The organism is Oribacterium parvum ACB1, from assembly GCF_000238055.2.
GTDB lineage: Bacteria > Bacillota > Clostridia > Lachnospirales > Lachnospiraceae > Oribacterium > Oribacterium parvum.
This window is the reverse complement of the sequence record NZ_KE148312.1, coordinates 552,215-782,900: the sequence shown is the minus strand read 5'-3', so window position 1 is coordinate 782,900 and position 230,686 is coordinate 552,215. Positions and strand designations below refer to the sequence as shown.

The following is a 230,686-nucleotide window of genomic DNA, read 5'->3' as shown; positions in this document are numbered from 1 at the left end:
TTGATGAATGCATTGCTGCGATGAAGTCGGTTGGAGACAGTATGTCGGTAAATTTAAAAGAAACTGCACAGGGCGGTTTGGCGGACACTCCAACAGCAAGAGCTTTAAGAAAGAAAGTCTTCGGTGAGTAATATAGGAGTACAGTTTCACTATTCTGACTACTCAAGAGAGTGAAGTCGATGTAAAATAGATGGACTACTTTTTTTGGAGGAGAAGATGAGAAAATTTAAAATCGTATTTACTGTGTTGCTGTTTATTCTCTTATTACCCACATACGTTTATGCCTTGGATCGTTTTGTGACGGGAACCTATGGTAATGGAATACCTCTTTCCGGAAAAACGCTTGAAGAAGCAAAAGCATATTTGGAGGGAGAATATAGCCGGGATTATATCCTTTATATAAAAGGAAAAGACAAGACAGAACAGATTAAGGGTTCAGATATTGGATATCATCTTCAGGCTCCGACTAATTTGGCGCAGATTTTGCAAGACGAGACCGCGAAGGCTGTAACGGGAAATCCTGATGCCCGCTATGAGTATTCCTTGGAGGGAAGTTCTGCAACTTATGATGAAGGAAAACTGAATGAGAAGCTTAGTCAGTTATCCTTCCTAAAGAACAGAAAGAAAACAAGCAATGCCTATATTAAGAAGGATGGAAGCTTCAGTATCGTTCCGGAGCAGGAGGGAAATTCTCTGGACGAAGCGAAGTTTTTTGCCAATGTTCGTTCCGCCTTACAGCGTGGAGAGAACACTATCGATTTAAGTCAAAGAGGAATCTATGAAGAGCTTACTGTTCGAAAAGGGGACTTGGAAGCAAAGCTTGATGCGTTAAATCGTCTTCATTCCGTGGAGATTGTGACAGATGTATTGGGAAACAAGGAAAAGTTATCCGGAGACAGTCTTTATGAAATGGTTACGGGGATGAATGCTTCCGGTGTACAGTTTGATGAAGAAAAGGTACTGGCCTATGCGAACTATCTGGAAGGCAAGTATGGCAATCCGGGAAATACCGTTTCTTTCACTTCTGCCAGCGGAAAAGAAATTGCGATGCTTACACCCTACGCTCTTCACATCAATGTTGTGGCAGAAAAAGAAGCCTTAAAGCAGGCGATTTCTTCTTTCCAAAGTATGGAAAGAGAGCCTGTTTATGCCTATAAGCCTGCACAGTATGCACAACCTCAATTTGGAAATACCTTTTTAGAGGTGGATTTAACTTTACAGCATGTTTATTACTATGAAAACGGAAGTTTGGTTTGGGAGAGTCCGACGGTTACCGGTATGGTGGAAGCCGGCAGAGAGACCCCTTCCGGAGTATTTTTCTTAAGAGGAAAGGAAACCAATCGTATCCTTCGGGGTAGGTTAATTAACGGGAAGCCGGAATACGAAGCGCATGTGGACTACTGGATGCCGTTTAATGGCGGAATCGGATTACATGATGCTTCTTGGCGTTCTAAGTTCGGAGGGGATATTTATGTTAGGGGCGGTTCTCATGGCTGCATCAATCTTCCGAAGAACAAGGCTGCAGAGTTATACAATCGGATTCAGAAGGGCTGCCCGGTTGTTGTGCATCCGTAAAAAGGAGAAGAGAGAGTAGAGGGGCATATGAAGGAAAAGAATATTTTGCTGAGAAGGTACGTCGGTATGATTCTCGGTGTGCTCATTATTTCTGTGGGAATTGCCTTATTTAAGGAATCTCATTTGGGAAATGATCCGATTTCCGCATTAAATATGCGACTTGCGGAAATTTTTGGGATTTCCTTGGGGCTACAGAATCTGTATGCAAATATTATTTTCCTCATTATTCAGATTTTTTTTGGAAGAAAATACATTGGTGCCGGAACCTTTGCGAATGGCATACTTGTAGGCTATGCAGTAAGTTTCATTTATGGAATTCTTGTGAAAAACTTTGGTTATGCAGAGCAATACGGCATTATTGTGCAGATAGCATGGGCTCTGATTGCCGTTGTTGTGACTTCTTTAGGTGTATCTCTTTATCAAACCGCAGATCTTGGAGTTGCGCCTTATGACTATTTATCTTTAGGCCTTCGAGATAAGACGAAAAAGCATTATTACGGTTGCAGGATGTTTACAGACGGTATTGCGGCCCTTGCCACCTACTTATTGGGCGGTCTGGTAGGACTGGGAACATTACTTTCCGCTCTTTGCTTAGGACCGGTTATTCATTTCTTTGATGTCCATATTTCGGAGAAAGTCATCGGATATACTCCGCAAAGTGAAAAAGAGGAAGAACAAAGAGATAGTTCAAAATAATTATATAAAATAGACTGAATGTCAGAAAATTGTAAAAAACATGGTATGAAATCGATAGAACTTGGCTTTCTTCGTAAGAATGTGTCAGTGAATCTTCATACTGTGTTTTTATTTTGGTCATATCTTCTCCCTAAGATTTAAACTCGTATCAGGTTATTCAGCTTTTCTTTTTTATAATTTGTAGAAGTATACGATATTTTGTTGCGACGGGGTGTTCGATTACTGCATTGGAAACAAGATGCAGTTTGGAGATAAGAAGTCAAAATTACAAAAGAAGAAAAGCACTCAAGACTGTTTAGTTATTTAAAAAAATAGACTCGAGGAAGCAAAAAGGAGATTTTATGCAAAAAGTAAATGCTAGTTTTCGAACAACAGGGGCAGACCCCAAAAAGCTTGGAGAAAAGAAGGGATTTACTTCCTTCATTCATAATACAAAAAAAGGAGTACTGACTTTGGGGATCAGTGTTTTTGCACTTTCGTCGATTCCCGCATTTTCTTCCGTTGCAGCACCGAATGCGGCTGAAGAGGATATATTGGTTTTCAGTGATGAAGGAGAAATTGTTTCGCAGAATGATCAGACTGTAGAATTATTTACTTCCGATGTTTTAAGCGGAGATACGCAAAGCAGAAGTCAGCAGGTTGTGGATTATGCTATGCAGTTTCTCGGACGTCCGTATAAATACGGCGGAGTAAGCTTACTGAACGGTTCCGATTGTTCCGGTTTCCTGATGGGGATTTTCGGACATTTCGGTGTCTCCCTTCCTCATTCTTCTGCAGAAATTCGCTCTGTGGGGGCAAATGTAGGTGGATTGGAAAATGCAATTCCGGGTGATGTTTTGGCCTATTCCGGTCATGTTGGAATTTATCTTGGGAATGGGTTGATGCTTTCAGCGTTGAATTCTCGATCCGGTGTAACCATTCAGTCTGCTACGTATAAGCCTATAAAATCCATTAGAAGGCTTGTATAAAAAACATTTTATTAAAATTTAATAGAAATAATCAATAAAGTAGGCTTTTTGCTCCGACATATGATATAAATAGAATGCAATTCCCTAGTAGTAGGAACTTGTGTGATAGAAGGAGTTACTGCAAGAGCAGAACTTAAAAAATGCGACAAAAAGCCCCGGGATCCTGATATATCAGAACTCCGGGGCTTTTTGTCTTTTGTAAAGTCCTTACTCTTTTCTGAATATCTCTTACAGTTCTCCCCTTACTCTTGCCATTTTTCCTTCCTCCCGCTACTCTAGGAGAGTAGAAAATTGGAGGTGAGGATGAGTTTGCCAGAAAGAAAAAACAGGTTAATTCCTGCGCTACAAAAAAAGAGTAAGAAGCTTTGCTTGCTTGCTATTTCAGCAGTGCTTTTTATGAACTTAAGTGTAAGACCGGCATTTGCGGTTGGCCCGGGAGATGCTCTTGGAAGTGCATCCAAGAGTACGGCAAATACAGGGAATATGGATTACTCCGGATGGTATGGCTATACAAATCAGGACGGATCGGATCTTCTTTACCTTGAAAAAGGAACGGAGGTTTCCAAATTCCAAAATGAAACAGGAGATATTGATTGGAATGCGGCAAAAAAAGATGGATTAGACTTCGTTATGGTGCGCCTTGCTTATGGAACAAAAGAAGATGCTTATTTTGATGTGAATGTAAAAGGTGCGCAAAAAGCAGGAATAAAGGTTGGTGTTTATCTTTGTTCCACGGCGAAAAATATGAACGATGCCATGGCGGAGGCGGAACTGACTTTAAAAAAGCTACAGCCCTACAAGCTGGAATATCCGGTGGCCTATGATCTTGAAGTAGCATCCATGCTTTCCGATGGGCTTAGTAGGGAAGACCTGACCGCTATGGTGAATGCCTACTGTAAGAAGGTGCAAAATGCAGGCTTTATTCCTATGGTTTATGCAAACCGTACTTGGCTGACCAAGTATATGAATCTGTCAAAGATTCCTTATGATATTTGGTTTGCGGCATACCCTGAAAATCAGATTTATGTTCCGGTAGAAGGCAGTAAGACTACAATCTGGCAGTCCAGCGAAAAGGGTGTAGTAAAGGGAATTAAGGGAAAGGTCACGACGGAATTTTCCTGGAAGGTATACGGCGGGGGTAATCCGTCCCAGAAGAATGCAGGAAAGCAGATTGGTGGAAATAATTCCGGCTTGAATGGAACTGCGAATTCTTCATCCTCTAATCCTGTATCCAATCCGTCTTCCGCGTCATCGAGTCCATCCGGAAATTCTGCAAATAGCACGGATGGAACCATTGTTTCCAGTGAGGGACCGGGAAGAACTGCAACTACGGTAGAAAACGGCTGGGTACAAGGAGTGCCCGGACAATGGAAATATATTGAGAACGGAAAAGCGAGCACAGGTTGGAAATTGGTGAACGGCGTTTGGTATTTTATGGATGAACAAGGCATCATGAAGACCGGTTGGCTCTTAAATAACAATGTCTGGTATTATCTTAAGGACTCCGGGGCTATGGCTACGAATTGGCAGTATATTAACGGAAAATGGTACTGGTTAAACCAAGACGGTGCGATGCGTACAGGATGGAAATACATCAACAATGTATGGTATTATATGGAGGACTCCGGTGCGATGCTGGAGAACACCGTGAGAAACATCGACGGGATAGATTATCGTTTTGATGTATCCGGTGCTTGGTTACCTTAATACGAATTAAAGTAAGAATTCTTTCTTCAATATAAGCTGTAATACCTGGTCTTTTGAACGAGAAAAAGCAGGATTTAACAGGCTTATAGAAAGAGAGGCGGGATACGAAATTCTATATTTTGATGGAAGTAGTCGAAATATATAGAAGAGAAACATACAATGCGGTGTCAAAAAGAACACCCTTTAAAATCAAAGGAGCGTTATGATGAAAAAGAGAATCCTATTTTTGACTGCAGTGCTATCCGGATTGTTAGCTTTCCCTGTTTTTGCAGAACAGATGGTAGGAAGGGTACAGATTGATATCAGTCCGAGTGAGGATGTAGAGCTCGCATCGGGAGAAACATATTTTAAGCCGGAAGCGGTTGCACTGGACAGTGGTTATGAAGTCAGCGGATTTTCTGTGGACGGAAAACAGAACAGTGTCAAAAAACCCTATACCTATACTATTTCTGTAAAGCCGGAAAGTGGACACAGCTTTGATTCTTCTACAGTTGTGGAAGTACGCGGTGCTTATGAGATGGCAGTTGTTGAGAAAAGTAAGAACAGCATCAAGATTAAGGCAAATGCCTATCCCTTCTATGTTTTGAAGGAGCCGGCTAATTTTAGTACCAATGAAACGACTTACAGTTGGGACAGGGTACAGTATGCAACAGGCTATGACATCTTGGTATACTACAACAATAAAAATGGAGATGAAAAGATTGCAAAGAAGCATAGTAATTCTCCAAAGATCAATATCAATTCTTTTAACCAGAGCGGAAAGGAATTCGATCATATTGCCGTTCGTGCCGTTTATGATAAGAATGACAATATGAAGCAATATTTTGCGAGCTCTTTGTATGTGGATTCCAGCGGAAGTCCCGAGAGTCCGGACGGAGAAGATGACGAATATATTTTTAACCTGATTACCCTGAAGGCAAGCGGAATCTCCAAGGGAAGCTTTAAGGAGTACAGTGCAAAGGGAAAGAAGAAAAATAAGAATCAGAAGCAAAATGACAATAAAAAGAGAGCATCCGATCTGCACAACGGAAATCAGGCGGATCCAAATGCAAAGGGTCCCGGAGAAGGTGTTGTTGGCTGGCGCCAAAATGGTGCGGACTGGTATTATGAGGTAAATGGAAGGCTCGCACAGGGCTGGCAGCAGGTGAACAATTCCTGGTTCTATTTTGATAATCAGGGAAAGATGCAGACCAACTGGATGAAGCTGGGAGATAGCTGGTACTTCCTAAACGGAGATGGTGTGATGCTGACCGGCTGGCAGGAAATTAACGGAAAATGGTACTACTTTGACACGGATGGAGAGGCTGCCGGAAAGATGGCAAGCTCTTGGAGGCTCTTAAATGAACAGTGGTATTATTTCGATCTCCAAAACGGAGAGATGAAAACCGGTTGGCAAAATATTGCGGACAAATGGTATTTCTTTAATCTCAATGACACGGGATTCCCGGTCGGTGCAATGGAAAAGAATACTGTGAAAGACGGATATAGCATTGATGCCAACGGAGTAATGCAGTAGTAAAAGAAAGTATATAAAAGTAATTGTTTATAATATAGAGAAAATGAATTATTGATAATCAGAAAATGAATTATTGGTAATAAAGTAAATGCATTATTGATAATCAAAAGGAATCTAGATAAGGAGTTTTAATGAAGAAAAGATTTGGTAGTATGGCGATTGCCATCGGGCTTTGCTTTGCTTTGGCAATTCCTGCGTTTGCAGATGAGAATAGTACAGGCACTTTATATGCAAATGCGAATACGGCGGCAAATGTAAGCCAAAATAAGAGTAGTAGCGGGAATGCACCGATTTATGTTCGAAACGGAGAGAGCACACCGACTTATACCGATTCTACGATTGGACTTGGCGGTGCGAAAATTATCATGTTTAAAGGAAATGAAAGTGGTCAGCAGATTAGTATTGTGATTGAAAGCAATGACGGTCAGTTGATTGTTGTGGACGGAGGTTTAAAGACCAATGCTCCCTATCTTTCCAAGTATATCAAGAGTAAGGGCGGAAAGGTTGCAGCATGGCTTCTCACACACCCGCATGAGGATCACGTCGGGGCACTTTCCGTTATTCTGGAGCAGCAGAAGGTGGCTGGACATCCGGATTTTTATGATATTGATCCGGGGCAGATTTACTTCAGTTTCGCACCCTATTCCTTCTATGAACAATATGAGCAAGGCTACAGACTGCCGATGATTAAGGAAGTTATGGAGGATCTTGCTGCGTATCCTGCAGAAAAGAAGCATGAGAATTCCGAAAGAGGAACAACATTTTCCTATGGAAATGTATCGGTGGAAATCTTAAACACAGCGTATTCCATTCCAATCGATACCGGAAATAACAGTTCTATATGCTATATGATTACAATAAACGGGAAGAAGCTTTTGATTACAGGAGACCTTCCCTATGAAGCGGCAGGAAAGCTCTTAGAGGAGCTTCCACCGGAGAAGCTGAAGGCGGATATTGTGCAAATGGCACATCACGGCCAGCATGGAGGCAGCTTCGCTTTCTACAGTACAGTTGCTCCCAAGTATGCGCTTTGGCCAAGCTCCAAGGAACTTTGGGACAAGCGGAAGGATGCTTTCACAGAGGATCAGGAGACCTATACTATCGCATTGACTAAGTTTTGGACCAATAAGCTTGGTGTAGAAAAGAATTTTGTTATGGCGGACGGAAACTGGATTTTGGAGTAAGTTCTATCGTGTTTTACGAGTCGGATTTTTCATTGCATTTTCAGGAAAAGACCGATATACTGATTTCGATATCTGCAGCTAAAAGGGCAGTGGAGAAGGCTTCACTCCGTTTTTATGAAAGGAAAAAGCTATGGATCAGTGGAATATAGAGAATTTAAAGGATAGGGCAAGAAGGCTTACAGAAGAAGCAAAAAGTATCAGCACCGACTTACAGTATGCTCTTAAGCTGAAGGATAAGCGGAAAGAAGATGATGTGACAAAAAAGATTTGTATCGCATGCGCCATCATTAGTGGAATTATTCTGTTTTGTGGATTGGCTTACTGCGTTTATCGTTTCTTGGCTCCGGATTATCTGGAAGATTATGATGACTATGAGGATGAAGAAGACGAAGACATTGCTGACGAGGACTGATTTTTTAAAAAGCGAATCCTTAGTCTGAAGTATAATGAAGAGCAGTATCGTTTTTAAGCTTTAAGAGTAGCAAAGGAGGCAGGCTTGCCTCCTTTTCTTAAGTAAAAGGAGGCAAGCCATGAACTGGTGTAGTAATCAAGAGCGTTGCGGGGGATGTTATTATCAGGAAATTCCCTACGAAGAAGAGCTAAAGATAAAAGAAGAAGAAATCCGTTCTCTCTTTGCGCCGCTTGTTATGGGAGATTTTCCCTTTGAGGGGATTATTTCTTCCCCTAAAAAAGAAGCTTACCGCAATAAAATGGAGTTTTCCTTCGGGGACCAGGAGAAAGACGGTCCTCTTTGCCTGGGGCTGCATCAGAAGCGGAGCTTTTTTAACATTTTAAATACGGAAGACTGTCGGCTTCCTCATCCGGATATGGGGAAAATACTACTTGCCACAAGAGAGTATTTTTTGGATAAGGGAGTAGGATATTTTCACAAGAAAAAACATGAGGGGTATCTAAGACATTTACTCATTCGAAGAGGAGAGAAAACCGGAGAGATTCTGGTTTCTTTGGTGCATAATTTATTTGCTGAAAAGTCATTTTCAGAGCAAGACATATTGCAAAGTTTAGCTGTAAAGAATGTAAGACAGGAGAGCGAGGAAAACTGTGTCATCGAGACAGGTGGGGAAGCAGAGAGTATACAGGATAAGAAGACTTTTATTTCTGAAGAAGCTCTTTTAAAAGGCTGGTGTGAAAGTCTTCTTTCTTTGGAAAAAGAAGGAAAACTGGAAGGGCATTTTGCGGGAATACTTCATACAAAAAACGAGAGTTTGGCGGATGCAGTAGTAAATCAAGGAACGGAGATTCTTTATGGGAAGGACTATTTTTATGAGGAGCTTCTAGGTTTGAATTTTAAAATCACTCCCTTTTCCTTTTTTCAGACCAATAGCCTTGGCGCGGAAAAGCTGTATGAGAAGATTCGAGAATATGCGGATTTATCGAATACAGCAGTTGAAAAACCGCTTATATTTGACCTCTATTCGGGCACTGGGACGATTACGCAGCTTATGAGCGAGGTTGCGAAAGAGGCCTACGGTGTGGAAATTATAGAGGAAGCAGTAGAGTCTGCCAAAGAGAATGCGAAGGAAAACGGAATTGAAAACTGTCGCTTTATTGCGGGAGATGTATTAAAGGTTTTAGAGCAAAATAAGGCCGCTATGAATCAGAGTGGGGATATAGCGGAGGGGAATAGCGCAGATAAAGAAGAAAACGGGAATATACTTCCCCGGCCGGATTTTATCGTTGTGGACCCGCCAAGAGACGGAATGCACAAGAAGGCTTTGGAATTGATTATTCGTTATGGAGTTAACAGACTTATTTACGTGGCTTGTAAGCCGAAGAGTTTAGCAAGAGATTTAGAGCCTTTGCAGGCTGCAGGATATAGGGTAAAAAGGCTTTGTGCAGTGGATATGTTCCCAAGAACCAATAATGTTGAGGCTGTATGCTTACTGGAAAAGCAACTGTGATTCTCAAATTGATTAAGTAAAGGAATATTATAAAGGATAGAGAGAGGAGTAAAATGGAAGAAATACATAATGAAGAGAGAGGCGAGAGAAGAAATTCGAATCGATCCTATAAAAGGAAGAAGCAAAGTATTGTTCATTATCTGATTCCTACTGTGCTATTTATTTCCATGCTTGTATTCGGCGGTCTGTTTCTGCGCGACTTCTTAGAGTATAAGGCTGCAAATGATGAGTATGCACAACTGGAAGAACATATCGTTGTGGAAGAAGAACCGAAAGAGGATAATAAGGGAGATGCAACGCAGGAGTCGGAAGCGGCAAAAGAGAAGATTGATTTTTCTCATCCGAAGTTTCAAATTGACTATGATGCTTTGACAAAGATTAACAGTGATTTTTCCGCCGTGATTTATATTCCTGCACTGGGCATTAATTATCCTGTAGTACGCAGTAAGGATAATGAGGATTATCTTCACAAAACTTTTGAAGGAAAGAGCAATTTTGCCGGTGCCATTTTCTTGGATTACAACGCTAACGGCAACTATGACCAGAGTAATACCTTCATCTTCGGTCACAATATGAAAAATGGATCGATGTTCGGTAAGCTGAAGTATTTCCTGAAGGAAGAAGGTTTGGTAAATACAAATCCCTATATCTTCTTGTGCAGACCGGACGGTATTTATCGTTATCGTATCTTCACTTACTATTTAACCACAACCTCGAGCGAAATTTACAATGACTTCGAGGGAGATGACGGCTATGACAGCTATATCCACTTGGTAACGAGACTCTCTTCTTATAAGGATTATCAAGAAGGAATTGTAGACTTCTCGACGCGTCCCAAGCTTTTGACACTTTCAACCTGCTCAGGACCGGCCGGTGGACAGCAGCGTTTTATAGTACAGGGTGCTTTGGAAGAAATTTACTAATTTTTGTATTGGTATAAATGAGAATATAAATATTACTCAATTTTAGTAGATTTCTTAAATCTTCTTATTTGCTTTATTTTCAGGGAAATGTACAAATAAAGAAAAGGTCCATTTTTAAAGAAGTGATTTTTAAAAGAATGTTTAAATTTATAGAAAGATAAGTGGGTATAGAATAAAACTATAACAAGGCATATAGAAAAGGAATTAGACAGGCTTCAAAAAGACAGTTATAATCCCCCAATATTCACAGTATTTCCGAGTGTACTAAGAGACTGTGAGTAGAGAGGGATTATTTTTTGGGGAGTGTTATGGTCTTTATAAGAGGAAGACGCTTTTAAAGGAAGATGAAAAAAGACCGGACAGGAAGACAGTATAGATAGAGCCGGAGGAAAAAATGGCCATTATTGAATTAAAAAATATAATAAAAATCTTTCCTTCGGAGAAAGTCGGGGAAGGCGTTCACGCAGTTAGGGATGTCAGTGTAAGCATTGAGGAAGGGGATATCTTCGGTATTATCGGATACTCCGGCGCGGGTAAATCCACCTTGGTTCGTTGCATCAATCTCTTGGAAAAACCGACAAGCGGAGAGGTTATCGTAGAAGGGAAAAACATTACCGGCTATTCGGAAGTAGAGCTCAGAGCTGTACGACGAAGAATGGGTATGATTTTCCAGCATTTCAACCTTTTGAATTCTGCGAATGTGTTTGAAAATGTAGCAGCACCGCTTAAAAATCAAAGAAGATTCAGTAAAGAAGAAATAGAGGAAAAGATAGCAGAACTGAAAAAAGATTCTTCTCTTTCTCAAAAAGAAATCAAAGAGAAGGAAAACACCCTACTTAAAAGCAATAAGAAACTTTCCGGAAAAGAAATAAAGGAAAGAGTGGAGGAAATGCTTCGACTGACAGGCTTGGAAGACAAGGAAAAGGCCTATCCCTCACAGCTATCCGGAGGACAAAAGCAAAGAGTGGCCATCGCAAGAGCCCTGGTGGGAAGACCTAAGATTCTTCTTTGCGATGAGGCAACTTCCGCATTGGATCCGAATACCACAACGCAGATTATCGAACTGCTCCGCTCCTTACAGGAAAAGCTGAAGCTTACGGTAGTGATGATTACGCACCAAATGGAAGTGGTGAAAAGCATTTGCAATAAAGTAGCCGTGATGGAGGAAGGAAAGATAGTAGAGGAAGGAAGCCTTGTTGAAGTATTTTCCGAACCGAAGTCCAGTATCACGAAGGAGTTTCGTGAGAAAACACTTTACCGAAAGGAAGCGATTGCCCTTGCGGAGAAGAACAAGAGAAATCTCTATGAACTTACCTTTATTGGAGAGAAGGCCAATGACCCGGCTATCATGGATCTGGTTCGAAACTACCCCGTGGAAGTATCCATCCTCTTCGGCAATATCGAAATTCTTTCGGGTGTCCCCTTTGGAACTCTTACAATCGATATGAAGGGAGAGGGAAAGGACATTTTGGACGCGGTAGCCTATCTAAAGAGCAGAGAAATCAAGGTAGAAGAGCTTGGCGGGCAAAAGCTTGCAGGGCAAAAGTTTGATGGAGAACACCCTTTACGAGGGGAGGAATCTGTTAGCAGACAGAGTCCGGATAACGCTCTAAAGCCGGAGGAGGAAGATAAGGAGAGAAAGGAGGACAGAATATGGAATGGCTAAACAGTATATTTCCGAATGTAGCAAAGCTTTGGCCCTATATTGTGAAATCCTTGAATGAGACGCTTATCATGGTCAGCATTTCCGGTGTCTTTGCGGCACTGCTCGGCGTTCCCTTGGGCATCGTCCTTGCGGTAACAAAGAAGGGAGAGCTTTTATCCTTTCCGCCGCTTTACTCCATTCTTTCCAAGATTGTGAATACGGTGCGTTCCATCCCGTTCGTCATCTTGATTGCATCCATACCTTGGCTTGTTCGTGCCATTGTAGGGACGACAATAGGAATGAAGGGAGCCATTGTTCCTCTGATTATTGCCTGTATCCCCTTTATGGCGAAGCAGACAGAGCTTGCGCTCCAAAGCATTGACAAGGGAGTGATTGAGGCATACCGCGCAATGGGATTTTCGGAAATCGCTATCATTTTCAAAGTCATGCTGAAGGAAGGATTTTCCGCCATCATTCAGGCGGTGACCATTATGCTGGTCGGTCTTATCAGTTATTCGGCGGTAGCCGGATCGGTAGGCGGCGGCGGACTCGGAGACTTTGCCATCCGTTACGGCTATGGGCAAAATAAAACCGATGTTATGTTTTTAACGATAGTCATCATGCTTGTCATGGTGTTCTTTGTACAATGGGTGGGGGACAGCTTAAGTAAGCTGGTAAGCCATCGATAACTAAGGTATCCGACATTTCGATAGGAGAAAATTTATTGACTGCAAGTTGTTTCTAAAATAGGGTAGATTTGCAGAGAAATAAAAGCTTATCGCGGATGAAGATATAGAATATAAGTTTAGAGGAGAGAGGATTATGAAAAAAAGATTTTTAGCATTAGGACTTACTGTAGCACTTGCTGCAGCATCTTTAGCGGCATGCGGCGGTGCAAGCACAAAGACTACAGAGAAGAAAGCGGAGGCAGGAACAGAGAAAAGCAGTGAGAAGGCAACAGAAGCTGCAAAGGAAGAAAAGGCGGATTCCGGGGAGCTTCGCACCTATAAGCTCGGTGTAAATGGCTCCGACCATGAGGAGTGGGAGAAGGCAAATGAGCTTCTTCAGAAAGACAATATTAAGCTCGAGATGGTAGAGTTCAGCGATTATGTTAAACCGAATGAAGCTTTGGAGGATGGCGAAATTGATTTAAATGCTTTCCAGACCGAGATTTATTTCAATAACTTTGTGAAGGAGAGAGGCTATACCGATTTGGGAATTCTTGCTTATACACAGGTTGCGCCGATGGGAATTTACTCTTCCAAGTATAAGAGCTTGGACGAGGCAACAGGTCACTTAATCATTGCTATTCCGAACGATGTAACTAATGGAGGAAGAGCACTGAAGTTCCTTGAGAAGAACGGTTTCCTGACCTTGAAGAAGGAAGCGGGACTGACTCCGACCGTAATGGATATCGAAAAGTACAACAAGGATGTGGAGATTGTGGAAATGGTAGCTACTCAGATTCCGGCTTCTCTTCCCGACTTATCCTTTGCCTGCATTAACAACGGTGTAGCGAAGGATGCAGGCTTAACTCTTAAGAACGATGCCATCGTTTATGAGGATTACAAAGAGCCGGATATGAAGAATTACTGGAACATCATTGCGGCTAAGAAGGATCGTATTGAGAGTGAAGACTTCCAGAAGATTAAGAAGGCTTACAACTCCGATGAAGTAAAGCAGGTTATCTTAGAGCACTATGACGGACAGTCTATCCCGGTTTGGGACTAAGAAGAAATTCTATGTTTAGAGTATTGAGGGTTCGATGAAACCTGAGGAGGAGCTTTGCTCCTCCTATTTTTAAAAGAAGAAACGGAGGGAAAAAATATGGGAAAGCAAGGAATAGAAGAAGCGCGGCTTTCGGATAGGGAAGAAAAAATTGCAAAAAAAGTAGAGAAAGAAGGGAAGCTCTTTCAGGACCTGGCACTGGCTATTCACAAAAAACCGGAGGTTAGTAACTATGAGTTTTTTGCGTCGGAAGAGTTGTCGAAGACGCTTTCCTCCTTCGGTTTTTCTGTGGAGATGCCTGCAGCAGGACACCGGACCGGATTCGCGGCAAGTTATAAGAGTAAGAAAAAGGGACCGGTTGTAGCGTTCCTTGCGGAATATGATGCCTTGGAGGGCCTGGGACACGGTTGTGGGCACAACCTTTTCGGAACGACTGCCTCTCTTTCCGCTGTTGCTCTTAAAGAAGTGATTGACGAAGTGGGCGGTGAAATCCGTGTTTACGGGACACCTGGAGAAGAAGGAGGCGAGGAAGGCTCTGCAAAAGGCTCTTTTGTGAGAGAGGGTTATTTTAAAGATGTGGATTTCGCTCTTTGCGCCCACCCGGCGGATGAGCACAAGAGGACCGGAAGAAACCTGGGCTGTGTTCCGGTGGACATCGAGTTTTGGGGAAAGTCCGCCCATGCGGCAGGAGAGCCGGAAGAGGGAATCAATGCCTTGGATGCACTCATTCAGACCTATAATTCCATCAATGCTTTAAGACAGCATTTGACCGATGATACCCGAATTCATGGCGTTATTCTTTCCGGCGGTACCGCTCCGAATGTCGTACCGGACTATGCCCATGCGAAATTTTATCTCCGCACCAGTGCAAAGCCGAGCCTTGAGGCCTTATATAAGAAGGTGGAAAATGTTGTGGCCGGCTCCGCCCTTTCTATGGGAGCGAAGGGAAGGATGAAGGCTTATCAGAATTGGGTGGAAAATATAGTGCCTACCCCTTCCTTTGATGACCTCTATGAGAAGCATTTGAACCGCTTTGGTGAGAAGTTTACTCCCTGTGATTGGAAGGCACTGCAAATGGGATCTTCCGATGTGGGAAATGTTTCGCAGGTGGTGCCTACCATCCAGCCGAGCATTTGCATCAGCAAAAAGAAAATTCCGGCACACAGCCCCGAATTTGTGAAGGCATCCTGCTCGAGCCTTGGTCTTGCATCTATTTTGCTCGGTGCCAAGGTCTTGGCCTTTACTGCTCTTGAGCTTCTGGAGCAGCCGGAGATCTTGAAGAAAATCAAGGCGGAACATAAGGAACAGGTAAAGAGACAGCTGGAGTTTTAGGAGGCTTAGGATATTTGTTATGCTATTTTTCTAAAAAGAGATGCTAAAGAGATACTACAAAGATATTAGAGACATACGATTCTTTTCTTAGAAAGAGAGTCTTTTACCTAAAAAACACTGTACAATCCCAATAAACAGGGAAGTACAGTGTTTTTTACGCGTAATCTGAGCGAAGCACATAACATCTTATTCTGTATGCGTAATGGGAATACTGCCTGTGATGTCTTATTTGCAACAGGTAAAATACGAAAAGATTATATTCTTTTTTCAACTTATTGTCTTCACTTAAATTAACTGAAACTCTTTCAAGAGAGATTTTCTATAGGATTTATCTTTGGAAGCTTTGGCGAGGTCATCGATACGTCCTTCTTCGACCAAGATTCCCATCAATTTAGCCATGGTGTCCTCACTTTTTTCAAGTCCTTCAGCTAGACCCTTAGCCATTCCTTCCTCTGTTCCTTCTTTTTTCCATTGTCTCTTTAAACGATCATAGTATGTAGTCATGACTTTTTCGTCTCCTTTCTCTAAGTTCTCTGCAATTTTTAGCTTTGAAACCCTCTTGGCAAGTATTTTTGAATGCATTTTTTTAGGATCCGCAGTATAAAAATCTTCTATCAACTTACCTAGCTCATTACTGCTACTTTTACTGGTATTCACATAGATAATATTTGTTTGGTCCGGAAAAACTGCTCCGGATTCTTTTATGATTCGGGAAATGTGATAGATTTGTTTATCCCCTTTCAAAATATCTCGACCACAAATAAATATAACATAGCTTTCCGGTAAATAATCAAAAGATTTTCCTTTTTTAGAAATATTCATATCAATAAGTCCGGAATGATAGCGTGCTCGTTTTGGGCTGGCACCTAGAGAGTCATTTTGGAGTTCGATATTGTAAATGGTTCCCTTTTTATCCGTACAAAGGCAATCAAGAACCAAAGAGCGTCCTTCCAAGTTCTTTAAATCGCTTTGAATACTTTGGCTTTTCACCCTTAGTTCCGGTTTTTCCAAAATGGTTTGGAGAATAAATTCCGTGCATTTTACATCCTTTAAAACAACTCGCATAAAAATATCGTCCATGAGAATAAGTTCGGCTAAGAACCTTCGCTTTAAATCCAGTTCTGTGGAGAATTTTAAATTGCTACTCTTTTTAGACATAGAACAGCTCCTTTCAAAAAGGATAGAATGAGAATGATAGTAGTGAAAATAGAATAGTATAGAGCTATAGAATTCTTGCTACCCATTATACCAAGGGTGTTAAAAATCTCCTATACTCTATATTCGGATATGGTTTTGAGCGAAGGGGTGGGGATTGACGGAAAAAACAATGAAGAGGCTCTTTACTTCTTCTTGTTTGAGTTGTAAAAAGTGCTATAATTATATCAAATAAAAACAAAATAATAATGAAAAATGCATAAAAAACAATGAGTATGCAACTAAATTAATAGGGTTGCTTATACTGAAACAGAGAACAGGAATTTGTAGAATTATGCGAAGCGGTTTAGAACTTTGGGCGAAAAAGAAAGAAAAGGATGGCATTTTTTACTGGCTGTCTTTAAAGCAACATCTGGAAGACACAAGGGAGATAATGGGACTTCTATGGGAACACTGGCTTTCAGAGGGACAAAGAATATATATTGCCAATTCCATGAAGATAGAAGAAGATGCCGCGAAATCTTTGACCATGTTAATTGGGGCAATACATGATATCGGAAAGGCTACCCCGGCCTTTCAGATTCAAAAAGGATTTCAAAATTCTGAGGATTTGGACCTGCTTTTGATGGAGAAACTGGAACGGGAAGGTTTTTCCGGAATCAAAGACTTGGAGCTAACAGATCGAGGGAAAACTCCCCATGCCTATGCAGGAGAAGTAATTTGCCGTTTAGCGGGTATCAACAGAGGAATTGCCTCTATCATAGGAGCCCATCATGGAGTTCCTATGAAGGAAAACTATAGTCTTATGTCCTTTGTTGAAGCTTATACTGCCAACTTTTATCAGGAAGAAAAAGAAGATTCTCCAATATGCAAAAAATGGAAAGCGACACAAGAGGAGCTACTTTCCTGGGCATTAGAGAGCTGCGGTTATAAAAATGTAGAGGATCTTCCTAGATGTCCCAAACCGACGCAACTCTTACTTTCCGGACTATTAATTATGGCGGATTGGATAGCCAGTAATGAGGAATATTTTCCTTTATTTTCTTTACAGAATGAAGTTGACCATGAGTTGGATGATGCTACAGTAAATCAAGAAGATAGGAAGAAAGAAGGAACACAAATAAGTGAGAGGGTGGAATCGGCCTGGCTAAAATGGACGCAGAATCAAACATGGGAAGCGACGCAGCTTTTTGATGCAAAACAGGCTTATCAGAATTCCTTTCACTTTATGCCTAGAGACTTTCAAGAAAAAGTTTTTACAGAGATTGCTGGGGCTGAGGACATCGGCTTAGTGATTCTTGAGGCGCCCATGGGCTGCGGAAAAACAGAGGCGGCTTTAATGACTGCGGAACAATTGGCGGGAAAGCAGCAATGTGCCGGAGTTTTCTTTGGATTGCCCACCCAAGCCAGTTCCAACGGCATTTTTCCGAGAGTGGAGTCTTGGGTAGATTCCCTTGGGCAAGAAAATCAAGAGAAATTATCTCTTCGCCTATCTCATGGAAAGGCAGCTTTAAATGAAGAGTTTCAAGCATTGTCCAGAAACTACTGCGATGGAATAGATTTGGACGGAGAAAAAACGCAGTATGTGTATGTGAATGAATGGTTTTCCGGGAGAAAGAAAGCCATGCTGGATGATTTTATAGTAGGAACTGTAGATCATTTACTCCTTATGGCTTTAAAACAAAAACATCTTATGCTTCGGCATTTGGGATTTAGTAAAAAGGTTGTCATCATTGATGAGGTGCACGCCTATGATGCCTATATGGGGCAGTACCTCTACATGGTTTTACAATGGCTTGGAGCCTATAAAGTGCCAACCATTATCTTATCCGCGACCTTACCTATAGAACGAAGAAAAGACCTGATGAAGTATTACTTGAAAGGTAGAGGAATCAAAGAGAAGGATATAGGAAATTTTGATTTCCTTAAGACAGAAAGCTATCCCTTACTTACCTTTAGCAAAGGAAGTGAGGTTGAATCTTTTTCAGACTTTCAAGAAGAGAAAGAAAAAAAGGTTACGCTTTATCAGCTGGACGAAGAGAATTTAGTAGATACCGTAAAGAGTCTTGGTAAGAATGGAGCGGTCATAGGCATTATTGTAAATACTGTTGGGAGGGCGCAGAGAATCACAAAAGATTTATTAGGAGCTTTTCCGGAAGAAGAAGTCCATCTTTTACATTCTCGATTTATCGACACGGATCGCATAAAAAAAGAAGAGGAATTACTCAAAAAAATCGGAAAAAATGCAGAGAGACCTAAGCGTTTTATCGTAGTGGGAACCCAGGTGATAGAGCAGTCCCTAGACATTGATTTTGATTTAATGATTAGTGATTTATGTCCTGTGGATTTGTTAATCCAGAGAATAGGTCGACTTCATAGGCATAAGATAGAAAGGCCTAAGGAACATAGTGAAGCGAGACTCTATCTTATGGGAATAAGTGGGAGCTTTGACTTTGAAAAAGGGTCAAGAAGGGTTTATGGAGATTATTTACTCATTAAAACCCAATGTGCTTTAGGGAAAAGCATTTCCATCCCAAGAGATATCTCACCTCTGGTGCAGGATGTGTATGGAGAATGGAATCCTTCTTTAGCACCTGACCTCCGGAAGAAATATGAGGAGAGTAAAGAGAAACAAGAAGCAGTCTTAAAGAAGCAAAAAATGAAAGCAAAAGGATTCCGATTAGATAAGCCTAAATTGGAGTGCTCAGATGAGATTAGTTTAAATGGATTATTGGATAATACGTATATTGATTCAGAAGAGCTATGTCAGGCAAAGGTTCGAGATATCGGTTCTTCCATAGAAGTGATAGCAGTAAAGAAAAATGGAGCGGGATATGGACTTTTTCAAGAGAAGAAGGACATTTCAGAAGAGCTTTCTAAAGCATCTATTGCAAGAAAGCTGGCTTGCCAAACTTTAAGGCTTGGAGAGAGTATTATTCATATGGAAAGGGAAAAAGAAGATGACAAAGAAGAAGGGCTCATCCGTTATTTAGAGGATTATAACAGGCGGGAACTTCCGGAGTGGCAGAATGAAGCGTGGTTAAAGGGAAGTTTAGGATTGATATTTGACGAGAATAATGACTTTCCCTTAAAAAATATCGTTTTACATTACGATGAAAAATTTGGCTTGCAGTGGCATAAGAAGGAGGTGTAAAGCTTGAGCCGATTTAATTTGTTAGAAGAAAACTGGATTCGAGTTTTGGAAGAAGGGGAAATGAAAGAAGTATCCCTCATTACCATTTTTGAAAATGCGGAGAAGTACCGGTGTTTGGCAGGGGAGATGGCGACGCAGGATTTTGCAATGCTGCGATTCCTATTAGCGGTATTGCATACCGTGTTCTCCCGGGTGAATGCGGATGGAGAAGCCTATGAGTTTTTAGAAATTGACGAGAAATTTCGACAAAAGGAGGCTGTTTCCGAGGATGACGAAGAGGAATATAATGATGCCCTCATGGAAACGTGGAAGACACTGTGGCAAAGAGGAAAATTCCCTTCAGTAGTTAGGAAATATTTGGAGACTTGGAAAGAGCATTTTTACCTGCTGGATGAGAAATATCCTTTTTATCAGGTGACAAAGGAAGAGATTTTGTCCAGATTGAAAGATGGAAAAAATCCCAGTTCTATTTCCGGTAAAAATTTAAACAGAAACATATCAGAAAGCGATAATAAGGTGGCTTTATTTTCTCCAACGACTATTGAATACAAGAGTAAAATGAAGGAAGGAGAGTTTGCACGATGGCTTATTATGCTGCAAGGCTATATTGGGCTTTCTGATAAGGCAATCGTTGGAGAGGAAAAGTATAAGGCCTCTAAAGGGTGGCTGTTCGATATTGGCGGTATTTTTCTAAATGGTGACACATTATTTGAAACTTTGATGCTGAATCTGAGAGTAGCAGTAAAAGCAGTTGGAGATATATTGCCAATACAAAGACCTTGCTGGGAGTATTCCGGAGCAGAAAATATAGATAGGAGCTTCCTAGGAATAGCAGATAATCTTGCAGAACTATATACCAATTGGAGTAGGGCATCTTTGCTTGATTCGGCAATAGATTTTTCGAAAGATATTAAACTTGACATTGTAAAGCTTCCGGAGCTGGATCATAGAATGACGGAAATAGAGCCGATGACTTTATGGAAATACAATGATTCAGGAGAAAATAAAAACTTCTATACACCGAGAAAATACCGACCCGGTCAGGCTTTATGGAGATCCTTTGGTTTAATTACCGTTCCTTCAGATTTGTCGGAAGATAGTAGGGAACCGGGAATTATTACTTGGTTATCTAAGATAGAAAAGTATATTCAAAAACCTCAAGTTAGAATTTCTGCGGTCGGAATGCAAGACGATGGAAATGCAACTTCTTGGGTACCGGTAAATGAAATGATTGACAATCTGGCTTTACATGAGATTGTGTTATTTGAGAAAGGAAAAGAAGGCTGGGTTATGCGTATCAAGGAACTTGTGGAAGATACCAAGGAAGTAGTTGGCTTTATCTACAAGGGTTTTTTAAAAGATATGTATGATATTAGAAATACAAAGAAATCCGTAGAGGAAGAATTAGAACAAGCCTATTTTGGTTTGGATAAAGCGTTTAGAGATTGGCTTAGTGGAATTGATGAGTCCAGTTCTAAAGAAGATAAGATTAAGGAGTGGAAAGAACTACTATTCTTTTCCATAAAAGAACGAGCCCTTGAAAAAGTAAATGAATGTAGACAGAGGGATATTAAAGGAATATATGAGGAAAATGCAAAAGGCGTTAAAAATATCTTTACTGCGTATGAATATTTTCTCATTAGACTAAAGAAAAAAATAAATCAAGAATAGGAGGAACTATGGATGAAGAAAGAAAATCAATAGATGCAGTGATGAGAAAGATCATTGCAGAAATTGAGCCTATCAAAAACCTTGGAAGTGGAAAAGCCTTACTGGCAGGAATTAGAGATTCAATAGGAAAAGAACTGGCTAATGCTCCGCAGGTCTGGCCCTTACTTTTTGCAAATCTCCCGGAGGAATATTTGGGGAATAAAGCGAGGGTAACAGCCGAGGAAAATGCAATTTATCTTAGTTTACAGATTTATGCTTTAATGCAGCAGGGATCCTCAAAGCTGGAAAGAGGAGAGGAAAAATCTACTCGAAATATCGGAGAAAGCTTGCGGGCTCTTCGTGGAGATGAAAGTAAGACAAAAGCTATGGATGAGCGCTTTAATACTATGGTTACAGCCGGAAGTTTTGAGGAGTTATCCCACTACCTTAGACAAATGATAAAAATTTTAAAGGCAAATGCAGCAAATCCATCCGTGAATTACCCTAAATTGGCAAATGATTTGTTCTGGATGCAAAAAGGAAAGCGGGACAATATCCTGATGGATTGGGCAAGAGCCTATTATCAATCATTTCAAAAAAGTACTGTAGAAAAGGAGAACACAAATGAGTAAAGAAAAGTTATTTTTAGACATCCATGTAATTCAAACCCTTCCACCCTCTAATATCAATAGAGATGATACAGGTAGTCCCAAGACGGCGGTTTATGGTGGAGTAAGAAGAGCAAGAGTTAGCTCCCAGTCATGGAAAAAAGCAATGCGAGATTACTTTAAGGAAAACGGAAATCTATCCAATGTGGGAGTGCGTAGCTTAGATGTAGTGAGTTTTCTTGCAGAAAAAATCAGAGAACTTAAACCGGAACTTTCCATGGAGGATGCAGTCAATAAATCTGTAAAGACCTTTAATGCAGCAGGAATTTCCACAACGAAAGATAACAGAGTAAAAGCTTTATTTTTCTTAGGGAAAGAACAGGCTGATAATTTGGCAAAAGAAGCAGTTAAGGATAATTTAGACAAGAAAGTACTTCAGGAGATATTAAACAGCAATATTGCAATCGATATTGCCCTGTTTGGTCGCATGGTGGCAGATGATGCAAGCTTAAATGAAGATGCTTCTGCTCAAATTGCCCATGCTATTTCTACCCATGGAGTACAATCTGAGTTTGATTTTTATACAGCCTTAGATGATTTGTCAAAAGAGGATCAGTCCGGGGCAGGAATGTTAGGTACTATAGAATACAATTCTTCAACTTTGTACCGATATGGAAATGTGGCATTGCATGAGTTTTATCACCAATTAAATGAAAATAAAAGTCAAACCATTGAAGCAACAAAGCTATTTGTGGAAGCCTTCTTAAATTCTCTTCCTACAGGAAAGATGAATAGCTTTGCAAACCAGACGGTGCCCTCTTCCGTTGTAATATCCTTAAGGAAAGATCGCCCCGTAAGTTTTGTTAGCGCTTTTGAGACAGCGATTAAAACAAAATTATCGCAGGAAGGTTATGTAAATGAGTCTATAGAAGCTATGTTTAAAGAGCATAAGAACGTGCAACGATTTGTAGAAAAACCAGAAATTTCTTTTTACCTCAACTTATCTGAGGGGCATTCCTTAGAGGGAGCGAAAGAGGAACTTAGCTTGTCTGATTTGTTACATGATTTAGGAGAAGAATTAGATAATCGTTTATAAGGAGAAGAGGATGAAGACTATTTTGCTGAAATTTGCAGGACCCCTTCAGTCCTACGGAACATCTTCTCATTTTGAGACTCGTTATACCGATTACTATCCATCTAAAAGTGCAGTGATAGGACTGTTGGCAGCTTGTTTAGGCTATAGACGAGATGAGGCAGAGAATTTAAGAGAGTTGTCCAAACTGAAATTTGCAGTACGGATAGATCAGGATGGGACTTTATTGAGAGATTACCATATTGCCAGATCCTATAAGGACACGGGAGCGGAGTTAAGAACGTATGTAACGAACCGTTATTATTTGGAGGATGCTCTTTTTGTTGTTGCTATTTCCGGTAAAGACGAATTGGTAGATACTCTTATAAAAGCCATAAAATCCCCTTATTTTCAGCCTTTTATGGGAAGGCGATCCTTGCCTGTTCCTGTGGATTTTTTCTTAGGAGAAAGTGCGGAAGATATTTTAAATAGCCTTAGAAATTTGCCTTGGCAGGCTGCTCCTTGGTATAAAAAAAAGAAGTGGAAACAAGGAGTTGGGGAGAAGATATCTCTGGAAGTCTATGCGGATGAGGAGATATTAGCGGAAGGAAAAATTATCAGATCGAAACTAAGAAGAGATGTTCCTGTTTCTTTTTCGCAGAAGGGAAGACAGTTTGCCTTTAGGCAGGAAGCTTGTATTTCTGTCGAAGTCTTAAGCGGGATAGAGAAAGACTCAGGAGTAGAAAATACAGAACATGATATTTTTTCAACATTGGAGGAGGCATAATGTATCTTTCAAGAGTGGAAATTGATAAAGAGAATAGGAGAAAAATCCGTGACTTGACCCATTTGGGGGCATATCATAGTTGGGTAGAAGATTCCTTTGTAGGACAAATTTCTATGTTGGAACGCTCAAGAAAACTATGGAGAATTGATAGCATTCAGGGAAATCAATATTTGCTTATATTAAGTGAAGAAAAGCCTTCTTTAAAGGCATTAGAAAAATACGGTGTGGATGGAAGTGGAGAAACAAAAGCTTACGATTCTTTTTTGGCGAGTATTCAAGAAGGGAAAAAGTATCGTTTCCGTACTACTTTAAACCCGGTTGTAGCGAAGTCTATCGAAGGAGAGAAACGCGGAAAGCCAGTCCCCCTCCTCACCATTGAAAACCAGAGTCGGTTTCTCTTAGATAGGGCGGAAAAAAATGGATTTTCTTTGAATTCAGATGACTTCGTGATTAAGGAAAGAAAGTTTGAAACGCTGAAAAAGAAAGGAATGAAGGATACGCCTATTTCTCAAGTAAGCTATGAAGGAATCCTGACCGTTATTGATGCTGAGCAATTCAGGAAGGCATTATGTGATGGTATTGGAAAGAAAAAGGCTTATGGTTGTGGTTTATTAACTGTGATACCGGTATAAAAATATGAATAAGAATCGTGATGTGTATGTAAAGAAAGTAGAGTTAAATGAACTTCCCAGAATTGGAGATCGTGTCAGTTTTATTTATGTAGAGCATGCTAAAATTCACCGTCAAGATTCTTCTATTACTGTTGCAGACCAGCATGGTATTGTTCGAGTACCGGTTTCTATGATCGGCATTTTTATGCTGGGACCGGGAACGGATATCTCTCATAGAGCAATGGAGCTTTTGGGAGATACCGGTACCAGCGTTCTATGGACAGGAGAAAGAGGAGTGAGACAGTATGCCCATGGGAGGGCTCTGTCTCATTCCTCTCGTTTCTTAGAAAAACAAGCCGGTTTGGTGAGTAATACACGAAGCCGATTAGAGATTGCCAGAAAAATGTATCAGATGCGCTTTGCAGGAGAAGATGTTTCGAAATTAACCATGCAGCAGTTACGTGGTAGAGAAGGTGCCAGAATCAGAACAGTTTATCGAAATATGTCCAAGGAATATCATGTGTCTTGGGATAAAAGGGATTATGATCCGGAGGATTTTTTTGATGCAACACCGATAAATCAAGCCTTATCAGTTGCTAATGTTGCATTATACGGATTGGCTTACAGTGTGATTGTTGCCTTGGGGCTTTCTCCGGGATTGGGCTTTGTGCATACAGGACATGACTTGTCCTTTGTGTATGATATTGCCGACCTGTATAAGGCTTGGACCTCGATACCGGCAGCCTTTCAGACAGTTTCAGAATGTGCGGAAGAAGAGGAGCTTCCACGAGAAGTTCGCAAAAAAATGAGAGATATTTTTACAGAGACTAAACTGTTGGAACGAATAGTTAAGGATATTCAAAATTTGCTGGAGGTAGAAGAAGATCAATTCTTTGAAGTTGACAGTATTAGTTTATGGGATGATAAGGAAAGGCTTGTTTCTTACGGGGTAAATTATAGTGAGGATTCATCATGCCGATGACAGTGATTACTTTATCCAAGGTCAGCAATTCTCTTAAGGGAGATTTATCTAAATGGATGCAAGAAATTGCTACCGGAGTTTATATTGGAAATTTTAATTCGAAAGTAAGAGATAAACTTTGGGAAAGAATTCAAGATGCTGTGGGAAATGGAGAAGCAACCATATCTTACCCTATGAGAAATGAAATTGGATATACTTTCAATACCTTAAATACTAGGAGAGAAATATATGATAGTGATGGAATACCATTGATTTGTTTTCCCTTGGAAACAGAACCGGAAGGAGATAATGAAGGAATAAAGGAAGGCTTTAGTAATGCCAGCAAATACTATAAAGCCAGAAAATTTGCGAATAACCATAGTGGCGAAAAGAAAGAGTGCTTTGCTTTTCTGGATTTGGAAACAGATGGTTTAAATGAACAGTGCAATAGTATTATTGAAATAGGGGCAGTAAAAGTAATGCAGGACTCCGGTATTTTAGAATACCATTCCTTGCTGGAATATGAGGGAGAGTTACCAAATGAAATTACAGGATTAACAGGTATTACTACAGACCTTTTAAAAAGGGAAGGCAGAAAAGTTGAGATTGTATTGAAAGAGATATTGGATTTTTTAGAAGGGGCAATTATTGTCGGATATAATATTGCCTTTGACCTTCGTTTCTTGAATGCTATTCTGCAAAGAAATGGTATGGGAATTTTACATATTCCTTCCGTGGATTTAATGAGGATAATAAAAAAAGAAAAGCCATTTCAGAAAAATTATAAGCTGGAAACTTCGCTAAAAAGCTATGGAATAAAAAAAGAGCAGTTGCATAGGGCCTTGGAAGATGCTAAATTGACTTATGAATTGGCAACAAAAGTGAATGGATTTTGTCAACATCTGCCGTAAGGCTCTTTATTTTAGGGGATCTTTAAGTATTTGTCCCGCGTATGCGGGGATGATCCCTGTCATTCGGGGCGTTAATCATGTCGAAACTAATTTGTCCCGCGTATGCGGGGATGATCCCTAAGGCAATGGATATTATTCTTAGTGATGATGATTTGTCCCGCGTATGCGGGGATGATCCTTGTTTCTCGTTCTCTGTTAACTTTATCTAAAAATTTGTCCCGCGTATGCGGGGATGATCCTAACTTTGTAAATATCTTGCATTTTCTAATAAAATTTGTCCCGCGTATGCGGGGATGATCCTGGACGTTGTAGATACTCCTACAATTGTTGACGATTTGTCCCGCGTATGCGGGGATGATCCCTCACCTACAAATTTATCTTTATAATCTTGTAATTTGTCCCGCGTATGCGGGGATGATCCCCAACGTTTAGAATTTTTTAAATTTATTTGTTTATTTGTCCCGCGTATGCGGGGATGATCCTGGAATTGTATAGGTAAAATTGTCAAAAAATACAATTTGTCCCGCGTATGCGGGGATGATCCTTCACCCCTTGTTTACTTGCGTAAAATATTATAATTTGTCCCGCGTATGCGGGGATGATCCTTGAAAGTCCCGATAAGACGCTGTCTAAAAAGCATTTGTCCCGCGTATGCGGGGATGATCCTTTAAGAGCATAACTTAAACAAGTCATTTTATCATTTGTCCCGCGTATGCGGGGATGATCCCGGCGGAACTTTTAAACAATATTGAATTTATGAATTTGTCCCGCGTATGCGGGGATGATCCCGGGGTGGATTATCCGGGTTTTTCTTTTAATTTATTTGTCCCGCGTATGCGGGGATGATCCTGGACGTATAACCCTTATACTTCTTATCCCCGTATTTGTCCCGCGTATGCGGGGATGATCCTGGTCGGGTGGATTGTCGTCTTTGGTTTTAAAAATTTGTCCCGCGTATGCGGGGATGATCCTCATTAAGCATGGATTTTATTAAAAACTTTTTAATTTGTCCCGCGTATGCGGGGATGATCCTCCACGCTCCCATTGTTGTGGCTGCCCATGCAAATTTGTCCCGCGTATGCGGGGATGATCCTGCTTTACGATATCGCTCCCACGGACTGTATTAATTTGTCCCGCGTATGCGGGGATGATCCCGGGAATAATGACAGTGAACCCTTCCACCAACAATTTGTCCCGCGTATGCGGGGATGATCCTAACAGAGCCATATCCGTCGCTTCCATTATCCCATTTGTCCCGCGTATGCGGGGATGATCCTTCGGGAGTTGACCTTGACAATTTAGATTTATGATTTGTCCCGCGTATGCGGGGATGATCCTGCCCTTTTTATGTACTTGCAAGGTAAATCAGAATTTGTCCCGCGTATGCGGGGATGATCCTCTTGTGCAATCTCATATAACGTTTGCATTTCGATTTGTCCCGCGTATGCGGGGATGATCCTGTGTTTGTGCAAGAAAAAGTACCCCTAAAAACATTTGTCCCGCGTATGCGGGGATGATCCTAGGGCGAGCCCTATCGCCATACTGAGAACGCTATTTGTCCCGCGTATGCGGGGATGATCCCTTGTCTATATTTTGCATATATAAAGAGTCTAAATTTGTCCCGCGTATGCGGGGATGATCCTACACAAGATAATTTTATTATTGACGGTATGGTATTTGTCCCGCGTATGCGGGGATGATCCTGGGTTTATGAAAACAGGGGACGTATTTACAAAATTTGTCCCGCGTATGCGGGGATGATCCTCGGAGTAGACTCTGCCAAAATATCCCACAGCAATTTGTCCCGCGTATGCGGGGATGATCCTATTCGGAAAGTATGAACGATTATAAAAAAGCTATTTGTCCCGCGTATGCGGGGATGATCCTGAGGTAAAAGCCATTTCATTTCTAAGTCTAAAATTTGTCCCGCGTATGCGGGGATGATCCCTTTGAAATTCCTATAAATCTTTCTCCGACACTATTTGTCCCGCGTATGCGGGGATGATCCCAGAAAAAGGTTTTCTAATTTCTTTCAAGTTTTATTTGTCCCGCGTATGCGGGGATGATCCTATAAAATTTACAGACCTGCAGAAGCTACTGATATTTGTCCCGCGTATGCGGGGATGATCCTAAAATTTTTTACTTTTCTTCTTTTGGCTCTATATTTGTCCCGCGTATGCGGGGATGATCCTATTTACTATCGGGGTTTCTATGTGTACTATGAATTTGTCCCGCGTATGCGGGGATGATTCCGCAGGCTATGGAGGATGAGATTAAAAGAAGGGATTTGTCCCGCGTATGCGGGGATAATCCTTGATAAAATTCCACTGCATATAAAAGAAAAAAATTTGTCCCGCGTATGCGGGGATGATCCTATGGTATAGAATGTTAAATATGTTCGAGTTCTTCGGACATACAATCAAGAATAGCGTAGTCGCTTTCTCCCCCTATCCCTCCTTCAATCTTGCCTCTATTATCAGCCTCAACTACAAAGCACTGTCTTTCCCCTTGTCGGGTTACATCAACAACCACTCCAGTAATATTCTTCTTCTTTACTCTAACCTTATCAAATAACTTAAACATTCCATTAACCTCCTATCCTATAAGCGGTTATAAATCTCGGCATAGCGCCACTCTTGTCTATTCTCCAAACAGTTCTAAACATCCTTTTTTTCTACCGACGCAAAGCATCATTGGGATTGTATACTGCTGTCCTCCTTCTGGCAAGACTTCCGTAGTTTCTATTTTGATTTGTCCCGCGTATGCGGGGGTGATCCTCACTTTTACGCTGGAGCATCCGGACAAGGGTTATTTGTCCCGTGTATGCGGGGGTGATCCCACTTTCTCCTTTCAATATCGGGACTATATGAGAAAGATACGAAACCGTCAGCTTGAACGTGCTGAAAAACTTGTGGAAAATCCTTCTTCTCTAAACAAAAAACTGCCGAACGATCCCAAGCGTTTTATCCGTCAAGACCACTGTACTTCTGACGGTGAGCTTGCAGACAAGATGATTCCTTTGATAGATGAAGATGTTGCCACAGAGGAGGAACGCTATGACGGTTTCCATGCCATATGTACAAACCTAGAAGATGATGTAGCAACGATTATAAGTATCAATCAAAAGCGATGGCAGATTGAAGAATGCTTTCGGATTATGAAGAGTGAATTCCAAGTCAGACCCGTATATCTTAGCAGAAAAGATCGAATCACAGTACATTCCATTACCTGCTTCACTGCGCTGATTCTTTATCGTATTCTGGAGAAGAAGTTAGGTGAGAGTTATACCACTGAAAGCATTATAAGAACACTGAAAGAAATGAACATGCTGATAGCTTCCGGGGAAGGATATATCCCGGAGTATACCCGAACCGACCTTACAGATAAACTCCACGACACATTTGGTTTCAGAACGGATTACAAGATTGTACCTCAAAGAGAAATAAAAAAATTTTGACCGTAACAAGAAAGTAGAAATATTGCTAGAATTCAGAAAGAAAATAAGAGTTCATAAATGGCGTTATTACGCCGTTTATGAGCCCTTGAATCTTGATAAACTGTCGAAATTAGAATTGTATCTCACCTAGTACCACTTTACAACATCAACTTACAAAAACCCATCTTTCTCGAATCAGTCTATTTTCGTTATAAACTCTGAATGCCATGGAGAAATTTGTTCGGAGTATGCTGGGTGATTTGCATTCTTATTCTTAACGAGTATCGCTCGTATAGCGTGTGGTATCTCGTTTGTGCAAAAGATAGATATTAGTAGCAGTATTATATCTGAGAAGTTTTGATGGTATACTGTACAGATAGTAGTAAAAAGTGCTATTCGAGTTGTTTATCAAGGAGGAGCATATGACGAAAATGGAAGTAAAACAGAAAGTGGAAAAGTTGCTTACGGCCAACAGTCTTTGTCCGGAAGGCAGAGAAGCGGTGCAAGCCTATCTGGAGGCCTATGGAACTGCGGACGAAAAGGGTAAAGTAGAAGCGCTTTTAAAGGAACTGGAAGAGGACATCACAAGCATTGATGATTTAATTGCTTTTGCGGGAAGCGAGCATGGAAGGCAGATTTTTGGTGAAGAGAAGGCCGCAGCCATTTTGAAGGCTGCCAAGGAAGCAAAGGAAAAGGGCGAGGAGACTTGCATTTGCGAGGCGTGTCAAATCGCTAAGCTAATTTTAGCTAATAAGACTGCATTGCTTTCCTAAAAAAGACGCTGCAACCCCGATGCCCATTGCAAAATGCGGTATCGGGATTTTTTATAAAAAATTGTAGTTTGTTTCTATATAAAAAGTCCTTGAGAAAAATGCAAATCCTTGCTATATTGTGTTGGTGCCAATTAACGGACACAAGATTTTGTATTTTTAGGGAATTACTTCCGTATTTAAAAAGAACCCTTTTACAGCCCTGTTTACTGCTTATAGCTGTATTTTTTTGCCATTATGCCCGACTTTTAGGAAATATTTTTTCAAAAAAACTGCTCGGTCTGTTGAAGCAGAATAAGTATTTTTAAAGTAATTGGGAGAGTGCGAAAAAATAAGGCAAGGAATACTGCCCAAACGCGCATCACCGGAAAATCGTAGGCAAGCGTAAAGAATGGATTACAAAATCGAGTGGACATCAGATAAAGAAAGCGGTTTAAATGAAAACAATCATTAAGAGGGGACTCGGAGAAGAGGATTACAGAGGAGAGAAGATCGAAAAAGCCATGGAGAAGGCCTTTCTCTCGGAGGGAATTGCAGTAGAGGCGGAGAAGCTCCACTTTCTTTTGGGAAAAGTGGAGGAAGCTCTGGAGGATAAGTTCCGTGTTTCCGTGGAGGAAATTCAAAATGCGGTAGAGGAATCCCTCATGCAAAACGGGGACTACCGTGTAGCAAGAGCCTATATCCTCTATAGAGAGAAGCGGACTCTGCTTCGCCATTTAAGGCAGAGAATCAAGGAAGAAATCGGAGAAGAAGGCATTGAGGAAGTTTTAAAGAAGATCCAGAAGGATTTTCCGGATTATGACCTCTCCCGTCTTTCCGCAAAGTATCTTTCCTTAAGTAAGGGAGAACAGGAAATTCCGAAGCGCCTCGCCCTTCTTACAAGAGCGGCGGCAGAGCTTACCACACAGGAAGAGCCGAACTGGGAGAAGATTGCGGGAAGACTGCTTTCCTATCATTTCCATAAGGAACTAAAGAGGACGGAAGAGAGCCGTGCCCTTCACGGCTTCTATGAGAAGCTTTGCTATTTGACCGAGCAGGGACTTTACGGAAGCTATATTTTGGAAGCTTATACGAAGGAAGAAGTGGAAGAGCTGGCAAAGGTGATTGACGAGGGAAGAAATGACCTTTTCACCTACTCCGGACTGGACTTACTTCTTTCCCGTTATGTCATTCGAGACAGACAGCATATCGCGCTCGAGTCTCCGCAGGAGATGTACCTCGGTATTGCCATGCACCTTGCAATGAAGGAGGAAAAGAACCGTGCCTTCTATGTCAAGGAATTTTACGACATTATGAGCCTGCATCAGGTAACCATGGCGACGCCGACGCAGTCCAATGCCAGAAAGCCTTACCATCAGCTTAGCTCCTGCTTTATTGATACGGTTGCGGACTCTTTGGACGGCATTTACCAGAGCATTTCCCGTTTTGCCGATGTATCCAAGTACGGTGGCGGTATGGGAATGTATTTCGGAAAGGTACGCTCCCGCGGCGGAAAGATTCGCGGTTTTGAGGGGGCAAGTGGCGGTGTGATTCGTTGGATTCGTGTTGTCAATGACACCGCGGTTGCGGTAGACCAGCTGGGAATGAGGCAGGGTGCCGTGGCAGTGTACTTGGACGCATGGCACAAGGATTTACCGGAATTTTTACAGCTTCGTACCAATAACGGCGATGACCGTATGAAAGCACATGATGTTTTCCCGGCAGTTTGCTACCCGGACCTTTTCTGGAAGAAGGTAAAGGAAGACTTAAATCAGGAATGGTATCTGATGGATCCGCACGACATTTTCCTGATTAAGGGCTACTGCCTAGAGGACTTCTACGGGGAAGAATGGGAAAGTCGCTACGAAGACTGTGTACGCGATAACCGAATCAGTAAGAGAGTTTATGTGTTAAAGGATATTGTGCGACTGATTTTAAAGTCCGCGGTAGAGACCGGCACACCGTTTGCCTTTTATAGAGACACGGTAAACCGCATGAATCCGAATAAGCATAAGGGGATTATTTACTGCTCCAACCTCTGCACGGAAATTGCGCAGAATATGAAGGAAGCAGAGATTTTGGAGCGGAAGGTCATTACGGAAGAGGGCGATGAGGTCATTGTCAGCACCGTAAAGCCCGGCGATTTTGTGGTTTGTAATTTGGCTTCTCTCTGCCTTGGAAATATTGATGTGGAAAATAAGGAAGAGCTGCAGAAAATCACGAAGACGGTTGTTCGCGCCTTGGACAATGTAATTGACCTAAACTTCTATCCGGTTAAGGAAGCGGAGCTGACCAATAAGAAGTATCGTGCCATCGGGCTCGGTGTTTCCGGCTATCACCACATGCTTGCGAAGCACCATATTGCGTGGGAGTCCGAGGAGCATTTGCGCTTTGTGGATACCGTATTTGAAAATATTAACTTTGCGGCAATTAAGGCGAGTGCAGAGCTTGCCAAGGAGCGCGGAAGCTATAGAGAATTTGCCGGCTCCGAGTGGGAAACGGGAGAGTATTTCCGTAGAAGAGACTATAGCTCCTCCGAATGGAAAGAGCTGGAAAAGGAAGTGCATGAAGGAATCCGAAATGCTTGGATTTTGGCAACGGCACCGACCAGTTCCACCTCTATTCTGATTGGAACAACAGCGGGGCTGGATCCGATTATGAACCGTTTCTTCTTAGAGGAGAAGAAGGGAGCAATCTTACCGAGAGTTGCTCCGGAGCTTTCCATGGAGAGCTATTGGTACTATAAGTCGGCGCACCAGATTGATCAGACCTGGTCGGTACGGGCTGCGGGACTTCGCCAGAGACATATTGATCAGGCGCAGAGCGTGAACCTCTGGATTACCAACGATTACAAGATGAGTGAGCTTTTGAATCTTTATACTTTGGCATGGGAGTCCGGTGTGAAGACGATTTACTATGTACGTTCTAAAGCATTGGATCCGGATGAATGTGAGTCTTGCTCCGCATAAGGGAGTAATCGATTCATATCAATTAAGATATCTGAAACCGGCGCATAGCCTCTCTTTAAAAGGCGCTCTCGCTCGACTCAGACGTAGCGGCACTAAGCATCAAACTTCGCTAAGGCTCGTTTTCTGCAAGTGCCGACGTCTTCATACGCTTTTTCAGCGAGCCTATATGCGCGGTTTCTATATATTCATAACGCGAATGTTAATGAAAGCCCCATATGTAGAGAGCTTTTCAAGGTATGTGTATTATAAAGCGTAATAACTTACTCCCTTATGCGAAGAGTGGTTCCGGGGAGCATTTAGCAGATAATTGTGATATAGTTTTTAGGGACTGAAAGAGAGAATCGACGGAGCTTCTGCGTTCAGCAGCAGGAAAGGAAAGTTACAATGGAAGAGATTAAGCGTAAGCCTTTATTTAACCCGGAAGGGGATATTGATGTTCGGAATCGTAGGATGATTAATTTTAACACGACAAACATCAATGATTTTAACAATATGAAGTACGAGTGGGTTTCAGACTGGTATCGTCAGGCAATGAACAATTTCTGGGTGCCGGAGGAAATCAACCTAAATCAGGATAAGAGTGATTATCCGAATCTCACTGCTCCGGAGCGGACGGCTTATGACAAGATTTTAAGCTTCCTCGTATATCTGGATTCCCTGCAGTCTGCAAATCTGCCGAATATTTCGCAGTATGTTACGGCAAATGAGGTCAACCTCTGCCTTTCTATCCAGACCTTCCAGGAATGCATTCACAGCCAGAGCTACAGTTATATGCTGGATACCATTTGCAATCCGACAGAGAGAAATGACATTCTTTACCAGTGGAAGACGGATGAGCACTTGCTTCGCAGAAATGAATTTATCGGAAACCTCTACAATGAGTTTGTAGAAACGCAAACGAAGGAGAGCTTCCTCCGCGTCTGCATTGCAAACTTCATCTTAGAGGGAATCTATTTCTACTCCGGGTTTATGTTCTTCTATAACCTTGGAAGAAACGGAAAGATGCCGGGCTCCGTGCAGGAAATCCGTTATATTAACCGTGATGAAAATACGCACCTTTGGCTATTCCGAAACATTCTGCTGGAGCTGAAAAAGGAAGAGCCGGAGCTCTTTGATGAAAAGCATATTGAAGAAATCACCGCCATGGTAAAAGAGGGTGTAGAGCAGGAAATTGCCTGGGGACAGTATGTTATCGGAGAAGCCATTCCGGGCTTAAACGGAAAAATGGTGGAGGATTATATCAAGTATCTGGGAAATCTACGCTATAGCTCCTTAGGCTTCGGAACCCTTTATCCGGGCTATGAGAAAGAGCCTGAATCCATGAAGTGGGTATCTCAGTACGCCGATGCCAATATGGTAAAAACGGACTTCTTCGAAGCACGCTCCACCGCTTACGCAAAGAGCACCGCAATAGAGGATGATTTGTAAAACAAGGATTAAGACAAAAAAAATCTGCTGCAAGCTAGCTTGTAAGCAGATTTTTTTTGTCTTAATCCGCAAACGCATGAGCAACGAGCGAAGCGAGTTGCGAATGTGTTTGTAGGACGGAGTCCATGTTTTACAAGGAGCAAATGCATGAAGAGCGAGCGAAGCGAGCTCTGAATGCAGTTTGCAGGACGCAGTCCATGTTTTACAAATTGGTAATCCCTTATACAAACCGGGAATTCAGACGATAAAAATTTAGCTACATTTTTATCGTGAGAAAGGATGGTTTTTATTGACTTCATTTTTGTAAAAAGGAAGAAAAAATGCAGGCAAGTTCAGGAAACAAAAGAGAAGAAAAGATATTTATCCATAAAGATAAAATCAAGGTAGGCATGCAACTTGGTCAAAGCATTAAAGACTCCATGGGAAGAGTAATGATTGAAAATGGAGTATTTTTGGATGATTATCAAATTCGTTATATCAAAGAAAAGATGTATCCGGGGATTTATACATACAGAGATATAGATAACAGTAGGATCCCCATTCCGGAAGCAACCAAAAAAATTATTCGAAAGAACAGGAAGCCGGATAGAGCAAAGATATGGCTTTCTACAGAGGTAAAGCGCCAACTGGAAACCAGAATGGAACATATCTTCGGCCATACGGAAGACGCAGACTTTACCTCGAGCTCTTTGGATATTTTTAAGGAGCTGGAAGCTGCTATTTTTAAAAATGATGCAGTGGCGATTGATGTGAATTTGATAAAAGTCAGTGATGAGTATACCTTTAAACATAGTGTGGATGTTGCGGCCATTGCCATGATGATTGGAAGAGAGTACGGATTATCCAGAGATGGAATCCATCAGCTGGGTATTGCGGGCTTACTTCATGATGTTGGAAAAGCCAAGATTCCGAATGAAATACTAAATAAGCCGGGAAAACTGACAGACGAAGAATTTGAGATTATTAAAAATCACAGTCTTTATGGCTTTGAAATACTAAAAGAAAAAAATTGCTTTTCTCCACTCATTTTGGACGGTGTTTTGCATCATCATGAAAAAATGAATGGAACCGGTTATCCGGATTGTTTGAAAGATGAACAGATTTCTCTTTTTTCAAAAATCCTTTCGGTTGCGGATATCTATGATGCCTTGGTAACAAAACGTCCTTACAAAGGACCAATCAGTGGAAGACAGGCTTTGGAAATGGTACTGGCTCTTGGAGAAGAGTTGGATAATAAGGTGATTCAAAGCTTTGTGGAAAGTGTCATTTTGTATCCTGTGGACTCCATCGTGGAACTATCCAACGGAGAGATGGCTAAAGTTGTGGAAAATAACAAGCGTTATCCGATGCGTCCGAAGGTTGTAGAGATTCAGACAGGAAAGATTTATGACCTTTGCAATGACCATCGTTATAACAACATTGTTGTTTTATAAAACCAAAAAAACAAGGAGAACAAAGAGTATGAAGAACAGAATTTTGACATTTGTGGGAGCTGTATGTATTTTAAGCACTCTCATGATCGGAACGGCATTTGCCGGCGGTTGGAGACTGGGAAGTAAGGGCTGGTGGTATGACCTTGATAACGGTCAGTATTATTCCAACGGCTGGCAATGGATAGATGGAAATGGAGACGGTCAGGCCGAGTGCTATTACTTTGATCAATCCGGCTGGATGTTATCCAATACGATTACTCCGGATAGCTTTACCGTAGATGTCAATGGGGCATGGACTGTAAGTGGAACTGTACAGATAAAGCAGGTACAGCTGACCAATGTGGGACAGCAGAATCAAACAAATGGGAACGGAGAATTCTTAAATCTGGAAGGAATTGATGATCCGACCGGTGCCTATGATGAAGATAATACCGCGGTTATCCGGACACGTAAGGGCGGTCTTTTTATTATGGTGCAAAAGGGGGATGGGGATGCCTACATTTATCCCAAAACCCGAATTGATAAAAATAAATACTACTCTATCTTCGATCCGAACACAATCGTGGAATTCAATGGAAAGAACTTAACGATGAGTTCCATTGATCCGCAAAATAGATGGAGCCATACCTGGACCTGGCAACGTCGTGATTTAAACGGCATTATTGATAGCAAGGAAATAGCCGATTATTGGGGTCTTGTTTTAGAAAATGGTCAGTATATCTATGTAGATTAAGCCTTTTGACAAGGAAGGATTACAGATGTATAGCAGGACAGTTACAGATTATTTAGACAGGAGCGTAGAACGGTTTCCGAACAAGATAGCTGTGCAGGACAGTAAACGCTCTTTGAGCTTTATGGAAGTACAAAAGGAAGCAATGCAGCTTGCGAGCTTCCTTTCCTCTAAGAAGCTCTTTAAAAAGCCGATAGCCATTTTTTTGGAGAAAAGCACAGAGTGCTTTTCTTCTATTTTTGGTGTAGCTTATAGTGGGAACTATTACACAATCATTGATGTGAAAATGCCGGCGGAACGGATTCAAAGAATTTTGAACATTCTGTCCCCCGAGATGATTATCACGGATGAGGCGCATAAAAAACTGCCGGATTCCTTTACGGGGAGTTTTAAGACTGTTACGATAGAAGAAATTCATGCTACGGAAGCGAAATTTGAAAAAATAAAGGAAATCGAAAAGCATATTATTGATACGGATATCCTGTATGTTCTTTTTACTTCCGGTTCCACAGGGGATCCCAAAGGAGTTATCATTTCTCATCGAAATGTCATTTGCTATATGGAATGGAGTAAGAAGGCCTTCCACTTTGACCAATATACGGTTTTTGGAAACCAAACACCATTTTATTTCAGTATGTCGGTTTTGGATATTTTTCAAACGGTTTGCGTCGGCGCCCGCTTGGTTTTAATACCGCCTCAGAAGTTTATTATGCCGGGAGAACTTTTAAATCTGATTGAAAAAGAACAGATTAATACTCTTTATTGGGTTCCTTCTGCCCTTTGTCTTCTGGCAAATCTCGGTGCCTTAGATAAGGATAAGCTGAAAAGTATAGAGAAGGTTCTTTTTGCGGGAGAAGTTATGCCGGCAAAACAGCTCAATATGTGGAGAAGGGCTCTCCCGAATGTGATGTATGCCAATCTTTACGGACCGACGGAAGCGACGGATATCTGTACTTATTATATTATTGATCGAGAGATAGAGGACGATGAAACAATCCCCATAGGAAGGTCTGCAGAAAATATGGATTCCTTCATTATTAAGGATAATGGAACTTTAGCAGAGGGAATGGAAGAAGGAGAACTTTTGGTTCGTGGCTCTTCTTTAGCCTACGGTTACTATAACAATCCAAAGAAAACGGAAGAAGCTTTTGTGCAGAATCCGCTCCAATCCGCTTACCGGGAAATCGTCTACCGTACCGGAGATTTGGTACACTATAATGAACGTGGGGAATTGATTTTTATTTCCAGAAAAGACTTCCAGATTAAATTCATGGGATATCGCATCGAGCTGGGAGAAATCGAAGCAGCAGCTTCCTCTCTGATACAAGTTGACAGAGTCTGCTGTGTGTATGATACGGAGAAGTCAGAAATTGTTCTTTTTTATACAGGAAAGATGGAAGGCAGTCAAGTAGAAGGGGCTTTACGGAATAAGCTTCCAAATTATATGTTGCCGAGACGTTATATTAAGCTGGTGAGTATGCCTCTGAATTTAAATGGGAAAATAGATCGTAAGCAACTAAAACAACAGATGTACATGCGTTCTTCCGGATAAAAGATTTCGTAGGAAAAATGATAAGAGTTTTTGTCTATTCCACACAGGATACTCATAAAGAAAAAGCACTCGGGCAAAATCGTTCCGAGTGCTTTTTTTGAATCTGTTCTTATTATTTTGCAAGATAAAGGTATTCTATTCCATCTACAACATTGTTAGTCGTAAAAATATTCAACTCGGAATTTCCGAGACTGTAGATATATACCCCCTTGTTCTCCTTACAATCTTTCCCGTATATCCTTAGCACATCCTCTTTACTGGATCCGATACTGATTCCCTCAGGAGTAGAGACAGTCTTGTCCAGAATATAGACGGAAGAAATAATATCTGTACCCTTATCCTGGATAGTGGAAACTTCAAAACCTTTATAACTATAGGTTTTCAACTTTCCCTGACAGGCACAGCTATTTACTTCCGATTCTTTTTCCGCCTTTCCAAGTGCAGTAAGAATATCTTTTGCGGCAGCACCCATATTTACAGCTGTATTTCCGCTTTTGAAGCTGTACTCTTTCGGTTTACTTTCTTCTTGAGCAAGTTTTTTTGCCTGCGGCTGTTGCTTCCCTGCGTAAGCCGCGATAGACATACTGAAGATACTGATACCCAGTACCAAAGCCATTGTTAGCATCCTGCTAATTTTTTTCATGAATAAAGCCTCCTTATGGTTCATCTGAAAATTGTTTGAGATATCCATATTCCGAAAATTCCCGTTCCTGCTCATCGCGAGCCTTTTCGTAATACTCTACTTTTTCTGCCCAGATTTTCTGTAACACTTCCTCTCCTCTGTGATCCGGAAGAGCATAATTTTTTATCAAATCCTTGCCCAGAAAATCGGATAACTTTTCTGCTCCATAAATATTCATATGGAGCCCTCCGTCGTAACTGTCATGCTGAAAATCGAGACCTATCTCCGGAATGCAATCAATGGCATTCAGATAATGGAGCCTATGCTTTAAGGCATAGTTTCGGATTTGTAAATCCCACTCCTCATACCAGCTCGGATAAAGGGAAGGCGCTTTCATCAGCATAAGGGAAATGCCTTTTTCTTCACACAGTTTTCGTATTTTATCCAAGTACTCCATGCAGACGGGGTCAAAGTTATAATCGATTATCCTCCGTTCTCTGGGAAACTCCATTAAAGGACGCACATCTGCACGAAGATAGTATCCGTTATGAGAAACTCTCTTTTTTTGAAAAAAATAACGAAAATCGTCCGCTTCCAGTTCCTTCCAACGGGAATGAAAACGGAACAAGGGAAAAAGGTAGTCGAGGAAATGTTCTCCTTCCATTGCACTTGCGCGGTAGGCCATTATTTTATCCATGCTCCATCGCATTCCGTCTAAAACCATTCGGTTATAGCTTTCATTTGTCTGCGCAGGGTATTGCATGGCTGCAATGCTTAAAATCACCAGCTTGGGAGTTTCCGTCTTTAAGCTGTCACGGAGAAGATAGTAGGACTGTGAAAGCAGTTGGGACGCATTTCCGCGAATGTAGCTTGTGATTCCGTAGTTTTTCCATAGCGTAATCGGGGAAATGTTTTCATAGGCTTCGCAGTCCCCAAGAATCAGTACATCATGAGGACTGATTTCCTGATAATATTCTTCCGTAAAATTTCCTTCTACAACCCTCCCCATATACTTCGGCACAAATAGCCTTTGCAAGAAGTAGAGAATCAAAAAAAATATCACAGGGTATATAAGATAGGAAATGTATTTTTTACGCTTTATCTTTTCTCCCCCCATGTTTTCCACACTCATGTTCTCCCCCTTTTTTTAAAATTGATTGTAAATAAAGCTGCCGGCATCATAGCCCTGTCCATATATTCCTAAAAGAAGTACGGAAAGGAAGAGTAAAAAATACAAAGTAAAACGAAGTGCTTCGGGCTTTTTGGAAAGCCTTTCCCTGACGCTTCCCTTTCTTTGCAAAAGACTGATATAGAGCATCAAGAGTACTCCAAGGAATACCACAATCCAATCGGATAGACTTAAGCCTAAAGTGCTAAAACGTTCATCATATAAGTCCTGTATATGAAAGTTTGTCAGCATATTGAAAGACATACGGAAAACATTTACAAAAGAGTAGTATTCAAACATTTCGATAAAAGAGAACAAAAGAAAGGTTCGAATCACTTGAAAAGCATCATAAACTCTTCCTCTGCACTTGGGAAAATGTTTGTGAAAGGCTCTATAGAGCGGTGTCATTTCCTGAGAAAGCAAAATGACAAAGCAGTTTACCAGCCCCCATGCAATGTATTTCCAAGACGCTCCATGCCATAAGCCGGTAATAAACCACACGGAAATGGAGGCGACATAAATTGGAAAGCGGGAAGCTAAAAAGGGCAGTTTTTTAGAGGAGAAAAAGTTCATTCCGGAAATACAGAAGCGACTTCCTGAAAGCGGGTAGAAAATATAATCTCTAAACCACTGCATAAGCGTCATATGCCATCTTCTCCAAAATTCTGCCAAAGACTTGGAGAAGAAAGGGCGATTAAAATTTTCCGGAAGACAGATTCCGAGAAGCTCTGCACTTCCCAGTACAATATCCATTCCTCCTGAAAAGTCGGCATACATCTGAAGTGTGAATCCAATCATCCCTACCAGAACGTAGATTCCGTTAAAGGTCTCCGGATCGGAAGTAATGAGTGAAATGGCAATCGACAGTCTATCGGCAATGACCAGTTTTTTGAAAAATCCCCAAAGTATGCGAGATGCTCCAAAACGAATATTTTTAAAGTCAAAAGAATGTCCCGTAAACAATTCTTGGTTGAGTTCGCTATACCGACTGATTGGTCCAAAAGAAAGTTGCGGAAAAAAACACAAAAAAAGAGCAAAACGGGGAAGACTTTTTTCTGCTGAACTTTTTCCTCTGTAGAGGTCTATCAGATATCCCATTGCCTGAAAGGTATAGTAGGAGATTCCCAAGGGGAAAATCCAGTTCATCATAGAAAATTGCTGCTCGCTTCCGTTTTGATAGAGAAGAGCATTTACGTTTTCGATCACAAAATTGGTATATTTTAGGATGGCTAAAATGCCAAAATTAAAGAAGAGTCCTATAAGGAGGATTCGACCTTGTTTTTTCTTTAATTCTTTTTTTAGACGTTTTTTTTCTTTGTTTTCCAAGACTTCTGTATGAAGCTTGTATTTTGTCTCTTCCGCCATGCAATCAATCCATTTTCCTAAGAAAAAAGTACTGAGTGTTGTCAGTAAAATAAAGACAATATAAAAGGAAGTTCCGCTAAACAGATAAAATACAAAACTTGCAAAAAGCAGAACTTTCCAGCGAGAAGCTTCCGCTGTGAAATAATACAGCGGAAGCAACAATGCCCAAAATATAAAATAATGCTGAGAAACAATAGACATATTATTCTTCGTCTTCCAGTTTTTGAATTAAACGATACATAGCTTTAGCAGAGTTGAAATTTTCCGGAACCATTTCCTCCGGCGGTATAGACAGGTCGAATTTTTGCATTATCTGCGTCATAATCATGACCATATCCATAGAATCGAGGGTGCCATTACCGATTAAATCCTCACAATGCTCAAAGTCCACATTGGGACGAACACTTTTTAAAATTTCTAAAAGCTCTTCCATCGCTCTCCTCCTTATGGTGTTCTGGGATAAAGAGACGCATCAAAATGGAAACAGCCCTTATGCCGGTTTGAAAATGCATTCATCTGTGCATCAGTCCAAAGGCAATAATATCCGCCTACAGAACGCGGAGTAGTATCAAAGTGATACCAGTTTCCGTCTACCCTAACCAGATTCCAATAATGATCTGCATCTGTACTGCGAATCACTTCTATACTGGGGATTCCCGCCCGAGAAAGAAGCGCATTGGCTGCGGAATAAAAAGAAAAGCAGTCTCCATGATGACTTCTTAGGCTTCTATAGGCTTCACTGGGCCAGTCACGGCTCGCGGAATGACCTGCGTAGCGGAAGTTTCCGCGTACCCATGCATAAATGGCTTCCGCCTTTTGTCTCTCCGACATGGCTGCGTTTGTAATTCTGGACAAAATGTCGTCAGCAATGGCATCTACCTGACGATGAATATCCGATTTTTCTTCTTCCGGAATTATGTTGTTGGGCTGCTTTACGCCCTCCGGTAAGTCAAAGACCTGTACTTCAGTCAGACACTGTCCGTCGTCGGAAAATTGGTAGTCTCTTCCTTCAATGGTAAGACTTGTATTTTTTACCATAGCACCGCTTTCGTTTAGATAGTAGCGGGCTCCATTATCGTTTATCCATCCGGTTTGCATATAGCCGCGGTCGTCGAAATGATACCATTCTCCTTCGACCTGCTTCCATTCGTTCTGCGCATATCCGCCATTAGGCTGTGGCATCCACCATCCGACTTCATCCTGCTTCCAGCGTTCAACTCCCGGACCGCTTGTAGCGTCAGAATTTTCTTCCCCGTAAGCGGTGAAGGGAAGAGAAAAAAAGAGCAATACTGCTATTGAAAAAATCCATCTGTTTTGTTTCAACTCCTTTGCCTCCTTGCACTTTTCCTGTTTCCTTATATAAACAGAGTAAAACTTCATCTTTTTGTTTATCGACTTGTAAGAATGAGAATATAACTTAAAAGGATAAAAATTCTTATTTTGAGTCATGAGAACGTAGAAAATAGAAGGAATACAAAAACCTTGGAATCCCTTCTGTGAGAATCCCTTTTCTCTTGTTATGCATCTCTATCTATTGTAAAATGTTGCAAGAGCAAATTGCGGATAGTTTATCCTGTCCGTGATGAGTGGCGTGTGTATATTCCGGGATATTTTTCATCATAGAGAGTAAGAGTATAGTGTAAATCAATGGGTTTAGAGAGCAGGAGTGTGCTTTGGAAAATATTGTTGTAAAAGATGTGTCTTATCAATACACGAGGCGAAATGAAAATGATGAGGTAATTGAAACCTTGTCTGCTCTTTCCGCACTCAATTTTTCGATAGAGGAAGGGAGTTTCGTCTGTATTCTGGGGCATAACGGATCCGGAAAATCGACTTTGGCGAAGCTTTTCAATGCCTTGCAGCTTCCGACGGAAGGTACGATTCTGGTTTCCGGAATGGACAGTCGGGAGGAGAAGAACATTTTCCCGATCAGAAGAGAAGTGGGGATGGTCTTTCAGAATCCGGATAATCAGATTATTGCATCCGTGGTGGAAGAGGATGTCGGATTCGGGCCGGAAAATATCGGGCTTCCCACTGATGAAATCTGGCAGAGGGTAAACAACGCCCTCTCCGCTGTGCATATGGAGGCCTACAGACTAAAGTCTCCGAACCACTTGTCCGGCGGACAGAAGCAGCGTGTAGCAATTGCAGGAACTCTTGCCATGGAGCCAAAGACTATTGTGCTCGATGAGCCGACCGCTATGCTCGATCCGAGCGGAAGAAAAGAGGTTTTGGAATCGGTATTAGAGCTGAAGCGGAAGAAGGGCATCAGCATTATTTTGATTACGCACTATATGGAGGAGGCGGTTGATGCGGACCGGATTCTCCTTATGGACAGCGGAAAGCTTGTTATGGACGGAAGTCCCCGTGAGGTTTTCCAAAATGTGGAGCGCTTAAAGGAATATCGCATGGATGTGCCGCTGATTACGGAGCTTGCGCACAAGTTGCAAAAAAAGGGCTTTCCGATAGAGAAGACCATTCTAAAAAAAGAGGAGCTGGAGGAAGAGCTCCTTAAGCTAAAGGAAGAAGGATTTTCTCTGCAAGAAAGCTTTACGGTGTCGGAGCTCCCGGGTTTGTCGGAACCTTCTTCCGAGAAGCAGCATTTGGATATGGCATCGGTTTTGCAGGGGATTTCCCGAAAAGAGCAAGAATCAAAGCCGGAAAAAGAAGCAGATATACAGGAAGAAGCAGACGTACAGAAAGATGCAGACATACAGAAAGATGCAGATATAAAAGGTGAGAAGCCTGAGGCAGGCGACTATATCGTGGAAGCGGAACACCTTTCCGCAATTTTCCAGGAGGGCACGGCTATGGAAAGCTTTGCCCTAAAGGATTTAAGCATGAAAATACGGCGGGGAAGTCTCACCGCGGTAATCGGGCACACCGGCTCGGGAAAGTCTACGCTGGTGCAGCATTTAAACGGGCTCATTAAGGCGAAGTCGGGAGAGATTTTCGTTTCCTTCCGGGAGAATCCGCCCCTCGTGAAGAGTGGGAAATCCTTCCTCTTTTTCAAGGGGAAGAAGACGGTCATAGAAAAAAAGGGAAGACTTTCTCTTTCGGAGGAAGGCTTTGATTATCGTGCGCTCCGCTTTAAGGTAGGGCTTGTTTTCCAGTACCCGGAGTATCAGCTTTTTGAGGAAACGGTCCTCGCGGATGTGATGTTCGGCCCCCTAAATCAGGGAAAGACGAGGGAAGATGCGGAAGCTCTTGCGAAAGATGCCTTGGCGAGTCTCGGAATCGGAGAAGAGCTCTATGCAAAATCTCCTTTTGAACTTTCCGGAGGGCAGAAGAGGAAGGTCGCCATTGCGGGCGTACTTGCTATGGGACCGGAGCTGCTCATTTTGGACGAGCCGACAGCCGGGCTTGATCCTGCAGGAAGAGACGAACTTTTTGAAGAAATTGCAGGGCTTCGGAAAAACTATGCGATGACCATTCTTCTCGTTTCCCACTCCATGGATGATGTGGCGCGTTATGCCGACGAGGTTTTGGTTTTGCATCAGGGAGAACTGAAGATGGAAGGCACGGTAGAGGAAGTATTTTCCAAGAAGGAAGAGCTGGAAGGCATGGGACTTGGACTTCCGCAGATTCGCGCGCTTCTTTTTGACTTGCAGAAAAATGGTTTAGATATACAACTTGGAAATACCGTGGAGGAGGCAGTCTCTGCCCTTTCCCACTATTTTATAGAAGAAAAGAGGAAGGGGGTAAGCCATGCTTAGAGAAATAACCTTAGGGCAGTATTATCCCGTAGACTCCTTTATTCATAGACTCGATCCGAGAGTAAAACTTGCCGGTACCTTCTTGTTTTTAATTGCACTTTTCATTGTGAATTCCTGGACGGCCTACGCAGTGCTTGCTCTTGTGCTTTTCGGCTTTATTCTTTTATCGAAGGTGCCCTTCTCCTTTATGGTGAGAGGCTTAAAGAGCGTGCTGTTCTTACTCTTGCTTTCCGTGAGCTTTAATCTTTTTCTCACACCGGGAGAAGAATTGTTCCGGATTTTTTTCTTGAAAATGACCAAGGAAGGCCTGCAAATTGCAAGCATGATGGCGATTCGTCTTGTGATGCTGGTACTTTCGAGTTCCATTTTGACTTTAACAACAACGCCGAATGCTCTTACAGACGGCATGGAAAAGGGACTGGGAATCTTCAAACTCTTCCATTTTCCGGTACATGAAATTGCGATGATGATGTCGATTGCTCTTCGTTTTATCCCGATTTTGGTGGAAGAGACGGATAAGATTATGAAAGCGCAGATGGCAAGAGGCGCAGACTTTGAAAGCGGCAGCATTTTCGATAGAGCAAAGGCTATGGTGCCTATCCTTGTACCCCTTTTTGTCTCCGCCTTCCGAAGAGCCTATGACCTTGCGATGGCTATGGAGGCGCGCTGCTATCAGGGAGGAGAGGGAAGGACCAAGATGAAGCCCCTTCGCTATACCGGGGCGGACTACCTATCTTATCTTGTATTGTTTTTAATTTTGGGGCTGGCTATCGGAAGTCGATTTATCAGTCTTCCCTAAGTGGGATGTGATGAGATAGAGTTATGATTGGAGTAAACGATCTGCTAGGGATAAGCATAATCAATAGATCATAAGAAAGAGGTGCGTCTTGCATCGTTTTGTATTGAAACTGGCCTATGAGGGCACAAATTATCATGGATTTCAGAGGCAAGAGGAGCTTCGGACGGTCTCGGGAGAGGTAGAGGAAGTGCTTTCACGTCTTTTCCCGGGGGAGTGCCAAAACTTTATCGGGGCGAGCCGGACAGACCAAGGAGTCCATGCTCTGGGAAATATTCTTTCCTTCGATACGGAAGCGGAGCGGAATCCCGAAAACTATGAGAGAGCATTAAACAGTTATCTTCCGGAAGATATTCGTGTTCTTTCCGCTTGGAAAAAGACGGAGGATTTTCACCCTCGTTTTACGGCACATACGAAGGAATATCGCTACAGTATAGATAGGGCGCGTGTGGAAAATCCGCTCTATCAAAGGCTGTACTACCATTACACTTTTCCTCTTGATTTAGCGATAATTCGAGAGGGAATCGAAATTTTAAAAGGAGAACACGACTTCACTTCCTTTGCGAACCCCAAGGCGCAGACCCTCTTACAGGGAGGCTCGGCGGTACGCTGTATCACGGATTTTCGCCTTGAAGAGGAGGGAGAGTATCTGCATTTTACGGTAAAGGGAAATGGTTTTCTCTATCACATGATTCGCATCCTTTGCGGAACACTCTTGGAAGTCGGAAGAGGAAGGATTTCACCTTCTGCTCTTTCCGAGATTCTTGCCGGAAAAGACAGACGCCTTGCCGGCCCGACAGCTCCTGCGAAAGGGCTTTGTCTTATCCATTTAGACTATGGCGATGCTTTGTAAGTGAAAAAGCTCAATATTATCATGGATATCTTCCTCATTTTAGATATCATTTTGATAAATATCCCTCCTATGCCCTATTCCCAATACTAAAACAATAACTTTCTCCTCCTGAATTTCTGCAATGATTCTATAATCCCCTACTCTATATCTCCATTGTCCGCTTCTATTGGCTGTTAATCCCTTTCCATGCTTTCTGGGATCTTCACAGCCTTCTAAGTTTTTTCTAAGCCAGGCAATGATAAGAGAAGCTGTGTACTTGTCCAGCTTTTTCATCTGCTTTAATGCTTTATCGGAAAATACAATTCTAAAACTCATTGTAAGCCCAGTTCTTTCTCTACCTCATCAAGAGTATAGGTAATAGGATTTTCCTTATATTCCGCTAAAGCTTCTTCATAGGCCTGCAAATCATATTCCTCTTCAATATGTTCAAGAACTGAGCGTCTAACCAATTCTGAAATACTAATTCCATTCATTTCCGCATATTTTTTGAAAAGCACAGAGTCTGTTTCACTTAATCTAAAAGAAATCGTCATCCTATCCCTCCTTTCATGTGCAATATATTGTATTACATATTGTATAATGCGTCAATTTCCTCTGCTATCCTAAATGAAGCCACAATAAAAAGTAGGCCCTTCTGTTCCAGTCTGAAGCTGTAGCAGTTTGTAATGATGTACCTTCTGAGAGAGGATTCCAGATTGCAAAGGATAGGCATGGCATTTCATTGCCTTTTCACCCGCTAAGGGATATACTGACAAGGATTTATTGTATATTTCTTTAGGAGAAAATTTTTGAATACTATAGTGATAAAAGATTGCACTTACAAATACATACGAAGGAATGAAATTGATGAGGTAGTGGAGAAACTTTCCGCTATTTCTCCTTTGGATTCCATGATGGAATAGGGAAGCTTTGTCTGTGTGCCTGGCCATAACGGTTCCGGAAAATCCGCTCGGACAAAGCTTTTTATTGCTTTATAGAGTAAGAGTAAAATAGGAAAAGATTAGGAGGAAGTAGTAGATGAAGAAAAGACTGGCGGACTACATTGCGGAAAAACTGGTGGAAGCGGGGATTTGCCGCTCCTTCTCCGTCGTAGGAGGAGGCGCAATGCACTTAAATGATGCGCTTGGACACAATAAGGGAATTCAAACCCTTTACCAGCATCATGAGCAGGCCTGTGCTATGGCGGCCGAAAGCTATGCCAGAATTCACAATGTTCCGGCCCTACTTTGTGTGACCTCCGGTCCCGGCGGAACGAATACCATTACCGGTGTTTTGGGAGCATACTTGGACTCCCTTCCCATGATTGTCCTCTCCGGACAGGTGCGGCATGACAATACTGCCCGCTGGTCCGGAAGAGCGCTTCGTGCCATGGGAGATCAGGAATTTGATATCCTGCAGTCCGTATCCTGCATGTGCAAATACAGCGAGATGCTGATTGACCCGTACCGCGTGCGCTATGCCATTGAAAAGGCGATTTACCTAAGCCAGACCGGTCGTCCCGGTCCCTGTTGGCTGGATATTCCTGTGGATGTACAAGGCTGCACCATTGAAACTGAGGATTTACTGGGCTTTGATGTTTCCGATTTTGAGAATGGAGGAGACGGCTGGGAAAAGAGAGCCGTGGAGAACAAGTATCCGGAGTTTGCAACTGCGTGCCGAAAGTATTTTTCGGATGAGGAAGAAAAGAAGGCCCTCCATGCACTGTATACGAAAAAAGAAAATCCGCATGTTTTAGCGGAGGATTTAGGAGGACAGGAGGACCATGGCTTCACCGAGTGGAAGGATTTCCTTCCCCTTGCCAAGCAGGTCTTAGAGAAAATTAGAGCAAGTAAGCGCCCCATTTTCTATACCGGAAACGGGGTTCGCATTGCCGGAGCGGAGACGATGTTCTTAGAGCTTTCCGAAAAGCTCGGCATCCCCGTAGTGCTCGGCTGGAATGCGCCGGACATTTTCCCGACAAAGCACCCCTTAAATGCGGGACGCCCCGGAGGACGAGGCGACAGACCCGGAAACCTTGCCGTACAAAATGCAGACTGCATCTTAAGTATCGGATCGAGACTGAATATCCGTCAGGTGGGCTATTCCTTCCGTGACTGGGCGCCCGAAGCCTATGTGATGCAGAACGATATTGATAAGGAAGAGATTGCAAAGCCCTCCGTGCACTGCGATTTACAGCTTCACGGCGACGCCAAGGCTTTGATTCGCGCACTGCTTGAGCTCTTAAAGGAAGAAAAGAGTCTTCCCCTCTTTAAGGGCGGAGAAGGAATAGTTCGTGAGGAAGCTCGGAAGTTCATTCGGGAAAAGGCGGCAGAGGCCGTGTTGGAAGAGGATAAGAGCGAGCGTCTCACTTGGCTTGATACCGTGCGCTTCTACCAAGCAAATTATCCCACGATTCTTCCCGAATACCGTTCGGAAGAGACTGCGGAGTGCAATGTCTATGCTTTAGTCGAGAAGCTTTCGGAAAGAGCGGAGGAAGACCAGATTACCGTTGTAGGAAACGGCTCTCCCTGCGTTGCCGGCGGACAGAGCTATATCATAAAAAAAGGAACCCGCTTCATCAGTCAGGACGGTGTAGCGTCCATGGGATACGGACTTCCTGCCGGAATCGGTGCCTACTATGCGGCAATTGATTTCACAAAGGCTGAGGAGGAAAAATTAAAGCAGGCTCCGTACTGGCAGGGGAAGGAAGAAAGCTACCCGCCTTATCGGGAAAAGGATATCATCGTTTTAACCGGAGACGGCTCTATTCAGATGAATCTGCAGGAGCTTCAGACGATTATTCACCACAAGATGCCGCTGAAGATTTTTGTGGTAAATAACGGCGGTTATCATTCCATTCGTCAGACCCAGAACAGCTTCTTCGGAAAGCCTCTGGTGGGAATCGGTGTAGACTCCGGTATGGAGGGAGAGGGAACGGACCTTTCTTTCCCAAGCTTAGAGAGGCTCGCGCATGCCTACGGCTACCCCTATGTTTCCATTCACAGCAATAAAGAACTTTCCGAGGGAATCGAGAAGACCTTGAAAGTGGAGGGACCGGTGCTTTGCGAAGTCTTTGTAAGCCTTACGCAGCAGTTCCTGCCGAAGTCCAGTGCAAAGCGGGATAAGGAAGGAAATCTTTTCAGCCCGCCCTTACAGGACATGGATCCCTTCCTTCCGGATGAGGAAATGGAAATGCTTATGCTCCTAAAGAAGAGGCAGTAAATGCGGATACTGATCAGCGGGATTACAAGCTTCCTCGGAATAAGTACAGGAAAAGCGCTTTTAAAAAAGGGACATGAAGTCTACGGGATTTTGCGTCCGGAGAGTCGGAATAAAGAAAGACTTAAGGGAGAGAAGGGAATGCAACTTCTCTCCCTTAACATGGAAAGCTTTCTTCTTTGGGAGAAAGAAAAGGGGAGAGAAGCGGAATATAACAACAGTACTACGGAAGCCGGCATCAATACAGAAAGATGCATCACTACGGAAAGAGGCATTACTACAGAAAATAATAGTACTACGGATAGTCATGCTATTTATAAAAGCATTAGTCTGCCTTCCTTGGCGAAGCTCCACTTTGACACGGTTCTGCATTTTGCCTGGGACGGTGTCGGCTCCTTGGGGCGTTCGGATCTTGTGACGCAGGAAAAAAATCTTGCCATGAGCAAGGCCTTTTTTTCCTGGGCTAAGGCACATGGTGTAAAACGCTTTTTCTTTGCGGGATCACAGGCGGAAATGGGGAGAGGAACAAGAGAAGAGCCTCTTCCGGCAAGTCCCTACGGAGAGAAGAAGCTCGCCTTTTCCGAATACGGACTGAAAAACCACGGGAAGATGGAATTTATCGACCTTCGAATTTATTCTATCTACGGAAAAGGAGATCATGAAAGAAGTCTTGTAAAGACGCTTGTGAGAAATACCTTAAGAGGCATGGAGACGGAGCTCGGAAGCGGAAATAAGATTTGGAATTTTATGGCAGAGGAAGACTTCGGGCGAGCAATGGCCTTTCTTACGGACTTGGACGTTCCGACGAGGAAGGGAGAAAGCAGAAGTCAGAGAAGTAGTAAATCGGAGGGCGAAAACCCGGAAAGAGAGAATGCAGATTTGGAAATCGAGTATAAGGAGAAGCTGCTTGAGTCAGGGTTGTTCGGACAGAATAAAGAATGCGGTAGCTTTACGATAGACATCTGTAGTAGAGAAAGCCGTCTCCTTTCCGACTATATCAAAGAAATCGAGCAAATCGGCTTCTCTTTCCTTAAGAAAAGGGGGATTAGGAAGAGCGGAGAAAGTCTCTTGCGCTTTGGCCTTCGTCCGCCCAATGTGGAGGGCGATTATGACTTTACGGCGCATACGAAAGAGCTTTCCGCGCTGGGATTTGAAGAGAGAGTCAGCTTTTCTTCCGGAATAGAAGAGTTATATGAATTTATTTATAAAGAGGAATTCCTGAAAGCGTAAAGCTACTGTTTCCGGAAAACAACAGGATAGATAGGCAAAGTAAACCTTAGGAAGAAGTTAAACTTTTTTAAAGAAATTAAGCTATATCAATCAAGCTATATCAAAATATTTAAAGAATAAGAAAGGGGAAATCGATGGCAAACTGTATCGTCTGCGGAGAGAAGCTTTCCGAGCTTGCCGTTTTTCATAATATGCCTGCCTCTGCGCAGGATTTTCCGAGAAAAGAGGATTTGGAGCGGGAAAAGCCGGTGGACTTACCGCTTTGCCAATGCCTGCACTGTGGTCTTGTGCAGTTTGATACCGAGCCGGTTCCCTATTATAAGGATGTGATTCGTGCAGGAGGCGGAACGACAACCATGCGCCGTCTTCGAGAGGAAGAATACAAAAAACTTCTTTCCTATTTGCAAAATAAGGGACAGAAGGAGCCCGTGATTTTGGAGCTGGGAAGCGGACAGGGAGAGTTCCTTAAGATGTGGGAAGGTGTGGAATGCGGAGCTTTGACCCCCTACATTTTCGGGATAGAGCATAAGAAGAGTCTTGTGGAAAAGGGGAGGGCGGCAGGTCTTCCTCTCTATGAGGGCTTCCCGGAAGAAGACTTTTCCTTAAAGGGGCTTATTGCTCTTTCTCCGGACGGAAAACAGGAAAAGGAAGTCGGAGAGGAAGTCGATGCTATGGTGCAGTTCAATTTCCTTGAGCACCAGAAGGACCCGAAGGGGATGCTGGACTACGCGTATACGCATCTTCGGGCGGGCGGCATTTTCCTCCTCACGGTACCGAGCTTTCATTATATTTTGGATAATAAGAGCTACTACGAGCTGCTCCGTGACCATATCAGTAATTTTACGGAAGAGAGCCTGCAATACCTCTCTCAGGAAGCCGGTTTTTCTCTTATTGAGAGTCGCGTAATCAATCGGGATACCATTGAGTTTGTTTTGCAAAAGGAAGCGAAGGAGAACTTAAGCATTTTCCGCTATAGCGGGCAGAAAATCGACATTTCTCCTCTTCTTGAAAATGAAAAGGAGATTCAAGAGGATGTAGAAGCTCATATTGCAAAGCTAAAGGAAGAGGGAGAAAAGATGGCTATATGGGGTGCGAGCCATCAGGGGCTTACGCTGCTTTCCACAACGGCACTAAAGGATGTAGTTTCCTATATCATTGACTCTGCACCCTTTAAGCAGGGGCTGTACAGTCCGGCTTCCCATGTATTGATTGTGCCGCCTGAGCATTTTCAGGAGGAGCCGGTGGAAGAAATTCTCATCGTGGCACCGGGCTATACGGACGAGATAGCCGGGATTATCAAACGGGACTTTCAGCCCTGTCCGCGGATTTTGGCACTTCGGGGCGAAAGGATAACGGAGCTTTAGGGGTGAAGGGAATCGCCTGTAGGAAAGCAATAATCTGGCAAAGTGCGAAGTTGTTTGCTACGAGGGTAGAATAGAGACTAAGACCTTTATAGAATGATAATCAATCATAATCCGGTGAGCTGCAAAGTATTTTACGAAAAAGGAAAGGGAGTCGCTGTGCGAGCATTTGTCTTAGAGGGAAGAGGAAAAGTGAAATGGATGGAGAAGGAGAAACCGCGCCTACTTTCGGAACACGGTGTGCTCATCATGCCCCTTCTTCTTGCGCCTTGCACAAGCGATGTGCATACAATCTGGCAGGGATCTCCGAAGAGAGAAAATCTCACTCTGGGGCATGAGTGCGTGGGGAAGATTATAGAGAAAGGCAGTGCGGTAAAGGATTTTTCCGTGGGAGAAATCGTGGCGATTTCCGCCATTACCCCGAACTGGGACAGTGAAGAAGTTACGGAAAATGAGTCTCATGCAGGCTATCCTTTTTCTGCCCATTCCCTTGGGAAGTCCATAGACGGGGCTTTTCAGGAATGCTTTTATTTACCTCATGCGGATAAAAACTGCGGAAAAATTCCGGAGGGACTTTCCTTGGAAGACGCACTTTTATGCACGGATGTTTTGCAAACCGGCTTTACTGCTGCAGAAGAAGGAAGAGTGGAGAGGGGAAATACGGTTTGTGTACTGGGAATCGGGGCTATCGGCCTTGCGGCAATCTTTGCGGCGCAGTACTTCGGAGCAAGTCGTATTTTTGCCGTGGGAAGTCGGGAAGAGAGTAAAAGACTGGCTCTTAGTATGGGAACAAAGGATTGTCCGGTGGAGGTTTTGGACTATAGAGAGCTTAGAACGCCCCTCCCTAAAGGAAAGCATCCTCTGGCAAATTCCACCAATTCTTCTATTGTGAACGAGATTTGGAACAGGACAGACGGCAAGGGCGTGGACCGGGTGCTTCTTTGCGGAGGAGACGAATATGCCCTTTGCGAAGCCTCCGATATGGTAAAATACGGCAGTGGCGTGGTCAGCAATGTGGCCTATTTCGGGGCGGATGAGGACATTGTTACGGAAGAGCTTTCCGGAAGACCGCTCCGCTATCTTATTGATGAAGAAGAGAGAGAAAAGAAGGCGGTAGACGCCCTTTATTTACCGAAGTTTTCCTTAGGAAAGGGTATGGCGGGAAAGAGCTTTGTCTTCTCCCTTTCCAAAGGCGGAAGAACGCATCTTGAGAAAATCATGAAGATAGTCAAGGAACGGAATTTTCATCCGAGTGCATTTTTTACGAAAAGCTACCGCGGTATGGAAAATATAGAAGCGGCACTGTATGATATGAAGAACAGAGAGGCTGTAAAAGTCTTGGTATATACGGATTTAGAAAGATAAAAACCGTCAAAGTTTTAATGTATACGGATTTAGAAAGATAAAAGCCGTCAAAGTTTTAATATATACCGATTTAGAAGGATAGAAAGGCCGTAAAAGTTTTCAATGTTTACCGATTTAAAAGGATAGAAAAGAGGTTGGAATTTGAAGAAAACCATCAGTATCGTTATCCCCTGTTATAACGAGGAGGAAAATGTTATTCCCCTTGCGAATGCACTTAGGACTTGTTTTCAGGAGAAGCTTAAGAATTATCATTATGAGCTTCTCTTTATTGACAACGACTCACAGGATAAGACGCGGGAGAACTTAAGAGCACTTTGCAAGGAAGATAAGGGGATTAAGGCGATTTTTAATGCTAAGAATTTCGGCCAATTTAATTCCCCCTACTATGCCATGCTGCAAAGTACGGGAGATGCCACCATTTTGATGGCGGCGGACTTCCAGGATCCGGTGGAAATGATTCCCCGCTTCGTTCATGCCTGGGAGGAGGGCTACCGCATTGTAATCGGGGTTAAGACAGAGAGTAACGAGTCGAAGCTTATGTACGCGCTTCGGGGCATTTACTATAAGCTTATCCGAAAAATGTCTTCCGTGGATCAAATCAGTCAGTTTACAGGCTTTGGCTTGTACGACAAAGGATTTATTTCGGTAATGCAATCTCTGGACGATCCCACCCCCTTCCTGCGCGGTATTGTGGCGGAGCTTGGTTACAGAAGAAAGGATATCCCCTATACGCAGCCGAAGCGCCGGGCGGGCGTGACACACAACAACTTCTATACCCTTTATGATGCGGCCATGCTGAGCTTTACCAGCTATACCAAGGTGGGACTTCGTTTGGCGGTATTTTTTGGCGGGATCTTTGCAGGAATCAGCATGCTGGTCGGGCTCATTTATCTCATGATGAAGCTGATCTGGTGGGACCGCTTTCCCGCAGGTATGGCTCCTATGCTGATTGGAATGCTTTTCCTCGGCTCTGTGCAAATCTTTTTTATCGGACTTTTGGGAGAATATATTTTATCCATTAACCAAAGAGTCATGAAGAGACCGCTCGTGGTGGAGGAAGAGAGACTGAATTTTTCGGAGCAGGCGAAGCAGGCTACCGGCGAAAGCAGTACTTCGAAACAGGCAATAAGCGAAGACAGTTCTTCAAAACAGCCGGGGCAGGATGCCTGTGAAAGCGGTTCTTTAGAACAGCCGGCGCAGAATGAAAGTTCTTCGGAAGAGGTGTAAGAGAAAATGAGAGCAAAGATTGATATCGCCCTAGTCAGGGAAGGGAAATTACATATACAAGGCTGGGCTTTTGGAAGAGATCCGGAGACTCCCGTAGAGATATCCGTTCAAGGAAAGGCAGGGGAAAAGAGAGAATTTTCCTATGAGGAAGTAGAGCGGGAAACCGTAAATGAAGCCTATTTTCCAAAGTACGAGGAGGAAAACGGGAAGAAAATCAAGAGGAAGTTGGGCTTTTCTTTGGACACCCCTTACGAACTGGGAAAGGGCGAAAGGGTGGAGCTTTTGCTGGAGGTGGATCAGCAGCTTCGTCGTTTTAGTTTTGATGATAAAAAAATCGAGTCCTTTAACTCTCATTCCCACAAGAAGATGGAGAAATTTCTGGCCCTCTTCCAATGGGAAACCGTGGAAGCGGTAAAGGACACCCTGAAAAAGGGCGGTCTTTCCGCTCTTTGGCATAAGAGTGTGCGAAAGCTAAAGAGTATTGAAGAGGACTACGACTATAACGAGTGGTACAAAAAAGAGAAGATCGGAGTGGAAGAGCTTTCTCGGCAAAGGGCGGAAGTTTGGGAGAATCCCCTGCTTTTTTCCATTGTGATTCCGGTGTACCGTCCCAAGGAGGCTTTTTTACGAAGACTCTTAGACAGCATTTTATCCCAGACCTACCCGCATTTTGAAATTTGCCTTGCGGATGCTTCCGAGCTTTCCGAGGATTCTTTGGAAAATGGAGAAAAGTCCCCCATTGCGGTCTTAAAGGAATATCAGGAGAAGGACAGCAGAGTGCGTTTTACCGCCCTTCCTAAGAACCTGGGGATTTCCGGAAATACCAATGCCGCCATTGCCATGGCCAAGGGAGATTTCATCATTTTCTCCGACCATGATGATGAGCTGACGGAAGATGCCTTATATACCATTGCGAAAACCATCAAGGAGCATCCCAAGGCGGAGCTTCTCTATAGTGATGAGGATAAGATTGACTTTGCTTCCGCCTATTACTTTGAGCCCCACTTTAAGCCGGATTACAGCCCGGAGCTTCTTCGTAGTGTAAATTATTTCTGCCATCTTCTGATTGCGAAGCGTTCTTTGCTGGAGGCGGTAGCGAAAGAGGGAGAAGAGGGAGAGAAGATTTACGAGCAGAAGGAATATGACGGTGCGCAGGACTATGACCTGATTTTGCGACTTTGTGAAGAGGCGGAAAGAAGGGAAAGGGTTGTAGGTTTCAGTGAGGAAGAACGAAAGGAACAGGAAGAGGCGCTCTTTACTTCTTCTACTATTGTTCATATCAGGAAGGTACTCTATCATTGGCGCTCTCATCAGCTCTCCACTGCCCAGAATCCGGAGGCAAAGCTCTATGCCTTTACTGCCGGAGAGCGGGCGGTTTTCGACCATGCAAAGCGCTTGGGACTTCCCATTGAAAAGGTGGAGAGAGGCATTACCTACGGCTATTATCATTGCCACTATGCCTTGGAGAAAAAGGATGGGGAGCTTCCTCTTATTTCCGTGATTATCCCGAGTAAAGACCATAGCGAGGATTTGGATCTGGCCATTCGCTCTCTCTTTGCCGGAAGCTATCCCTATCTGGAAGTGATTGTGGTGGAGAACAATTCCGTGGAGGAAAAGACATTTTCCTACTATGAAAAGATTCAGGAGGAATTCCCGGCAAGGTACGGAGAGTTTCATACCAAGGCGGTAAGGGTGGTGCGCTGGGAAAGAGAGTTCAACTACTCCGCGATCAACAACTTCGGAGTGGGATTTTCCCACGGAGAGTACCTGCTCTTTATGAACAATGACATTGAGTGCTTAAAGGCGGATTCCCTGGAGGAAATGCTTCAGTTTGTGCAGCAGGAGGAAATCGGAATCTGCGGTGCAAGGCTTCTCTATCCGGATAAGATGATTCAGCACGCAGGTGTGGTGATGGGCTTTGGCGGCATTGCAGGAGCCACCTTTATCGGTACCCACGAAACGGAAAACAGCTACATGCATAGGGCAGCCTGCATTCAAAACTATACTGCTGTCACTGCCGCCGTTTTAATGACCAAGAAATCCCTCTTTGATCAGGTGGGCGGTTTCCGAGAAGAGCTTGCCGTAGCTTTTAATGATGTGGATTTTTGCTTGAAGATTCGTGCCCTTGGGAAGCGGGTGGTTTACACTCCTTATGCCCTTTTCACCCATTACGAGTCCAAGTCCAGAGGGCTGGAGGACAATCCGGAGAAGGTAAAGCGTTTCAACGGAGAGATTGTCTGCCTCGCAAAGCATTGGCCGGAGATTTTGAGAAAGGGAGATCCCTACTATAACCCGGCACTGACCCTTAGGAAGTCAAACTTTACGCTAAGAGACCTTTCCGTAGAGAAGGTGGGAGAGCCGTTTCCGTTGGAGATTTTGAAGGATATCGTGTAGATGAGGATACGGTGCTTAGGCCATCCCCTCTTTCAAAAAGACGCTCTCGCTCGATTCCGACGTAGCGGATACTAAGCAGAAAACTTCGCTGTGCTTGTTTTCTGCAAGTACCGACGTCTCCATACGCTTTTCGTAAGAGGGGATGGCCTAAGCATCTGTATAATGGTATTTTTTGCGATTCCAAAGCATGAGCCAATCAAAAATATGTAGAAATGGTGCGGCAGATTGTAGAAAGTGAGGCGAAAAATGATGAAGACGCTGAATGATTATTTGGCAATGTCTTATCGTATGGAAATTGTAGAAGATAAGGATGAAGGTGGATTCGTTGTTTCTTTTCCGGATTTATCTGGTTGTATTAGCTGTGGTGAGACAGTAGAAAGTGCAGTAGCGAATGCGATGGATGCAAAAAAAGAATGGCTTGCAGCAGCTTTGGAAGAAGGTGTGAAGATTCATGAGCCGGATAGTCTGGAAGACTATTCCGGACAGTTTAAGTTGAGGATTCCCCGGAGCTTGCATCGATCCTTAGCGGTGCATTCAGAAAGGGAAGGAATTAGCATGAACCAGTATTGTGTATATCTGCTTTCTAAAAATGACGCCTAGTACAAAAGATGAGTGGATATAGAAGGAAAGGAAAATAAATCATGAAACTGAGCGAATTCCCTTATGAGAGGGTGGATTTTACAAAAATGGAAAAGGAGCTTTCGGATTTAACGAAGGCCTTGGACAAGGCAGAGTCCGTAGAGGAGGTCTTTTCCATTCATAAAAAGTATTACAAGATGCAGGACGATGTGATGACGGCGATGGTGCTTGCGAATTTTCGGAACAATATCGATATGACCGATGAGTTCTATGAAAAGGAGAAGGACTACTATGATGAAAAGATGCCGGGCTTTTGGAATGCGATGGTGGATTACCAGAAGAAGCTCTATCACTCTCCCTTCAAAAAAGAAATGGAAGAGAAAATCGGGCATGTTGCCTTTAAGAACATTGAACTTGCTATAAAGGGGATGGATGAGAAACTGATTCCCCTTATGCAAAAGGAAAATGAGCTCACTACCGCCTATGGAAAGCTTCTCGGTACGGCAACGATTGAATGGGAGGGAGAGGAATTAAACCTTTCTCTTATGCGCCCCTATATGACAAGCGTGGACCGTTCTGTCCGCGAAAGAGCCTGGGAGAAGTACAGTGCTTTTTTTGAGGAGCATAAGGAGGAACTGAATTCCCTCTATGATGAGTTGGTAAAGAATCGTACCGAACAGGGGCGTCTGCTCGGCTATCCCGACTTTACTGAACTCGGCTATGCCAGAATGAATCGTAACTGTTACGGCGAGAAGGAGATTGAAAGCTTCCGAAATCAGGTGAAGCGTGACCTTGTACCTTTTGTGGAAAAGCTGCATGAAAAGCGAAGAAAGAGACTGGGAATTGACCATCTCTATTATTATGATGAAGATGTTTTCTTCCCGGAGGGAAATCCTGCGCCAAAAGGAACTCCGGAAGAAATCATGGCAGCAGGAGAGAAGATGTACGATGAGCTTTCTCCTGAGACCTCTACTTTCATGCGGAAAATGAGGGAAATGGAGCTTTTTGATGTCCTTGGCAGGAAAAATAAGAGTACCGGCGGCTATATGGATATGCTTCCGAACTACAAGATGCCTCTTGTTTTTGCAAACTTTAACGGAACTGCAGGAGATATCGATGTGATTACCCATGAGTGTGGACATGCCTTTCAGGGCTATTTGACTGCGCATCTTCCTATTCGGGAGCATAATGACTTAACTTCCGAAACGGCGGAAACCCATTCGATGTCCATGGAATTTTTCACGGAGCCTTGGATGGAGCTGTTCTTTGGAGAAAGGGCGGAGGACTACAGGGAAATGCATTTTGAAGATACGCTGATGTTTATTCCCTACGGTACCATGGTCGATGAATTCCAAAATATTGTGTACAAGAATCCGGAAATGACTCCGGAAGAGCGAAATGAGCTTTGGAAGAAGCTTGAGAAGGAGTACAGACCGCATCTTGATTATAAGAACAATCCTTTCTTAAATGAGGGAAGACTTTGGCAGAAGCAGAGCCATATCTATGAAAACCCCTATTACTATATTGATTACTGTCTTGCTGCGGTAAATGCCCTGCAGTACAAGGCTTTCATGAAGCGGGATTTCAAAGAAGCGTGGAAGAGCTATATGGAGTTTTCTCATCTTTCCGCCTCCCTTTTCTTTACCGAACTCGAGAAGAAGGCAGGACTTATGAGTCCCTTTGAGGAAGGAAGCCTAAAGAAACTTGTGGAAGGGCTCAAGGACTAAATTCCATATCGCACGCTCTGCGAAATACTCGTTAAGAATAAAAGGGGCTGTAAAAAATCACTTTATTACTTGATTTTTCACAGCCCTTTTTTTATAGAAAAGCTTGAAGGCTTTTCGTCTATAAAAATGTATTCTCTATGAATGTTTACGTTCTTTTCTTTTTCTCCTGTAAAGCCCAAAAGGCCAGTCCGATGACGCTTATTCCGAAAAGAGTAAAGCTGAACGGATTACTCCGGTCTTCGGTTTTGACAAATCCTCTTCCTTTTCTTTCTACGCCGAGAACAGTGGGGGTCGGTCTCTCTTCCCCTAAAACTTCCCCGTTAGAAGAAACTGCTTCTCGACTTGCGGAAAGTACCGCAGGAGTTTGGCTTTCCTCGACAATCGGTGTACGAGAACCGCCACCGCTGTTTCCGCCCCCGTTTCCGTTACCATTTCCATTGCCGGGATTCACCGGATTAACAGGGGTCGTAGGATTCACCGGTTCTGTCGGATTTTCGGGAGTTTTCGGATCTTCCGGTCGTATAATTTCTCCGCCGCATATTCTGTCACTGTCTAATTTATAGAGAGGCTGCTCTCCGAAAGAAGGGAGGCTCTCCAATTTGCCTGTGAGATAAACCGGGAGTTCTTTACTGCTTCCGTCTTTAAAATGAAGCGTCGTCTTTACAAAATGCGAGCCGAAGGTAGTCTGGGAGACTTTGTCTGCATTAGGGAATTCTACAGAGGCCAGATCCTTACCTAATTCTGTGCGGAGGACTTTTTCGATATCTTTTTTATCTTCCTTGGTAATCAGAATCACGGGATAGCCGTCTTCCGTTTTATTCCCGTCATAACGCATGTTTTTGGCAAAAATATAGTTGTGATAAGCGTTTTCTTCCGACATGGCATCGTTCAGATTCAGCCTTAAGTTTCGCACAAACTCGCCGTCCTTGTAGACAGGATAAAGGATTTCCTTATTGTATTTTACAAGATATGCCCCAAGCGGTAAGGTCTTATTTTGTAATACGGGTGCACCGAGCTTTTCCCCTTCTTTTAAAGAACTTTTTAAGTAATCTTTCAGGGATTGTCCGGAGTTTCCTGTTCCGCGATTTTTATAAACGTAGTTTTTATCTTGAGAAAGCTCTAGGTTTTCCAAGTCTGCATTTTCCAGAGGAAAGACGGAGCTTACGTTTAATGCAGCGCTATAGGTGATGGGAAGAGTGACTTCCACATCTCCGCTTTTTTCCGTTTTTACAGTGAGCTGAATACCGTAATCGGGTGTCTCTCCATGAGTAAAATCAACCATGCGCACGTCCACATTTCGTGCAATTTCCGGATCTACCTCAACTGAAAGCACGCCGGTCAGGGCATTATTAATAATGCGGCTGAACTTCCCTTTAATCTCCTTTATTTCCGCCTCTGTAAGAGTATTCTTTTCAGCTAGTTCTTCTTCTGTAAAAGATGGATTATTTTCGAATCGCCCTTCATCAAAAGGAAACGAGAGATTCTTACTAAGGAAGTTTACCAATTCTTCGGGAATCTCTCCAAGACTTTGCAGACTCCCGACATTCACTCTTGCATGCTTAGTGTTTCCGCTTTCATCCGTATACTCTACGCTGTAGTAGTACTGCTTTTCCTTGCCTTCTCCTTCAGACCGAATATTTCTATCTGTAAAATGAATCTTCTTTATTTCCGGATAATTCTCTTTCAGGAAGCTGATGATTTCTCCCATGTTATGATCACAGATTTCCTTATTTTTCGGAAGATTAAATTGATTTACATTTCCGCTTACTATGAAGTTAAAGGTTTCCGAGTTGGTGCCCTTTAAGGGAATGAGATATTTTTTCGGCTTTCCGGTAACCTCGTCGAATCCTTGCCAAACCAGGTAGGCAAGCTTTTCTCCGCTTTCGAACTTTTTAAAGCGGATAGCAAAAGGACTTCCGCCAGCCATAACGCCGTCAGGGGGTAAAAGACCGCCTAAAGCCATATCGTCATCCAAAGAAGGAGAAGGATCAATCTTCTCCCGAATCGTCTTGGCAAGTTTTGCGAGAATCGGATTGCTGTTTGCATTGCCGGAGAGGTCCAAGTAATAAGCTTTTCCGTCTTTTTCTTCATAGTACTTATCTTTATCCAGATTTATGGAAACCGGGATAGGATCCAGTATATCGTCAAAATAGCGATAGAATGCCTCTTTTGTATTCCGCTGTTCAAAAGCGTAAGGGTCTTCAAATTCCTCTCCTCCCGGAAGATCGCTGTCGGATGCCCTCACCTCTAAAGGACTATAGTGTGTAAAATCCATATTGCTGCCACTTGTTACGGAAGATTCGGCTTCTTCTCCGTCCTCCCCGGTGAGGACGGAATTCCAGGATTCGTTCGCGGGTTCTCCCCAAGTCGGACCGAAGCTAAAGACAGAGCTGCTTAAAGAGAGCGCCAGAAGCAACGGGATAATTTTTTTCCTTTTCATAGATTTTCTCCTTTATTACTCTATTTTTTTGCATACAAAAATGCTTTCGAAGTGGAAAGCATTTTGTATGAAGAGTTCTATATTTAGTCACCCCCGAAGAATCCCATGATCACGATGCCGATTACCGCGAGTACAACGGCAAAGTACTGCTTTCTTGAGAGTCTTTCCTTTAAGAAGATGTGTGCCCAGAGAGCGGAGAAGATACAGTAACTGGAAATGAGGGGTGCGGAAGCTACGGCGTTTGCGGCAAGGGCTATGATGTACGCCGCCTGTCCTGCGGTCTCACTCATGGCACCGAGAAGCTTTGCTCCGTCATAACTCGGGAAAAACTTTGTCTTCTTCACGAAGATAAGATAGAGCAGTGTGATGATTCCGACTACGAGGAAGGTATATTCATAGGCCACATTTGCGGAATCTTCGGAAAGACGATGCACGAAGATAGAATCCATAAGGGTTCTTTCTGCAGGATTATCCGATATCGGAGACAAAACCACCGCATCCATAAAGGTTCCAAGACCGTCAATGATGCAGTAGGCGATAGAGAAGAAGATAGCCAGGAAGCTGTTCATATGCTTCATGCCGGGTTCTTCCCCGGATTCCTTCAGCTCCGCTTCTTCCTTCTGCTTTTGAAAATAAGAAAGAAGAACAATCGCAACAATGACCAGAACGGTGGCAATAAGTTGCGGAAAGCTGAGCGTTTGCTTTAAGAAAAGAAAAGACAAAAATGCCGCTACCGCTCCGGATGTATTACAAATCGGAGAGGTGATGGAAAGCTCTATATAGCGAAGTCCGATGTAGCCCAGGAGCATCGAGAAGATATAGAGGAAAGATACGGGAAGATAAACTAAAACCGTCTGGAGATTAAACGTTACTCCATTTACAAGAACTTGATATGTTGCATGAGAGCCCATCACGAGTCCTACAGCAACAATCATCTTTAGATGGCTGTTTTTATCTTTCTGCGGAGAACCGAGCTTAGAAAAAAAGTCGGAACCGGACCAGAAAAAGACAGCAACCAAGGAAAGAATAAACCACATAATAACCCTTTCTGATAATCATGAATAGAATTGCAACAAATTGATTCTCTATAGTGCACGATAAGATAAAGCATTCGGAATGTGAACTGTCTTGCAAAGTAAAAACAATTGTAAGACTTTCAAAAAAGACCGAAAAATTAATACAAAATTAAACGTTCCATAAAAAATCACGCATAATATAGCAAAATTATTTATATTTGACAAGCGAGATATTGGGGAAAGAAAATTAAGCCATAAAAATGCTCGGTCGTTTTAGGCCGAGCATTTGTTCTAAAGAGTATTTCCTGTTTTACTTTTTTTCTTGTCCTGTAAAGCCCAAAAGGCTAAAGCGATTGCGCTTAAAGCGGAGAAGTAGAGTGGGAATGCATGAGTCTCATCCATTGTCTTAACATGACCCCTTCCTTTTCTTTCGGCACCGAGAACTTCCAGAATCGGTTTTGTTTCTTCGGAGCGCATCTCTCTGGCCTCTCCTAAAACCTCCGGATTTACGGAAGATGGAGTGTTTTCCCTATTTTCAGAAAGAACGACAGGAGTTTTATCCTCTCCCGAAGCCGGTGTACGAGAGCCCCCGTTACTGCCTGAGCCGCCACTATTTCCTCTTCCCTGATTGCTGGGAGTAGCAGGATTTTCCGGCTGTGCAGGTTCTTCCGGATTTACGGGTTTTTCAGGTTCTGTCGGTTCGTCTGTTCCCTTACAACCGTTAAAGCAGGAATAATTATAGCTTAAGTTGTATACGGGCTCTTTATGTCCGGGTCTTGTGTCTTCGCAACCTGCGTTTCTTAAAATCTCGACATGTACTTCTTTTTGGGTACCGTCATGGAGATTCAGTGTAATAACAGCCCTGCCCCAAACAGTGGTATCAGCTATACTTTCAATAGACTGGAAAGCTTCCCCATAACGTTCTCGGAACAGCTTTTCTAACTCTTCTTTTGGTTCATCCATTAATTGATTGGATTGAATATCATGCCCCTTTAAGTAGAAGGGTTTCGCATAATCATCTCTTAATCCGAGGAATCCGTTATCCTTCAAGTTAATTTTTAGAGTACGGATAAGGCTTCCATCCTCAGCTAAAACCGGGTAGTGGATTTCTTTTTTGTAGTATACCTTATTCACGTCCACGATATCCGGATTCCCAAGCAGCTCTCCATCATTCAACTTACTTTTTAGATAGGATTCTAAAGTAATGGCATTCGAATCATTTTCACTTGGAATGTAAATGTATTCTTTGTCTTTAGAGAGTGCATACTTTCTCAAATCGTCCTTATCTACAGGAAATAAGGAGATAAGCTTTAATTCCCTGGAATAGTAAATAGGAAGAGTTATAGTATAAAATTTTGGAGCATCTTGAACTTTCGTATCTTCTGTTGTGACTTCGAGTTCTATTCCGTATTCTCTATCCAACTCTTCATCGGTATATAGGTCGGAATAGGGATATGGCACCTCGTAAGGAACCAATTCGGGATTCACCTTGACGGAGAGAACTCTGGTAAGGGCATTGTTCTTTATACGATCAAATTTCTTCTCCAACAGAGTAACTTCTTCATTCGTAAGACGTTGACTATCCTTAAAGCGTCCCTCCGGAAATTCTAACTTGAGGGCGGCTTCAATCATTGAACGGGTAGCATCGCTTCTACGGATAAAGTTCCTATGATCCCCTACGTAAACTTTATTCTGTTTTTTGTTGCCGTCCGTATCCGTATATTCTACGGGATAGTAATATTCTTTGACTCCATTTATTACATCGTATTGTATACGACGATTTGTAAAGCGAACATCTGCGATTCCGGGATAATTTTCCTTAATAAAGCGAATAATGGTTTGCATATTGCCTTTGCAAATTTCTTTATCTCTTGGCAGATTGAAACTATCCATATGGCCTATAACGGAAAAGTGAAAGTTGTCCAGTTCACGCCCTTTTACAGGAATCAAATAATAATCTGTAGAACCATCATCCTTATATTTAGGGAAAATGGAATAGGCAAATTTTTCACCGTCTTCAAACACGGTAAAGTAGATTGTTGGTTCCGACATCCCCATGCCAACATCAATTAAAGATCCTTGAATATAATTAATAAGATCAGCGGGATCATCCACGAGATCATTTGCGATGCCTGCGTCTTTAATGGCATTCGCGATTAACAGGATGCTGGGATTACCTTCGGGTAATCCCACTGCCGGATTAAACGGATTCTTATCAGAATAATACATGGTAAAATCAAGGTAATCCGGAACTTCAACCGTTTTTAAAACGCGTTTAAATTGCCGTAAAAATTGTGCTTTATTGGTAATGCTAAAGTCAGGGTATCCCGACGGTTCTTCCTCTATATTGCTGCTGCTTACAGGAATTGAAATAGAGTCGTCTTCAGCTCCTCTATCTTCCATAAGAAATAATCCTACGTTTTCTTCTTCCTCCTCAGTGGTAAGAATGTTTTCACCCACTCCGTCACCCTCTGTGGTTCTGAAGTTTTCGTTTTCGCCCTCATTCTCTATGGCAGAGAAGTCGCCACTTTCGGAAGAGCTAGCTTCCATGCCGCTCATCGGCTCTCCCCAGGTGGGAGCAGTATAAGCCCAGACAGAGCAAGTTAATGCGGCTGTCATAATAAGGGGAATCAAACGTTTCCTTTTCATAAATACTCTCCTTGTTTAAAAATATTAAATTATTTTTAAATTTAATAAAAATCTTGCATACTATAGCATGCAAGATTCTACATTGACAAGTATTTGGAAAAGAATCATATCGTTTCCCCTCAACTTAAAGCATAGTAATTATATAGCACAATACTATTCATATTGTACTACATCGTCAATATAGCGTAGGGGTTTTCTCCTTCAGGATTTTTTGCAACGAGGGGGAAAATGGAGCATCGGAAATAAGGCAAGATAGTTTCTCGAAATCCGAAGTCTTAAAGAATCCGACTGCATTTTCCTTTGTGGTATCACAGAGGAGTATGGTTTTATCTGCATTTTCCATCATTGACTTTTTGACAAGCCCCTGAGAATCGTCTCCTTCAAAGACACCATTTTCCCGAATTGCTTTACAGGAAAGAATGGCAAGTTCCGCATGAAAGTTTTTGATAAACTCGGAGGTGAATTCCCCGACGATAGAGAGGCTTTGGTGCTTTAATACTCCGGGACAAAGAAAACAAGTCAGGTTTTGGGCATGGGAAAGCTCGTTGGCGATATTGATGCCGTTCGTGATTATCGTGATATTATGCTTTGTCTTTAAAATGGGCGCCAGCTGGCAAACTGTGGATGAAGAATCCAGGAAGATGACCATACCGTCTTTGATCAGGGAATCCGTCTTTTTGGCAATACTTTGCTTTTTGTCCTGATTTTCGATTTGTCGCATGCCAATTGGACTTTCTTTCGCGGATTTTACAATGAGAGAAACATAGCCGTGAGATCTTTTGAGGATGCCGTCCTCCTCCAAGGAAAGTAAATCCCTTCTTATAGTAGAGCGGGAAGCATAGAGTCTTTTACATAGATAGTTCATGCTTGCGATACCGTTATGCTGATTCAGATGTTCTACAATTTCCCGTTTCCTCTCGTGAATATCCATCTTATCGCTCCTTTATTTTAAGAAGGTTATGCCATCCAAAATGCACGATTTGCAAAAACTGTACACTTTTCTCCCTTAATGCGTGTCCTATGTCAAGAACGCAATAGTTCGTTTTAGAGAGTTTCTTTAGAAAGGTACAGGTTGGCATTTTTGGACAAAAATGTTCAGACTTGAACAGTATAGCACAGAAAACGGAAATATTTTCAATAATATGTTCAAAGATATAATTACTTTGTTTAATATGCTATATTCTGCTTAGAAAAAAAGGTTGGAGATATGCATTATGAAGAAGGTTCTCGCTTTTGATATGGGTGCAACATCCATAAGAGGGATAGTTGGCTACGTGGAGAATGGGCAATTCTGCACAAAAGAAGTCATGAGGATGTCCCATAAAATTCAGAATAAAGAAGGAAGGCTGTATTGGGACTTTGACGCTATCGCAAAGAAGATTGAAGAAACAATTTTGGAAAATCCGGACGTTTCTGCCATAGGAATCGATACCTGGGGTGTGGATTTCGGTTTAATCGATAAAGAAGGAAATCTCCTTGAGGCACCTCATTCCTACAGGGATGAGAAGTTTGCTGAAGGAAGAGAAGAGGCAAGGGCTTTACTGGATGAGTTCGAGCTTTTTCAAAACAGCGGGAATCAGATTATGACCATTAACACGGTCTATCAGCTTCTTAGCTTAAAGAAATTCGATGGGGAAATTTACGATAAGGCAGATAAGATCTTGATGATGCCGGATCTTCTTTTTTACCTCTTAACCGGAGAAAAAATCGGAGAAGAGAGCATTTGGTCCACGACAGGGCTGTATGACTTATCGAAAAAGCAGGTCTCAGAGCAGCTTTTTGAGAAGCTCAAGCTAAAGAGAGAATTAGTTCCTGAAATTGTGCGGGCAGGAGAACGCAAGGGGAACACGAAGAATTCCAAGCTGGAGAGCTTGAGATCCTTATCTATCGACGTTATTCCGGTTTTAGGACATGATACGGCAAGCGCACTTTTGATGGTTGAGCAGGAAAAAGATTCTCTCTTCCTAAGCTGCGGTACTTGGTCTTTGATTGGTACCTCGGTAGAGGACGCGAAGGTGAGTAGAGAAGTCTATGAGAAGAACCTTACAAATGAACTGAGCTACAAGTCCGAGACGCTTTTCTTTAAAAACATCACCGGCCTCTACTTGTTAGAAAAGTACAAGGCAGAGCTGGAGGAGAGACTCGGGAGAAAGATTCCCTTTCAGGAAATCACTGACTTCGTAAAGAAAGAGGCAGAGTCTAAAGCACTCCTCGATATGGATGCGGAGGTTTTCGGAAGAGAAGGGATAGCGGTTAAAAAAGAAATCGATGCTTTTCTCCTTTCTCATGGTGGAACTGTTCCGAAGGAAGATTTTTCTTACTTTACTCTGATTTATGACAGTATGGTGGAAAAATACAGAGAGGTAAAAGAGGATATTGAACATATCCTCGGGAGAAACTTCACAAAGCTCCATATGATTGGCGGAGGCGCGAGGTCGGAAGTTCTTGCTAAAAAGATTGCGAAGAAGCTGAAGGTCAAGGTTAAGGCAGGACCCTATGAGAGCTCCGCATTCGGAAACATTCTCCTCTTGCTTCTTCAGGAAAAGGAAGTGGGGAGTATAGGAGAGGGAAGAAAGCTGATTTATGCAGCTTCGGAAGTAAAGGACTATTCCTGAAGACGGAAGTGTTCTATACAGGAAAATCTTCCATAATACATAGAGGGCTTTCCGGAAAGGAAAAGCTGTTTTACCTAACAATTTCCAAGCGCATTCGCTTGAAAATCAAAATAATATATTGGGGTTTATTCAGATAAAGGAGGAAGTATGAATCATCCAAGAATTGGTATCAGACCGACAATCGACGGAAGATGGGGAGGAGTAAGAGAGGCTTTAGAAGAGCAGACCATGAATATGGCGAAAAGCGCTGCAAAGCTCATTTCGGAGAATCTTCGTTATCCTGACGGAGAGCCTGTAGAGGTTGTGATTTCCCCGACTACCATCGGCGGCGGCGGAGAAGCGGCTATCTGCGAAGAATACTTTGCAAAGGAAAATGTAGTGGGAACACTGACCGTTACACCTTGCTGGTGCTACGGAACAGAGACCATGGACTTAAATCCGAACACCATTAAGGCGGTTTGGGGCTTTAACGGAACAGAAAGACCGGGTGCGGTATATCTTGCTGCAGTTATGGCGGCTTATGCACAGAGAGGTCTTCCGGCTTTCTCTATTTATGGAACAGAGGTACAGGATAAGGACAGCAGCGGAATTACCAAAGATGTGGAGAAGAAGATTTTAGACTTTGCAAGAGCTGCAGTCGGTGTGGGAATTATGAAGAATAAGTCCTATGTCAATATCGGTGCAGTTTCCATGGGGATTGCAGGCAGTGTGGTAAACGTGGATTTTCTCCAGAAGTACCTCGGTATGAGAACCGAATGGGTTGATATGACAGAAGTTCTTCGCAGAATCAATCTGGAAATCTACGATCCCGAAGAGTACAAGAAAGCTCTAGCTTGGGTTAAGGAGAATTGTAAGGAAGGTTACGATACCAATGCCGGAAAGAAATTCCCCGAGGTAATCACGAAGTCCAGATTCATTCCGGATGACAAGCAGTGGGAGTTCTGCGTAAAGCATGCTCTTATCGTTAGAGATATTCTTTATGGAAATCCGAAGTTGAACGATCTCGGCTGGCATGAAGAGGCACTTGGCAGAAATGCGATTGCCGGCGGTTTCCAGGGACAGAGAATGTGGACAGACTGGCTTCCGAATGCAGACTTTACCGAGGCAATCATGGCTTCCGGTTTTAACTGGAACGGAAAGAAGATGCCGACTCCTTTTGCAACGGAGAACGATACTTTAAACGGTGTAGCAATGATGTTCGGCTGGCTTTCCACAGGAAAGGCGCCTATCTTCTCCGATGTAAGAACCTACTGGTCTCCGGAGGCGGTGAAGAGAGTCAGCGGAAAAGAGCTAAGCGGCTACGCAAAGAACGGTATTATCCATCTCATCAATTCCGGCGCAAGCTGTCTGGATGCCAGTGCTGCGGCAAAGGATGAGAAGGGCAACGGCACTATGAAGGAGTGGTGGAATCTGACAGAGGCCGACATACAGGCTTGCTGTGAGGCTACCGATTGGTGCAGAGCGAACTATGAGTACTTCAGAGGCGGCGGATTCTCCTCTCATTTCAGAACAGCTGCGGAGATGCCCGTCACCATGATTCGTGTAAATATCGTTGAGGGTGTTGGTCCTACCTTACAGGTTATTGAAGGACATACCTGCGTGCTTGATGAAGCTGTGCATAAGACTTTAGATGAGAGAACAGACAGAACTTGGCCGACCACCTGGTTTGCTCCGAAGATTGGCGTAGGTGCTGCGGACTCCGTTTACAATGTTATGGCTAAGTGGGGGGCTAACCACGGCGCAACCGTAGAAGGTCACGTTGGAGACAGACTCCTTACCTTGGCTTCCATGCTGAGAATTCCGGTGGCGTTCCACAATGTGGAAGAGGAAAGAATCTTTAGACCGCACTCCTTTAACGGATTCGGTACAGCGGACTTAGAGGGACAGGACTACAGAGCTTGTGCGTACTACGGACCTTTATATAAGTAGACTTAAATGAGCCAAAGGCTCCCAAGTCGGAGACGAGGGAGCTAAGGCTTAAAAAGAAGCTAAAACTTATATATTGATAGAGAAAAATAAAGTGATATGTCTAAAGAGAGAAATGGATTTTTAGGGCTTTTAAAAGCTTTGTAAAGCAAGAAATCCTTCTCATTTATTTCAGTAGGAAAAGAGGAAGACTTATGTTAATGGAAAAGGAAAGACTGCTTCTTATCGAGTACGGAAAGAAACTGGTAACAGCAGGACTTACCAAGGGTACAGGAGGAAACTTAAGTATCTTTGACCGAGCACATGGCCATGTAGCCATTACTCCTTCCGGAATCGATTTTTTTGAAATTCAGCCGGAAGACATCGTAATTATTGATTTAGACGGAAATGTAGTAGAGGGAAAGAGAGTTCCTTCTTCCGAATGGGCAATGCATATCATGCCTTATAAGTACAGAGAGGATATTGATGCGGTTGTTCACGCGCACACCATGTATGCTACTGTTTTGTCCTGCTTAAGAGAGGATCTTCCCGCTACGCACTATATGATTGCGGTAGCAGGACCAACGGTAAGAGTGGCTAAGTATGCTACATACGGCAGTAAGGAACTTGCGGAAAATGCCTTTGAGGCTATGAAGGACAGGAAAGCAGTAATCTTAGCAAACCACGGCCTATTGGCAGGAGCGAAAGATATACTCAATGCTTACAATATAATTGAAGAAATAGAATATTGTTCTGAGGTTTACGCAAAGGCCAGAGCTATAGGCGAGCCTGTCATTCTTCCGAAAGAAGAAATGGAACTTATGGCGGAGAAATTCAAGACCTACGGGCAGAGAGTGAGCACGAAAAAAGACTAGGGGGAAGATTATGGAAGCTTTATTATCAATGAAAAATATAAAGAAATCTTTCTCCGGAGTAGCAGCACTGAAAAATGCCGAGTTGGACTTATATAAGGGAGAGGTAGTGGCTCTCATGGGAGAGAACGGTGCCGGAAAATCCACCCTTATGAAGATTCTGACAGGAATATATTCAAAGGATGAAGGAACGATTCACTTTGAAGGGAAAGAAGTAGAATACAAAAATGTTTCCGAGTCGGAAGCGGCAGGAATCGCCATTGTCCATCAGGAATTAAATATGATGAATGATTTGACGGTGGCACAGAATCTTTTTATCGGACAGGAACGCATGAACGGCTTCTTTATCGATGATAAGAAGATGGAAAAGGATGCGGAAGAGCTCTTTAAAAAGCTGAATGTAGATATTAAGCCCGGTGCAAAAATCGGGGAGCTTACCGTAGGAAAGCAGCAGATGGTCGAAATTGCGAAGGCTATTTCCACCAATGCGAAGGTGATTGTTTTTGACGAGCCGACCGCTGCCTTAAGTACTTCCGAGATCGAAGAATTATTCAAGGTTATCCGTGATTTACGGGAAAAGGGAGCAGGAATCATTTACATCTCACACAGGATGGATGAAATCAATGTCATTTCCGATAGAGTTACGGTCATGCGTGATGGAGAATATGTAGGAACCCTGATTACAAAGGATTGCACAAAGGACGATATTATTAAGCTCATGGTTGGAAGAACCGTATTCATGGAGCCAAAGACCCAGTCTGCGGTACCGGAGGGTGCAGAAGTGGTTCTGAAGTGTGAGCATTTAAGTCGAGGAAAAGCTGTTAAGGATGTTTCCTTTGAGCTTAAGAAAGGAGAGATTTTAGGCTTCTCGGGTCTCATGGGTGCAGGACGAACGGAGGTGGCAAGACTGCTCTTCGGTGCGGATAAGAGGGATTCCGGAAAGATTTACGTGCATGGAAAGGAAGTGGATATTCAATCCACGGAAGATGCGGTAAAGGCGGGAATCGGCTATCTCTCCGAGGATAGAAAGCGTTATGGACTTTTGGTTGATAAGTCCGTGGAGGAAAATACCTGTCTTGCTTCCCTCGAAAAATTGGATAAGGGACTTTTCATTGATGAAAAGAAGTGTAAGGAAATCAGTGAAAAGTATGTAGAAGAATTAAAGACCAAGACACCGGGCGTTTCCCAGATCATCAAGAAGCTCTCCGGCGGAAACCAGCAGAAGGTGGTTATTGCGAAGTGGCTCTTAAAGGATTCGGATATTTTGATTTTTGATGAACCGACAAGAGGAATCGACGTAGGAGCAAAGAGCGAAATCTATGAGCTTATGGAAAAACTGGTATCCGAAGGAAAATCCATCATCATGATTTCTTCGGAATTACCTGAAATTTTAAGAATGAGCGATCGTATCATCGTTATGTGTGAAGGAAGAGTGACCGGTTGCTTAGATATTGCAGAAGTCAATCAGGAGACCATTATGACTTGTGCGACAGATAGACAGGGGGACTAAAGGTGAAGATTAAGAAGATTTTTTCAAACCAGCAGGCAGTGGTTATCGCTGCACTCATTGTAATATGCGTGGTTTTCTCGCTACTGACAGACAAGTTTTTACAGGGCACCACCTTTACCAACATTTCCAAGTCTGCCTATTATGTAGCGTTTATGGCAATCGGTGTAACTTTCGTTATTTCTACCGGAGGCATTGATTTATCTATCGGTACTGTGGCAATCTGTTGCGCCTTGATTGGCGGAACACTTATGGAGGGTGGACTTCCTATGCCTTTAGTGCTCCTTGTAATTCTCTTATGCGGTTCTTTATTCGGTTTAATTAACGGAATTTTGGTATCCCGTTTGGAATTACCGGCATTTATCGCTACCCTCGGAACCATGATGGTATCCAGAGGACTCGGATCTATTGTCTCGAAGACAAAGACCATTTCCTTCCCGCAGGGAACTGCAGAAGGAGCTTGGTTTAGAGAGATTTTCATGGTGACAAAGGAAGGAGGACTCTTCCCGAAAAACTTCCCGACCGGCTTCCTGCTTTTAGCCCTCTGCGCAGCAGTGATGGCAGTGGTTTTAAATAAGACGAAGACAGGAAGATACATCTTATCCATCGGTTCCAATAAAGAAGCAACCAGACTTTCCGGAATCAATGTAAAGAAGTATGAAACTCTGGCTTATGTATTCTCCGGATTTTTTGCGGCACTTGCAGGTATCGCATATGTGGCAGTATTCTCCACGGCACAGCCCAATACCGGAAACGGCTTTGAGCTTGATGCCATTGCCGGCGTAGTAATCGGAGGAACATCTCTTTCCGGAGGTGTAGGCTCCATCTTGGGAACGATCATCGGTGTATTCATCATGACGGTACTAAAAATCGGTTTCCCTTACATCGGGGTACAGTCACACTACCAGCTCTTTATCACAGGAATCATCTTAGTATTCGCTGTGTATATGGATATCCTAAATAGGAAAAGAAAGGTTTAAAGGAGGAAAAAAGATGAAAAAAAGAATTATGGCAGTTGCACTGGCGGGCGTAATGGCTCTGTCTCTCGCAGCATGTGGAGGTTCCGCAGCTAAGACTGAGGGAACAACAGCGGCAGGAACAACCGCTGCAGCACAGGAAGAGCAGAAGACTGAGGCTGCAGAGAAAACGGTTGATGGCGAGGCAATGAAGATCAATGTTATCGCCAAGGGATTCCAGCACCAGTTCTGGAAGGCAGTTGAGAAGGGTGCAATGCAGGCAGGAAAGGATCTTAATGCAGAGGTTTCTTTCCAGGGACCGGATAACGAGTCCGCTATTGCACAGCAGGTTGAGTATCTGGATGCAGCGATTGCACAGAAGCCGACAGCAATCTGTCTTGCGGCTCTTGATACCAAAGCTTGCATCGGATCGATTCAGAATGCTATGGATAAAAATATTCCTATCATCGGATTTGACTCCGGTGTACCTGATGCTCCGGAAGGCGCTATCAAGGCAAACGCTTCCACCAACAACTATGAGGCTGGAAAGCTGGCTGCAAAAGAGACTTATGCTTTAATCAAGGATAAGATTGAAGGCGCAACAGACGTTGTAAGAATCGGTGTAGTAGCACAGGAGTCCAACTCTCAGTCTATCGTGGAGAGAACAAAGGGATTTGTTGAGTCTATGACAGAGCTCGTCGGTGCTGATAAGGTTTCCGTAGAGGGACACGACAGCTTAAAGAACGAAAAGTCCGGTGCGAAGGTGATCATCGATGTAGGTATCCCGGCAGAGGTTAAGGACGCTGACGCAGCAGCAGTTGCTTCCGCTATCTTAGAGAAGTCCGACCTCATCGCTATCTACGGTTCCAACGAGTTCGCTGCAAACGCTATTATTACAGCTAACGAAGGTCTGGACAAGATCGGCGAGGGCAAGGTTGTTGCCGTTGGTTTCGATGCAGGAAGCAAGCAGTTACAGGCTATCAGAGACGGTTTATTCGCAGGTTCCGTTACACAGGATCCCGTACAGATTGGCTACAAGGCAGTTGAGCTTGCAGTTAAGGCAGCAAAGGGTGAGTCCGTATCCGATGTAGATACAGGCGCTCTTTGGTACAATAAGGACAATATGGCAGACGAGAAGATTGCTCCATGTCTTTACGAGTAAACAAGCTGCCTCAGGCTTTGTCTGTGCTTCTTGTTAAGAACAAGATAACGTGCGTTTTACGAGTAATGCTCGTTATAAATGAAATATCGCGTACGTATCACACGATATTTGAATAAGAGTACTTTCCAAACGAGGTATTACATTTCCGTGATACCTCGTTTGTCAAAGGAAAAAAGGAGATTATAAAATGTTAAAAGGGATACCTGCTATTCTTTCTCCGGAATTGCTGAAGCGCTTATGTGAAATGGGGCATTCCGACAAGCTTCTCATTGCTGATGGGAACTTTCCGACGCATACAGTAGGTGCCGACTCCCACATAGTAAGAATGGACGGCCATGGTGTATGTGAAATTTTAGATGCTGTACTGCAGCTTTTCCCGCTGGATACTTACACAGAGCGTCCGGTGAGCATTATGAAGAAGGTACCGGGAGATACGGTGGCTACCCCCATTTGGGATGAGTTTAAAAATATTGTGGCAAAGTATGATTCCAGGGAAGACGCAATCGGTAGTATTGAACGCTTTGCTTTTTATGAAGAGGCAAAGAAGTCCTATCTGATTATTGCTACATCGGAAAAAGCACTTTATGGCAACATTATGTTGCAAAAGGGTGTTGTATAAGATTAAAAAAGGAAGATATATCGGCTCTCACCCGAGCAGATTGTGATGGACCGATTTAAAACAAAAGAACTTAAGGAAGTTTTTATTTACAATGACTGTCGTTGTCAAGCAAGCGACAGCCCTATACAAGGAGGTAAGTATGGCTAATAGAATCGTGTTGAATGAAGTATCTTATCATGGAAAAGGGGCAATCTTAAGTGTCACAGAGGAGGCAAAGGGTCGTGGTTTCCATAAGGCTTTTGTTTGTTCCGATCCGGATTTAATCAAGTTTAATGTAACGAAGAAAGTAACCGATTTACTGGATAAGGAAGGCCTTCCTTATGAGATTTACTCTGATATCAAGGCTAACCCGACTATTGAAAATGTGCAGAACGGTGTAGCGGCATTTAAGAAGTCAGGAGCGGATTATATTATCGCAATCGGCGGAGGATCCTCTATGGATACCTCCAAGGCTATCGGTATCATCATTACCAATCCGGAGTTTGAGGATGTAAGAAGCTTAGAGGGACTTTCTGCAACAAAGAAGCCATCTGTTCCAATCTTCGCTATTCCGACAACGGCAGGAACCGCTGCAGAGGTTACCATTAACTATGTTATTACTGACGTAGAGAAGAAGAGAAAGTTCGTTTGTGTGGATACTCACGATATTCCTGTAGTGGCTTTCGTAGATCCCGATATGATGTCCAGTATGCCTAAAGGCCTTACCGCATCTACCGGTATGGATGCGCTTACCCATGCTATCGAGGGATATACCACAAAGGGTGCAAATACCATCACCGATATGTTCAACTTAAAGGCGATTGAGCTGATTGCAAAGTCTCTTCGCGGTGCAGTAGAGAATACGGCTGAGGGAAGAGAAGGAATGGCACTTGGACAGTACCTTACCGGTATGGGCTTCTCCAACTGCGGTCTGGGTATTGTGCACTCCATGGCACACGGCTTAGGTGCTCTTTACGATACACCGCACGGTGTAGCTAACGCGATCATTCTTCCTACGGTTATGGAATACAATAAGGAAGCGGTAGGAGAGAAGTTAAGAGAAGTAGCCAAGGCTATGGGTGTTCCCGGTACAGAGAAAATGAGCAAGGAAGAGTATCAGAAGGCGGCAATCGATGCGGTTAAGAAGCTTGCTGAGGATGTAGGCATTCCCAAGGATTTAAAGAATATCGTAAAGCCGGAGGATGTAGATTTCTTGTCCCAGTCCGCTATGGATGATGCTTGCAGACCCGGAAACCCGAGAGATCCGAAGTTTGAGGAAATCAAGGAGCTCTTCTTAAGTTTACTGTAAATCGGAACAGGAGGAAGGCGTAAGAGCCGGAAAGTACAGCTTATTGACCTTGTTCTTTATAGCGAATGAGACAGGGAAGTTTGCGAAATTCACTTAGGAAAGATAGAAATGCAAAGAGAAGTCGTATGGTTTTCTATGGCTTCTCTTTTTGGATTTCACATATACAAAATTGAAAAAATTATGATAAACTAGATTGTAAATATTTACTGCATTGCATTGAAATAATGTGGAGGGCAAATGAAGAATTATGATGTAGCCATTGTCGGTGCGGGACCCGGAGGAATTTATGCGGCTTATGAGCTGATGAAGAAGGACCCCGCTCTTTCTGTTGTGGTTTTAGAGGCAGGACACAGTCTGGAAAAAAGGCATTGTCCGATTGATGGAAAGAAGATTAAGACCTGTATTTCCTGTAAGAGTTGCTCGATTATGAGCGGATTCGGCGGAGCAGGTGCATTTTCCGATGGAAAATACAATATAACAAACGACTTCGGCGGCACCTTATATGAATATATTGGAAAAGAGGAAGCTCTTGATCTGATGAAATACGTTGATGAAATCAATATGGAAAACGGAGGAGAAGGCACAAGGCTTTTCTCCACAGCGGGAACTAAGTTTAAGAAGCTATGTATGCAGAATCGTTTAAAGCTTCTGGATGCTTCCGTTCGACACCTGGGCACGGATATCAATTATGTGGTTTTGAAAAATCTCTATGCAAAACTGAAAGAGCAGGTAGAGTTCCATTTCGATACTCCGGTGGAGAAGATAGAAATTGTAGGAAGGCGAGAAGCATTCGAGGAAAAATCAGGGGAGGAAAAATCTGTTAAGACGGACTGTGACGGCTTTATTTTGCATACAAAACAGGAAGATTTTTCTGCAAAAAAATGTATCGTTTCCGTAGGACGCTCCGGCAGTAAATGGATGGAGTCGGTTTGTGATGAGCTGGGAATTCCCACCAAGTCAAATCGTGTGGATCTTGGTGTAAGAGTGGAGCTTCCGGCTGTGATTTTCTCTCATTTAACAGATGAGTTGTATGAGAGTAAGATTGTTTATAGAACAGCACTTTTTGAAGATAATGTACGTACTTTCTGTATGAACCCGAACGGGATTGTGGTAAATGAAAATACGAATGGGATTGTAACCGTAAACGGCCATAGCTACGAGGGAGAAGAGAAGCATACGGAAAATACCAACTTTGCGCTCCTTGTGGCAAAGCATTTTTCCGAGCCTTTCAAGGACAGTAACGGTTACGGAGAAAGCATTGCCCGCCTTTCCAATATGCTTGGCGGCGGTGTGATTGTGCAGCGATTCGGAGACCTCGTAAGAGGAAGAAGAAGTAATCATAAGCGTATCGAAGAAGGGATGGTACAGCCGACATTGCAGGCTACACCGGGAGACTTGAGCCTGGTGCTTCCGAAGAGAATTCTGGATGGCATTATGGAAATGATTTATGCCTTGGATAAAATTGCTCCGGGTACAGCCAATGAAGATACCTTGCTCTATGGAGTAGAAGTCAAGTTCTACAATATGGAAGTAGAACTGGATGAACATCTGGAGTCAGGATGTAAGGGACTTTATGTAATCGGAGACGGATCCGGTGTAACCCATTCTCTTTCCCATGCTTCGGCTTCCGGCATCTTTGTAGCAAGAGAGATTGCACATGGAGTAAAGTGATAACGAAGAGGGGAGTAAAAAATCAGAACCATCAAAGGAATAGAAACAGCAAAGGTATAGAAACAGCAAAGGCATAGAAACAGCAAAGGCACAGAATAGTAAAATAATAGAAGTGCAAATGGCAATGGAAACAATAGAAATAATAAAAACAACGGAAAGGAGGAGAGGGGATTGTGCGGATTTATATAGCCAGACATGGGGAAACGGACTGGAATGTGGAACGACGTATCCAGGGCAGTACGGATATTCCGCTAAATGAAAATGGAATCCGACAGGCGTATTCGTTAAGCAAATATTTGGAAAGGCAGCTCAGCCTTGAAGAGCGCTCCCTCTCCTCTATCTTTACCAGCCCGCTTAAAAGAGCAAAAGAGACGGCGGAGATAGTGGGAAAGCTGCTACATCTCCCTGTAAAAGAAATTTCCGGGTTGGAAGAAATGAGCTTCGGAGTTTGTGAAGGGAAAAGCTGGTTGGAGGCAAAAAAAGAATACTCGAGAGAGCTGGAGGAATGGGAAGAAAATAAACGATTCAGAAGAATTCCGGGAGGCGAATCCTATCAAGAGGTTTTAAACCGTTTTTTTTCTGCCTATTCTTTAATACAGAAGAAACTTGCGGAAGAAAAGCCGGATGTAAAGAAAGAGAAAGATATCCTGATTATTACACACGGTGCAGTCATCATGTTGCTTCTTTCTTTAAAGGAAGGACATTCATTTCAAGACAGCTTTGTTCGCGTAAGGGTGGAAAATGCCCGTGCCTATTTCTTTGAGGAGGATGAATTAGAAGCTATACGTGCGAAAGCCCTAGTCTGATTGGGAGTAGTCGGCAATATATTTGATACTGGATTTGCGAGTGGATGGAAGTGATGGGCTTGGATGAGAAACCCGAGATTGCAAAAAAAGCATTCTAAATTGAAAGAGACATGGAATAGAAAGAAAATTCGAAATTGACGGAGAAGCTCGAAATCGAAAGAGGAAAAGAAAATGAGTAAGAAAAAAATCATGGAAGAAATTTTGCAGGAAAATCGACAGGCGAACCGCAATTTGATTCATTTAGGAAATATGACCGGTCTTCTTCTGCTTATGGAAGGGATGAAAGAGGCAAAGAAAAAGAAAGACAAGGGTGCAATCTTCCTTGCCAAGTGCGGACTTCTTATTGTTGCAATCATAGAAATTTTTCTGACAGCAGTCAATATTTCCGAACTGCTGGAAAAAAGGAAAGAAGAAAAAGCGGAAAGAGAAGAAGAGGAAGAATAATGATTTCGGGTATGGATATTTCGGTAGGAGGCTTATATTTTATTGTAATCAATCTCCTTACTTTTCTTCTCTACGGTCTGGATAAATATAAAGCGATTCGCCAGGAATGGAGGATTCCGGAACGAGCCTTACTGCTCATGGCATTTGTGGGAGGGGCTTTTGGAGCGCTTTCCGCGATGAGGATTTTTCGACATAAGACCAGGAAGGGAAGATTTAAACTGATGATTCCCCTTTTTTGTCTTCTCTGGGGATATGTCATTGTGCACAAAGTGCTGGAGATAGACTAAAGCGTGTTCTCCGGCTTTTTTATGCTTGGGAATTTGTTTTTAGAATACAATAAAAAAGTTGCTTTGCACAAAAATGCACAAAAATTAATTTTTAATATTCCTGTAAACTTATAAAATTGCATCAAGAAAAAATCTTGATTTTGAAATAACATTACAATATACTGGTTCTACTTTCTGTTTTTTTACAGGGATTCAGCAAAGATGAATAAGAAGATAGGAAATAGGATTTTGATGAGGAGGGGCAATTGAGTGTAGCAATTTCTATTAAAAACGCAGTGAAGAGATACGGGGACAGTACGATCATTCCAGATTTGAGTCTGGATATCCGTGAGGGTGAGTTCTTTACTTTACTGGGGCCCTCGGGCTGTGGAAAGACCACACTTCTTCGAATGATTGCCGGCTTTAATTCCATCGAAGGCGGAGATTTTTACTTCAATGATAAACGAATAAATGATTTGGATCCGGCGAAAAGAAATATCGGTATGGTATTCCAAAACTATGCTATTTTCCCGCATTACACAGTAAGACAGAATGTGGAATTCGGTTTAAAGAATCGCGGAGTTCCGGCTCCGGAACGGAGAGCGAAGAGTGAAGAATTCTTGCGATTGATGCAGATTGAAAATCTTGCGGATAGAAAACCGGATAGAATGTCCGGAGGACAGCAACAACGTGTGGCTTTGGCCAGAGCCTTGGTCATCCAGCCGGATGTACTTTTGATGGATGAGCCTTTGTCAAACCTTGATGCAAAACTTCGTGTGGATATGCGTAGCGCGATAAGAAGAACACAGCATCAGGTAGGGATTACTACGGTGTATGTAACGCATGATCAGGAAGAGGCGATGGCTATCTCCGATCGTATTGCGGTTATGAAGGGCGGCGTTTTACAGCAGGTTGGAACACCGAAGAGTATTTATCAGAGACCTGCAAATCTTTTTGTAAGCAGTTTTATCGGTCGATCCAATGTAGTGGAAGCGGAGCTTGTTGTAGAAGGCGGAGAGACATTCCTTTCTTTTTCTAATGGAAAGAGAGCGGAAATCAAGAACATTGAGGAATCCTTCAAGAAGAATCAAAAAGTGAAGTTAAGCGTTCGTCCCGAAGAGTTTATTCTTTGTGAAAAGGAAGAAGAGCTGATTCACGCACGCATTACGGAAAGCATTTTCCTGGGACTCAATACCCATTATACCGTAGAGCTGGAGACGGGAGACCGCGCTGAAATCATTCAGGAATCCACCATCAGCAATATTTTAAATGTTGGTGAAGAAATTTCCTTAAAGATGAATATGGAAAAGGTAAATGTATTCACGGAAGACGGGGAAAAGAATATTCTTGTGGACGCATGCAATGCAAAAGGAGTTTAGGGATGATGAAAAGAAAATTGGAGATATGGACTTTTTTCACCTTCGCCCTGCTGGCACTCTTTTTGGTGTTTTTGATTTATCCGCTCTTTGGTATTCTGCAGCAATCGGTGATTGATGAAAACGGACGCTTTACCTTGGAGCAGTTTCATAAGTTTTTTACCAACCCGTACTACAGCAGTACTATTTTGAACAGCTTTTCGGTGACCATTGCCATTACCTTAAGCACCTTGGTTTTGGGCATTCCTTTTGCCTATTTTTATTCCTTTTATCAGTTAAAGGGAGCAAAATTCCTCTTTGTGGTAAGTATTCTTTGCTGTATGTCCGCTCCTTTTATCGGGGCATACGCGTGGATTATGCTTTTGGGACGCTCCGGCGTGATCACACAAGGACTGGCTAAAATAGGCATCAATATAGGCAGCATCTATGGCTTTAAAGGAATCCTTTTTGTGCAGGCTTTAAAGCTTTATCCGTTGGTATTTATCTATATGAACGGTGCTTTTAAGAACATTGACAATTCCTTGATTGAAGCATCGACCAGCCTTGGCTGTAAAGGAATTAACCGTTTCTTTAAGATTATTTTGAGTCTTTCCATGCCGACTATTTTGGCGGCATCTTTGCTGGTGTTCATGCGTTCCTTTGCAGACTTCGGAACGCCTTTGATTATCGGAGAGGGCTTCCGTACCTTCCCGGTGGAAATCTATAAGCAGTATATCGGAGAAAACGGAACAAATCATGCCTTTGCCGCAACAATTTCCGTAGTGGCAATTCTGGTTACCGCATTGGTTTTCCTGATTCAAAAGTGGGCGGGAAAGAAATTTACCTTCTCTATCAATGCCCTGCATCCGGTAGAAAAGCAGCGACCGAAGGGAATCATGGGAATCTTGATTTATCTCTTTACCTACGGATTAAGCGGAATCGCAATTTTGCCGAATGTTTATATCATTTATCTGTCCTTTAGGAACTGCGACAGATCGGTGTTTAAGCCGGGGTATTCTTTGATTAATTATACGCAAGCGGCAAAAAAGCTCCTTGTACGTTCCATACAGAATACCTTCCTATTGGGATTTTTGTCTCTGGCATTGATTATTTTGGTTTCCATCATCATAGCTTATCTTGTAGTGCGTAGAGGCAATTTCTTAAACAATGCAATCGATACTCTTTCCATGCTCCCTTATATTATTCCGGGATCGGTAATCGGTATCGCGCTTGCGGTGTCTTTCTCAAAGCCGCCTATCGTGCTTGTAGGAAGCCTTTGGATTATGGTGCTTTCCTTGGTTATTCGGCGAATGCCCTATACCATACGTTCTGCAACCGCAACTTTGGTGCAGATCCCCTACTCTATAGAGGAAGCGGCACTGAGCTTGGGCTCATCTAAGCTGAAGACCTTTACAAAGGTAACGGTTCCGATGATGGCAAACGGAATTCTATCCGGTGCAATTTTGAGCTGGGTGGCCATTGTTACAGAGCTTTCCAGTGCCATCATCCTGTACAACAATAAGACGATTACTCTGACAATGTCGGCGTATGTGGCAATTTCCAGAGGAAACTACGGTATTGCAGCAGCCTTTTCTGCGGTGCTTACCATTTTAACCACGATTTCTCTGATTATTTATCTCTTTGTAAGTAAGTCTGAGGATGTTAAGGTTTAATTAAATAATAGATTGACACCCCCCTATGGACTAGTAATCCTTTTGGGAATATAGTCATAGCTATGAAAGTTTTTGTGCATAAAACAGAAATGTTTTAGCGATAGATTAAGGAGGAAAAAAATGAAGAAAAATCTAATGAAGTGGCTTGGTTTAGGCCTTCTCACAGTGAGCCTTGCGGCTTGTGGCGGTGCGAAGAGCGGCGGAGATGATGCAAAGCAGGCAAGCTCTGCAGAGACAGAAGCAGGGAAGGAAGAAAGCAAGGCGGAAGCGGAGAACACAGAGGATCTCGGGGATAGCCTTACTCTCTACTGCTCTATGACAGATGATGATGTAGATACTGTATTGGAAGGCTTTAACGAGCTGTATCCGGATATTACGGTAGAGGTTGTAAACGGTTCTGCGGGAGAGCTTTTTGCAAGACTCAAGGCAGAGTCGGCCAATCCGCAGGGAGATGTTATGCTTGGCGGCATGAACCAGGCTGACGGAGACAAGAATAAGGATATTTTTGAGCCCTTTATATCCGTTCACGAAGATGAGCTTCCGGACAAGTATAAGAGTAACAACGGATTCTATAACTATGACCACCTTTCTTCTGTGGTATTCTGTGTGAATACCGATTTAGAGAAGGAGCTCGGCTTGGATATTAAAGATTACAAAGATCTTTTGGATCCGAAGCTGGAAGGAAAGATTGTATTCTCCGATCCGAACGAGTCTTCCGCGGCTTGGAACAATATCTCCAATATTATGGCTGTTTATGGAAATGACAGTGATGAGGCATGGAGTATGATTGAAGGCCTGATGAAGAATAAGATGGTTATCCAGGGAAGCTCTTCCGCTTGTTTTAAAAACGTGGCCGATGGTGAATATGTAGTAGGTCTTACCTATGAAGACGGTGCGTCTACTCTCTTAAAGAGTGGTGCAGAGAACATTAAGCTGGTATATCCTGCATCCGGAAGTTCCAACTTTGCTTTCGGTTGTGCAGTGGTAAAAGGTGCTCCGCATATGGCTGCTGCAAAGGCTATGGTAAACTTCCTTATGTCTGCTGAGAGCCAGACTGCAAGAGGAAACGCTCTCGGAACTATCCGTCTGACCAATCCGAACGCAAAGATTGACTACAAGTACATTCCGAAGGATGAGGATGTAAAGTGGGTAGATAGAGACATAGAGTGGTTGATTAATAACAAGGACCAGGTATTAGAGCACTGGAACAAGCTCTACACCGAGTACTACAAATAAGATAAATCTGAAAATCGATTTAAGCTTATAAAATAAAAGAGAAAATGTAGAAAAAGGAATCTTCAGATGAATTATTCATGGAGATTCCTTTTTTGAAAACTATGGAAAAGGGGGCGTGACAAACGAATGCTGGAAGCTTTAAAGGAAGAAGTTTTTCAGGCGAATCTGGAATTAAAAAGACAAAATGTGGTGATTTATACCTGGGGAAATGTAAGTGGTATTACGGAAGATAGAAAATATATGGTCATAAAGCCATCCGGTATTGCCTATGAAAAGTTGCAGGCAGATGACATGGTTGTACTGGAAGTAGAGAGCGGAAAGAAGGTGGAGGGAGAGTGGAATCCTTCCTCCGATACGGAGACCCATCTTGTTTTGTATCGTCGTTTTCCGAAGCTTCTTGGTATCGTTCACACGCATTCCACTTATGCCGTGTCCTTTGCCCAGGCAGGAAAAGCCATCCGGGCTTTGGGAACCACGCATGCGGACTATTTTTATGGAGATATTCCCTGTACCAGAGCCTTAAAAGAAGATGAAGTGAAAAAAGACTATGAAAAGAATACCGGAAAAGTCATTGTGGAGTGTATTGAAAAGCTGCAGCTTGATCCACTTGCCATTCCCGGTATACTGGTAAAAAACCACGGTCCTTTTGCTTACGGTATTTCCCCTAAGAAGGCGGTGGAAAATGCGGTAGTTCTTGAAAAAATAGCGGAAATGGCTTTTCGTACCTTACTTTTAAATCCAGAGTCTTCTATGGAAAGCTATATTTTGGATAAGCATTATTTTAGGAAGCACGGTAAAAATGCTTATTATGGACAAAAGAAGTAAAATGACTTATATATCCTCTCTTCCTTGTCGAAAGAATAAATAGCTGGAAGTATCGAGGGAGCATGATGAAAAACATGATAAAAACCATGGTGGGAATAACTCATCTTTGAGTTGTTTTTTCATATATAGTCATTTTTACCTCTGAACAAGAAGAGCCATCAGGCGGTTTTATCCGTCGATGGCTCTTCTTGTGTTTTTTAAAGATAGGTATTTATATCAAATAATAGTCAAATATCGATGTCAGATATACTAATCCAGTTCGGAATAGCAGATTTTATAGCCTTTTCCGACAATCTCCACAACCTGTTCGATTTCCCCGTCGGGATTTGTAATATGGAAGGAATTGGAACTTCCCTTATCGTCCTGGAAGAAATGCACTGCTGTTCCGCAGGAAGAGCTTAAGTCTCTGGGAACCGGCTGTAATTGTGCATTGTTCCCTTCCTTTAATTTTGCTTTCTGAAAACGCATAGCCCCGAAATGGCTGTGAAAAGTGGCAATATATTCTCTTATCATTTTAATCCTTTTTCAGAGTTACTAAAAACTCTTCGTCATTTTCCTTTTTGAATGTTGTCGAATAGCCTGCAGACTTTGCATAGCGGGAAACATTTTCCACACAGGCCATATTGTCGGTTAAAAGAGTATACTCTGCTTCGTGGCTCTTATCTACCGCGTTTTTGATGAGAATAACCGGCTGTGGGCAAGAAAGCCCTCTTGCATCAATCATCTTTAGCTCCTCTCTGTCCCTGCGGACTCTTTTTTGGAAAATGTATTTACTGCAGCGATGATGAATAAAACAATAAGACCGATGATTACCGCAACTTTGCCGTTCGGAGTCGGACCTTTTCCGGATGCGGCAAGGCCAAAGTTATGGCAAAATGCTGCGCCGACCAAGAGGCCGAGATAGGTAACGGCAGAATCCGTATTTCCTTCTCCTGCCATAACCATCTGTCGAAGAGGGCAGCCCCCGAGGAGACAACAACCGAAGCCTGCAAGAAGCATGCCGAGGAAGTTCCATAAAGCGTCATTATGAGCAACAGGCTGCTCTACAAAGCCTAGATTGAACTTTCCTAATGCAAGGTTCCCAATAAGAGCGGTAACAAAAATCATGCAAAAACCGATTAAGAGCTTTGGCTCACGGAATAGAATCATGTCGCGGAATCCGCCGACCATGCAAAGTCTTGTGTACTGTGCCAAAGCACCTACGATGAGTCCGCCTGCAAGAGAAATGATGATGGCGGCGTGCTTTGCTCCCGGACCTTCCGTGGTAAAGAAGATAAAGGCCGGAGCGGCAACAACGAGAATAAGAAGTGCTATCAGTGCCATCGGATAAAACAAGCCAGACAGAACCCCATGTTAGCGGGATTACCCATAAGCACGAGTGCTACGGAAATAATTCCGATGATTCCTCCGGCGAGGGCGATGTTGATACGCTCCGCTTTAAAATTCATACTTCCTCCTCCTTCTTCCATATCTTCACAATGATTATATTATTCTTAAATCTTCCGATATTATAGCACGTAAATTTGTGCATAATTATTGTAAAATCAGAATAAAGGAAAGACTTATAGAGAAAAGTGAATAAATAAAAGTGAAAAAATATAAGTGAATAGATAAAAGATATATATCTGTTTAACACGATCAAAAAAAGGAGATGTTGCAGATTGCTTCTGTAACATCTCCTTATCTCAGCTTTTGATTAATCTTGGTTTAGTTTCCTTTATAAGACAGATTCCTCTTGGCGTGATTCGAATTTCCGGGATCACAGGCAGAGCCATAAAGGAAAGAGTGATAAAGGGGTCGATGCCAATAGGAACGCCCATTTCGTGTAGTTTTTTCTTCATCTTCCGAAGGCTTCTTCCCACTTCTTCATATCCGCAATCGGTCATCAGTCCCATAATGGGAAGAGGAAGAGTTTCAAAGACCTTGCCATGAGAAACTACGGTGTATCCGCCCTGAGAGCGAATCAGTTCATTTACCGCAATACTCATATTGAGGTCGGAATCTCCTATCACAATGATGTTATGAGAATCGTGGGAAACGGAGCTGGCCACTGCACCTTGGTGGATATTGTAGCCATGACAGATTGCCACAGCCATCTTTCCACTGCCAAGATGCCGTTCGATTGCCGCAATTTTTTGGTATTCCGGATATTCCGTAGGGTCAAAATTGGAAGTGCGACGGAAGGAAACCTGTAAACGCTCGGTTGTAATCTGTCCTTCCATGATTCCGATGACATTGCTGATTCTTCGGAGCACCGGAAGATGAAAATCCTCTGCCTTCAAAGGACTGCAATGAACGGTTTTTTTCAAGTCCTTCGGACAGCGTGGAATAAATATTTTCTCTTCTTTTTCTATGCGCTTTCCCTTGTGATAAACGGAAAGGATGTCTACCTTCTTTGGGTCGGAAAGGAGAACAAGATCCGCCTGTTTTCCCGGGCTGATAGCACCCAGATGCTCTAAATGATAGCAGTTCGCGGTATTGATGCTAGCCATTTGATAGGCATCTTTTACGGGAAGCCCCAGAGCAATGGCCTTTCTGATGGAGTGGCTTATATGTCCTTCTTCCAGTATATCTTCAATATGCTTATCATCCGTGCAGAAGGAAAAACTGCGTGTATCAATATGTTCTCTGAGTATCCCCTTTATAATCGCTTCTAGATTTCTGGCTGCAGAGCCTTCCCGCACGTGCACATGCATACCGCATCGTACTTGTTCTAAAGCATAGGGAAAATCAACCGCTTCGTGGTCTGTTCGAATTCCGGAGAGTGCATAGGCCTGCAGTGCCTCTTTTTCCAAAAATGGGGCATGACCGTCAAGGGTTTTTCCGTCCATGCTCTCCAGCTTATTCCACATTTCGGGATTTATGCGGAGAACACTCTGTGCATCCATGACTTCCCCTAAGCCTAAAATCCGGGGGCTTTCCAAGTAAGGATGCATGTCTTTCGCGAGAAAAGTTGCTCCGTTATCATCTATATTTGTGGATGGAACACAGGATGGGAGCATCACATAGACATTTGCGGGGCTCTTTTCACTTTGCTGTAAAATATAGTCAATGCCGGCGGCTCCTGCGACGTTGCAGGCTTCGTGCGGATCCACGATAAAACTTGTTGTGCCGCAAAGTGCGGCAGTGCTGATGAGTTCATTCGGGGAGACCATAGTGGATTCTAAGTGCAGGTGTGCATCAATGAATCCCGGGAAAAGATATTTCCCTTTACAATCCACGATTTCGTTTCCGCGGAAGCCTTGTCCGATTCCGACGATATAGCCTTGTTTGACAGCGACATCTCCTCTGTAAAAGCTGCCTGTGTAAACATCGAATATATTTGCATCCTTAAAAATAAGATCTGCGGAGCTTTCTTTTAAACAAACTTTAGACAACTTGCTGTAGAGATTCCTGTTCATGGTATTCTACCTCACAATATTTCACAAAAATGTTGACTGTCTGATAAATTACCATATATTATTACACAAAAGACTCCTTTTATCCAGCAATCCATACTTAAATATATATAATGTATAATTGAAAAGAAAATAGAATTTTAGAGAAAAAGTTAAATTTCAAAAAATAGAATTATAGCAAGTGTTAATATAAAAATGAAATGGATGTGAAAAAACCATAGCCTTTTTTTCTGTTTGATGTAAAATAGCCATGTTATTCGTTCTATACGAATATGGTAAAATTCAGTTTGAGAGCAGCAGGGGATAATGTAGGAACTTTATTTAATCTCATTGAATCCCGACAGGAACAAGTCGTGAAGTCTATGTCGGTTTTCATATACTGTCTATTTACTTTTTTAGGGGGACGACAAATGGAAAAATTTTTCAAACTCAAGGAACATCATACTGATGCAAAGACCGAGTTCATAGCGGGCATTACCAGCTTTATGACGATGGCCTACATTCTCGCAGTGAATCCCAGAATTCTTTCTGCAGCCGGAATGGATGCAGGAGCTGTATTCACTGCAACAGCCATAGCTTCAGCTATTGCCAGTATCATGATGGCGCTTCTGGCAAATCTACCCTTCGTTCTTTCTGCAGGAATGGGCCTAAACGCTTACTTTGCTTACACGGTGGTCCTGAATATGGGCTATAGCTGGCAGATGGCTTTGGCTGCTGTTTTTGTAGAAGGCGTTATCTTTATCATTTTATCTCTCACGAATGTTCGTGAGGCAATCTTTAATGCCATCCCGCCTACTTTGAAGTTGGGTGTTTCCGTGGGATTCGGTCTGTTCATAACCTTTATAGGCTTACAAAATGCGCACGTTGTAGTAGATGGTGCAACGCTTGTAACCTTATTCTCCTTCAAGAGTTCTTTGGTAAACGGAACCTTCAATTCGGAAGGGATTACTGTAGTTTTGGCAATTCTCGGTGTTTTAATTACAGCCGTTTTGGTTATAAAAAATGTAAAAGGAAATATTCTCTTCGGTATCGTGATTACCTGGTTACTCGGTATTCTCTGTCAGCTTGTCGGTCTCTATCAGCCTAATCCCGAGGCGGGATTTTACAGCCTGATTCCAAGCGGCATCATTGCTATGCCTGCATCCGTTGCGCCGACCTTTATGCATCTGGATCTTTCGAAAGTTGCGAGCCTGGAGTTTTTGGTTGTTGTTTTTGCCTTCCTTTTCGTGGACGTATTTGATACCTTGGGAACTTTAATCGGTTGTGCTTCCAAGGCGGATATGCTGGATGAAGAAGGAAAGCTTCCCGGGATTAAGGGGGCACTGCTTGCGGATGCTATCGGAACAACTGTGGGCGCCATTCTTGGAACCTCCACGATTACGACTTTCGGAGAGTCTGCATCCGGTATTGCGGAAGGAGGAAAAACAGGTCTTACCTCCATTGTTGTGGCAGGATTTTTCCTTCTTGCACTTTTCTTCTCTCCGTTATTTCTTGCAATTCCATCCTTTGCAACTGCACCGGCACTCATTGTTGTAGGCTTCTTCATGATGCAGCAGGTGGCAAAGCTGGATTGGAATGATATGCTTACTGCAATTCCGGCATTTATCTGTATCATTGCCATGGCATTTACCTATTCCATTTCTGAAGGGATTTCTTTCGGTATCATGAGCCACAGCATTATCCATCTGGCTACCGGAAACGGTAAGAAGGTCAGTGCTCTTATGTATGTTCTGACTATAGTATTTATTTTAAAGTATATCCTGATTTAAACTTTTATTTGGATATTAGAGACGGTCGTAACGATAGGTTTCAGGGGAAAAAACTTTGCACTACGGAATAAAAATAGACTAAAATATACTTAGGTTTCGGATGGATTTTCGATGCTGCGGTAATGTCTTAGTTTTAAAGAAATGTCGCAGGAGAAACCTGCGACATTTCTTCTATAGGAGGGAAAATGGAATATTTAGTTCGTGGAGACCTCTGCTTCAGTATTGATGCAGCACATATTGAGACCAAAGAAGATGCATACCTTCATGTAAAGGACGGGAAATGTATTGCTACTTATGAGAATGTTTCTGCAGAGCTTTCTTCTTTGGAAATAAAAGATTACAGAGGAAATCTGATTCTTCCGGGCATGGTGGACTTACATCTTCATGCTCCGCAGTATGCCTATCGAGGAACAAAGATGGATTTACCGCTTTTAGACTGGTTAAACATCAACACTTTCCCCGAGGAAGCAAAATACGAGAATGTAGACTATGCTAAGGCGGCTTATGAGAACTTTGTGGAGGACTTAAAGGAAAGCCCCACTACAAGAGCTGTAATCTTTGCGACTCTGCATAAAGATGCCACACTTTGTCTTATGGACTTACTGGAGAAGACGGGGCTTAATACCATGGTGGGAAAGGTCAATATGGACCGGAATTCTCCGGATTATCTGACGGAGCATAGTGCGGAAGAATCCTTAAAGAACACCGTAAACTGGTTAGAGGAGATTCCACAGGATTACCAACACTGTCATCCCATTCTTACTCCGCGTTTTACGCCAACCTGCTCGGATGCTCTCATGGAAGGTCTGGGAAAACTGATGAGAGAGAGGAATCTGCCTTTACAGTCCCACCTTTCTGAAAATAAAGCGGAAATCGAATGGGTAAAGGAACTGTGCCCTGATGCGAAAAACTATGGAGACAGTTATGATCGCTATGGTCTTTTGAATCGTACCGTTATGGCGCATTGCGTTCATACAGAGGAAGAGGAATTGGAACTTTTAATGCAGAGGGGTACCTTTATCTGTCATTGTCCGCAGTCCAACACCAATCTGCAATCCGGCGTTTCTCCGGTAAAACATTTTTTAAAGAGAGGTGCAAAGCTTGGCCTCGGAACGGATGTGGCAGGCGGTGCAAACCTATCCATGTTCCGTGCAATGACCGATGCGATACAGGCTTCCAAGCTGAGAAACTGTCTTCTGGAAGAAAAGGATTCCGCTTTAAACATGGAAGAAGCCTTTTATATGGCTACCCTCTCCGGCGGACAGTTTTTCGGGAAAGTAGGCTCTTTCCTTCCGGGGTATGATGCGGATATTCTTGTATTTGAACGAAAAAGAAAGGGCGTGAGAAAGGAAACGCTCCTGGAACGTTTGGAGATGCTCCTTTATACGGAAAAAGAGCTGTTTGACTTAAAGGCCAAGTTTGTTCAGGGGAGACGGATTTTATAGCACATCTAATGCACAAAGCGGATATTTACGGATATGCTTTGGAAAGCGTATAAATGAACTATAGCGAATGAAAATCCGGATAAAAGAGTAGAAGATAGAGGGATAAAAAATGGAAGAGAAGAGAAGAAAGAAGAGGATGACTTTGGGCTTTGTGGTTATGGCATCCGGCTATAGTCGACGCTTTGGGAGAAATAAACTTCTTGAACCGATTGCAGGAAAAGCAATGATTACTTACTGTTTTCGAAATCTTTCCGAGCTTCTCTATGAAATGAGTGCTGTCGGTTCCCTTTCAGAAACCATTCAAGAAAGCGGAAATAAGGAAAAGAAACTGAGCCTGACTTTGGCACAGCCCTTAGTTGTAACTCGTTATCCCAAGATACAGGAGTTGACAATAAGCTATCAGTTTCAGAGCATCATGCATAACGAAGAGGAGCAAAGTGATACTGTGCGGATTGCTTTATCGGCACCGGAGGCAAAAAACTGGCAGGGCTGTATGTTTTTGACGGGAGATCAGCCTCTGCTTTCTAAGGAAAGCCTTTGTCGAATGGTTAAAGAATTTGCGAATCATCCGGACAATGTCATTCGCTTAAGTTATCAGGAAGAGGGGGGGAATCCTGTCATTTTCCCCAGAAAGTATTTTGATGCTTTGAAGAATCTGACGGGGGACCATGGAGGAGGTTTCCTTCTTAAGAATGGTGTAGTACCTTTGCCGGAAATTATCAAGCTTCCCGCAGAGAGAGAATTTGAATTATGGGATGTGGATAGTGAAGAATCTTTAGCAAAAGTAGAACAACTTATGCACTTGTCTTAGGACAGGTGCATAAGTTGTTTTTACCCTACAACTATAAGTGAAGTGGAAAACCTTTTACAAACCGCTTTAATACAAAATCAATCCTGCGATGCTCTTGCCCAGCTTTTCACATCGTCTCTTCATGTTTAGGATGGCACGAAGTTCACTTTTTCCTTTTGCCACAAAGACAATATTTTGCGCGGCACCGAGTCTTTCTATACTCTCTTCATTTTTGAAAATGTTATAGGCATAACTGCAATTAAATTGAGAATGATCACATGCCATGAAGTCCTCCGTTTTTTCACAGAGCTGCTTGTCCTCCCCGACAAAAAGGATATCTGTTCCTGTCTGCTTCTCTCTTAAAAGAAGGGAGAGATTGGTTTTAGCCAGGGAAAGGAGGTTCTCGTCATCCTTTTCACGCTCCTTGTCTCCGGAGAGCTTTTCGGAAAGAGAAGGAAGAATGCCTTTTCTGCCATAGCGCTTTTTGCTTCCGAGGACGGTAAAGCCGTAAAGGCTTTCCAGATCTTCTTCTTTTGGAAGCTTTGCTTCCAGTAAGTACTGTAGTGTGAATAGGAAAACGGAGAGAAATCCGCCAAGGAAGAGACCGAGGACAGCCTGCTTCAGAATTCTTTTTTTGGAGGATTGTGTGGCATTGTTCACTGCCTTCGGAAGTTCCTTCTTCGCCTTCTCCAAATCTGAAATGATTCTTATACGAGTATTGATACTGTCTTTTTTTTCATTCTGTCGGAGAAGGATACTGCTTTCCATAGAGCCTGTTAATGCATCTTCCTTTATAAGTGCATTACGGTTTACAGAATGTGTGGTCATTCCTAAAGTGGTTTTATCATTTACCAGATGAAGATCATGCATTGCTACATTTTCCTGCATGCCATTTTCTGCATTTAACCAATATTCTGCTGCGGCATCTCCCATCTTTTGTACATCTTCTTCACTTGCCCCGGTAAAGCAGAGACTTAAGGTTCCTGCTTCATCATTTGAACGGAAAAAGAGAATATCCGCTACGTCACTTGCTTTCATGCTGCCCTGTGCGACTGCAATCGATTCATAAAAGCTACCCGACTGAAAAAGAGAACTGTAATTCTCTGTTAAAGCTGCCCGCTCCGCATTTTCCGCAAGATCTCCGCTTTTTTCTCCGGAGTCTTCCGTGAAAGGGATATTACCGGAATCAGGAACCTTCACATAGAGGTCAATCTGTCTTTCGTATACCTTGTCCGGATCTAAAGTAAAAAGATAAGAATTCTCCCAGTTGTCTTGTTCCCAGAGCAGTCTTTCCTTTTCTTTTTTTATTTGGGCGGTATAATAACGCTCGTTTGCAGTCAATCCTTTTTCTTCCAGTGCTTTTTCTTCCTTAAGATCTTTATCTTGTAGAGTGGCTTCCTGTACATTTCCGTCTTTTTTTGAAGTTTCCTCTTCGGGCATTGCTCTAAATTTTACAAAGACTCCTGCAAAAAGCAGACTGATGCCGATAATCCAAAACCCCTTTCGTAAGTACAGTGCAATAAGCTCAGCTAAGTCAATTACTACTTCTTCTTGTATTTCTCTTTCCATGTTTTCTTCTCCTTTTTATGTCAAACCAATGCTGTTTTACTTTAAATCCCAGCTGGAAAAATGGAGTAAGGCTTCTAAAACACCGCCGCCGATGGCTCTCGCCTTATCTGATATATTTTCATATTCCACTGCTTCGCCTCTTGGATCCACATCTCCGACCTTCATGCCGGAATACACGGAGATGCCTTCTTGCAGCATCCCTCTTAATCGTCCGGAAATACAGGTAATTACCGCTTCCCCGCTGACTCTTGCACAGACATCGCCTTTTTCCACCAGACTTCCCAGAGGAAGCGTTTTTTCCATGATTCCATCACAGGGTGCACGAAGAACCCGTTCTATCCCGTATCCTCCTATAATTCCCGGAACACCGGTGTTCGGGATTGCAGATCCATTGAGAATCACTCTACCCAGATTGTGTCCTCTCTTGGTTTCGACTACCGCGTGACAGTCCTTGCCGGCTGTGAAGCCGGGGCCTACACCGATGACGACCTTTGCATCCGTGATTTCCGTCCCCAGATTGTGCTTCGCTAAAATCGCATCCACTACCGCATCAGGCTTTAAACGCTTTAGCATCTCCTTTCCGGAATCAATGACTACGGGAATTTTCTTTTCTTTTATGGCTGCCCAAACCTCTTCCGGAGTTCGTGCCAAGACTGCGTTGATTCCTTCCACCTCCGTTTTTCCTAAGCGGACTGCTTCGGAAAAAGCAACATTTCTTCGAACGGCAGTAGGAATCGCCAACTCACTGTGACAAACCTGTATTCCTGCACGATAGAGACGTGCAGAGATTCCTGTTGCGAGATCTCCGGCACCACGGATAAATACAAACATTTTAGTTCCAACTTTCTTTTTAAATTCATAGATAGATTTACTTAACATCACAATGAAGGTATTGTACCATAGAGAGAAAAAAGAGTCGCTTTTTTCTTTCCTTTTTTTGAAAAGAAAAAGAAGATAAATGGAATGGAATATTAAATTAATGGAGTAAAGGATGAAAAATAATATTCAATATAAAAATCTATCACAACAGGATATTGTAGACTTTCAATGTGATGATTGCGGCATGATAAATCAGCTATGTAAAGGAGATAAAGAAACCGAGCAGGCTCTTTTATCCCTCTTGGAGCGGATTCCAAAGGGCGTGATTTCGATTATAGGAAGCGGCGGAAAAACTTCTTTGATTCAGGCTCTTTCTTTACTTTTATCAAAAAAAGGGAGTGTTTTGATCACGACGACGACCCATATTTTTCCTTTTTCTCATTGTGAAAATATCCTTGTAGAGGAGACGGATTCCGAGAAGAATATTCTTAGCTTGGTGGTTGAGGGCTTTCGGAGGCATCCGATTTTGTGTATCGGAGTAAAAGGAAAGGACGGAAAACTTACTAAGGCACCGATTCTTTTTTCTACATTGGAAAAGCACTGTGATTATATCTTGGTGGAGGCGGACGGCTCGAAACACTTACCTGCGAAAGCGCATAATGAAAGAGAACCGCAACTTCCCAAAGAAACAAAGTTGTCTGTTTTAGTGTTTGGGCTTTCTGCTTTGCATAAGCCGATAGAGGAGGTTGTGCATCGCGTAGAGCTTTTTCGGGTTCTTTTTACCCCGCCATTAGAGATGGGGGTCGTCCTTTCGGAAGAGCTCTTGGCGGAAGCATTGCAAAAAGAAAATCTTGGAGACCTCCTTTTTCTTAACCAAGCGGATTGCATAGAAAAAAAAGAGCGGGAAGAACTCCGCTCTTTTCTGGAAAAATATTTGCATAAACCGGTTATATCGGCTTCTTTACTTAGTCTGCATTCTGGTGCTCTCTGTTAAAGTCGGAAGCATTTACTTCGCCTGCCTTTGGCTTTACACCATTTCCCTGAATGGCTCTTGGCTTGTAATTCTTCATTACGCCATTCTTCTTCTCGGGAACGACAACCTTCGGCTTTTTCTTATCGATTGCTTCCTGCTCTGCCTTCTCAAGTTTTACTTCTACTTCTTTTTCCTGTACTCCGTTATCCGGGTCGCCAACATACCATGCACCGTCAGCATTTACCGTGTAACCGTCAGGAGTAGTGGTATCCATTAATACCCAACCTGCATCATCAAAATAGTAGCACTCGGCAACTCCATTTCTGTCTCCATCAAGCCAAGCCCATCCGGATTTCGCATAACTTCCGTCTTCGTATCCATACCACCAACGTCCGTCATTTTCCCCCTGACCTTTATTCCAGTTTGCCATAGCGGGGATAGATGCCACAACACTCATAGCCAATGCAAGAGTGCAGAACAGTTTCATTTTCTTCATAATTTTAACCTCAACTAATACATGATTTCATTCAAAAAATTATAAACTGGATTTATTTTACTAGAGAAGAGAAATAATACAATAAAGAAAATCTTAAGGATGAGTTGTTTTTCCTTACTTCTGTAAACTTTTTGAAGGGGAATATTCCATAGAGTAAAGATTTTGTCAGTTGATAAAAAATAAAAAGAGAGCAATCGGAATATTCTTTGCAACTTTACCTATCTTGGAAGAAATAGTATAATCATGAGGACTTTCTTTATAGGAAGAAACAGAGTATGGGAAGAAGTATTTTACAGGTTTTACATCTTCCGCCGACTTATTGTTTGAACTAAACAGCCGATTCGGCATAAAGGAATTGCTTTGCCTGATCCTGTTTTTTAACTTAACTTTATCATTGACGAACAGATCGATTTTTACAAAAATCAACGAAAGAGGAATCATGAAAAAAAGAAATATAATGCCGGGGATTATCGATCTCTATCTTCGAGCTCCCCTCTACTTATCTCTATTATGGCTTCCGATTCTGTTTTTGGCTTTCTTTTTAGAATTGAAGTTTATGCTTATTCTTCTTTTCTGTGCTATTGTATATCTTTGCTTTGCAGTATCTTTGTACCGAAGTCGAAAAACCCGCTTGATGTCGGCTCTTTTAGACTTTTCCCTGCGGGCAAATGAAAATAAAGCCAGACTTTTTGAGGAAATGCCGACAGCGTATTGTATTGTCGGAGAAAACGGAGAGCTTTTATGGGAGAATAAGGCCTTTCATAAAATCCTGCAAAGGGATGAAAAGGTCGAGCGGAATATCTTCAATATTTTCCCGAATATGCAAAAGGAAATGCTAAAGGAGAAGGAAGCAGTACTGGAGTTGCACTCCTCCTTTATGGAAAGAAAATATTGTATAGACCTGATTCGTCTGGAAGCGCTGGAGGATGAAGGAACGGAAACGCTGCGCGGTCTTTCGGAGGAAGAGGAGCTTGTTGCGGTTTATCTTCGAGATGAGACCGAGGAAGTAGAGTTACAGCAAAAGCTTGATGAGGAACGGGTTGTTTTGGGACTCGCCTACATTGATAATTACGAGGATGTTATGGAGCAGATCGAAGAGGTGCGACGCTCTTTACTTATGGCTCTTATCGACCGAAAAATCAACCGCTATATCAGCTCTTCAAACGGTGTGATTAAAAAAATTGAAAAGGATAAGTACTTCTTTCTTTTAAAGCAGAACGCTTTAGAGAGAATGATGGAAGACCGCTTCTCTATCTTGGAAGAGGTCAAGGAAGTGGATATGGGGAATGAGCTTGCGGTGACACTCAGCTTGGGGATTGGATACGGAGCAGGAGATTATACCCAAAACTATGAGTATGCCAGAACGGCTATAGATATGGCACTAGGACGAGGAGGCGATCAGGCCATCGTAAAGAATCCGGAAAAGCTGAACTTTTACGGCGGTAAGAGCCAGAGCACGGAGAGAGTAACCCGTGTAAAAGCGCGTGTAAAGGCACAAGCCTTTCAGGAGCTTATTGAGTCGAAGGACAGGGTTCTCATCATGGGACACCGCAATGCAGATATGGACTGTCTGGGATCCTCTGTTGGCGTATATCGTATGGTTACGGCCATGGATAAGAGAGCCTATATCGTGCAGAACAATGTCACCTCGACTATCCTGCCTCTAAAGGAGCGCTTTTTAAATAATTCCGACTATCCGGAAGATATGTTTATTGACGGAGAAACGGCGAAGGGACTGGTGGACAGCACGACCATGCTGGTTGTAGTGGACTGTGACAGACCCTCTATCATAGACGAGCCGGAACTTCTCAACATGGTGAAGACCAAGGTTGTATTCGACCATCACAGACAAAGCTCGGAAACGATTCAAGGGGCAGTTTTAAGCTATTGTGAACCTTATGCATCCTCCGCTTCGGAGCTCATCGCCGAGATGATGCAGTACATTCAGGACGGAGTGAAGGCAAGACCGCTGGAAGCGGATTGTATGTACGGCGGAGTTGTGATTGATACCAGAGAGTTTACGAACCAGACCGGTGTACGAACCTTTGAAGTCGCGGCATACTTAAGACGCTGCGGTGCGGATATTACTCGAATCCGGAAGGTCTTCCGGGAGGATTTCAGCGACTATCAGGCTAAAGCGGATGCAATCGGCAGAGCAGACATTTATAGGGACTTCTATGCAATCAGCACCTTGGGAAAGAAGGGAGAAGACAGTCTTACCGTGCTTTGTGCCAAGGCTGCTAATGAGCTTTTGAATATTCGAGGCATTAAAGCGAGCGTGGTTATGACCAAGGTGGAAGATACCGTATTTATCTCTGCCCGTTCTATTGACGAAATGAATGTACAGGTACTTATGGAAAAGCTGGGAGGAGGTGGACATCGCACTGTTGCCGGTGCGCAGATGCAAGGTATGGAAGTGGAAGAATGCATCAAGAAGGTTAAGGAAGCTATTGATGAAATGATTATAGAAGGAGAAGTAGCGTAATGAAGGTGATTTTGTTAAAAGATGTAAAGAGTTTAGGAAAAAAAGGGGAGATTGTCGAGGTTAGCGAGGGCTACGGAAGAAATTTCATCATTCCTACCAAGGTTGGCGTTTTAGCGGATGCAAAAAACTTAAATACATTGAAGTTGCAGTTGCAAAATGCGGAGAAAATAGCGGAAGAGAAGCTGGAAGAAGCGCAGGAATTAAAGAAAAAAGTGGAAGAAGTAAAGCTTGTTTTCCATATGAAGGCGGGCAAGGACGGAAGAGCTTTCGGCTCTATTTCCACAAAGGAAGTACAGGAAGAGCTGAAGAAGCAGTACGATATTTCGATTGATAAGAAGAAAATGGAACTGGATGTGCCCATGAAGAATTTCGGGGGCTATGATATCAAAGTAAAGCTGCATAAGGATGTGGAGGCTTGCCTTCATGTTAGTGTGCAGCCGGAGTAGAGCATGGCAGAACAGGATGAGAGGCTGCTTTTACGCACCGTCCCCCACTCTAAGGAGGCGGAATCCAGCGTAATCGGCGCCATGATAAGGGATGGAGATGCCGTGCTCGTAGCACTGGAGATACTCAGACCGGAAGATTTTTACAGCAGGCAGTATCAACTGCTCTTTGCCACAATGAAAGAAATGGCAAGAGACGGTATCGCCATTGATTTTGTGAGTTTACAGGATAAATTAAAAGGGAAAAAAGATATTCCCGCAGAGTTTGTATCCTTGGAGACCTTAAAGAACCTGGCAATGGATGTGCCCAGTGTGGCCAATATTCGCATATACGCTGAAATGGTTCGTTCCAAGTCTGTTCTTCGTGCCATGATTCGTACGAACGAAGAAATCGCCGATATGTGCTATAAAGGCGAAGATGAGCTGGAAACTATATTGGAATCGGCAGAAAAGAAGATTTTTAATCTGCTTTTGGAGCGAAACAGCAGAGAGTTTGTTCCAATATCGGAAGTCGCTATGAATGTACTTCGTAAAGTAGAAGAGGCTTCCAGGCAGAAAAACGCCATTACCGGTATTGCATCGGGCTTCTTGGATCTGGACTATCGAACTGCGGGATTTCAGAAATCCGACCTGATTTTGATTGCGGCAAGACCATCTATGGGTAAGACGGCTTTTGTATTGAACATTCTGGACTATGTAGGAGTGAAGAAACACGAACCGGTTATGATTTTCTCCTTGGAAATGTCCAAGGAACAGCTTGCTAACCGTGTTCTTTCCCTTGAAACGCAGATTGAAGCGGATAAGCTTAGAAAAGGAACCCTTACGGATGAAGAGTGGGGAGATCTGATTGAAGGGGTAGACAGACTGTCCAAAGCCAATGTTTTCATTGATGATACACCGGGAATTACGGTCAGCGAGCTTCGAGGAAAGTGTCGAAAAAGAAAGCTGGAGTCAGGGCTCTCTCTTGTGATGATTGATTACTTGCAGCTAATGAGTGGCGAGAAGGGAAAGCGCTCCTCCGAGAACAGGCAGCAGGAAATTTCCGAAATTTCCCGTTCCCTAAAAGCCTTGGCAAGAGAGCTGGACTGCCCTGTGATTGCTCTATCTCAGTTGTCTCGTGCAGTGGAGCAAAGACCGGATCACCGTCCCATGCTTTCCGACCTTCGTGAGTCGGGAGCGATTGAACAGGATGCGGATATTGTGATGTTTCTATACAGAGATGACTACTATAACAAGGATACGGAGCATCCGAATGAGGCGGAGGTCATCATCGCTAAGCAAAGAAACGGTCCTATAGGGACGGTGAAACTACTCTGGCAGCCGCAGTATACTCGCTTTAAAAATGCGGAAAAAGAACGATAAAGTCTTAAATAAATCAATATTCTAATTCATAACGAGTATCGCTCGCAAAGCGTGCGATATCTCGTTTATTATATCTCATACCGGTCTGAAAGAGGGGGGCTCAGAGTCTGTCCTGATTTCAGGTCTATATTGTGTGAGGGAGGTTTTTTTAATCTAAGCATCTTTTTTTCTTAATTTTGATGAAGAAATGAAAAGCCTTTTGTATAAAAATTATTTCTTTAAAAAAAGCTTTATTCGTCTTTCACAAGAAAAAAACACAATTTAGTTTATGGATGTGAAAAATACATAAAAAAAATTTATAGAAATATATATAAAAAACCTTTATATAAAATATCATCTAAAATTATTATAAAAATCCGCATAAGAAATTGCAAATTACACGATAAAATAGTATGATGATTCAATCAATAAATCTTTTTTGTAAGGGAGAAAAGGCTTATTGATAAAGGAGGAGCCATGAAAATCGAGAAAATTGATGACAACTCCATCAAGTGCACATTATCCAGCTTAGATTTATCTTCCAGAAATTTAAACCTAAGGGATATGACCTATGGCTCTCAAGCTGCTAAAAGGCTTTTTAATGAAATGATGCAAAAGGCGAAGGAAGAAGTGGGATTTTCTATCGAAAACACACCGCTTATGATAGAGGCAGTTCCTTTGCAAGGTGGTGCGGTACAACTCATTGTTTCTAAGGTGGATGACCCGGAAGAGTTAGATACACGCTTTTCCAAGTTTTCTGCGGCCGGCAGTGGACAGAACGGCTGGATTTCCGAACTTGCAACTCAAATACTAGAGGGTGCACAGGGCTTGATGAAGCAGTTGAAAGACGAAGAAGACACAGAAGCTGTTGAAGAAGAATCGAAAAAAGACAAGAAGGAAGAAGGGATTCGCTTATATCGCTTTCAGAGTTTGGATCGCGTCATCGACGCAGCCAAAGCTGTTGGCGACTATGATTTAGGTGCGAACAGCCTCTATAAAGACGGAGGAAGTAAGGGATATTACCTAAGCTTGCATAGTAAGAATAAGGACATGGATACCTTGAATCGCGTTGCGAATCTTTTGATGGAATACGGAGAGAGAGTAAACGGCGATTCTGCAAGCGAAGCCCACTACAAAGAGCATATGGAGCATTTAGTTCCTAAGAATGCATTACAAAAACTGAAAACCGTATAATGATAAAGTAAAAGATTGAAAGATTCCCTTACAAAGACTAAGCTAGAGACTGGATAAGGAGGAAACTATGGCTGACGTTACAAAAGACATGAAGATAAGCGATATTCTGGCATTAAATGAATTGATTGCCCCGTTTCTTATGCAAAATGGTATGGGGTGTGTGTCTTGTGCAGCCTCCCAAGCCGAGTCTTTGGAAGAAGCATGTGAGGCGCACGGTATCGATGTGGACGATTTGACTGAAGATTTGAACGATGTTTTACGAGAGTATAGAGAGATTCAAGAAGCATCTCAGAATGCATAAATCTTCACGAGACAAAAACAAATCAGCAGCGAGGCGGAGAAGAGATACTTCTCCGCTTTTCGATTTTTATATCGTTCGCATAGTATACGGTATCTCGCTTTGTCCATGACCATTCGTGAGACAGTTTCCGTTTTGTAAGTTGTCAGGAAAAAAGTAAATTTTATAAGAAAGGGATTAGATGAAGAGGAATGGGATATCTTGCGAAACACAATGGAAATAAGGTTTGAAAAATTATTTTGAAAAAATTTTAAAAAGTCGTTGACAGGAAATGAAAGTTAGTGTAATATAACCACAGTTAGATAAAACTAACCGGTTTGAATATTGATTCTTCAGAATTCATAACCAAAAGCTTTGTCGTGTCCTCCTGACCATAAGCACGGCGAAGTCAAAAATCTCCTGAAATAAATAGACTCAACTTAAGTGTTCACTCGAAAGGGTGAGAAAAAACAGAAGCTTGCTCGGCTTCTGTTTTTTTGCGTATTCATAACGAGAATCGCTCGTGTAGCATGCGGTACTCGTTTTTTCTATGCTATAGCTGTAGAATGCAGATATCTTATTTATACTTTATCCGGTTTGGATTTATTTCTATTTTAGAATTATTTATCTTTCGTATTATTAAAATAAACTTATTTTTTGCCGAAATATAGTATGATAAGTATAGGTTTGTTTTCGTCATTTCTTTCAGATGAAAAAAGTATTTTACGGATTGTTCATCGAGAAAATACAGATTTATATGAGTTGAATAAATAGAATTCAAGGCTGTTTCAAGGTCTACAATATAAGGACGGAGGCATTTATGAAACGAACATTTTCCTTATTTCTGGCTTTACTCATTGTATTTCAAAGTATCATCGCTGTAGGTGAGGAGCAGATTCCTGCGCTGAAAAGCAAAAAAGAAAATCAAAGTTTTACGTTCTCCACTCTTACAGGAGAAGAGAAAAGCGGAGAGACTTTTGTGGGGGAGAGTGGAAACGGAGGAAGTGTGTTTTCTTTTGACGGGAACGAGAGTGTTTCCGGAGCAGGCGGAGAATCTTTTATACAAGAGCTGTATCAGGGAATAGATTGCGAAGCAGAAAGGCAGGAAGAGAATGCAGAACGGCAGTCCTCCGCTTCGGAAATGGAACCCGCAAGTCCTTCTTATTTTGAAGTCAATAAAAAGAAAGTATTTAGCTATGCAGACGAAGAAGTTTCGGTCAAGGCCACACTTTCTATTCCGGAAAGCCTTCCCAAGGGCATAGTCTTTTTGGTGCGTCCGATAAGAGAAGAGGAAAGACCGGAGCAGTATAGTGCTTATACGGAAGCATTAAAAGAGCATAAGGAAAAAGAAATATCGGAAACGGAAGACCTTGGAGAGGAATCTGATTCCGAGGAGGAGCAGAATGCATTTTCTCCGAAGGAACTTCGACTATATGATATAGGTTTCTTCCTAGAAGAAGAAAAAAGTGGGGAATATCAGGAAATCGAGCCGAATAAGGGGACTGTAGAGATAGAATTTACCTTAAAACAGCCATTGGAGGGAGACGGGGAACTACAGGCAGCCCATCTTCCCATAAAGGAAGAGAAAAGAGAAGACGGAATCAGTACTTTAGATATTCTGGATGTTACAAAGGAGGATGTTGAAGTAGAGGAGCTTCTTGTTAAAGAGAGAAAAAAACGCTTTGGAAGTAAACGAGAAAGCTTGGAATTCAGTTTGGACAGCTTTTCTCCACTGGCAATCTGGAAGGGGAAGACGAGCGGATCGGATCGGATTAAGGCGGAGGTCGATTTCTCTCTGGGAGAAATCAAGGGCGGATTTTTCGGAGGCAGCGGATATGAGGCTTTTACACCGACGCTTTCCGCAGATGGTAAAGAGAAGAAGTGGGAGTTAAATGGGGGATCTTATTCTCCTTTGGATCTGGAAAAGCTCAGAATGAGCTTTGGCATGAAATTTAAGGATTGGCCCAGAACATGTAAAAAGGGAGATAAGATTGTCTTTACATTTCCGGAACCTTTTATAGCTGTTGGAAATGATTTTTCAACAGCAAATCTTCCGGAAAAGAAGGATAGCTATCTGGACGATATAAGAACGGATGAAAATAAACTTCTTTGGAAATCTGCATTTCGAAATAATGCGGAAGGCAGAGCGGAGCTGGAACTTGAATTTGGAAAAGGCATAGAAGATCCGGATCTGGATGTGGATGAAGCGATTGCCAATATTTTCCTGCATTTCAAGATGGATCATAGTAAATGGAATGAGGAGAGCGACGGTTTTTCTTCTGAAATTGAACTGCCTAAGATGAAGCACATCTTGCATTTCCCAAGGCTTCCGGAGTTAATTTCCGGAGTGAAGAAGACCGCTATTCCGCATTTAGACCGTGGAAAAATTGAGTGGAAGATTGAAGTAGGAACGGAAAGTAAAGGCGTAAGATTAAACGGACTTACGATAACGGATTCCTTTAATGAAACGGAACAGAAGCTCATATCCGCAAAGTGGAACAGTACTTCAGTTTTGGATATTAAAAATGAATTGGTCAGGACGGAATCGGGAGGAAGAACTCACTATTCCTATACCTTTCCGCCTGCATCGGATAGCATTATTCGAGCACCGCAAACCCTGACTTTTACTACGGGTTTAAAGAGAGTGGTATTTGAGGACCCTTATCCTTCTCATATCCAAAATACGGTTCGTTTAAGCCATGAAGATCCTACGAAGCTTGATCCGGATCCCTTAAAGACTTCTTCGACAGCAGAGCAAATCGTGGAAAAGGTGATCCTGAAAAAGGAAGGCCAGCAAATCAGCGGAAACCGCGTCAGATGGAAAATAAATTTTAATAAAAATAATGCCCGTGTTTACAAGGCAACAGTTGTGGATGAACTGAGCAGCGGGCTTACTCTGGATGAAGTTAAAGGTATAACGATAGAAAATCTTGGAGATGGAATTGAAGAAAAAGTGAATCTCAAAGCCTCCAATCCTTCCGGAAGTTTCACGCAATTAGAAGGAGGAGGTGCGCAGACCGTTAGCTATGAAGTGGAAAATACCGCGTCAGGTTCCAATTTAAAGATTCATTTTGCAGAAGATTTCCAACAGGCTTATCAGATTAGTTTTGAAACGAAGGTGGATGAGTCCAGTCCCTTAGTTCCGGTAGGCGGAGGATCTCCGAAAAAGGGCGTGAAAAATACGGCAAGAGTCAAGGTCTCCTATCCCACTGCGGAGGGAGACGGTCCTTCGGAGGTTCCGGTGCCTCCTTCCGTAACGACCGTTCCTTTTGAGACGGCATTCTTAGAGAAAAAGACCTATGGTGTAAATAAAAAGAAGGCTCTACTTTCTTGGGTGTTGGAATCATCGACGAAGGGGGAGGATTACGAAAAAGCAATCATTGAAGATACGATTGCATCCGACAGCAATTTGCATGACCTTTATATAAAGTATGGCAATACGGAGGTTTTTTCAGGAAGAAAAAATGCCCCGTTTTTTGCAACAATGCAGACAGAAACCATTCTAGGAGAGGATCATCAGCCTATGGCGGACATCAGCGTCCAATATATTCCCAATGCCTCAACGGATGGAGGAAAATTGTGGATTCAGATTATCCGACGTTATGACAGCGCTGAGAACTTAAAGCTGTCTAATTTGCATATTGACTATCAAACCAAGGCGGAATATTACATAGGACACAATGAAAATCATAACTATGTCAATTCCGCAACAATAAAATTATACGAGCATGAGACGGATCCCGATACTCATCCCTTGCATGAAAAAACAGTTTCAAAAGTGCAATCTCTGCAAAACAAGCTCCTGAAAAAAGAAGTAAAGAGCTTTTATAGAGATGGGGATAAGAGGGCATTTTTCCATTTCAAAATTACGGCAAATGAAGATCAATACGACAGCTTAGCAAACGTAAAGCTGGAGGATGACTTAAACGGAATCTTTTTCTATAAAGAGGGAGATGTCATTAAACCCTTGGATTCCCGATATTTTACCATTACGGACGGCAGCGATCCGGATCATCCTACAAGAGCTTTGATTAAGGGAGCAACAGATAACGCTGTTCCGCCTTCCGAAATGACTATTGATAACACGCATCACAAGGTGAAGGTAGAGCTTGGAAGCAGTTTAAAGGATGTTTTGGAATTGAATATTTATGCCTATTTAAATGAAGACGGGCAGGCATTGCTTTTCAAAAAACCGATTACCAGTGTAGATGATCTGGAGTCGGTAGAGATATTCGTAAAGAACAAAGCGACGCTGGACTCCACGACTTTCCCGCAATCGCAGGTTCCTCCATTAACGAATACCACGGTGGAAGTGACTAAAGAAGGCTCCGGGACAGCGGAGAATTTACGAAATGAAATTCTGAAAAAGAGCGGAAAACAGGGTGAAGGAGATGAGGCGAACAGCATTGAGTGGTCGGTACTCATTAACCCGATGGGAGCAAAACTGAAGGACAGAGTGGTTTTAGCGGATGTCATTCCGGATGGTCTGCACTTGGATTATTCCTCCGTTAAACTATATAAAACAACGCATAAGCCGGGAAGTACGGAACTTTATGAAAATGCTTCCGACCCCGGTGTAGTTGAACTGCCTCAGTCTCCGGAAACGGATATTACCGGCTGGTATAAAGAGCGACTAAGGAATTTCATTCCGGATACGCTGCATCCGGGAGAACCTGATAAACTGCAGACCACATTAAAAGTTACGCTTCCCAAAGATACTACCGATACCTATCTTTTAAAATACACCACGGTTCTTAGAGTGAACAACCGAGCGGAAATGAAGGAGACCAAAAATGCGATTTCCGTAGAAAGTGGCAAAAGCAGCAGCAGCTGTATTGTAAAGATAGAAGATTTTGAATTTACTTCTGCAGGAAGTCGTGTTCGCTTCAATATGAAAAAAGCGGATGCCTTGTCCAGAAATGTGGTACTTCCGGGTGCCAGATATGGACTCTTTTTGGCGAGCGATAAAAATAAATTAACAGAGACAGCGACCGTGGAACAATTGCAAGGTCTGGCTGAAGACCTCCAGATCAGTAATTCCAAGGGAAACATTCGTTTCATGGGGAAGCGAAATGAAAACTACTATGTTATGGAAATATTGCCTCCCAAAGGATATGCCCGAGATACTACGGTTTATGGGCCATATTCCATAAAGGGAAGTGAAAGCGGAACCAAAAATATTGTGCCCATGGTCGGTGAAACAAAGAAGGCGGATATCTTTATCGATGTCAGAGAGCAAAAAGGATATAAGGTCGGTACTGTAAAAGTGAAAAAAACCTTTGAGTCGGCAAATAGTGATTTGCCAAATCCCTACCAAAAAGGCGTGAGTGCAGGAAATAGAGATGGATTAAAAGCGGAATTTAAACTTTCCATTTACCCCGAGGGAGTTATAGATGATAAGAAGGCCGTACAAGTTAAACTGAAATCAGGACTTACAGAGGGGGAATATATTTATGACGGTAAAGTAGAAACGGAAGCGGATAAGAAAAATGTCTCTACTACAGCTTCTGCTCTAGGTATAGCAGGATTGCAGTTCTCGGAACTGCCATGGGGCTTATATAAACTGGAGGAAACGGCTACTGCGGAAGGCTATTTCATCATGAATCCTTCTTCGATTACGTTTGAGGTAAAAAAAGACAAAGACACAAGCGGAACGGGAAGTCCGGCGGATATCCTATATACCGGGGTAAGAGATGGAGATAAGATTGTTTTAAGTAACAAGCCGACAATTTTCCAATTCCAAAAGAAGATAGATGCTGCAGATAGCCTTAGCGGAAGTAAATTCCGTCTATACGGAAAAAAAGGCGACTTCTTAGGTGACCCGGTCAAGGGCGCTTTTCTTGGAAATGGAAGTGCATACGGGCTTACGGAAGCCGGAGAAGAAGCCTATATCCCGATTACCGGGGAAGTACTGGAATCGACTACCGGCTTTAGCCTGGAGGGCGTGTTAAAGTCGGGCTACGAATACAAACTTATAGAAGAAAATGCTCCCAAAGGATATCAGATTGGTGTAAAGCAGGGCGGTATTTTCAGGCTCAAAAAAGATGGAAGCGGGCTGGAATTTGTTGGTGCAAGCGGAAATGAGGGCGGTATTTTTGAAATAAAGATGATTGGAAATGTCGGTACTCTTGTTTTAAAGAACAGCCCCACAAAGTTTACATTCACGGAAGTGGATCAGTATGAAAATACGGTTTTGCATTCCGAGTTTAAGCTGTATGAAGCGGATAGTCACGGAGAGAAATTAAGTGCTACAGCCCTTACAACATGGACTAATACAGGAAGTAACACGCATGAGCTTTCGAAGCTTCATGCAGATGCATACTATAGATTGGAAAGAACAAATCAGTCCGTTCTCTATGAAAAAAATCATCCGACAAACGACTATTATCTGTTCCAAATCAGTCACGACGGAAAAGAATTGAAGGAAGTGTCGGGAATCAGCGGAACAAAGAACATTTCAGGAGATATCGTAAAAGAGGGAGCGAATAAGAATAAAGAACTAAAGATTAAGGCGACCCGTATTCTGGCACACGCTAGCTTGATAAAGCTGGATAGAGAACCGAAGACAGTCGGCGGAACGGACTATGCGAAGCTAAAAGGAGCAAAGTTTAAGCTGTATCAGGTAAAGGATTCCGGGAAATATGATAAGGCAAAGGCCTTGGATGTGCATGCGAATAAACTGAAGGATTCTGCTGCACCGGACTATGATTATACTGCGCTGGACGGCAGATTGGAGACGGATGATATTTTCCTGGCAGAACTTACAAGCGATGAAAACGGTGTTATTTCTACAAAAACTCTTGCGGCAGGTCTGACTCATAAGACCTATAGCGAGGCGGGAAATCAAGAGGAAAAAGACAAGGAAAACCGAAAAGTTTCTATCCGGGACGGTTTACCGCTAGGCGTGTATTACTTTATGGAAGAAACTTCTCCCACAGGCTATACTGTCGAGCAGGAAACGGTTGCCGGTGTAAAGAAAAACAAGAAATATGTCTTTGTCATAACTAAGGATGATTTGGCCGGTACCGGAGAGAAGAAGACAGTAAAGGCCTGCTCTTTTAAAGAAAAAATCGGACTGGAAAACGGAAATCCGCCCGGTGCAAGCGGAGATGAGGTAGGGATTGCAAAAAATAGCCGTATTCCGGGGAAACTGAAGATTCTAAAGGTAGATGACTTTGATCATAGCGTCAAGCTAAATGGTGCAAAGTTTGGACTATATAAGGATAATGCGGCGACGATTCCTGTGGAAAAGGCCGGTACTGCAGTAGTCGGTATTACCGGGGTCGGAGGAAATCAAGGTGAATTGATATTTGACGGACTGGACTGGTATCAGGACTACTATATCAAGGAGCTGATAGAGCCTCACGGATACTTGTTGGACTTAAATGATGACGGTACGCCAAGCGTTTACGGACCTTTCCGCTTCTTGGCAGAGAAAACGGAAATTCAGGAAACACGAACCAATGCCGTAAACGGAGTTCAGATTTTACATTCTGCTATTGACCCCTTACTTTCTTATAGTGAAGAAGATAAGAAAAAAGAGCATTGGGAGAATAGAGAAAAGCTCGGAGGACAAGAGTTCAGCATCAGCGGTATTTTTAATGGAACGACTGTGGAGAGCACCAGGGATTATACTGCCGATGCCGATGGAAAAAAGTTGATTTCGGGAGAGTTTCTCGCCGGAAAAGTATATACCATTAAGGAGGGCACTAATCTTCCGAATTCACTTCGCCCTATGAAGGAACTGAAGTTTAAGATTAACAATAAGAATCAGATCAGCATCCTTTCTCCTGTACCGGAACAAAATGTTTTCAAGGTAAGTGGAAACAATTTGGAACTGGCAAGAGAGCGGACCGCCTTGCAGTTCTCTGTTCGAGCGGAGCATCAGGAGCGAAAGGAAAAGAAAGAGATTCTTCCACTCTACGGAATGTCTTATCTGATTTCCACGGATCCGGACGGATTGCATCCGATCTCAGCAGGAACAAAACTCACCATAAATGGGGAGAGAGTCCCTGCACCGACGCATTGGAAGAGCTATAAGGTGGATTCTTTTGTGAATGCGGGAAGTATACGCGCTAAAAAAATAAACGGATATCGACCTTATTATGAGGGAGATATCAGTGTGTTCGGCTTGGAGAGAGAAAAGACGTACTATCTTCATGCCACAGGATTTACAGAGGATCAGGAACTGAGAAAGAATCTGGAACTTTCACCGAGTCAGCTGGGAGTGTATAAGATTACGGTGGCTTCCGACAGCAGCATTACAATGACGGAGGAATCTTCCGGAGCTATGGAAGCTTTTAGTTTCGGACAACATCCTATCTTTACTTACCGTCTAAAAACAGGAGCTATTTCCTTCCATACGACCGATTTTGAAACAAGAAAAAAAGATATAGGGGGACAGAAATACGCTCTTTATGTGAAGAAAAATTGGCATTTATCCGAGCTTTTAAAAGGAGATAAAAAGGGGGAGGACAGTATAGAACAGGCTTCGGAATACCCGGAAAGAAATGCAAGGGAAACGTTGAACTATCGAGGAGAAGAATATCTCTTACAGGAGATTTTTGAAAATGATCTCGATGGAAATCTTAGCATAGATAAGCTCACTCTTTCGCAGGACTATCTCCTTTTGAATATCACGGAGGAGCGGGAATATAACAATCCGAAGAATGAAATGGCATTCCAAGTGGTGGAAGAGGATGACGGAACAAGGAGAATCCGTGTGCTTTCCTATGGAAGAGATGCAAGAAATTCCGCTCGTCCAAGATACCAGACAGCATTTTTAAAGAACGAAGACCTCTATATTCGAAGACCAAATATGGATGAACCTCTAAAGATATACCGTCTTATGAACAAAGAAGGTATCCTTGGTGCAGGAGAAGAGCTTACACAGATTCCCGTACTGCAATGGCTGCTTTATCCAAGAGAATCTTCGGGTGGCATCGGTAGCGGTCTTGGAGGGAAAAGGAAGGGTGTCATCCCTGGTGGCGGCAGTTCCGAGATTGGCCCCGGAATCCCCATTTTATCAGGAGGAGAAAAAGGCGGGCCGGGAGACGGGACGCCTACAGTCCCCCCGATAGGAATTGACAAGGCGGGAAACCCTATTCGCATTGACAAAGCAAAACTTCCTCCGGAAATAGTAAAGTATATTGAACGTTATGGTGTTCCGAAATTGTATTCCAAAGGAGAGAAGAAAGAAACTTTGGAGAGGATTCGAAAGAAGGGAAAGCAAGCAGGCGGCTATACAAAGAAGGAGCTGGAAGCGCGTCTTGCAGAGCTGCTCGGAGAGAATCGGGAACTAAGCAAGGAAGATTTTGAAGAACTCAAGCTGATTGGAGAAATGCTGGGAGCAATGCGAAAAGGAAAGATGGATATCTACGGCAGAGTTATCCCGACAGGAGACAATAGCAATATGCCCGGGAACTTAAGCCTCTTTCTTCTCAGTGCTATTCTCTTAGAGGAGTATTGGAGAAGAGATAGAAAGAGGAGAAGAAAAAACGAGATAACGCAAGCTTCGTAAAGGAAGCCTGCTAGGAGAATGATAAAAGGGTGACGGTCGTCACCCTTTTATCATTTTATAGACATCTCGTTTTCCCATGCCTCTGTCTTTTGCAACTTGTTTTAAGGCATCCTTTTCGTTCAGGCCTTCTTTTATGTAGTGCTCAAAATGTTCTTCCGGTGTGAGTGTTTCCCATTTTGCTTGTTCTTCCAGAAGCTTTTTTTCTCGAGAAGCTCCTGCAAGAACCAAAACATATTCGCCTCTTGGCTCTTCTTCCCGGTACTTCTCAATCGCCTCGTCCAAAGTAAAGTATAGAACCTCCTCATGTTTTTTTGTCAGCTCTCTTGCGAGGCTCAAGGCTCGATTTTCCTGAAAAGTCTCTCGAAGATCCTCCAGGGTTTTCTTCAGATGATGTGGAGCTTCGTACAGGATGATGGTTCTTTCCTCTGTAGAAAGACTTTCTAAAATTGCCTTACGCTCTTTTTTGTTGCTTTTTTCCGTGGGGAGAAAGGCTTCAAAGACAAAGCGTCTTGTGCTTAAGGCAGATAGAGTAAGTGCGGTTACAAAGGCGGCAGGTCCGGGAAGACTTTCCACGTTTATACCGGCGTCAATCGCCTGCCTTACGAGTTCTTCGCCCGGATCACTGATGCAAGGGGTACCCGCATCGGTAATGAGGGCAATATTTTCCCCTTTTAAAAGCCGTGTTACAAGTTCCCGTGCTTTTTCGACCTTGTTGAACTCATGGTAGGCGGTCATCGGCGTCTTGATTTCAAAGTGATTGAGAAGCTTGATGGAATTCCTTGTATCCTCAGCAGCAATACAATCCGCTTCTTTTAGTGTGCGGAGTACACGGAGGCTGATATCTTCCAGATTTCCTATGGGAGTGGCACAGAGGCTTAATTTTCCGCTTTCCATGACTTAAGAGAGCTCCTTTCCTTGCAAAGGGGATTGGCTAAAGTTTCAGAATGAATAGTACTACAGTTCAGGGCGATTGCCCAGTCCTATAAGGCGGAAAATGGAGTTCTCGGGAACTTCTTTATTTAAATAGCATTCATGTAAGAAAAAAATCCCTATGGATTAGAAGAGAATAGGTAAGCTACCAGAGACGGTGGTAAGATTGCCGGATTGGGGCAAAAAAATACCCCGTTGGTTTCCCAACGAGGTATCAAAGATTATAATGTTTTAATTTGAGAACTATTATTCTCCACAAAACTAAATGCTTCAGGCGCTTTTGTCATCCACAATCGTGCATAATCCAGCTTATGACGCTCAAGCATGGAACGACAATCTTTTATTTTCATCTTACAAAAGTCCGTCTTGAAATTTTTAACGCTTCCACTTTTGGTCAGTTCCATCGTAGTTCGCACATCTGTACATCGAACTAACTCATCCTCCAAATTCAGAACTTGTGGAAGAAAAATGATTTTCAGCTTTCCGCAGTACCTGGTGAGAAGTTCCAAGTTCTTTTTTAGGTTTGATGTCTGTGGCACATCAGTATCAAATACCAAAACGACAGTCGTTCCCGCCTGAATAGACAACATCTGTGATTTTGGAATCAAATTCTGCACCACATTGAAGACCTTTATCTTCCCCGGAATCAATCTTTCCGGTGCTTCTTTTAAGGCCGCAATCAGTTGTTGTTCACAGGGGCCTTCTACATAATAGATGCACTTATTGTTCATCTTCCCACCCCATTTCCAGCTCGTCCAAAAGGGAATCCTGCGGAAGCGAAGCAAACACATCATTCTCGACCGCACAGCGTATAGAGTCTGTATTTCGTTTCAGTACATCCGATGCAGAAACAGCAGAAACCTGATATACACCTTCCTCCAGATGCTTACGCAAAAACACATAACTATGTTTCGGCAGGTTCAAATCCAGCATATCTGTATTATGCGTTGTAAAAATCAACTGTTCATCGTCTCCGATACGATCCAGCATAATACCGAAAATCCGTTTTTCAATATCGCTCTGAATATAAGAAAAATGTTCATCACAATAATAGAAACTGCTTTCTTTTGTCGCCATTGCAGCAAGGAACATTGCGACATCTATTCCTTCTGCTGTACCACTGGACAGTATCTCCCGATTCAGCAGTTTACCTTCCTGAATGATGATTTCCGTTCCACCGCGCCGAATAATAAAGGTATCCTTCAAATCTTTTGATAAACTAACGTCCTGCAATGTAGGATCAAGCGTCCCAATAACAGCACGCAGTGTCTTCAACAAAATGCTTTTATTTGCACCTGTAAGTTTCAAAGATTTTTCTATTTCAGGATATGCAAAACGATATCGAACAGCACCTACCAGCTTCTTAAGTGCTGTAGCGGTTCTGGTTGCCTCTATTGTTTGATCTTTCAGCTTCTTTACACATTTTTCATACGAATCCATCGTATCAATGTCTGCGGTCTGATACTGAATGTCAATCTCCTGATTAGAAGCATCAATCTGAGCTGACAACCGCTGCAGGCGGTAATCACCATTTACAAAATCAATACTGAAATATCCCTTATCGCCTGAAACCATCTCATACAGCGGTGTTGGATTTCCATCAGTCATATATCCGAAAATACGAAGCAAAGCCTTTCCAAGGCTGGTCTTTCCTGTAGCATTTGCACCCATAAGAATTACAGCCTTCTTATAGCGAAACCGCTCTCTTCCTTTCAGATATTCCTGATCGATAATCGAATTGACAATTTTTTTGGGATAACTGAAATTGATATGAAAATCATTGAATCCATAAACTCCCTTTAGCTCAAAGTCTAATACGATCATTTCAGAGTCTCCTTTTCGTTATTTCGCTTTATCCGAACTAATGATATCCTATTTAAAAGAGCATTTCAAGGACAAAGATTGACAAATTGCTTGCTTTTACACTCATTTTCTGCTGTAATGCCATTACGGTTTCTAACGATACAAATTCCGTCATTTCGGTCATATTCATCCAGCAGTTTCGGATGATGCGTAGTAAAATAAGCGTTCCCCATTTTTGTTCAGTTGGCTGTCCATAAAGAAGCGCACTAAGGTCGTTACAATTTCCTTGTTGAAATCTATATAGCATTGCGGAAAGTGCAAAGGCAAACCAACTAAAGCCCTACGAATACTTTACATACCTACTAAAGGGGCTCCTCAAATATCCAAGAGAAGAGGTTATTTACCATTTACCTCTAAATCAAAGAAACTATACCTTAGATTAATCATGATCGTCATCGCACGATCATACATAGCGCAGAGCGGTTTTTTTTCGGTTCAGAAGGGAGATTGCTTTTTGCGTTGGAGGTGAATAGGATACTTCACCTATCAAAACTTCTTGACAGACTAAAAATATTGTTTATAATTAAATTGCAAACAATTAAAAGTTGCTCTTTGCTTTATACCCATCTCGTATATCGAGTAGGGGAGAGAGTGGAGGCAAGTGTGTATGGCAGATATTTTCAAACAAAAGCAGTACAGAGTAGTAAGGATCGAAAAGGAGGAAGATATGAATATTTATGATTTTTCAGTACCCATGGTAGGCGGCGGAGCGCTTTCTTTGGCGGAGAACAAGGGAAAGGTAATGCTCATTGTTAATACGGCAACCGGCTGCGGATTCACGCCGCAGTATGAGGATCTCGAGAAGCTTTATGAGGAGTATCATGAGAAGGGATTGGAAATCATTGATATCCCTTGTAATCAGTTTGCCGGCCAGACTCCGGGAACGGATGAGGAGATTCATGAATTCTGTACATTAACCTACAATACCAAGTTCCCCCAGATGAAGAAGTCCGATGTCAACGGAGAAAATGCACTGCCTCTCTATGCTTTCTTAAAGGAGCAGAAGGGCTTTAATGGTTTTGGGCACAGTCCGAAGGGACTTGCGATGGCAGCTATGTGCCTTACAAGAGATGTGAATTATAAGAAGAATCCGGACATTAAATGGAATTTTACTAAGTTCCTTGTAGACAGAGATGGAAATGTTGTAGAACGCTTCGAGCCGACTGCGGACATGCAGGATGTGGCGAAGAAAGTTGCAGAGCTGATTTAAGAATTTCTTTCAAGGGAGCGATGACCAATCTTCGGAAGAAGCGGCGATAAATCTTTCGAGAGAGCTCCGATTCTATAGATAAAAGCATTTTCCTATGTTAATATAGCTATATCCCTAGAGTAGGGATATAGCTTTTTTAAGCAGGGAAAAAAATAGATTCCATTGCATTGCTCCGGCGAGCATGCTTTCTTAATAAAAGAGTGTATTTTGAAAAGGATTCCGAGTACGAAATATCTTGTGCTTTAGCTAAACGGAAGGGGGAAGGAATGAAAGAAGAGAATAGATCCGGTCTTTCTGATTTGCATTTTCCCGTTTTGTTTAGCAGCGTCAGTGGAAAAAGGGAAAGACTTGCTGTGGAAGCCGAGTGGCATGACTATGATGAACTGATTTATTTTCAGGAGGGTGAGTTTCAGCTTTATCTGAATCTGAAGGAGAAGCTGATTAAAGAGGAGTGTCTCTATTTTATTCCCAAAGGCTGTTTTCATCGAATTTATGCGACCTCGGATAAGGCGGTAGAGCATTCTCTCTGCTTCAATCTGGAAGAGTTTCGTTTTTTGGAAAATGACTTTGTAGAGCAGAAGTTTTTCGCTCCTTTACGGGAAGAGAAGCATTTTTTTCCGGAGGAAATCAGTCTAAATGATATGGGCTTTATTGATGCAGTGCAAAGTTTTTCCCGTATGGTGCAATATTTTCATAAGCACGGTTTGAGAGAGGAAAGCATAGAGTCCTGCAAAAAATACAGTCTTCGTGGCCTGGCGGACCACATGCATATGCGGGCAGAGATGTTGCATCTTTTTGCGACTATGGAAGGTATGGGATTGATTCGGGAGAAGAGTCCGACAGAGGAGGGAAACAAGGCGGAGCTTCTGAAAGAGTGCATCTTATACATGGAAGAGCATTATAAGGAAAAATTGTATATTCATAATCTTTCTTCTCTTTGCCGGTTAAATGAGCAATATTTTACTCGATTTTTCGGGAATCATGTGGGGCTCCCCCCTTTGGAGTACCTCAATCGCTATCGCGTGAAAAAGGCAACGGATCTGATGATTAAGACCGAGGAAAAGATAGTGGATATCGCAAAGAATACAGGTTTCCATAATCAAGGTAACTTTATTAAAACCTTTAAAACTATTATGGGAGAAACGCCAAACCAATATAGAAAGAGAATGTTGGGATAACTGTAAAACGAATCAAGCACGTATCTTTGTATTTGAAAAAAGAATGTATAGAAAGAAGGACAACAAAAATGACGTATTATTATCCGGCAATTATCCGGAAAAAAGACGAAGGCTATAGAGTGGATGTGATTGATTTGGAAGGTTGCTTCGGAGAAGGAAAAGACAAGCAGGATGCCTTGGAAGACGCACGGCACGCAGGAGTAAACTGGCTCCTTGTGGAGTCCGAGGACAGCATGAACTTCCCCAAGCAGACACACTTAGACGATATAGAACTGAAAGAAGGAGAAGAGAAGACCATGCTTGCCTTCCTCATGCCAAAAGAAGGGTGGGATGAGTAGGGAAAGACTTTTCTTCAGAAAAGTCGTCCCGTACCGACCACAGCCCGAAGGGGTGTGCTTTGCGAAGCAAAGTTTGTTTCAGCTCTCCTTTGCTGAAACAAAGTCCCGGAGATTTGAAAATAAAGCTGTTTTTTAATGCTACGCAGTCCTGAAATGGGGCACGCTCTCGCTAACCTCGCCTCGTAGCAGCACTAAGCTTCAAGCTACGCTATGCTTGCTTTCAGCAAGTGCTGACGGGCTCAGATTACCCCCTTTCAGGACTGCGCAGCATTATAAGAACTTTACAGCTGTATTTTCAAAGTCCCATTTTCCCCCTTGTCACCCCCTTTATTTTTTGCTATACTCTTGCAGACATTTGGGCAGGATAGGAGGACAAGGTGAGTAAGGTACTTCTGAAAAATGGCTATGTGTATACGAATGAAGGAATCGGGAAAGCGGATGTACTGCTTTCCGCAGATAGACTTTTTCTTGATTTTTCTGAAAATGATTTAGAGAATACTACTGTTTACAATATAGAGGGGAAATTAATTGTTCCGGGCTTTGTAGATGTTCATGTACATCTCAGAGAGCCCGGTTTTTTGTATAAGGAAACGGTGGAGAGCGGAACGAGGGCGGCGGCGCACGGAGGCTATACCGCAATCTGCGCTATGCCGAACTTAAATCCGCCGCCATCAACTAGGGAAAATCTCTCCTTAGAGCTTCAGGCAATAGAGAAGGATGCACTCATTAAGGTTTATCCTTACGGTACGATTACCCGGGAGCAAAAGGGACGGGGCGTGCTTTCCGATATGGAGGAGATTGCAACGGATGTGATTGCTTTTTCCGATGACGGAAAGGGAATGCAGGAAGAGGCATTGATGAGGGAGGCCATGCAGAAAGCGCATGCACTCGGAAAGGCCATTGTTGCACACTGTGAGGATGAAAGCGAATTAAAGCCGGGCGGATGCATCCATGACGGAGACTTTGCAAAAGCCCACGGCTATATCGGAATTAACTCGGCTTCGGAATGGAAGCAGGTGGAAAGAGACCTTCGGCTTTCTGAGGAAACCGGCGCACAGTATCATATCTGCCACATTTCCACAAAAGAATCCGTAGAGCTTCTTCGAAAGGCGAAGAAAAGAGGAGTGAAGGCGACAGGCGAGACAGGACCGCATTACCTCATGTTTACGGATAGGGACTTGGAGGAAGACGGAAGTTGGAAGATGAATCCCCCGATTCGTTCGGCAGCGGACAGAGAAGCTTTAATTCGGGGAATACAGGACGGCACGATTGACTGCTTAATCACGGACCATGCACCCCACAGTGCGGAAGAAAAGAGTAAGGGCCTGTCCCAATCCTTCTTTGGAATCGTAGGATTGGAAACCGCTTTTCCGTCTATGCTCCACAATATGGTTCTCCGGAACCCCTTAGACCGGGAAGAAGAACGCGTAGATAGACGAGAGGCAAAGGCGAACGCTTCAGAGATTCTCGCCGAGGGAGGAAAGACAGTGTATGGCGCGATTTCTCTCTATAGACTACTGGAACTGATGTGCACAAAACCGAGAGAAATCTTTCCGATTCGCGGACCGAAGTATATCGAAAACGGCGTGGAAGCGGATATTGCGGTTTTAGACCTTGACGAAGTGTACAAGGTCAATCCGGAGAGCTTCTATACAAAAGGCAGAAGCACGCTCTTTGCAGCGCAGGAGGTACAGGGTAGGGTGCTGAAGACCTTTTATCAAGGAAGAGAAGTTTACGACAGCGAAAAAGGGATTTTGCAGGTTTAGGAAGACTAAGTCATCGAGGAGAAAAGGCAGACCAAGGAATAACTGTGTTTTCTGAAACCGGTTTACTTTTGGAAAAAACTTTATTATGGGGAAAGAGCTGAGTAAAAGTAAGGAGAGGAGAAAGACTGCATGCAAGAATGCGAGTTTAAGATACTGGAAAACAAAATGATTGCGAAAGAGGTTTTCCTGATGAAGCTGGACGGAGACTGCTCGGAGTTTACGGCGCCCGGACAGTTTTGTGAGATTAAGATTCCCGGGAAGTATTTGAGGAGACCGATTTCCGTCTGTGATGTTTCGGAAAATACCTTAACCCTCATTTATAAGGTTTTGGGAGAGGGGACGGAAGAGCTCTCCTGCATGGAAGAAGGGGAATACCTCTCCATCTTAACAGGACTTGGAAACGGCTACAGCGTGGAGGACGCCCCGAAAAATCCTGTACTCTGCGGCGGCGGAGTCGGTGTTCCGCCCCTTTACTACCTCTGTAAGAAACTGGTGGAGGCCGGTAAGCACCCCTATGTGGCGCTCGGCTTTCGTTCCAAAGAGGATGTTTTCTTTGAAGAAGAGTTCCGCACACTGGGCGTTCCCGTGAATGTGGCGACAGAGGACGGCAGTCATGGACAAAAGGGCTTTGTGACTGCTCTTCTCGGAAATCATAACTACGCCATGGTCTGCGGGCCGGAGCCCATGCTCCGCGCCGTACATGAGAAGGTTGAGGGCGGACAGTTCAGCTTTGAGGAGCGCATGGGTTGCGGCTTTGGAGCTTGTATGGGGTGCAGCAGGAAAATGAAGTCCGGCATGAAGCGCATCTGCAAGGACGGACCGGTATTTGCATGGGAGGAAATTGAATGGTAAGCATCAAAACAACGCTTTCGGGAATAGAGCTGGACAATCCGATTATTCCTGCCTCCGGCACCTTTGCCTTCGGAGAAGAATTCAAGAGCCTCTACGACTTAAATATCCTTGGATCCCTTTCCTTTAAGGGAACGACGGTGGAGGAACGGCCGGGAAATGCCCTGCCCCGCATTGCGGAGTGCCCGGGTGGCATGCTGAATTCCGTGGGACTCCAGAATCCCGGTGTGAAAAAGGTTGTGGAAGAGGAGCTTCCGCGCCTTGGAAAGTTCTTCAAAAAGCCCTTGGTAGCGAATATCTCCGGTTTTTCTCTGGAGGACTTCGCCATCCTCTCTGAAGAGATGGATAAGGTGGAAAATGTCGGCATTTTAGAAGTGAATATCTCCTGCCCGAATGTATCCCACGGGGGGATGGCCTTCGGAACGGACGCAAAGTCCGTGGAAGCGGTTTGCAGAGTAGTAAAGGAGAAGACGAAGAAGCCGGTTTACATGAAGTTAAGTCCGAATGTGACCGATATTACGGAAATGGCGAGGGCTGCAGAAAGCGGAGGAGCGGACGGTCTTTCGCTCATTAACACGGTGCTCGGTATGCGGATTGATATTAAGAGAAGAAAGCCGGTGCTGGCAAACAAGGTCGGGGGCTATTCCGGACCGGGCATCTTCCCGATTGCCGTTCGTGCCGTCTATGCGGTACATCAGGCAGTAAAGCTTCCGCTTATCGGGATGGGCGGAATCAGCCGTGCGGAGGATGTCTTGGAAATGATGATGGCGGGTGCAAGTGCGGTGGAAGTCGGGGCAGAGAACCTTGTGAATCCGAGGGTTTGCGAAGAAATCATCACGGAACTTCCAATACTTTGCGAGAGACTGGGGATTGAGGATATACAGGATATTATCGGAATTGTTTAGTTAAAAGCAGTTTAGTTATATAGAAGAGATAAACTGAATTCGAAAACATAGAAGGCACAAAGTCGAATTCAAGATAAATCAATGAAAATATATAGATAAAAATGGGAAGGAGCCAAAATGGGAAAGGATGTTATGGTAGCGCTGGATTTTCCGAGCGGTGAGAAGGCCTTGGCGTTTTTAGACTTATTTGCAAAGGAAGAAAGAAAGCCCTATGTAAAGGTGGGAATGGAGCTTTTTTACAGTGAGGGACCGGAGATTGTTAGGAAAATAAAGGAGAGAGGACATCAGATTTTTCTGGATTTAAAGCTTCATGATATTCCGAATACCGTAAAGGGCGGAATGCGCTCCTTACGAGACCTCGGTGTGGATATGACGAACCTGCACGCGTCCGGAGGTGTGGAAATGATGCGACAGGCACTTCGCGGTCTTTCCTTCGAGGATGGAGAGAATGAGGCTTCTTCTTGCAAGGCGGAAAAGGAAAGCTCGGGCTCTACGAATCAAAAAAATCGTCCGCTTCTTATTGCGGTAACGCAGCTTACCTCCACGGACCAAAGGTGTATGGAGGAGGAACTTCTCATTAAGGAAGAGCTGAAAAAGGTTGTGCTCCACTACGGACAAAATGCAAAAACGGCAGGGCTCGACGGTGTGGTTTGCTCTCCTTGGGAAGCAAGAGAAATCCATGAAAAGCTGGGAAAGGATTTCTTAACGATCACTCCGGGTGTTCGCTTTAAGGGCGGTGACGTAGGAGATCAAAAGAGAGTTATGAGTCCGGCAGACGCGAAGGAAGCGGGCTCGGACTACATCGTAATGGGACGCCCCATTACGCAGGCGGAAAATCCGGTAGAGGCCTATAGAGAAGCGGTAAGACAGTTCTGCGACTAAACTTCCTTTCTAAGATAAGGAAAAGCGAAGTTTCGTGAAGAAAAGTAGAGTTTTGTGAAAAGCCGGAATACAGCGGTACAGTAATGGTAGTTTGGTATAGTGTAAAATGAGTTAAACAAGTTTATATAGCATGTTACATAGCAGGAGGGAAAAGATGAGAAAAGAAGAAATTGCAGAAGGTTTATTATCCATTCAGGCGGTATTTTTAAGACCGAAGGAGCCCTTTACTTGGGCATCGGGAATTCATTCTCCCATTTATTGTGATAACCGCTTGACCCTCTCTTTTCCGGAGGTAAGAAGAAAGATTGAGGCGGGGCTTGCCGAGCTTGTGAAAGAGCATTTTCCGGAGGCAAAGGCGCTTTTCGGGACGTCTACGGCTGGCATTGCACATGCCGCTTTAACCGCGGAAATCCTGGACCTTCCTATGGGCTATGTGAGAGGATCTGCAAAGGATCACGGAAGACAAAACCAGATTGAAGGAAAGCTCACTCCGGGTGAGCCCGTTGTCGTGGTGGAGGATCTCATATCTACAGGCGGATCCGTCATAGACTGCGTGAAGGTCTTAGAGGAAAATGGTGCCAAGGTGCTTGGCGTGGTGAGCATTTTCACCTACGGAATGGAAAAGGGAAAAAAGAGACTGAGCGAGGCCAATGTGATAAATCATTCCCTCTGCGACTTGGACTCTCTTTTACCGGTAGCTGTTGCAAAGGGCTATATCGAAAAGGAAGAGGAGGCAAAGCTTCTGCACTTTAGAGACAACCCCTCCGATGAGTCTTGGATGACGAAGTAGTGCCGGATAGCAGGGCGTTTCCGGTGAAGGAAGAAGTAAGTGTTTGTAGAACAGCTGTTATGCATAAGAGCAATTCCTGAAAAGGATTCTCTATAGATGATGTTTAAATATAAGAAAGGGTAAAAGGATGGAGAAAAATCGTAGTATCATTAACATTTTGGATCTGAGTGTTGAGGAAATTAATGAGCTGATGGCTTTGGCGGATAAGATCGAAGCGAAGCCCGAAGACTACTGGGAACGTTGTAAACACAAGAAGCTGGCGACTCTGTTCTTTGAACCGTCTACAAGAACAAGACTTTCCTTTGAGGCGGCTATGCTGGAGCTCGGCGGTTCCGTTCTCGGTTTTGCAGGAGCTTCGAGTTCTTCCGCGGCAAAGGGAGAGAGTGTAGCCGATACGATTGAGACTGTTTCCAACTATGCGGATATTATTACCATGAGACATCCGAAGGAGGGTGCACCGGTTGTAGCGTCAACCCACACAACGGTTCCGTTCATCAATGCCGGAGACGGAGGACATTTTCACCCGACACAGACCTTGGCAGACCTTCTGACCATTCATAGAACCTACGGAAGAGTTGACAACTTATGCATCGGTGTTTGTGGAGACTTGAAATTCGGTCGTACCGTACACTCCTTAATCGACGCCATGCTCCGCTACCCGAATAACCGCTATATTTTGATTTCCCCCGAAGAGCTTCGTCTTCCGGAGTACGAGATTGAGAAATTAAAGGAAGCCGGTGCGGAGTTCAGAGAGACGACGGACCTGGAAGGCTCCATCCCGGAGCTCGATATCCTCTATATGACGAGAGTTCAGAGAGAGCGCTTCTTTAACGAGGAAGACTACCTTCGCTTAAAGGACATCTATGTGCTGACTCCCGAAAAGCTGAAAAATGCGAAAGAAACGATGGGAATTCTTCATCCGCTTCCCCGTGTAAACGAGATTTCCGTTCAAGTAGATAAGGATAAGCGTGCAAAGTATTTCTATCAGACACTTTGCGGAAAGCAGATGAGAATGGCACTGATTTTGAAGCTTCTCGGACTGGATAAGTAAATCTAGATTTATTGATTAAAGATTGTACTTCCATTCATATACTCTTTTCTAAAGGCGCTCTCGCTCGATTCCGAAAGAGCGGCACTAAGCCTCGAGCTTCGCTGCGCTTGCTCTCGGCAAGTGCCGGCGTCTCCATACGCTTTATCAAAGAGTATATGAACAGAAATTGTAAATCCACAATAAATCTATCTTTATCATGTAACTAACGATAATAGGAAGGAAAGGAAATCATTATGAATATAGATGGAATTGAGAACGGTATTGTTTTAGATCATATTAAGGCGGGAAAGAGTATGCTGGTGTATCAGTATCTGGGACTGCAGAATTTGAATAGTCCGGTGGCACTCATTCAGAACTGCTCTTCCGGAAAGATGGGAAAGAAGGACATTGTAAAGATTGCGGAGAATATTGACCTTGACTTAAATGTGCTCGGCTACATCGATCCGGGCATTACCGTAAACTACATTCGGGACGGAAAAAGAGTGGATAAGGCAAATCTTTCTCTGCCGGAAACACTGAAAAATGTCCTGCATTGCAAGAACCCCCGTTGCATTACATCTACGGAGCAGGAGCTTCCACAGGTATTTAAGAAGATTGAGGGAAAAAAGAGGCAGTATCGTTGCATTTATTGTGATACAATTGCGAAGAACGATGAATTTGAATAAACTATGCTTTTAGAGGAAAGGTATTCATAGCGAAAAAGGCTATGGAAATGCTGAAATCGTATTCGCTTAAATCCACTTCTGAAACCGTAGTTTTGGAAGTGGATTTTTTATGTGAGGAAAAGGATATGAGTAGTTTTCTTTTAGAACGGAGAAGGGCAGGGATTTTGATGCCTCTGTTCTCCTTACCGGGAAAATACGGAATAGGAAGTTTTTCAAAGGAAGCAAGAGAGTTTGTTCGTTTTTTGAAGGAGGCAGGGCAGAGCTATTGGCAGATTCTACCCATGGGACCGACAGGCTACGGAGATTCTCCTTACCAGAGCTTTTCGACCTTTGCGGGAAACCCTTATTTTATTGACCTGGATACCTTAGTGGAAGAGGGGCTGCTTTTGGAAGAAGAGCTTTCCGACCTTTCTTTTTCCGACTCGGAAGAGCGCGTAGATTACGGAAAGCTCTACAAGCTTCGTTTTCCGGTACTGGATAAAGCGGTAAAGCGCTTTTTGACAAGATTGGAAGCGGAAACGGAATCCGAAAAGAAAGATAAAGCGGAAGCGGAAATGGAGGGGGAAACGGAGCTTAAACCGTTCGCAAAAACCGATGCGGAGTGTTTTTCGTTCAAGGCGGAGAAAGAGGCATATTTGACATTCCTTTCCGAAAATGCGCATTGGCTTCCGAGTTATGCTGCTTTTATGGAAAAAAAGATGCCGTATTCCGCTGACTTTCATAAGGTTTGCCAGTATTTTTTTATCAAACAGTGGAAGAGCCTGAAAGACTATGCAAATAGCTTAGGAATTCAGATTATTGGGGATATTCCCATCTATGTTTCCTTGGATTCTTCCGATATCTTGGATCACCCCTCTCTCTTTCAATTAACGGAAAACGGAGAGCCCTCCGCGGTCGCCGGTTGCCCTCCCGATGCCTTTGCGGAAAATGGACAGCTTTGGGGAAACCCGCTCTACGCTTGGGAGAAGCATGAGGAAGAAGGCTACAGCTGGTGGATTTCCAGAATGAAGCATTGCTTTTCTCTTTATGACATTGTGCGTGTAGACCATTTCCGTGGTTTTGATGAGTATTTTTCCATTCCCTACGGGGATGAAAATGCAAAGCGCGGACATTGGGAAAAGGGGCCGGGTATGAAGCTTTTTCATGCCATGGAGCAGGCTCTTGGAAAGAAAGAGGTTATCGCGGAGGACTTAGGCTATGTCACGGAGTCCGTGAAGAAGCTCGTTAAAGACAGTGGCTTCCCGGGGATGAAGCTTCTGGAATTTGCCTTTGACTCGAGGGAGAGCGGAGATTATCGTCCGAATACCTGGACCAAAAACACGGTTTGCTACACGGGAACTCATGACAATCAGGTCTTAAAGGACTGGTTTTTGGAAATCCTTCCGGAGGACCGGGAAATGGCGGCTGATTATAGCGGTAAGACAGTAGAAGAGCTTCTTAAGATGGATTATGTTGACTTCTTTATCAAAATGACCCTGGACTCGGTTTCCAATACGGCAATGATTCCCATGCAGGACTATTTACATAAGGGAAAGGAAGCGCGCATCAATACGCCTTCCAAGCTTGGCAATAACTGGAGCTACCGCTTTTCGAAGGAAGATTTTTCCAAGGATGTGGCGGAAAAGATCCGGAAAATGGCGGAAGAAAGCGGTAGACTTAGCTAGAGTGGCGTTTTAGGAAAATGCGTTTTTGCGTGGCCGTATGTTTTCAGAGGATAAGCAATAGAGAGCTTACAGAAAATAGGTTTAACGATGTTGAAAAATGCTTTGTATTATCAAGAGGAAAAAGAGAGTTATAAGGCAAAGGTTCTGTCCTGTCTGCCTTTATGCGGAAAAGAAAAGGAAGCATGGGAGAAGAGAGTGGGAAAAAGCTTTCCTGCTCTTTTTCTTCTGCGGCTTTCCGAAGAGCCCTTTTATCCGGAGGGAGGCGGACAGGCACCGGACAAGGGGACGATAGACGGTGCAGAGCTTCTCTTTGCGGAAAATGTGGAGGACGAGTATATTGTGCATCTTCTTGCAAAAGAGATTCCGGAAGGAACGGAGGTACTTTGCAAGGTAGACTATGCCTATCGAAGAAGACAGTCGGAAAATCACAGCGGAGAACATATTTTTGCGGGGCTTATCAGCAGTCGCTTCGGCTACAGCAATGTCGGCTTTCACATGGAACTCACCGCAGAAAATCCGCATGTCACTGTAGATTTTAACGGAGAGCTTTCGGAGGAGGCACTTTCCGAGCTGGAATCGGCAGTGAATGCCGTGATTCGAAGAAATCTACCGGTAGAGGAGAAATATGTAGAAGAACAAGAATCTGAAGGACAAGAATCCGAAGAACAAGAATCTAAAGAACAAGAATCTAAAGAACAAGAATCCGGAGGGTCGAATTCGGAGAAAAGTTTGGAAAAGCTGACGGGAGAAGAACTGCCAATCGGAAGCCTTGAACAAGGAAAGAAAACGATAGAATTCCGCCAAAAGAAGGCTCTTTCCGGTGCGATTCGCGTAGTCAGTATCCCGGGAGTGGACAGCTGCGCCTGTTGTGGAACGCATGTAAAGCGGACAGGAGAAATCGGGCTCTTTAAGCTTCTGTCCTTTGAGAGACACCGGGGCGGAACAAGAGTTTTCCTGCTTTCCGGAGAGCTTGCTTTTTTGGACACGCAGAAAAAAGAAAAGCTGCTTTTCAAGGTATCCCGTAAGATGAGTACCGACTATCAAAGTATTTCCGAACGGGTGGATAAGCTGAAGGAACAGACGGAAGAGGAAAGAGGAAGACGAATCGCGCTTTCCCTGCAGGCGGTAGAACTGCTTGGAAACAACTATAAGAAAGAACAGTTTATACAAAAAAGAGCTGTTTTCACAGGAAAACCTCTCCTTGGCGAAGCTTTAGAATACTACGGAAACAAAAATCTGGTAGTCTTCCATTTTCCGGACTTTGAGATGATCCTTCTCAATAAAGCCTGTGAGAGCTTAAAATCCTATGTGGATACGGATTTCTTTTGCTTTTCAAGACGAGGAGAGCAGGAGTGGCAGTTTGCGGGAGCCGGACAGGCAGGATTTTTGGAACGGTTTAAGAAATGGAAAGAGGAGAGGCACTTTTCCGGAGGGGGAAAGGAAGAGATGCTGCAGGGACGCTTCCGGGGGAGCAGAGAAGAACTGAAAGATTGGATAGACAGTGCAGAATAATCTGCACTGTCTTATTTTTTATTAAAAATAGACGATATAAATCACAATAAGATGTATTTTTAATAAAAATACATAAAAGTGAATGGTGAAAACACCAAAAATGGAGTTCTGGAAAAGTTTTAAAGATTGTACAAAAGGGTAAGGAAGCAGGCGGAGAAATACACAAAGCTGTATAGGAAGACAGACGCCTAAGTCAGCTCGTGAAGGGCGAACAGTAAGTATGATGATAGTGTTACTATCGTCAATAAGGAGGATGAAAGACAGTATGAAAGAAGAAAAGGCTAAAGCGTCGAAGAACGTTGTCATTCAGGAAAAAGGAATAAAGAAGAGAAAAAGAAGAAGCCTGAGTCGGAGAATCTCTATCCAGCTTTTTTTAATTATGGCTATCCTGTTTGCCTTAATGAATGGTGCCGTATTTTATATTTCAGGAAAGGCTTTTGGGAAGATTAGACATGATTCCCTCTATGCTCTAACAACTTTAAACGCAAAGAAAGTAAATCAAATTGCGGACACCACAAATCATTTGGCCAATGCCTTGCTTCACAGCATGGAAAGATACGACAGTATGAGAGCGGAAACTACAGTACGGGAAAAGCAAAGTCGAGTTCCGAAGGTCGGGCAACTTAGTGAATCGGAATACGATGAAGAAAACTTTGCCATAGATACAATTCAAGATGCTTTATCCGCGAATCCCGGTATCGCCGGTGCAGGTCTTTTCTTTGAACCGAATGGCTTTTCTTCCTCAATAAAGGACTATGCCTTTTTCGTACAGAGAAAAAAGGGGGAGACTGAAAAATACGAGATTTTAAATGTGGATTATAAAATCTATGGCGGCGGAGTTATGGAATATTACAGTAAAATAGAAGAGACAAAGGCTCCTTTTACAAGTCTTCCTTTTGACAGTGATTTTTCCGATGAAAATGTTTTTGTTGTGGCGAAACCGATTTTTTTAGAAGACCGTTTTATCGGTGCGGTAGTCATTGACCTGAAAACGGAGGTCTTTAACGAACTGGATATGAGCGATTTAGGAGAAGACCACTCATTCTTTGATGTCATTGCCCAAAACGGAGACTTTGTATTCAGTAATAATCCGGAAGCCGCCGGAAAGAATCTGAGCGACTTGGATCCGAACGCAAAACATCTGATTGAACTGATGTCAAAAGAACAGACATTCTTTGATCGGGATTACCGTCTTGTTCGTACTTTTATTCCTCTTCACTTTGACGGAGCAAAGTGGTGGGTACAGATTGCCATGCAGGCGAAGGACTATGAATCACAGATGCGGAATCTGCAATATATGATGGTAATAGCGGAGTTCATATTGTTCCTTGCGGTACTTTTTGTCATTACCATTAGTATCAAATTATCCTTAAAACCTTTGTCAAGCATTGCGGAAAGCGGCAGAAGACTTGCAAAAGGTAATTTTGATGTGGAAATCCAATATTCTCATAATGATGAAATCGGAGAAATTGCCGGAACGCTTTCGGCTATTGTAGAGAGCCTGCGGAAAATCATCTTTGATTTGCAGGAGAAGCTGAATGCTATTTCAGAAGGAGATTTCCGGCGTAACAGCAGCAATATTGAAGCCTATGTGGGAAATTATGCACCCTTGGCAAGCAGTATCGCAAAAATTCAAGATTCCTTATCGGAAACTATAGAAGGAGTGAAGAGCTGTTCCACAGAGGTAAGAAACGGAGTAACGCAGCTGGCTGAAAGTGCAAGCACACTTTCGCAAGGTGCGACGGAACAGTCCCAAGCGGTAGACACTCTTTCTGTTCGTATGGGTGAAATTTCGAAGGGTGTGGAAGAGAATGCGGAAATGGCAGACCATGCCAATAACCTGCAAGGAGAGACTCGGGAGGCTGTATTACGCAGCAATGAAAAGATGCACGATATGCAGGGCGCAATGATGGAAATTACACATAAGTCCAATGAAATCAGTAAGATTATTAAGACGATAGATGACATTGCTTTCCAAACCAATATCCTTTCCCTAAATGCGGCTATAGAGGCGGCAAGAGCGGGTTCGGCAGGAAAGGGCTTTGCTGTAGTTGCAGATGAAGTAGGAGAGCTTGCCCAGAAGTCTGCGAAGGCCGCACAAAGCACCGGTGTACTGATAGAAGAGACCATTGATGCAGTGGAAAAAGGGGCGCGTATCACGGGTGAAACGGCAGAAGCGCTTTCTATCGTTGAAAAAAGCAGTGAAAAGGTAAATGAGTTAATTGCGAAAATATCCGGTTCCTCCGAGCTGGAGGCCGATGCAATCCTGGATATCAAAGACAGCATCAATGAAATATTGAATGTAGTAGCTAAGAATACTGCAACAGCGGAAGAATCCGCAGCCTGCTCGGAAGAACTGTCCGCACAGGTTCATACCTTGAATGACTTAATGGATAAATTTAAGGTATAGCGCAACAATGGTAGTAGAGTAAGAATAAGCGAAAGTCAGGAATAGATAAAAAGTGGATGTAAAAAAATCAAAAACGACGCTTTTAGTGCTATGGCCCTCCACAGCATGAAGAAGTTTTGATTTTTTACAGCCACTTTTAAACTGATTCATTTTAGCTGCAGCAACTTAGCCGACATAAATCATGCCCTCAAAGAGCTCTTCGGCATCGATACCATTTACTTTCGTGGTCCAGCTTTCTCTGTCTCTTTCAATTTGAATCCGATAGCAGTTTCCGTCATATTGGAACTGGCTGAAATCATTGAGATAATAGCTGTTGCCGTATTCACCTCCGCTGACTGTATCCACATATTTTTCATCAATGATTCGCATTTCCATGGTGGCTTCATTATCGCTGTACATCAGTAAGAGATAGGAGCCGGCAGGAATAGTTCCGTCTTGCAAGACCTTCCCGTTTTGATCCACTTCTTGTGCGGAAATGTCCTGAAGAGCCCGTAAGACACGATTACTGGTCACCCTGTAGCGGTTTCCGGCAGGCTTCGGATAAGCATTCTCGTCAATAAGCCAATCTATTTCCACGGTATTGGTACTAAGGATGTCATTCCTTTCTCCTCCGCAAAATCCTGCGGCATCTGTAAAGCTCTCTTGAATATAATGTTGTTTATCCACATTATCGACGGTTTTCCAGTAGTATTCCTTGTTGGAGAGGTCAACAAACCAATGCTCATCGGGATTTAATTCCACAGTAGAGAGGTCAATTCGATAGAGGAAAATTACGCCGTCGTCTTCATCTTTAAAAAGGTAGAGATAGTACTTTCCGGATTTTTTGAGAATATAAGTCCATCCGTCCAGTCCTTCTACTATGCCGCTTTCCCTACCATTTGCCACAACCGACATATTCATATAAAAGTTACCGTCTACTTCCTGCCTTTTTAAGTAAACAGGCTCCCTCTTTCCGTCCCCGTCCAGATCGATATCCAGATGCTGCCTTTGTAACAAAGGCAGAACATAGTCTTCCTCCGTTTTCGTATATTTTTCGTTAAAAAGATTCTCCGCCTCGTCAAAATACACGGTAAGCACCATGGGATCTTTCAGGGATTGACCGGATGAGTTGAGGTCATAATAAACGGAAACGCCCTCTGCATTGACTGTCCAGCATAGGTTTTCTCCCTGTTCTTTTACTTTTGCAAGGAAATCTACGGGAAATGCCGTATCCATACCTGCAGACTCTTTTGCTCTGTTTTCCGCAAGGGTAAAGAAGGTTTCTGAATCCAGAACAACATCGGAAAAGGCGAGTCTCTTTCCGCTTTCCGAGTCGAAATTCACAGCGCTGTGAACATAGCTTGTTTCGTTTCCGGTATAATTCACAGACTTGGTCTGAAGGACGCTTACGATACTCTTATCGGATCGTATAATAAAGCTGTTGCTGTCCACTTCGGGAGTGCTGCCGGTAAAGTTTGCTATATTTCTTTTCGCTTCTTCCGAAGAACTGCTGATATTCACCAATTCCGTAAAATCTTTTTCGTATGCTTTCTCCACTTCTTTGTTGTATTCCGATAATGCATTTCTTAGTGCTGTGAACGCACTGTCTTCTTCTTTTAAGAGCAGCTTGCTGTATCCACCTCGATAAAAATAGTGGTAGTCGGAATCTCTATGGGTTTCTTCATTTTTTTCAATCAGTAAATGGGGGAGTCCAGGGAGCTCCGCGCTTTCTGCCTTTTTCTCTTCACCCGTTTCCTCTCCCGACTTTTCCGTCTCGGCATTTCCTCTGCCGCTCTGTTCCTCTGTGGCTTTATTCTCCGTCTTTCCGCAAGATAGTAGAATAAAAGCAAGCAGAAGGAACATTGTTAAAACCCTGTTCTTTTTGCCTTTCATCTTTTCCTCCTTCAATCGGTTTTTAATAGAATTATTTTTATAAATCCATACTACTATAAATCACTCAAAAATTAAAAATTAATTTACACTGATCGTATCAGTTTTTACTCCTATTTAAAACAGGGATTGGCAGTGCCAATCCCTGAAATGATAATACTCTTCGAGAAGATCTCCTCCCTCAAAAAAACAGAGGTAGTAAATCGAATACTTGTAAAGAAAAATTCTTTGCAAAAGAATTTCAAAGAGCCGTATAAAGAATTTCGTCTTGCAAATAAAAAAATTATAAATATAATGAAACACAGTAAATGAGAGTGAAAATAAATTTCGTTTTTCTTTGAAAAAAGAGATTTTTACTTTGGTATTTTTTATTCTCAAGGAGAGTTAAAAATAAATAGGAGAAGGAGTACTCCATGAATGATCGAGTAAAAAGATTGCATGGAAAGTTGATTGTTTCGTGTCAAGCCCTCCCGGAAGAGCCTCTTCACTCTTCCTTTATCATGGGAAGGATGGCAAGGGCGGCCAAGATGGCCGGTGCCGGGGGGATTCGAGCGAACACGAAGGAAGATATCACGGAAATTCAGAAAGAAGTGGATCTTCCGATTATCGGAATCGTAAAGAGGGATTATCCGGATTCCAAGGTTTACATCACCCCCACGATGAAAGAAGTGGATGAGCTTACGAGTACGGGGGTAGACATCATTGCGATGGATGCCACTATTTCGGATCGCCCGGGCGGAAAGACTTTGGAAGTGTTCTTTAAGGAAGTAAAAGCAAAGTATCCGAATCAACTCTTTATGGCGGATTGTTCCACGGTGGAAGAGGCTTTGGAAGCAGACCGATTGGGATTTGATTTTATCGGCTCCACCATGGTCGGCTACACCGAGCAGTCCAAGGGAGACCGGATTGAAGCGGATGACTTTCTGATTCTTCGGAAGATGATAGAGGGGGTTAAGCACCCGGTTATCGCCGAAGGAAACATCAACACACCCGAAAAAGCGAAGAGAGTGATGGAACTCGGTGCATTTTCCGTGGTGGTCGGATCTATTATTACAAGGCCGCAGCTTATCGCTGTACCTTTTGTAAATGCATTAAAAGAATGGGAGGAACAAAAATGAAAAAAAGACAGATTGCCTTAGGCATGGCTGCCGTACTTCTGGCATCCGGCCTGGCTGCTTGCGGTGGTGCTAAGAAAGCGGAGACTACCGGAGCGGCTGAAGAGACAACAAAGGCGGCAGAGGAGAGTAAGGAAAATGCCGATGCGAAAGGGGAAGCGGATGAAAGTCTGAAAGCGGACTTGAAGCTTTTTACCTATCCTATCGGAAAATGGGGCGACAGCGCATCCGTTGACGGATTACTCGAGAACTTCAACAAGAAGTATCCGAACATCCATGTAACGGTAGAGTATCTGGATTACACGAACGGTGACGACCAGGTAAATACCGCTATCGAAGGAAATGCAGCTCCGGATCTTATCATGGAAGGACCGGAAAGACTCGTTGCAAACTGGGGCGCTAAGGGGCTGATGGTTGATCTTGCAGACCTGTTTGAGGATGAGGATTCCAAGGATATTTATGAAAATGTAACGGCTGCCTGCAAGTCTGCCGACGGCAAGTACTATGAGTATCCGCTCGCTATGATTGCACACTGCATGGCAATCAACAAGGCTGTATTCGAGAAGGCTGACGCTCTTCAGTATATCGATGAAGATACACATACCTGGACAACAGAGAACTTCTTCAAGGCTGTAGAAGCGATTGAGAAGAGCGGTCAGGAAAATGTTCTCGCTGTTTACTGCGGTGGACAGGGTGGAGACCAGGGTACTCGTGCGCTGGTAAACAACCTTTACAGCGGAACCTACACCAATAAGGAACACACCGAGTACACCGGTGCAGAAGAGCAGAATGTAAAGGCTCTGGAGGCTCTTAAAGCGGCAAAGGGTGTGAAATTTGATCCGGCTTTAGTTGGAGGAGATGAGATTACTTTATTTAGAAATGGAACTTTAGCAATGTCTCTTTGCTGGAACTCTGCTCAGCAGAACAACAAGGATAACGGCGAGGCCGGAAAGACCAACAACGGTGATGAAATCATCCCGATGCTTTTCCCGACAGATGACGGAAAGACAGAGCTTTGCGGCGGTATCTGGGGATTCGGTATCTTTGATAACGGCGATGAGAACAAGGTTAAGGCAGCTAAGGCTTTCATCCGTTTTATGGCTAACGATCCGGAACAGGCAAAGATTTCCGTACAGACAACCGGATTCTTCCCTGTACATGAGAAGCTGACCGGCGTATATGACGGAACAGACAATGCGGAAACCATGAAGATGTTCACGGAGAAATTTATGCCTTCTTTCGGAGACTACTATCAGGTAACTCCGGGCTGGGCACAGGCAAGAACCGAGTGGTGGAATATGTTGCAGAGAGTCGGACAGGGCGGCGATGTCAAGACAGAGCTTGAAACCTTCCAGAACAATGCTAACGCAGCAGCTAAGTCCTAATATTTTCGCTCCGGAAGAAGCAAAAAAGCTCATTCCGGAGCTTTTTTTGTAAAAACTGTCATATATAAGCTTGCTGCAGCTTGTTTTAGACATGATCGGTCACTGTTTTAGACTGTAGAAGAATAGGATGATTCATTTTAAAGAATAGCAGCGTATTACTACTCGTTTTAACTAGAACGAAGGAGAACTTTATGGATACCACTCAAACGAGCAGAAGTAAGATTCTTGTGCAGAGGGAAACGCGATCTGCCTATTTGTTTTTGCTTCCCAGCTTGGTTTTTTTCTTGGGATTTGTTATTTTTCCCATGATTTTATGCGTTTACACCAGCTTTTTTGATGCTACCATGGGAAAGAATGTAGCGGATAAATTTATCGGCGTACAGAACTATCTTGAGCTGTTTTCGGACGGCATTTTTCTAAAAGCGTTGAAGAATACCCTGATTATCGTACTGGTTTCCGTACCTGCGGTAGCGATCTTCTCTTTATGGGTGTCTTCTCTGATTTACAAAATGAAGGGGCCGTTGCTTTCCGCCTTCCGTTGCATCTTCTACCTTCCTGTAGTTACAGGATCGGTTGCGGTAACGGTAGTCTGGAAGTGGATGTTCCATAATTACTATGGTTTATTTAACTATGTGGGAACCCACACGGGAATGATGGAACAGAATATCAACTGGCTCGGGGACGCAAGATTTGCCTTACCCTGTATTATCTTGATTTTATTTACGACCTCTGTAGGACAGCCTATCGTGCTTTATGTTTCCGCACTAGGAAATGTTGACGATTCTCTTGTAGAAGCGGCAAAGGTAGACGGCGCTACGGACTTACAGCTTTTCTGGAAAATTAAGTGGCCGCAGATTATGCCTACCACTTTATATATTTTGGTTATCACCACAATCAACAGTTTCCAGTGCTTCGCACTGATTCAGCTCTTAACCTCCGGTGGACCGAACCACAGTACCGATACCGTAATGTATTACATTTATTACACTGCTTTTAAGCTGTATCGTTATGGTTACGGAAATGCCATGGGTGTAATATTAGCCGTGATTATTGCCTTGCTCTCCGCTTTGCAATTCCAGTTGGCGAAGGAAAAGTAGGAGGAATAGTATGAAAACGAATAATAAATCAGTTTACAGCATTATCAGTGTCATCATTCTTCTGGTTTTGGCATTTTTCTTCCTTTTCCCTCTGTATTGGATTATCACAGGCTCCTTTAAAACGGCACAGTCCATTAACGGCACCAGCCCCGACTGGTTCCCGAAGGAATGGGTAATGACCAACTATCAGAAGCTTTTTTCCAGACAGCCGACAGCTTTATTCAGCTTCACGCTACCCGGTATGGGGAAGGCTGCGATTTCCTTCGGCCCGAAAGTGCCCGGCGCTGTTCGTTGGCTCTTTAACACGGTTGTGATGTCCCTTTCCGCCATGGTATTAACCTGTGTTACGGCATCCATGGCTGGTTATGCACTGGCAAAGAAACGCTTCAGAGGAAGAACTCTTTTATTTACCTTGATTGTTTGCGCTATGGCGCTTCCGAAGCAGGTTATCCTGATTCCGTTAATCAGGGAAATGTCTTTCTTAAAACTCTATAATACGCTTTTGGCCGTTATTTTCCCGACCGTCGGCTGGCCCTTCGGTGTATTCCTCATGAAGCAGTTCTCCGAGGGTGTTCCCGGAGAAATGCTGGAGGCATCCCGCATTGACGGCGCTTCCGAGGCAAGAATCTTTTCGCAGATCGTGCTTCCCATGGTAAAGCCGGGAATCGGCGCACTTGCGATTTTTACCTTTATCAACAGCTGGAACGATTACTTCATGCAGTTGATTATGCTAAGCAGTACGGAAAAACTGACCATTTCCCTCGGTATTGCAAAACTCCAGGCGGAAAACGCCACGGACTTCGGAATCATCATGGCGGGAGCAGCCGTAGCGGCAGTCCCCATCCTGATTGTATTCCTTATCTTCCAGCGATACTTCACACAAGGCATCGCCATGGGTGCTGTTAAGGGATAACTTTTCATAAAGAAAAGTTATCCCTGCAATCAGACCACAGCCCCCTTAGGGGGTGTGCTTTGCGAAGCAAAGTGAGCAGGCGAGCTACAAGCTCGCGCTCAGTCAAGGGTTAGAAAGGACCACTATGAAAAACACAGAAAAATATGCAGGCATAACCCCTGCATTCTACGCTTGTTACGACGAAAAGGGAGAGGTTTCTCCCGAGAGAGTGCGTGCACTCACAAGATACTTTATGGATGCCGGTGTGCAGGGACTCTATGTAAACGGCTCCTCCGGAGAATGCATTTATCTTTCCAAAGAGGAAAGAAAGTGTATTCTGGAAAATGTTTGTGCTGAAGCGAAAGGAAAGCTTCGTATTATTGCCCATGTAGCTTGCAACAATACGCGTGATTCCGAGGAATTGGCTGCGCATGCCGAGAGCTTAAAGGTGGATGCGATTGCTTCCATTCCGCCGATATACTTCCATCTTCCGGCATACAGCATTGCCGAGTATTGGAACAAAATCAGTGCGGCAGCACCGAATACCGACTTCATCATCTACAATATTCCGCAGCTTGCAGGAGTAAGTCTTACAGCGGATCTTTGCAAGGAAATGTTAAAGAACAAGAAGGTTGTCGGCGTGAAGAATTCTTCTATGCCTGTACAGGATATTCAGACCTTTAAGGCACTGGGTGGCGAAGACTTCGCCGTTTTCAACGGCCCGGACGAGCAGTTTGTTGGCGGACGAGCTATGGGTGCTGTCGGCGGCATTGGCGGAACCTACGGCGCGATGCCGGAGCTTTTTGTAAAAATGAACAAGCTCTTCGTGGAAAACAGAATTACAGAAGCAAGAGAAATCCAGATTAAAGTGAATGAGATTATCGGAATGCTTTGCAGCGGTCATGGCAATATGTATGCCATGATTAAGGAAGTGCTTCGCATTCGTAAAGGGCTGGAAATCGGCTCTGTCAGAAGTCCTTTAACTCCGCTTACAGAAGAGGATAAGAAGATTGCAGAGAAGACAGCGAAAATTATTGACGACGCAGTAGCTCATTTTTGCTAATGCATATATTTGCACTCATAAAAAAGAATGCCCCGCTTAAAAGAGATGAATAAGGCGGGGCATTCGCTTATATATATTTACGAAGATAGAACTTTGTTTTATCATAAGCGTATAGCGAAAACGGTTAATAAAGTTTATGCTGCACTGTTTCGCAAGAGAATTTAGAAGGGTAGATAGGATATGGAAGAAGAAAAAATCATAGTTTGTTTTGGAGACTCCAATACACATGGATACGATAATAAGACAGGGGGACGTTTTGATAAAAATACCCGCTGGCCTATGGTTTTACAAAAGCTCTTGGGAGAGGAGTATTTGGTTCGGGAAGAAGGTCTTTCGGGAAGAACCACAGTCTTTAACGACCCGCTTCATGAATCCCTTTCCGGAGTGGAAGTCATTCGCCCGATTCTTCTGACCCATGAGCCCGTCTCACTCCTCATCATTATGCTGGGGACCAATGATGTAAAAGAGCGCTTTGCTGCCACTCCCGAAAATATTTCCCGCGGACTGGATAGATTGATTAAGAAAGCACAGGATGCGGAAGAAGCTTTTTTAGGTGCCAAGCCGAATATCCTGGTGATTGCACCTTATCCGATTGATGACGAGTATCGAGAGACCGCGATAGGAAATGATATGGGGGAGGGCTGTGCGGAGAAGTCGAGAAAGCTCCCTGCACTCTATAAAACGATTGCCGAGCAAAACCATTGCCATTTTCTTTCTGCAACGGATATCCCGGGAATGGAAAACTATCCCTATGACTATATGCATTTAAGTCCCAAGGCGCATCGCGCACTTGCGGAAGCCTTGGCGGAGAGAATGAAGGAATATCTTTCATAGAAATAGAAAATCATCCGGGGTTACAGACAAGGATTACTTCGGTTTTAATAAGGGGGGAGAAATTGGAGAAACGATTTTTAGCCATTGATATAGGAGGAACCACAACCAAATTTGCACTCCTTACTGCAGAAGGGGAAATTCTTTCACAGGGAGAAAGAGCGACAGAGGCAGAACAGGGCGGTCCGCATATCGTGGAAAGAATAAAAGCACTGATTCGGGAACAGGAACTTCCCTTGGAGGGAATCTGTATTTCCACTGCAGGGATTGTAGATGAAGAAGCAGGCGAGATTATCCATGCGGGACCACAGATTCCAAACTACAAGGGAACAGAGTGGAAGAAGCTCGTTGAGGCGGAGTTCTCTATTCCTTGTGAGGTGGAAAATGATGTCAACTGCGCAGGTCTTGGAGAGGCCTATTTCGGTGCGGCAAAGGGAAAGAAATCGGTATTGCTTCTTACGATAGGGACAGGGATTGGCGGTTGCTTTTTGCAAAATGGAGAAATTCAGCACGGAACTTCTCATGCAGCGATGGAAGTCGGTTATATGCAGATTCCCGGAGGAGAGTTCCAGAATCTTGCCGCGACATCTGCCTTGGTTCGAAGAGTTGCGAGCCGAAAGAAAGAAAGTCCGGAAGAGTGGAATGGAAAACGGATTCTTTTCGGAGTAGAAGAAGGAGATAGAATCTGCGTTGAAGAGCTGGATCGTTTTTGCGACACCCTTTCCCTTGGAATGAGCAATCTTTGCTATGCTTTTAATCCGGAAATTTTTATCTTGGGGGGAGGTATCATGGCAAGAAAAGACATTTTGCTTCCCAAAATAAGAGAGCATCTGCAGGAGCATCTAATTCCCTTGATTTTCGAACACACAGAATTGGATTGTGCAACGATGGGAAATCAGGCCGGTTTTTTGGGCGCATTCGTGCATTTTCAAAAGAAGCAGGCAGAGAGGCTTGGGAAAGAATAATATAAAGATGAACATCATGTACTAAGAGGAAGACTCATGAAAAAATACAAGATATTTGCAGAAGACAAAAAGTTTTACTTGGGAAATATAAACTGTTCGGAGGACGGACGATTTTCTTCTGTACACCTGGAAGAAGAGCTTAGGGAAGAGGAAGTCTTTCAAAGGAAAGAAGATTTCCTGATCCCCGGGCTCATTGATATTCATTTTCACGGCTGTCTTGGGCAGGATTTTTGTGATGGGACGAGAGACGCTATAGAATGCCTTGCAAAGTATGAAATAGAGCATGGCGTTACCGGGATTTGTCCGGCAACACTAACTTTGGCGCTTGATGATCTCGATGCCGTACTTTCTCTTGCAAGAGACTATGCGGAAGAAGGAGAAAAAGAGGGAAAAGCAAGGCTCCTCGGCATCAATATGGAGGGTCCCTTTATCAGCCATGTGAAAAAGGGAGCGCAGAACGAAAAGTATATATTGCAGTGCGATGAGAAAATACTCAGTCGTTTTATCGAAAGCTCCGGAGGCCTTGTCAAGTTTGTGGGACTTGCTCCGGAGGAAAATCCGGATTTTGAGGAGTTTATTAAAAAGGCAAAGGGGAGAGTGAAGATTTCTCTGGCGCATACCAATGCGGACTTTGAAACGGCTCTTCTAGCGTATCGTGCCGGTGCAAGTCATGCAGTGCACCTCTTTAATGCCATGACGGGACTGGATCACAGAAATCCCGGTGTTGTGGGAGCAACGGTGGAAAGTAAGGAAGTCTATGCAGAACTGATTACCGACGGCATTCATGTGCATCCCGTTATGGTGCGTGCGGCATTTGCGCTTCTTGGAGAAGATAGAGTGGTGCTTATCAGCGACAGCCTCCGCTCTACCGGTATGCCGGACGGGATTTATGATTTGGGCGGACAGAAAGTGAAGAAAGAGGGGAAGCGTTGTACCTTGGTAGAGGGTGGAAATCTTGCAGGCTCCGTTTCCAATGTCTTTGATTGCATGAAGACGGCTGTGCAGCTGATGAGGATTCCTTTTAAAAAGGCAATTCTTGCATCAACCATAAATCCTGCAAAGTCTCTTGGTGTGGAAAAGGAACTGGGTAGTATTTCCGTTGGAAAGAGAGCAGACTACTTGATTTTGGATAATGATTTAAACCTGAAAGCGGTTTATCAGTCCGGAAAAGAGATTGAGAGAAAATAAAATAAGTACATTTTACAAAATTTTATTTTAAAAAATATATTGCAAAAAAAGAGGGAATCGTCTAGAGTATCAAAGGCATTGGAAGGCAGTACAGCTTTCCTAAAATATTCAATGAAAAATAGGAGTAGACGATGAAAGGTTTTTTAAAGGAGTTTAAAGAGTTTGCATTAAAGGGAAATATGATCGATTTGGCAGTAGGTATGATTATCGGTGCAGCTTTTACCGCATTGGTAAACAAGCTGGTAAGCGACCTCGTTATGCCTCTCATTTCTCTCATTACCGGAAAGATTGATTTTGAAAATATGTTCATTCCTCTTGCCGGACAGACTACAAAGGTTTATAGCGAAGCAGTTGAGCAGGGTGCTGTATTGGCTTACGGTTCTTTCATTACCGCTGTAATTAACTTCCTCATCATGGCATTGGTGGTTTTCATTTTCGTAAAGCAGATGAATAAGATGAAGAAGGAAGTACCTGCTGAGCCGACAGACAAGGAGTGCCCATACTGCAAGAGCATGATTCCAATTGAGGCAACTCGTTGTCCTCACTGTACCTCTAAGCTTGCAGGATACGCAGAGGCGGTTTAAGAGAGTTTTCAGAAGGATGCAGAACTGAACGAACAGAGAGTATGCATCTTACGAAGAGCTTTTTATGAGCTTTTCTTATAGATTCTTATAAAAAAGAATAGGTATATCTTCGTGGGTATTGGAAAAAAGGCTTTTGGCTTTATAACGATAGTCGGAAATAGGGGCTGTTGTTTGATTTTTCCGATATCCACGTTTCCGTTTTGTATTTACAGCATAATATGGAGGAAAGTATGCAAGAAAGAGAGCGCGAGAGTATTGCAACAAGGGCAGCGATGATCGGGATATTGGCAAATCTTTTTTTGTTTATTGTAAAATATTTGCTTTCCCTCTTACTTCACTCCTTAAGTATCGGTGCAGATGCCTGGAATAACTTATCGGATATGGGAAATTCCATAATCAGTCTTTTTGCCGGAAAGATTTCCGGAAAGAAGGCAGACAAGGAGCATCCCTTTGGTCATGGAAGGCTAGAGTATTTGGCGGCCTTCCTGGTCAGCACCTTGATTATTCAGCTTGGCTTTCAGACGATTCGTTCTGCTCTGTTTTCCATAGGGAAGAAAGAGGAATTATCCTTTTTTGCACCTGCTCTTTGGATTCTTGGCTTATCCGTCCTGATTAAAGTCCTTTTGTTTTTCTATTTTCGCTTTGTGGGAAAGCAAATTTCTTCCAGCCTTTTCAAGGTAACGGCAATGGATGCTTTACTGGATTCTTTAATGACGCTTTCCACCTTGTTTTCCACCTTTCTTTACTATCAAAGCGGTTACAATGTGGATGCGATACTCGGCCTTTTACTGGGAGCCCTTATTCTTTTTAACGGGGTAAAAATGGCGAAGGAGACCATTTCCGAGATTTTGGGAAAACCGATTGAGGAAGAACTGTATGAGAAAATCCGTAAAACAATCCTTACGGAGGAGGAGTTCCTTGCAGTGCATGACTTTCTTTATCACCCTTACGGCGCACAAAATGCCATGGGAAGTATTCATGTTCAGTGTGATGGAAGAAAAACAATTGCCTTTATCCATGAAAAAGTAGATGATATGGAAAGAAGAATCAAAAAAGAATTCGGTTTTTCCTTGCTGATTCATGTGGACCCCATTGTATCGGAAGAAGTTGAAGCTTGGCTTTCCCCGGTTGTGAAGCAGGTTTTGGCAAAGTATGGAGTAGAGGGAAGCTTTCACGATATCCAGTTCAAAAAAGACAGAGAAGAAAAAGCACTGTACTTTGACCTTCTTTTACCCTATTCTGTAACAGAAGATACGGCTTCCCAAATTATGGGGGAATTAAAAACATTGGTAAAAGAGGAAAAGGGGATAAACTGCGTCGTGGAATTGGACCGTCCTATAGTTGATACGGCAAAGGAAGACTAGATTTCTCTATAAGGATTCTCAGTATTTAAAGAATAGATAAGGAAAAGACACTGTAAAGTCATAAGGGAAAAGACAAAGAGAGGGAAGGGCAATGTACGAAATAAAGGAACGTGTGCGTTATTCCGAGGTACGCGAGAACGGAAAAATGGACCTTTTGGGGGTGGTGAATCTCCTGCAGGATTGTTCTACCTTTCATTCCCATGATGTGGGAATGTCTATCGAAAAAGTACTGGAATTAAAAAGGGCTTGGCTTTTAAGCGCCTGGAATATAGAACTCTATGCGCTTCCGGCACTTTATGAGAAGATTACGGTCGGTACTTCTCCCCACCTATTTCGCGGAATCTTTGCCTACCGCAATTTCTGGATTAAGAATCAGAGTGGGGATTATCTTGTTAAGGCTGACAGCGAGTGGTTCTGTATTGATACGGAGAAGGGAAGACCGAAAAAGATTACAGATGAATTGGTAGCGCCCTTCGGAGAGCCGAAGGATGAGCTGCATTTGCCGCCTTTACAACGAAAAATCAGTTTTCCGGAGGAGTGGATAGAGGGGGAAGACTTTCTTGTTCCGAGAGAATATCTGGATACGAACCACCACATGAACAACGCCCGCTATATTGCACTTTCCGAGGAAATTCTTTATCAAAGTAGCGGGGAGCCGGCGTTTTCCTTTACGGATTCCGGCTGGGAGAAGGAAAACGGAAAGAACTTGGAACAAGGAAATGAGAAGGAAGAAAAGAAGCTGTCTATCGGGATTCGTGCAGAATATCTGAAGGCATATACCTATGGGGATCGCATTTTCCCGAGAGTCGCACTGGAAAGCGAACGGAAATGCGTTGCCTTCTACAATCAGAATAAGGAGCTGTGCTGCCATGTTGAAATTAGGAAAAACCCAGAACTGTAAGATTCTTAGAGAGAAGGATTTTGGTGTGTTTGTGGGAAATGAGGGGGAAGAAGGGATTCTTCTGCCGATTCGTCAGGTCCCGAAGGGGAAGGGGGTCGGAGATGAAATCTCCGTTTTTGTGTATAAAGACTCGAAGGATAGATTGATTGCCACAACAAGAAAGCCCTATATCGAGGTGGGAGAGGTTGCAAAGCTGAGAGTCAGTGATGTGAACAATATCGGTGCCTTTATGGATATAGGACTGGAAAAGGACATACTTCTCCCACACAGAGAGATGCGCTATGCCTTAAAGAAGGATATGGAGGTCGAGGTTTATCTCTATATTGACAAGACGGAGCGTCTTGCGGCGACCATGTATACCAAGAAGAGAGAAGATGCAAAGCATATCAGTCAGGAAGAGGTCAATACCTCCCGCTACGAAAAGTGCGGGGAGCAGATAGAGCATATTTTAGAAGAAAAATTCGATGGACATATTCCCTATACCGATAAAACAGTGGATCCTGAACAGGTGAAGAAGGATTTTGGGGTGTCGAAGGCTGCTTTTAAGCGCGCAATCGGTAAATTATTAAAGGAAAATAAGATAAAAATCACGAAAACAGCTATATTTAAAATATATAAAGAGGACGAATAAAAAACATTTAAAATTAAGACTTAAGCAATCTTGTCGTTTTCCACTGAATTGTATGGGTATAATCAGGAAAATATTTAGTTAAATTGTCTATTAAATATCAAAGACCTTATAACTTGTACAAAATTCACCCTTGATTTTCGGAACTACGTCAATAGTCAGAAAAAAAGAAAAACTATAGAATAGCGGTAGTCTTCGGAAAGGGAGACTGGTATTTCTATTATTTATACTGAATAAGAAAAGCATAAATTAATTTTATTCAGTTAGAAAAGGAGAATGAGCATGGCTAGTGTTCAGCTTAAAAATGTAGTCAAGAAGTATCCCAACGGATTCGTTGCCGTAAAGGACTTCAACTTGGAAATTGAAGATAAGGAATTCATCATCTTTGTAGGTCCCTCAGGATGCGGAAAGTCTACAACTCTTCGTATGGTTGCAGGATTGGAAGACATTAGCTCCGGCGATTTGTTTATTGACGGAAAAAGAATGAATGATGTGGAGCCGAAGGATAGAGATATTGCCATGGTTTTCCAGAACTATGCTTTGTATCCGCACATGACTGTATATGATAACATGGCTTTCGGCTTGAAGCTTCGTAAGGTTCCAAAGGATGAGATTGACAAGAAGGTGCATGAGGCTGCAAGAATCTTGGATCTTGAGCATTTGCTGGATCGTAAGCCAAAGGCTCTTTCCGGAGGACAGAGACAGCGTGTGGCTATGGGACGTGCTATCGTTCGTCGTCCGAAAGTATTCCTTATGGACGAGCCTCTTTCCAACTTGGATGCAAAGTTAAGGGCGCAGATGCGTGTAGAGATTGCAAAGCTTCATAAGTCCTTAGAGACAACGATTATCTACGTTACACACGACCAGACCGAGGCTATGACACTCGGAACCAGAATCGTTGTATTGAAGGATGGCTATATTCAGCAGGTAGATACACCGGAGAATCTTTACGATACTCCTTGCAATAAGTTCGTCGCAGGCTTCATCGGCTCTCCGCAGATGAACATGATTGATGCGGAGTGCACAGAGGAGGGTGGTGCTGTAAAGTTAAGCTTTGCAGGAAATACCATTACCTTAAATGAGAAGAAGGCAGCTGCCTTAAAGGACAAGGGATATATCGGAAAGACGGTGACTCTCGGAATTCGTCCGGAAGACCTGCATGATGAGGAAGAGTATCTTGCAAACCATGCTCAGTCCGTGATTTCCGCTGAGATTCGTGTATATGAAATGCTCGGTGCAGAGACACTGCTTTACTTTGATATCGCAGATGCATCCTGGACTGCCAGAGTGAATCCGAAGACCAAGGCAAGAACAGGAGATACCGTGCGTTTCGCATTGGATGAGAACAAGATTCACATCTTTGATAAAGAGACAGAGCTGACAATTACCAACTAAAATTGGGTTTTGTGAATTATTTATAAATACAAAAAAATGTTTTGGAGAAAAAGACAGGAAAGAGGACGTTTCTTTTCCTGTCTTTTTTTAAAAATGCTTGAAAAGGGATAAAAAACTGATTATAGTAAGCTAAAGAGAGGGTATTATGCAATATTTAGAAAATAAATGTGCATGGTAAAGGGCGTAGAGGACATGCGGAGCTGAACTGAGGAGATTTCTTGCCCTTCCGAAGAGATTTAGTTGATGAAAAGGATGGAGTAGAGATGATTTCAAATCAGGTTTTACAAAGTACCATTGATTCCTTAAAGGGAATCGCAAGGCTGGATATAGCCATTGCCGATATTGACGGAAAAGTTCTTGCGACTACGTTTTTAGAGGATAAAGATTTATCCGATATGGTGGTTTCCTTTGCGGCATCTCAGGCCGATTCTCAGGCTGCCGGCGGGTATCAGTTCTTTAAGATTTTTGATGAACATCAACTGGAATTTGTCCTGATTGCCCATGGAGATACGGATGATGTCTATATGGTAGGAAAGCTTGCCGTATTGCAGATTCAGACCCTTTTGGTAGCGTACAGAGAGAAATTCGATAAGGACAATTTTATCAAGAATCTTCTTTTGGATAATTTGCTTCTTGTAGACATTTATAACAGAGCGAAGAAGCTGCACATCGAAGTCGGTGTACGGAGAGTGGTATTCCTGGTTGAGTCTCATGAAAATATGGACGGTACGGTGCAGGAAGCCCTGAAGGAATTCTTCTCCGCAGAGGGCAATGACTTTGTTACTGCCGTGGATGAGAAGAATATTATTGTAGTGAAGGAGCTTGCTTCGGATGACGGCTACGAGCAGGTACAGAAGATTGCCGAGAGTATGCTGGATATGCTTTCCTCCGAGGTGATGCTTTCTACCAGAGTTTCTTACGGTACCATTGTCAATGAAATCAAAGAAGTTTCCCGTTCCTATAAGGAAGCGAAGATGGCTTTGGAAGTAGGAAAGATTTTCTTTGTGGAAAGACATATCGTGGCGTACAATGCTCTTGGAATCGGAAGATTGATTTACCAGCTTCCCATCCCGCTTTGTAAGATGTTTATCAAGGAAATCTTTGCGGATGTTTCCCCTGATGATTTTGATGAAGAGACCTTGGAAACAATTGCCAAGTTCTTCGAGAATAACTTGAACGTTTCCGAGACTTCAAGACAGCTCTTTATTCATAGAAATACCTTGGTATATCGTTTGGATAAGCTGGATAGAGCAACAGGACTGGATCTTAGAGTATTTGATGATGCCATTACCTTCCAGATTGCTCTGATGGTTGTGAAGTATATGAAATATATGGAAAGTCTGGATTTCTAAAAAGTAATTTTTCAATGAAAGAAAAGGCGGAGGCGAGAGTTTCCGCCTTTTCCATTCTTTTATAAGAGGAAGTATAGACCTTGGTTCTTACGCGATGAAGAATGAGGCAAGAGAGTTTTCGAGAAGATAGAGAGGACAAATACAGTTATGGGAGTAGAAGAGAAGGAATATACTGCGGAAGTGGAAAAGCAATCCTTTTCCGAAGCGGAGCATCAGGATTCTCCGAAAGAGAGCACAGAGTATGCAGAAGAAGAAAAACGGTATAAAGAAGGAAGTGAAAAAGAGTATCCTTCCGAGATGGAAAAGGATAAGAGGAGAGCAGGATTACGAAATTACAGTGTGGAGCGGAGTAGGCAAAATGGAAAGATTGCTCTCTTTGTTCTCTGTATTTTTGCAATGCTCTTTTCCTTTGTTCTTGGAGGAGCGGCGGTTTATCTTTATTACTTCAGTACTCCTGCCGTATTTTCTTTACAGAATGAGAAAAAAGAGACAGGAGAGGAAGAAATCAATCTCTTTCGTGTGAGTACGAAGCTGAAAGACTTACAGGAGCTGATCACGGAGAATTATCTTTATACGGAAAATGCGGAAAAAGCGGAAGACGGAATTTACAAGGGCTTTTTAAACAGTCTTTTGGAAGAGGACCCGTATGCGGCATACTATACAAAAGAAGAGATTGAAGAGTCTCAAAACCAACAAAAGGGAATTTACCAGGGTATCGGTGCGGAAGTATCGGAAACGGATGAAGGAATCAGAATAGAGTATGTCTATCCGGACTCCCCTGCGGAAAAAGGCGGACTGAAGGCGGGAGACATTATCCTTCGAGTAGACGGGATTTCCGTGAGGGACTTGAGTCTGCAGTATATCGTACAAAATCTGATACAAGGAGTAGAAGGAAGCTCTTTGGAGATGATTGTGCTTCGAGAGAATGAGGAAGTCACTCTGCGATTAACGCGCGGAGAAATCGTGATTCCTCCGGTGGAGAGCGGAGATGCGGCGACAATGCTGAAAGACAGTACGGTCCCGGAAGGAGAAATCGGCTACCTTTCTTTGCGAGGCTTTTACGAGGAAGCAGTAGAAGAGTTTATTTCTCAATATGAGAAGGAAATCGAAGGAGAGAAGAAAGGGCTTATCATTGATCTCCGAGGGAATCCCGGGGGAGATGTGGATGCCGCTACCCGGCTTTTAGACTATTTTCTTCCGGATGATCTTCCAAAGCCCGTGAAAGCGACAGCAGAAGCTTCCGGAGCAATCCAATCCATAACGGATAGAGAATTTTTGGAAGGAGAAACCTTGCTACTGTATACCGAAGACAAACATGGAAACGGAAAGGAATGGTATGCGGATGACAGGCATGAAGTGGATATGCCTATTGTGATTCTGGTCAATCAAAATTCCGCCTCTGCATCGGAACTTTTTTCCGGTGCAATGCAGGACTATGGAAGAGCCATTGTTGTGGGAACACAGTCTTACGGAAAGGGCATTGTACAAACCATTCGTTCCTTTACAGACGGTTCCGCAGTGGAGTTCACCACTCACTACTACTTCACTCCCGCCGGTCGGAATATTCATAAAAAAGGAATCACCCCGGATGTGAAGGTGGAGATACCGGAAGAAGATGGACAGAGCTATATTCAAGACAGAACAAAGGACAGTCAGTTAAGAAAAGGAGCAGAGACTCTTTATACTAATTTTATACATGGCTAAAAGGCACTATGTTATACTTCGATATAGAACTTATTCATTATGAATTGAATAAAACAGTTGACGGAAATCATCATTAGTATACATTTCGGAGTGCTGCATGCTTTTTTTTATTATTAATCCTTTGGCCGGTAGAGGTCATGGCTTAACAGTTTGGAAGAAAATAGAAGAAGACAGTCGAACTTTTCTGGAAAGCGAGGGCTTTCGGATTTTCTTTACAGAGGGTCGCGGAAATGCGAAGGCCATTGCCAGAGAGATTACGGAGGATTCGCAGGGAGAAAAAAAGATTATTGTAATCGGCGGAACCGGTACCTTGAATGAGGTGGTAGACGGAGTGAAGCTGGACGGGGACAGAGTTTCTCTTGCTTTCCTTCCGGTTTGCAAGGAAAATGACTTTGTGCGCGGTTTGGATAAGAGTTATAAGGCTCCGATGAATATCCAGAAGTTATTAGAGAATAAAGAAAGAAAAGTGGACTACGGGATTGTAGAGGGCAGCACGAGGCATCGCCGCTTCGTGGTAGGAGCCGGTATGGGATTTGATGCGGCTGTCATGAATGAACTTTTAGCTGTGCGCTCCGACATTTGCCCGAAGGAAAAAGCTGTGGGTGTTAAAGGAAAGAAAAGCGTATTCCAATTCCTCTTTAACCAATCAGGAACCTTGGCCTATATCTATGCTTTTTTGAAAGGGCTTAGAAGAGCGAAGCAATGTAAGGGGACCATCCTTTTAGATGGGGAGGAAAGGTTGGAATTTAGCCATATCCTGTTTTTGTCCATCCATAACCACCCTTATGAAGGGCGCTATGTTCTTGGTAAGGGTGCCTCCGCGGAAGACGGATACTTGGATTTATGTCTGGTAAGCACAAAGCATAAGTTGCGTCTTCTTCGTATTATGCTGGCTTCCCTTTTCGGTGTTCACCAATATCTTCCGGGAGTGCATTGTTACCGTTTCAAGAGGGCGGAGATACACATGGAAGAGCCGTTACCTCTTCATATTGACGGGGAAAATGTCGGAAGGCAGAAGGATATCAGTATTTCCTGCCGTCCGAGGAGACTCAGGATTCAGATTTAATTGTTAATGGTATCGCTCTAAAGCAAGCTGTATCCCATTTATGGTATCGCTCTAAAGCAAGCGATATTCTCTTTATAGTCATTGTTGGAAACTGGTATTTTGGCAGAGCTTTATAGTTAGCGGGCGTTGTCGGGAAAGAGATAAGGAGCAATTATGCGGGTAGGCTTAGGCTACGATGTACATAGACTGGTAGAAGGAAGAGATTTGATTCTCGGAGGGGTGAAGATTCCCTACGAAAAGGGACTCTTAGGACATTCTGATGCGGATGTCCTCTTGCATGCACTGACGGATGCCCTGCTTGGGGCAGCGGCAATGGGAGATATAGGGAGACATTTTCCGGATACGGATGAAAGGTATCGGGGGATTTCCTCCCTTATTTTGTTGGAAAAAGCCTATGCTTTAATCCGGGATCAGGGCTACTTTCTAGGAAATGCGGATATGGTTCTTCTTATGCAAAGACCAAAGGTAAAAGATTTTATTCCTGCTATGGAAGAAAAGATTGCAAAGGCGCTTTCCTGTGAGAAAGACAGGATTTCCGTGAAGGCAACTACTGAGGAAGGTTTGGGATTTACCGGAAGAGAAGAAGGAATTGCAGCGAAGGCTATTGTGCTTTTGGAGAAGAAAGTCGATTAAAAAGCAGTATTAATTTTTGACAGGTCACAAAGTTGACACAAAAATTTTATACCATTTGCCCGAAGGAAAGGGGAGGTATCATGAAACGAATAATTGGAGTGATTTTTTCCGCACTGCTCTTTGGACTGATTGCAGGCGGGATGATGGTTGGCGTGAATTATATTGCACAGGAAAGAAATATTTATTCTATCGCGGAGGAAGGGCAGCCAAAGCAGGAAGAAAAGAAGGAGAGCAGTCCTTCGGAAATCAAGGAGCCGGAGAAGAGTGCTGTCCCTTCTGATACAATCATTGCTTCTACGGGAAACGGCAAGACGGTTACGGAGGTGGCAAAGGATGCTATGCCGTCTGTCGTTGCCATTACAAATATGATGCGCTATCAGGAAAACGGATTCTCTATCTTTGGTGAAATTCAAAGAGAAACAGAGCTTCCTGCCAGCGGTTCCGGTGTAATTGTGGGACAGAATGATACGGAGCTGCTTATTGCAACAAACAATCATGTGATTCAGGACTCCAACTCCCTTACAGTAAGTTTCATCGATGATAGTACGGCAACAGCACAGGTGAAGGGAACCGATGTTACGGTTGACTTAGCCTTGGTTTCTGTAAAGCTTTCCGATATATCTCCGGAAACGAGAGAGAAGATTAAGGCGGTACAGATTGGTTCTTCCGATGAAATGGAGGTTGGAGATCAGGTTGTGGCAATTGGAAATGCCCTAGGCTATGGACAGTCCGTTACAACCGGTATCATTTCTGCAAAGAATAGAGATGTACAGACCAAGGATGGCGTTTCCAAGGGGCTTATCCAGACCGATGCGGCAATCAATCCCGGAAACTCGGGTGGTGCACTCCTCAATATGAAGGGGGAGCTGATAGGAATCAATGTGGCTAAGTATGCGGATACCGATGTAGAGGGTATGGGCTATTCCATTCCGTCCTCTGCGGCAGAGACCATCCTTTCTTCCTTATCCACACTGACCACCAGAGATAAGGTGCCCGAGGCGGAGCAAGGTGTGCTGGGCATTCAGGTAAAGGATATTGATGCGCAGACAGCAGAGAGCTTTGCCATGCCGAAGGGAATCTATATCTTTAAAGTATTGGATGACACCGGTGCGGATAACAGCCAGATTCAGGAAAGAGATATTATCACAAAACTGGATGGGCAGGGAGTCTATACTACCGCGAATCTAAAAGCACTGCTTTCCAAGTATAGAGCAGGAGAAGAGGTAAAGCTTACACTGATGCGCCAGGACGGTACCGGAAAGTACAATGAAGTAGAAGTGACGGTTACTCTAGGTAAATCTCCGGCGCCTAATGGAAACGGGGATGCAGGAAACAGTGGAGACGCTCCTTCTGAAAACAATACAGAGGAATCACAGGAAGGCGCATCGAATGGCGAAAATCCTGAGTATAGGAATAAGAACGGGAATGAGAGCAATGAAAAGAACGGAGAGGATAATCCGTTTAAGAACTTCCAGGATTTCTTTAATGAATATAAGAGGTAAAAGCACGGTGAAGCATTTTAGGGGATAGAAATGAGAGGACTTTATAAAAGAAGGCCGATAAAGCTCCCAAAGAAATCTATAAGCTAAGCGATGAAGAAGAGCTTCCGAAGGATTTTCCTTCGGGGGCTTTTCCATTTCTTGACTAAAATAGGGCGAAGATATAAACTACAAAGAACGCTAAAGCTCAAGAAAAGAGGAATTTATGAAGATTTATAATACCATGTCGAAGGAGAAGGAAGAGTTCGTTCCGATTGAAGAAGGAAAGATCAGAATGTATGTCTGCGGGCCGACCGTTTATAACCTCATTCATATCGGAAATGCGCGTCCTATGATTGTATTTGATACCTTTCGCCGTTTTATGGAGTACAAGGGCTATCAGGTAAAATATGTTTCGAACTACACTGATGTAGACGATAAAATCATCAAGGCTGCGGTAGAGGAAGGCGTAGACTGTCAGACTGTTACCGAGCGTTATATTGCCGAAGTGGAGAAGGACATGGCGGATCTCAACATCGAAGAGGCTTCTGCTCACCCGAAGGCAACGGAAGAGATTGACGGCATGGTGAATCTGATAGATGAATTGGAAAAGAAGGGCTTTGCTTATGCCGTAAACGGTACGGTTTATTATGATACAACAGCGTTTAAGCCCTACGGAAAGCTTTCTCATAAAAACATGGAGGATCTCCAGTCAGGACTTCGTGAACTCAAGGTTTCCGGCGAGGAAGAGAAGAAGAATCCGACCGACTTCGTGCTTTGGAAGCCGAAGAAGATGGGAGAGCCATATTGGAAGTCTCCCTGGAGCGAGGGAAGACCGGGCTGGCACACGGAGTGCTGCGTTATGGCGCCGAAGTACTGCGGAGGAGCCTTAGACATTCATGCGGGCGGAGAGGACCTCATTTTCCCGCATCATGAAAATGAGATTGCCCAGTATGAGGCGGCACACGGAGAGCAGTTTGCCCGCTACTGGATGCACAATGCATTTATTAATATTGACAACAAGAAGATGTCGAAGTCTCTCGGAAACTTCTTTACCGTGCGGGATGTAACATCCCAGTTTGATCCGATGGTTCTTCGCTTCTATATGCTTTCCGCGCACTACAGAAGTCCGCTGAATTTCTCTAAGGAGCTGATGCAGTCTGCGAAGGCCTCTCTCGACAGAATCTTAAGCTGTATCTGGAGACTGGAGGATTTGCTTCCCCGTCTCAAAGAGAAGGGCATGTCCAAGGAGGAAGAGGAAGTCTTAAAGAAGGTAGAAGAATATACCGCTCTTTTCTCTGAGAAGATGGAGGATGACTTAAATACGGCAGACGCCATTACGCAGATATTTGAACTGGTGCGCCTTGCAAACTCTACGGTAAAGGAAGAGTCCTCCAAAGACTTCGGCTCTATCATGAAAGAGTCGATTGCTGTCCTCGTGCACGTACTCGGTATCCGTACGGATAAGAAGGAAGAAAAGCTGGACGAAGGCTTGGAAGAGAAAGTGAATGCGCTTATTGTAAAGCGTCAGGAAGCCAAGAAGAATAAAGACTTTACCGAGGCGGATCGGATTCGTGATGAGCTCCTCAGTATGGGTATTTCCTTAAAGGATACCAGAAACGGAGTAGAATGGCAGAAGATCTAAGGGAAAGCCTTGCGATGCAAATCCCCCCTTTAAGCCTAGCTTATGTGGGGGATTCTATTTATGATTTCTTTATTCGGGACAGACTGATTCGGGACTTTTCCGGCTCTTTAAACAAGATTAACAGCAAGAAAAAGGACTTGGTTTGTGCGAAGGCGCAGTCGGACATTATGGAGTATTATCTGGAAAAAGAGCTTCTTACGGAAGAGGAGCTTTCCGTATACAGGAGGGCAAGAAACCATAAGTCACAGAGTCGTTCGAAGAATTCCGATATCGGAGACTACCGCCGTGCCACGGGCTTTGAGGCGGTGCTTGGTTATTTACATTATCAAAATGAGGGAGAAAGACTGCAAAGGCTCATGGAAGCGGGGCTTTCTTTCCTTTTGGAAAGAGAAGAGGGAAAATGAGAGAAGAGGGATACACCTTAGTAGGAAGAAATCCGGTCATGGAAGCCTTTCGTGCAAAAAAAACCATTGATCGTTTGTTTGTACAGGACGGCCTAAAGGACGGGCCGATTTTAAGCATCCTCAGAGAAGCAAAAAAGCAGGATACGGTAGTTGATTTTGTAAAGAAATCAAGACTCGATGAAATCAGCGGGGGAGAGGTACACCAGGGAGTGATTGCCTATCTTGCGGCATTTTCCTATGCGGAGCTTCCGGAGCTCCTTTCGATTGCAAAGGAAAAGGGAGAGGCGCCCTTCTTCTTTTTGCTCGATGGAATCGAAGACCCGCATAACCTTGGAGCCATGATTCGTACGGCAAATTTATGCGGCGCGCATGGAGTCATTATCCCTAAAAGACGCGCGGTAGGACTTACCGCGACTGTCGCAAGAAGCAGTGCCGGAGCCTTGAATTACACGAAGGTATGTAAGGTGACGAATCTCGTGCAGACTATGGACGAGCTGAAGAAAGAGGGGATGTGGTTCGTCTGTGCCGACATGGCGGGCGAGAGCATGTATAAGTTGAATCTCAAAGGTCCAATCGGACTTGTGATGGGAAGCGAGGGGGACGGGGTTTCCCGCCTTGTGAAAGAAAACTGCGATATGCAGGCCTCTATCCCGATGAAAGGCGATATCGACTCCTTAAACGTATCCGTGGCCTGCGGTGTACTTGCGTATGAGATTGTAAGACAGAGAATGATGGGGTGAAAAGTTAAGGCTTAGGAAAGCGAGATGGGAGTGCACTAAGCTATTAAGCAAGTTAAGATAGAGAGTAAGTAAGATAGAAAGCAAGTAAGATAGAAAGCAAGTAAGATAGAAAGCAAGTAAGATAGAAAGCAAGTAAGATAGAAAGTAAGTAAGATATAGAGTAAGTTAAGGTCTAGGGAAAGGAGAACGCTTTGAAGTCGGAAGGAAATTACCGAGTTGTGGAAAAACTGTGGTTTTTTGCACTCCTCATGTTTGCCGGCGGCTTCTACGGAGGTTATACCTTTAGCCTTCGAGGAAAGGTTTTTGCGAATGCGCAGACGGCGAATCTTGTCATGATGATGCTCTCCTTTGGAAATGGAGAGTGGAAGAAGGGCTTCTATGCTTTTGTTCCCTTAACGGCCTATATTTTAGGTGTATGTATGGCGGAGTTCATTTCCGGGAAAATGAACCAAAAGAACAAGGGCCTTTTTGAGGAGAAGCTTCTTCTCTTTGAAGCCTTTGTTTCTTTTGTGATTGGACTGATGCCCTCTTCCGTACCGGATCATGTTCCGCAGGTCGCACTCAGTTTTATCTGTGCAATGCAGTTCACAGCTTTTAGACAGGCGGAAGGAGTCAATATGGCGACGACCTTCTGTACGGCACACGTCCGGCAGCTCGGGGTAAATCTTGTAAAGGCGGTTAGGGATAAAAATGAAAATGCGGCTGTTTTATTCAGAGGACATGCCATCATGCTCCTCTCCTTCTGCGGTGGTGCTTTTATGGCGGTCTTTTTAAGCCATATTTTTAGCTTTTATTGTATTTGGCTGGTGTCTACACTGCATTTATTTTTGTTCTATCATACGAGAAAAGAGAATAGGGAGTGGAATGGATAGTATTATAGGAAAGATACTCCGGAAGTAAATAAAGGGTGAAGCTAAACAAAAGAAAGAATAAAGAAGAAAGAATAAAGAAGAAAGAATAAAGAAGAAAGAATAAAGAAGAAAGAATAAAGAAGAAAGAATAAAGAAGAATGAATAAAGAAGAATGAATAAAGAAGAGTGAATAGAGAAGGGAGAGAAAAGAATGAATCAATGGGAAATTGACGGAAAAACAAGACTCTACGGTCTGCTCGGTAATCCTGTTTCACATAGCCTTTCTCCCTTTATTCATAATGAGGGATTTCGGCGACTCTCCCTGAATGCTCGTTATCTTGCCTTTTCTGTGAAAGAGGAGGATCTGGAAAACACTTTATTCGCTCTTCGGAAAATGGGCGTGGGAGGGCTTAACTTAACGATGCCTCTGAAAGAGGCGGTACTTTCGCTTTGTGACAGCCTGTCTAAAGAGGCGAGGCTCTCTTCCTCTGTCAATACTCTTGTTTTTTCGGAAAATGGCAAAATGACAGGTTGCAGTACGGACGGAATCGGTTTCTTCCGTGCTTTGGAAGCGGAGAATGGCGTCGTGAATGGAAAGAAGCTCTGTCTTATGGGACTTGGCGGTGCAGGAAAAGCAATCCTCTCCCGAGCAGTCTATACCGAAATTTCGGAAATTCGGCTTTTGCAAAGAGCTTCGTCCATCGAAAAAAACAGAGCATTTATTGAAAAAGTAGAAAGAGAAACAGGAAAACAAATTCTGCTCGGATCCTATGAAGAAAATCTCGCGGAATTTCCGGAGGAAAGCGATATCCTTGTCAATTCTACAAATGTGGGAATGGGGGCGGAGGCTTCTCTTATTCCCGAAGTGAAGCTCCTTCATAAAGGACTTTTTGTGGCAGACTGTATTTATCATCCCTTTGAAACGAAGTTGCTTTCCCAAGCAAGGGAAGCAGGACTTCGCTACATGAACGGCCTCCCTATGCTCTTTTATCAGGCTGCGGAAGCTTTTAGGCTCTGGACGGGAAAGGATTATCCGGAAGAGGAAGTATTGGAAAAATTAAAAAGGAGGGTGAAAGGTTAACGAAGTGAGTGGTATTTCGTTGATTGATCTTAGCTTTGAAAAAGAATTTTAAACAAAATCTGTCATAAAAAAACCGACACTCACAATAGACTTAATGATGCTACGATATATGCTAAAAAAGAAAAGGAAAATCGGAGCAGCTTCATTTTCGGAATTTCTTGAATTTATGTCTAAAAAAAATAAGTAGTAGTAAAAAATGGATACTTATTTGTGAATCAGCATTTCCTTTATTTAAGCAGCGACGAAGTATCGTTTATTAGCCAAAGTCTAAATTTCATTTATTCAAAAAATTCTCAAAGGGAGTAAAAGTCTAACTAAAATATTTACTAAACTTATCGACTCGTTACTGGTAAAATGACAACCTACTTTATAGTAAAGGAAAGCCGGCGCCTAAAGGCGCCGGCATGGTATCTCACTTTAGTATCTCAACATGGAAGCATAACTATAAATAGTTTAGCATAGTTTTTTCCCAGCACTGTTGGATAAAGGAGAAGGTATCCTTCGCATCCTTCATCATATAATTTTGGAATGAGCTATCCGTACTTCCATTTGTGGAAAAAGAAAGATAGCTCTCTTTTAACGACTGAAGAAAGTTAAAAGAATTTGAAGCTTTTCCAATGTTTTGGAATATTTTTATGATTTCTTGTCTATATGATTCATAATTTTCTGCTTTTTTGCCGGAAAATAACTCTTTTCTTGAATCTTCCAGTTTTGCTTTTTCTGATTTTATTGGAGTTCCAAAAGTATCTCCGCTTCTTCGGCATAGCATTCCAACACCTCTTGCCATTGAGTCAATAGGGTTTCGATACCCGGTATCCATAAGTTCTTCATTATGGCTTTTATACTGCTCAATGAGTTTATAGAATCCTTCTTTTATATTTTGGGGAAGCATTTTATCTGCTATTCGATACAATGCCTGCGAAGATGACTCAATAGCTAAAATTCCTTCTGCTTTATTTTTCCACATAGAATAAGCATCGGGCGTTCCATTTTCAGTATATAAATAAAGATTTCCGGCCTTGCTTACTCCGTTTGTGACATCACGAAGAAGATTTTCGAAATCCTTCACTTCATTGTCACTCATACTGTCATAAAAACCATTTTTATCCAAATAGGAGGTGAAGGTTAACCACTGTGTTCCGTTATGCTCCCAAAAGGGATTATTTTTTACTTTATCTGCAACAAAATCATCCCAATCATCATCCTGTGTACGGCAAGAAAAGTTCTCTTCGGAAAACTGATATAAGGTTCCGTCCTTAAGTGTTATTCTTCCTTCATCCAGCATTTCTTGAAAACTATGATTTTCGTCTTCAGATCTGCTTGCGAGCCATTTTTTTCCTTCTTCAGATAAAAGAAATTGGTCTATCTGCTTTTTGGATTCATCGGCTAGCTTTTTTACATCAAATTTTGATGCGTTTTTTTCTAACTTCTTATTTTGTGAAGACATCCGCTTTTGATAAATTCCTTGGAAGCGTGTATTTCCACAACAGTATTTGATTTCAATTATTTTCATGATAAAATACTCCTCTTAACTACTAACACTAAAGGCCAATACTATTTTATTCCAATTCATATCAATCCGTATTTTCCTAATTAACATATGTATCGTCAAATTTTATAAAAATATTATTTTTTCAAAAAGGAAGAATGGTAAAATTTCCATACAAAAATACCGACCTATTGGCCGGTACGGAATATTTTTGTGTTTTTTTAATCTTATCGCCCCGCACATTCTCCGGAAAGCTTTTTCTTGCAGACTGCGCAGGGGCTTGTTTCTGGAATAAGATGTGCGTAGGGGGCTTCAGCCAAGGGATAATCGGGAGAGTAGAACTCGGTCTTTGCCATGCAGAGCATCTCTCCGCTTTCGGAAAAGACTGCATAGGAAAGTATCGTAGAAAGCTCCTCCACTTCTTCGCTAAAGACCCGAAGAGAGTAGGACTTCCCATTTAGTTTCAAATTATAAGTATATGGAAATCCGCTTCCATTATCTTGCTTTTCCATTGTGCAGAATCTTGCTTCCAGCCCGGCTTTTTCCATACAGGCTTTTTTTACTAAGTCTAAAGAAACGGAAAGCATCGCATTTACCCTGAAATCTTCAGGATTTCCAAAAGCAAAATCCAAGTCAGTCCATAGTAGCTGACTACACCGACTAAATCATTAATGGTGGTAATCAAGGGGCCGGAAGCCGCTGCCGGGTCTACTCCGACCTTCTTAAAGAAGATAGGCGTAACGGTGCCGACTAGGGAGGAAATCACCATGGAGAGCATTAGGGAAAATCCGATACAGGAAGAAATAGCAATGGCAATATGCAGTGGCTGGTGCTTAAAGAAATATAGGTATGCACCGATACCGACTAAGGAAAACAAGCCGATTACAAGACCGTTTAATCCGCCTACTCCCATTTCCTTTCCGACTAAAGTCATCTTCTGCTTTGCGGTGAGACGCTCGTCCATCAGAACACGGATGGTGACCGCAAGAGACTGGGTACCGACATTTCCGGACATATCAAGAATCAGCGACTGGAAAGCCATGATAATGGTAAGCTGTGCTACCACGGTTTCAAAAAGACCCACTACGGTGGAAACAACAAGACCGAGGAAAAGCAGAATCACAAGCCAAGGAAGGCGTTTTTTCACACTTTCCAGAAGCGGTTCATTCAAATCCTCTTCCGCGGTAAGACCTCCCAAACGAGCATAGTCTTCACCCATCTCATCATCGTAAACTTCCAATACATCTTGGGCGGTGATTACACCTAAGATGATATTGTTTTCTCCTAAAACGGGAATGGAGTTCTCGGCATAGCCTTTGATACGCTCCAAACAGTCCTCAATCTTTTCATCCGCATAGACAAACGGATAACCGGTTTCCGTAATATCGTCGAGCTTGGTATCTCTTCTTGCGATAATCAATTCTTTTAAATCTACTGCACCATAGTAGGAGCCGTCTTCGTGTACGACATAGACCTTGGAAATATTGTCATGCTCGGCAGCCTGTTCAATCAGAGAGCGCATGGCGTCCCGGATATTTAAATCCTTTGTCAAGAAGACAAAGTTTGTCGTCATACGAGAACCGATGAAGGCTTCATCATAGGCGGCCAGAATCTGCAGTTCGTTTCGATCCTTCAGGCTCATCTTGGAAAGCCAGATGGTCTTTTTCTCGGGATCGGCTTCTTTCAGTAAGTCTACGGCATCATCCGGCTCCATCTCGGAAAGGACGATTCCGGCCCTGCTTGGACTTATCTCTTCCAGATATTCGTAGCCGTGCTCGGCATACTCCATAACCTCACTGAGGCGCTCATTATCTAAAAGACTGTACAAAAACTTACGCTCTTCCTCTTCTAAAAGGGGAAGGGCGGACGCAATGTCATTCGCATGGTATTCTTCCAGACTCTCCCGGATTTGCTCTTCCGTTTCGCCACTGCGAATGAGATCTATAATTTCTTGAACGTAGTCTTGCTGAATTCTTTCATTTTCGTTCATTTTTCTCTCCTTTCCAAAACTTCATGGACACAGGGAAAAAGAACTTATGAGTTTAGATTATAGGGAAGGAGGAATCATTCTTCGGATCTTCCGCTACAAAAGTAAAATCATAGGCTCCCGGATCCGTGCCATCACTGCTTTTCATCAATCTTTCCTCCTTTTTTAGAATTTATGACGAGAAGAAAGGGCTTTCCATTTTCTCATCTAAGGGCTTTCGACATAGAAGCCAAATCAGTCTAAATGTTTTACTTAATTTGTCTATATTTTATTACTGCATTTAACTGAAAACCCGACTAAGTGTATCACTAAAGTAAAGGGAATAGCAATGCTTTTATGAAGTTTTTTGAAGAGGAAAGAAAGAATTTATTTAAACGCTTCTTTAGACTCGATGAGTCTCATTCCGGAGGAAAGGGTTACGGGCTCGGCCTTTCCATTGCCAAGGAAATTGTCACGATGCATAAAGGGGAAATAAAGGTCGAGAGTGAGAAGAAGTACATCCATTTCATTGTGCTTTTATCATGGATTCGTTAAAAATTTTAAACTTCAATCTTTGAACTATCTTGGAATTTCTTTGACAGTCTTTGATTTTTTTTACTTTGAGACAGAAACAGAATAATTAGCTTGATTATATTAAAATTTATAGTAATATTTCTTAAGAAAAACTTGAATTGTATTCAATTTTTATTTTTTAAAACAAATAGGCATCTTTATGACGGTGCAGAAAAGGAAAGCAGAGGAGTGCGATGAACAAGAGAGAAAGAGAAGGAGAACATTCTTCCCGACGAAGAGTGTCGCAGAGGCATCAAAGAAATAAGAAATTTTTAAATAAAGGAATAGCGTATTTCCTTATTTTTTTAATGCTTCTTGGCAATCTGCAGGCTTTGACTTATGCAGAAGGAAATGCGAAAGAAATCGTTGAGCAGATAGGGATGAAAGCGGAAGAAAAGTTTAGTTCTTCCGTAGAAAAAGAAGATTCCGCAAAGGAAGGAAAAACGGAAGAAAATATAGAGGAAGCGGAGAAAGAAGAGTCTTCAGAGGAAGAAAAGAGTAAGACTTCCGACGACAGCGGGGAATCCGAGGAGAAGAAGGAATCGGAAGAAGCGAAAGAATCGGAAGAAGTGAAGGAATCGGAAGAAGCGAAGGAAGCCGAAGAGAGCAAAGAAGAGGAAAAGTCGGAATATATGGAAGCCGGCTCTCTTGAAGCACTTTCCGGAGGAAATCTCTTGTACACTGCGTCCTTCAAAGACGGCACCTTCTTTGAGGGAACTTTCATGAAACTTGTTCCCATTGAAGAGGAAGCTGTGCTGGAAGAAGCAAAGGCCCATCTTGAGAAGGAATACCGGAGTAAGGATTCGGAAGAACAGCCGGAGCTGACCGTTTTGGAAGCAGTGGATATTTCTTTTTATCGTCTGATTGACGGCGAAGAAAGAGAAGTACAGCCTAAAAAAGGGAAGAAAGTAGAGATTCGTCTGCAAAAGACGCAGGAGATGAAAGAAGCTCTGGAAGAGAAGAAGGATTTACAGCTTGTGCATCTTGATGAAGGGCAGAAGGCGGAGACTCTTACTTTGAAGGATGAGGGAGAAGACTTAAGCTTTTCCGCAAAGAGCTTTAGCCCGTATGTGATAGTGGCTGCACGGGCTGCAACGACGACTCCTGAAGGCCATGAGCTTAGAGCCTTCTGGAGAGAGGAACCGACAGCGGTAAACGGACACAGCTATACGGATGAGATTGAAGAGGATAGCACGATTACCGATGCTGAGGAAAAGAAGGAAAAGCGCATGAGACAGCAGAAGAATCTCGTGATTATTCCTCCTGAACAGGGTTCCAATGCTTTAAACACAAGCACCTTGGGAATTGAACTTACCTTAAAAGGTGGAGTGGATACGGTGTATGCTCCGGGAGAGGTGACGATTGATGTACCTGCCCGTATTTTTAAGGGCTGGGATGATCCGGATAAGGTAAATGTATCTACCGCCATGGATAATTCAGGCGCTTATCCTGTGAAGCCGCCCTATGTGCATGGTCTTCCGAAAAAGGGAGAAAGCAATGCGCAGAGTAGCTTTAGTTATGAAACCATTGAAAAGAACGGCGAAGCCTTCCTTCGTTTAACGAATTACAAGGAGCTAAGCGGCGGTGTTACCTTTAAGGCGGATATCGCTTATAACCTTACCCCAAGTATGCTTAAGGTTAAGCATAAGTCGGAAGGCGGCGAAGAAAAGGGCGTTTATGACTATAAGTTCCCTGTAAGTATGGAAGTAAAGAACAAAAAGGACAGCAGTTTAAATTCAACTGCAAAGCAGGACATGTCCGTACATGTAGAGACCAAGGTCAATCCTACTAAGGTGACTCTGAAGCCCGGAAAAGCGGATGTCAACGGCGGTGTATATTTCAACTGGGATTCAAGCTGGGGAAAGGCACCGGAGAATGCGAATAATTATTTCTATACTGTTTGGTATGTAGAGGTAGAGAGAGCAACAGGAAGCTCACAGCCTTTTGAATATAAGTTTGAGCGTGTTCGAAATGCAGAGGACGGAGGAGAGCTTGTTGGTGCGAAAAAGCTTCCGATGGATACCAGATGGAATGGCTATTATCATCCGGATAGCATCGCGGCCTTTCCAAGAGGCGGTTACAGTAAGATTACCGAATATATGACAGAGGAGCCGCCTGCGGATAAAAAGTATATGGAAAATCCTATAGGAAGAACCTATGTGGGAATCTCCAAGGATCCGAGCGTGCCGAAATTACCGACACAGGAGCCTTATATAGGCTGGGACAACTACCATCCCAACGGGCGTTTGAATTCTCAGGTCTATGCTTTAGTGTATAAGTATCCGTATAAAAAGTTAGAGGATGCAAAGGCGGCAGGAAGAGATATCTATAAAGACGGCTTGGAAATAAGCAATAAGATCAAGTTTACTGAAATCTGGGCAGACAAGTTTAAGCGTGATATTGATGTCACAGTGGAAAACAGATTTGTTTTCCCTCGTCCGAGAGGAGACGGAGGCTTCTCTTATAATAAGTACAATACCGGCATCAGACAGAACTATGTCAATATTTTCGGCTTGCAGTCGATTTATAAGGACGGGAAGGACGCACCTCTTAGGGCCGGTACCTATAAGGAGAGTTTTACCCTGACTACGGACTACAAGGCAGACAGTGCAAATGTGAAGGTCAATGAGGACGGAAGCTATGTTACTTCTCCGGATCCGAACAAGAATGGCTCCGGTGTTACCCTTAGAGACGGAAAGTACTATCTCCTTTCTGTTAGGCATAAAGGAGAGGGAAGTATAAACGGAAAACCCGTTAGCACGGACCTTACACAGGATGATCTGGAAGGCCTGGACAGTACAACAGGGACAAATAGAGACGCATATAGAGAAAAGTATCCACTAAAGGATGAGGACTATTACTATAGCTCTATCTTCTTAAAGGAAATGAGGGTTCGCGATGTAGAAAAGTCCAATAATGCTCTAGTACCTTTTAGCCCGAAAGCGGATCTTAGAAAGAGAAATGAAGACTATCCTCCCGTTGCCGTATATTTACGGAAAAAGAACGAGAGTACTTACTTTAAGTATGGACAATTCTCCTATAACGCAGGGGGACAGGTTATCTTTACTCCGGAAAGCGGTTTTACCAAGAAGTATACAAAGAGCGATACGGAAAATATCTATCGAGACAACCAGCTGGATCTCCATGCTGTCTTTGGAGATAGCATTGTGGGCTTAGAGCTGAAGCAGGATTCTCCTTATTACAGTACCGGTTTCGATGCATCTTATACCATGCAAATTACCCCGACTGCGGATATGCAGGATAAGATTAAGAAGACCATGGAGAAAGAGGATGATTACAAGATCAGCTTTATCGGTGGTGCGGCAACTGCAGAAGGCAGACAGCTTGATGTAAAGAAGACCGAAGATAGAATCGGACAGTACTGGGCACAGGTTGGATATACTTTAACTCCCTTAGAGATTACGCCCTATCTCAATAAGAATGTTGAAAAAGCCTATGAAGATGATCCTCAAAACAGTGTGCAGACCCTAAATGTTCGTTTGGAAGGCTTTAATTACGGAGACCTCCCTGAGACATTGCAGGAGGCTAAATATACCGATCCGTATCAGGTAAATAAGGGAATTATTTATGACCTCCTTCCGGCAGGAACCTATGTAGACGAAGAATCAATTAAACTTGGAACTTGGACTTGGGGGTATTCTGTAGATAGTAACTTGAGTTTTGCGAAGGGTACGGATTACACAGTAGAATTTAATAGGGACTGGGAAGGCTCCGGACGTACCATGATGATTGTCCGCTTTACCACCCCGGAAAACACCGAAAGTAAGCAATACCGCCGTTGGCACAAAGATAGCAACCGTAGCGGTTGGAAGATGACCTATACTCTCTACAATCCGTACACGAATATTGCGGATAGAGGTAGAACTGCAGTCAATACTGTGGGTTATATCAACCAAGATGATACGACTATTTGGGACGGAAACTATGTTTCCGATGAGGAAGGAAAATATCCGAAGCTTACAGACATTTCCTACTATAAGAAGATCCGTGAAGAGGCAGCCGACAAAAATTCGAAGTTCACAACCTCTGTTGTGGCATCAAATATGAATTTCGGACCGGTTACCGTCGTGGAAGCCAACTTCAACAATACGGTCAGCACGGAAATCAATCCTGATTTTATTGCGGAAAATGTGAGCTATATGGGGGATCCCTATAAACATCGTCTTCTTTATCAGGCGGAAGCCAGAACCAGAACAACGGAAATGGTGCTTTATGATATCTTAGGAAAAGATGCGGAGAGAAATGGAGACTTTGACGGTGTGGATATCAGCAGTATGCTGACTAAACCATCCTATCCTAACAGCTCGGATACCTTAAAGCCGAGGGTGCTCGTTGCGGAAAAAGTTCCGACTGAGGCGGAAAGAGATCTGAACAATCCGATTTGGAAGGAATGGAATTACGAAGACGAGAGTCAGAATGGCACAATAGACAAAAAGAAGGTTCAGGCCGTTGCCTTTGATTTAAGAAAAACAAAGTCGGGTCAGGACTTCACACTGAATAAGCAGGGAATCCTGATTGCCTATGTCAAGATGACAGCGACTACCGATCGGAACAAGGAAAATGTGCAGAGCGGTAATATGGCTTATTTCAGAGCTGTACAGTATAACACCAATACGCGTCCGGCCGGTGCGGAAGCGGAAACTCTTCAGGCGGGCAGCTTACACCGCTTGGTTAAGCCCTTGGTATTCAGCTTACCCGTAAAGAAGGTTCTGAAAGTGCCTGCGGGACTTGCTGCTCCGGATATTCAGAATAAGTTTACCTTCACTTTAAGAGGAGTGGACGGTGCGCCGCTTCTTAATGAGGAAGGAAAGGCAAGTGTTACGGAATTAAAGAACCCGGATTCCGACGGCGGACTCATGGAGTTTGGAAAGATTCGTATCTTAAAGCCGGGCAAATATACCTACAAGATTGCGGAAACTGCAGGAAATGTAGCAGGCGTAAGTCTTGTAAACATGGGAGAGCAGGAGATTAGTCTTACTGTAGAAAATAAGAATAATCAGGCGCTGGAATCGGATTTAGAGTACAGCGTAAACAACCCCTTTATTTTCGAAAACATCTACAATGTAGAAGCGATTGATGCGGAGATTAAGGTTAAGAAGAAGCTTTCCGGAAAAACCGGTCTGATGAAACCGGATATCCGAAACAAGTTCGAATTTACCTTAAAGAAAGAGGATGCGGGGGCACCTATGCCTTTAGAGGCAGGAGCTGAGAACAGCCTGACAAAGACGAACCCGGATTCCGACGGCGGAGAAATCAGTTTTGGAAAAGTTCATTTGACAGCGCCCGGAACATACCGCTACAGCGTGACCGAGAGTGGTTCCGTATCGGGTGTCAAGAATGATGAGAAGCCGAAGAGAGAAATCGTTATTACGGTAACGGATGACGGAAACGGAGCACTTTACGCTACTGTCGGAGGAGATGATTTTGTATTTAATAATGTCTTTGAAGCAGAATCTGTTCCGGGACAGATAGAACTCGGAAAGAAGATTATCGGACAAAAGCCGGGAAGAGAGGAAACCTTCCACTTCGTTTTAAGAAAAGAATCCATGGAAGTTAGTGCAGAGTCTTTGCGTTGGACAGATAAGCGGGAAGAACCAAGCATCGATACCATAGAAAGACTTGCAAGTGACAGCAATATCGAATCTATTAGTGAGGAGTTGGAAGTCGCTTCTGCATCGGAGCTTTCGAAGGAACTCTTCCAGCCGATGCCCGGAGAATCTGAGGAAGAGACAGTTTCTATTCAGGGAGAAGGACATGCGGTATTTGAACCGATTCATTTCCGGGTTCCGGGTGTCTATACCTATATCCTTACAGAAGTGGATGATGCGGTATATGGTTATACCTATGACAAGTCGGTTTATAAGGTAGTCTTTACGGTTAGTCAGGATAGCCGTAATTACGGAAACTTGCTTGTTACACAGAAGATTTTCAAGGATGGAGAAGGAGTATCGGAGATTCTCTTTGAAAATGAATTCAGAAGAAATTCCGGCGGCGGAGGCGGAGGCGGTTCCACCCCGAGAGTTCCCTCCACACCGAACAATCCGGGAACGGTTGACGGTGCGGAAAAGAAAACGGGAGATACGCTTGGTGAAAACCGCTCCATTCCTGAAGAGACGGTAAATCATCCGGGAGAGGTGCTTAGTGAGGCACGGAGGTCCAGAATGGTAAGAACGGATGACAGCTCTAAGATGCTCTATTATGCAGCTGCATTTATCTTAAGTATTCTCGGACTTGCCTTCTACGGCATTTACGGAAGAAAGAAGAAGTAAAAAAGAAGCTCGAGGATCTGTTCCTCGGGCTTCTTTTTTACGCGGAAAATCCTACGGAAAAACATTGGATGATTTAAGGAAAATCTTGACGAATAAATCCTGTTTTTATAAAATATTAATAAAAAAATGGGTCGAAAACGGATAAAAATCTATAATATTGTCGATAAACAGTTAAGGGTACTTGTGCATATAGGAAAGTTGCAGAAGTATATATCATACACGAAATTAAGAAAGCCGAGGTATATGATGAAAAAACTGGGGAGAGAGAAGGATATCCATTCCGGGAGTGGCTTATTTAAGCAGAAATTATGGTCAAGGCAGATCTTCAAAAAAGGAATGGCGTATTTCCTGTGCTTTGTTTTACTTGTAGGAAGTATGCAGGGAATAAGCTGTGCAGAGGGAAATTTGGAAGAGACAGCCGAACGGATTGAGTCGGAAGAACCGCAGAGTGTAAGCCATGATAGCGAAAATGAGCAGAGTGCCTCTTCAGAAGAGGGGATTCCATCCGTTAATGGAGAGGAAGCCGGCAATCAGGCTGAAAACGGAGAAAATATTGCAGAAGACCGCCCGGAGGAGATAGGCGCTGTGGATGGCTCCGAAGAAAATTCTGAAGCGGGAGAGTCCGGACTTTCCGAAGAAGAAGTACAGAAGAAAAAGGCGGAATATATGGACGCCTCTTCTTTTAGCGTGCAAGCAGATCATGATCTTATAGTAACGGCTTCTTTTGGAGATAAGACCTTTTTTGAAGGAACCAAGATGAAGGTAGAAGTACTGGAAGAAGAATCCATTATCGAGGAAGCAAAGGCTGCATTGGAAGCACAATATCGTAAGGAGGATGCGAAGAAAGAAGCGAAGGCAGAATCAAAGGCAGAATCAACGGAAGAAGCAAATGAAGATAAAATAGAATTAAAAGAAGAAAAAGGTGAGTCAGAAGAAGAAAAAGAAGTAGAAGAATCAAAAGGAGAATCAGAAGAAGAATCGGAGATAGAGATTCTGGAAGTGGTGGATATTTCCTTTTACCGGGAAATTGACGGGGTAGAAAAGGAAGTCCAGCCGAAGAATGGGAAAAAAGTTGAAATCCGTCTGGAAAAGACGGAAAAAATAAAGGAAGTCCTTGAAGAAGATGGGAAAGAAGAGCTTATAGGGGAAGATGCAGAAGACTCGAATACGCAGGAAGAATCTTCAGAGACAAGAGAAGCGCAAAGCAAGGCAGAGGAAGCAGAAGGAAAGAACGAAGGCAAGAAAGTAGAAGAGAAAGTAACGGATTCCGAACTTGCAAAAAAATTCGAAGAACATCTAGAAAAAAATGAAGAAATAGAAAAAGAAGTAGATAAAATTAAAAAAGCGGAGAAGGAAGAGAAAAAGACTAAAGCAGAGAGTGAAAATAAAACGGAAAAAGAAGCTAAAACGGAGAAAGAAGCCAAAACGGAGAAAGAAACTAAAGCGGAGAAAGAGGATAAAAAGGAGAAAGATGAGATAGAAGCGGAGGCTGAACTTCGCATTGTGCATCTTTCCGAGGGACGTCCTACAGAGATTCTTCCGGTCAAGGAAGAGGAGGAAAGTTTCGTTTTCTCCACAAAACATTTCAGTACCTTCTTACTGGCAAGAAGGAGAAGAGACCTGGGGATTGTTACGCATGAATTGCGGGCGTATTGGAAAGATCCGGCGGATCCTCATGCCGGGACTTCGGCGGCAAAGACCGGGCATAGCTATACGGATGGCAGTAATGGTGATATTCGAAAACAGGTAAAACTAAGCATTGTCCCGCCTGAAAATTATTCCAATGCATTGAATACGACAACACTTGCGGTAGAGATGACCCTAAGAGGAGATAAAAATACAAAATACAATCCCGGGACTGTAAAGCTTTATATCCCTGCCCGTATCTTTAAGGGCTGGGATGATACCGCTTGGAATCAAAATAAAATCACTGTATCTTCCAATAGGGAAAACTGGGTTTACAAGGTGGAGGATCCCATTAAGCATGGTATTCCCTTGGCACCGGATACCAACGACCAGAGCAGCTTCAACTATACCTTGGAAGAAAAGGATGGGGAGCCCTTCTTGTGTTTACAGAACTATAACGTATTAAGTGGCGGTATCACCTTTAAGGCGGACTTTGCGTATAACCTCACTCCCAGCATGTTGAAGGTGCATCATGATAATGCACTGAATAAAGGTGTCTACGATTACGAGTTCCCTATTCAATTAAAGATTGAAAACAGCGGACCCCTAAATGGAGAGTCCGAGAAAAGGATGTCGGTTCATGTGGAAACCAAAGTCAATCCGACGAAGGTCACATTAAAGCCCGGTACTGCCGATGTAAATGGAGGTGTATTCTTTAAATGGGATCCTACTTGGGGTCCGGAGCCGGCCGGCGCAAATAACTTCTTTTATGCCGTTTGGTATGTAAGAGTAGACAGGGCAAGGGGAAGTTCACAGCCCTTTAAATATCAGCTTAACATCGACGAGCTTGATCCTACCAAAACAGATGGCGGTATCCTTGTCGGCGCGAAAAAGATGCCTATGGATAGTAGAGCAGACTACTTTTTGTACAATTTGGACGGGCAGGATAATATCGAAGTTTATGCACGAGACGGATATAGAAATATCACCAAGAATATGAATTATCCGCCTACTGCCCCACTCCCGGCAGGAAATGAACGATACCTTGTAAATCCTCTTAGAAGAGATCAGCCTGGTATATCCCAAGACCCCAGCGCTTACAGATTACCGGATAATGAACCGTATCTAACGGAACACAATTACTCTCCCAATGCGAGATACAATTCTCAGCTCTATGCCCTTTTATTTAAGTATCCCTATTCAAAATTGAGAGCGGCATTGGATGATCCTACACAAAATGTAGCGAGGGATGGATTACAAATAAAAAATGAGATTCAATTTACGGAAATCTGGGCGGATGGACACAGGAGGGAGAATATACCTGTCACGCAGAGCGAGGTGATGAGAATCTTCCCTGCTCCAAAGGATGGCGGTCTGTTTTCCTATAAAAAATATGCTGTTGAGGAAAGACAGAACTATCTGGATATCTTTGGCTTACAGAGTATCTATAAGGAAGGAACTGCCGCCCCCTTACGACATGGAACTAGGACCAAGAGCTTTAGCCTTTCTGCGATGTACAATGCAAGTGCCGGAAATATAGTTTTTTCCGGATCGAATTATTCTACTTCAAACGGAAGTGCGGATCCGAATGGTTCCGGAGTTACGATCACTGACGGAAAGTACTATCTCTTTTCTTCCAAAATACGTTACCCGAGTCCTTTGAACGGAAAACCCGTTAGCACGGACCTTGCAAAGAATGATCTGTATGGGCTCACACATGATGAGGGAACAAACGACTTTTATCGGGGAACATACTATGTTCTTACGGAGGATGACTATCATTATAGCAGTATCTATCTGGATTGGATGAAGGTTTATGATGTGGAGCAGGTCACGAATCATCTGGTTTCCGGCGTTGTTAATTTTAATCAAAAGCCCAACATACGGACGAGGAATCAAACCTATCCTCCGGTAGAAGTATGGTTGAGAAAAAAAGGTCATACAAACTACTTTAAGTATGGAGCATTTTCCTATGATAGCTACGGAAAACCGGTGTTTACTCCGGAGCCGGGATACACGGCGGTCTATACCGCGAATTCCGGAGCGGCTATTGGTGTAAACAACCAGATTAGTCTGGAGCATGTTTTCCCGGATAAAAATGCGATAGTAGGATTGCAATTAAGGCAAAACTCCCCCTACTATAGGAATGAGTTTGAATGTAGCTATGCCATGGACATTACCCCGACGCAGGGAATGAAGGATGCCATATCTGCCACTATGGAGAGAACGGATGACTATAATGTCAATTTTCTTGCAGGAGCCGCAGTTGCAGAAGGCAGACAATATAGCAAAGCTCCTGTAGGAACACGTATTGGGCATTACTGGCCGCAGATAGGCTATGTCCTGACCCCCTTAAACATCGTTTCCACACTTAACAAGCTCAACAAAAACTATGTGGATCATCCTGAAACCGGTACACAAACCATCGATGTCTGTGTTCAAGGAACGAATTACGGTTCATTACCCGCCAGTCTTCAAGGGGATGAATATACCAAAGTCTATCAAGTTAACCAAGGCATCATCTATGATTTATTGCCCGCCGGAACGGAGGTCATCGACAGTTCGATTGATATCGGAACATGGATTGACGGTTGGGATGTTACGGATTCCTTGCGATATCAGAGGGGAACAGATCATGATTATACGGTTGAAATCTCTAAAAACTGGGAAGGTTCGGGGCAGGATATGATGATCATTCGCTTTTCCGCACCGAATGATCCCGTTCACCGTCTTTGGAATAAGCGTTTTAACCGAAGCGGCTGGAAGCTGACTTATACCCTAAGTAACCCCTACTTCAATATTGTTGACAGGGGAAGAAATGTGGTGAATACCGTGGGGTATGTCAACACGGACCCGAACACGGTCTGGTTTGGGAACTATATATCCGATGAACGGGGGAAATTTCCTGTTCTGGAAAAGATTCGCTATTATAAGGATATTCGACATGATGCGGCTGAATTGAATCCTCGCTTTACCACTTCGGTTTTCCAAAGACCGATGGTCTATGGGCCGGTCACGGTTCTGGAAGCGGGCTTTACGAATACCGTATCAACAGAGATTAACTCGAATTATCTAACAGACAATATCAGCTATATGGGAGACCCTTATAAATATCGTATACTTTATCAGGCGGCTGCGACAACCAGAACCACGAATATGGTACTTTTCGATCTTTTAGGCGACAAGAACGGGGAATTTGACGGCGTAGATATTGAGACCTTGCTTACAAAGAGAACCTATGATCCTGCCAATTCGGCTACTTTGGATACGCTAAAACCCCGAGTATTCGTTTCCTACAGCGTTCCGACCGAGGCACAAAAAGACCTTGGTAAAGCACTGTATGATCCGGGCTATGCAACAGACGGGAATCCGAATAACCCGAAGAATACCGGTACAAGTATTTGGAAAGAATGGAATTATGAAAACGAGAGCGCAAATACCGGTATAGATAAGAAGCAGATTCAGGCTATCGCCTTTGACCTTCGTACTACAGCGGCCGGAAAGAAATTTACGCTGGACCAGCAAGGTTTACTGCTTGCCAATCTGAAAATGAAGGCAACGACAGATCAGGCGAAAGTCAGCGTGAAAAATGTCAATACGGCACAGATGAAGTGTATTCAGTTTAAGGGAACACAGCCGCCTTCCACTGCGATTGTGGAAACCTTGCAGTCGTTTGCAAAACATAAACTGGTAAAGCCGTATATTTTTGACCTTCCTGTAAAGAAGGTTCTGGAGATACAGCCTTTAACGTCTCCGGGCTCGATTAAGAAAAAATTCACTTACACTATGGAAGGTGTTGCCGGTGCACCGCTAGAGAATAAAGATGGACATCCTCTGGATCCGATAAAAAATCCCGATGACGACGGAGGTACGGCAAGCTTTACCGATATCCGCTTGCTTCGTCCCGGAACCTATAAGTATAAGATTAAAGAAGAAGGAGATGCTGCCGGTGTTACAAATGATATGGGAGAAAAGTTTGTTACCATTACCGTGACGGATCCGGACCATAAACAGCTGACCTCCAATTTGACCTACAATGCGGATCATCCCCTTATCTTCCGCAATATTTATAGGGCTGACCCTTATAAGACGGAATTTAAGGTGCAAAAATTCCTTACCGCAGCGCCCGGACTTAGGACACCGGATATCAGTAACCACTTTAACTTTACCTTAGAGAGAAAGAACGCTTCCTGTCCGATGCCTGCTGCTGCCGGGACGGCAAACAGTCTGACCCTTAAAAACCCGGATGCGGACGGCGGAGAGGTGAATTTTGGAGAGATTGAATTCTCGGCGCGAGGAGTGTATGAATACACGATTACGGAAAGTGGAGAGTATCCCGGAGTGGAAAATGACCAAAATCCGATAAGAAATATAAAGGTTTCGGTAAGGGACTTTGGAACTGGTAGGTTCTTAGCTTTGGTATCGGGAGATGATTTGGAATTCACGAACACTTTTAAGCCATATTCCACAGAGGGAAGAATAGAACTGGATAAGATTATTTCCGGTACGCCTCCCGCATCAGCTGCCAATTTCGAATTTAATCTGAAAGCGGAGGCCCCAGGTACAGGACAGCCTATGCCGGATGGCAGCTTCTCGGATAGTGAAATCGTGATGCTTGTGGGAGAGGGGCACACAGCCTTTGAGCCGATACATTTTACAGAACCGGGAACTTTCAACTATACCTTAGAAGAAGTGAATGACGGACTTCCCGGGTATACTTATGATCCTTCTGTCTATACAATCAGCTTTGATGTAAGACAAAGCGAGGATAGCATTTATGATTTGATTGTAGAAAAGAAGATTTATAAGGATGGAGAAGAAGTAACGGATATTCTCTTTGACAATAAATATACGCCAAGTTCAAGCGGTGGAATCGGCGGTGGCGGAGGCGGTCACGGTCCGAGGCCTATTGTCGTTGTTCCGCCGACCCCGGGAGGACCGGGAGAGCCGGAAATCATTCCCCCTGTTCCGGATGGGGGCACTCCGGAGGCTGAAAAGCCGGAGGAGAAGTGGAATAGTAATCCGAAAGTTCCGAGAACGGCTAGAGAAATAGAAAAGCGGATAGATGAGCTTCTTGCCATAAGCAGAAAGCGAGCCTTATCCGGTGAGGAATTGGCAGAATTAAGGCGTCTTAAAAAGCTTTTAAGCACTCTGCGAAAAGCGGGGCTTGGAAAGGTAAAAACAGCGGACAGCTCAAAGATGCTTTACTACGCTTTTGCCTTTGTCATGAGTACGCTTTGTATCGCTCTGTACTATCTTATGACGAAAAGAAGAAATAAGAAATAGCCTTTAAGAGTCAAAAAAAGGGGCTGTGAAAAATCAAAATAATTAAGGTATTCTTTGCAATATAGGTCTGAATGCGGGGTAGTCTGAGCCCGATACTTGCGAAAAACAAGAGAAACGCAGTTTTTCGCTTAGTATCCGTTACGTAAGGACAAACTTTTCATCAGAAAAGTTGTTCTGTACGAGACCAACTTCCGAAGGAAGTTGCTTTGCGAAGCAAAGTGAGCAGTGGTTAACAAAACCACTGCTCAGTCAGGCGAAGCTAGCGAGAGCGTGCCCCAAGTTCAGACCTATATTGCTTAGAAAATTATTTTGAATTTTACTTAGAGAGGCATTTGATCATGTAAGTAAAAATAACGCTTTAAAATTTTACTTATAGTAAGTATACTTATTCTAAGTAAAATAGATTTTACTTAGGGGGATGATATTTTGAAATTAGAAAATAATAGAGCAGGACAATTAAAGAAAATGCAAAGTGATTATCAATGCTTTGTTCCCCATAATCTAAAGGATATAAAGTTAAATATTGACAGCGAAATAAATGCTTTAGTCAATAAAGCATATTTACTATAAGGAAATATGACGAATTTGGTTTTTCCCCTAGTTTCCAAAATACTCTCCCTGCTTGTTCTGGTAGGAGCCGGGGTAGTACTGGTTAAAACGAAACTGTTAAAAAAGGAAGACAGCATTGCTTTATCGAAGATTTCGGTTTTTCTCCTGTCTCCCTGTGTTATCGTGAGTTCCTTTTCCATGAAGGTAGACGGTAAAGCGGGGCAAAGCCTTCTACTCTGCTTCTTCTATGCCATTCTGGCAAACTTCCTTTTTCTCTTTCTTGGCACTTTACTCAGAAAGCCGCTGCATCTCAGTCCTGTAGAGGAAATGTCTATGGAATACACGAACTGCGGAAATTTTGTTCTTCCCATCGTGGCGAGTGTCCTGGGAGAGGAGTATCTGCTCTATGTATCGGCGTACATCACCGTGTATAACCTCTTAGTCTGGACGCACGGGATTCATTTGTTTCAGGGAAAGGCGGGGCAACACAAAGAAGAACAATGTAAAGAGAAACAATCTGAAGAGAAACAATCCGAAGAAGAACAGTCTAGAGGAGGACAGAAACAAAACGCCTTTCTTAAAATCCTGCTTAACCCGAACATTCTTGCCATTCTTTTTGGTGTCTTTTTGTTCTTCACGAAGGTTTCGCTCCCGGCACCGATTTCCCTTGCCATCTCGGATTTAGGGAAAATGATTGGGCCTATTAGTATGTTGATTACCGGTATCATTTTGGGCAGTATGTCTTTCAAAAAGATAGTATCCTATCGAAGAATCTATATGGTTACGGCTTTCCGTCTGCTTTTCTTTCCTTTTATCTACCTTTTGCTGATTTCTGTGCTCAGCAGGATAGACGGTTTTTTGGATAATCCCGTCCTTTTCCTCGTGACCTTTTTAAGTGCCATGGCTCCGGCGGCCGCGAACGTTTCCCAGTTTGCCATCCTCTATGGAAAAGAAGAGGAGTATGCAAGCTGTATCAACATTTTCACGACCCTCTGTACTATCATTTCCATGCCGATTCTGGTATATCTTAGCGGGGTGATTCTGAAGTAGGAGGAAATCTGAAATTCCCTATTGGGAAAATAATGAGGAAACCGGTGGACGGAGAATTAGAGGAGAGGGCAACTGTCAACTTTTCGTTGACTACTGCCGAATAAGCGCGACATTTCCACCACCTCATCCGCCACTTCCTGTAAAAAGGCATAGTCGTGAGACACAAGGAAGAAGATTCGATCCTCTCGAATAGCGGACTTTAAGAGACGGGCGATGCGAAGCATATTCTTCTGATCCATCCCGCTTGTGGGCTCATCAAAGAAGAAAAGCTTTGCCTCCTGATAGAGGGTTGCGACAAGGGCAAGACGTTGCTTTTGTCCGCCGGAAAGACTCATAGGATGACGGTCTTTTAGCTCGGATAGTCCTAGCGCATTGAGTAGTTCTTCTTTTGTCGTATTATGTGGCCTTGTCTTATTTTGTTCATTTTCTTGCCCGTCTATTATCCCCTCGCATCTCTCTTTCAGGCATCGTTTTTGTCCTGTCTTCCCCAGCTCCATCTCTTCTTCTACGGAGTCTCCAAACAATTGCTGATTCACGTCCTGCATAACCATGGCGGAAAGTTCAAGCCGTTGTCTTTTTCTGAGTTCTTTTCCGAAAAGAGAAAAATGGCTTCCTTTTTCGTTCTCTAAACCGCTGAGTTTACGAAGGAAGGTGGACTTTCCGATTCCGTTTTCTCCCACAATACCGTAAATTTTTCCAAAGGAAAAAGAGGCAAAGCCCTCTTCCTTATAATATCTTAGCGCTCCTTCATTTTTCCATTCCGGAAGAGAAAGGCTCGGTTTCGTTCTTGCGCGAAGCCCCATGGCTTTGATATTTTCCTCCGGAAGAGCCAGAAAATCTTCTTTGGAAAATAACTTGCAGAGTCTTCCCTTTTCTAAAAAAACCACCCGGTCAACTAAGTCCATCAGATAATAAAGGCGGTGTTCGGCGATAAGAATCGTAATTCCTTTTTCTTTCAGAGTGTGGAGCATGGTTTTTAGAACGGCAATGGAGCCTTCGTCCAGATTGGAAGAGGGCTCGTCCAAAACAAGAAAGGGGCAGCCGGAGAGATAGGCGGAAGCAAGGGCAAGAATCTGTTTTTCTCCGCCGGATAAGGCGAAGATATTTCGTCCAAGCAGTTTTTCGATAGGGAAAATGGAGAGAAGCTCTTCTATTCGCCTGTCCATTTCAGCTCGGTCCAGTCCCATATTTTCCATGGTGAAAAGCAATTCTCTTGTGGTGTTAATATTAAAAAAAATGGGTTTTCGGATTTTGGAAAACGGTGGCAATCCGTAGGGCAATTTTGTAAATGGGAAGGGAAGACAAGTCTTCTCCCTGAAAAAGGAGTTTCCCCCTGCTTTTTCCGTTGTAGTACTGATAAGCCAGTCCGTTTACGGCATGAATCAGGGAGGATTTCCCGCTGCCGCTTTCTCCCGTAAGAAGGAGACACTCTCCCTCTTTCATCGAGAGGGTTATGTCCTGTAGCACCGGGGCATTCTCCCCGTAGGATAAAGAAAAATCTTCGAAAGAAAGCATAAAAACTCCTTTTTATCACTTTTTTACTGTTTTTTTCATTAGAAGTTCAGCCCCAATCTAAGCAGGATAAGGAAGGGGATGAATCCTCCTCTTCGTTCCTTGATTGCACCGGGAAGAAATAGCGCAGTCACCGAATTCCCAAATAGTGTAGTCAGCGAACTCCAAAATAGCTTAATCCAAGTATCAGCAGGATTGAAAATAGAAAAACAGCGTCCACGATTTGCGGACGAACCGTATTGTAGCGCGTCTTTTTGACGGGATTCTCGATGCATTTGCACTCCGCCGCCTTCGCGATATCCTCCGCAATATTCGAAGAAATGATGAGGAGCGGAATGGAAACATAGAGCAGGTTTTGGATGGGATTCCGGGTCTGAATCCCCCGAATCTTCATGGCTCGCTCAATAGCTTTTTTCTCCTCCGTGAAGGCAGGGAAAAAACGGAACATCACGGCTATAGGGATGGAAATGCATTGGGGGATATGGAGAAAATCCATGGAGCTTAAGATGGCGCCTACATCCGAAGTTCGCATGAAAAAGCTTCCTGCAAGATAGGGCAAAAAAAGCAGACGAAAAATATAGAGAAAGGAAAAGAGGATGCGTAAGGGGACCGGCATAAAATACTGGGCAGAGTACCCCGGAATAAAGCAGAGCACGGCAAAAACAAGTGGGGAGAACAGAGCGGTTCTTCGGAAGCCATTCAGAAAGAAGAAGACAGAGAAGAGAAGCACCACTGCCCATTCGCTGTAAAAGGGGAGATAGTGCATAATCGTGAAGCCTAAAAACAGTAAAACGAGAAGCTTGGTAATCGGGTTCGGATTAAAGGGATTCCGTTTTTCTGCCCAAGGTTTTTCTTTGATGCTACGCTCTAAATTACTTTTATTTTGCATTATTTTACTCCATACTGTTCTATTTCGTACTATTCTACTCTGTACTATTCTACTCTGTACAGTTCTACTCTGTACTGTTCTATTCCGTATTGCTTAGCTTCGTATTGCTTAGCTCCGTGTTGCTCTGCTCTGCCTTGTTCTACTCGTATTGCTCTGCTCCGTCTTGCTATACAATTCCCGCTTTTTCAAAATGTTTCTTCAATAGCTTTCTTCCGAGAAAGGCACCGAGTAAACCGAAAAGGAAGGTGCAGACATAAACGATAGCCATATTTTGCACACTAATCAGCTTCTCAATGGCATTTCCGTAGTTCTCTCCCATTTCTTTTATCACAAACTCCATATAACGCTCTTTCAAAAGAAGCATTTGCAACAAGGAATTGCAGGGACAGAGACTGAAAATCGCATAACTTAGCATCGTGAAAGAGCCGGATTGATAGTTTCCTATCCGCCGGATTCCTTCTGCAAGGAGGCAGAAGAGAAGGGAGAGGAGAGGCACCACAAAGGTATGCCCAAACAGGAACATGATACAGGGGCCTATCATGCCGAAAATGAGCAGTCCAAAGGGCTTATTCACCTTTGCCATAAAGAGCATGACGATAGGCCCACCGATAAGGGCGCAGGCAGCAGGATAGACGAGATATAAAATCGGAACGACACCCATCATCCCGACAGCAAACATACAGATAAAGTAAATCACGACAAAAACGCCGATGACAACCAGGTCTTTAATAGTCAGTTTGTTTCTATTCATAAAGCAAATCTCCCTTCATGCGTTAAGTCTCTTTTCAAAAAGTAAGCCCCCTTCCAATAAGTTAGCTTTCTTTCCTACAGTATGTCTTTTTCCTACAGTATGCCTTTTTTCTACAGTATGTCTTTTCTCTAAAGCATATCCTTTTCCCTTGTTCCGCATATTTGAAATTGATCCTGCAAGGCTTTGTTTTTTTGTCTCGAAGCGACCGGTTTTAGTAGATGAATTCCTCTGCAAGCCTGCTCTTTTCAACCAGATTCCGATAGACTTTGGAGCGCTCCAGCAGTTCTTCGTGGGTACCCACCGCATCCACCTCACCGGAGGACAGAACCAAGATACGGTCTGCTTTCTCAATGGACTTCATTCGGTGGGAAATAAGAACTACAGTCCGGTTTTTTCCACGGATTAAGCTGCTGAGGCTTTCCTGAATTTTTCTTTCGTTATCAATATCCAGATTTGCGGCAATTTCATCTAAGAGGAGGATAGGAGCATCCTTTAAAAAGGCTCTTGCGATAGAAAGACGCTGTCTTTCTCCTCCGGAGAGCTCTGCGCCGTTTTCTCCGATTCTTGTTTGGAAGCCATCGGGAAGCTTTTCAATAAAGTCCAGACAGTTCGCAAGACGTGCCGCTTCCCGCACTTCCTCTTCCGTGGCATCCCCTCTTCCCAGACGGATATTTTCCAAAATGGTGGTATTAAAGAGGTTCACTTCCTGAAAGACTATGGAGATTTTTTGGAAAATGGAGTCGGTAGCTGTGTTTTGTAAATCCTTTCCGCTGATGAAAATCTTTCCGGAATTTGCATCATAAAGTCTGGAGAGTAAGCGTAAAATGGTGGTTTTTCCGCAGCCGGAGGGGCCTACTAAAGCGAAAAGTTCTCCTTCCTTTACCGACAGGGAGACGTCTTTCAGAATCGCCCTGTCTTCATTGTAAGAGAAGGACACATCCTGAAAATCAATGGAGAAGTCGGAAAGGGTTGTACTGAGCCCTTCCTGCTTCTTTGCCGCCTTGATTTCGGAGATGCGCTGCACCGCCGGTGCGATATAGAAGATCTCCATCAGGCTTTCCTTGGAAATGTCGAAGATTTCCTTTAATTTCATGGAGGCGATGATAAAGCCTAAGAAGTAGAGAATGGAAATGCTGCCACTTCGATAGAGCGGGAAACCGACGAAAATTACTGTAGCCACACTTAAGAAAGCAAAAATGGCAGAGCATCCCACGACGATAAAGGAGCTCATTTCCGTCTTCAAGTGGAGCTTTTCTTGCTTGTCCATTTTTTGAAATAAGGCTTCTCTAACCTCCTTGTCAGGGAGAAAGCTGCTGATTTCCTGATGCAGGTCGATATGTTCCTGGAAAGCTTCCGCATTTTCCCGCAAAAGATGATAGTACTTTTGATTGTTTTGCAGTACGAGCTTTCTGGATAAGGGAATCAAAAGAAAGCTGAAAATCGCAGGGAGAAGGGTGGCAAGGGACAGCTTCCAGTTTGAGAAGCACATCAGGATTCCCATAATCGGGAAGAAGAAAAACATGGCCACGATTTTGGGAACAGAATGGCTTAGGGCGTGTTCAATCCTCTCCACGTCAGACATAATGCTTTCCGACAAATCACTTAAGTCATGCTTGGAAAAATAGGCAATGGGAAGGTCTGCCAGGGTTTCCGCAATGTTCTTTCTTAAGTTTGCGGATTCTTTGTAGGTCGCATTATAGAGGCAGACATATTCCTTGGAAAGCAGGAGGTAGAGAAGGAGCAGGATACCGAGCGCCGGAACAATCAGCTCCCATGGCGAGAAGGCATTCCTATCCGTATTTTCCAGAAGGAGCTTTGCGATATAGAGTAAGAGCATAACGGGGCACATATTGATGCAATAGCTAAGAAAGCAGTAGAGGCTGGCTTTTTGCAGGTTTTTTGCACCCTGCTCCGTAAGGGAGAACTGTTTTTTGAACCAATTCATCATTTGTTTATCCTCCAATCTTCCGTAGTTTGATAAAGTTCCCAGAGCTTTTTATAACGACTGTCTCTTTGCAGAAGCTCCTTACTGCTTCCTCGTTCCACAATCTTTCCCTCTTCCAAAACCAGTATTTCATGTAAGCCTTGAATACTGGACAGGCGGTGAGCAATCATAATCACGGTTTTCCCCTGAATCAGATTCTTAAACGCATTTTGCAGGGCATACTCCTGATCCGCATCGATGGAAGCACTGGCTTCGTCCAGAATTACGATGGGAGCATCCTTTAAGATGGCTCTGGCAATGGCGATTCTTTGTTTTTCTCCACCGGAAAGGTAAACGCCTTTTGCACCGATTAAGGTATTTTCTTTCTCGGGAAAACGCTCCAGAATTTCCCTGCAACCTGCCAAGTCCAAAGCCCGATGCACTTCTTCCGGAGTAGCATCCGGTTTTCCTAAGAGCACATTTTCATAAATTGACTTATGGAAAAGCTTGCTATCTTGGAAAACAAAGGAGATGGCCTTACACAGGGCATTCTTGCTATAGCTTTCAATGGGCAGATCCCCGATTCGAATCTGTCCTTTATCTACTTTGTAGAAGCCGGAGAGGAGCTTTGCAATGGTGGATTTTCCGGAGCCGGAGTGCCCCACAAGGGCATAGCTTTTTCCCTCTTCCAAGCGGAAGGAAAGTCCTTCCAAAACCTTCTTGTCTCCATAGGAAAAGTCTACATTTTCGAACTCCATGCTGTAATTTGGGAACTTTTCTTCCTTGCCGTATTGGAGGCTGTCTTCCTGCATTGCCTTATAGAGCTTTTCCATTTCGTCGATGGCAAAGCTTGCATTGAAAATGTACATGCCGGACCACATGATTTTCATGAAAGCCACCATGATGACGCCGTCCAGAAAGAAAATCATAATCAAATCGATGATTAGTTTTTCGGGATGGGCTTCTTTTACAAGGAGAAAGGACAGGGGAATCGACAGAATCGGAATTAAGCCTAAAAAGATCCATTGGTAGAGAACATAGGGAGTTTTACAGCTTAAACTGTATTCATAAGCGTACTTTGCATAGCTTTCAATGGCCTCTTTCATGGCTTTGAAGCTTTGCAGGCGGTTTCCGAAGAGTTTCACGACCTGAATACCCCGAACATACTCCACGGTTTCTGCACTGAGATGATTTAAGGCTTCCTGATAAAACTGCATAAATTGGCTGCCGCCCATCATTTTCTGTAGGAAGAAGCCGCTAATCAGAACAAGAAGAAGGAGAATGATGCCCACCCGAAGACTCACAAAGAAGCCAAGAGCAAGGCTTAGGAGAGGCACAAGAAATGCCTGGGCACTGTCCGGAATCATGTGGGCCACTGCCTGATGGGTTTTCTCTGCATTGCTGTCAATGGATTTCCGAATGTAGCCGGATGAATGCAGGTCGTAAAAACGAAACGAAGCGGATGCCAATCCCTCAATCCCTTTCTTCCGGAGATTTGTCTCCAGGCGGAAGGCAAAGATGTGGGATAAGACACCGGAGAAGAGATAGCAAAGTCCTGCCAGGGTAAGGGCAAGTACAATTTTCAGACTCAAGATATAGCTCTGCCCTTCGTCTCGGAAAAGGATTAGGTTTTCCAGAAAGAAGTAGAGGAGCATATAGGCATAGACCAGAATCACTCCGGAAAGGAGGGAAGTCAGGATAGAAAGGATTCCCGGTACAATTTTTTCCGGAACGTAGCGAAATACTTTTTTGTAAACGTTCATGAAGGCCTCCTAAGAATTGTTAGTAACAACTATCTAAATAGTGAATAGATAAGCATAATATTAATAAATATCATATAATAGTTAGTTGTATATAACAATAGAGAGACAAGTATTTTTCTAATCGTTCTCTATAAATAGTTTATTTTCAAGGATAAATTTTTGAAATAGAAAAAATGGGATGGGGACAAGATATTCATTTTTCAATAGTGGAAGAGTATAGGAAAAAGTTTTTCCCTATGCTATAGTTTTCTGACTGTTTCAGCTTATGAAATGAGGAAGGATGGAAGGTTCAATGGAAGAAGAATTCAGAAAAATGCGTCGATTTAGGCAAGAAATTACGGAGGAGGAATGTAGACAGGTACTGAAAGAAGCCCCGAGAGGAGTACTTGCTCTTCGCGGAGAAAACGGTTATCCCTATGCTATTCCCTTAAATCAATTCTATAACGAAGAAGATGGAAAACTTTATTTTCACGGAGCGTTGCAGGGACTAAAGCTGGATCTCATTACAAAGAACAACAAAGTTTGCTTTACGGTGCTGGACGAAGGATTTAAGAAAGAAGGAGAGTGGCCTTGGCATTTTCGTTCCGTTGTTTGCCTCGGAAGAATGGAAATCGTAGAGAATCGGGATAAGGTGCTTTCCATTTGCAGAAAGCTTGCAGAACGTTTCTATCCTACAAAAGAGTCCATAGAAGAGGAAATCAGAAAAGCGGGGAGCAGGGTAAATGTGCTTGTGATGACGATTGACCGAATGAGCGGAAAACTCGTAAAAGAAGCATAGACAAAGGGGCTGTAAAAAATCAAAATAATAAAGGGATTCTTTGCAATATAGGTCTGAATGCGGGGGTAGTCTGAGCCCGTCGGTACTTGCGAAAAACAAGAGAAACGCAGTTTTTCGCTTAGTATCCGTTACGTGGCGAAGCTAGCGAGAGCGTGCCCCAAGTTCAGACCTATATTGCTTAGAAAACCATTTTGATTTTTTACAGCCCCTTCAAGTATTTCAAGTATGACAGTCTTTGGTATTACATAATTCTTCGCTTTATCCCACTATTTCTACGCCATCGGGCAGAAGCTCTGCATTCACGATGGAGTTTCCGCTCATTTTCACTCTCTTTAAGTTCGGGAGATTCCGAAGAATGGAGATGTCGGTGATATAGTTATTCGAGAAATCCACCTCTTCCAGTGTAGTCAGGCCGTCCAGGCAATCCAGGCTTTGCAGTTTATTGTTACTGATGTCGAGACTCTTTAAGGCCTTGTAATGAGAAAGGAAAGGTTTAATATTGGCGGAAAAATCTTCCGACTCGTTATCCACATTCCTAAGAATAGCCTGTGTGAGGGTCAGGCTCTCCACCGTGTTGTCATCCGCCATGCGGCTTAGGGAAACGGGAAGGACAGGATCACTACTTGCTACTTGGCTTTTGTTCGGAGTGAAAAGAAGTTCTTTTACCCCGGTATTTGTAAACGTCTCTGTATAATCCTTATAACGGCTGAAGGGGGAATCCTGAAATTCCAGCCTTGAAAGAGAGGGAAGTGCCCGAAGGACAGACCCGAGGTCCGGCTCTACCTCATCGGTAATGCCGTTTCCTATGATGGTAAGGTTCGTTAAAGCATTCATTCCCTGCAAAAAATCGGCGCTGTATTCACTACCATAGTTATCGATGGTGAGATTCTTTATGGAAGGCATGTGGGAAATGGAATCTCGGTCCATGGAATAACACTTCACATTTTCCAGCGCAGATAACCCGTGTAAGTCGGGAACATCATACGTGTGATAGCCGATGGAAAGTGTCTGTAAAGAACTGAGGGTGCTGAGCGCATTGACATTTTCCAGAGAAGAGCAGTCAATGGAGAGGCTATTTAAGGAAAGATGCCCCGATAAACCGTCCAGATTCAAAATCGAAAGATCTTCCAAGTTCAAGGACTTTAATTTCGGCATGTTCTGCACGAAGTTTAAGTCCTTCACATCCTTTAAATTCCGTAAGGAAAGCTGTTCCAGCTGCGGCATACCGGAAAGTACCCCGATATTTTCCACGGTAGAATCATTCGTTCCCAGTAGGTCCAGCTTACTCAGGCTACTTAAAGAAGAAAGAGGGGAAAGGTCCGTGGGCTTGTCTCCATAAAATCCCAGAGCAAGCGTCTTTAGCTTCGGAAAGTTTCGAAGGAACAGAAGCCCCTTCGTGTAGTCATCATCGATATGAACGGTGAGTTCTTCCAGAGAAGAAAATGCCTTAAAAGGAGCGTCCGGGTCTTCCCCTTCCGTATTCTCGTCGGAGTAGGAATCACCGGTAGCATCATCGTCCAGCATAATGTTGTAGAGACCGAGAATCTGCTCGGGGTGTGCGAAAAGTTTCGAGACAGTTTGAAAATCCTCATTTTGTCCGGAAAAATAGCGGAGATTGGTCAGATTCTTCAGTGTCTTCGCATCGGAGTCGGCATCATAGTTGAAATGCACCTGATATCCAAGGGTGAGCGTGGTGAGCCCCGTAAAAACCTGCATATCCGCTTCATCAATGGTATCTGTAGCGGGAAGATAAATGGTTTCCGGGTCCTTCGCCGTGCCGTCATCATTCACAGACTTTGCAAAGTCAAACTGCCATTGCTCATTTTTATCGGAATCGGCGCTGTTCACTTTTTGGATAGACAGGGCAGCGATGGAGCTATAATCCTCCGTTGTGATATCCTTAAGTTGCTTTCCGAAAGCCTTTTCTACGAAGCTCTTTACGGTTTCATCCTCCGGCACGCTGCGGAACGTTGCCGTCGTACGGGAAGTGTTTGTATAAGACGTACGAGGTGTGCGGAAAATGTTACTGAGAATGAGCATCAAGAAAATAAAAACAATTCCGCCAATGATGGCTACCGCCTGCAGTACACCGAAATCCTGCTGTACCGGAGCGCTTCTTTGCCCCATATTGACATTATCGATATGAATGTTCTGTGTAATGTTCGGCTTATTCGGCTCGATATAGACCTTTGTCTTGCAATAGGCACAGGTAACGAAGCCTTCCTTCATTCCATCCGGTATCGTGAGTTCTCCGTGGCAGTTCGGGCATTCCATTTTTGTAAGATTCATATTTTTCTTTCCTCTTTTCTGTCTCGTGTGTAGTAAAGATATTGTCACAACGCATATTGGAGACAGGTTCCATACTATTTTCTTTCGCTTTTGCGAACTTTTTAAGTATAGCACAGAGAAAGGATTTTTTGACGGTGGAATTTTGCTTTTTTAGCTTTTTTAGCTATTAGCAAAAGTACAAATATTTTATTGACGTTAGTCTAAACTAATGATAAGTTAGCGGGTGCAAAATAAATAGCAATCCAAAATAAATTAATTTAAGTAAGAAAACATTTTAAAATAAACTTTTAATGGTTTGGGGACAGCAATATTTTCCTTATACAATGCGAAGTTTAAAAAATGTCATTTTTAATTGGTTTTGGTACAAGATGCAAAGAGAAAGGAAGAGGAATCTATGGTAAAACGTGGGTTTTGTATGTAAAAAGAAGGAGCTGTAGAAAATTATTTTAATTTTTTACAGCCCCTTCTTTCGCTTCTTATTCTTAACGAGGATAGCTCGCAGAGCGTGCGATATCCCGTTCAGAAAGTACCGCGCTAAACTATCCTACGTTTAGGATATAGTGTCCGGTAACCAGAGAATAGATTCCCATGATGACGATGGCGATGCAAGCAATCAATCTGATGGGGTGAATGGTTGTCGGTGTGTCAACCTGCTTTGCATAGCGGATGTTTTGAATCTCTGCGAAGCTGATAGCGGCACAAACAAGGGTAACAACGATGGTCATAATCTGTTTTTGTGACATAATAATCTCCTTTTTCTTCTTTATAAAATATAGGAAAGCACTTACGGTATCATCCTCCTTCCCGGAGAAAATATCGTGAAATGTATTTTCTGTAGCTTCTGTAGGACCGGAGTCGATTTTTCCTTATACCGGATTAGTTGGCATGAGTGCCGGTGTTGTCCTCTCCGGATCCGCTTGTGTATTCGTTACTGCTGTCCGCATATTCACTGAGATGGGAAAGACCGCTCAAATCCGGAGAGGCGGTATAGCTTCCTGCCAGAGGAACACTATGGCTTTCATTCAGAATCGGATAGGACGGCAGCGCCTTCTTATCGGAGAAGTAGGTTGTAATGGTGGCGAGAGCGCCGGTTCCCATGGTGAATGCCCAAAGCTGATAAAGGTTTCTGTGATAGCTTGCGGCAACCTGCGGATCATTTGCATCAAAAATATCTTGCATATATTGGAAACAATCGATAACGTGGGAAAAATCCTCATGGATAGCATCGGATAAAAGGAAGGCAAAGTCGAGCCGGTTTGCTAAATAGGACATTCCCGCCATGAATACAAGACAGACAGGGATACCAATGAGTCCGAAACGGCCGGCAAAGATCTTGTATCCGAGAACCGTTGTAAAGCCCATGATGACACCGCCGTAAAGCGATACATAGCCCAGTCTTGCGATAAAGAAGACGAAGATGGCACCGACAAAGGCACCGACGAGAGCACCGAAGATGCCGAGGATGATACCGGGCACCCCGCGGCTTTCATCCTTCTGCCGTTTTGCATCCGCATCCATTCTTAAGCTATCGAACTGTGCTCTGGTATAGACATGGCTTCTTCCGCTCAGACAATAGAGGGAGATATCTTCTTCCTCCCCATCTATTTCACTACAGTTCACTAAGCCGTTTTCAGCAAAGTGAGAAACGAGCTCGGCAATGCCGTCAACCATGTTTTGGATAGTCCCTTTATTGGTAAACCCGTTTTTAATGATTGCGCTGGTAAGGTAGCCGGACAGATTGATGGTGCTTACCGCTTTAATGTCTTTAGAAATTAACTTCATTAAGTCTTTGCTGGGATGATTCCCCATCTGCGACAGGGAAAAGCAGCATTCATGATATTTACCGGTGTAACGGATGTAAAGGTAATACCCGTTAAAAATACCGGCGGCTTCTCCGATGTCCTCGAGGTATTTCAGCCCCAGAGCCTCCGCAACCGCCATAATGGTCTTACTTTTCATTTTCTTTTTATTCTCCTCCTTATTGTGAAAATACTTCTTTAATTAAAGATTTCCATTCAATTATAAAAATTAACCTTGGACATTATATATTCTATACTTGCTTATAGCAACGTAAATAGAATAAAATAAAGAAAAAAGGAAGATTGAAAAGGGACGCAGAGTTTTTTCCAAAAAGAATTGACAGACTGCGGTGTCTTATGCTATTTTCTTAATGTTCTGAGTATGCTGATGTAGCACAGTCGGTAGTGCGTCGCATTGGTAGTGCGGAGGTCACGGGTCCGATTCCCGTCATCAGCTCTATATCGCAGCGGAAGCTTCATTAGATAAGCTTCCGCTTATTTTTAACAGAATAGCTTTGAAAAAGGCTTGTGTTTATAGCTAAGTTCCATGATTTTCTGTAGAGTGATTTATGTCGATAATATAGAAGGGAAAATGGGAAGGAGGTTCCGAATGAAGGAAGGTATTAAAGTGGAATACCCCGTGATTGATGTTTATGCAACGGGAAAGAATATCGAACGCCTTAGAAAAGAAAAGGGATTGAGAGTGAAAGATATCTCTTCTTATATGGGATTTTTAGAACCTCAGGCAGTTTATAAGTGGCAGCAGGGGAAGGCACTCCCCAGTTTGGACAATATGTTCGCACTCAGCGTTTTGTTTCAGGTCCCTATGGAGAATATCTTGGTAAGACAGACTACAGAGATGGAAAAGGGAAAACATCTCGCTGCTTAAGCTTATTTCTTCGGTATTTTCATGAAAAGTACTCGATATTTTTTGAAAAATATGTATAATGGATAGGCTTAGCAATGATATGTTCGCGAGAATCATGGATCATGTTTTGGAACTCGCGAAGAAAAACAGCGATAGATGATGTTATAGAGTTGAAGAACAGCATTTGCCTGCTGTAATAAAGTATAAGGATAGAATGGAGAACGTATGAAACCAGTATTAGAAGTAGAAGAGCTTATAGAAGAACAGGGTTATGGCCGTTTTGTATGTACTTCTCTGGCAAAGGGAGAAGCTACCGTACTAGGGAACTCTCTTCGGAGAATCCTTCTTTCTTCTATGCCCGGTGCTGCAGTCAGTGAGGTAAAGATTGACAGTGTTTATCATGAGTTTTCCTCCATTCCGGGAGTCAAAGAGGATGTTTCCGAGATTGTCATGAATCTGAAGAAGCTGGCTATCCGCTACAGCGGAAGTTCGGAAGACCCGGTTATGGCTTATGTGGATTACATGGGAGAGGGAGTTGTTCGTGCTTCCGATATCAAGGTAAGCTCCGAAGTGGAGATTATGAATCCGGATTTGGTGCTTGCAACGCTTTCCGGAGAGGATGCAAAACTCTATATGGAATTGATTATCACAAAGGGGCGCGGTTATGACGGGGCAAATACCCGAGACCACAGTGATTCCGCTATCGGCGTGATTGCAATCGATGCCATTTATTCTCCTGTAAAGAAGGTAAATGTCTTTGTGGAAGAACAGGGTGAAGAAGAGGAGAAGCTCATTTTGGATGTCAACACGAATAAGACGATGCATCCGGAAGAGGCGGTTTCTCTTGCAGCAAGAGTTTTACAGACACACTTAAAGCTTTTCATGGATATGGAGGGCAATGTTCGGAATCTTGCAGGAAGCGGCAGCAGTACGCAGGATATGGAGAGTGATGAATTAAACAAGAGCATTGATGAGCTGGAGCTTAGCGTGCGTTCCTATAATTGCTTAAAAAGAGCAGGTATCAATACGGTGGAAGATCTTTGTGCAAAATCCATGGATGACCTGATGAAGGTGAGAAATATGGGAAGAAAGTCTTTGGACGAGATATTAAACAAATTAGAGAGTATGGGACTGCATTTGGCAACAAAGTCGGAGTAGTTTTGAGACAGGGGATCGTTTTTACGGTGCCCTGTTTTTTCAAATGTATAGTCAGTAATACTGAGAATTCTGCTACGCTGTAGAGGGTAGAATGGAGAAAAAGAGGAGATTTTGGACTGAGCGAAGGAAGAGAGAGTATATCCGGAATGTAGAAGATAATCTCTTTATCATCGCAGGGCCCGGAACGGGGAAGACCACCCTACTTTCGAGGAGAATATTGAATCAGATTATGGGTGGAGAGAGACTATCCCACTTTCTTTTGATTGCCTTTACCGAGGAAGCGGTACAGGAATTTAAGCAGAAAATTAAAAAACATCTCTATAGAGAGATGGCTATCAATAAGGAAGCCGCACACAAACTCAAGAAAAAGATACATGGCATAGACGGCATGCATATTATGACCTTTCATGATTTTTGCCTGTGGATTTTGGAGAAGGAGAAAAGCTTTTGCTGTGAAAATATTCATAAAGACTCAAAAAATATAAATACTGAGCAGAATAAAGAAGATAAAGTATCGTGCGGGGAAGAGGGGGATATTCCGCTGGAAGAGCGCTGTTATAGGCTCTTACAGAAGAACAAGGCCTTTCTACAGGTTCTAAGAAGGGATTTCAGTAAGATTTACGCAGATGAGCTGCAGGATCTGAATCAGAGTCAACTCAATATTTTACTCAGCCTTGCAACAGATAAAAAGGGGAAGATGCGTCATAACTGTCTCTTTATGGTGGGAGACCCGAGGCAGACAATCTATCAGGAGGAGGAAAAAGAAAGACAAGTCTTCTACAATATGAAAAGGGAGATGGAGAAGAAGCGTAATGTGCAGATTCTTTATCTGAATGAGAATTATCGTGCCAACAAGATGCTGGTGGACTGGATTAATGATGCTTTTCGCAGGAGGATGCATTCCTATAGAGATATGGAAGCATCGCAAAGGCCGGAATTCTTAAAGCATTGTCCCTTTCACGGTGTATATCAAAAAAAACTGTCCGGAGCAGAAGGAGAGGGGCTTCGCAGTCTCTTTTTGGAAATTTTAGGAAGCTACCCGGATTTAAAAGAAAGAGATTTTTTGGTACTGTGTAATTCGAAAGAGAAGCAGAATTACTTTAAGAACAGCATAAAGGATATTGGCTTTACTCCTCAGGCTTTGGATCATATTGTACTCGAAGCCCACCTTTCCAAGGGCTTAAATGCCAATATTGTTATTATCAGTTCAGCAGGGGGCAATCCTTCCGCTCGTTCTGACAATCGAAATATCTGCTTGGATTATGTAGCGGTAACGAGGGCAAAGCATGTCCTTATTTTCTTGACAGGGGGAGAAGAGGAGTGGTTCTCGGATAAAAACTATGGAATTTCCGAACTTCCGGATTTGCAGCTTCTCCCGAACGAACAATAGTATATAAGATTCTGTCTAATAGAGAATATAGAAAATAGGGAAAAGAGAATAAAGAAAAACCAATGAATAAGAGAGAAAAGAAAGGGGGTAGGAGGAACTACTTTTCTTTATATAAAAATTTTAGACACAAAGCAAAACAAATAGTGTATACTAACTGTTGTGGTTTTGTGTTTGCCGGTATTTAGGCTATAGCCATGAAAATGGATTTGTATAAAGAGAGGTTGTTATGCAGTTTCAAATATGCCATGAAAATGACAGTTCCCTTCGACTTAGACTGGAGCGTTTCCGAATCAGTGAAGAGGAGGAGACGATTTTAAGCAGGATGCTTGCCTGTCATCCGCAGATTACCGGTCTTCAGATTTATCCGGCTACTTCCGGTATTCGTATCTTTTATAAGGGGGACAAGAAGAAACTCTTGGAGAGTCTTGAAGCCATTCCCTACAAAAATGTGACCTATCTTGTTGAGAATCTTCCCAAGAAGGAGGATATTCGTGTACAGCTTCTGCCAAGCTGTAAGGAAATCGTACAAGAGCTTGGGAAAAGCAAGAAGATGAAGCCCTCTTTAAAGAGGAAAATCGGAGCGAAGGTGACTCTTGAAGCACTGGCGGATATGTTTCTTCCGGCTCCTGCATCACTGGCTTTTCATGTTTATCAGCTCCTGCTTCTTTCTCGATCTTAAGGAAAGCTGATTCTTACGTCAACTTGTAAAAACTGTCTTGCGTCTTATGCGAGGCGGTTTTTTCTTTTTACATTCTTTCCTCATGGTCTTATATCTCTTTTTTTCTTTGCCGATATTGTTTTAGATGTTCGTTATTATCATGTTCATGATAGAAGAGGAAGGAAGAAAATGGTAATTCATATTCAAGATTTTGCAGGAAAAGAGCAATTTCAATCCATGCTTTGTGACTGGGCGCTGGCCACAGGATTGGAGGCAATGGTGCAGTCGCAGGATACGAAAGTCACGTATTTTGCTAATGCCGAAAAAAAAGAGCCAGGGAAGGCCGATGCTTTGGAACGCAGATCCCAGGAATTTGGCTCTTCTTCTATTCAGGCTGACCTTCAATACGAAGGAGAAAAGATTGCTACGATTTACCTGAAAAAGGGATTGTGTGACGATTCGGAAAAAGAGAAGGCGGCATTAAAGCTCTTGGTCTTCAGCATGGAGCAGTTTATGCTGGCGGATTGCAGTGAACTTCGATTCCGTGAATTTGCGGATAAATTATCTGACGGAATTAAAGAGACACAGAACTTGGTAAAAGATATTCGGAAGAGTACCAATGATTTAAAGAGCATTCAGAGCAGACAGAAGATTCTCGCTTTAAATGCCAATATTGAGGCTGCAAGAGCCGGAGAACACGGCAAGGGATTCGGCGTGGTTGCGGATGAGGTAGGAAGACTTTCCGACAGCAGCTCTGCAGTGAATGAGAAGATTTCCGCGGTGGTAAAGCGTATTTCCGAGGTGGTTATCAGCTTAAGCGGTGAAGAGATTGAAGAACAGGCATAAAAGTCGGTACCATGAAGATAGAAAGAAAGGCTACAAAAAAGCATAACTGCTTGGGAAGTACAGGCTTACAAACGGGCATAACAGAGTAAAAAGTACAGACTTGGAAGTCGAACTATTCAAACTGAGAATAAAAAGAGGGGCCATGAAATTTCATGGTCCCTCTTCTTTGTCCGCTTTAGCAGGGGGGACTGGCTAAAGGGATATTCGAATATTCGGGATTTTCACTTTTTATTTACCGTCCCGGAATACGAACGGACCAAAGCGGGCCTCCCGCGTCATAATTCTGTTTCAGTTCTCGCATAATCTGTGCCGGATCCCAATCCTTTTGTGAGTTGGGATAACTGTTCGGGTCGGCAATGGATATACTTCCGTTGGCATTTTGCTTTGTAATGATGATAAAATGCCCTCCGTTTGTCAGTGCACCCTTTCCCATCAGTGCCACAAGAATATGCCCGTTGTTTAATAGATTTGCGATGTTTGCAGGGCTTCTATCCTGTACGCTGTCTACAACAAGGTCAAAGGCGGAGAGTACCGCCGGGATATAGTCGTGGTAGGAACCGCTCTTAGGGGCAAAATAGCCGTAAGCCGCGGACCAATTGGACATTTCCTTCGGGGTAATGCTTCCATTTACATTTCCGAAGGCGGAAACAATCATAGCTGCTGTAGTCGGACCGCAACCGTATTTACTGATGCTGTCCTGTCCTCCATAGAGATAGCTGGCCCAGTGACTGTCATGCTGGTTATAGTAGGGCATGGGACCCAAAGCTGTATCCAGATAGACATTGTAGTCATTGAATGTAGAAGTACCGTAGTAATTCTCAAAGGGATCCGATTTTACGGGAAGGGTAGATGTTTTTTGTGCATCCTCTGCAGCTTCTTGCGCTGTTTGCGGAGTATTTAAGTCTATTATCGCTAAAGTCTCCGTTTCTGCTATGCTACTTGTTTCCGGAGGGGTTTCCGCTTCGGTTCGACTTTCTTCCGTACTTTCCGTCTCGGTCTCCGATTCCGCTTCGGAAGAGTTAAGCTCGACTACAGGAAGCATCTCCGAGTCGGAGGCAAGTTTTTCTTCGGCTTCTTCCCCTTCGGATATCTCCGTTCCGTCTCCGTAATAGACAAGTCGGTCACCGCGATCCTGCTCTTCGTATAGCAACTCCTGAAAATCTAAATAGGGAGCCCGGTTCTTTGTCTTGTTCTCGTGTAGAGGGATTGTTTTTACCGTCTTGAAACTGTCTTTATATCCCTCATAAGCAATTGCGGAAAAGCTGACAGTCATTACAGAAAGAGATGCCATCGCTAAAACTCCCAGATGTTGGGCAGACCCCATGGCTATTTTGTGTAAAACTGCCTTTATTATTCCCATATTTTGCTCCTAAACCAATCAGAAAAAGATAAAGAGTTTGATCTTTATGATAGATAATCTACATACGCTTTTAATATCGACAAAGGAGAAAAGAAAGATAAGACAAAATCGTATAGCATAGAATAAAAATAATGGATAAAAAGAGATAAAAGAAAAAGGAGCTGATAGAGCTTTTGAGAGCTGTTTGTTAAGCATAGAAAAAGGAGCTTTAGCTTTCTGCCGCTCCTTCCTTCATGGCGTTTATTAATAAGCTTGCAATTTCGTTGAGGTTTCCCTGCTTATCCACAGCACCGAGTTTATAGGCCTCCATGGGCATTCCGTAAACAATGGAGCTTTTCTGATCCTGTCCCAAGGTAAAGGCTCCTTTTTCGTGCATAGCAAGCAGTCCGTTTGCCCCGTCTTTTCCCATACCGGTCAGAATGATACCGATGGCATTATGCCCGCAACTTTCGGCTACGGAGGTAAAGAGGTAATCAATCGAAGGACAGTGTCCGGAAACCTTTTCGCCTTCCTTACACTCTACTTTTAGTCCTTGGACGTCCCGAACAACTTTCATCTGCAGCCCTCCGGGCGCAATGAGGCAGAGTCCCGGATACAGCCGGTCCTGATCCTTTCCTTCCCGTACCTCCATCTTGCAGAGCTTATCCAGTCTTTCGGCATACATCTGTGTAAAAACGGGAGGCATATGTTGTGTAATGACTATGGGAGGGAGATTAGCAGGCAACTTTTCCAGAATCGAAAGAAGAGCTTCCGTTCCTCCTGTGGAAGCCCCCATGGCAATAATCTGGATGTGATTCTTTGAAAAAAATGTTTTCATTTTTGCCCCTCGACTATTCTTCTCTCCGATAGATAGCCGGTTTAATATATTTATAAGGACAGCTTTGCTTGGTCAATCCTTCGGAGTGACCAATGAAAAGATATCCCCCCGGATAAGTTGCATCATAAAAACGTTTCACTAAAGCATCTTTTGTTACTTGGTCAAAATAAATCATTACATTTCGACAGAAGATAAGGTCAAAGTTTCGTTTAAAGTGAATGGGTTCCATCAGATTAAAGGGGCGGAAAATCACATTGTTTCTTAGCTCTTTACTGACCGTATAGCTTTCGTCCTTTTGCTGAATAAAGTACTTGTTTTTCCATGCATTAGGAAGTTTTTCCAGACTTTCCGCGGGATAAGAGGGATTAATCGCCTTGTTCAGTACATTATGGGAGATATCCGTTGCGAGCATCCTGGTATCCCATTTTCCGGGAAGCTTTCCAAAGAATTCCAGAAGATACATGGAAATATTGTAGGGCTCTTCTCCCGAAGAACAGCCTGCGCTCCAGATAGAAAGGACCTTGTCCTTTTCATGTTTTTTGGCAAGCTCCGGAAGAACCACCTTTTCCAAATAATCAAAGTGGGATTCTTCTCTCATAAAATAGGTGTAGTTCGTAGTGAGCTTGTTTAAAAGCGTGGTCAGCATGTCTTGATTTTCTTTTGAGAGAATGTCGTTTACATAGCTGTGAAACTCTCCATACCCCGATTTTTCCAAAATGCTGGAAAGGCGGCTAACAATCAAAGGCTTTTTCTTTCGTAAGTCAATGCCGAATTTTTCCTGCATATAGGTATAGAGTCGTTTAAAGTCTTCGTCTGATAAATCATACATGAAAGAACCCCTTATACAGCCTCGGAAGAGGACTGTACCAAAGCCTCCGCATCAAAGGACATGGCCACCTCTCCGGAATCCAGAGTAATCATGCCGTTGCATAGTTTCTGTCTGTTACGGAGCGGAATGGACTGCACTTCATCCGGATCGATATCGATAACCTGTCGTACTCTGTCCACAATAATGCCGATAGGAATGGATTCAATATTTAAGACAATAATACAGGTCTTTGAAGTATATTCTTCTGCCTCTCTGTCCATCAGTAACCGGATATCAATGACAGGTAAAATAGAACCTCTCAGGTTGATGATTCCCTTTACATAGTGAGGAACCATGGGGAGAGCAGTGATACTGTGATCATTGATAATCTCAATGACATAGCTTGTGCTCATATACATGACAAGCCCTGCGGATTCGAAGGTAAGACAGCGTTCTGCGTCATTTGTTTCCTGTTCTTCTATTTTTTCGTCTTCAAAAAACTCATCCATAAACTCTTCTGCCATACTTCCCTCCTTATTCATTTTCAATAGCTTGAGAGTACAAGCCTAAGACATCTAAAATGATACATATATTTCCGTCTCCGAGAATGGAGCAGCCATTGATTCCGTTTGCCTTTAGATCAAAGGCGTTAAAGTAAGCGGGAAGCGGCTTTACAACAACCTGCTGTTCTCCGATTAAGTCATCAACAAAGAGACAACATGACTTGTCGTTTGCTTCTACCCAGATGAGAACGCCGTCTGCAAGGTCGGTGTATTTTCCTTCTATGCCGTAGAAGTTGTTCAGGCGAACGATGGGATAGAAGACATCCATTCTTTTTACCATCTCGTTTCCATTTTCATCAAAGACAACTTCCGCATCGTCTATTTTAAAGGACTGGCGAATATTTACGATGGGGATGGTGAAGATTGTATCGCCTACGTTAACCTTCATACCGTCCATAATAGCCAGAGTAAGCGGGATTTTCATCGTGAAGGTAGACCCTTTTCCCAGTTCACTGGAAATGCTGATGGCACCTCCTACCGATTCCAGATTCTTCTTTACAACGTCCATCCCTACGCCTCTGCCGGAGAATTCGGTAACACTCTTATTGGTAGAGAAGCCCGGAAGCATGATTAAGCCCAAGGCCTCCTTCTTGGAATATTCGGAACGCGGCTTATAAAGCAGTCCTTTTTCCTCCGCCTTATCCAAAAGTTTTTCCGGATTCATACCGTAACCGTCATCCTCTACGGTGATAATCACTTCGGAAGAGGTATGGGAAGCGGAGAGAATCAATTCTCCCTGTGCATCCTTTCCGGCAGCAATACGTTCTTCCTTAGTAGTCTCAATACCATGATCCATACTGTTTCTGACGATGTGCATCAAGGGATCCTGCAGACTGTCTACAATGGTTTTGTCTACTTCCGTATCCTCGCCGATAATAGTAAGCTTCACGTCTTTTCCGAGCTTCTGCTTCATATCGCGGACGATACGATTCATTTTCTGGAATACGCCGGAAATGGAGACCATTCGAAGACTCATGGCGATGTCCTGCAAATCATCGGTAAGCTTTCGAAGCTGTCTTGCGGATTTCATGAAGTTATCCAGACTTTCCTGCGGAAGCATACGAAGAACAGGAGAGGAAGTAACCATAGATTCTGTGATTACAATTTCTCCCACGAGGTCATTTAAACTATCCAGCTTTTGTAAATTTACGGAAATCAAACTTTGCTTTACGGGAGCGGTGGATTTCTGCTGGGTATTCTGTGGCTGCGGTGCAGCTTCTTTCTCTTTATTCTGCTTAGGATTCTGTACGGAAATGTTTTCCTTTTCTTCCGTCTTTACTTCACTCTTTTTTGCATCCACGATTTCATAAGAGAGAATATGGCTCTGCTCTCTTAACACCTTTTCTCCCTTTTCAAGGACTTCTTCCTTTTCAAAGGCAAGGAAAAATCCGTCATCGACAATGACTTGGGCGGTTTCCGAGTTTGTATCCATATCACTTGGATAATAACGGAAGTCCAGATCATATTCTTTTAAAGCATTCACAATCATAAATGCTCTAAGATTCTCCATGCCGATTCCCTGATCCAGGAAGACATGGATGAATTTAATGGCTTTCGGATCATTCGGAAGCACTCTTTCTACGGTCCCCTGTGCACGCCCTGCTCCGGAAGCGGTCTTTGTATTTCCGCTTTCCTTTCCGGAGATTTTTGCCAAGAAATTGTTTATCTCTTCGGCAAATTCTTCTATATTTTCATCTAAAGGATCTCCGGCTTTCACTTTTTCTAAAGCACCGCGAAGAAAATCTTCCGAGCGGAACATCAGATCGAAAAGTTCGTTCTTTTGCTCATTACTTAAACAATCCATGCCCTTGTCTCGAATAAAGAAGAACATATCTTCAATGTGGTGGGCAATGTTGGAAATCGGAGTAAATTCCATCATGGCACTGGAACCTTTTATGGTGTGCATGATACGGAAAATTTCATTTACATCATCGGAGGAAAAATCGCCGATTTTCTCGTCGGCAATCAGCATTTCATCTAACTTATCCAAGAGTGATTCCGTCTCCAGAAGATAGGTATCCAACATTCCTTCCATTGTACTATCCATAAGTTTTACCACCTTTTCACTATTTTCCCGGGAAATGCTTTTCCATCTCCCCCAAATCGATTCTTTTCAACAGAAGAAAAGACTAGAAGTTTTTCACTGCTGTCGAGAGTCGTTTTAAATCATTATTAATTGAGTTCACCATGAACTGATAGGCATAGGTGGTCTTGACAAGCTCCACCTGCTCTTGATCCATATCTACGTTGTTTCCGTCCAAGCGGCTGGATTCATTCCTGGTACTGTGTATCCTGGGTCTTTGCATACGAATTGCTTCGGATACTTTTATTTTTTTCTGACTGCCCTTTTCTGCCATAGTGATATGGTGAAGAAGCTCGTTCTCAAAAGTGAGATACTTGGATTTATAGTTTGGGGTATCCACATTGGCAATATTGTTTACCGTAAGATTCTGTCTTCCCCATAGCAAATCAAGCGTCTTTTCCGTAAGGGCTATTCCATTTCCGTAAAATATTGACATAGCAATCCTTTCTCCAAATCGATCTTTCCTCACTTTATCGAACGCAAAACGCAATTGTATAAGAGAAAAATGGAAAAAAGCGAATATTTTGCAATATTTTCTCTCGATTTATTCTCGAAAAGAAGCGACTTGCAATGTCTTCCGGTTTGAAACGAATGCCCTGAAATCAGTATGCAACATTCCGACATATTTTAAGAATATTTTAACATTACTGCGTTCTCTCGTAAAGCCGTAGTTCTATTGAAAGAGACGGATATTGCGCCGGTCTGATGAATACTCCAAAAAAATAGCCTTTCTTTTTAGAAGGGGAGAGCAAGGGAATGGCAAACTTATAGAAAGTCAATCTTAGTCGAAAAAACAAGGAGAAAGGATTGGACTTTGCTTTAAGGAGGTTTTTGAACGGTATGAGCAAATATGTGGAAAAGAATAAAGGCAGTTTCCTGAAGAGAATCAGTCTGAAAGGAAGACTGTCTATTGTTTTGGGTGCAGTTTCTTTTGTGCTTATTCTGGTACTTTGCTATATCTTGGTGCATTCCTTTGAGCTGGATATTGATCCTCAGATTGATGATTCTATGACGGAAAAAGCGATGAACGGAGCTGCCGAGCTGTCTTCTACGGTGGATAAATTAAGCCATATTTCCGCTACAATCAATGAAGGAATCAGCTTTATTTATGATGAAAATGACAAGGTGGGAGAGGCTCCCGTTCAAACTTGGAAGGTGCAGGACTTTTCAAAAAACAACATGGTTTCCGTTACGGGAATGGATCCGGTAACCCTGCGAAGCGGAATTGTGGATAAAGAGATTCCCGCTTCAAGATACAATGCGGAGGCGGTTCTCCTGAATACACTTCATGCTTCCATTTTGGAAGATGAAAATATTATCGGCGGCGGAACCTTTTTTGAACCGAATGCCTTTTTTCCGGATTCTTCCGACTATGGCATATTTATTACAAGAGAAGGTGCGAAGGAGAAGATTGTACAACGTATCGATTATGACTTATATAAGGACAAGGACTATTACAAAGCAGGAAAAGAGGGAAAATCAGTCATTACCAATGTTTATAAGGATGATAAGGCAGGAGGAGCAGAGCTCTTTACCATTACAAGTCCGATTATGGTAAACGGTGAGTTTAAGGGTCTTACTCTATTAGATATTAATGCAGACGTTCTTACCAAGGTAAGTAAGACCGATGCAGAGTATCCGACTATGTTTTCCGAGATTATCGATTCGGAAGAAGTGATACATGGAAATGAAAAACAAAGGGGTATGAAGCTTTCGGATGTTCTTTCCGAGAAGGCATATAAAGAGGTAAAGGATCTTATGGCCGGTGGAGAACGCTTTACCAGAAAGGTAATAGGAAAGTCCGGTGCAGCAGAAAGAGAATTTTTTGAACCGGTGAATCTGAACGGCACAACTTGGTGGTTCCGCATCAATATGACGGAAATTGATTATGATCATGCCGTGGACAGGATGGTGCTTGTAGCAACGGTACTAGGACTTTTGACGGTCGCGATTGTCATATTGGCAACGGTATTTTATCTGAATAAGAGTTTGAAGCCACTTGCCATGGTTTCCCGGTGCGGAAAAAAGCTTGCAGAAGGCGATTTTGATATTGAGATGTCCTATGCCTATCAGGATGAAATAGGTGCATTGATTTTGGCAATACAGGAAGTGGTAGACAGAGTCAGACATATCATTTCGGATTTAACCGAGAAACTGGGAGAAATGGCAAAGGGCAATTTTAACCTGAGCAAAGATAATGAAGAATATTATACCGGTGCATATATTCCGATTCTGGAGGCTCTTTCCAAGATTACCACCGACCTTTCTCGGACGATGTCCGAGATACAAGGAAGTGCAATGAAGGTAAATAGCAGTGCAGGGCAGGTAAGTTTTGCGGCGCAGGGACTTTCCGAGGGCGCAACCGAGCAGGCTTCTTCTATAGGAGAGTTGAGCTCAACAATGAGCGATATTTCTGAAAGAATCAAGGAAACGGCACATACGGCACAGGAAGCGTCTCGCTTGTCTACAGATACGGGGAATGCCGTAGTTATGAGTAATACAAAGATGGAAGAGATGTCCAGGGCTATGGTGGAAATCACCGAGAAATCCAATGAAATCAGTAAGATTATAAAGACCATTGACGACATTGCCTTCCAGACCAATATCCTGTCCTTAAACGCGGCAATTGAAGCTGCAAGAGCAGGGGCTGCCGGAAAGGGCTTTGCCGTTGTGGCGGATGAAGTTGGAAATCTCGCACAGAAGTCGGCGAAGGCGGCACAGAATACGGCATCTCTAATAGAGGAAACCATTGATGCTGTAGAAAAGGGAGCAAGAATCAGCAGAGAAACTGCGGAATCTTTGGATACCGTTTCTCAACACACCGAAAAGATTAACAACTATATTCAGGATATTTCAGCTGCCTCGGAAGAAGAGGCTCGAGGGATAGCGCAGCTTACACAGGGAATCGATCAGATTTCTTCCGTTGTGCAGAATAACTCCGCAACGGCGCAGGAATCCGCTGCCGCTTCGGAAGAAATGTCCGGTCAGGCAAATATACTGAATGATCTGGTAGAGCGCTTTACTTTAAAAGAAAATTAGATTCAAAAGGAATCCGGAATTTTTCAGGGAGGGAAAATGATGAAAAAGGGAAAGGGGAAGCAGGGAAAGAAGGGATCAATCGGCACCAGACTCTCTGCAATCTTGGGCTTGTGTATTGTTCTTGTATTTTTATTGATGAGCTTAAGTATTATTTACACCGGACAGAAAGCAATCAGCTCCGCGCTGGATGGCAATCTAAACGATAAGGCAACGATGTCCATGGGAGACGTGCAGAAAGTAATTGCAAGCTTGGAATCTATTTCCTCCACTATGGAAGTAGGCGTACAAAAGATGAATGAGCAGGAGGACTCTGTCGGAGCTGTGCTGAATCAGATTTGGAAGGTGAAAGATCTGAACGGAAAAGCGCTTTCTCTCTCAGGTATGGAGGCAACTCATTTTCAATCCCGGGTTATTGATGCGGAACTTTCCGCATCCAGATACAATACGGAATCTATGTTCCTGGATTCTCTCAATGCATCGGTTGCAAGCAATCCTTCTTTGCTTGGGACGGGAATCTTTTTCGAGCCGAACGGGTTTCAACAAGGAATAAAAGAATATGGAATCTATATGACTCCGACTGCGAGAGAAGCCGGAGAGATTATGTCCTTGCCCTATGATTTTTATTCGGCTACAGACTGGTATAAAAAAGCAAAAGAGACGGGAGACAGATTTCTTACCGACGCATACGCAGATACCTTGCGTCCGGAGATCAAAGTGATGACGATGGCAAGTCCCTTAAAAAATCCAAAGGGAGAGTTTATCGGCTGTGTCATGTTGGATATTAATGTAGAGATCTTTTCCAGCGTAAAACAGGAAGATGAAAATTTTAAATCCCTGCATACCGGTGTTTTAGACCATAAAGGGACTGTGCTATACAGCATGAATCCGGATATGCAGAAGAAGAGTCTGGAAGAGGTGGTGCCCGAGAGCTCCATGGAGGAGATTCATACGGGTATGGAAAAGAAGGAGCCGTTTCTTGTAACGGTACCGATGAACCGGGGAGAAGTAAGAAGAGTCTATTTTAGACCTATGGATATCCATGGAGTGACGCTTTGGACGATGGTCAGTGTATTGAACAGCGAGTTTATGTCTGCGAGAAATCGTCTGGTCTTACTTTGTACGCTTTTCAGTGCGGCAGGTCTTGCAATTTTAATCGTTGTAAGCTCCATATTGATTCGAAAAGCGCTTCATCCACTAAAGGAAATCGCAAAAGTCGGTGAATCCGTTGCAGAGGGAGATTTTGCGGTAGGAATTCGCTATAAGAATAAAGATGAGATCGGAGATCTGTGTACATCTATTCAGGATGTTGTCTCCAATATTCAAAGGATTATTACGGACCTTTCCGATAAGTTAAAAGAACTTTCACAGGGGAATTTCTGTGTTGCGCTGGATAATGAAGAGAACTATCCCGGTGCATATAGACCCTTGCTTCTCACTTTACAGGAGATTACCGGAGATCTGGATAAGACTATGTCCGAAATCAAGAACAGTGCCGGTGCAGTGAATTCCGGTGCCGGGCAGGTAAGTTCTGCCGCGCAGGGACTTTCCCAGGGGGCTACAGAACAGGCTTCTTCGATTGAACAGCTGAGTGCTACCATGAATGATATTTCCATAAAGATTAAGGAAACGGCGGAGATGGCAGTGAAGGCTTCCGTTCTTTCCGGACATACCGGTGAAGCGGTAGAACGAAGCAATAAAAAGATGTCGGAGATGTCTAAAGCAATGCTGGAAATCACTCAAAAGTCCAATGAGATCAATAAAATCATCAAAACGATTGATGACATTGCGTTCCAGACCAATATCCTTTCTTTAAACGCCGCAATAGAAGCGGCAAGAGCAGGCGCTGCAGGAAAAGGCTTCGCGGTAGTTGCGGATGAAGTGGGAAATCTGGCACAAAAATCAGCAAAGGCCGCTCAGAATACGGCAACCCTCATTGAAGAAACCATTTTGGCAGTGGAAAAAGGAGCCAAGATAACAGAAGAGACAGCGGAGTCTTTGGGAACAGTTTCAAAGCATACGGTACAGATTAATAGCTTTATTCAGGACATCTCCACAGCATCGGAAGAAGAAGCAAAAGGTGTATCACAGATTAGTGCGGGTATTGAACAGATTTCCGCTACGGTACAGAACAATTCCGCTACAGCGGAAGAGTCTGCAGCTGCCTCGGAAGAGCTTTCCAGACAGGCAAATCTTTTGAATAACCTTGTATCGAAGTTCCGACTGACAAGGGAAGGGGAAACAAGAAGCGAAACCGAAACAGCTTCATCAGAGAACGCTGTACCGAATAAGATTGAATTCGGGAAGCAGGAAGAAGCGCTGAAGAAAGCTTTGCCGGAGAAGCCACAGCAAGTTGTGGAGAGGCCTAAAGAAGTTGTAGAGAAGCCAAAGCAAGATGTGGAGAAGCCTAAGGAAGTTGTGGAGAAGCCTAAGGAAGTTGTAGAGAAGCCTAAAGAAGTTATAGAGAAGCCAAAGCAAGTTGTGGAGAAGCCTAAAGAAGTTGTAGAGAAACATAAAGAAGTTGCAGAGAAGCCTAAGGAAGTTGTAGAGAAGCATAAAGAAGTTGCGGAGAAGCCTAAGGAAAAAGAGCTGAAGAAAGTTTTTGAGAAAAAGGAAGAAATCGAGCCGAAGAAAATTGCACCGAAGCAGATGGTGATATCGTCCGAGCCGGTTCTTCCGGAGGAAAAGGCAACAGAGCCGATAGTAGATATCAGTGGAATGGATGGCATGGATTTGTCACAAATTCCCATTCCCGGAGATGCTCATTATCATGCATCACAAACGAAAGCTGCTGCGGGAAAGGCTAAAGAAAAGACGGCTACGAAGAAAGCAAAGCAGGATATAAAGCAAGAAAGAAAGGTGGAACAGTTCCCGGTATCCGGGAATGAGAAGTATTAAAAATTGCTTAGATTTTTCACTTTGATAAAAATATTCCTTTTATTTCGCAGGATTTAGGAGAGATGTAAAATCATCTCCATTATAATCCTGCGAAATTATCATATATGGAGGAAAAGAGATTTTGAACAAAAAATAGGGAAAATTGAAATCAAAAAAAGCGGAGAAAAGAATAAAAAAATCAATGTTGGACTTCATACGGTCTTTTATATATAATGCTGATAAAGGAGGGAAAAAGCTACTAAGTTCTTTAGTTTTGTAGCTTGTATCAGTTTCACGAACAGAGCATTTGCCATCCTGACAGAGAGCATGGCTTGCTTAAAAATACAGCTATTTATTTTGTGTGAAAGCTAATATAATTTATATAAAAAAGTTGAATTAATACTTATATTTAAAATGGTTTATGACGAAGTTGTCCCAAGTATTAGACCATGCTTTTTTCTTTTGAACCCATAAACCAAAGAAAAGGTAGAGCAAAATGAAGAGAAGATATTTACGATATATCGGGTTTCTCCTTATCTGTATTTTATTTCTTCTGTCTTGTAAAAGAAAGAACGAGAAGCAGGTAAAAGAGGAGAGCTCTTATAATAAGGCAAAGGAGAATAGGGAACTGAGTATCTGGAGTTATTATTCCGGAGCGCAGCTGGAGGCATTTAAAAAGACGATAGACGAATTTAACGAAGGACGGGGAAGGGAGTTGAATTTCTCCGTACGACTGATGAATCCGGGGTCTTTTGAGGATATTGAGAACAATCTTCTTGCTTTAACCGATAAAAATTTTACACAAGATGACTATCCGGATATGGCTTTTATGTATGCGGATATTGCTTGGGTTTTGGACAGAAAACACTATCTTGTGGATTTAAGCCGATACTTTTCTCAGGAAGAGCTGGACGCTTTTGTCCCCGAGTTCTTAAATGAAGGAAGACTGGGAAAGAAAGATGAAGGCATTAAGATTCTCCCGGTAGGAAAATCCACAGAGCTTTTCTTTTTAAATGGGACGGATTGGAAAAAATTTGCCGATGCGACCGGAACAAAGCTTACAGAATTAGAAACACGGGAAGGTCTGATGGAGGTGGCAAAAAAGTATTATGAGTATACCGACGCGTTGACTCCGGAGGAAAATGACGGAAAGCCCTTCTTCGGAATGGATGATTTTGCTAATTATTTTCTGGTTGGCGCAAAGCAGATGGGGGTAGATTTGATTTCCAAAGACAGCTCCGGAAATGCTTCTTATAACTTTCCAAAACCCATCCTGCGTAAGCTTTGGGACAATTACTATGTCCCTTATATTAAGGGCTACTTTGCCTCTATCGGGCGCTATCGCTCAGATGATGTGCGAACAGGAGAAATTCTTTCCTATGTCGGCTCTTCGGCAGGCTACAGTTATTTTCCGCGGGATGTAATTCTTTCCGATGAAGTACATTATTCTATAGACTGCATTGTTTTACCTTGCCCTCAATTTGTAAAGGGTGAGCGTTTTGCCATGCAGCAGGGAGCCGGGATTTCCGTTTTGAATGGAACTGAGGAAAGGGTGAAGGATTCAGTGGAGTTTTTGCGCTGGCTGACAGGGAAGGAAGAAAATTGTAAGTTTGCAATGAGTGCAGAGTACCTTCCCGTTCGAGTGGATGGATTTACCATTCAGACAATAGACATTTTGAAGGGAAGAGGCTCCGATCCAGCTATGGAAGAGGCGCTCAATGTTATGAACTCACACACTCTTTACACGACTCCTGCTGTTGCAAACTCAAAAAATGTTCGAAATATTCTGGAAAATTCTTTGCCGGAAAAAGCGGAAAAGGATAGAAAAGAAGTAGAAACAGCCATGGCGTCAGGATTAAGTTATGAGGATGCCATAGGGGAATTCAACACAGAAGAAAATTTTAATCTCTGGTATGATGCCCTGCTCGCTGAAATGAATCAATTGCAAGACTAGATTGTTGAGATAGAAGATGAAAAAACAACCGATTTTTAGGAAAATATTGATACCGCTGATGATTTTGGTTATTTTGGAAATTGGAATCATCATGATGTCCATCTATGGTCAAGGCCTTTTTGGATTGATACATACAAATGCCAGAGAAATCGTGGAAAGTAGGGTGGAAGCCAGAAGAAATTATCTGGAAAGTATCATGGTAAACCAGTGGATGAACCTGGGGCAGACGGTGCAAAAGATAAATCAACTGGCAGATGGACTTGTTGAGGCGGGAAAACTGGATATAGAGGCTATCGATGACAGTTCGGAGAATGCGGCTCCTTTCTTAAATGCGGTTTCCGATGATTTGATTTCGATGATGCGAACCAATCGTGTTACCGGTGTATTTCTGATTTTAAATGCAGATAATTTACAGAGCGGTATGGAATCCGGGACTTATGAGGATAAACCCGGACTTTATTTTCGTGACTTGGATCCCGAGTCCAGGCCGAGCAATAAGAATATGGACCTCCTGATTGAGCGATCTCCGCTTCTGGTTGCAAGAAATAAGCAGTTGTCAACAGATAGAACTTGGAATACGAATTTTCAGTTCGGAACATCGGGGGTTCCCTATTATGACTTTTTCTATGAGCCGACACAGGCTTCTTTTCATTATGGCGTAGAGACCTCTTGGGAGGATTTGGGATACTGGAGCAGACCTTTCTCTCTTTTTGGAGAAGAGAGAGAGGCAATCAGTTATTCCGTGCCGCTACGATTGTCGGATGGAAGAGTTTACGGTGTTTTGGGAGTGGATATATTGCTCAGTTATCTGCAAAGCTATCTTCCGGAAAAGGAGTTGGATAGCGGCGGAACCGCATTCTACTTTTTGAGCGCGGAAAAGAGTGGAGAAGATGTCATCAGTTCAGAGAAGTATCAGCAATTGATTCGTTTACATTCCTCCACAATCAGCACGGAGGATAAGACGGAAACGGTCTCTTCCAAGCAGGAGGAAGAGAATTATACTTACAGTATTCCGTTACATATTTTTTCAACCAATGGTCCGTTTATAGATATAGCGTGGAAGCTTGGGGCGGAGATTCCATATAAAACCATGAACCACTTTGCAGACCGTATGCTTTTTGTTATGGCAGTAAGTATTGTACTGACGCTACTTATCGGTATATTGGGAAGTCTTGTGATTTCCGTTTTCTTGCAAAGACCGATACGGAATCTTGCCTCGGAGATACGAGCCAACAAAGCGACGGAGAAGTTGGAACTGAAAGAAACCGGTATTTTGGAAATTGACCAGATGTCGGAGGCATTGGAAGATCTTTCGGACAGACTTTTACAAGAACAGCAAAATTTGCAGTATGAACGAGACCATGATTTTCTTACGGATCTCTATAACCGAAGAGCTTTTGGACGGCGTATTCGCGAGCTTTTGGAAGAAAAAGGCGGTGGTAATGCCATCGGTGCCTATATCATGATGGACCTTGACAATTTGAAGATGGTCAACGATACCTTCGGGCATGAGTATGGCGACAAATATATCCGTTGTGCTTCCGATGCGATGCGGACAGCCCTTGGCTCGGAAGCCTTGTATTCCCGCATTTCCGGAGATGAATTTAATATTTTTATCTTTGATGAAGATGGAGAGAGAAGCAGGGTCAATGCTTTAATTGAGAAGCTGCAAAAAACCATTGATGAAAGCTATATCCTGCTTCCGGACGGAAGTAAGAAGATGCTCCGCCTTTCCGGCGGTGTAAGCTGGTATCCCGATGGGGGGGCGAATCCCGATGAATTACAGAAAAATGCAGACTATGCGATGTATGTGGTAAAAAAGACCACGAAGTCACAGATCCGTGTATGGTCGAAGGATACGGATATGGGAAAAGTAAAAGAAGAGAAATAAAGCGTAGCACAATAAGATATGGATAGGATTTAGCACAGAAAAAAGGGTGCGGAAAGAAGCTGAATCGTAAGATAAACTTGACTTTTACCCCACAATTCACTATACTTCGGGGGAAATGCGATGAAGGTGCACAGTACAAAAAGAGTCCGCTTAGCATAGAGAGAAGAATCACAGGCTGCAAGTTCTTCCAAAGCGCTTTTTGGAATTTTCCCACCGGAGCTGTTTTTTTGAAATCGAAGGAGAGTAGGAAGAACCGTGAGACTGCGTTAAGCATAAAGAGAGCCTGAAAGAAATTCAGGAATCAGGGTGGTACCGCGAACATTCGTCCCTGTCTGCAATTGCAGACGGGGATTTTGTTTTACAGTGCCATAAGTCCCCATACCCATTGCAAACTTGTTTGCAAGAGGGAATGGGACTTGATGGCACGCCCCTGCATGAGCACGAAGAGACGAAAGTCTCGAGAGTGCGAATGCAGGCAGGAATCGAAAAAGCGCGAAGCGCTGACGATTCCGTAAAGGAAACTTGTTTATATCAAGGGAGGTAATATGAACACATTCAATCTCGAGGAAATCGGAAAGGCGGCAGAAGAGCGTTTGCGCTCTGCCATGGATATGAATTCCATCAATGAAATTCGTACCTGTTTTTTAGGGAAAAAAGGTGAACTTGCGGAGGCGAAGAAAGCTTTAAAGGACTTAAGTGCCGAGGAAAGGCCGGCTTTCGGACAGCTGGTAAATGAAGTTTCTCAGAAAATTGAGAAGGAGATTAAGGAGCGTGCGGCAGAGCTGGAGCGTGCCTTACAGGATGCCAGACTTTCCACAGAGACGATTGATGTGACACTCCCCGGAAAGAAGATTCGTTATGGACACGCCCATCCGAATACTCTTGCTCTGGAAGAGGTGGAAAAAATCTTTATCGGCATGGGCTATGAAGTTGTGGAAGGCCCCGAGGTAGAGTACGACAGCTATAACTTTGAGAAGCTGAATATCCCGGAGGGACACCCTGCAAGGGATGAACAGGATACCTTCTATATCAACAGCAATATTCTTTTAAGAACCCAGACTTCCTCCGTGCAGGCCAGATATATGGAAACTCACAAGCCGCCACTTCGCATGATTTGCCCGGGAAGAGTGTTCCGTTCCGACGCAGTGGATGCGACCCATTCCCCTTCCTTCCATCAGGTGGAGGGCTTGGTAATTGATAAAAATATCCATTTTTCCGATTTAAAGGGCACACTGGACCTCTTTGCCAAGGAACTCTTCGGACAGGATACGAAGACAAAACTCCGTCCGCACCACTTCCCCTTTACGGAGCCTTCCGCAGAAGTGGATGTTTCCTGTTTTAAGTGTAAGGGAAAAGGCTGTCGTTTCTGTAAGGGAGAAGGCTGGATTGAGATTTTAGGCTGCGGCATGGTGCACCCGAAGGTGCTGGAATCCTGCGGGATCGACCCGAACGAGTACAGCGGTTTCGCCTTCGGTGTAGGCCTTGAGCGTATCGCACTTCTGAAGTATGAAATCGATGATATGCGTTTACTCTATGAAAATGATCTGCGCTTCTTAGAGCAGTTTTAAGGGGGATTGAAGATGAATACATCCATGAATTGGTTAAAAGCATATGTTCCGGGCCTTTCCGTATCCGGCAAAGACTTCGGAGACAGAATGACCCTAGTCGGCAATAAAGTGGAAACCATGGAAGACCTCGGGGAAAATCTGGAGAAGATTGTGACAGGAAAGATTCTTTCCGTGAAGAAGCACGAGGATTCCGACCACCTCTTAATCTGCCAAGTGGATATCGGGAAGGAGACGCTCCAAATCGTGACCGGCGCACCGAATGTAGAAGTAGGACAGGTCGTGCCTGTGGTCTTAGACGGCGGTAAGGTGAAGGTAGATCACGAGGGAAATCGCCCGGAGGGTGGCGTAAGCATTCATAACGGAAAGCTCCGCGGTGTGGAATCCTTCGGTATGATGTGCTCTATCGAGGAACTTGGAGGGGATCGTAACTTCTTCCCGGAAGCCCCGGAAAGAGGGATTTACATCTTCCCGGAGGGAACTCCTGTGGGAGAAGATGCTCCGGCACTCCTTGGATTTCGGGATATTCTTCACGAGTATGAGATCACCTCGAACCGTGTGGACTGCTTCTCCGTAGTGGGACTGGCAAGAGAAGCGGCAGCAGCCTTCGGGCAGGAATTTCATTTTCCGGAAATCAAGAAGGTGGGAAACGAAGAGAAGCTCTCCGACTATCTCACTGTGGAATTAAAGGACAGCGAGCTTTGCAGTCGTTATACTGCACGTCTTATTAAAAATGTGCGTTTTGCGCCGTCTCCCTCCTGGATGCAGATTCGTCTCCGGACTGCAGGCATTCGACCAATCAATAATTTCGTAGATATCACAAACTATGTGATGCTGGAACTCGGACAGCCCATGCATGCCTTTGATTACGAAGACATCAGCGGAAAGAAGATTCGCATAGAGCGTGCCGAAGATAAGGAAAAGTTCGTGACCTTGGACGGCGTGGAACATGAGCTCGACTCCTCTATTTTGTGTATCAAGGACGGGGAGAAGACCATTGCCCTCGGTGGCATCATGGGCGGAGAAAATTCCATGATTACCGATAAGGTGAAAAATGTGGTGCTGGAAGCGGCTTGTTTTAACGGCACCAATATCCGTCTTTCCGGAAGAAAGCTGGGACTTCGTACCGATGCTTCTTCTTATTTTGAAAAGGGCTTAGATCCGAATCTTTGCGAGATGGCGATGGACAGAGCCTGCACTCTGATCGAAGAGCTCCACTGCGGAGAAGTGGTAGGCGGCATGGTGGATTGCTATCCGGTAAAGAAGGAAGAGAAGCATTTATCCGTATCCGTTTCCGAAATCAACAATTTATTGGGGCTTCATTTAAGCGGAGAGGAAATGAAGGCTTATCTGTTACCTTTGGAGATTCAAACTGAGGTGAAGGGAGACAGTCTGGAACTTGTGATTCCGACCTTCCGACAGGACCTCGAGAGAATGGCGGATATTGCGGAAGAAATTGCCCGTTACTATGGATATGATAAGATTCCGAGCACTCTTCCCTCGGCAAGCACCGTAGGAGGAATGCACCCGAATCTTGCGTTAAACCGCAGTCTTCGGCATCTCGCAGAGGCGCTTGGGTATAACGAAAGCTATTTCTATTCTTTTGAGTCGAAGAAAGTTTATGAGAAGCTTCTTCTTCCGGAAAATGCTCCCGAGTGGCAGCAGATTATGATTTCCAATCCCTTGGGAGAGGATTTCTCCGTAATGCGTACCAGCTCCGTTCCGGGAATGTTGCAGGCACTTAGCTTAAATAATCGTCACAAGAATAAGGATGTAAAGCTCTTTGAAATGGCAAAGCTCTATATTCCGAAGAGCCTGCCGCTTACCGAACTTCCTGAGGAGCGTATGACTCTGACTCTCGGTTTCATCGGAGAGGGCGATTTCTTTAGCTTAAAGGGAGAAATCGAAGAGCTCTTTATGCACTGCGGCTTAAACGGTCGCTTCCGCTATGACGGAAACTGCGAAAAGCCCTACTACCACCCGGGCAAAAAGGCTAACATCCTCTATGAAGGAAAAGTACTCGGAACAATGGGAGAGATTCATCCGGATGTCTTAAAGAACTTTGATTTGAAGGAAAGAGCCTATGTGGCGGTACTTGATTTAGAGGAAGTATATCCCTTGGCGGGAGATCACAAAAAGTATACGCCGGTTGCTAAGTTCCCGGCAGTGTCTCATGATTTCTCCCTCCTTGTACCGCTTAATGTGACTGCCGGAGAGGTGGAAGACGCGATTCGTGAAGCGGCATCTCCGCTCCTTGAGAAGGTGGAACTCTTCGATATCTACGAAGGCGCGCAGGTTCTTGCCGGCTTTAAGTCCCTCTCCTACAATGTCAGCCTAAGAGCAAAAGACCACACCTTAAGTGAAGAGGAAATCAATAAGGTACGGGGGGATTTACTCGCTGCGCTGGAGAAAATAGGGGTGAAGTTAAGGGATATGTAAAGTAGAGCTCATATAATATTTTGTGCAGGTCGTATAGCTGTACAAATATACTGCTTGTGCTATACTACCATTAAATAGATAGAGGTAATAAAATGGCGGTTAGTGAAGCGCAGGCGAGAGCTACGGCGAAATACAAGGCGAAGAATTATAAGCGTGTACCGCTCGATTTAAGAATAGAAGAGTACGATGCATTAAAGGAACAAGCGGATAGTATGCCTATGAATACTTTCATAAAGAAAGCCTTAAACGCCTACACAGGGCAAGAGATATTTAAGGTATAGGAAGAAAGAGAGGGAAAATGCCTACTATATCAATGTTTTACGGAATTATAATCAGGATGTATCGGGAAATCGGAGGACAGCACAAAGTACCTCATATACATGCGGAGTATCAAGGGGAAGAGGTTGTTGTTAGCCTTGACGGTGACGTGTTGGAAGGAAGCATACCAAAGAAAAAGCAAAGCCTTGTTATAGCGTGGGTGAATATCCATTATGATGAGCTTTTAGCCAACTGGGATTTGTTAGAAAAAGGCGAAAAAAACTTTTACTATTGAGCCTTTAAAATAGGGGGGTATATGTTACAGCCTGAGTTATTGACCGTTTCCCCCGAAGAGGGATATAAACTCCTGCTTTCTTATGAAAATGGAGAAAAGAAAATTTTTGATGTTTCCCCATACATAAGCGGAGCATGGTATGGAGAGTTAAAAGACCTTGAAACATTTAAAAAAGTTAGGGTTTCCAATCATTCTGTAGAGTGGGAAGGCGGGCAAGATATTGCACCGCACGAGTTGTACTACAATTCTATATCTGTATGAATGCATACAAGACTAAAAGAGAGGGTTAACACCCTCTTTTTTGTCCTATAACTCAAAAAGTAAGAAAGCCGTGGACCATTAAGGTCCACGGCTTTTTATAAAGCTGAACTGAGGGTATTACCGATGACGGATATTCAGGTGGCTCATTTGAAAGACCGGATTGGAAGAAACTCATTGAGGGAGAAGAAAATAACATCATAGATACTGTGGTAGTGAAGGACATCATACATCAAAAATTTGAAGAAAAATGCTCATTACACAATATCCGAAGTGAAGTTATCAATAAATTAGTTTTAGATACCATAAGAGAAGTAAGCGGAAAGCTCTCTAATAAGCATTTTGATATGATGTTAAAAGACTTTGAAACAGAACAAACGGCATTAGAAAAATCAATAGAGCAAACAAAAGACACATGAAGAGAATTTGAAGAAGACAGTATCAGAGCGGATAAGTTTATTGACAAAATATGCGCAAAGAAATAATATTGTACATAGACAATAAGTACACTATTAAAGAGAGGGTAAAAGTTTGAACATTATCATAAGTAACAATCGTGACAAACCAATATATGAACAGATAGTTTCGCAGATAAAAAATATGATTATGAGCGAAGAATTGCTTGCTGGAGATAGTCTTCCTTCAATGCGATTATTAGCCAAATCAATTCATGTAAGTGTTATTACAGTTCAAAGAGCATATGAAGAATTGCAGAGAGATGGATTTATAGAAACGGAAATAGGTAGAGGCACTTATGTATTGGCAAGAAACAAAGAATTCTATAAAGAACAACAGCAGAAACGGATAGAAGAATATATGCAATTGGCTATTGAAGCTGCAAAAGAAAATGCTATGCCTCTTGAGAAACTGATTAAGATATTAAAAATTTTATACTTGGAGGAATAAATTGATGAATAGTACTTTAATACTAAAAAATGTGAATAAAAAATATGAAAAGTCAAATTTTGCCATCAAAGATATTTCTTTTTCAGTACCTGAAGGAAGCATAGTAGGATTTATCGGTGAGAATGGAGCCGGAAAATCAACGACTATGAATTGTATTCTAAATGTGATTAGAAGAGATAGTGGTACTATTGAGATATTTGGAAGAGAAATGACTGATGAAGATATAGACATCAGAGAGAATATTGGAGTTGTATATGATAGCAATAATTTTCCGGAATATTTGACGGCAAAGCAATTGGCTGACATTTTAGGGAGAATTTATAGTAAATGGGATGATTTTTGTTTTGAACAATTTCTTAGGCGTTTTGGATTGCCTGAATCTCAAAAAATAAAAAGCTACTCTCGTGGAATGAGTATGAAGCTTGCAATTGCTGTGGCACTTTCACATGATTCAAAATTGCTTATTTTGGATGAGGCAACAAGTGGTCTTGATCCTATTATGAGAGATGAAATTCTAGATGTGCTTCTTGAATTTGTAAAACAAGAGAACCACTCCATTTTGCTATCTTCACATATTACAAGCGACTTGGAAAAAATAGCTGATTATATTGTTTTTATTCATAATGGTGAAATTATTTTGAATAAAACAAAAGATGAATTGATATATGAATATGGAGTTATCCGTTGTTCAGAAAACGATTTTCATAATATTTTATCGGAAGATATATTATCAAGTATGAAAAAAGATTATCAGATTGATGTGTTAATAAAAAACAGGAAATTGATAGAGAAAAAATATAAAAATTTAATAGTAGACAGCGTATCATTAGATGAAATAATGTTGCTGTTGGTGAAAGGAGAACGAAATGCAAGGATTGATTAGAAATCATTATTATAAAATAGTATCTAAGCTAAAGATACTACTTATATTTATATTTTTTACTGGAGTTTCAATATTGATTTTCGGTGGTAGGGAGGAAATTCCTTTATTTGCTTTTCTATGCATTAATGTTATAGGGTTTCCTTTTATCAGTTCAATTGGTTTAAGAAAAAATAATATTGATAAGTGGAACCGGTATATTTTATCCTTACCTGTAAAGAGATGTGAAATAGTAAAGAGTGTATTTGCGACGCAAGCAATTACAATTTTAATTGGAAGTATGCTTTCTGTTATACTATTTCTAACATCATTTTTAATTCATGGATTTGCATTTTATCGATATATAGATGTAGTCTTGTTATTTTCATCTGCAATAGGAATCAGTTTAATAATGAATGCGATTTTCTTGCCTATTTCTTACTTAGACTCAAATGATAGAACTGAAGCTATGAGTATTATTAGTTTAATAATCTCAGTAGCCATTATGCTAGGTCTAATAGCAGTAATAAATATTTTGATTGAAAAACCGACAGATATGCAACTTATGATATTTGCAACAGGAAATTTAGTATTAGCTATTGCTGTGTTTTTAATATCTTGTTCTTTGACTGTTAGTATTTATTCAAAACAGGACTGTTAGAACCAAAGATTATAAATTGAATATTTATCGTAAGGGGCAATCTGAGCCCGTCAGATTTCCTCGGTTCAAGAAAATTAGAACTGTTTAGGAATAAATCCCCCGGTTACACTCCGGAGTAAAGCGTTTGGAGACGCCGGCACTTGCAGAAAACAAGCGTCAGCGAAGTTTTCTGCTTAGTACCGCTGCGTCGGAACCGAGCGAGAGCGCCTTTACGCAGGTGTGTATCCGGGGGATTTTGCTATTCCATATGTTCTATTTTTACACGCGAATATTCGCCTTCTTAAACTCTTTCTCGAGCTCCCTTCTTTGTGCCTTCTTCTTCATGTCCTCCCGTTTATCGTATATCTTTTTACCGCGGCAGAGTCCCATGTCGAGCTTTACGAGGCTACCTTTAAAGTAGAGGCGGAGGGGCATAAGAGTATAGCCCTGTTCCTTGATTTTTCCGAGCAGGCGGTCAATTTCCCTTCTGTGCAGAAGGAGTTTTCTATCTCGAAGCGGATCTTTATTAAAAATATTTCCCCGCTCATAGGGGTTGATGTGCATACCTACGATAAAACATTCTCCGTTTCGAATCTGACAAAAGGACTCCTTAATGGAAGCCTGTCCGAGGCGGAGAGATTTGACTTCCGTTCCGAAAAGCTGAATGCCGCATTCCAGACTTTCCTCCACGAAAAAATCATGGAAAGCCTTTTTGTTGTTTGCGATTTGCTTAATGCTGTCTCCCATTTATTCGTTCCTTTCTGCCCCCTCCAAGGGGATTTTATCTTGCTTAAACTTTCCTTAAGGGAAGTCTATCTCGATGGAATCTGCTTATTCCGGGGAAAGTTCATCTCGACTAAAGTTGCTTATTCCGGGGAAAGTTCATCTCGACTAAAGTTGTTTATTCAGAGGAAAGCTTATCTGTATTATTCTTCCGGTAATTCCGGGGCCGGCACGAAGTCGATGGTCCTGCTTAAGGTATCTACAGCATACACCAGGACGGACATGCTGTCACCGATACGGAAGGTTTTTCCGCTCCGTTCGCCTCTAGTTATCAGTTCTTTCTCTATAAAAACAAAATAGTCGTCATTTAGCATACGAAGCGGAATCATGCCTTCGATGCCATTTTCCAAAGTGACATAAATGCCGTACTCCGTAAGGCCGGAAATATTGCCGGGGAAGCATTCTCCGAGGAAGTTCTTCATGTACTGGCACTTTTTCAGCTTCATGCAATCCCGCTCCGCCTCATCTGCTCGCCTCTCGCGCAGGGAACTTTGCATGGCTACATCAGGTAAAATACGACTGTAGTGGGCGAAGCGCTTCTCATTTTCCTGAGAAAACAGATTCTCCTTAATGATTCTGTGAATCTGGAGGTCGGGATAACGCCTGATTGGAGAGGTGAAGTGGGTGTAATATTTGCTGGCAAGCCCGAAATGCTCTCCGCATTCCACGCTGTACTTTGCCTGTTTTAAGGAGCGGAGAATGAGATTACTGAGCATCATCTCTTCTTCCTTTCCCTTAATCGTCTCCAAAATTCCTTGTAAGGCTTTCGGGCGAATGCTGTCCGGGTCTTTCGCGCGTAGAAGAATGGAGAAATTCGATAGAATCCGCGAAAGCTCCTGCCATTTGTCAAAATCCGGTTTCTCATGCACACGGTAGAGGAAGGGAATATCCCTCCAGTAATATTCCTCCGCGACGGTCTCATTTGCCGCAAGCATGAAATCCTCGATGATTTTATGGGATTCTTCGCGGATCACGGAGCGAATTTCGGCAATCTGCCCTTTTTCATTGAAAATAATCTTGGACTCCGGAAAATCAAAGTCCAGCCCGCCACGCTCTACGCGCTTATGACGAAGCAGACGGGAAAGCTCCCTCATATGAAGAAGCAAATCCTTAAAGGGGAGATAGGAGGAGTAGTCTTCTGCATTGTCTTCTTTTCTCTTATCAATAGAAGTTTCGAAAGTCTCATTTTCTGTATCAATAGAAGTTTCGGAAGTCCCTTTTTTTCTATCGATAGAAGTCGTTATGGCTTCGTTTCCCTCCTCTAACACCGCCGTCACGCCCGTATAGCTCATTCTTTTATCGGAGCAAATGATTCCCGGGCAGATTTCATGGGAGAGTTGTTCCCCTTTTTCGTTATAGTCCATGATGCAGGAGAGTGTCAGACGATCCACACCCTCATGCAGGGAACAAATACCGTTGGAGAGCTCTCGCGGAAGCATGGGAATTACCCTGTCCGTTAGGTACACGGAGGTTCCGCGCTCCAGTGCCTCTAAATCGAGGGAAGAGCCCTCCTTTACATATTCCGTGACATCGGCAATATGCACGTAGAGTCGGTAAAGCTTCTTTTCCGGAAAATATTCCAGAGAAATCGCGTCATCGAGGTCTTTGGCATCTTCTCCGTCAATGGTAATGGTCGTGAGCGCGCGGAAATCTCTTCTTGCCTTGGAACTTAAGATAGACTCCGGCACTTCCATAGGAATCGCTGCAGCCTCGGCTTTTACCTCCTCCGGAAAGTCCTCGGGAAGAGAAAATGCACGAATTACGGAAAGGACATCCACGCCGGGCTCCGTACTTTTGCCGAGAACCTCCGTGACACCGCAGACGGGATAGGAGAGGAGGGGACCCTTCTTTCCGCGGGGAATAGGAGAACGCCCTCGGCTGCCCCTTCTTTCTTCCTTTTGCATCCCGCCGTAGGAGAGGATTTTTGCCATAACCTTATCTCCGGGAACAGCGCCCCCGCTCTTCCCCGGCTGAATATAGAAGGGAGAAGGGAGCTTTTGATTGTCTGGAAAGAGGAAGAGCCCTTCCCGCCTTTCCTTCACAAGTCCGAGCACCTCCGTTACGGCGCGTTTCATGACTTTTACGATTTTTCCCTCGGCACTGGAATCACCCTGCTTTTCCCTAGTGATAAGAATCTGCACGGTATCCCCGTCCATGGCATTTCCTTCCAATCCTTTCGGGATGTAAATGTCATCAAGCTCCTTTTCCGAGAGGCTCACAAAGCCGAAGCCTTTCTTTGCCTTGGAATAGACCCCCTTTAGAGTCCGCTCCTTCTCTACACTTCGCTTTTTTATGCCTCCATGCAGTGCAAGTTTTCTCTTATCGTGAAGTTCTTCAGGCGAAAAAAACTGCTCTGTATCCTGAACACGATGTTTTTCCTGCCCCTTCTCTTTACGACTTAAATCCGGAGTATCCTTCTGCTTATACTTTCCGGGGAAAGAGAGCAGTCCTTCCTCTGCCATCTCTTCTAAAAGAGCGGTAAAGTCTTTTTTCTCTTCTTTAGGAATGCCTAAAAAATGAATCAGCTCCTTCTCTTTCATTTTCGGGAGGGAAGGATCCTTTTCTATATCTACAATGATTTTCTTTAATTTTTCCTTTTGCTCTTCGCGCATAGTACTCCTTAGTTTGGGAAGCTCAAAAAGTAAATTTTTAAGCTTGAATAAAATGAGCTTCTCTTTTGAGAAGGTGCTTCCGCTTGGGATTACGGAATATTTACAGAATAGAAAAAGCCTGCAAAAACTTGCAGGCTTAAAAAACGGTGGAAAAGGGTCTTACCAAATAATATCCAAAAGTAAAGCAACCGCAAAAAAAGCGACTGTACCGAACTTGGTAAACTTTTCTAAGCTTCCCTCTACAGAACGACCTCTGTTTTTCTGCCAATAGGTGTCGGTAGAACCGGATAAAGCACCTAAACCGTCACTCTTTCCTTCCTGCATAAGGATAATGGCAGACAAGGCAACGCCTAAAATTACAAATAAAAGTACTAAAGCTATCTTTGCTATTCTCATGAAAACCACCCTTTTATGGAAATAAACTTGCAGACCAAGCTGCAGACTATAACCCATCTTTTGTCAATATCTACGGGAGTATAGCACAAGTATAATTTCGGTGCAAGAGCGGATTTTCGGAAATTTTGCAAGTTATAAAAAACATTCATCGTTGACAAATAAAAAAATATTTGGTTAACTCAAGTTGACCAAAGGAAAGAGGGCAACGTTTTGAATAACAGAATTGAGGAATATAGGAAACCTTTAGGTTTATCCCAACATAGATTAGGCAAAAAGGTCGGAATATCAAGGATAAGCATAAATAAAATAGAAACTGGAAAAACTAGTAGTTATTCTGAAGATCGATAGGTATGGCTATGAAGAACATTGTTTATATTTGTAAATGCTGTTTGGGAGTAAGCTTTGCATTAATTATTATATATCTAGTACAATTATGTTTATTTAGTAATTATATTGCAGAAGCATTAATTGCTAGGGCGTTGCCTTTGTCAATAACATTAGTAGCTATATCGATTCTATTTTTCGCTATAGGACATGAAAATAGAGAATAGATAGTCTTCGTTAAAGGTTATACAAAATATGAGTTAGGGTGATTTAAACCCTGACTCGTATTTTTTATATAACAATAAAACCTGCTATGAAAAGTCAATAAAAAAGCATTGCTTATAATAGGAAAAGGAGAAAGGATGAAAAAAATAGAGGTTGTAGCAGCAATTTTCAGGAAAGATAATAGCATTTTTGCTACGGAAAAAGGCTATGGCGAGTTTAAAGGCTATTGGGAGTTTCCCGGGGGGAAGGTTGAGCTGGGAGAAAGCTTGGAGGAAGCCTTAAGACGGGAAATTAGGGAAGAGCTGCAAGTGGAAATCCAAATAGAAGAAAAATTCACAAAGCTGGACTACGATTATCCGCATTTTCATCTCACGATGCACTGCTATTTTTGCTCCGTTTTATCGGGGGAAATCAAATTGGTGGAAGCAACAGACGGAAGATGGCTTACGAAGGAAGAGCTGAATACGGTGAACTGGCTTCCTGCGGATATTTCTCTTATTGAGGAGCTGAAAAAATGTCTTTAATTCCTTTACAGAAAAGAAAGTTCATGCTAATCTTTATTCGGAAATAACCGAATCGGAGGCGACCGAATAAAATGAAATTTATTGGAAGAGAGAAAGAAGTACAGAAAATCAAAGGCTTGTATCAGTCACATGGCATGGAAGTTCTTCTGTTATACGGACGAAGACGAATCGGAAAGAGCGAGTTGATGAAACATTCCATGCAGTACTTTGAAGGAAAAAAAATTTATTACGAATGCAAACAGACTTCTGAAATGAACAATGTAGAAAGCTTGGCGACTTTACTTTCGGAAGAGTTTGGCTATCCGAAGATGTCCTTTTCGGGCCTCGAGGAAGTGCTGGATTTTCTTTTTAAAAAGGCAACGGAGGAGAATATTCTTTTGATTTTGGATGAATATTCTTATCTTAGTGATGTGCTGAAGGGCATGGACAGTGTTTTGCAGGCACTGATTGATCAATATCGAAACCATAGTAAATTAAAATTGGCCTTGTGCGGTTCCTTTGTGGATACCATGCAGAAATTAATCGAGAAAGAGAATCCCTTATTCGGCCGTTTTGATTTGGTTCTAAAGCTAAAGCCCATGGATTACTATGATTCAGCACAGTTTTATTCCCATTTTTCCAATGAGGATAAGGTAAGGCTATACAGTGTTTTTGGAGGAATTCCTTATTATAATCGACTAATTCGCGAAGACAGGTCTGTAAAGGAGAATATTATAGAGTTGATTGCATCCCCCGGTGCAAGACTGGAAAATGAAGTCCTGATGTATCTTAAGTCGGAAATTGCGAAAATTGTGAATGCCAATGAAGTCTTTGAGGCTATGGCAAGAGGATCTTCCCGTTTTAACGATATTCTGTCTCAGTCTCATGTTTCCAGCGGTCCTACCTTAGTGGATGTGCTGGATAAGTTGATTCGTATGGAGCTTATTGAGAAGGCATCGCCTATCAATGATGAAAATAATCGAAAGAAATCAGGATATTATATCAGTGACCCCATGTCTTTGTTTTATTATCGATATATTTTCCGCTACAGCTCTCAGTTAAATGTGATGAATTCGGATATTTTCTATCAGAGATATATTCAGGATGACTTTGAAAATGCCTATGTGCCGAAGCGTTTTGAGACAATAGGAAAACAATTTTTAATCCGGCAGAACCGAGCAGGTTTAATAGAGGAGCCTTTTGAGAAAATAGGCAGATACTATTATGACATTCCGAAAGAACGGCGAAACGGAGAGTTCGATATAGTCACTTACGATCCAAAAGGCTATATCTTTTATGAAGTAAAGTTTCAAGATAAGCCTCTTAGCAAAGTGGAAATAGAAAAAGAGATAGCACAGGTAAAGGCGTGTGGACTCCAATGTTATCGTTATGGCTTCATTTCCAAAAGCGGGTTTGAAACTGTTTCCGAAAAAGACAAGCTTCTCCTTAGCTTGGATGATCTATTTACATAAATAGTTCAAATTATATCCAAATTTTGACACTTTGAATCTGAAAAATGAAATGACGAGAAAATCGCACAAAAAACCGCTTGCCAGAAATCAGCTCTATGCGCTATACTCGGAAAAGCACAAAAGTGCTTTTCTTTTTTGAGGAAATACTTTAACACATAAAAGCATAGACGCATAAAAGCGCAAAAGTATAAAAATGTAGATGCATAAACGTGTCAAAGCTTAAATGCGTAGATGTACAGAAGTGTCAAAGATTAAAACGATAAAAGTAAGAAGCGTTAAGGGCAATGCTACGAAAGAGAAAAGCATTGCAAGCATAGCCCTTAACAGACAAAAGAGAAAAGCTGTCTTTAGGAGGGGAAATGAATAGTCTATTAAATGGAATAGTTTTTGTGATCGAGAAGATGACCGCTTTACTCTGGGGGGATTTATTAAGGATTCCGCTACCCGGAGGAAGTACTTTGGGGCTTTCTCCTATGGTACTTTTGCTTATTCCGGCAGGTATTTATTATACGCTCCGAACAAAATTTCTTCCGATTCGTATGTTCAGGGAAATGCTTTCCGTGCTCATCGAGAAACCGGATGCAAAGATGCAGGGAGACTTGTCCAAGGGAAAGCTCTCCGGCCTTCAGACATTGATTGTTTCTACAGCAACGAGAGTCGGTATGGGAAACCTTGTGGGTGTTGTTGCGGCAATCTCCGGAGGTGGAGCAGGCGCGGTATTTTGGATGTGGATTACCGCGCTGATTGGTTCCTCGACCGCCTTTATCGAGGCTACACTGGCACAGCTCCATAAGAGGAAGGATCCGCTCTACGGCGGTTTCCGTGGAGGCCCCGCCTATTATATTCATGACTTTTTCTTTAAAAATAAGCCCGGCGAAAAGCTGGAAGAGGGAATTCCGAAGAAAAAAAGCATTATAGCGGTTTTGTTTGCTCTATCCGGCCTTATTTGCTGGGCGGGAATCAGTCAGGTTATCGGAAACTCCGTGTCCTCCGCCTTTGAAAATGCCTTTTCCATTAAGCCCCTTATTTCCAGTATTCTTCTGGTACTCATTGCCGCTGTGATTGTACTTCGTAAAAATGCGACAGCGCGTGTCTTGGATGTAATTGTGCCTGTGATGGCAGGACTCTATTTTGCCATGACCGTTTTTGTGATTCTTACCCATTTACCGGCACTCCCGCGTGTCTTCGAGCGGATTTTCTCGGAGGCTTTCGGGCTTAGACAGATTGTTTCCGGAGGTTTTGCGGCGGTGCTTATGAACGGTGTGAAAAGAGGCCTTTTCTCCAACGAGGCCGGCTCCGGATCGGCACCTTGCGCCGCAGCGGCAGCCGATACGGATCATCCTGTGAAAATGGGACTTTTCCAGGCAATAGGGGTCTTCATCGATACCATTGTTCTCTGCTCCTGTACCGCATTTATCATGTTACTGACCCCGGAAGGAATGATTAAGGACCTGCAGGGCATGGACATTTTACAAATGGCAATGAACTATCACTTCGGCGCCTTTGGAAAAATCTTTATTGCCGTGATTTTATGGCTTTTCAGCTTTTCCACCTTCCTCGGTATCCTCTTCTATGCGCGTTCCAATGTTTCCTATATTTTCGGGGACAATTGGGGCTCACAGACTGCCTATAAAGTTTTTGCGCTCATCATGCTCTTTGTGGGAGGACTTGCGCAGTATACCGTGGTTTGGGATTTGGGAGATGTAGGAATCGGCCTTATGACCATTTTCAACCTCCTTGTTATGTATCCTTTAAGTAAGGAGGCCTTGTCTTCGCTAAAGGACTTTGAGGAAAAGAGGAAAACGGCTTAAAACTTAAGTCGTTGTAAAAATAGAGTTAAAATGATATGATTCCCCTGTCAGTTTTATGATTGTGAATGGGAGGGAATTCGTATGAGTGAAGAGGAAAAGAAGGAGAATGAGTTGTTAAACAATTCTCCGGTAGAAGAGGGAGACAAGGAAACAGAGAGTTCTGTGACGGAAAACGTACAGGAAGAACCGATTATCCGAGTAGAAGCACCTCTTCCGAAGAGTGAAGCGAAGAGCATGGAGGCAACAGAGGAAAGTCTTTCGGATAAAGCGGAAGCGGTAGAAGAAGCTGTGTCTAATCAGCTTGAAGAGGTAAAGGAAGCGGTCTCCGATAAGGTTGAAGCTGCAGCGGAGAAGGCTGCGAACTCTGCAGAGACAGTTACGAACTCGGTAGAATCACTGGGAGAAAAGGCGGAAGAGCTGATTCACGAAAGCGCTGAGAAAGCGAAGGAAGCAGTTCCTGCGGCAGAAAAGACAGTAGAAGAGGCTGCGTCAAGTGCTTCGGCGACTGTTCATGAGGCAACACAGAAGCTGGAGGAAAAGACGGAGGAAAAGCTCTCTGCAGCAGATCGAATTAAGCAGAATGTGAATAAGTATAAGCCTGCACCGAAGACAAATGTACACGGCAGTGGCGGAGCAGAAGACAAAAGTGGAACCGGAAAGAGCCAGTCCGCTTTGATTGTGGGAATAGCGGTGGGAATTCTTCTTCTTGTGCTTGCTTTTGCGTACGCCTTATTTCCGAGACGTACGAAAATCAACTTGGATAAGTACATCAGTGTAAACTTCTCCGGATATGACGGATATGGAACAGCTGAAGTAAAGTTTGATGAGGAGAGTTTCCTAAAGGACTATAAGAAGAAAATCAAACTGAAAAAGAAAAAAGATATATTCACAAACGCTCTTTTAACAGAGTATAGTACCGAGGCCTACTTATATGACTATTTTATTTCCGGCAATTGGAGTCTTGACGGAGTAAACGGAGAATATAAGAATGGAGACAAGGTGCATCTTACTTGGAAGATCGACAAGGATGTAGTGGAAGAAGCCTTCAAGGTAAAGATTAAGGATGCCGGACAGGAATTCACCGTAAAAGATCTGGAAAAGATGGAGACCTTTGATGCTTTTGAGAACTTCAATATGGAGTTTACCGGTACAGCGCCTGACGGAAGGGCGGAGTGGAGAGCAAGCGGCATTATGGACGGTTCCAAGGGACTCTATTTCAAGGTCGATCCGGAATATGGACTTTCCAATGGGGATAAGGTTACCGTAAAGATAGAGCCTAAGGAGAATTTGACTAACTTTGTTCAAAAAACAGGTAAAGCTCCGAAGGAAATGGAGAAGGTTTTCACTGTGGACGGACTTCCCTCCTATATCGACTCTGCGAGTAAGATTGATGATACACTTCTTGCAAGTATGAAGAGCGAGGTGGAGGATATGATTAAGAGTAATATTGCAAAGGAAGGGGAGACAGTTCAGCTTCTTAGTGCAGAGTATCAGGGATATTACTTCTTAAACGCGAAGAGCAGTTCTTCTTACCTGAAAAATATCTTCTATCCTGTTTATAAAGTTACAATCCGGATTACGCTTTCCGATCAAAATTTTGTACAGGACTACAGCTTCTTTACCGCAGGTGCCTTTAAGAACATTATGGAAGAAGGCAAGGATGGTAAGGTAACTGTGGATGTAAATGAGATGAACACCGTTTATCATAGCTTTGTCATTGATACCGGTGTAGGAAACTGGTTCACAACCAAGTATTATCTGGACGGCTTTGAAACGCTGGAAAGCTTGAGAAACGAGTGTGTAACCAAGAATCTTGCCGACTTTAAGGCGGAAGAGAAGATTTCCGAGAATACAACTGCAGAACAGACAGAGGAAGCACCCGCAGAAACAACTGCGGCAGAAACTACGGAAACGGAAACGACAAGCAATTCATAAGGCTTTTGTACAGCATGAATAAATGAGGTAGCGTGTGCCTTGCAAGCGCTACCTGTCTAAAAATTGGAGTTGTAAAAAATCAAAATAATTTTCTAAGCAATATAGGTCTGAACTTGGGGCACGCTCTCACTAGCTTCGCCTGACTGAGCAGTGGTTTTGTTAACCACTGCTCACTTTGCTTCGCAAAGCAAATTCCTTCGGAAGTTGGTCTCGTACAGGACAACTTTTCTGATGAAAAGTTTGTCCTTACGTAACGGATACTAAGCGAAAAACTGCGTTTCTCTTGTTTTTCGCAAGTACCGACGGGCTCAGACTACCCTCGCATTCAGACCTATATTGCAAAGAATTCCTTTATTATTTTGATTTTTTACAGCCTTTATTTTTCTGTACAACGATTAGGGAGGATCATTGAAATGCCGGAAGACTTTTGCTTTAAAAAGAACTTGAAAATATTATCCGGATAAGGTATATTGGAGAGCGTTGCGGGATGTAGCGCAGGTGGTAGCGCGCTTGACTGGGGGTCAAGAGGCCGCAGGTTCAAGTCCTGTCATTCCGAGAAAAACTCTTCCGTTTGGAGGGGTTTTTTGGTTTTTAGCAGTTGTTTTTTGCAAAGAGAACACTATTTGTTTCATAACGATGTTGTATGAAGATACATGACAGTTGTTTTTTCACTCTTGATAGTCTGTCCTTACGCCTTGCCCGCGGTTAAAAAGATTCCGGCTGCATTGTACCATTGGAATTGTTTTTCCTTGCAATAGGCGGAAATCTCTTTGGAAAGCTTCGCATCCGCCATGTATTCCAGGATGTAGACGGAGAGGCCTGCTGACTTTGCTTTTTCAAGATAGTCCTGATAATAGGAACGAGTGTCCGGGTCCTGCTCGGAAGAAGTATCGGTATCAAAATTGTAGGAGGTAAAAACATCTTCCTGGTTTACACCCTGAAAGAGAAGTCTTGAAGAATCTTCCTCCAAAGCTCGGCTGACAAAGGAATCTCCACCGTTTAAAATGATTGGCATCTTGTATTTTTGTAAATTGTTTAATACAGTATGTAAGCCCTGATAGATTTCATCTTTCGGAAATTGATAGTAGACGTCGAAATTATCGAGGAAGAAGCCGTCAAAGCCGAGCTCGGCGATTTCTTCGGCGACATTTTCCGTAATATAATTCTGCCATTCTTGATTCGATACATCGATCCATGCCTCGTCCTCCCAATTTTCGTAGGGAGCGAGGGAGAGTGCTTTGAAGCGGGAGTATTCCGGGGCATAATTTTCCAAAGCGCCGACATTGATATAGGCATAGGCTTTTGTCCCGGCACGATGCAGGTACAGAAGATTTTCTTTTGTGAAGCTCCCGGGAGAAAGTACAACCGTCTTATATTGAGAGAGAAATACAAGTTGGTCGGTTTCTTTGTCGTCCGAATGGAGTCCCTCTTCCGCGCCATCGGGAGTCATGGATAATCCGAGGAAAACACCATAATTCTCTTTTTTTCTTGGATAAGATACAAGGAATAGGAGGGCAAGGAGAAGAAATAGGAGCGGAGCAAGAAGCTTGAAGGGGGATTGTTTAAACCATCTCATGATAAAAGTCCTTTCGTAATGCATAAGTATTTTCCGGGAACGGGGTAAAGTTTTTTCCGTGTAAGCATATAATAACTTATATAGTATAGCTACAATTTTTAGAAAACACAGGATTCTTACCTTAGATTTTTTGCTGTTCTTGCCGAAATATATAGGACTTTTACTATTTAAGAAACATAAGCTGAGAAAAAGTTTTACAATGAAGCATTTTAATTCAAAGGAGAAGAGAATGAAGAAAAAAAGCTGTATTATTTTGGCCGCTGCCATGGTACTGATGATGAGTTTCAGTGCATTTGCCGGAGTATGGAAGAATGATGCAAAGGGTTGGTGGTATGAAAATGCGGACGGGAGCTACCTTAGGAACGGATGGAACTGGGTAGACGGAAACAATGACGGTGTTTCCGAGTCCTATTATTTTCAAAATGACGGTTACCTTGTGACAAATACCACGGTAGAAGGCTATCAGGTGAATAGCGACGGTGCCTGGGTGGTAAACGGTGCTGTACAGACTAAAGGAGCTGCCGTGCTGGGCGCACAGGTAAATGACAGCGTTTTTTCCCGTTCCGGATCAAAGAAGGGTTTGGCAACCAGAGATACGCTTTTCAATGCTACTTCCGTAAAGGATTTAGGGGTTAAGCACATCATTTATAATTTTACCAATTATGAGCAGAACTTTATGACGAATTTCCGAGATACCAAGGCACAGGGAGTAAGTGTGACCGCCATTATCCTGAATACCCCGAGAAACAATCCGGAGCCGCAGTCCCTTCCGGCAGGAATCAGCGGACAGGAGGCCAACTACTACGGTTTTAATGTGGCAAGTCAGGAAGGCATCGATGCGACAACTCGTTTAGCCAATCGCTTTGCTTCCCTCTACAAGGATTCCATTGATAACTGGGTCATCGGAAATGAAGTCAATTATCCGAATGCATGGAACTTTACACCGCATAACGGAATTGCGAACTATGCAGACCAGTATGCGACAGCTTTCCGTATCTGGTACAATGCAATTAAACAGAATAACCCTTCTGCCAATGTCTATATTCCGTTTGATTATGTATGGACCGAGCATTCCCCTGCAGCGGGATATTACAAGGCAAAAGATCTTCTGCAGCTCTTAAATGAAAGGCTAAGAGATACCGATTACGGCATTGCATGGCATCCTTATCCGGAAGGACTTGCCGATCCGAACTTTGAGGATGACGGAAAGGCTGTAAACAACGAGAACTCTCCCATTATCAATATGAAAAATATCAATGTCTTAACCGACTATCTGCAAAGAGCGGAGTACCTGTCCCCGAGCGGAAAGGTAAGACACCTGATTCTTTCCGAACAGGGCTTTAACGCAACAAACGAAGATATTCAGGCAGACCAGATTGCCAAAGCATACAATATTGCAAAGAACAATCCTTATATTGAGGCGTTCTTCTTAGCGAGAGAGTATGACCAGCCGGGTGAGATGCACAATGTAAACGGCGCACTGCAGGAGATGCACTTCGGTTTAAAGGAGGCCTATGAGAGAGGCGGAAGACCGAGAAAGGCCTATTCCGTGTATAAGGGATTGCAGTAAGGCATAGCAGCAAGACATAGCAGCAAGACATAGTAGAGAGGATAGAAAGAAAAAGACCAATCGGTATAGAACCATAGTTCTTACCGACCGGTCTTTTTTATTCATGAGTATCACTCTCGTAGCGTGTAATATCTTATTCATAACGAGTATCGTGCGATATCTTGTTTATTTCCAAATTCCAGAAGGCCCGCAGTAATACCGGCTTTCAGATATCGCAGAATAAATTGAATGAACTCCTCTCTCTTGTAAGAGATTTCTTTTTGAAAATAAAGAACAAGGAGGCGCCAGATATCGCTTATGAAAAGCTCCGTAAGAATCTGCAACTCCTTTTCCGAAACCACAACGTCGGTTTCCAGGATGCCGATTTTCATGGCCCAAGCTACAAGTTGTTCCAATTCACGGTATAGGACACGTTCAAGAGTGGCTCTTCCTACGGAATCTTTGATGCAGTTCAAGAGATGTCGATGCTTTTCTATGGAGTTCAACACATCGTTAAGAGCATTTTCATAATCCCGATTGTTCTGGATTTCCGAAACAAGCTTATTGCATTCTCTACTGATTACCCATTCCAAAAGACCGTAGATATCCGGAAAATAATAATAAAAGGTTTTTCGATTGACCCCTGCCTTTTCGATGATTTCTTTTACGGTGATTTTATCCAGTGCCTTTTCTTCCATTGCCGTGATTAGGGCAGTGGCCAGCTTTTCCTTGGTTATTTCACGAAGTTCACAATTTTTCACAATTTACCCCACATTTGTCCGGTATTGTCCGTTTTCTTTCTTTTTCAAGCTGATATTATACTACTCGTTGCCTTTAGTTTAAAGAAAATGAGATGGGCTGAAGAGTCAAAATAGAAGACGTAGAGGTATCCAGCACAGGATAGTGCAAGAAGAAAAAATACCAGACAGGCATAAGAAAAAGCGAAAATGGAGTGGGTGCGGAATAAAATGAACGCAAGTGGAGAAAGGGAGGATGAAGATGAAAAAGAATGCGATGAACAGAAATACAGAAATGAAGATAGAAATAAATAAAGAAACAAAAGATGCAAAAAGAAAACTCGGTAAAAAAGAGAGACTTATAAAGGGCGTTGCTATTGCCTTAGTGCTATCGCAGGTGCTCCTGCTCCCGATGACAGCTCTTGCCTCCGAAGACTATCCTCGCTATCACGAAAACTATTATGCCCTCTTAAGTGCTACGGGAGAGCTAAAGCAGAGTTCGGTAGTTAGGCAGTATGAGGCAAGGGGAATGCAGACCGTTACGGATTACGGAAAATACAGCAGTATTAAAAACTTAAGTAACGGCGTGGATGCGGAGTCGGATGGAGAACGCCATGTCTTTCACTTTCCAAACGGAGCACCGGAGACTTTATATATCGAGGGGGAGACAAGCGAGCCTTTCGCCATTCTTCCTTGGAAAATAGCGATTACTTACGAGTTAAACGGCTTGGAAGTGGACCCCTCCGTGCTTGCAGGCGAAAAGGGCCTCGTAAAAATTCATGTTGATTTTACAAGAAATCCGGATGCACAGGACTATGCCAAGAAAAACTATGTGCTGATTGCCAGAGCAAACTTCTCCATGGAGGATATCCTTTCTTTAAAGGCGGAGAAGGCGGAAGTTGTAACCCTCGGAGAGAAAAAGGAAGTGATGTTTGTCCTTCTTCCGGGAGAGGAAGACAGCTTTGATATCGAGGTGGGAAGCAATTCCTTCAGCTTTGATGGCCTGCAGTTTCAGATGATGCCGCTTCGTTCCGCTCAGGTGGAAAAAATCAAAGACATACAGGATTCGAAGAAGGAAGTGGAGGACTCCTATCATGCTTTGAAAGATGCCGGAAATGATCTTCTTTCGAACATGGAGTCTTCCCGAAAATCCCTTCGTGACATGGAAAAGAGTCTGCATGATGCAAATGCTTCTGTGAAATCCATACAGGAGGAAGGAAGAGCATTTCAAGAGGAAAGAGATAAGAGTTACGATTCCTTGGACAAACTTACGGAGAGCTTAACACCCGTAAACGGAAACCTCAGTGACTTAACAGCCACAATTGGAGACACCAAGAAGAATATTGACGGGAGAAAAGACAGCATCAATCGGATACAGAACAGCTTAAGAGACCTGGAAGAATCTCTTACAGAGCTTCGATCCGATGTGCCGAATACCGCGAAAATCGAGGAAGCAAAAGGAACAGTCAATGCTTTAAACGGCATGCTGGACAGTTCGAGACAGGCAACGACAGCGGAAGTGATTAGTGCTTTAGACCAAAAGCTTCAGGGAAATCCCTTGCATGATACCATTATGAACCTCCTGCAGGGCTATTCCGGGCTTTCCGAGAAGGAAGAAGCCACGAAAAAGCAGCTTCGTACCTTACTTTCCGATAAAATTACTCCTCAACTTGACGCCCTTTCTTCCGATACGCGTTCCGGAATGACTACGGGGATAGACGGACTTTCCACCTTGGAAGATAGCTTGGAAGAAGTGAAGACTCTGCAGTCGGATCTGACAAAAGCGGCAACTACGGCGGAGGAACTTGGAAAGAATGCCAATGTTTTGCTGGAAAACAGCCAAATTGCGATGCAGGACCTTACAGGAGGGCTTCGCAGCCAAGACTCATACTTGAGAGGAAAGAGAGAGGAGACTTACAAAAATCTGGAAAGGAACCTCGATTCTGCAAGCTCTGCAGTGCGACAAGGGGAAGCGGCACTCGGTTCCACAAAGAGCATGCAGACAGCGAAGGACACGATGGAGGATCTCGTTGAGAGTAAGTGGGAAGAAAATACGGGAGAAAAGACAAATCTTTTTGAGATGGACCCGGACAGAGCGCCGGAGTCTCTGGTTTCCGGGGAAAATGAGAATATTGTCGATGTTGCCGTAACGCTTCGTACAGAGGAAATCAAGGTGGATAAATCCAAGGAAAAAACGGAGGAATCGAAGGAAGAATCCGGTGTTTGGGAAAAAATAGCGGCGGTATTTGCAAAAATGTTTTCCGGACTCGGAAAGCTCTTTAAAGGAGGGAAGTAAATGTCCTTTAGTGAAAAATGTGCAAATTTTATCGTGAAAAAGAGAGAAAAAATCGGTCTTGGATTTTTGTTGATGCTCATCGTTTCTTTGTTTCTCTCCTTTTTTGTGGAAATCAATTATGACTTAAGTAAATATCTTCCGGACTGGTCTTTGACACAGCAGGGAATACACAAGATGGAAGATACCTTCGGCTATCCGGGAACAGCACGTGTTATGATAAAAAATGTCACAATGGGAGAAGCTCTAGATTATAAAAATCAGATTGAAGAGATAGACGGAGTGGATCGTGTGAGTTTTGACACCGGGGAAAACGGTGCCTTTGCGCCGAACTAT

At 43.1% G+C, this 230,686-nt stretch carries 181 protein-coding genes, 2 tRNA genes, 2 pseudogenes, 1 CRISPR repeat array and 1 other annotated feature (2 of these 187 cut by a window edge); of the genes and pseudogenes, 137 read left to right on the top strand and 48 right to left on the bottom strand.

Annotation, left to right across the window (positions count from 1 at the left end; all coding sequences use genetic code 11):
• The 14 genes from sdaAA to HMPREF9625_RS03515 form a co-directional block, all read left to right on the top strand.
• Positions 1–131, top strand: the final stretch of a protein-coding gene (gene sdaAA, locus HMPREF9625_RS03580) for an L-serine ammonia-lyase, iron-sulfur-dependent, subunit alpha (RefSeq protein ID WP_009535642.1). 751 nt of this gene lie to the left of the window's left edge; 131 of the gene's 882 nt are visible here — the last part of the coding sequence; its start codon lies off the left edge, out of view; the stop codon is at positions 129–131.
• An 85-nt stretch (positions 132–216) separates the two neighbouring features.
• On the top strand, positions 217–1,575 hold the full coding sequence (locus tag HMPREF9625_RS03575) for a L,D-transpeptidase family protein (protein WP_009535641.1): 1,359 nt from the start codon (positions 217–219) through the stop codon (positions 1,573–1,575).
• A 27-nt stretch (positions 1,576–1,602) separates the two neighbouring features.
• A complete protein-coding gene (locus tag HMPREF9625_RS03570) occupies positions 1,603–2,271 on the top strand; it encodes a YczE/YyaS/YitT family protein (protein ID WP_009535640.1) in 669 nt (222 codons plus the stop codon).
• A gap of 341 nt (positions 2,272–2,612) precedes the next feature.
• On the top strand, positions 2,613–3,239 hold the full coding sequence (locus HMPREF9625_RS03565) for a C40 family peptidase (RefSeq protein WP_009535638.1): 627 nt from the start codon (positions 2,613–2,615) through the stop codon (positions 3,237–3,239).
• Between the two features lie 303 nt (positions 3,240–3,542).
• A complete protein-coding gene (locus HMPREF9625_RS03560) occupies positions 3,543–4,946 on the top strand; it encodes a glycoside hydrolase family 25 protein (protein WP_009535637.1) in 1,404 nt (467 codons plus the stop codon).
• 202 nt (positions 4,947–5,148) lie between these two features.
• Entirely contained in the window at positions 5,149–6,462 is a 1,314-nt protein-coding gene (locus HMPREF9625_RS03555) for a PspC-like choline-binding domain-containing protein (RefSeq protein ID WP_242822685.1), read from the top strand.
• A gap of 131 nt (positions 6,463–6,593) precedes the next feature.
• Complete coding sequence (locus HMPREF9625_RS03550; RefSeq protein ID WP_009535635.1) at positions 6,594–7,646, top strand: ComEC/Rec2 family competence protein; 1,053 nt, start codon at positions 6,594–6,596, stop codon at positions 7,644–7,646.
• Positions 7,647–7,776: 130 nt separating this feature from the next.
• On the top strand, positions 7,777–8,058 hold the full coding sequence (locus HMPREF9625_RS03545; RefSeq protein ID WP_009535634.1) for a hypothetical protein: 282 nt from the start codon (positions 7,777–7,779) through the stop codon (positions 8,056–8,058).
• 118 nt (positions 8,059–8,176) lie between these two features.
• Complete coding sequence (locus tag HMPREF9625_RS03540; RefSeq protein WP_009535633.1) at positions 8,177–9,568, top strand: methyltransferase domain-containing protein; 1,392 nt, start codon at positions 8,177–8,179, stop codon at positions 9,566–9,568.
• 53 nt (positions 9,569–9,621) lie between these two features.
• The gene (locus HMPREF9625_RS03535) at positions 9,622–10,491 is read left to right on the top strand and encodes a class B sortase (protein ID WP_009535632.1); all 870 of its coding nucleotides are present in this window, start codon (positions 9,622–9,624) and stop codon (positions 10,489–10,491) included.
• Positions 10,492–10,885: 394 nt separating this feature from the next.
• The gene (locus HMPREF9625_RS03530) at positions 10,886–12,157 is read left to right on the top strand and encodes a methionine ABC transporter ATP-binding protein (RefSeq protein ID WP_009535631.1); all 1,272 of its coding nucleotides are present in this window, start codon (positions 10,886–10,888) and stop codon (positions 12,155–12,157) included.
• Positions 12,145–12,825, top strand: a complete 681-nt coding sequence (locus tag HMPREF9625_RS03525) for a methionine ABC transporter permease (protein WP_009535630.1) — start codon at positions 12,145–12,147, stop codon at positions 12,823–12,825. Before HMPREF9625_RS03530 ends, HMPREF9625_RS03525 begins: the two co-directional genes overlap by 13 nt.
• 133 nt (positions 12,826–12,958) lie before the next feature.
• Complete coding sequence (locus HMPREF9625_RS03520; protein WP_009535629.1) at positions 12,959–13,867, top strand: MetQ/NlpA family ABC transporter substrate-binding protein; 909 nt, start codon at positions 12,959–12,961, stop codon at positions 13,865–13,867.
• A gap of 96 nt (positions 13,868–13,963) precedes the next feature.
• On the top strand, positions 13,964–15,196 hold the full coding sequence (locus tag HMPREF9625_RS03515; RefSeq protein WP_330361194.1) for a M20 family metallopeptidase: 1,233 nt from the start codon (positions 13,964–13,966) through the stop codon (positions 15,194–15,196).
• A gap of 285 nt (positions 15,197–15,481) precedes the next feature.
• On the opposite strand, the gene HMPREF9625_RS03510 is transcribed toward HMPREF9625_RS03515, so the two are convergent.
• Entirely contained in the window at positions 15,482–16,354 is an 873-nt protein-coding gene (locus tag HMPREF9625_RS03510; RefSeq protein ID WP_009535627.1) for a PD-(D/E)XK nuclease family transposase, read from the bottom strand.
• 331 nt (positions 16,355–16,685) lie between these two features.
• On the opposite strand from HMPREF9625_RS03510, the gene HMPREF9625_RS03505 reads away from it, so the two are divergent.
• Genes HMPREF9625_RS03505 through cas2e form a run of 8 tightly spaced genes read left to right on the top strand, consistent with a single transcriptional unit; the run spans position 16,686 to position 26,105 of the window.
• Positions 16,686–19,505, top strand: a complete 2,820-nt coding sequence (locus HMPREF9625_RS03505; RefSeq protein ID WP_009535626.1) for a CRISPR-associated helicase/endonuclease Cas3 — start codon at positions 16,686–16,688, stop codon at positions 19,503–19,505.
• Positions 19,506–19,508: 3 nt separating this feature from the next.
• A complete protein-coding gene (locus HMPREF9625_RS03500; protein ID WP_009535625.1) occupies positions 19,509–21,176 on the top strand; it encodes a type I-E CRISPR-associated protein Cse1/CasA in 1,668 nt (555 codons plus the stop codon).
• Positions 21,177–21,184: 8 nt separating this feature from the next.
• Entirely contained in the window at positions 21,185–21,787 is a 603-nt protein-coding gene (gene casB, locus HMPREF9625_RS03495) for a type I-E CRISPR-associated protein Cse2/CasB (protein WP_009535624.1), read from the top strand.
• Entirely contained in the window at positions 21,780–22,859 is a 1,080-nt protein-coding gene (gene cas7e, locus HMPREF9625_RS03490) for a type I-E CRISPR-associated protein Cas7/Cse4/CasC (RefSeq protein ID WP_009535623.1), read from the top strand. The genes casB and cas7e overlap by 8 nt, the downstream gene beginning before the upstream one ends.
• Positions 22,860–22,869: 10 nt before the next feature.
• Positions 22,870–23,622 carry a type I-E CRISPR-associated protein Cas5/CasD gene (gene cas5e / locus HMPREF9625_RS03485; protein ID WP_009535622.1) on the top strand — a complete coding sequence of 251 codons (753 nt, stop codon included), beginning with the start codon at positions 22,870–22,872 and terminating at the stop codon, positions 23,620–23,622.
• Complete coding sequence (cas6e, locus tag HMPREF9625_RS03480; protein ID WP_009535621.1) at positions 23,622–24,254, top strand: type I-E CRISPR-associated protein Cas6/Cse3/CasE; 633 nt, start codon at positions 23,622–23,624, stop codon at positions 24,252–24,254. Before cas5e ends, cas6e begins: the two co-directional genes overlap by 1 nt.
• A gap of 4 nt (positions 24,255–24,258) precedes the next feature.
• A complete protein-coding gene (gene cas1e / locus HMPREF9625_RS03475) occupies positions 24,259–25,215 on the top strand; it encodes a type I-E CRISPR-associated endonuclease Cas1e (RefSeq protein ID WP_009535620.1) in 957 nt (318 codons plus the stop codon).
• Positions 25,212–26,105, top strand: a complete 894-nt coding sequence (gene cas2e / locus HMPREF9625_RS03470) for a type I-E CRISPR-associated endoribonuclease Cas2e (RefSeq protein ID WP_009538084.1) — start codon at positions 25,212–25,214, stop codon at positions 26,103–26,105. The genes cas1e and cas2e overlap by 4 nt, the downstream gene beginning before the upstream one ends.
• Positions 26,106–26,133: 28 nt before the next feature.
• Positions 26,134–28,480: a CRISPR direct-repeat array (repeat unit 29 nt; unit sequence ATTTGTCCCGCGTATGCGGGGATGATCCT).
• Between the two features lie 13 nt (positions 28,481–28,493).
• Here cas2e and HMPREF9625_RS03465 read toward each other — a convergent pair.
• Positions 28,494–28,688: a hypothetical protein gene (locus tag HMPREF9625_RS03465; protein ID WP_009535618.1), complete on the bottom strand. Its 195-nt coding sequence runs from the start codon at positions 28,686–28,688 to the stop codon at positions 28,494–28,496.
• 256 nt (positions 28,689–28,944) lie between these two features.
• Between HMPREF9625_RS03465 and HMPREF9625_RS03460 the strand changes: the two are divergent.
• The 7 genes and pseudogenes from HMPREF9625_RS03460 to HMPREF9625_RS03430 form a co-directional block, all read left to right on the top strand.
• Positions 28,945–29,562: pseudogene (locus HMPREF9625_RS03460) on the top strand (IS1634 family transposase); the annotation flags it as partial.
• Between the two features lie 401 nt (positions 29,563–29,963).
• Positions 29,964–30,314 carry a hypothetical protein gene (locus HMPREF9625_RS03455; RefSeq protein WP_009535616.1) on the top strand — a complete coding sequence of 117 codons (351 nt, stop codon included), beginning with the start codon at positions 29,964–29,966 and terminating at the stop codon, positions 30,312–30,314.
• A gap of 434 nt (positions 30,315–30,748) precedes the next feature.
• Positions 30,749–33,259 carry a ribonucleoside-diphosphate reductase subunit alpha gene (locus HMPREF9625_RS03450; protein WP_009535615.1) on the top strand — a complete coding sequence of 837 codons (2,511 nt, stop codon included), beginning with the start codon at positions 30,749–30,751 and terminating at the stop codon, positions 33,257–33,259.
• 384 nt (positions 33,260–33,643) lie between these two features.
• Entirely contained in the window at positions 33,644–34,687 is a 1,044-nt protein-coding gene (locus tag HMPREF9625_RS03445; RefSeq protein ID WP_009535614.1) for a ribonucleotide-diphosphate reductase subunit beta, read from the top strand.
• Between the two features lie 320 nt (positions 34,688–35,007).
• A complete protein-coding gene (locus HMPREF9625_RS03440) occupies positions 35,008–36,120 on the top strand; it encodes an HD-GYP domain-containing protein (RefSeq protein ID WP_009535613.1) in 1,113 nt (370 codons plus the stop codon).
• 28 nt (positions 36,121–36,148) lie between these two features.
• On the top strand, positions 36,149–36,853 hold the full coding sequence (locus HMPREF9625_RS03435; RefSeq protein ID WP_009535612.1) for a hypothetical protein: 705 nt from the start codon (positions 36,149–36,151) through the stop codon (positions 36,851–36,853).
• Between the two features lie 25 nt (positions 36,854–36,878).
• Positions 36,879–38,402, top strand: a complete 1,524-nt coding sequence (locus HMPREF9625_RS03430; RefSeq protein ID WP_009535611.1) for an amino acid adenylation domain-containing protein — start codon at positions 36,879–36,881, stop codon at positions 38,400–38,402.
• Between the two features lie 112 nt (positions 38,403–38,514).
• Here HMPREF9625_RS03430 and HMPREF9625_RS03425 read toward each other — a convergent pair whose 3' ends face one another.
• Genes HMPREF9625_RS03425 through HMPREF9625_RS11365 form a run of 5 tightly spaced genes read right to left on the bottom strand, consistent with a single transcriptional unit; the run spans position 38,515 to position 42,880 of the window.
• On the bottom strand, positions 38,515–39,045 hold the full coding sequence (locus HMPREF9625_RS03425) for a hypothetical protein (RefSeq protein WP_009535610.1): 531 nt from the start codon (positions 39,043–39,045) through the stop codon (positions 38,515–38,517).
• A gap of 13 nt (positions 39,046–39,058) precedes the next feature.
• Positions 39,059–40,156, bottom strand: a complete 1,098-nt coding sequence (locus HMPREF9625_RS03420) for a hypothetical protein (RefSeq protein ID WP_009535609.1) — start codon at positions 40,154–40,156, stop codon at positions 39,059–39,061.
• 15 nt (positions 40,157–40,171) lie between these two features.
• On the bottom strand, positions 40,172–41,758 hold the full coding sequence (locus tag HMPREF9625_RS03415) for an MBOAT family O-acyltransferase (RefSeq protein ID WP_009538177.1): 1,587 nt from the start codon (positions 41,756–41,758) through the stop codon (positions 40,172–40,174).
• A gap of 1 nt (position 41,759) precedes the next feature.
• Positions 41,760–41,990, bottom strand: coding sequence for a phosphopantetheine-binding protein (locus tag HMPREF9625_RS03410; protein ID WP_009535607.1), 231 nt, complete (start codon positions 41,988–41,990; stop codon positions 41,760–41,762).
• Between the two features lie 11 nt (positions 41,991–42,001).
• Positions 42,002–42,880, bottom strand: a complete 879-nt coding sequence (locus HMPREF9625_RS11365; RefSeq protein ID WP_009535606.1) for a transglutaminase-like domain-containing protein — start codon at positions 42,878–42,880, stop codon at positions 42,002–42,004.
• Positions 42,881–43,230: 350 nt separating this feature from the next.
• Between HMPREF9625_RS11365 and HMPREF9625_RS03400 the strand changes: the two genes are divergently transcribed.
• From HMPREF9625_RS03400 to truA, 3 genes are all read left to right on the top strand, one after another.
• Positions 43,231–45,273: an energy-coupling factor transporter ATPase gene (locus HMPREF9625_RS03400; RefSeq protein WP_009535605.1), complete on the top strand. Its 2,043-nt coding sequence runs from the start codon at positions 43,231–43,233 to the stop codon at positions 45,271–45,273.
• Positions 45,266–46,072, top strand: coding sequence for an energy-coupling factor transporter transmembrane component T family protein (locus HMPREF9625_RS03395; protein WP_009535604.1), 807 nt, complete (start codon positions 45,266–45,268; stop codon positions 46,070–46,072). Before HMPREF9625_RS03400 ends, HMPREF9625_RS03395 begins: the two co-directional genes overlap by 8 nt.
• An 88-nt stretch (positions 46,073–46,160) precedes the next feature.
• Positions 46,161–46,922 carry a tRNA pseudouridine(38-40) synthase TruA gene (gene truA, locus HMPREF9625_RS03390; protein ID WP_009535603.1) on the top strand — a complete coding sequence of 254 codons (762 nt, stop codon included), beginning with the start codon at positions 46,161–46,163 and terminating at the stop codon, positions 46,920–46,922.
• A 39-nt stretch (positions 46,923–46,961) separates the two neighbouring features.
• On the opposite strand, the gene HMPREF9625_RS03385 is transcribed toward truA, so the two are convergent.
• The gene (locus HMPREF9625_RS03385; protein ID WP_009535602.1) at positions 46,962–47,237 is read right to left on the bottom strand and encodes a type II toxin-antitoxin system RelE family toxin; all 276 of its coding nucleotides are present in this window, start codon (positions 47,235–47,237) and stop codon (positions 46,962–46,964) included.
• Positions 47,234–47,455, bottom strand: coding sequence for a type II toxin-antitoxin system RelB family antitoxin (gene relB / locus HMPREF9625_RS03380; protein ID WP_009535601.1), 222 nt, complete (start codon positions 47,453–47,455; stop codon positions 47,234–47,236). Before relB ends, HMPREF9625_RS03385 begins: the two co-directional genes overlap by 4 nt.
• Before the next feature lie 484 nt (positions 47,456–47,939).
• Here relB and HMPREF9625_RS03375 point away from each other — a divergent pair, with 484 nt between their 5' ends.
• The 8 genes from HMPREF9625_RS03375 to HMPREF9625_RS03340 all read left to right on the top strand — a co-directional run bounded on the left by HMPREF9625_RS03375 (position 47,940) and on the right by HMPREF9625_RS03340 (position 60,003).
• Positions 47,940–50,123, top strand: coding sequence for a thiamine pyrophosphate-binding protein (locus HMPREF9625_RS03375; RefSeq protein ID WP_009535600.1), 2,184 nt, complete (start codon positions 47,940–47,942; stop codon positions 50,121–50,123).
• Positions 50,124–51,350, top strand: coding sequence for an NAD-dependent epimerase/dehydratase family protein (locus HMPREF9625_RS03370; RefSeq protein WP_009535599.1), 1,227 nt, complete (start codon positions 50,124–50,126; stop codon positions 51,348–51,350).
• 134 nt (positions 51,351–51,484) lie between these two features.
• On the top strand, positions 51,485–52,714 hold the full coding sequence (locus tag HMPREF9625_RS03365) for a class I SAM-dependent methyltransferase (RefSeq protein ID WP_009535598.1): 1,230 nt from the start codon (positions 51,485–51,487) through the stop codon (positions 52,712–52,714).
• 156 nt (positions 52,715–52,870) lie between these two features.
• Positions 52,871–54,076: an alcohol dehydrogenase catalytic domain-containing protein gene (locus HMPREF9625_RS03360; RefSeq protein ID WP_009535597.1), complete on the top strand. Its 1,206-nt coding sequence runs from the start codon at positions 52,871–52,873 to the stop codon at positions 54,074–54,076.
• 141 nt (positions 54,077–54,217) lie between these two features.
• On the top strand, positions 54,218–55,303 hold the full coding sequence (locus HMPREF9625_RS03355) for a glycosyltransferase family 2 protein (protein WP_009535596.1): 1,086 nt from the start codon (positions 54,218–54,220) through the stop codon (positions 55,301–55,303).
• Positions 55,304–55,309: 6 nt separating this feature from the next.
• Complete coding sequence (locus HMPREF9625_RS03350) at positions 55,310–57,697, top strand: glycosyltransferase family 2 protein (protein WP_009535595.1); 2,388 nt, start codon at positions 55,310–55,312, stop codon at positions 57,695–57,697.
• Between the two features lie 249 nt (positions 57,698–57,946).
• Complete coding sequence (locus tag HMPREF9625_RS03345) at positions 57,947–58,297, top strand: type II toxin-antitoxin system HicB family antitoxin (protein ID WP_036596619.1); 351 nt, start codon at positions 57,947–57,949, stop codon at positions 58,295–58,297.
• 41 nt (positions 58,298–58,338) lie between these two features.
• Positions 58,339–60,003: a M3 family oligoendopeptidase gene (locus HMPREF9625_RS03340; RefSeq protein ID WP_009535593.1), complete on the top strand. Its 1,665-nt coding sequence runs from the start codon at positions 58,339–58,341 to the stop codon at positions 60,001–60,003.
• 145 nt (positions 60,004–60,148) lie between these two features.
• Here HMPREF9625_RS03340 and HMPREF9625_RS03335 read toward each other — a convergent pair whose 3' ends face one another.
• The 4 genes from HMPREF9625_RS03335 to HMPREF9625_RS03320 all read right to left on the bottom strand — a co-directional run bounded on the left by HMPREF9625_RS03335 (position 60,149) and on the right by HMPREF9625_RS03320 (position 67,039).
• Positions 60,149–62,443: a hypothetical protein gene (locus HMPREF9625_RS03335; protein ID WP_009535592.1), complete on the bottom strand. Its 2,295-nt coding sequence runs from the start codon at positions 62,441–62,443 to the stop codon at positions 60,149–60,151.
• 83 nt (positions 62,444–62,526) lie between these two features.
• A complete protein-coding gene (locus HMPREF9625_RS03330) occupies positions 62,527–63,480 on the bottom strand; it encodes an EamA family transporter (RefSeq protein WP_009535591.1) in 954 nt (317 codons plus the stop codon).
• 270 nt (positions 63,481–63,750) lie between these two features.
• Positions 63,751–66,108: a hypothetical protein gene (locus tag HMPREF9625_RS03325; RefSeq protein WP_009535590.1), complete on the bottom strand. Its 2,358-nt coding sequence runs from the start codon at positions 66,106–66,108 to the stop codon at positions 63,751–63,753.
• A 175-nt stretch (positions 66,109–66,283) separates the two neighbouring features.
• Positions 66,284–67,039, bottom strand: coding sequence for a DeoR/GlpR family DNA-binding transcription regulator (locus HMPREF9625_RS03320; protein ID WP_009535589.1), 756 nt, complete (start codon positions 67,037–67,039; stop codon positions 66,284–66,286).
• 283 nt (positions 67,040–67,322) lie between these two features.
• Between HMPREF9625_RS03320 and HMPREF9625_RS03315 the strand changes: the two genes are divergently transcribed.
• The 16 genes from HMPREF9625_RS03315 to HMPREF9625_RS03240 all read left to right on the top strand — a co-directional run bounded on the left by HMPREF9625_RS03315 (position 67,323) and on the right by HMPREF9625_RS03240 (position 85,308).
• Positions 67,323–68,723, top strand: coding sequence for a rhamnulokinase (locus HMPREF9625_RS03315; protein WP_009535588.1), 1,401 nt, complete (start codon positions 67,323–67,325; stop codon positions 68,721–68,723).
• Positions 68,724–68,870: 147 nt separating this feature from the next.
• Positions 68,871–70,652, top strand: a complete 1,782-nt coding sequence (locus tag HMPREF9625_RS03310; RefSeq protein ID WP_009535587.1) for an L-fucose isomerase — start codon at positions 68,871–68,873, stop codon at positions 70,650–70,652.
• Between the two features lie 191 nt (positions 70,653–70,843).
• A complete protein-coding gene (locus HMPREF9625_RS03305) occupies positions 70,844–71,503 on the top strand; it encodes an L-fuculose-phosphate aldolase (RefSeq protein WP_009535586.1) in 660 nt (219 codons plus the stop codon).
• 10 nt (positions 71,504–71,513) lie between these two features.
• A complete protein-coding gene (locus HMPREF9625_RS03300; protein WP_009535585.1) occupies positions 71,514–73,010 on the top strand; it encodes a sugar ABC transporter ATP-binding protein in 1,497 nt (498 codons plus the stop codon).
• A gap of 2 nt (positions 73,011–73,012) precedes the next feature.
• Entirely contained in the window at positions 73,013–73,987 is a 975-nt protein-coding gene (locus tag HMPREF9625_RS03295) for an ABC transporter permease (RefSeq protein ID WP_009535584.1), read from the top strand.
• A 13-nt stretch (positions 73,988–74,000) separates the two neighbouring features.
• Complete coding sequence (locus tag HMPREF9625_RS03290; protein WP_009535583.1) at positions 74,001–75,125, top strand: ABC transporter substrate-binding protein; 1,125 nt, start codon at positions 74,001–74,003, stop codon at positions 75,123–75,125.
• 187 nt (positions 75,126–75,312) lie between these two features.
• Entirely contained in the window at positions 75,313–75,744 is a 432-nt protein-coding gene (locus tag HMPREF9625_RS03285; protein ID WP_009535582.1) for an RbsD/FucU family protein, read from the top strand.
• 139 nt (positions 75,745–75,883) lie between these two features.
• Complete coding sequence (fucO, locus tag HMPREF9625_RS03280) at positions 75,884–77,032, top strand: lactaldehyde reductase (RefSeq protein ID WP_009535581.1); 1,149 nt, start codon at positions 75,884–75,886, stop codon at positions 77,030–77,032.
• 237 nt (positions 77,033–77,269) lie between these two features.
• Positions 77,270–78,703, top strand: a complete 1,434-nt coding sequence (locus HMPREF9625_RS03275) for an NAD(P)/FAD-dependent oxidoreductase (RefSeq protein WP_009535580.1) — start codon at positions 77,270–77,272, stop codon at positions 78,701–78,703.
• Positions 78,704–78,876: 173 nt separating this feature from the next.
• On the top strand, positions 78,877–79,509 hold the full coding sequence (locus HMPREF9625_RS03270) for a histidine phosphatase family protein (RefSeq protein ID WP_009535579.1): 633 nt from the start codon (positions 78,877–78,879) through the stop codon (positions 79,507–79,509).
• Between the two features lie 171 nt (positions 79,510–79,680).
• Positions 79,681–79,953, top strand: a complete 273-nt coding sequence (locus tag HMPREF9625_RS03265) for a hypothetical protein (protein WP_009535578.1) — start codon at positions 79,681–79,683, stop codon at positions 79,951–79,953.
• Complete coding sequence (locus HMPREF9625_RS03260) at positions 79,953–80,240, top strand: DUF1294 domain-containing protein (protein WP_009535577.1); 288 nt, start codon at positions 79,953–79,955, stop codon at positions 80,238–80,240. Before HMPREF9625_RS03265 ends, HMPREF9625_RS03260 begins: the two co-directional genes overlap by 1 nt.
• Positions 80,241–80,485: 245 nt before the next feature.
• On the top strand, positions 80,486–81,598 hold the full coding sequence (locus HMPREF9625_RS03255) for an ABC transporter ATP-binding protein (protein WP_009535576.1): 1,113 nt from the start codon (positions 80,486–80,488) through the stop codon (positions 81,596–81,598).
• Positions 81,599–81,600: 2 nt separating this feature from the next.
• Positions 81,601–83,247, top strand: a complete 1,647-nt coding sequence (locus tag HMPREF9625_RS03250; RefSeq protein WP_009538259.1) for an ABC transporter permease — start codon at positions 81,601–81,603, stop codon at positions 83,245–83,247.
• Positions 83,248–83,367: 120 nt separating this feature from the next.
• On the top strand, positions 83,368–84,483 hold the full coding sequence (locus HMPREF9625_RS03245; protein WP_009535574.1) for an ABC transporter substrate-binding protein: 1,116 nt from the start codon (positions 83,368–83,370) through the stop codon (positions 84,481–84,483).
• Between the two features lie 126 nt (positions 84,484–84,609).
• Positions 84,610–85,308, top strand: a complete 699-nt coding sequence (locus HMPREF9625_RS03240) for an L-ribulose-5-phosphate 4-epimerase (protein WP_009535573.1) — start codon at positions 84,610–84,612, stop codon at positions 85,306–85,308.
• A gap of 249 nt (positions 85,309–85,557) precedes the next feature.
• Here the strand turns inward: HMPREF9625_RS03240 and HMPREF9625_RS03235 are convergent, their stop codons facing one another.
• The 5 genes from HMPREF9625_RS03235 to ade form a co-directional block, all read right to left on the bottom strand.
• On the bottom strand, positions 85,558–85,821 hold the full coding sequence (locus tag HMPREF9625_RS03235; RefSeq protein WP_009535572.1) for a putative Se/S carrier protein: 264 nt from the start codon (positions 85,819–85,821) through the stop codon (positions 85,558–85,560).
• 1 nt (position 85,822) lies between these two features.
• Complete coding sequence (locus HMPREF9625_RS03230; RefSeq protein ID WP_009535571.1) at positions 85,823–86,032, bottom strand: sulfurtransferase TusA family protein; 210 nt, start codon at positions 86,030–86,032, stop codon at positions 85,823–85,825.
• A 2-nt stretch (positions 86,033–86,034) separates the two neighbouring features.
• Positions 86,035–86,631 (bottom strand): YedE family putative selenium transporter, encoded by a 597-nt coding sequence (gene yedE / locus HMPREF9625_RS03225; protein ID WP_009535570.1) that lies wholly within the window; start codon positions 86,629–86,631, stop codon positions 86,035–86,037.
• Positions 86,622–86,756, bottom strand: a complete 135-nt coding sequence (locus HMPREF9625_RS11720) for a hypothetical protein (protein WP_009535569.1) — start codon at positions 86,754–86,756, stop codon at positions 86,622–86,624. The genes yedE and HMPREF9625_RS11720 overlap by 10 nt, the downstream gene beginning before the upstream one ends.
• 237 nt (positions 86,757–86,993) lie before the next feature.
• On the bottom strand, positions 86,994–88,709 hold the full coding sequence (gene ade / locus HMPREF9625_RS03215; RefSeq protein ID WP_009535568.1) for an adenine deaminase: 1,716 nt from the start codon (positions 88,707–88,709) through the stop codon (positions 86,994–86,996).
• 407 nt (positions 88,710–89,116) lie between these two features.
• Between ade and HMPREF9625_RS03210 the strand changes: the two genes are divergently transcribed.
• The 3 genes from HMPREF9625_RS03210 to HMPREF9625_RS03200 all read left to right on the top strand — a co-directional run bounded on the left by HMPREF9625_RS03210 (position 89,117) and on the right by HMPREF9625_RS03200 (position 92,731).
• On the top strand, positions 89,117–90,475 hold the full coding sequence (locus HMPREF9625_RS03210; protein WP_009535567.1) for an NCS2 family permease: 1,359 nt from the start codon (positions 89,117–89,119) through the stop codon (positions 90,473–90,475).
• Between the two features lie 185 nt (positions 90,476–90,660).
• Positions 90,661–91,920: an amidohydrolase family protein gene (locus HMPREF9625_RS03205; protein ID WP_009535566.1), complete on the top strand. Its 1,260-nt coding sequence runs from the start codon at positions 90,661–90,663 to the stop codon at positions 91,918–91,920.
• A 109-nt stretch (positions 91,921–92,029) separates the two neighbouring features.
• On the top strand, positions 92,030–92,731 hold the full coding sequence (locus HMPREF9625_RS03200; RefSeq protein ID WP_009535565.1) for a nucleotidyltransferase family protein: 702 nt from the start codon (positions 92,030–92,032) through the stop codon (positions 92,729–92,731).
• Between the two features lie 66 nt (positions 92,732–92,797).
• On the opposite strand, the gene HMPREF9625_RS03195 is transcribed toward HMPREF9625_RS03200, so the two are convergent.
• The gene (locus tag HMPREF9625_RS03195) at positions 92,798–94,279 is read right to left on the bottom strand and encodes a YveK family protein (protein ID WP_009535564.1); all 1,482 of its coding nucleotides are present in this window, start codon (positions 94,277–94,279) and stop codon (positions 92,798–92,800) included.
• Between the two features lie 36 nt (positions 94,280–94,315).
• Positions 94,316–95,110 (bottom strand): selenium-dependent molybdenum cofactor biosynthesis protein YqeB, encoded by a 795-nt coding sequence (yqeB, locus tag HMPREF9625_RS03190; RefSeq protein ID WP_009535563.1) that lies wholly within the window; start codon positions 95,108–95,110, stop codon positions 94,316–94,318.
• A gap of 160 nt (positions 95,111–95,270) precedes the next feature.
• Here yqeB and yqeC point away from each other — a divergent pair, with 160 nt between their 5' ends.
• A complete protein-coding gene (gene yqeC, locus HMPREF9625_RS03185) occupies positions 95,271–96,092 on the top strand; it encodes a selenium cofactor biosynthesis protein YqeC (RefSeq protein WP_009535562.1) in 822 nt (273 codons plus the stop codon).
• Here yqeC and HMPREF9625_RS03180 read toward each other — a convergent pair.
• Entirely contained in the window at positions 96,064–96,567 is a 504-nt protein-coding gene (locus HMPREF9625_RS03180) for a hypothetical protein (RefSeq protein ID WP_009535561.1), read from the bottom strand. The genes yqeC and HMPREF9625_RS03180 overlap by 29 nt on opposite strands.
• A 439-nt stretch (positions 96,568–97,006) precedes the next feature.
• Between HMPREF9625_RS03180 and HMPREF9625_RS03170 the strand changes: the two genes are divergently transcribed.
• From HMPREF9625_RS03170 to HMPREF9625_RS03145, 6 genes are all read left to right on the top strand, one after another.
• Positions 97,007–99,052 carry a DHH family phosphoesterase gene (locus HMPREF9625_RS03170; protein ID WP_009535560.1) on the top strand — a complete coding sequence of 682 codons (2,046 nt, stop codon included), beginning with the start codon at positions 97,007–97,009 and terminating at the stop codon, positions 99,050–99,052.
• Positions 99,052–99,498: a 50S ribosomal protein L9 gene (gene rplI, locus HMPREF9625_RS03165; protein ID WP_009535559.1), complete on the top strand. Its 447-nt coding sequence runs from the start codon at positions 99,052–99,054 to the stop codon at positions 99,496–99,498. The genes HMPREF9625_RS03170 and rplI overlap by 1 nt, the downstream gene beginning before the upstream one ends.
• A 3-nt stretch (positions 99,499–99,501) precedes the next feature.
• Positions 99,502–100,857: a replicative DNA helicase gene (dnaB, locus tag HMPREF9625_RS03160; RefSeq protein WP_009535558.1), complete on the top strand. Its 1,356-nt coding sequence runs from the start codon at positions 99,502–99,504 to the stop codon at positions 100,855–100,857.
• 456 nt (positions 100,858–101,313) lie between these two features.
• Positions 101,314–102,030, top strand: coding sequence for an adaptor protein MecA (locus HMPREF9625_RS03155; RefSeq protein ID WP_009535557.1), 717 nt, complete (start codon positions 101,314–101,316; stop codon positions 102,028–102,030).
• A 67-nt stretch (positions 102,031–102,097) separates the two neighbouring features.
• A complete protein-coding gene (locus HMPREF9625_RS03150; RefSeq protein WP_009535556.1) occupies positions 102,098–102,331 on the top strand; it encodes a DUF1858 domain-containing protein in 234 nt (77 codons plus the stop codon).
• A gap of 796 nt (positions 102,332–103,127) precedes the next feature.
• Positions 103,128–111,827 (top strand): SpaA isopeptide-forming pilin-related protein, encoded by an 8,700-nt coding sequence (locus HMPREF9625_RS03145; protein WP_009535555.1) that lies wholly within the window; start codon positions 103,128–103,130, stop codon positions 111,825–111,827.
• Between the two features lie 39 nt (positions 111,828–111,866).
• Here HMPREF9625_RS03145 and rsmI read toward each other — a convergent pair whose 3' ends face one another.
• The 3 genes from rsmI to HMPREF9625_RS03130 all read right to left on the bottom strand — a co-directional run bounded on the left by rsmI (position 111,867) and on the right by HMPREF9625_RS03130 (position 114,581).
• Entirely contained in the window at positions 111,867–112,721 is an 855-nt protein-coding gene (gene rsmI / locus HMPREF9625_RS03140; protein WP_009535554.1) for a 16S rRNA (cytidine(1402)-2'-O)-methyltransferase, read from the bottom strand.
• Positions 112,722–112,978: 257 nt separating this feature from the next.
• A complete protein-coding gene (locus tag HMPREF9625_RS03135) occupies positions 112,979–113,488 on the bottom strand; it encodes a hypothetical protein (protein ID WP_009535553.1) in 510 nt (169 codons plus the stop codon).
• Complete coding sequence (locus HMPREF9625_RS03130; RefSeq protein WP_009535552.1) at positions 113,478–114,581, bottom strand: AAA family ATPase; 1,104 nt, start codon at positions 114,579–114,581, stop codon at positions 113,478–113,480. Before HMPREF9625_RS03130 ends, HMPREF9625_RS03135 begins: the two co-directional genes overlap by 11 nt.
• Before the next feature lie 275 nt (positions 114,582–114,856).
• Between HMPREF9625_RS03130 and HMPREF9625_RS11645 the strand changes: the two are divergent.
• From HMPREF9625_RS11645 to HMPREF9625_RS03065, 14 genes and pseudogenes are all read left to right on the top strand, one after another.
• Positions 114,857–114,958 (top strand): annotated as a pseudogene (locus HMPREF9625_RS11645) (transposase domain-containing protein); the annotation flags it as partial.
• 329 nt (positions 114,959–115,287) lie between these two features.
• Positions 115,288–115,830, top strand: coding sequence for a glutathione peroxidase (locus HMPREF9625_RS03125; RefSeq protein ID WP_195891285.1), 543 nt, complete (start codon positions 115,288–115,290; stop codon positions 115,828–115,830).
• Between the two features lie 266 nt (positions 115,831–116,096).
• On the top strand, positions 116,097–117,008 hold the full coding sequence (locus tag HMPREF9625_RS03120; protein WP_009535550.1) for an AraC family transcriptional regulator: 912 nt from the start codon (positions 116,097–116,099) through the stop codon (positions 117,006–117,008).
• Positions 117,009–117,076: 68 nt separating this feature from the next.
• Complete coding sequence (locus HMPREF9625_RS03115) at positions 117,077–117,346, top strand: type II toxin-antitoxin system HicB family antitoxin (protein WP_009535549.1); 270 nt, start codon at positions 117,077–117,079, stop codon at positions 117,344–117,346.
• Between the two features lie 377 nt (positions 117,347–117,723).
• On the top strand, positions 117,724–119,112 hold the full coding sequence (locus HMPREF9625_RS03110; protein WP_009535548.1) for a dihydroorotase: 1,389 nt from the start codon (positions 117,724–117,726) through the stop codon (positions 119,110–119,112).
• Positions 119,113–119,241: 129 nt separating this feature from the next.
• A complete protein-coding gene (locus HMPREF9625_RS03105; RefSeq protein ID WP_009535547.1) occupies positions 119,242–119,964 on the top strand; it encodes a dihydroorotate dehydrogenase electron transfer subunit in 723 nt (240 codons plus the stop codon).
• Positions 119,958–120,866 (top strand): dihydroorotate dehydrogenase, encoded by a 909-nt coding sequence (locus HMPREF9625_RS03100; protein WP_009535546.1) that lies wholly within the window; start codon positions 119,958–119,960, stop codon positions 120,864–120,866. Before HMPREF9625_RS03105 ends, HMPREF9625_RS03100 begins: the two co-directional genes overlap by 7 nt.
• A 117-nt stretch (positions 120,867–120,983) precedes the next feature.
• A complete protein-coding gene (pyrF, locus tag HMPREF9625_RS03095; protein WP_009535545.1) occupies positions 120,984–121,748 on the top strand; it encodes an orotidine-5'-phosphate decarboxylase in 765 nt (254 codons plus the stop codon).
• Positions 121,749–121,902: 154 nt separating this feature from the next.
• Positions 121,903–122,538 carry an orotate phosphoribosyltransferase gene (gene pyrE / locus HMPREF9625_RS03090; protein WP_009535544.1) on the top strand — a complete coding sequence of 212 codons (636 nt, stop codon included), beginning with the start codon at positions 121,903–121,905 and terminating at the stop codon, positions 122,536–122,538.
• Between the two features lie 127 nt (positions 122,539–122,665).
• On the top strand, positions 122,666–123,589 hold the full coding sequence (gene pyrB, locus HMPREF9625_RS03085; protein ID WP_009535543.1) for an aspartate carbamoyltransferase: 924 nt from the start codon (positions 122,666–122,668) through the stop codon (positions 123,587–123,589).
• A 233-nt stretch (positions 123,590–123,822) separates the two neighbouring features.
• Positions 123,823–124,254, top strand: coding sequence for an aspartate carbamoyltransferase regulatory subunit (locus HMPREF9625_RS03080; RefSeq protein ID WP_009535542.1), 432 nt, complete (start codon positions 123,823–123,825; stop codon positions 124,252–124,254).
• A 125-nt stretch (positions 124,255–124,379) separates the two neighbouring features.
• Positions 124,380–125,918: a 4-alpha-glucanotransferase gene (gene malQ, locus HMPREF9625_RS03075; protein WP_036569438.1), complete on the top strand. Its 1,539-nt coding sequence runs from the start codon at positions 124,380–124,382 to the stop codon at positions 125,916–125,918.
• Between the two features lie 87 nt (positions 125,919–126,005).
• Positions 126,006–127,430 carry an alanyl-tRNA editing protein gene (locus HMPREF9625_RS03070; protein WP_009535540.1) on the top strand — a complete coding sequence of 475 codons (1,425 nt, stop codon included), beginning with the start codon at positions 126,006–126,008 and terminating at the stop codon, positions 127,428–127,430.
• Between the two features lie 265 nt (positions 127,431–127,695).
• A complete protein-coding gene (locus tag HMPREF9625_RS03065; protein WP_009535539.1) occupies positions 127,696–129,840 on the top strand; it encodes a methyl-accepting chemotaxis protein in 2,145 nt (714 codons plus the stop codon).
• A gap of 165 nt (positions 129,841–130,005) precedes the next feature.
• On the opposite strand, the gene HMPREF9625_RS03060 is transcribed toward HMPREF9625_RS03065, so the two are convergent.
• Complete coding sequence (locus tag HMPREF9625_RS03060) at positions 130,006–131,712, bottom strand: hypothetical protein (RefSeq protein WP_009535538.1); 1,707 nt, start codon at positions 131,710–131,712, stop codon at positions 130,006–130,008.
• Between the two features lie 410 nt (positions 131,713–132,122).
• Between HMPREF9625_RS03060 and HMPREF9625_RS03055 the strand changes: the two genes are divergently transcribed.
• From HMPREF9625_RS03055 to aroE, 23 genes are all read left to right on the top strand, one after another.
• Positions 132,123–132,827 (top strand): N-acetylmannosamine-6-phosphate 2-epimerase, encoded by a 705-nt coding sequence (locus HMPREF9625_RS03055; RefSeq protein ID WP_009535537.1) that lies wholly within the window; start codon positions 132,123–132,125, stop codon positions 132,825–132,827.
• Positions 132,824–134,209: an ABC transporter substrate-binding protein gene (locus HMPREF9625_RS03050; RefSeq protein WP_009535536.1), complete on the top strand. Its 1,386-nt coding sequence runs from the start codon at positions 132,824–132,826 to the stop codon at positions 134,207–134,209. The genes HMPREF9625_RS03055 and HMPREF9625_RS03050 overlap by 4 nt, the downstream gene beginning before the upstream one ends.
• A 191-nt stretch (positions 134,210–134,400) precedes the next feature.
• Entirely contained in the window at positions 134,401–135,306 is a 906-nt protein-coding gene (locus HMPREF9625_RS03045; protein ID WP_009535535.1) for a carbohydrate ABC transporter permease, read from the top strand.
• Positions 135,307–135,316: 10 nt separating this feature from the next.
• On the top strand, positions 135,317–136,219 hold the full coding sequence (locus HMPREF9625_RS03040; protein WP_009535534.1) for a carbohydrate ABC transporter permease: 903 nt from the start codon (positions 135,317–135,319) through the stop codon (positions 136,217–136,219).
• A gap of 124 nt (positions 136,220–136,343) precedes the next feature.
• Positions 136,344–137,261, top strand: a complete 918-nt coding sequence (locus HMPREF9625_RS03035; RefSeq protein WP_009535533.1) for a dihydrodipicolinate synthase family protein — start codon at positions 136,344–136,346, stop codon at positions 137,259–137,261.
• Between the two features lie 180 nt (positions 137,262–137,441).
• Positions 137,442–138,095 carry a GDSL-type esterase/lipase family protein gene (locus tag HMPREF9625_RS03030; protein WP_009535532.1) on the top strand — a complete coding sequence of 218 codons (654 nt, stop codon included), beginning with the start codon at positions 137,442–137,444 and terminating at the stop codon, positions 138,093–138,095.
• A gap of 62 nt (positions 138,096–138,157) precedes the next feature.
• Positions 138,158–139,057 (top strand): ROK family protein, encoded by a 900-nt coding sequence (locus tag HMPREF9625_RS03025; RefSeq protein WP_009535531.1) that lies wholly within the window; start codon positions 138,158–138,160, stop codon positions 139,055–139,057.
• Positions 139,058–139,093: 36 nt separating this feature from the next.
• The gene (gene nagA / locus HMPREF9625_RS03020) at positions 139,094–140,245 is read left to right on the top strand and encodes an N-acetylglucosamine-6-phosphate deacetylase (RefSeq protein ID WP_009535530.1); all 1,152 of its coding nucleotides are present in this window, start codon (positions 139,094–139,096) and stop codon (positions 140,243–140,245) included.
• Positions 140,246–140,376: 131 nt separating this feature from the next.
• Entirely contained in the window at positions 140,377–140,829 is a 453-nt protein-coding gene (gene mscL, locus HMPREF9625_RS03015) for a large conductance mechanosensitive channel protein MscL (protein ID WP_009535529.1), read from the top strand.
• 230 nt (positions 140,830–141,059) lie between these two features.
• Complete coding sequence (locus tag HMPREF9625_RS03010; RefSeq protein ID WP_009535528.1) at positions 141,060–142,193, top strand: cation diffusion facilitator family transporter; 1,134 nt, start codon at positions 141,060–141,062, stop codon at positions 142,191–142,193.
• 91 nt (positions 142,194–142,284) lie between these two features.
• A complete protein-coding gene (locus HMPREF9625_RS03005; protein ID WP_009535527.1) occupies positions 142,285–143,094 on the top strand; it encodes an acyl-[acyl-carrier-protein] thioesterase in 810 nt (269 codons plus the stop codon).
• Positions 143,063–143,725 carry a S1-like domain-containing RNA-binding protein gene (locus HMPREF9625_RS03000; protein ID WP_009535526.1) on the top strand — a complete coding sequence of 221 codons (663 nt, stop codon included), beginning with the start codon at positions 143,063–143,065 and terminating at the stop codon, positions 143,723–143,725. The genes HMPREF9625_RS03005 and HMPREF9625_RS03000 overlap by 32 nt, the downstream gene beginning before the upstream one ends.
• A 279-nt stretch (positions 143,726–144,004) precedes the next feature.
• A complete protein-coding gene (locus HMPREF9625_RS02995; RefSeq protein ID WP_009535525.1) occupies positions 144,005–145,117 on the top strand; it encodes an ABC transporter ATP-binding protein in 1,113 nt (370 codons plus the stop codon).
• A gap of 263 nt (positions 145,118–145,380) precedes the next feature.
• Positions 145,381–146,469 carry a PucR family transcriptional regulator gene (locus HMPREF9625_RS02990; protein ID WP_036569442.1) on the top strand — a complete coding sequence of 363 codons (1,089 nt, stop codon included), beginning with the start codon at positions 145,381–145,383 and terminating at the stop codon, positions 146,467–146,469.
• Between the two features lie 147 nt (positions 146,470–146,616).
• Positions 146,617–148,173: a S41 family peptidase gene (locus HMPREF9625_RS02985; RefSeq protein WP_009535523.1), complete on the top strand. Its 1,557-nt coding sequence runs from the start codon at positions 146,617–146,619 to the stop codon at positions 148,171–148,173.
• Between the two features lie 97 nt (positions 148,174–148,270).
• Positions 148,271–149,239, top strand: a complete 969-nt coding sequence (locus HMPREF9625_RS02980; RefSeq protein ID WP_009535522.1) for a diacylglycerol/lipid kinase family protein — start codon at positions 148,271–148,273, stop codon at positions 149,237–149,239.
• Positions 149,240–149,392: 153 nt separating this feature from the next.
• Positions 149,393–149,872, top strand: a complete 480-nt coding sequence (gene ispF / locus HMPREF9625_RS02975) for a 2-C-methyl-D-erythritol 2,4-cyclodiphosphate synthase (RefSeq protein ID WP_009535521.1) — start codon at positions 149,393–149,395, stop codon at positions 149,870–149,872.
• A gap of 80 nt (positions 149,873–149,952) precedes the next feature.
• Positions 149,953–151,374 (top strand): S1C family serine protease, encoded by a 1,422-nt coding sequence (locus HMPREF9625_RS02970; RefSeq protein WP_009535520.1) that lies wholly within the window; start codon positions 149,953–149,955, stop codon positions 151,372–151,374.
• Between the two features lie 202 nt (positions 151,375–151,576).
• A complete protein-coding gene (gene cysS, locus HMPREF9625_RS02965) occupies positions 151,577–152,995 on the top strand; it encodes a cysteine--tRNA ligase (protein ID WP_009535519.1) in 1,419 nt (472 codons plus the stop codon).
• Entirely contained in the window at positions 152,980–153,399 is a 420-nt protein-coding gene (locus HMPREF9625_RS02960; protein ID WP_009535518.1) for a ribonuclease III domain-containing protein, read from the top strand. The genes cysS and HMPREF9625_RS02960 overlap by 16 nt, the downstream gene beginning before the upstream one ends.
• The gene (gene rlmB / locus HMPREF9625_RS02955; RefSeq protein ID WP_009535517.1) at positions 153,396–154,139 is read left to right on the top strand and encodes a 23S rRNA (guanosine(2251)-2'-O)-methyltransferase RlmB; all 744 of its coding nucleotides are present in this window, start codon (positions 153,396–153,398) and stop codon (positions 154,137–154,139) included. The genes HMPREF9625_RS02960 and rlmB overlap by 4 nt, the downstream gene beginning before the upstream one ends.
• 191 nt (positions 154,140–154,330) lie before the next feature.
• Positions 154,331–155,011, top strand: a complete 681-nt coding sequence (locus tag HMPREF9625_RS02950; protein WP_009535516.1) for a YoaK family protein — start codon at positions 154,331–154,333, stop codon at positions 155,009–155,011.
• Positions 155,012–155,201: 190 nt separating this feature from the next.
• Positions 155,202–156,071, top strand: a complete 870-nt coding sequence (gene aroE / locus HMPREF9625_RS02945; protein WP_009535515.1) for a shikimate dehydrogenase — start codon at positions 155,202–155,204, stop codon at positions 156,069–156,071.
• Positions 156,072–156,513: 442 nt separating this feature from the next.
• On the opposite strand, the gene HMPREF9625_RS02940 is transcribed toward aroE, so the two are convergent.
• From HMPREF9625_RS02940 to mgtE, 3 genes are all read right to left on the bottom strand, one after another.
• Positions 156,514–157,584: a hypothetical protein gene (locus HMPREF9625_RS02940; protein WP_009535514.1), complete on the bottom strand. Its 1,071-nt coding sequence runs from the start codon at positions 157,582–157,584 to the stop codon at positions 156,514–156,516.
• A gap of 203 nt (positions 157,585–157,787) precedes the next feature.
• Positions 157,788–158,192, bottom strand: coding sequence for a hypothetical protein (locus tag HMPREF9625_RS02935; RefSeq protein WP_242822687.1), 405 nt, complete (start codon positions 158,190–158,192; stop codon positions 157,788–157,790).
• Positions 158,153–159,550, bottom strand: a complete 1,398-nt coding sequence (gene mgtE, locus HMPREF9625_RS02930) for a magnesium transporter (protein WP_009535512.1) — start codon at positions 159,548–159,550, stop codon at positions 158,153–158,155. Before mgtE ends, HMPREF9625_RS02935 begins: the two co-directional genes overlap by 40 nt.
• A 333-nt stretch (positions 159,551–159,883) precedes the next feature.
• Here mgtE and HMPREF9625_RS02925 point away from each other — a divergent pair, with 333 nt between their 5' ends.
• The 5 genes from HMPREF9625_RS02925 to HMPREF9625_RS02910 all read left to right on the top strand — a co-directional run bounded on the left by HMPREF9625_RS02925 (position 159,884) and on the right by HMPREF9625_RS02910 (position 174,900).
• Positions 159,884–160,081 (top strand): sensor histidine kinase, encoded by a 198-nt coding sequence (locus HMPREF9625_RS02925; protein ID WP_009538057.1) that lies wholly within the window; start codon positions 159,884–159,886, stop codon positions 160,079–160,081.
• 212 nt (positions 160,082–160,293) lie between these two features.
• Complete coding sequence (locus tag HMPREF9625_RS02920; RefSeq protein WP_009535510.1) at positions 160,294–166,389, top strand: Spy0128 family protein; 6,096 nt, start codon at positions 160,294–160,296, stop codon at positions 166,387–166,389.
• A gap of 243 nt (positions 166,390–166,632) precedes the next feature.
• The gene (locus HMPREF9625_RS02915) at positions 166,633–173,301 is read left to right on the top strand and encodes a Spy0128 family protein (RefSeq protein WP_081637155.1); all 6,669 of its coding nucleotides are present in this window, start codon (positions 166,633–166,635) and stop codon (positions 173,299–173,301) included.
• Positions 173,302–173,727: 426 nt separating this feature from the next.
• Complete coding sequence (locus tag HMPREF9625_RS11305; RefSeq protein WP_009538076.1) at positions 173,728–173,871, top strand: hypothetical protein; 144 nt, start codon at positions 173,728–173,730, stop codon at positions 173,869–173,871.
• Positions 173,872–173,877: 6 nt separating this feature from the next.
• The gene (locus tag HMPREF9625_RS02910) at positions 173,878–174,900 is read left to right on the top strand and encodes an AEC family transporter (RefSeq protein WP_009535508.1); all 1,023 of its coding nucleotides are present in this window, start codon (positions 173,878–173,880) and stop codon (positions 174,898–174,900) included.
• Between the two features lie 56 nt (positions 174,901–174,956).
• On the opposite strand, the gene HMPREF9625_RS02905 is transcribed toward HMPREF9625_RS02910, so the two are convergent.
• The 6 genes from HMPREF9625_RS02905 to HMPREF9625_RS02880 form a co-directional block, all read right to left on the bottom strand.
• A complete protein-coding gene (locus HMPREF9625_RS02905) occupies positions 174,957–176,096 on the bottom strand; it encodes an ATP-binding cassette domain-containing protein (protein WP_330361192.1) in 1,140 nt (379 codons plus the stop codon).
• Positions 176,097–176,127: 31 nt separating this feature from the next.
• Positions 176,128–176,415 carry an ATP-binding cassette domain-containing protein gene (locus HMPREF9625_RS11580; protein WP_009535506.1) on the bottom strand — a complete coding sequence of 96 codons (288 nt, stop codon included), beginning with the start codon at positions 176,413–176,415 and terminating at the stop codon, positions 176,128–176,130.
• A 151-nt stretch (positions 176,416–176,566) separates the two neighbouring features.
• A complete protein-coding gene (locus HMPREF9625_RS02900; protein WP_009535505.1) occupies positions 176,567–177,301 on the bottom strand; it encodes an energy-coupling factor transporter transmembrane component T family protein in 735 nt (244 codons plus the stop codon).
• A gap of 166 nt (positions 177,302–177,467) precedes the next feature.
• Positions 177,468–178,052 carry an MptD family putative ECF transporter S component gene (locus HMPREF9625_RS02895; RefSeq protein ID WP_009535504.1) on the bottom strand — a complete coding sequence of 195 codons (585 nt, stop codon included), beginning with the start codon at positions 178,050–178,052 and terminating at the stop codon, positions 177,468–177,470.
• Positions 178,053–178,263: 211 nt separating this feature from the next.
• Entirely contained in the window at positions 178,264–180,000 is a 1,737-nt protein-coding gene (locus HMPREF9625_RS02885) for an ABC transporter ATP-binding protein (protein ID WP_009535502.1), read from the bottom strand.
• Positions 179,997–181,739, bottom strand: a complete 1,743-nt coding sequence (locus HMPREF9625_RS02880) for an ABC transporter ATP-binding protein (RefSeq protein ID WP_009535501.1) — start codon at positions 181,737–181,739, stop codon at positions 179,997–179,999. The genes HMPREF9625_RS02885 and HMPREF9625_RS02880 overlap by 4 nt, the downstream gene beginning before the upstream one ends.
• Positions 181,740–182,031: 292 nt before the next feature.
• Between HMPREF9625_RS02880 and HMPREF9625_RS02875 the strand changes: the two genes are divergently transcribed.
• Complete coding sequence (locus tag HMPREF9625_RS02875) at positions 182,032–182,517, top strand: pyridoxamine 5'-phosphate oxidase family protein (protein WP_009535500.1); 486 nt, start codon at positions 182,032–182,034, stop codon at positions 182,515–182,517.
• Between the two features lie 258 nt (positions 182,518–182,775).
• On the opposite strand, the gene HMPREF9625_RS02870 is transcribed toward HMPREF9625_RS02875, so the two are convergent.
• The 3 genes from HMPREF9625_RS02870 to HMPREF9625_RS02860 all read right to left on the bottom strand — a co-directional run bounded on the left by HMPREF9625_RS02870 (position 182,776) and on the right by HMPREF9625_RS02860 (position 186,765).
• Complete coding sequence (locus HMPREF9625_RS02870) at positions 182,776–184,806, bottom strand: leucine-rich repeat domain-containing protein (RefSeq protein WP_009535499.1); 2,031 nt, start codon at positions 184,804–184,806, stop codon at positions 182,776–182,778.
• A 539-nt stretch (positions 184,807–185,345) separates the two neighbouring features.
• Positions 185,346–185,549: a hypothetical protein gene (locus HMPREF9625_RS02865; protein ID WP_009535498.1), complete on the bottom strand. Its 204-nt coding sequence runs from the start codon at positions 185,547–185,549 to the stop codon at positions 185,346–185,348.
• A 133-nt stretch (positions 185,550–185,682) separates the two neighbouring features.
• Complete coding sequence (locus HMPREF9625_RS02860) at positions 185,683–186,765, bottom strand: hypothetical protein (RefSeq protein WP_009535497.1); 1,083 nt, start codon at positions 186,763–186,765, stop codon at positions 185,683–185,685.
• A gap of 224 nt (positions 186,766–186,989) precedes the next feature.
• Here HMPREF9625_RS02860 and HMPREF9625_RS02855 point away from each other — a divergent pair.
• The 6 genes from HMPREF9625_RS02855 to HMPREF9625_RS11520 all read left to right on the top strand — a co-directional run bounded on the left by HMPREF9625_RS02855 (position 186,990) and on the right by HMPREF9625_RS11520 (position 191,525).
• Positions 186,990–187,062 (top strand) — tRNA-Thr (locus HMPREF9625_RS02855).
• A gap of 153 nt (positions 187,063–187,215) precedes the next feature.
• Positions 187,216–187,494: a helix-turn-helix domain-containing protein gene (locus HMPREF9625_RS02850; protein ID WP_009535496.1), complete on the top strand. Its 279-nt coding sequence runs from the start codon at positions 187,216–187,218 to the stop codon at positions 187,492–187,494.
• A gap of 204 nt (positions 187,495–187,698) precedes the next feature.
• Complete coding sequence (locus HMPREF9625_RS02845; protein WP_009535495.1) at positions 187,699–188,631, top strand: DNA-directed RNA polymerase subunit alpha; 933 nt, start codon at positions 187,699–187,701, stop codon at positions 188,629–188,631.
• Positions 188,632–188,722: 91 nt separating this feature from the next.
• Positions 188,723–190,021, top strand: coding sequence for a UvrD-helicase domain-containing protein (locus HMPREF9625_RS02840; RefSeq protein ID WP_009535494.1), 1,299 nt, complete (start codon positions 188,723–188,725; stop codon positions 190,019–190,021).
• 226 nt (positions 190,022–190,247) lie between these two features.
• Positions 190,248–190,700: a hypothetical protein gene (locus tag HMPREF9625_RS02835; RefSeq protein ID WP_009535493.1), complete on the top strand. Its 453-nt coding sequence runs from the start codon at positions 190,248–190,250 to the stop codon at positions 190,698–190,700.
• Positions 190,701–190,868: 168 nt separating this feature from the next.
• On the top strand, positions 190,869–191,525 hold the full coding sequence (locus HMPREF9625_RS11520; protein ID WP_009535492.1) for a methyl-accepting chemotaxis protein: 657 nt from the start codon (positions 190,869–190,871) through the stop codon (positions 191,523–191,525).
• Positions 191,526–191,757: 232 nt separating this feature from the next.
• On the opposite strand, the gene HMPREF9625_RS02825 is transcribed toward HMPREF9625_RS11520, so the two are convergent.
• The 6 genes from HMPREF9625_RS02825 to flgB all read right to left on the bottom strand — a co-directional run bounded on the left by HMPREF9625_RS02825 (position 191,758) and on the right by flgB (position 197,592).
• Entirely contained in the window at positions 191,758–192,885 is a 1,128-nt protein-coding gene (locus HMPREF9625_RS02825; protein ID WP_009535491.1) for a C39 family peptidase, read from the bottom strand.
• A 208-nt stretch (positions 192,886–193,093) separates the two neighbouring features.
• On the bottom strand, positions 193,094–193,702 hold the full coding sequence (locus HMPREF9625_RS02820; RefSeq protein WP_009535490.1) for a CheB methylesterase domain-containing protein: 609 nt from the start codon (positions 193,700–193,702) through the stop codon (positions 193,094–193,096).
• 13 nt (positions 193,703–193,715) lie between these two features.
• Positions 193,716–194,531, bottom strand: a complete 816-nt coding sequence (locus HMPREF9625_RS02815; RefSeq protein WP_009535489.1) for a CheR family methyltransferase — start codon at positions 194,529–194,531, stop codon at positions 193,716–193,718.
• A gap of 11 nt (positions 194,532–194,542) precedes the next feature.
• Positions 194,543–195,034 (bottom strand): chemotaxis protein CheW, encoded by a 492-nt coding sequence (locus HMPREF9625_RS02810; RefSeq protein ID WP_009535488.1) that lies wholly within the window; start codon positions 195,032–195,034, stop codon positions 194,543–194,545.
• A gap of 10 nt (positions 195,035–195,044) precedes the next feature.
• The gene (locus HMPREF9625_RS02805) at positions 195,045–197,120 is read right to left on the bottom strand and encodes a chemotaxis protein CheA (protein WP_009535487.1); all 2,076 of its coding nucleotides are present in this window, start codon (positions 197,118–197,120) and stop codon (positions 195,045–195,047) included.
• Positions 197,121–197,202: 82 nt separating this feature from the next.
• A complete protein-coding gene (gene flgB, locus HMPREF9625_RS02800) occupies positions 197,203–197,592 on the bottom strand; it encodes a flagellar basal body rod protein FlgB (protein WP_009535486.1) in 390 nt (129 codons plus the stop codon).
• Between the two features lie 404 nt (positions 197,593–197,996).
• Between flgB and HMPREF9625_RS02795 the strand changes: the two genes are divergently transcribed.
• The 13 genes from HMPREF9625_RS02795 (at position 197,997) to HMPREF9625_RS02735 (ending at position 214,155) form a co-directional block, all read left to right on the top strand.
• Positions 197,997–200,195, top strand: coding sequence for a methyl-accepting chemotaxis protein (locus HMPREF9625_RS02795; protein WP_009535485.1), 2,199 nt, complete (start codon positions 197,997–197,999; stop codon positions 200,193–200,195).
• Between the two features lie 36 nt (positions 200,196–200,231).
• Positions 200,232–203,090 carry a methyl-accepting chemotaxis protein gene (locus HMPREF9625_RS02790; protein WP_009535484.1) on the top strand — a complete coding sequence of 953 codons (2,859 nt, stop codon included), beginning with the start codon at positions 200,232–200,234 and terminating at the stop codon, positions 203,088–203,090.
• 475 nt (positions 203,091–203,565) lie between these two features.
• Entirely contained in the window at positions 203,566–205,023 is a 1,458-nt protein-coding gene (locus HMPREF9625_RS02785) for an extracellular solute-binding protein (RefSeq protein ID WP_009535483.1), read from the top strand.
• 16 nt (positions 205,024–205,039) lie between these two features.
• Positions 205,040–206,914 carry a sensor domain-containing diguanylate cyclase gene (locus tag HMPREF9625_RS02780; RefSeq protein ID WP_036596610.1) on the top strand — a complete coding sequence of 625 codons (1,875 nt, stop codon included), beginning with the start codon at positions 205,040–205,042 and terminating at the stop codon, positions 206,912–206,914.
• A 111-nt stretch (positions 206,915–207,025) separates the two neighbouring features.
• Positions 207,026–207,247: a binding site (T-box leader), on the top strand.
• Between the two features lie 212 nt (positions 207,248–207,459).
• Entirely contained in the window at positions 207,460–208,482 is a 1,023-nt protein-coding gene (pheS, locus tag HMPREF9625_RS02775; protein ID WP_009535481.1) for a phenylalanine--tRNA ligase subunit alpha, read from the top strand.
• Positions 208,483–208,494: 12 nt separating this feature from the next.
• On the top strand, positions 208,495–210,918 hold the full coding sequence (gene pheT, locus HMPREF9625_RS02770) for a phenylalanine--tRNA ligase subunit beta (RefSeq protein WP_009535480.1): 2,424 nt from the start codon (positions 208,495–208,497) through the stop codon (positions 210,916–210,918).
• Positions 210,919–211,010: 92 nt separating this feature from the next.
• Positions 211,011–211,199, top strand: a complete 189-nt coding sequence (locus HMPREF9625_RS02765; RefSeq protein ID WP_009535479.1) for a hypothetical protein — start codon at positions 211,011–211,013, stop codon at positions 211,197–211,199.
• 17 nt (positions 211,200–211,216) lie between these two features.
• Entirely contained in the window at positions 211,217–211,471 is a 255-nt protein-coding gene (locus HMPREF9625_RS02760; protein ID WP_009535478.1) for a DUF4160 domain-containing protein, read from the top strand.
• A gap of 21 nt (positions 211,472–211,492) precedes the next feature.
• Positions 211,493–211,732 carry a DUF2442 domain-containing protein gene (locus HMPREF9625_RS02755; RefSeq protein ID WP_009535477.1) on the top strand — a complete coding sequence of 80 codons (240 nt, stop codon included), beginning with the start codon at positions 211,493–211,495 and terminating at the stop codon, positions 211,730–211,732.
• Positions 211,733–211,944: 212 nt separating this feature from the next.
• Positions 211,945–212,148 (top strand): hypothetical protein, encoded by a 204-nt coding sequence (locus HMPREF9625_RS11300; RefSeq protein WP_036596608.1) that lies wholly within the window; start codon positions 211,945–211,947, stop codon positions 212,146–212,148.
• 112 nt (positions 212,149–212,260) lie between these two features.
• On the top strand, positions 212,261–212,635 hold the full coding sequence (locus HMPREF9625_RS02745) for a GntR family transcriptional regulator (RefSeq protein WP_009535476.1): 375 nt from the start codon (positions 212,261–212,263) through the stop codon (positions 212,633–212,635).
• A 4-nt stretch (positions 212,636–212,639) separates the two neighbouring features.
• Complete coding sequence (locus tag HMPREF9625_RS02740) at positions 212,640–213,518, top strand: ABC transporter ATP-binding protein (protein WP_009535475.1); 879 nt, start codon at positions 212,640–212,642, stop codon at positions 213,516–213,518.
• Positions 213,502–214,155 carry an ABC-2 transporter permease gene (locus HMPREF9625_RS02735; RefSeq protein WP_009535474.1) on the top strand — a complete coding sequence of 218 codons (654 nt, stop codon included), beginning with the start codon at positions 213,502–213,504 and terminating at the stop codon, positions 214,153–214,155. Before HMPREF9625_RS02740 ends, HMPREF9625_RS02735 begins: the two co-directional genes overlap by 17 nt.
• Positions 214,156–214,413: 258 nt before the next feature.
• Here HMPREF9625_RS02735 and smpB read toward each other — a convergent pair whose 3' ends face one another.
• The 3 genes from smpB to secG all read right to left on the bottom strand — a co-directional run bounded on the left by smpB (position 214,414) and on the right by secG (position 217,925).
• Positions 214,414–214,881, bottom strand: a complete 468-nt coding sequence (smpB, locus tag HMPREF9625_RS02730) for an SsrA-binding protein SmpB (RefSeq protein WP_009429612.1) — start codon at positions 214,879–214,881, stop codon at positions 214,414–214,416.
• Between the two features lie 179 nt (positions 214,882–215,060).
• Entirely contained in the window at positions 215,061–217,529 is a 2,469-nt protein-coding gene (locus HMPREF9625_RS02725; RefSeq protein ID WP_009535473.1) for a ribonuclease R family protein, read from the bottom strand.
• A gap of 159 nt (positions 217,530–217,688) precedes the next feature.
• Entirely contained in the window at positions 217,689–217,925 is a 237-nt protein-coding gene (secG, locus tag HMPREF9625_RS02720; RefSeq protein WP_009535472.1) for a preprotein translocase subunit SecG, read from the bottom strand.
• Positions 217,926–218,135: 210 nt separating this feature from the next.
• On the opposite strand from secG, the gene HMPREF9625_RS11640 reads away from it, so the two are divergent.
• From HMPREF9625_RS11640 to HMPREF9625_RS02695, 6 genes are all read left to right on the top strand, one after another.
• Positions 218,136–218,273, top strand: a complete 138-nt coding sequence (locus HMPREF9625_RS11640; RefSeq protein WP_207636119.1) for a helix-turn-helix transcriptional regulator — start codon at positions 218,136–218,138, stop codon at positions 218,271–218,273.
• A 338-nt stretch (positions 218,274–218,611) separates the two neighbouring features.
• Positions 218,612–218,998: an 8-oxo-dGTP diphosphatase MutT gene (gene mutT, locus HMPREF9625_RS02715; protein ID WP_009535471.1), complete on the top strand. Its 387-nt coding sequence runs from the start codon at positions 218,612–218,614 to the stop codon at positions 218,996–218,998.
• Positions 218,999–219,069: 71 nt separating this feature from the next.
• On the top strand, positions 219,070–220,449 hold the full coding sequence (locus tag HMPREF9625_RS02710) for an ATP-binding protein (RefSeq protein ID WP_009535470.1): 1,380 nt from the start codon (positions 219,070–219,072) through the stop codon (positions 220,447–220,449).
• Between the two features lie 359 nt (positions 220,450–220,808).
• A complete protein-coding gene (locus HMPREF9625_RS02705) occupies positions 220,809–222,260 on the top strand; it encodes an alanine/glycine:cation symporter family protein (RefSeq protein ID WP_009535469.1) in 1,452 nt (483 codons plus the stop codon).
• Between the two features lie 81 nt (positions 222,261–222,341).
• Entirely contained in the window at positions 222,342–224,195 is a 1,854-nt protein-coding gene (locus HMPREF9625_RS02700) for a ring-infected erythrocyte surface antigen domain-containing protein (RefSeq protein WP_009535468.1), read from the top strand.
• A gap of 483 nt (positions 224,196–224,678) precedes the next feature.
• A tRNA-Pro gene (locus tag HMPREF9625_RS02695) sits at positions 224,679–224,751 on the top strand.
• Between the two features lie 132 nt (positions 224,752–224,883).
• On the opposite strand, the gene HMPREF9625_RS02690 is transcribed toward HMPREF9625_RS02695, so the two are convergent.
• On the bottom strand, positions 224,884–225,771 hold the full coding sequence (locus HMPREF9625_RS02690; RefSeq protein WP_009535467.1) for an endo alpha-1,4 polygalactosaminidase: 888 nt from the start codon (positions 225,769–225,771) through the stop codon (positions 224,884–224,886).
• Positions 225,772–226,000: 229 nt separating this feature from the next.
• On the opposite strand from HMPREF9625_RS02690, the gene HMPREF9625_RS02685 reads away from it, so the two are divergent.
• Positions 226,001–227,341: a DUF5722 domain-containing protein gene (locus HMPREF9625_RS02685; RefSeq protein WP_009535466.1), complete on the top strand. Its 1,341-nt coding sequence runs from the start codon at positions 226,001–226,003 to the stop codon at positions 227,339–227,341.
• Positions 227,342–227,478: 137 nt separating this feature from the next.
• Here the strand turns inward: HMPREF9625_RS02685 and HMPREF9625_RS02680 are convergent, their stop codons facing one another.
• Positions 227,479–228,081: a TetR family transcriptional regulator gene (locus tag HMPREF9625_RS02680; protein WP_009535465.1), complete on the bottom strand. Its 603-nt coding sequence runs from the start codon at positions 228,079–228,081 to the stop codon at positions 227,479–227,481.
• Positions 228,082–228,319: 238 nt separating this feature from the next.
• Here HMPREF9625_RS02680 and HMPREF9625_RS02675 point away from each other — a divergent pair, with 238 nt between their 5' ends.
• On the top strand, positions 228,320–230,353 hold the full coding sequence (locus HMPREF9625_RS02675) for a coiled-coil domain-containing protein (RefSeq protein WP_009535464.1): 2,034 nt from the start codon (positions 228,320–228,322) through the stop codon (positions 230,351–230,353).
• On the top strand, positions 230,354–230,686 hold the start of the coding sequence (locus HMPREF9625_RS02670) for an efflux RND transporter permease subunit (RefSeq protein ID WP_009535463.1). 1,752 nt of this gene lie beyond the right edge of the window; the window shows 333 of its 2,085 coding nt (coding positions 1–333); it begins with the start codon at positions 230,354–230,356; the stop codon falls past the right edge of the window.

Excerpts from the sequence above, each read along its gene's own strand:
- HMPREF9625_RS02840 (WP_009535494.1), top strand. The coding sequence starts at position 188,723 with ATGGAGAAAAAGAGGAGATTTTGGACTGAGCGAAGGAAGAGAGAGTAT.
- HMPREF9625_RS03120 (WP_009535550.1), top strand. The coding sequence starts at position 116,097 with ATGAAAGAAGAGAATAGATCCGGTCTTTCTGATTTGCATTTTCCCGTT.
- HMPREF9625_RS02880 (WP_009535501.1), bottom strand. The coding sequence starts at position 181,739 with ATGAACGTTTACAAAAAAGTATTTCGCTACGTTCCGGAAAAAATTGTA.
- HMPREF9625_RS03205 (WP_009535566.1), top strand. The coding sequence starts at position 90,661 with ATGGAATATTTAGTTCGTGGAGACCTCTGCTTCAGTATTGATGCAGCA.
- HMPREF9625_RS03465 (WP_009535618.1), bottom strand. The coding sequence starts at position 28,688 with ATGTTTAAGTTATTTGATAAGGTTAGAGTAAAGAAGAAGAATATTACT.
- HMPREF9625_RS02780 (WP_036596610.1), top strand. The coding sequence starts at position 205,040 with ATGAAAAAACAACCGATTTTTAGGAAAATATTGATACCGCTGATGATT.
- HMPREF9625_RS03335 (WP_009535592.1), bottom strand. The coding sequence starts at position 62,443 with ATGAAAAGGAAAAAAATTATCCCGTTGCTTCTGGCGCTCTCTTTAAGC.
- HMPREF9625_RS03045 (WP_009535535.1), top strand. The coding sequence starts at position 134,401 with ATGGATACCACTCAAACGAGCAGAAGTAAGATTCTTGTGCAGAGGGAA.
- HMPREF9625_RS03325 (WP_009535590.1), bottom strand. The coding sequence starts at position 66,108 with ATGAAAAGGAAACGTTTGATTCCCCTTATTATGACAGCCGCATTAACT.
- HMPREF9625_RS03055 (WP_009535537.1), top strand. The coding sequence starts at position 132,123 with ATGAATGATCGAGTAAAAAGATTGCATGGAAAGTTGATTGTTTCGTGT.
- pyrE (WP_009535544.1), top strand. The coding sequence starts at position 121,903 with ATGAGAAAAGAAGAAATTGCAGAAGGTTTATTATCCATTCAGGCGGTA.
- HMPREF9625_RS03180 (WP_009535561.1), bottom strand. The coding sequence starts at position 96,567 with ATGAAGAAAATGAAACTGTTCTGCACTCTTGCATTGGCTATGAGTGTT.
- rlmB (WP_009535517.1), top strand. The coding sequence starts at position 153,396 with ATGAGAGAAGAGGGATACACCTTAGTAGGAAGAAATCCGGTCATGGAA.
- HMPREF9625_RS03455 (WP_009535616.1), top strand. The coding sequence starts at position 29,964 with ATGACGAAAATGGAAGTAAAACAGAAAGTGGAAAAGTTGCTTACGGCC.
- HMPREF9625_RS03310 (WP_009535587.1), top strand. The coding sequence starts at position 68,871 with ATGAATCATCCAAGAATTGGTATCAGACCGACAATCGACGGAAGATGG.
- HMPREF9625_RS02705 (WP_009535469.1), top strand. The coding sequence starts at position 220,809 with ATGAATAGTCTATTAAATGGAATAGTTTTTGTGATCGAGAAGATGACC.
- HMPREF9625_RS03345 (WP_036596619.1), top strand. The coding sequence starts at position 57,947 with ATGAAGACGCTGAATGATTATTTGGCAATGTCTTATCGTATGGAAATT.
- HMPREF9625_RS11580 (WP_009535506.1), bottom strand. The coding sequence starts at position 176,415 with ATGCTTTCTTTCGAAGATTTTTCTTTATCCTACGGGGAGAATGCCCCG.
- HMPREF9625_RS02835 (WP_009535493.1), top strand. The coding sequence starts at position 190,248 with ATGCAGTTTCAAATATGCCATGAAAATGACAGTTCCCTTCGACTTAGA.
- dnaB (WP_009535558.1), top strand. The coding sequence starts at position 99,502 with ATGGCAGAACAGGATGAGAGGCTGCTTTTACGCACCGTCCCCCACTCT.
- pyrF (WP_009535545.1), top strand. The coding sequence starts at position 120,984 with ATGGGAAAGGATGTTATGGTAGCGCTGGATTTTCCGAGCGGTGAGAAG.
- HMPREF9625_RS03510 (WP_009535627.1), bottom strand. The coding sequence starts at position 16,354 with ATGTCTAAAAAGAGTAGCAATTTAAAATTCTCCACAGAACTGGATTTA.
- HMPREF9625_RS03420 (WP_009535609.1), bottom strand. The coding sequence starts at position 40,156 with ATGAGTGTGGAAAACATGGGGGGAGAAAAGATAAAGCGTAAAAAATAC.
- HMPREF9625_RS03040 (WP_009535534.1), top strand. The coding sequence starts at position 135,317 with ATGAAAACGAATAATAAATCAGTTTACAGCATTATCAGTGTCATCATT.
- HMPREF9625_RS03290 (WP_009535583.1), top strand. The coding sequence starts at position 74,001 with ATGAAAAAAAGAATTATGGCAGTTGCACTGGCGGGCGTAATGGCTCTG.
- HMPREF9625_RS02700 (WP_009535468.1), top strand. The coding sequence starts at position 222,342 with ATGAGTGAAGAGGAAAAGAAGGAGAATGAGTTGTTAAACAATTCTCCG.
- HMPREF9625_RS03530 (WP_009535631.1), top strand. The coding sequence starts at position 10,886 with ATGGCCATTATTGAATTAAAAAATATAATAAAAATCTTTCCTTCGGAG.
- HMPREF9625_RS03150 (WP_009535556.1), top strand. The coding sequence starts at position 102,098 with ATGGCTGACGTTACAAAAGACATGAAGATAAGCGATATTCTGGCATTA.
- HMPREF9625_RS03065 (WP_009535539.1), top strand. The coding sequence starts at position 127,696 with ATGAAAGAAGAAAAGGCTAAAGCGTCGAAGAACGTTGTCATTCAGGAA.
- HMPREF9625_RS03385 (WP_009535602.1), bottom strand. The coding sequence starts at position 47,237 with ATGAGTTTTAGAATTGTATTTTCCGATAAAGCATTAAAGCAGATGAAA.
- HMPREF9625_RS03130 (WP_009535552.1), bottom strand. The coding sequence starts at position 114,581 with ATGATCGTATTAGACTTTGAGCTAAAGGGAGTTTATGGATTCAATGAT.
- HMPREF9625_RS02960 (WP_009535518.1), top strand. The coding sequence starts at position 152,980 with ATGGCAGAAGATCTAAGGGAAAGCCTTGCGATGCAAATCCCCCCTTTA.
- cas5e (WP_009535622.1), top strand. The coding sequence starts at position 22,870 with ATGAAGACTATTTTGCTGAAATTTGCAGGACCCCTTCAGTCCTACGGA.
- cas6e (WP_009535621.1), top strand. The coding sequence starts at position 23,622 with ATGTATCTTTCAAGAGTGGAAATTGATAAAGAGAATAGGAGAAAAATC.
- HMPREF9625_RS03105 (WP_009535547.1), top strand. The coding sequence starts at position 119,242 with ATGCAAGAATGCGAGTTTAAGATACTGGAAAACAAAATGATTGCGAAA.
- ispF (WP_009535521.1), top strand. The coding sequence starts at position 149,393 with ATGCGGGTAGGCTTAGGCTACGATGTACATAGACTGGTAGAAGGAAGA.
- HMPREF9625_RS03245 (WP_009535574.1), top strand. The coding sequence starts at position 83,368 with ATGAAGAAAAATCTAATGAAGTGGCTTGGTTTAGGCCTTCTCACAGTG.
- HMPREF9625_RS03250 (WP_009538259.1), top strand. The coding sequence starts at position 81,601 with ATGATGAAAAGAAAATTGGAGATATGGACTTTTTTCACCTTCGCCCTG.
- mgtE (WP_009535512.1), bottom strand. The coding sequence starts at position 159,550 with ATGAACGAAAATGAAAGAATTCAGCAAGACTACGTTCAAGAAATTATA.
- HMPREF9625_RS02875 (WP_009535500.1), top strand. The coding sequence starts at position 182,032 with ATGGAAGAAGAATTCAGAAAAATGCGTCGATTTAGGCAAGAAATTACG.
- HMPREF9625_RS03425 (WP_009535610.1), bottom strand. The coding sequence starts at position 39,045 with ATGAAAAAAATTAGCAGGATGCTAACAATGGCTTTGGTACTGGGTATC.
- HMPREF9625_RS02915 (WP_081637155.1), top strand. The coding sequence starts at position 166,633 with ATGATGAAAAAACTGGGGAGAGAGAAGGATATCCATTCCGGGAGTGGC.
- HMPREF9625_RS02985 (WP_009535523.1), top strand. The coding sequence starts at position 146,617 with ATGGGAGTAGAAGAGAAGGAATATACTGCGGAAGTGGAAAAGCAATCC.
- HMPREF9625_RS03370 (WP_009535599.1), top strand. The coding sequence starts at position 50,124 with ATGCGGATACTGATCAGCGGGATTACAAGCTTCCTCGGAATAAGTACA.
- HMPREF9625_RS02885 (WP_009535502.1), bottom strand. The coding sequence starts at position 180,000 with ATGATGAATTGGTTCAAAAAACAGTTCTCCCTTACGGAGCAGGGTGCA.
- HMPREF9625_RS03450 (WP_009535615.1), top strand. The coding sequence starts at position 30,749 with ATGAAAACAATCATTAAGAGGGGACTCGGAGAAGAGGATTACAGAGGA.
- smpB (WP_009429612.1), bottom strand. The coding sequence starts at position 214,881 with ATGGGAGACAGCATTAAGCAAATCGCAAACAACAAAAAGGCTTTCCAT.
- HMPREF9625_RS02805 (WP_009535487.1), bottom strand. The coding sequence starts at position 197,120 with ATGGATAGTACAATGGAAGGAATGTTGGATACCTATCTTCTGGAGACG.
- HMPREF9625_RS03000 (WP_009535526.1), top strand. The coding sequence starts at position 143,063 with ATGTTGAAATTAGGAAAAACCCAGAACTGTAAGATTCTTAGAGAGAAG.
- HMPREF9625_RS02790 (WP_009535484.1), top strand. The coding sequence starts at position 200,232 with ATGATGAAAAAGGGAAAGGGGAAGCAGGGAAAGAAGGGATCAATCGGC.
- HMPREF9625_RS03555 (WP_242822685.1), top strand. The coding sequence starts at position 5,149 with ATGATGAAAAAGAGAATCCTATTTTTGACTGCAGTGCTATCCGGATTG.
- relB (WP_009535601.1), bottom strand. The coding sequence starts at position 47,455 with ATGACGATTTCTTTTAGATTAAGTGAAACAGACTCTGTGCTTTTCAAA.
- HMPREF9625_RS03430 (WP_009535611.1), top strand. The coding sequence starts at position 36,879 with ATGTATAGCAGGACAGTTACAGATTATTTAGACAGGAGCGTAGAACGG.
- HMPREF9625_RS03535 (WP_009535632.1), top strand. The coding sequence starts at position 9,622 with ATGGAAGAAATACATAATGAAGAGAGAGGCGAGAGAAGAAATTCGAAT.
- HMPREF9625_RS03285 (WP_009535582.1), top strand. The coding sequence starts at position 75,313 with ATGTTAAAAGGGATACCTGCTATTCTTTCTCCGGAATTGCTGAAGCGC.
- HMPREF9625_RS03070 (WP_009535540.1), top strand. The coding sequence starts at position 126,006 with ATGTTGAAAAATGCTTTGTATTATCAAGAGGAAAAAGAGAGTTATAAG.
- HMPREF9625_RS03100 (WP_009535546.1), top strand. The coding sequence starts at position 119,958 with ATGGTAAGCATCAAAACAACGCTTTCGGGAATAGAGCTGGACAATCCG.
- HMPREF9625_RS03300 (WP_009535585.1), top strand. The coding sequence starts at position 71,514 with ATGGAAGCTTTATTATCAATGAAAAATATAAAGAAATCTTTCTCCGGA.
- HMPREF9625_RS02910 (WP_009535508.1), top strand. The coding sequence starts at position 173,878 with ATGACGAATTTGGTTTTTCCCCTAGTTTCCAAAATACTCTCCCTGCTT.
- HMPREF9625_RS03415 (WP_009538177.1), bottom strand. The coding sequence starts at position 41,758 with ATGTCTATTGTTTCTCAGCATTATTTTATATTTTGGGCATTGTTGCTT.
- HMPREF9625_RS03575 (WP_009535641.1), top strand. The coding sequence starts at position 217 with ATGAGAAAATTTAAAATCGTATTTACTGTGTTGCTGTTTATTCTCTTA.
- HMPREF9625_RS03155 (WP_009535557.1), top strand. The coding sequence starts at position 101,314 with ATGAAAATCGAGAAAATTGATGACAACTCCATCAAGTGCACATTATCC.
- HMPREF9625_RS03135 (WP_009535553.1), bottom strand. The coding sequence starts at position 113,488 with ATGAACAATAAGTGCATCTATTATGTAGAAGGCCCCTGTGAACAACAA.
- HMPREF9625_RS03570 (WP_009535640.1), top strand. The coding sequence starts at position 1,603 with ATGAAGGAAAAGAATATTTTGCTGAGAAGGTACGTCGGTATGATTCTC.
- pheS (WP_009535481.1), top strand. The coding sequence starts at position 207,460 with ATGAACACATTCAATCTCGAGGAAATCGGAAAGGCGGCAGAAGAGCGT.
- HMPREF9625_RS02850 (WP_009535496.1), top strand. The coding sequence starts at position 187,216 with ATGAAGGAAGGTATTAAAGTGGAATACCCCGTGATTGATGTTTATGCA.
- HMPREF9625_RS03080 (WP_009535542.1), top strand. The coding sequence starts at position 123,823 with ATGAATATAGATGGAATTGAGAACGGTATTGTTTTAGATCATATTAAG.
- nagA (WP_009535530.1), top strand. The coding sequence starts at position 139,094 with ATGAAAAAATACAAGATATTTGCAGAAGACAAAAAGTTTTACTTGGGA.
- HMPREF9625_RS03515 (WP_330361194.1), top strand. The coding sequence starts at position 13,964 with ATGGGAAAGCAAGGAATAGAAGAAGCGCGGCTTTCGGATAGGGAAGAA.
- HMPREF9625_RS02820 (WP_009535490.1), bottom strand. The coding sequence starts at position 193,702 with ATGAAAACATTTTTTTCAAAGAATCACATCCAGATTATTGCCATGGGG.
- HMPREF9625_RS02740 (WP_009535475.1), top strand. The coding sequence starts at position 212,640 with ATGAATAGTACTTTAATACTAAAAAATGTGAATAAAAAATATGAAAAG.
- casB (WP_009535624.1), top strand. The coding sequence starts at position 21,185 with ATGGATGAAGAAAGAAAATCAATAGATGCAGTGATGAGAAAGATCATT.
- HMPREF9625_RS03265 (WP_009535578.1), top strand. The coding sequence starts at position 79,681 with ATGAGTAAGAAAAAAATCATGGAAGAAATTTTGCAGGAAAATCGACAG.
- HMPREF9625_RS03240 (WP_009535573.1), top strand. The coding sequence starts at position 84,610 with ATGCTGGAAGCTTTAAAGGAAGAAGTTTTTCAGGCGAATCTGGAATTA.
- HMPREF9625_RS03445 (WP_009535614.1), top strand. The coding sequence starts at position 33,644 with ATGGAAGAGATTAAGCGTAAGCCTTTATTTAACCCGGAAGGGGATATT.
- HMPREF9625_RS02860 (WP_009535497.1), bottom strand. The coding sequence starts at position 186,765 with ATGAAAAGTAAGACCATTATGGCGGTTGCGGAGGCTCTGGGGCTGAAA.
- HMPREF9625_RS03565 (WP_009535638.1), top strand. The coding sequence starts at position 2,613 with ATGCAAAAAGTAAATGCTAGTTTTCGAACAACAGGGGCAGACCCCAAA.
- mutT (WP_009535471.1), top strand. The coding sequence starts at position 218,612 with ATGAAAAAAATAGAGGTTGTAGCAGCAATTTTCAGGAAAGATAATAGC.
- cas7e (WP_009535623.1), top strand. The coding sequence starts at position 21,780 with ATGAGTAAAGAAAAGTTATTTTTAGACATCCATGTAATTCAAACCCTT.
- HMPREF9625_RS02925 (WP_009538057.1), top strand. The coding sequence starts at position 159,884 with ATGAAGTTTTTTGAAGAGGAAAGAAAGAATTTATTTAAACGCTTCTTT.
- HMPREF9625_RS03435 (WP_009535612.1), top strand. The coding sequence starts at position 36,149 with ATGAAGAACAGAATTTTGACATTTGTGGGAGCTGTATGTATTTTAAGC.
- HMPREF9625_RS02710 (WP_009535470.1), top strand. The coding sequence starts at position 219,070 with ATGAAATTTATTGGAAGAGAGAAAGAAGTACAGAAAATCAAAGGCTTG.
- HMPREF9625_RS03340 (WP_009535593.1), top strand. The coding sequence starts at position 58,339 with ATGAAACTGAGCGAATTCCCTTATGAGAGGGTGGATTTTACAAAAATG.
- HMPREF9625_RS03525 (WP_009535630.1), top strand. The coding sequence starts at position 12,145 with ATGGAATGGCTAAACAGTATATTTCCGAATGTAGCAAAGCTTTGGCCC.
- HMPREF9625_RS02905 (WP_330361192.1), bottom strand. The coding sequence starts at position 176,096 with ATGGAAAATATGGGACTGGACCGAGCTGAAATGGACAGGCGAATAGAA.
- HMPREF9625_RS02970 (WP_009535520.1), top strand. The coding sequence starts at position 149,953 with ATGAAACGAATAATTGGAGTGATTTTTTCCGCACTGCTCTTTGGACTG.
- HMPREF9625_RS03410 (WP_009535607.1), bottom strand. The coding sequence starts at position 41,990 with ATGGAAGAGCTTTTAGAAATTTTAAAAAGTGTTCGTCCCAATGTGGAC.
- HMPREF9625_RS02690 (WP_009535467.1), bottom strand. The coding sequence starts at position 225,771 with ATGAGATGGTTTAAACAATCCCCCTTCAAGCTTCTTGCTCCGCTCCTA.
- HMPREF9625_RS02815 (WP_009535489.1), bottom strand. The coding sequence starts at position 194,531 with ATGTATGATTTATCAGACGAAGACTTTAAACGACTCTATACCTATATG.
- fucO (WP_009535581.1), top strand. The coding sequence starts at position 75,884 with ATGGCTAATAGAATCGTGTTGAATGAAGTATCTTATCATGGAAAAGGG.
- HMPREF9625_RS03320 (WP_009535589.1), bottom strand. The coding sequence starts at position 67,039 with ATGGATATTCACGAGAGGAAACGGGAAATTGTAGAACATCTGAATCAG.
- HMPREF9625_RS03440 (WP_009535613.1), top strand. The coding sequence starts at position 35,008 with ATGCAGGCAAGTTCAGGAAACAAAAGAGAAGAAAAGATATTTATCCAT.
- HMPREF9625_RS03505 (WP_009535626.1), top strand. The coding sequence starts at position 16,686 with ATGCGAAGCGGTTTAGAACTTTGGGCGAAAAAGAAAGAAAAGGATGGC.
- HMPREF9625_RS02865 (WP_009535498.1), bottom strand. The coding sequence starts at position 185,549 with ATGTCACAAAAACAGATTATGACCATCGTTGTTACCCTTGTTTGTGCC.
- HMPREF9625_RS02685 (WP_009535466.1), top strand. The coding sequence starts at position 226,001 with ATGAAGAAAAAAAGCTGTATTATTTTGGCCGCTGCCATGGTACTGATG.
- ade (WP_009535568.1), bottom strand. The coding sequence starts at position 88,709 with ATGAACAGGAATCTCTACAGCAAGTTGTCTAAAGTTTGTTTAAAAGAA.
- HMPREF9625_RS02995 (WP_009535525.1), top strand. The coding sequence starts at position 144,005 with ATGGCTAGTGTTCAGCTTAAAAATGTAGTCAAGAAGTATCCCAACGGA.
- HMPREF9625_RS02870 (WP_009535499.1), bottom strand. The coding sequence starts at position 184,806 with ATGAATCTTACAAAAATGGAATGCCCGAACTGCCACGGAGAACTCACG.
- HMPREF9625_RS03060 (WP_009535538.1), bottom strand. The coding sequence starts at position 131,712 with ATGAAAGGCAAAAAGAACAGGGTTTTAACAATGTTCCTTCTGCTTGCT.
- HMPREF9625_RS03305 (WP_009535586.1), top strand. The coding sequence starts at position 70,844 with ATGTTAATGGAAAAGGAAAGACTGCTTCTTATCGAGTACGGAAAGAAA.
- HMPREF9625_RS03395 (WP_009535604.1), top strand. The coding sequence starts at position 45,266 with ATGCTTAGAGAAATAACCTTAGGGCAGTATTATCCCGTAGACTCCTTT.
- HMPREF9625_RS02845 (WP_009535495.1), top strand. The coding sequence starts at position 187,699 with ATGAAACCAGTATTAGAAGTAGAAGAGCTTATAGAAGAACAGGGTTAT.
- cysS (WP_009535519.1), top strand. The coding sequence starts at position 151,577 with ATGAAGATTTATAATACCATGTCGAAGGAGAAGGAAGAGTTCGTTCCG.
- HMPREF9625_RS02940 (WP_009535514.1), bottom strand. The coding sequence starts at position 157,584 with ATGAAAATAATTGAAATCAAATACTGTTGTGGAAATACACGCTTCCAA.
- HMPREF9625_RS11720 (WP_009535569.1), bottom strand. The coding sequence starts at position 86,756 with ATGAATTTTAAAGCGGAGCGTATCAACATCGCCCTCGCCGGAGGAATC.
- HMPREF9625_RS03550 (WP_009535635.1), top strand. The coding sequence starts at position 6,594 with ATGAAGAAAAGATTTGGTAGTATGGCGATTGCCATCGGGCTTTGCTTT.
- HMPREF9625_RS03235 (WP_009535572.1), bottom strand. The coding sequence starts at position 85,821 with ATGATAAGAGAATATATTGCCACTTTTCACAGCCATTTCGGGGCTATG.
- HMPREF9625_RS02895 (WP_009535504.1), bottom strand. The coding sequence starts at position 178,052 with ATGAATAGAAACAAACTGACTATTAAAGACCTGGTTGTCATCGGCGTT.
- HMPREF9625_RS03030 (WP_009535532.1), top strand. The coding sequence starts at position 137,442 with ATGGAAGAAGAAAAAATCATAGTTTGTTTTGGAGACTCCAATACACAT.
- HMPREF9625_RS03145 (WP_009535555.1), top strand. The coding sequence starts at position 103,128 with ATGAAACGAACATTTTCCTTATTTCTGGCTTTACTCATTGTATTTCAA.
- HMPREF9625_RS02810 (WP_009535488.1), bottom strand. The coding sequence starts at position 195,034 with ATGGCAGAAGAGTTTATGGATGAGTTTTTTGAAGACGAAAAAATAGAA.
- secG (WP_009535472.1), bottom strand. The coding sequence starts at position 217,925 with ATGAGAATAGCAAAGATAGCTTTAGTACTTTTATTTGTAATTTTAGGC.
- HMPREF9625_RS03005 (WP_009535527.1), top strand. The coding sequence starts at position 142,285 with ATGTACGAAATAAAGGAACGTGTGCGTTATTCCGAGGTACGCGAGAAC.
- HMPREF9625_RS03560 (WP_009535637.1), top strand. The coding sequence starts at position 3,543 with ATGAGTTTGCCAGAAAGAAAAAACAGGTTAATTCCTGCGCTACAAAAA.
- flgB (WP_009535486.1), bottom strand. The coding sequence starts at position 197,592 with ATGTCAATATTTTACGGAAATGGAATAGCCCTTACGGAAAAGACGCTT.
- HMPREF9625_RS03115 (WP_009535549.1), top strand. The coding sequence starts at position 117,077 with ATGACGTATTATTATCCGGCAATTATCCGGAAAAAAGACGAAGGCTAT.
- HMPREF9625_RS03210 (WP_009535567.1), top strand. The coding sequence starts at position 89,117 with ATGGAAAAATTTTTCAAACTCAAGGAACATCATACTGATGCAAAGACC.
- yedE (WP_009535570.1), bottom strand. The coding sequence starts at position 86,631 with ATGGCACTGATAGCACTTCTTATTCTCGTTGTTGCCGCTCCGGCCTTT.
- HMPREF9625_RS02675 (WP_009535464.1), top strand. The coding sequence starts at position 228,320 with ATGAAAAAGAATGCGATGAACAGAAATACAGAAATGAAGATAGAAATA.
- HMPREF9625_RS03200 (WP_009535565.1), top strand. The coding sequence starts at position 92,030 with ATGGAAGAGAAGAGAAGAAAGAAGAGGATGACTTTGGGCTTTGTGGTT.
- HMPREF9625_RS02900 (WP_009535505.1), bottom strand. The coding sequence starts at position 177,301 with ATGCAAAATAAAAGTAATTTAGAGCGTAGCATCAAAGAAAAACCTTGG.
- yqeC (WP_009535562.1), top strand. The coding sequence starts at position 95,271 with ATGAAAAATAATATTCAATATAAAAATCTATCACAACAGGATATTGTA.
- HMPREF9625_RS02785 (WP_009535483.1), top strand. The coding sequence starts at position 203,566 with ATGAAGAGAAGATATTTACGATATATCGGGTTTCTCCTTATCTGTATT.
- HMPREF9625_RS03260 (WP_009535577.1), top strand. The coding sequence starts at position 79,953 with ATGATTTCGGGTATGGATATTTCGGTAGGAGGCTTATATTTTATTGTA.
- HMPREF9625_RS02760 (WP_009535478.1), top strand. The coding sequence starts at position 211,217 with ATGCCTACTATATCAATGTTTTACGGAATTATAATCAGGATGTATCGG.
- HMPREF9625_RS02980 (WP_009535522.1), top strand. The coding sequence starts at position 148,271 with ATGCTTTTTTTTATTATTAATCCTTTGGCCGGTAGAGGTCATGGCTTA.
- malQ (WP_036569438.1), top strand. The coding sequence starts at position 124,380 with ATGAGTAGTTTTCTTTTAGAACGGAGAAGGGCAGGGATTTTGATGCCT.
- HMPREF9625_RS03540 (WP_009535633.1), top strand. The coding sequence starts at position 8,177 with ATGAACTGGTGTAGTAATCAAGAGCGTTGCGGGGGATGTTATTATCAG.
- cas2e (WP_009538084.1), top strand. The coding sequence starts at position 25,212 with ATGACAGTGATTACTTTATCCAAGGTCAGCAATTCTCTTAAGGGAGAT.
- HMPREF9625_RS03545 (WP_009535634.1), top strand. The coding sequence starts at position 7,777 with ATGGATCAGTGGAATATAGAGAATTTAAAGGATAGGGCAAGAAGGCTT.
- pheT (WP_009535480.1), top strand. The coding sequence starts at position 208,495 with ATGAATACATCCATGAATTGGTTAAAAGCATATGTTCCGGGCCTTTCC.
- HMPREF9625_RS03125 (WP_195891285.1), top strand. The coding sequence starts at position 115,288 with ATGAATATTTATGATTTTTCAGTACCCATGGTAGGCGGCGGAGCGCTT.
- HMPREF9625_RS03050 (WP_009535536.1), top strand. The coding sequence starts at position 132,824 with ATGAAAAAAAGACAGATTGCCTTAGGCATGGCTGCCGTACTTCTGGCA.
- mscL (WP_009535529.1), top strand. The coding sequence starts at position 140,377 with ATGAAAGGTTTTTTAAAGGAGTTTAAAGAGTTTGCATTAAAGGGAAAT.
- HMPREF9625_RS02825 (WP_009535491.1), bottom strand. The coding sequence starts at position 192,885 with ATGGGAATAATAAAGGCAGTTTTACACAAAATAGCCATGGGGTCTGCC.
- aroE (WP_009535515.1), top strand. The coding sequence starts at position 155,202 with ATGAATCAATGGGAAATTGACGGAAAAACAAGACTCTACGGTCTGCTC.
- HMPREF9625_RS03350 (WP_009535595.1), top strand. The coding sequence starts at position 55,310 with ATGAGAGCAAAGATTGATATCGCCCTAGTCAGGGAAGGGAAATTACAT.
- HMPREF9625_RS03375 (WP_009535600.1), top strand. The coding sequence starts at position 47,940 with ATGAAGAAAAGACTGGCGGACTACATTGCGGAAAAACTGGTGGAAGCG.
- HMPREF9625_RS03330 (WP_009535591.1), bottom strand. The coding sequence starts at position 63,480 with ATGTGGTTTATTCTTTCCTTGGTTGCTGTCTTTTTCTGGTCCGGTTCC.
- HMPREF9625_RS02765 (WP_009535479.1), top strand. The coding sequence starts at position 211,011 with ATGGCGGTTAGTGAAGCGCAGGCGAGAGCTACGGCGAAATACAAGGCG.
- rplI (WP_009535559.1), top strand. The coding sequence starts at position 99,052 with ATGAAGGTGATTTTGTTAAAAGATGTAAAGAGTTTAGGAAAAAAAGGG.
- HMPREF9625_RS02755 (WP_009535477.1), top strand. The coding sequence starts at position 211,493 with ATGTTACAGCCTGAGTTATTGACCGTTTCCCCCGAAGAGGGATATAAA.
- HMPREF9625_RS02990 (WP_036569442.1), top strand. The coding sequence starts at position 145,381 with ATGATTTCAAATCAGGTTTTACAAAGTACCATTGATTCCTTAAAGGGA.
- HMPREF9625_RS02735 (WP_009535474.1), top strand. The coding sequence starts at position 213,502 with ATGCAAGGATTGATTAGAAATCATTATTATAAAATAGTATCTAAGCTA.
- HMPREF9625_RS02795 (WP_009535485.1), top strand. The coding sequence starts at position 197,997 with ATGAGCAAATATGTGGAAAAGAATAAAGGCAGTTTCCTGAAGAGAATC.
- HMPREF9625_RS03195 (WP_009535564.1), bottom strand. The coding sequence starts at position 94,279 with ATGGAAAGAGAAATACAAGAAGAAGTAGTAATTGACTTAGCTGAGCTT.
- pyrB (WP_009535543.1), top strand. The coding sequence starts at position 122,666 with ATGGAGAAAAATCGTAGTATCATTAACATTTTGGATCTGAGTGTTGAG.
- HMPREF9625_RS03275 (WP_009535580.1), top strand. The coding sequence starts at position 77,270 with ATGAAGAATTATGATGTAGCCATTGTCGGTGCGGGACCCGGAGGAATT.
- HMPREF9625_RS03230 (WP_009535571.1), bottom strand. The coding sequence starts at position 86,032 with ATGATTGATGCAAGAGGGCTTTCTTGCCCACAGCCGGTTATTCTCATC.
- HMPREF9625_RS02920 (WP_009535510.1), top strand. The coding sequence starts at position 160,294 with ATGAACAAGAGAGAAAGAGAAGGAGAACATTCTTCCCGACGAAGAGTG.
- HMPREF9625_RS03520 (WP_009535629.1), top strand. The coding sequence starts at position 12,959 with ATGAAAAAAAGATTTTTAGCATTAGGACTTACTGTAGCACTTGCTGCA.
- HMPREF9625_RS11520 (WP_009535492.1), top strand. The coding sequence starts at position 190,869 with ATGGTAATTCATATTCAAGATTTTGCAGGAAAAGAGCAATTTCAATCC.
- HMPREF9625_RS03365 (WP_009535598.1), top strand. The coding sequence starts at position 51,485 with ATGGCAAACTGTATCGTCTGCGGAGAGAAGCTTTCCGAGCTTGCCGTT.
- HMPREF9625_RS03010 (WP_009535528.1), top strand. The coding sequence starts at position 141,060 with ATGCAAGAAAGAGAGCGCGAGAGTATTGCAACAAGGGCAGCGATGATC.
- HMPREF9625_RS03035 (WP_009535533.1), top strand. The coding sequence starts at position 136,344 with ATGAAAAACACAGAAAAATATGCAGGCATAACCCCTGCATTCTACGCT.
- yqeB (WP_009535563.1), bottom strand. The coding sequence starts at position 95,110 with ATGTTTGTATTTATCCGTGGTGCCGGAGATCTCGCAACAGGAATCTCT.
- HMPREF9625_RS02725 (WP_009535473.1), bottom strand. The coding sequence starts at position 217,529 with ATGCGCGAAGAGCAAAAGGAAAAATTAAAGAAAATCATTGTAGATATA.
- cas1e (WP_009535620.1), top strand. The coding sequence starts at position 24,259 with ATGAATAAGAATCGTGATGTGTATGTAAAGAAAGTAGAGTTAAATGAA.
- rsmI (WP_009535554.1), bottom strand. The coding sequence starts at position 112,721 with ATGGAAAGCGGAAAATTAAGCCTCTGTGCCACTCCCATAGGAAATCTG.
- HMPREF9625_RS03170 (WP_009535560.1), top strand. The coding sequence starts at position 97,007 with ATGAAAAAAAGAAATATAATGCCGGGGATTATCGATCTCTATCTTCGA.
- HMPREF9625_RS03315 (WP_009535588.1), top strand. The coding sequence starts at position 67,323 with ATGAAGAAGGTTCTCGCTTTTGATATGGGTGCAACATCCATAAGAGGG.